Source organism: Myxococcus virescens, assembly GCF_900101905.1.
Taxonomy (GTDB): domain Bacteria; phylum Myxococcota; class Myxococcia; order Myxococcales; family Myxococcaceae; genus Myxococcus; species Myxococcus virescens.
Genome location: NZ_FNAJ01000001.1, coordinates 397,658 through 625,086, shown reverse-complemented (window position 1 = coordinate 625,086; position 227,429 = coordinate 397,658). Strand labels below are relative to the sequence as shown.

The following is a 227,429-nucleotide window of genomic DNA, read 5'->3' as shown; positions in this document are numbered from 1 at the left end:
GGTGGCGTCCTGGCTGGGACGTGGGTTCGCGGTGTTGTTCGGTGTGTGGGCGGTGCTGTCGCTCAACCCGTTCCTGGTGGTCATCGCGTTCTTCATCTTCATGGGCGCGCAGGCGGAGGCGCAGCAGGTGCGGATGAAGATGACGCTGGAGCGTGTGCCGGTGGCCGACTTGATGACGCCGCGCCGGGTGGGCGTGGACGCGGGGGCGTCGCTGGATCAGGCGCTGTGGGACTTGCGGCGTGCGCGGTTGTTGCTGCTGCCGGTGACGGAGGACGAAAGGCCGGTGGGGCAGGTGTCGCTGGAGACGGTGAGGGCCGTGCCGGATTCGGAGCGGATGACGCGCACCGCGCGCGAGGTGATGGTGCCCGCCGTGGTGGTGCGGCTGGATGAGGATGGGTGGACGGCGCTGCGACGCATGGCCGAGGAGGAGATGCCCCAACTCGTCGTGGTGGAGGCGGATGGGGTGCTGGCGGGGACGCTCGACGTGAATGATGTGCAGCGCGGTATGGCGCTGTATCAGGCGCGCGAGCAGCGCAGTGGTCAGCAGGAGCGGCGGTGGCGGCAGGAGCGGCCGGCGTGACGGGACCCAGTCCGTCACGGACCAAAGGCCCACGGTGCCGTCACCCTGGCCCCAGGTGATGAAGCGGTCGTCCGGTGAGATGGGGGGCGCTCGTCTGGCGTTCATGGTCGTCGGCGCGCTTGAACAGCAGCTCTCCGGTTGGAAAGCGGTGGACACCGAAGCCGCCGCAACCGTCGCGCGAGGCCCGAGCAAGGCGCCGCTCAGCATGCGGAACGCCCCGCGGGCCATGCCAGGCCGCGGCCATCGAATCTGGGGATGTCCAGCACGGCCGGAACAGTCCACTCAGCCGATGTGTTACATGGACCTTCGGCACCAGGCAGGCGATGGCCGCGGCGGGATCCTCCCAGCGCGACTCCAGGCTCTTCCGGCGGTGACCCTGGCGGCGTGAGAGCGGGTGGGCGTTGTCGCAAGCAACGAAGGCGAAGTTTCTCGAGTCGGGGCCCTTCTTCCAGGACCTCAGGGCGCGGGTAGAGGTTCATCTGGGCGCGAGCGGGCGCTCGCCCCGTGACCTCCCGCGCATGTACGCGAAGACGGTGGTCATCCTGGGCTGGTTCGCGGCCTCCTATGTCTGGCTCCTTCTAGGCGCCTCGGGGCCGTGGGGTGCGGTCGCCGGGTGCGTGTCCCTGGGGCTGGCCGTGGCGGGAGTGGGGTTCAGCGTCCAGCACGATGCCAACCATGGAAGCTACTCGGTGCACCGGGGCATCAACCGGATTCTCGGATGGACGCTCGATGTCATCGGTGGCTCGTCCTACGTGTGGAGCTGGAAGCACAACATCTTCCATCACAGCCACACGAACGTGGTCGGTCTCGATGAGGACATCGACATCCAGCCGCTGTGCCGGCTGGCTCCAGGCCAGCGGCTGCACAGGGCCCATCGCTTCCAGCATGCCTATATCTGGGGGCTCTACGCGCTGCTTCCCATGAAGTGGCACTTCATCGATGACTTCAAGGACCTGGTCACCGGACGCGTGGGACGGCAGAAGATGCCGCGCCCCGGCGGGTTGAAGCTGGCCGGGGCCATGGGTGGAAAGCTGATGTTCTATGGCTGGGCCATCGCGCTGCCGTTGTGCTTCCGCCCGCTCTGGCAGGTCGCGCTGTGTTACGCGCTCGCCTCGTTCGTGCTCGGGCTGACGCTTGCCACCGTGTTTCAGCTGGCGCACTGCGTGGAGGAGGCGGACTTCTCCCTGCCGCCGGAAGCGAACCGACCCTTCTCCCGTGACTGGGCTGCGCATCAGGTCGCTTCGACCGTGGACTTCGCGCGTGGCAATTCGCTGGTGAGCTGGTACCTGGGCGGGCTGAACTTCCAGGTGGAGCACCACCTCTTCCCGCGGGTGTGTCATCTGCACTACCCAGCGCTTTCCCGCATTGTCGAAGACACCTGCCGGGAGCGCGGCATTCGCTACCGGGCGAATGAGAGCGTTGGTGCGGCATTGAAGAGCCACGTACGTTGGCTCAAGCGGATGGGGCAGCCAGCCATCGAGGGGGCGACATGAGTGACGAGAAGGTTCGGTACGGGCGGGCGCAGAAGTTCCGGCTCTCCGTCAAGGGCGCGGAGGCCGTGGCCTCCTATTCCGTGGTGATTGAGGCGGCCAAGGCTGGCAGCGGCCGCGCCCAGTTCGACGCGGCTCGCGCCAGGTGGGGCGCTTCGCTCGGGCTTGCCGAGGAGGACGGGCTCTATCTGGTGGAGTTCGAAGCGGGCGGGCGCACCGTCTCCGAGGCGGCACGCAACCTGGAGAGCTGCGACACCCCCGCGAAGGCGGTCAAGGACGCCGTGGAGCGGCTGTTGAGGTGCGGCATGCTCGAGCCCCTGCCCGCGCCTCCGCCGCCCGCTGCGCCTCCCCGCCGCCACTGGTAGGCGGGCGGCGCCGAAGAAGGCGGGTCACTCCCGCTCGAAAGCAATGACGCGTCGATGATGCGCTGGCTGTGGCGGATGCCGCCGTCGGCGGCGCTGTCATCGAACATCTGGCTGAACGCGCGCGTGTGTGTGCACGTCCACTCCTGCCGGGGCCGCCACGTGACCGCCGGCCGGTGCAGCGCAGGTCGCGTACTTTTCGGTGAAGACCCAGAGGGTCTGGCTCTCATCTTGAACGCAGCCCGGAGGGGATGCGTGCAGGGGGGGGCGAACGTGACGTCCATGGCGGCATCCCAACGCTCGGGATGCACCAGGGAGCGGTGACCCGGCGCAATAAGTCTCTGCTTGTGCTGCCTACCTGCTACGTTTCATATGGGACGCGCGGAGCGACATTCAGGGCACTTCCAGACGAGGCAGACACGCCCGCTGCCATCGTGGGCTCTCGCCACGGCGCTGTGCCCTCGATGGCGGGCGTGTTCCGCGGGGAAGTGGAGCGGCGGGTTCGGATGATTGCTGTGGGTGAGTCCGGAGGCTGGCGGCGTGAAAGGAGGGTTGTCCATGTATGAGGCATGTGTAAGCTGTCATCCATGGAAAACGAGTCATCCCTGCATTGTTGTGCGATGTGGGGTCCGCTGGCAGCCATTGTCCTCTCGGCGCTGGGGTGCGGAGGGAGCGCTCATTCCACCGTGGCTCGTCAGCCGGTGTACCTGGCTCAGGCGCAGTGCGGGCCGATGGATTCGACCGTGAGTTGCTGCGTGAAGACGCACCCGGCCACGCCTGAGCGCTGCGGGCTGACAGCTTCGGAGGTGAGCAAGTACCTGGTGCCGATGAAGGCCGTCGAGTCCGCGTCCGAGGCCAGCGAAGAAGCCATCCCGGAGTGGAAGCAGGTGTGCATCGACGCCTACGCCCAGTGCCAGGAGCAGGGTTGGTCAGGCTCTTGTTACGACTGCTTCCGGTATTGCGAAGGGCAACACGAGTGGCCCGTGGACAAGTGCCGCCGTCTCAAGGGAGGCGGGTGAGCCCATGGCCGAGGCGATTGACTGGGACCCGGTGCGCGAACTGGCGCGGCGCGTGGAGGCCGGTGAGGCGCTGGCGCTGACGGCCGAGGTGCGCGCCTTGCTCCTTCGTTCGGCACGGGAGGTGGGCATTCCCGAAGAGGATGCACATGCCGCCGTCGCGGGCGTTGCCACGGCGACAGCGCTTCTTCACGAGACTCGCCGCCGCATTCGTGATGGCTCGCAACGTCTCATGCGCGCGCTGACGGGGGCCCGCCGGCTTCGGGACGCGGGCGACGCCGCTGGCGCGCGCGCGCTGCTGGAAGATGTGCTCGCGGTGGAGCAGGTGCCCCTCTATCGGGAGCAGGCCGAGTTGGCCCTGGAAGACATGGAGTGAGTTGCCTGTCTCATTCGGACAGGCTCTCAGTCGCGCTGAAGGAGCGGATTCTTCACGGGCGCCATGCCTGGCTTCGAGGCCCGTTGACAAGGCGTCGTGGGTGGGGGCCCTCCGCCGCGCTCAGGCCGCTGCCGCGCTCCCGCCGTAGTAGTGCTGGCTCAGCTCCGCCTCGCTGTTGAAGCGCGGGTACTGCCCCTGCTTCAGGGAGGAGGCGTCCGGAAGCGCGTTGGCGTTGGTGCGCTCCAGCATGTCCGCCAGGAATCGCGCATAGGCCTCACGGGGTGCCACGCCTGGATAGAAGTGGTTCAGCGCGAGCCCCGCGACGTTCACCCGCAGCACGCGCGCTCCTTCGTTGGCGCTCCCCCAGGAGAGCACCAGGTCGGTGAGCACCGTCTGACGCGGAGGCGTCCCAGGCGGTCCGGCGACGGGCAACATGCCCACGGCAATCGCCAGTACTTCCGCCATGGCCATCGTCCGGCGCTGGCCATTGGCGGCCTCCACGGTGAGGGCCATGTCCGTCATGCTCACGATGCGGCAGGGAAAGATGCGCGGCGGCGCGGGGGGCGCGTTCACGGTGGGCGTTGGCGCAGCGTCCCGCTTCTTCCAGGCGTTCTCTTCCAGCACCCGCGTGATTTCGGCGTCCAGCTCCCGGACCCGGTCACCCGCCGTCGCAGCTTCTCCCGTCAACAGCGGCTTGGCGCGCGCGAGGTAGCCTGCTGCCCGCTCGAGGTCCTTGTAGTGCGCCATCCGCAGCTCCGTGGCGCGGATGAGCGCGCGCACCGCGATGATGCCCGCGCCCCCGCCCGCCACGCTGTACAGGGCTTCCGTCGTCTCCAACGAGGCCGGCGGCGCGTCTTCCGTGTCCAGCGCCTGCGCCAGCTTCCAGGCGGAGGCGGGCCGCAGCGCGTCGATGGGCAGCAGCGAGACCAACGGCTCCATCGCGAACCACAGCGCGTCCGTGGAGGCGCGACCCGCGAGCGTATGGAGCGCCCGCTCCACCCGCGCCGTGCCGGCCTGCGTCTTGCCGTCCTCCAGGTCCATGCGGCCCAGCGACAGCAATGCGTCGGTGTGGTCCGGCTGGGTCTTCAGCAAGCGCTGGAAGCCCGCGCGTGCGGCCGTGCGGTCTCCCTGGTCGAGCGCCTCCTGGGCCTCCGCCAGCCGCGGGTCGGCCACCCAGCCGCCCTGCTTCGCGGCGAGCGCGGGCGCCACCACCCGTTCCTCCAACTGCGTGACGCGCAGCAGCGATGCGCCCGCGAAGCCGAAGACGAAACCGCCGATGTGGGCCATCACCGCGACGCCCGTGTTGTTGCCCAGGAGGTAGTAGTTCAGCACCTCGTTGCCGAACCACAGGCCGCCCCAGACCCAACCGGGAACGGGGAAGGTGCCGCGGAAGATTTTCAGCAGCCAGACGAAGTAGCCGATGCGGACCCGTCGCTGGGCGAAGCGCAGACAGAAGGCGCCCATGCACGCGGCCACGGCGCCGGAGGCACCCACCATCACCGACTCTGATGCGGGGTCGATGGCATAGTGGGCCACGCCCGCCACCAGCCCGCCCACGACGTAGAAACCCGCGAACAGTGGCCGGCCCCAGGCATCCTCGAGCAGCAGGCTGGTCACGTAGAAGAACAGCAGGTTCCCCAGCAGGTGCATCCACCCCAAGTGGAGGAACATGTACGTGAGCCAGCCGGGCTGGGCGAGTCCCCGCGCGGGCACCAGGGAGAAGCGCGAGAGCAGGCTCGAGTCGTGCTGGGCGATGAGCTCCTCGCAGCGCTCATTCAGTCCCTGCTGCCGGTTCGTCACGCTCTCCGCTCCGTCGGATTCCGCGACGCGTTGGTGCATGTTGCGCACCAGCCTCCGGCCCGAATCGGACAGCAGCCGCTCCGCACACGCGGGAGGGAACTCCAGGTCCGGGTGCTCGAGCGACTGCTCCAGCAAGGAGCGCAGCTCGTTTTCACCCACGCCCAGGGGATTGGACGGAACGACCCAGGAGATGAAGAAGGCCACGATACAGATGGCCGCGATGGTGATGGATACCCGAGGCAGACGCTCCAGCTCGGTGTTGTCCACCCCCAAGGGCAGGAACAGCATCATGGCGTGGTTTCCCCCTCGTGCCTTGAGGGACTGACATATCACGACGGAGGCTCGCAACGGCGCGTCACTCCGTCCCGCCGCTTCAAATTCGAGCGTCTACTGCGGAGGCAGCGGCCAGGTCAGCGACACACGGTGGGCGCCACCGGGAGCGGCGTCCATCCACCCGGTGATGCGCTCGCTGCGCGCCAGCAGCGGCCCCAGTTCGGAGCTGGCCGCGAAGAGGGCCGCGAGCAGTTCATCCGCCAGGATGTCCGTCAGCGAGATTTGCGCCAGGCCTCGCGCCACCCGCTTGGGGTCAACGGCGAAGTCCACCGGGTGCTCCGTCTTCGTGCCCGTCTCCGTCAGCGCCGCCAGCGTGGCCTGGGTCACCGACTCTTCGTTGCCCAGGACGAGCTGCTTGCCCTTGATGCGCACGAACACGTTGCCGCCCTTGAGCGGGAGCTTCCAGCCGTCCTCCAGCACCAGCACGTCCGGGAGCTTGCCCAGCGGGGCCAGCGCGGCCTTCACCGCCGCCACGTCCTTCACCTCGGCGGCCACGGCCTGGCGCACCGCGAAGAAGCGCGTCGACATCGCTCGCAGGGAGCCGCGCACCTGGACGTGGTCCATGTTCACCAACATGTGGCCCGTGAGCTGCTTCGTCACGGCCTTCGCCATGGACACCATCTGCTCTTTCGGACACGTGGGGCACAGGACCTGGAGCGTGGAGCGCATCGTGTCCACCGTCTGGAACACCCCCATGGGAGAGATGGACGCCCGCGAGGAGAGCAGTCCCTCCGAATTCATCGCCGCGTAGGGGCTGGTGCCTCGCGCCTGGAAGACCGGCAGCTGCAACTTCGTCGTCACGCCTTCCACCTGCAGTGCGTTGGCCGTGCCGTCCAGGCCCACCACCGTGTTGCCCGACACGACGAATGCCACGCCCGGCACCTTGCCCAGCCGGGCATCTCGCGCGGGCGCCTTGCCCACCAGCCGGACGGACTCCTCGAGCAGGTCCGCGCCGCCGCGCTCGATGGCGCCGAAGGCGCAGACCTCCTTGCCCTTCATCGCGTAGCCCATGCTGCCGCCCATGTCGCGGTCGGCATGCACCGTCGTCACCCCTCCACGCGTGGTGGGCTTCGCTTCGGCGCCGCCCGCGGCGGTGATGGCTTCGGCGGCCTTCGCCTGGAACACCTTGGCGTCGGCCACCCGCATGCAGGACACGCGGCCATCGTTGCGCATGGACACGGTGGCCGGACCGGCTGGATCCAGGCCCAGCTCGGACAGGGACTGGGGCCGCGTGGGGTCGACCGCGAGGAAGGGATGCAGCTCCGTCCGCCACGCCGAGGGACGCAGCAGCGCGGCGTGTTGACCCGCACGCTCCAGGAACGCGGCCAGGCCCGTCAGCGCATCCACCTTCGGCACATGGACGAGCGTCTTCGCCGAAGCGGCGGCACGGGGAGCGGGGGCCGTTGCCAGGGTGGCGGCCAGGACGAGCGAGGAGAGCATGTCTCCGTGAGAACAGCCGGGCTCCCAGGCTGTCAAGGAGGGACTCGCAGGGGCTCTGGCCCTCACCGTGGCCCAGGCGCCGCGCCGCACGCCGCCCTAGCGTGCGACCTCCGGCGAGTCACGCCACGATACCGGGCCGATGTCCCTGCCTGCTGTGCCGCATCCGGCCTACAGACGGCCGGCGTTGGCCCACTCAATCATCCGCTCCGCCAGGTCCTCGGCGTCGCGGCGCAGATGCACCAGCTGGAGCACGTGGTCATCCGTGCACGCCAGCGCCATGCGCAGCACGAGCGAGTCGGCGAAGCGCAGCACCTGCGCGATGCTGATGCAGTCGCGGTCCTCGCTGGTTCCCGCGAAGCGCGCCGCGTCCGCGTCCATCGTCAGACCCTCCGCCAGCAGCGCCTGCACCAGCGCGGCACGCGCCACCGGGTGCTCGTACTCCGCCGGGTCGCGCAACTGACGGCGCCACGGCTGCGACTCCCAACGCACCAGCGACGCGTCCTTGGCGCGCTTCACCGGCTGCGTGCGCTTCTTCTTCCAGAATCCCCCAGCAAGCACCGGCCTCGAGACGTTCATCTCCATCACTGCCCCCTCTCCACTACGGGGTCCATCCACAGGCATGAGCGACATGGATGCTGCTCCGTCGGTACCGCGCGTGCTGCTTCCGAGCCCGCCCGGCGCGGCGGCGGCGGGCCTCGTTGCTGCTGCCCTTTATTACGGCGAGTCGGCATTTCCTTGACTCACCCCAGGGCGCCAAAGGGTTTCATCCGGGCGCCATCGCAGCGTTGACAGGGGGCGGGGGGCTCGGGACAGTCCTCGCGCCATGCCGACCTACCCCTCCACACCCCGTGAGGCGTTTCACCTGCTGCGCGCACTGTCCGAGGACCTGTCCCATGCGGACAGGCGCCCGCGCGCGCTGGCCGAGCTCCGCGAGCTGGCGGAGCTGTCTCGCCACCAACCCGAATCGGCGCCACTGCGGCTGGTGACGGTGACGGTGACGGTGGGCGCTTCGCAGGAGCGGTTGGAGTTGTTCCTGCTGCCGTCCATCTTCGCTCCGGAGGCGTGGGCCTACACCTTCCTGGAGGGCCTGCTGAGCGTCCCGCTGGATGAGTATGCGGGAAAGCGGCTGGTGGAGGTCGGCGCGGGCTCGGGATGGATTTGCGTCGCGCTGGCGAAGTTCACCCGGCTGGCGCACGTGCATGGCGCGGACCTCAATCCGCACTCGCCCGTCGTCGCGCGCTGCAACGCGTGGCTCAACGGAGACGAGTCGTTGGCGTCGCGCCTGTCCTTCGGGGAGAGCGACCTGTTGCGCGGGATACCTTCGGATGCCCCATGGGACTTCGTGGTGGGCTGCATTCCGCAGGTCCTCCGGGGCGAGGAGGATTTGCCCTCCGAACTGTCCCAGGCCGACGAGCAGGCGCTCTACGACTTGTCCAACTACTGCACGCTGCAGAACGTCTACGAGGACCACTTCGGGCTCGGGCTCATCGCGCGATTGCTGGACGAAGCGCCGGAGCGACTGTCGCCCACCGGACGACTGCTGCTCAACCTCGCGGGCAGGCCAGGGCGCGTCATCATCGAGCGGATGTTCACCCGCCGCGGCTTCGACACGCACGTGCGGGTGGCCCGCCGGGTGATGCAGGCGGCGGACACGGACATCCGTCCTTTGGTGGCCCTGGAGCAGCGAACCGGCCGCGAGTTCGAATTCTTCATGGAAGCGCGCAGCCCGGAGCCGCTGCGGGCGGCCACCGCGCTGGGCTGGCTCCAGGCCGGAAACCCGGTGTGGCACGAGGTGGCGGTGTGGGAGGCGCGGCTGGCGCTGCCTCGCGAGACGCTGGCGCTGCGGGCCGCGCTGCGCGCGCTGGGTGCCTCTGCGTTGCAGGAGGAGCTGGACCTGGGCGCCGCGTCGGCGGAGCAGTTGGGCTTCGTCGCCGACCTGGCGGCGCGGCTGGCGCGGGGCCCGCTGATGCCCTACGCGCACGAGGCGGGTGACGCGTCCTTCCGCCGGCAGGTGGTGCGCTACCTGGACCGGTACTTCGGGCTGCGGCTGGCGGAAGAGGAGGTCTTCGTCGCGCCCGAGCGCGAGCAGGCGGTGTACTCGCTGCTGATGGCCACCTGCGACGCGGGGGACGAGGTGCTGGTGTCGCGCAACCTCCATCCGCTCTACGCCCGTGCGCTGGAGAAGGCGGGGGTGCGCGCCACGGTGACACACACGTCGCTGGCGGAGATTCGCCGGCTGTTGTCCGCGTTCGACGTGAAGATGGTGCTGCTCACGGTGGAGAAGGGAGAGCGCACCAACCTGTCCGTGCTGCGCGACATCGTCGCGGAGGCGGCGCGCCGGGGCATCTGGGTGGTGTTGGACGAAAGCGCCTTCTTCAACATCACCGGCGGCGTGGAGCCGCACACGCTCTTCGAGTTCCTGGCCCGTGAGGCCCACGCCCCCAACCTGGTGGTGCTCTATGGGCTCATCAAGAACGCGGTGTGGCCGGACCTGGAGCTGACGCTGCTCATGCCGGTGCCGCAGCCACTGCGGGGAGACTTGGAAGCCGCGGCGGAGGTCACGTACTCGCGCATCAGCACCCTGGCGCAAGCGTTCTACGAGCGCACCTTCGCTGACTTGCTGTCGTTCCGCATCTCCTTCGCGGAGCCGGAAGCGCCCGCGCCGCGCAGGCCTCCGGTGGTGACGCTGCCCCGCTCGCGACGGATGGCGCGGTTGATGACCTTCCCCGCATTCGCGCCCAAGGTGTTCCGCGAGGACGACGCGGAGCTGGTGCGTCTGGATTACGGAGAGAACGAAGGGCCGCTGCCGCCTCCCTTGGTGGAGGGCCTCATCGCCGCCGGTGTCGCGCCGCGCGAGCCCGCACCGCAGACAGGACTGGCGGAGGCGGTGTCGGCCTTCCTGCTGGAGTCGCGCGCGGTGCGCTACGCGCCGGACGAGCTGGCGGTGGCGCCGGGCGTGTGGCCGCTCATCCACCACCTGGGCGTGGCGCTGCGCCAGCGGCTGGGACGCACGCCGCGCGTCTATGTGTCGACGCCGTGCTACGGCGTGTTGCCGCCCACCTTCGTCTCCGCGGGGTGTGACGTGGAGCAGGGGCCACTGTCGGGGCTGTTGGCGCGGCGAGGGCAGGGCGGTGTCGTGCCGGATGCCATCGTCGTGTCGCAGCCGTCGAACCCCTCCGGTGTCTACCTGGCCCGCGAGGAGCTGGTGGCCCTGGCCACCTATGTGGTGGAGCAGCGCTGTCTGCTGATTTCGGACGAAATCTTCGGACTGGTGAACCTCACCAGCCCCACTGCGGAGACGGTTCCCAGCCCCGTGACGCTGGAAGGCGCGGTGCCCGGCATCGGCGCCCGCACGGTGCTGCTGGGAGGGCTGTCCAAGGAGTTCGCGGCCGGTGGGCTCCGCGTGGGGTGGCTCGCGACGAAGGACCGGGCGCTGGCCGCGGCGGTGCGTGACAGCGGCCCTGGGGTGCTCCACCTGATGACGGCGCGCGCTGCGGCGTACCTGTATGCGGCATATGCCCGCAGTCCGGATGGCCAGCTGCTGTACCCCGCACGGCACCGCACCCTGCGGTCCTTCCTGGTGAAGATGCGGCGGGAGCTGGCGGAGAAGCGTGAGCTGCTGGCCGGAGCGCTGCCAGGGGATGGGCGCTCGGACGCGGGGGACGCGGGCGGACTCTTCTTGTCGCCTCGGATGACGGCGTGGCTGGGGCAGGAGGTCGACGGGGTGCGGCTGACGCCGGAGAACCTTCCTCGCGTGGTGTACGAGCACACGCACGTCGTCCTGAATGGCGGCCCGTGGTGTGGGGATCCGGAGCGGGCGCGGGCCGTGTTCTCGATTCCACGGGACGCGCTGCTCCGGGCGCGTGAGCAGCTCTTGCGCTTCGGCGCGAAGCTGCGCGGCGGGCCGTCCGAGTCCTGAGGCGCGGGCCCCGCACGGACACTGTCCGGGGCCCATCGCTTGCCTCCGACTGAAAGGCGGGTCGCGAGCAGATGGGGGCGGCCGTCACAATTCCGCCTCCTGGCAGCGGCGCCGGGACCTGGGGGCGTGGGATGGCCGAGCCGGCGCAGCGCAATGCCATCGAGATGATGAACGTCCACAAGTCCTTCGGCGCCCAGCACGTGCTGCGGGGCGTGGACCTGGTGGTGCCCACGGGCACCACGTGCGTGCTGCTGGGCGTGTCGGGCTCCGGGAAGACGGTGCTGATGAAGCACCTGGACGGCCTGCTGCGCCCGGACCGCGGCACGGTGCGCGTGGACGGCGAGGAGCTGGCCTGGTTGGATGCCGCGGGGCTCGAGCGCGTGCGCCGCAAGATGGGCATCCTCTTCCAGGGCGGCGCGCTCTTCGACTCGCTCACCGTCGAGGACAACGTCGCCTTCCCGCTGCGCGAGCGGCTCCATCTGGTGGAGAGCGAGGTGCGTGAGCGCGTGCAGCGCGTGCTGGCGTTGGTGGACCTGGAGGACGCGGCGAAGCAGCGCCCGGGCGAGCTCTCCGGCGGCATGCTCAAGCGCGCCGCCTTTGCTCGCGCCGTGGTGCTGGAGCCGAAAATCCTTCTCTATGACGACCCCACCGCGGGGTTGGACCCGCTGAGGACCCAGTCCGTGGTGGACGTCATCCTCACCGGCAAGCACCGGCTCCATGCCTCGGCGCTCGTCATCACCCCAGACGTGGCCACCGCCTTCCGGGTGGGTGACAGCCTGGCGCTGCTCCATGAAGGACGCATCATCGAACACGCCCCGCCCGAGGCCTTCCGCCAGTCCCAACACCCGGCGGTCCAGGCCTTCCTCCATGACTGGCTGTCGCGCCGTGCGCGCGCTTCCGGCCACACGTCACCGCCGCTGCATTGAGCGCGAGGCTGTTCATCTGGGGACACTCATCCCGTCCCCTCGCTGGATGGCGCTGAACCTGTAAGTCAAGCATGCTGAGAAATCCCGGTGCGTGGTCGCGCCGGGAGGCCCGTCCGAAGGACCCACGCATCCGGGGGGATGCCACATGCCCAATCTGCTCGACATGCCTCGCCAGGCATTGATGGACCTGCGTTCACGGCTCAGCCATTCGACGCTCGTGTCCCAGCTACCGCGCAACGTCGTGCCGGACAGTCTGTCCCTGTCCAGTCCGGCGCCTCAGGACTTCGCGCTCGCGGACCCGGAGCGGGTGGAGGGATGGCGGAGAGCCTGCGAACGGTATGTGCGGCCCGGGCAGGTCGTCATGGATGCATGCACCGGAACGGGCCTGCGGACCTTCCTGGCGGCCAGCCGTCAGCCGAAGAAGCTGTACGCGGTGGATGGCTCGCGGCTGCTGGACACGGCGCAGTGGGTGGCGCGCCGCAACGGGCTGGAGAACATCGACTTCGTGCGCGCGCAGCCCTGGCAGTACCAGATGCCGGAGAAGGTGGACGTCCTGCTGCATGAGTTGCTGGGCGACGCCCTCTTCGACGCGGGGCTGGTCCCTCGCATCCTGGACCTGCGCAACCGGGTGCTGAAGCCGGGAGGCCGCATCCTGCCCAACCGCTTCGAGGTCTTCGTGGAGCCGGTGCAGCTGCGGGACGAGGCGTGCATCCCCTTCATCTGGAGCCAGCGCTTCCCCAGCGTGGACTACAGCTGCCTGCAGACGCTGCGCGAGGCGATGAACCCGTCCTACTTCACGCGCGTCATCCGCTCCTACGAGGTGGACCACCTGCTGTGCGACCCGGAGCCCGCCTTCGCCTTCGACCTGGAGACGATGGTGGCCGACGGCCTGCCGCACCGCGTGCGCTTCTCGCGGCCCGTGGTGGAGGAGGGGCGCGTGGACGGCTTCTGCCTCTTCTACAAGGTGGCCTTCGACGCGGAGCTGTCCTTCAACGTGTCGCCGCTGCGAGGGCAGAACTACGCGGGGATGATGCTCTTGCGCGTGGACTCGCGGGAGTTCGAGCGCTTCGACACGCTGTCCTTCGAGCTGGACATGGTGGAGCACGCCGACGTGCGCACCTGGCGCTGGCAGTTCACCTGAGAGCAGAGTCGCCACCCGCAGTGCTGGCGGGTGGACAGCTCCCGCGGTGGGGAGGGTCCGCGCGAGCGGAGGGCGTGGCTAGCTTGCGCCGAGGCATGTCCTCTTCTCGACTCCTCCCCGTCCTGTTCCTGGCGCTGGGCGCCGCGCTTCCAGCCGCGGCCCAGCCGTCCTCATCGCAGCGCCCGCGCACGGTGGCCGGCGTGTGCGGCGCCACCAACTGGGCCTGCGTGGCCGAGTGCATCGACGCCGAGTGTGTCGACACCTGCATGCGTCAGGACTGTGAGCAGGCGCTGGAGCGGCTCAAGTCGTGTACCCAGAAGGCGGGCTGCGCGCCGAACGATACCGAATGTGGGCCGAAGGCCTGCCTGCCCATCTGCCAGCGCTCCTTCGAGCCCGCCCCACCCAGCCCCGAGAAGGAAGTCCCGGCGCCATGCGAGGGCGTGACGGCACCAGGGGCGGCGCCTCCCAAGGCGTTGGTGGGGACCTGGACGCTGGTGGCCGCCAGCCTGCCGGAAGACGAAACCGTGCGGGAGGAGCGCATCGAGGCCAAGCCTCGTTCGGACTACGCGCGCTCGTTGCAGGTGACGCCGTCGGGCTGCTTCGTGCTGCGCACCTCACTGGAGGCCGCCACGCTGGGACAGGGCAACTCGCTGGTGGTCCGCGCCTGGGGCACGCTGGACGTGTCGGGCAAGGACCGGGTGCGGCTGCGCACGCGGGACGGCCAGGCGGTGGGCCCGGTGTGTGGCGACAAGCGGGTGATTCCCCTGACGGGACCGAAGCTCAAGTTTCGGGGGAACGCCTATGTCTGGGACCTGGAGGAAGGCGTCCTCACGTTGATGGTGGACGACGAGACGAAGCAGACCTTCCAGTTCGAACGTGCGACCCCGGAGAGCGGAAAGAAGTAGAACGGCCTTCACCGGGAGGTCGTGAGAGATGGCGGCGCAGGAGCGGATGTCGAGTGTGGACGCGCTGTGGTTCCACATGGAGGAACCCGCCAACCTGATGATGATTACCGCCGTGCTCTGGTTCGAGGGCCGGCTGGACTTCGAGCGGCTGCAGGCGGTGGTGCGGGAGCGGCTGGTGGAGCGCTACCCCCGCTTTCGCCAGCGCGCGGTGGCGGGACTCGTGGGCCTGCCGCAGTGGGAGGAGGTCCCCGAGCTCGACCTGGACTGGCACCTGTCGCGGCTCGACGTGCCCCCGCCCGGGGACCGCGCCGCGCTGGAGTCGCTGGTGGGGGAGTGGATGAGCACGCCCCTGGAGCGCTCCCGGCCATTGTGGCAGTTCCATGTCATGTCGGCCGCGGACGGGCGTGATGTGCTGCTGGCGCGGCTGCATCACTGTCTCGCGGACGGCATGGCCCTGGCGCGGGTGCTGCTGACGCTCACGGATGGGCCGGAGGCGGAGATGGCCGCCGAGGCGCCCGAGCCCGCGTCGAGGCCTTCAACCGGTGGGCTCGCGAGCTGGGTGCGTGGGGCTCGGGCGGTGGCGGGGACCGCGCGCGCGGTGTGGCGCAAGGGCGCGGAGCTGGCCGCGGAGCCGATTCTCGTGGGCGACCTGCTGGTGCAGGGCGCTCGGGGCGCCGCGGCCATGGGCAAGTTGTTGGTGATTCCGCCGGACCCGCGCACGTCACTGCGGGGGCCGCTGGGGACGCAGAAGCGCGCCGCCTGGTCGGACCCGGTGCCGCTGGAGCGAGTGAAGGCCGTGGGCCGCGCGCTGGGCGGCACGGTGAATGACGTGCTGCTGGCGGCGGTGGCGGGCGCGCTGCGGCGCTACCTGGAGTCGCTGGGGGAGCCACCCGAGGACCTGCACGCGCTGGTGCCCGTGAATCTGCGGCCTCTCGACGTGCCCGTGCCTCGCGAACTGGGCAACCACTTCGGCGTCGTCTTCCTTCGGCTGCCCGTGCAACTGGGCACGCCTCAGCGCCGGTTGCAGGAGCTGGTGCGGCGGATGGAGCGGCTGAAGCGCTCGCCGGAGGCGGTGCTGACCTTCGGCGCGCTGGAGTTGCTGGGGTACACGCCAGCGGCGCTGGAGCGGTGGGTGGTGGATACCTTCGGCTCCAAGGCCTCGTTGATTGCCACCAACGTGCCCGGTCCGCGCGCGGCGGTGTCCCTGGCGGGCAGCCGGCTGGAGGGCCTGACGTTCTGGGTTCCCCAGACGGGCCATCTGGGGCTGGGCGTGAGCCTCTTCAGCTACGCGGGGCAGGTGACGGTGGGCGTGGCGGCGGACGCGGGCCGGGTGACCGACCCGCATGCGCTCATCCAGGCCTTCCATGAGGAGCTGGATGCGCTCGCGACCGAGCGTGACTGAGGGCTGACTACAGCAGCTCGTACTCCTCCAGCTTGTTGTAGAGCGTGCGCCGGCTGATGCCGAGCAGCCGCGCCGCCAGCGTCCGGTTGTCGCCCGCGCGCTTGAGCGCATCCACCATCGCCTGGCGCTCCATCTCCTTGCGCTGGGACTCCAGGGTCCGGGCGGAGTCCGTGACAGGCACCGTTGGCGTTTCCAGGCCGCTGACGGAAGGTGTCGCGGCAAAGGGGGCGGGGGCCAGGCCTGGCTGGCGCGCCAGCTCCTGAAGGACTTCCCGCCCGCCAATCACCTGCGTGTCGGAGAGCACCACCAACCGCTCCAGGAAGTTCTGGAGCTGCCGCACGTTGCCGGGCCACGGCTGGGCCCGCAGCGCCGCGAGCCCGTCGGGCATGAGGGTGAAGGGCGGGCGCCCGTTCGTCTTCGCGTGGACCTCCAGGAAGTGCAGGGCCAACGGCTCGATGTCGTCCGGGCGTTCGCGCAGGGCCGGTATCCACACGGGCACCACGTTGAGGCGGTAGAAGAGGTCCTCGCGGAAGCGGCCTTCCTTCACGCGCTCTTCCAAGGGCTGATGCGTGGCCGCCACGAAGCGGACGTCCACCTTCACCGTCTGCGTGCCGCCCAGCCGCTCCAGCTCGCGCTCCTGGATGACTCGCAGCAGCTTCACCTGGACAGCGGGGGAGATGTCGCCCACCTCGTCGAGGAACAGCGTGCCGCCATGGGCCAGCTCCACGCGCCCGGGCTTGCGCGTGGCGGCGCCCGTGAAGGCGCCCTTCTCGTAGCCGAACAGCTCGCTCTCCAGCAGGGTGTCCGGCAGCGCCGCGCAGTGCAGCTTCACGAAGGGGCCATCCCGCCGGGGACTGGCGTCGTGAACGGCCTTGGCCGCCAGCTCCTTGCCCGTGCCGGACTCGCCGCGCAGCAGCACCGTGGCTGTACCGGCCGCCGCCTTCGCCAGCACGGCCTGCACGTCCGCCATGGCCCGGCTCCGGCCGATGAAGCCCCCCGTGGGCCGCACCTGCTGGCGCGCCTCCTCACCCTGCGCGCGCAGCAGCGCCTTGCGGACGGTGAAGAGAATCTCCTCCCGGTCGAAGGGCTTGAGCACGAAGTCCGCGGCGCCCGCCTTCATCGCCTCCACCGCCAGCGGCACCGTGCCGTGCGCGGTGAGGAGGATGACGGGCACGTCCGGCCAGCCGCGCGCCACCTCCGCGAGCACCTGCAGGCCATCCATGCCTGGCATGCGCACGTCGCTCACCACCACGTCCACCGGCTTGCTCGCCAGCAGCGCCAGGGCTTCCTGCCCGTCGCGCGCCGCATGCGTCGTCAGGCCCGCCTGCGTCAGCAGGGCGCCCAGCACCTTGGCCACGGCGGGGTCGTCGTCGACCAGCAGCACCGTGCCTCTCAATGATTCGTTCAAGCGGCTTCTCCCACGCCTGCGCCGCCCAGGCTCGCGTCCGTGACGGGCAGCCGCATCCGGACCACCGTACCGCGCCCCTCCCGGCTTGTCAGGAGCACCTCGCCACCGTGCGCTTCCACTACGCGCCGGACGAAGGCCAGCCCCAGGCCGCTGCCCGAGGCCTTGGTGGTGAAGAAGTCGTCGAAGGCACGCTCGCGCGTTCGAGCGTCCATGCCCTCGCCGGTGTCCTCCACCTCCAGGGCCACGTCGGCACCGTCACGCAGCGCGCGCACGGTGAGGGTGCCACCTCCGGGCATCGCCTCGCAGGCGTTGCGCACCAGGTTCTCCAGGGCGTTGGCCAGCAGGTCCAGGTCTCCCGCGCAGGGGGGCAGGCCAGCGGCCAGCTCCCGGATGATGACGACCTTTCCCGGGCTGGCGAAGGCCTGGAGCGACAGCACGCCCTCCACCAGCCGGCGCAGGTCCACCGGCTTGGGCAGGGGCTCCACGCGCGCCAGCCGCTGATACGTGTCCACCACCCGGTCCAGGCGCTCCACCTGCTCCAACAGCAGGTCCAGGAACTCGCCGTGTCCGTCCCACGGACGCCCGCGCGCGTGCTCTTCCTTGAGGTACTGCGCGGCGCCCTTCATCGCGGCGATGGGGTTCTTGAGGTCGTGCGCCATCTGCGCGGAGAAGCGGCCCAGCGTGGCCAGCCGCTCCAGTCTCTCGCTCCGGCTGACGTAGGCGGTGACGCCCCGGCGGGTCGCCGCCACCAGGGCGAACGTCACCGCCGTGGTGCAGATGATGAGCGTGCCCGCCTGCGCGACGAAGAGCCGCACCACGGCGAGATAGGCCAGCACCCCCAGCCCCGCGATGCCCGCCGCGTGCAGCGCGAGCCGGGGCGCACCCGGGTCGTCTCCGAAGAGGCCGAAGCGCAGCGCCGCGGTGGCCATCACCGGCAAGCCCAGGAGCGTGCCCACGTGGCCGAGCCGCACCACCTCCAGGCCCAGCTCCGCCGCCAGCTCCGTCATCAGCAGGGCCACCACCAGCGTGAGCCCCAACAGCACCAGGCCCGCGCGGGCGCGCTCGTCCGGGTGTCGCGAGCGCAGCACGTGCAAGCCCAGGAGCGTGAAGCCTCCACCGAAGATGGGAATGGCCAGCGCGGAGACCAGCAGCCCGAAGCGCAGCGTGAGCAGGTGCGCCTCCAGCATGGGCGCGCCCAGCGCCACCAGCATGGCGAGCGCCAACACGCCGAAGAGGACATAGGCGCCGTACATGGCCCAGGCGAGGCTTCGTCGCCGTCCCACGAAGGACAGGATGAAGTGCAGCGCGCACGGCACCGTCATCAGGCCCGCGGTGAAGCCCACCAGCCGCCAGCCGTCCTCGTCCGCGCGCACCAGCGCGAAGCCGGAGAAGTTCCACGTCGACAGGGCGATGGACAGCAGCGACAGCGGCAGCGCCAACGGACTCTTGCCCACGCGCACCAGGGCCAGGCCCGCCAAGGCGAGCTGGCCCGCGCAGGCCAGGAGGCTGATCCACATCCCACCCGTCATGGGGCGCTCCGATGCAGGGGACTAGAGCATGCCCAGCCGGCGCGCGTTGGCCGGCTCCACCGCCGCGGCCTCCCAGCGGCGCACCGCCTGCTCGCGCTCGGCTTCGGGGGCATCCGCGTAGTAGCCCAGCGTGTCGTGCAGCGCGCGGCTCAGCTCCTCGATGGCCGCCAGCCTCACGTCCAACTCGCGGTGGCGCAGCGCGGAGACGAGCCAGTCCGCGCGGCGGCGGCTGCGATTCTCCGCCCACCACGCCGACCACTGACGCGGGTCCAGTCCCAGCGTGGCGCGCGTCACTTCCCGCAGCGCCTCCGCCGCGGCCTGGGCGCACATCTCGTCGTCGCCGCCCGTGAGGCGGATGAGGCCCTCAATCGCGTCGCGGTCATGCAGCGTGCCCAGGGCGCGCGCGGCCAGCGAGCGGCGCAGCGGGTCGCGGCTGCCCAGCTCGTGGCGCAGGTCGCGCAGGGCGGCGTCCAGCCGGGGCAACTGCTTGAGCGCGGCGGCGGCCACGCGCGCGGCGCTGGAGATGTCCGGCTCCAGGTCGAACAGACCGCGCAGCACGCCGTCCACCAACTCCACGTAGGGGAGGTTGCCGGCGGTGAGCAGCGCGAAGTAGCGCGTGTCCGCGTCCTGGGAGTCCAGCAGCGGCGACACGGCCTGCGCGGCGGGGCGGCCCAGCCGGGACAGCGCGCCGGGGATGGGCCCCAGCTCGTCCGCCTCGGGCAGCTCCACCACGGGCAGCCGGCTCCAGGCCGTGGGGCCGGGGAAGTGCTGGGCCAGCACCCGGGCGCTGGCCTCGGGCGAGCGCGCCAGCTCCGCCATGGCGTTGGCGCGCTGCGCGGCGTCCGGACCGGTGAGGCGGCGCAGCAGCGGCGCGAAGTCCGGCGGCGGGCGCTCCTCTTGCGACTGCGCGCGCGGCGGCAGCGCGGCGGCGCGGCCCATGTTGCCGGTGGCACCTCGGCCGAAGAAGGGACTCCAGCCCAGGCCGGCGACCACCGCGGGGGCCGGCGCGGGCGCGGTGGCCACGGGCAGGTCCACGTCGATGGTGAGCTCCACGTCGTCCGGCGCGCGCAGCTCCGACACGCGCTGCTTGCGGAAGAGGATGAGCTCCTGGAAGGCCGCCGGCAGGTCCTGACAGAACAGGATGTAGTCGGACAGGCGGCGCTGGCTGATGGGCCGCTGACCACAGTCACCGTAGAGGATGGCCACCAGCCGGCCCTTCACCTCGACCGGGTACAGGAAGACGGTGCGCGGCGTCTGGCGTCCGAACAGCTCCAGGTAGTGCCGCGTGAGCGCGTCCGGAGGCAGCGGGCCCGCGTAGCTGCCGCGGGTGACGGCCACCGTGCGGAAGACGCTGCTGGCATCCAGCGGGATGGACACCTGCGTGAGCTGCTCGCCCGCCATGCCCTCGCCGCGAGCCTCCAGGCCCGTGGCGCCGCCCCGCAGCACGGCGAAGGAGGCGACGTAGTCGAAGGTCCTGCGGCCGAAGCGCAGCGCGACGTCGATGAGGCGGTCGCGGTCCTTGGTGGCTTCCTTCAGCGCCGCGCGCGCCTGGGCCAGCGTCCAGTCCGGCACGTCCTGGCTCGCGGGCGGGGCAGAGGGACGGCTCTCCAGCGCGGCGGGCTTGGGGCGGGGCTGCGGCGTGTTCTGCGCGGCGCCGGGGTTGGGGAAGACGAGGAACGCGGGCTCGCTGCGCGGAGCCGCCGCGGGCTTCGGCGGCGGCGCCACCGGCGTGGCGAAATGGAGCGTGGGCGGCGCGGCCGGCTGTGCGGGCGCGGGGGGCCACACCTGCGGCGTGCCGCTGGCGCCGGCCTGGGCCGGAGGCCACACCTGGGGCTGGCCCGAAGCAGGGGCTGCCGTGCCGGACTGCGCCGGTGCGCGTGCTCCCGTCGGGGCCGGAGGGGTGGAGGGAGCCGCCGGCTTGGGCGCGGGCGTCGTCGCGGGGGCGCTGGGAGGGAGCGTCGCCGCGGGGGGGCTCGCCGGCGTGGGGGGATTCGCGCTGGACGGCGCCGTGCCCGGGGCTGGCGTGAAGGGCAGTACCGGAATCTGCGCGGCCTGCGGGTTGGGACGCTGCGCCGGACGCGCGGGCGCTTCGGCCTGCGGCATGTTCAGTCGCAGCGGTGCCCGGACGAAGGCGGGAGGCCCTGGCGGCGGAAGGGGCTCGGGGCCCGGCGTGAGGGCTTCCGGCGGAGGCGGGGGCGGCCGCTGGGGGCTCGCGGGGGCCTCGGGACGAGGGGCCGCGGCCTGGGGCGTGGCGCTGCTCTCCACGGCGAGGGGCTCTTGCGCGACGGAGCGAGCCAACCGCTCCACCATGTCCGTGGTGAGCGACTCCTCTTCCAGGGCCGCGGCGGGCGGCGGTGGCGGCGGGGCCGCCTGGGCTTCCGGATCCAACGCCGCCGCGAGCTTCGCGAAGCGCAGGGCCAGGGGCTGGCGGTAGATGGTGGAGACCCACTCGCGGACGCGCACCTCGGTGGCCACCCAGAGCTCGAGCGGCTTGCCCAGGAGGAAGCCGACCTCGTCGAGCTCCTTCTTGGGCACCGGGTAGCCGCTGGCGACGTGCAGCGTGTTTCCGTCCAGGGACAGGGGGACGACGCACAGTCGCTCGGCGATTTTGGGCGGGATGAAGGAGGCGACTTCGGGATTGGGCTCGAAGTCCATCAGGTTCACCGGCATGAAGCCGGAGACCTCTCCGAGCATCGCGAGCACGTCCGCCTCGCTGGCGATGCCCTGCTCCAACAGTACGGAGTCCACCTGCCCGCCCAGGGTCTGGTGCTGACGCAGCACCTCCCCCGCCCTCTCCTGCGTGAGAAGCATGCGTGAGACGAGGAACTGGGCGAGACGGGCGGGCATGTAGGACGCGGCATCTTACGGCCGCGGCCGCAAGGCACAATGAGCCGGTGGTTCAGCTCGGTTGAACGACGAAGGTGGACGTCAGCTTGTCATGAAGCGTCTGCCCGCGCCGGTCGAAAAGCGCCATCCAGAAGCCACCAAGGAAGAAGACGAAGGACACGCCGGAAAGCAGGGCGCGCACGATGGCTCGACCCGGTGCCGGGGCAATCCCATGTGTGTCCACCAGCCGCAGCCCCAGGAGCAGCCGCCCGAGCGTCCGGCCATTCCAGAGGAAGGCCGCCACCGCGCAGTATACGAGCGCGAGCACCAGAACGAGGAAAAACCCGGGCAGGAGGATGGTGTGGAAGGCGCGCAGCCAGGCCACGAAGGCATCCAGCCCCGTCAGCCCCGCTTCCGGCGTCTTCAGCCCCGTCACCGACGAGGCCAGGGTGAGGTAGAGCGCCGCCACGCCGGCGATGGCCGCCGTGTCGATGGTGAAGGAGAGCAGCCGCCGCCACAGGGAGGCTGGGCGGGCGCGCACTTCCGTGACGCCCGAGGCGGACGTGACCTGGGCCTTGGACGGGGGCGCCTTGATGGCCTCGGAGCGCGCCACCCCTACGGACACGCCGGGGAGGAGCGGCTCCATGTTCGGCAGGGCCGAAGGGGCCGCGGCCGGGGACTCCATCACCGGGAGACCCGTGGAGGCGGCTTCCGCGTGCTCCATGCGAGGCAGTCCGGAAGTGGACGCGGCGGGAGGCGCCGCCTGCTCCATGCGGGGCAGGCCCGCGGGAGGTGCCGCCTGCTCCATGCGGGGCAGGCCAACGGGCGCAATCGCAGGGGCCGCCAGCTGTGCCGGGGCCTGCGGGCGCGGCGCGGGCGCCACCGGCGGCGTTCCATAGGCCGGCGTCATGGGAGAACCCGTCGCGGGCTGGGGCTGAGCGGCGCGAGGCGCGGCGGCGCCTGGCTGAGGCGGGCGCTGCGCGGCGTGAGGCAGTGCGGCTCCCGCATGCGGAGGTGCAGCGCCAGGCTGCGCGGACCGAGGTGCGGCCTGCTGGGGCGCGGTGGCACCCGGCTGCGCGGCGTGGGGCAGTGCGGCTCCGGCCTGCTGAGGCGCGGCGGCACCGGGCTGCGCGGCGCGGGGGGCAGCCTGCTGGGGCGCGGCACCGGGCTGAGCGGGACGAGGCGCGGCGGCACCGGGCTGCGCGGCGCGAGGCGCGGCGACACTCGGCTGAGCGGCTCCGGCCTGCTGAGGCGCGGCGGCACCGGGCTGCGCGACGCGGGGCGCGGCCTGCTGAGGCGCGGCGGCCCAAGGCGCGGCGGCACCGGCCTGCTGGGGCGCGGCACCCGGCTGCGCGGCGCGGAGGGCGGCGGCCCCCAGCTGTTGCAGCGGCCGGGGCGTGGCGGCTGGCTGCGCCGCGCGAGGCATTGCGGGGCCCGGCAGCGGCGTGGACAGGGGGGCGACGGAAGGGGGCGGCGGCGGCGCATGCTGCGCCAGGTCGGCGAACGCGGGCGTGCCCGGGAGCGTCGATAGCTCTTCCTCGCGTTGCTCCGTGCGGCGGTCGATGCGGATGTCGCGATCGAGGAGGCTGGGCACTCCGGGTGAGCGGACAGTGACGGTGTCGCAGGCCGCGCACTCACCCACGGGTGGAAGCATGGCACCGCACTTCAAGCACTTGGACAACGGACTCCTCCCGGCTGGACGACTGCTACATGAAAAGACAGCCATGAGCCGGGGGCAAGAAAAGTGCGAGCCCCCGAGGTCCCTTGCTCGAAGGACCGTCAGGGGCTCATCACCGTGTCATGCGCGTATCCCACGGGGGGACGTCGCGTGGAGAGTCCTTCACTCTCAGGCATGTACCCGTCGCCGTCCGGCTGCGCCCACCAGCAGGAGCACGACGATTGCGCCAATCACCGACATGATGATGCCTGAGGGCCTCAGGTCGAAGAGCCGACCATCACGCTGGAACAGTGAACCGACAAGGCCGCCCACGAGCGAACCGACCATGCCGAGCAAGGTCGTTGCGATGAGCCCCATGCTCTGCTTCCCGGGGAGGATGGCGCGGGCGATGAGACCCGCGATGAGGCCGATGACGATGAATGCGATGATCCCCATGAGTGTCTCTCCTGTGTTGAGGGTCCCCCTGAGGTCCCCTACGGCAGAAACGTAGGAATCATCTTCGGACAGTGTGAACCGCCCACTCCGGGCGGTCGGCTGCCCCCCTGCTATCCGAGTTCGCCGTCCAGGTGCATCATCACCGCCAGCGCCGCGAGCGCCGCCGTCTCGGTACGGAGGATGCGCTTGCCCAGGGTGACGGGCCGCGCGCCCAGGGCCATCAAGGCATCCACTTCTTCACGCGCAAGCCCCCCTTCGGGGCCAATCACCAGTGCCACGGCGGTGCCCGCGCCCGCGGCCCGGAACGCTTCGCCCAAGGGTACGGCCGATTCTTCCTCGTCGAGCACGAGCAGCACGGTGCCCGCGGTCAGCGAGCGAGCCGCATCCAGCAGTGGGGCAGGCGTGGCCACGCGTGGCACGTCGTTCCTGCGGCACTGCCGAGCGGCCTCCTCGACAATCTTCGTCCACCGGGAGGTGCGCTCCTCCGCGCGCTTGGGCTCGAGCTTCACGACACTTCGCGCCGTGGCCACGGGGTGGAAGGCGGTGGCGCCCAGCTCGGTGCCTTTCTGGAGCACCAGCTCCAGCTTGTCGCCCTTGGGCAGCCCTTGGAGGATGCTGACCTCGCGGCGCGGGGGGGCCACGCGCGCGGTGCCCAACGTCACGCGCACGACATCGGGTGTGACGTGGGCCACGCGGGCCTCGAAGGCCCGGCCCTTCCCGTCGAAGACCTCCAGCGCGTCGCCTTCCTCCAGCCGCAGGACATGCAGGAGGTAGTGACGGCGCTCGCCGGTCAGCTCCACTTCGGCGGGAGCGGGCTCGGGCAACGGGGCGAAGAGGCGGACCAAGGCGATTTCTCCAGAGCGCGGGGGGCTGGACTCTGAACCTGGGGACCACCGACTTCAAGGTGTCAGGTTGGCAGACAGTTGCACCGTACGCGTCCTGGCGTGCGCAAAAGATGCGCTGACTGCGGAAGTCCAGGGTCCTCGCTGTCGTGGGGGAGTTGAGGCACGATAGCGGGCAGTGCTCGTCACCATGCGCCGCAGCGACAAAGCCACATCACACTCCAACGAAGATGTGGTGCTGGCAACCAGCTCGCTTCAGGGCGAGCGCCGCGTGGCCATCGTCCGCGTCGTGGTGGTGTTGCTGATGGCGGTCAGCCAGGTCGTCATCGCCTGGGGCGGAGGGGAGACGTACTCGGCACCGGTGGACGGCGTGCGCCTGCAGGCGATGGCCGCGTACGTGCTCTTCTCCGTCGTCGCCATCGCCGTGCTGCTGCTCCAGAAGCCGCACCCGAAGCGGGCCCGGTGGCTGCCCGTGCCCACGACGCTGGCGGACACCAGCTTCTTCTCCTTCATGGCGTGGCACACCTGGCGCATCTCCGGCGCCTTCGACGCCGGCATGTTGTGCGCCAGCCTGGGCATGGTGCTGGCGTTCTCCGTGGTGCGTTACTCATGGTGGCACGTGCTGTTATCCACGGTGCTGTCCAGCGGCGCCTACGCGCTGCTCGCGTGGGTGACGGGGCACGGCTCGGTGGCGCGCACCAGCTTCGTCCTCATCTGCTACGCCGCCTTGGGCGCGCTCATCGCGCTGACGAACTCGGAAGTGGGTGGCATGTTCCTCAATTTGCGGCGCCGCGACGGCCTGTCCCGCTTCCTGCCCCGGCAGGTGGTGGAGCGGGTGATGCAACTGGGGGATGCCTCCCTCCAGCCGGTGCAGCGCGACGTCACCATCCTCTTCAGCGACATCCGCGACTTCACCACCCTGAGCGAGACGCTGGACCCGGGGCAGGTGCTGGAACTGCTGGACGACTACTTCGGGCACATGGCCCACATCGTCATGGCGCGCCACGGCATCGTGAACAAGTTCCTGGGCGACGGGATGCTCGCGTGCTGGGGCGTTCCGGATGCGCGCGAGAACCACGCGGAGCTGGCCATGCGGGCGGCGCTCGACATGCGCGCCAAGCTGGAGGACATCAACGCCCAGCGCGTGCAGCGAGGTCTGCCGCCGCTGCGCATCGGCATCGGGCTGCACACCGGCATGGTGGCGGCGGGCATGCTCGGCGGCGCCGAGCAGCACGAGTACACCGTCATCGGTGACGCGGTGAACCTGGCGTCTCGCGTGGAGGGCCTCACCAAGTCCCACGGCGTGGACATCCTGGTGAGCGAGCGGACGTGGCAGATGAGCGGCGGGCATTTCACGGGCGAGCGCCTGGGCGAAGCGCACGTGAAGGGCCGGCGGGAGTCCGTGGTCGTGTACTCCCTGCACGGCCCGCGCACCCATGAGGACGTAGCGCCCGTGCTCAAGGCCGCGGCGGGCACGTAGCGCCTCGCCGCGGCGTGGGCGCTCAGGCGGGCTGTGACACGCCGGGGGCCGTCATCACCTCGGCCCGCAGCGTCTGCTTCATGCCCAGCGAGAACAGGGCCACGGTGAGCAGGTACACGGGCTCGATGAAGAAGAGCAGGGGCCCGCCCAGGGCCAGGCCATGCGTCTTCTTCTCGAAGACGACGTGCGCGCCGACGACGAGCGCGAAGCGCACGGCCATGACGCCCACCGCCACCGCGGCGGCGGTGCCCACCGGAAACCTCGCGACGACGGCCTCCGCGGCGAGCAGCGTGGGCGCCAGGGGCAGCGCCATCAGCAGCCCCGCAGTCCACTCCAGGGAGACGGCGTAGAGGACCACCGCGAGCAGCAGCACGTGCGCCGCCGTGAGCGCCGCGTCACCCACGGGCAGCCGGACGAAGCTGAGCGGGACGAGCAACGCGAAGATGAACATGTAGGCCCCCACGAAGTGCACGGCGCGGCTGACGCCGTTCTCATGCAGGGGTAACCAGACGCGCAGCTTGTCGGCGAAGCTCGTCATGGCGTGGGACTACGCGCGGACCGGCGTGGTGGCGGCCTGCTGCTGCGGCTTGAGGACGTAGTCCCCCAGGAGCACCGCGACGAAGAAGAGCGGGCCCACCAGCGCGTGCACCAGGTTGGTGAGGAAGGAAGGCGACTTCTTCTCCCACACGCTGTGTCCGGCCAGTTGTACCAGCCACGCGAACGCGGCCATGACCACCACGCTCCACGTGGGCATCAGCCGGCCCACCGGAAAGCACGCGGCCATGAAGAGCACCACGATGATGCCCAGCTTCACGTCGGCGCGCAGGTACCAGACGGCAGCCAGGGCCAACACCACCATGCCCAGCGTCAGCGAGCCGCCGGGAATCGCGGGCACCGCCAGCAGGTGCACCCAGTCCAGCATCGCGACGATGTGGAGCACGATGAGCGGGATGGCGATCTTGTGCGTCAGCCGGTTCGTCGGGTGCTGATGCGAGGAGTAGTACTCGTCGAAGAGGGCGACGACATGGGGCTTGAGCATGCGTCCTCCGGAAGCGAAGGGGTGTGGATGCTTCGCAGCGTAGGGGAAGTGGCGCTGGGTTTCCTGGCCGCGGACGCCAATCTCCTGGCCGAGCACGCCACCCGGGCTCAGCCCGCTTCGGGCCGCTCGCGCCAGACGCGGGGCGTCATGCCCGTCCACCGCTTGAAGGCGCGGTCGAAGGTGCTCAGCTCCGAGTACCCCAGGAGGAAGGCCACCTCGCTGACCCCCAGGTGCGCGTCCCTCAGGTAGTCGAAGGCCAGCTCACGGCGCACTGCGTCGACCTCGTCCTGGAACGACGTGGCGTGCTCGGCGAGCCGGCGCTGGAGGGTGCGGGGGCTGACGTGGAGCTGCCGGGCCACGTCGCCCATCTGCGGCGCTCCGTCCCGCAGGGAGGCGCGGAGGGCGTCGCGGACCTGTTGCAGGAAGGGGGGCGTGGGGGGCGCAGCCGGTGGCTCGGCGGCGGGGGTGCCAGCGGCGCGCTCCAGGACGGACAGGAGGACGGGGTCCGCGTCCACCACGCGCAGCGCCAGCGTGGCCGCGTCCAGCGTCAGGGCGTTGCGGCCCGCGTCGAACGCCGGGGTGACGCCAAAGTGCTGCTCGAGCGGGCGGAGGTCCGCGGGGGCGGGGTGGGCGAAGGAGACGTGGCGCGGATTCCACGGGTGTTCGGTGAGCTGGCGCCCGACATGGACGAAGAGGGCCAGTCCGAACTCGCTGGCGTGGCGGCCGTAGGCAAGGGGCTCGCCGGGGATGCCGTAGACGAAGGTGCCGCTGCCGTCCGGTGCGTCCTGGAAGGAGGCGCGCCAGGCGGGCTCCAGCAGCGCCATGTACCGGGCCAGCGCGCGGAAGGTGTCGCGGACGGTGGGGGAGGCCCGGGCGATGTACTCCACCAGTCCGTAGTTTCCGCGCGGGACTCGCTGCGCCACGTGCAGGCCGAGGAAGGCGTCTCCGGACAGGGCCTCGGCCGCGTCGAGGAAGGCGTGGAGGGTGGCCAGCGGGAGGGTGACTTCGGGCAGCGCGCTCGCGTTGGCGGGTAGCCCGAAGCGCTCCACCAGCGGGGACGGGTCGCGCCCCGTCGCGCGCAGGTAGGCGAGCATCGGTCCCACGAGCTGGGAGCGGACGTCGGTTGGTGGCCGGGAAGGGGGCTGCATCTCCACGCGGGCGCGACGCTACCGTGTCTCGGGCGCGGGGCCCACCACCCTGGAGCGGCGCTGGACGGTGCGGGCAGGCCTAGAGTGGGGGCATGGACAATCTGGCTCACTCGCTCGTCGGTGCGTGGATGGCGGAGGCGGGGCTGAAGCGCACCACGCCGCTGGCCACCGCGACGCTCGTCATCGGCGCCAACCTGCCGGATGTCGATGGCCTCGTCACCCTGGCGGGCTCGGATGCGTCGCTCTACTGGCGCCGGGGCTGGACGCACGGCGTGCTCGCCCTGGCCCTGTGGCCCTTCGTGCTCACGGGATTGATGCTGCTCTGGGACCGGTACGTGCGCAGGCGCAGGCATCCGGACCTGCCGCCGGCTCGCTTCGGGCCGTTGCTGTTGCTGTCCACGTTGTCGGTGCTGAGCCACCCCGCCCTGGACTGGCTCAACACGTATGGCGTCCGGCTGCTGATGCCTTTTGACGGGACGTGGTTCTACGGCGACGCGCTCTTCATCATCGACCCGTGGGTGTGGCTGCTCGCGGGCGCCGCCGTCATCATGGCGGATGCGCGCACGCGCAGGTCCGCTGCGGGGTGGGTGGTGCTCGGCGTGGCCTCCACCGCGCTCATCATGGTTCCCGCGTTCGTCCCATGGCCCGCGAAGGTGATGTGGGCCGTGGGCGTGGTCGCCATCCTCTGGTTGCGGCTGCGTGGGACCCACGTCCTCTCCGCGCAGCGTGTGGCCCGGGTCTGCGGCGTGGGCCTGTTGCTCTACCTGGGAGCCATCTTCTTGGGCTCGCAGGTGGCCGCGCCGCGTGCCCTGGAATGGCTTCGCTCGCAGAACCTCCCCGTGGAGCGCGCCATCGCGGGACCGCTGCCGGCCAACCCCTTCGTGCGGGACATCATCGCCTTGGGACCGGACCGCTACCACTTCGTCCGAGCCGACTTACTGGCGGGCGACGCGGGCCGCTTCCGCATCAGTGACGCCAGCGTGCCGCGTGAAGCCCAGCCCGGGCCTGTCATCCAGGCCGCGTTGTCGGCGCCGCAGATTCGAGGGCTGGCCAACTGGCTGCGCCTGCCCACGTATCAGGTGGATGAGCGCGCCGATGGATGGCGCGTCACCATCCGCGACGTCCGTTACTCCCGGATGCAGAGCGGCGGCCTGGGCACGGCGGTGGTGGTGCTGGATGGTGCGCTGCGCCCCGTCCGGGTCGAACGGCCGTAGGGGCATGTCCTCCGCCACTCGCGATGCCAGGCGGGAGGTGGAGCAGATGCCAAGGCAGGCGCCTGCGAGCGATGCCTGGCACCCCAGGGCCGCCGTCCCCGCGCATGCCTCACGGGGACGGCGCCACGCACTTCAGCGCTGCAGGTCGATGCGCACCCATTCGCCCTGGGTGGCGCCGGTCAACACGGTGAGGCCCAGGTTGCGGTAGGCGGCTTCCACGTCCGCGCGCTGGTGGGAGAGCACACCCGCCAGCACGAGCCGGTCCTTCGTCTTCGCCACAATCAGCGGAGCCAGCTCGATGAGCGTGTTGGCCAGGATGTTGGCGAGCACCAGGTCGAAGGTGCCCTCCACCTGGGTCAGCTCCTTGCCGGAGACCTCGATGTCCGGCGTGCCGTTCTCCGCCTGGTTCTCCTGCGCCAGCTCCACGGAGATGGGGTCGTTGTCGGTGGCCACGGTGCGGCCCGCGCCCAGCTTCTTCGCGGCGATGGCCAGCACGCCCGTGCCGGTGCCCACGTCCAGGACCGAGGCGCCCGGGTGCTCGGCCATGTACGCGTCCACCGCGGCCAGACACAGGGACGTCGTCGGGTGGTCGCCGGTGCCAAAGGCCATCTTCGGCTCAATCACGAGCTGCACGGTGCCCGCGGGTGCGTTCGCCTTGTCCCACGGAGGACCGACCCACAACCTGCCCACATGCACGGACTTGATGAGCGACTTCCACTCGTTGCTCCAGTCCTGCTGGGGCTGCTCATCCAATGTGAGCTTCGCCTCGGGGAAGGACGCGGCCACCTCATCACGGGCGGACTCGGCCGTGTCGCGCTCGTCGAAGTAGCCGATGATGATGGCCTCGCCAGGGTTCGGTCCGCGCACGCCCGGCATGAGGGGCGCTTCGCGGTCCCGCACTTCGAGGCCCAGCGCGCCCGACTCGTGGAGGAGGTCCTGTACGGCCTCGGACGCTTCCTCGGGCAACTCCACTGTGAGTGACAGATAGGTCTGGGACATGCGGGCCCTTTAATCCCAGCGTGGCTAGCGTGGAAGCGCCGTGAGACGCCTCATTCGTTGGTGGCCCCTGATCTGCCTGACTGCCTGCTCGGGTCCGGACGCGCCGGATGCCGCGGTCTGTCGGGATGTCGTCGTCCGGCTTTGCCGGTCGGCAGTAGCCTGTCCCGGCGTGGCGGTGCAGCTTGACCTGGGGTTGAGCTGCGAGGCCACCCTCCTCCAGCGGACGGGCTGCGAGGGCGACGCCTTTGCCTTCGCAGCTCCCTCGCGGGAGCGCGTCCTGGAGTGCCGCGAGCCTCTGCTGAGCTGGGGCATGTCCACGGACCACCCCCCGACCTGTGCGGACGCGACGCGGTTTCTCACCGAGTGCCCGGACGTCGCGGGCTTCTTCCGGGAGGGCCAACCATGAAGCGTCTAGGGGCGGCGGTGTTGGTGATGGCGGTGGGGTGCGCGCCGCTGGACGTGGAGCGGAGGACGGAGCGCGGGCCGCTCTTGCGGACCTACTCCCAGGAGAAGGCGCTGAACGAGCGCATCCCCTTCGCCACGACGCAGGTGCAGTGGCCCCAGCTCACGCTGGCGTTCTCCTCGTCGGACATCTGCCGCACCGAGCAGCATGGGGAGTACGCGGAGGACATCATCTCCACGCACAGCAACACGGGCGCGGCGGCGGCGGTGAGCACCGGAGGCATTCTCACGGTGCTGGGCGGGACGCTGCTGGTGGGGCGCACGCTGTTCTCGGACACGCCGAACCGCTCCGCCATCGATGAGAAGGGCCGTTACGGCGCCTCCAGCCGCGACGTCGCCACGGGGTGGGGCTTGGGGCTGCTCATCGCCGGTGTGCCCGCGGTGGTGGCCGGCATCGTTCAGCTCTCCCGCAGCGGCGAGACGCGGGAGACGCGCAAGACGGATGAGCTGCTGTCCTTGCGCGAGGTGCCCTGCCAACCCAAGCCCGTGGACGGGGTGGTGGAGCTGGCGGGAGGACCGGACCCGCAGCCTCCGCCCCGGCTCACCCTCAACGGGGCGCTGGTGCTGACGGCGGATGAGATTCGGCGGCTGTCCTTCGTCGGACTGGCGCTGGATGGTACGCCCGTCACGCTGGAAGAAGAGGACCTGGACCGGCTGGAGACCTTCCGCACCTGCGCGACGCTGCTGGCCACGCCGGTGGACCCGGAGGCGCTGGCCGGAGAGGCGCGCTCACACCCGGACCGGCTGCGGATGAAGCGGGAGCTGGCGCGGGGCTGCACGACGCTTCCGGGCGCTCCGGCACAGCCCCTGCTCGAAGCCATCGAAGGCGCCCTCGGGAGCACCGCCCTCTAATACGACTCGGTCAGATGAATCGGGCGCGGTCGCCCCGTGTTGACGGAGCATGACGCCCGCCCAATTACGCAAGCTTGACCGGGAGCTGAGCGAATTCCTGGACTCGATGACGGAGGGAATGGGCCGGACCGAGAGACGTCGCGCCCTCGCGCGGCTACCTCACCGGACTGCTGCTCGACGGAGAACGCAAGAGCATCGACCCCATGGCGGCTCGGCTCGTCGAAGCGCCCGAGCAGACGGAGGCCATGCGCCAGCGGCTTCAGCAGTGCGTGTCCGGCGCGAAATAGGACGACTGCGAAATGCGACGGCGCCTAGCGCGGCAGCTCGAGCGCGAGCTACCGGGCCTGGAGGCCCTCGTCATTGACGACACGGGCTTTCCGAAGAAGGGCGTGCATTCAGTGGGCGTGGCGCGCCAGTATTCGGGCACTCTGGGGCGGACGGAGAACTGCCAGGTGGCCGTCAGTCTGCATCTCGCTGGAGAGAGAGGTAGCGGCTGCATCGCCATGCAGTTGTACCTGCCTGAGGAGTGGGCGCGCAGCAGGAAGCGCTGCAAGGCCGTTGGAATTCCTGCTGGAGTGAAGTTCCAGAAGAAGTGGCAGATAGCGCTGCGCCAGTTGGATGACGCATTGGCGTGGGGCGTGCGCCGGCACCTCGTCTTAGCCGATGCAGGGTATGGCGACGCGCGAGAGTTCCGCGACGGAGTGCGCGAGCGGGGGCTGCATTACCTGATGGGCGTGCAGGGCTCGCACAAGGTGTGGCCGCCCGGCCGCGAAAGCCCGAGAGGGAGCCGGTCCAGAATGGGCGCCCGCGCACGCGCTACGTGGCCGAGGGCGTGCAGCCCTGGGCCATCGAGGAGTTGGCGCGTCAACTTCCCAAGGAGGAATTCCAGACTGTCGTTTGGCGCGAGGGCAGTCGAGGCGAACAGTCCTCCCGCTTTGCCGCCGTGCGCGTGCGGACGGCGGAGCGGCACGTCCAGCGAGCTGCGCCGAGTGAAGAGGTGTGGCTGCTCATCGAGTGGCCCCAGGAGGAGAAGGCGCCGTCGAAGTACTCGCTCTGCTCGCTGCCCGCGAACACGCCACTCAAGGAGTTGGTGCGCTTGTCCAAGCTGCGCTGGAGAGTGGAGCGCGACTACCAGGAACTCAAAGGCGAAGTGGGGCTTGACCACTTCGAGGGGCGAGGGTGGCGAGGCTTCCACCACCACGCCACCCTCTGCATGGTCGCCCACGGATTCCTCGCGCTCCGCCGAGCGCTTTTCCCCCCGGAGGAGAACACGCTGGACGCTGCCCGAGGTGCGCCGCCGCCTACAGCACCTGCTGCTGCGCCGCATCGGCCACTGCCCCCTCTGCCTGCGCCATATCAGCGCCCGCGCACCTCCTCGGGGGCCGTCACGCATATGACCGGGTAGTATTAGCGTCGTCGCGGTAGCCGCAATGGACGTTCCACTCGCCATACGTAGCCCGGGTTCTCTTGGATGAAGTGAACAAGAGCGGCTGATGCGAAGTCGCGGAAGCGTTCATCGTTCCAAAGCGCGCGCGTGTCATTCTTGCTGAGTCGTCCCCCTCTCTTTGTAGTGGAGACGTGGATCCAACCGAGATAGGGGTCGAGCTTCGGGAAAGTTCGTCCTTGGTCGTGGCCGTGGGGAACGGACGGATGCGGGTCTGGGTCTCCCTTAATGAACTCCCAGCGGCTCAGATGACCGATAGTTCCGCTAGGGATGAGCTGGAGCCAATCGGGAGGCGGCGAACCTCCAGCGGCAACGATGTCCGGATGTGCCTCGTTGCTTTTGGTGGGGTCTCCACGCTCGAAGGCCCGGCCTAGTTCTTCTGTGTCTCGTGTATCGCTCGGTTCCGAACCGAGGGGCCCTCTGTTTGGATCGCTAAGAAGTTCATCGAGGTACCGTAAGCGGGTCTCCAGCGTCTCCCCTTCGATCAAGCCAAAGGAGAGAGAGATTTCGTTCAAGAGTCTGTAACACCGAATAGCTTCGTTCTTCAGGGGGGTGAACATGCCGCTATTTTGCTCCTGTGATTGACCATCGTTACTTCCGAAGTGACCTCGTAGTACTTGGGCCTGCACCGAGGAGGACGGAACCATCTGAACCGTTCAAATTCACTGTGTCGAAATACCAAGTCAAAACGACACGTCGCCCCAGTATGGCTGGTGCTCGTTCCGCTGGCTGCGGTGTTGATGCTGCCCTGGGAAAGGGACGGCGAGCTGTTAGGGCCCGTTCAGGAATTAGTTATCCGAATAGGTGAATAGCCAGGCGACCGGGCGTGTTGGCCGGATATGGACGCGGAAAAGGCCGTGGCGGAGCGCTACCAGGCACTCCGAGACGTCATGGATGAGCGAGTGACGCGCCGCTGGGCAGGCGCCGAGGCACTCGCGCTGGGGCGAGGCGGCGTCACAGCGGTCGCCCGGGCGACAGACTTGGCGCGCATGACGGTGCGCGCGGGGCGCGACGAGGTGAGCGGGAAGAGGCCTGAAGGAGCGCTGGTGCGGGTGCGGCGCAAGGGCGCGGGCCGCCCGCCGGTGGAAGTAGCCCAGCCGGGGCTGACCGAAACCCTGGAGTCGCTGGTGGACCCGGTGACTCGGGGGGACCCGGAGTCGCCGCTGCGCTGGACGTGCAAGAGCACGAGGATGCTGGCCGCGGAGTTGGAGAAGCACGGCTACAACGTGAGCCCACAGAAGGTGGGCGAGTTGCTCAAGAGCCAGGGCTACAGCTTGCAGGCGGTCTCCAAGTCGTTGGAGGGAGAGTCGCACCCGGACCGCAACGCCCAGTTCGAGCACATCAACGCCCAGGTGCAGGAGTTCCAGGCTCGGGGACAGCCCGTCGTTTCGGTGGACACGAAGAAGAAGGAGTTGGTGGGGGAGTTCAAGAATGGAGGCCGTGAATGGCAGCCGGCGGGGGCGCCGGTGCTGAGCCTGACGCATGACTTCCCGGACACGGCGGTGGGCAAGGCGATTCCCTATGGGGTGTATGACATCGGGGACAACAGCGCCTGGGTGTCGGTGGGGGTGGACCACGACACGCCCGTCTTCGCCGTCAACAGCCTCGGCGCGTGGTGGCGCAAAATGGGCCATGAGCGCTACCCCGGGGCGAAGGAACTCCTGGTGACGGCACGGCGGACTCGGGCGGCAGCAACAGCGCGCGAAGCCGGGTCTGGAAGGCCGAGTTGCAGCGGCTGGCGGACGCGACGGGGCTTTGCATCAGCGTCTGTCATTTCCCGCCCGGTACGAGCAAATGGAACAAGGTGGAGCATCGCCTCTTCAGCCACATCAGCATGAATTGGAGAGGCCGCCCCCTGGAGGACTACGAGACGGTGGTGAACCTCATCGGCACCACGACCAACACCAAGGGCCTGAAGGTGAAAGTACGGCTGGACCGGCGGCGCTACCGCACAGGAGTCAGCGTCTCTCATGAGGCCATGCACGAACTCCACCTCGTCCGCGCGGCCTTCCATGGGGACTGGAACTACGTCCTCAAGCCCCGGATGGATAATTAATTTCTGATCAAGCCCTTACCTTCGAGGAGACAGCTCTGCTTCCAGTCGTTTCGAGTTGAAGGAGAGCACCTCGCAAACCGTCGAGAGCCACCTGGTACCGTCTTCCAGGAGTGGCTCCAGATAGTCCGTCATGTAGAAGTCGATGTACTCCCACTGCAGCCGCTCCGCATCTCGTGCGCCGCTCGGACGCGGAATGTTCCGCGAGTTGGCCCAGTCCGCCAGGGTATGTCCCCATGAGCGATACGAGTGCGTTATCGCAACGGGCTCCGAGGTGAGGATGCCGCAGAACGTGGAGAAGAAGCCCCCATCGACGAAGAGCCACGTGTCGTCGAGGAACGGGAAGAAGACCCGCTCACACCATTCACCTTCACGGGTATCGTTGAGCTCGAAGTGCGCGTCAAAGGCTTCCGCGTTGTTGAGGAGGCCAAACGCCTGTTGCAGTGTGATGGTGGGAGCCCCTGAACGCGGCACGTGCATCCAATCGAAGACCCCGCATTGCCCCACCGCTAGGATGTAGACGCCGTGCCGACGCTCGGCTTCCCTGAGCACGTTGGCGGCATCTTCGATACTTGCTCGCCCCTCAAAGACCTTCGTGACTGCCTCGACGAAAGGCACACGTGGGTCCAGTTGGAGTTTGGGGGCTCTCGGGTACGCGGAAAGTGGCACGTGAAGCCCCTGCTCGAAGCCATCGAAGGCGCCCTCGGGAGCACCGCCCTCTAGGGGTGGCGTGTCCTCCCGAGGGACACCGCGTCGCTACGGACCGACGACCGCCAACGCGCTGCGGTCGAAGTTGATGATTTTGCGCGCCACCTCGCGCACGTCGTCCGCTGTCACCTTGGCGACGTGGTCCGCGTAGTGGAGGAAGTTCTCCAGGCCCAGGCCGTAGCAGGTGTCCAGCGCCAGCAGCGCCGCGCGCGAGCCGTTGCGCTGCAGGCCAATCTCGTGCGTGCCGATGAGGTGCTGCTTGGCGCGCGCCAGCTCCTCGGCGGGGATGGGCTCGTCGCGCACGCGCTCCAGCTCCGCGCGGATGCCGGCCAGCGCCGCGTCCACCTTCTCCGGGCTGGTGCCCATGTACGTGGCGAAGTAGCCCGGATCCACGCCTTCGATGGCGAACGAGCTGACGCTGTACGCCATGGAGCGCTTGTCCCGCAGCTCCACGAAGAGCCGCCCGCCCTGGCCGGACAGCACCGTGGAGAGCACCTCCAGCGCGTGCTGCTGCGGGTCGCCCACCCGGATGCCCGGGAAGCCGAGCACCAGGTGCGCCTGGGCCCGCGCCAGCACCTTCTTCGCCTCGCGAGGCCCCTCCAGGGGCGCCTCCAGCGACACCTTCGGCGGCGGGGCCGCCTTGCCGCGCGACGCGCCGAAGTACTCGCGCGCCAGGGCCATCACCTCGTCCACCTTCACGTCGCCCACCACGCTGAGCGTCAGCTGCGACGGGTCCATGTGCGCCGCGTGCCACGCGCGCAGCAGCTCCGGCGTCAGCTTCTCCACGGACGCCTGCTCACCTGTGGTGGGCATCCGGTAGGGGTGCGTGCGGTAGATGGTCTTGCTGAACAGGTCGAAGGCCACGCTGGACGGCTTGTCCTCGCGCGTGAGGATGTCCTGGAGCAGCAGCGTGCGCTCGCGGGCGACCTCGGCCTCCGGGAACGAGGGATTGAGCAGGCAGTCCGCGAAGAGGCGGAAGGCCGGCTCGAAGTGGCGCGACAGGAACTCACCGCGCAGGCCCACCGAGTTGCGCCCACCCTGGCCACCCAGGCTGCCCGCGTACGCGTCGATGAGGTCGGAGACCTCCTCCGCGTCGTGCGTCGGCGTCCCCCGCGTGATGCTGCGGGTGAGCAGCGTGGTGATGCCGTTGTCCTCCGGCGTCTCGTAGCGCAGACCGCCCGCGAAGGCGGCGCGGATGGCGAACAGCGGCACCGCGGGCTCCACGCGCACGACAATCGTCGCGCCCGACGGCAGCTTCTCCGTGATGATGTCGCTGGGGCCAGCGCTCGTGCCCTTCAGGATGCGCACCGGCGAGTCACTCACGGCCACCTTGCGCGGCTTGCGCTCGGGCGGCGCCGCGGCGGGCGCGCGGTCCACGGCATCCAGCACCTCGTGCACCTGCGCCTCCGTCAGCGGCGTGCCCTCCGGCAGCAGCCCGGTGACGACGGCGCGGTCGAAGCGCAGGTAGCGCTCGGCGGCGGCGCGCAGGTGCTCGGGCGTGAGGTTGCGCACGGCCTCGTAGTAGCGGGCCTCCGCCTCCAGGCTGCCCATGCCGGACTGGTAGAAGCCCATCTTCCGGGCCACGCCCTGTACCGTCTCGCGCTGGTACACGGCCTCCGCTTCCACCAGCGCCTTGGCCGTGGCCAGCTCCTCCGCCGTCACCGGCGTGGCGCGCAGCGTGGCCAGCCCTCGCGCCGTCTCCTCCAGCGCCCGGACGGCGTTGGCGGGCTGGAGCGTCAGCGACGCGGAGAAGAGGCCCGGGTCCGTGGGCGTATACGCGAAGGTGTGGATGTCGTTGACCAGGTTGTGGCGGCGCTTCACCTCGCGCACCAGCCGGGACGCGTCCCCCTGGCCGGCAATCATCGCCAGCACGTCCAGCGCGGGCACGTCCTCGTGGTCCGCCTGGGGAATCCCGAAGGCCAGGTGGAGGTAGGCCTCCTTCACCTCGTCCGGGCGCAGCAGGATGCGCCGGCCCGTGGCCACGGGCTCCGGGGCGCGCGCTACCCGGCCCTCATACGGCCGGCCCCAGTCGCCGCCGAAGATGTCGTCCACCCACTCGCGCAGGTCCGCCTCGCGCAAGTCTCCCGCCACCGACAGCACCAGGTTCTTGGGCGTGTAGTGGCGGTGGTAGAACTCCAGCACCTTCTCCCGCGTGAAGCTGCGCACGCTCTCGTCGGTGCCGATGACGGGCAGCCGGTAGGGGTGCACCTGATAGGCGGTGGAGAAGAGGTCGCGCGAGGCGCGGCGGGACGGCGTGTCCTGACTGCGCTTGATTTCCTCGCACACCACCTCGATTTCGCGCGACAGCTCGTCCGCGTCGAAGGCCGACCGGCGCACCGCATCGCCCAGGATGTCCAGGCCCATCCGGGCGAACTGGCTGGCGATGACGATGTGGTAGACGGTCTGGTCGTAGGAGGTCCAGGCGTTGATTTCGCCGCCATGGGACTCCACGTCCCGGGCGACCTCACCGGGGCCGCGGCGCTCGGTGCCCTTGAAGAGCATGTGCTCGTGCAGGTGGGCCAGCCCTGCCTGGTCCGGCCGCTCGTCGGCGCTCCCGGCCTTGACCCAGACCTGGAAGGCCGCGACCTTGGCGGCGTGCTGCTCCTCGAAGACGACGGTAAGCCCGTTGGGTAGCGCGTAGCGGATGGCCATAGAAACGTCCGAAGCTGTCACCGGCCCACTGGGAGGGCAAGGCGAGGTGTGATGTTTTCCCTCACTGGCTAACGCCCGGGAGCCCCGGCGTCGAGGGGACTGTACGGCTGCCGTCCGACCGGATGGATGGACTTCGGACGCGCACATGCCCACGCGTCTCTGGTCGTGAGCCCGTTCGGGGGGTAACCTGCGCCCGCCCATGCCGTCACCTCCGGAAGAGGTGGATCCGCTCGCGGACCTGCGCGAAAGCCTGGACCTGGAAGACACCGGTGCCTCGGTGGCCCCCGCCGCCCCCGCCCCCGTGGCCTCCAGGCCCTTGCCAAAGCCACCGCCCTCGGCTCCACCGCCCGCCGCTCCGCCTCCGTTGCCGCCGCGCCGTCCGGCCGCCCCCCTGGCCGCCGTGCCCAAGGGCACGGGAGCGCCCGCGTCCCCGAAGGCGCCCGCGTCCCCGGCTGCCGCTGCTGCTGCCCCCGCCGTCCGCGCCGCGCGGGCCCCGGGGAATGATCCATTCGGTGAGCCGCCCGAAATCCGGATGCCCATGGGCGGCTCGCCCGAGGACAAGCTGGAGTACTTCCGGGCCGTGGTCCGCCAGAAGACGGAGACCCTGGCGCGGGCCCGGACGCTGTACGCGGAGCGCGACGGCGAGCTCAACGGCGTGAAGCAGTCGCTGACGCTGGCGCGCAAGGAGCTGGCGGAGTCGAAGGCCAGTGTCGCCGCCTTCCAGGAGGAACTGGCCCGGGCGGAGGCGGAGACCCAGTCGCGGCTCGCCAGCCTCCAGGGAGAGCTCTCCGCGGTGGAGGCGGACCGCAAGGACCTGTCTCGCGCGCTGGCGGAGGTCGAATCCGATGTGCCGCGCCTGACGGCGGAGCTCCAGGAGGAGCGCGAGGCCCGTGGCGCCGTGGCCGAGGAGCTGATTGGCGCGAAGGAAGCGCTGTCGCTGGCCCAGGACCGCGTGGCGGAGCTGGCCGCGGAGAAGTCCGAGGCCCAGGGCGCCCTGGAGGCCGTCCAGGAGCAGTACCAGCAGGCCATCGCCGACGTGGAGCGGCTGACCTCCGAGTTGGAGGCAGCGTCGTCGGAGAAGGACTCGCTGGGCCTGCGCACCGCGCAGCTGGAGGCCGCGCTGGCGGAGGCCCAGTCCGGGCTGAGCGCGCTGGAGAGCGAGAGCGACTGGTCGAAGAGCTCGCTGGAGGAGGCCCAGGGCCGCGCGGGCACGCTGGAGGCCGAGCGCGACGAGGCGCGCAAGCAGCTGGCGGTGGTGGAGGACGGGCTGCGCACCCTGCAGGAGCAGGTGGCGGAGCTGGAGCGTTCGCTGGCGCTGAAGGACGCCGAAATCGTGGGCCTGCGCGCGGCGCTCACCGCGCGGACCACCGAGGCCGCGGAGCTGCCCGCGCTGCGTCAGGCGCTGGAGGCGCGCACGGCGGAGCTGGCCCAGCTCAAGGCGAAGCTGGAGGCGGAGGCGGCGAAGGCCGAGGAGCGCTCACTGGCCCTGGAAGAGGGACTGGCACAGGCCAGCGAGCGGGCGCAGCTGGCGGAGGGCGAGGCCGCGGCGCTGAAGGAGGCGCTGGAGGCCGCCGAGGTGGAGCAGGTGTCGTTGCGCGACCGCATGGAAGCGGACGCGGCGGCGCTGGGCGAGGCGGTGCAGCAGGCCGAGACGAAGGTGTCGGAGCTGACGGCGGCGGTGGAGGCCGCGCACGCGGACCATGCGTCGTGGAAGGAGCAGCTCGCCGCGGTGGAGCTGAAGGCGGCCACCAAGGACGCCGAGCGCGTCGGCCTGGCCGCCCGGGTGTCCATGCTGGAGGCGGCGTCCGGTCAGCGCGAGGCGGAGCTGGCGCGGCTGCAAGCAGAGGTGGCGAAGGCCCAGGAGGCGCTGGCGCTGGAGCGTGCGCGCCGCGAGGCGGCGGAGGCCGAGCGCACCGATGCGGAGGTGAAGGCGGCCCAGGCCGAGGCCCAGGTGGAGTCGCTGACGGTGGGGCAGGGCGGCGCCGAGGCGCAGGTGGCCTCGCTCACCGAGGAACTGGAGGCCGCGCGCGCCGAGGCGGACAAGGTGGAGCGCCTCCAGGGCCGGCTGAAGATGATGGAGGGGGCCCTGGAAGGCGCGAAGGCCCAGGCCGCGTCGGCAGGCAAGTCGGACGCGGCGCGCGCTGCGACCGAGGCGAAGCTGGCTCGCGCGGAGGCGTCGCTGAAGGCCGAGGAGCAGAAGCGGGCCGACATGGAAGCCTCGCTGCGAGCGGAGCAGGAGGCGCGGCGGGCGCTCGAGGCGAAGCTGGCCGAGCAGCCAGGGACTCCCTCCCAGGGCGCGGGTGCGTCAGCGGACTGGGAGGCGGAGCGCGAGCAGCTCAAGGCGGACGCGGCCAACCTCAAGCGCAAGCTGGTGGCGGCCGAGGCAGCGCTCGAGAACGCGGCGGGCTACAAGGCGAAGATTGCCCGGCTGGAGGCGCAATTGAAGGGCAAGAGGTAGAGGTTTTTCCTTCATGCCTTTCGACGCGCCAGTGGATGCCCTCACAGGAATGCCGGCGGCCCGCTTCGGGCTGTACCTGCATTTCCCGTACTGCCTCGCGAAGTGCCCGTACTGCGACTTCGCGGTGGCGGTGGCGCGGCAGGTGCCGGAGGAGCGCTATGCCCGCGCGGTGCTGGCGGAGCTGGACACCCGGCTGGCCGCCGAGCCCTCGCTCGCGGGGAAGGTGCTCGACTCCATCTTCCTGGGCGGCGGGACGCCGTCCCTGTGGCACCCGCGCTACGTGGCCCAGGTGCTGGACGGCATCGCCGCGAGGCTGCGGGTGGCGCCTGGCGTGGAAGTGTCGCTGGAGGGCAATCCGGAGCGCACGGACGCGGAGCGCTTCGCGGGCTACCGCGCGGCGGGGGTGAACCGGCTGTCGCTGGGCGTGCAGTCCTTCCAGCCGGAGACGCTCAAGGCGTTGGGGCGCGCGCATGACGCGGCCATGGTGGAAGGGGCCGTGGACGCGGCCCGGAGCGCGGGCTTCCCGGTGGTGGCCATGGACTTCATCTATGGCGTGCACGGGCAGACGGTGGCGCAGGTGGAGGCGGATGCGCGCCGGGCGGTGGCGCTGGCCCCCGAGCACCTGTCCACCTACGCGCTGACGGTGGAGCGCGACGTGCTGGCGGAGGACACGCCCCTGTCGAAGCGGCTCAAGCGCGGCGAGCTGGAGCTGCCGCCCGACGACACCGTGGTCGACATGGCGCGGGTGGTGCGCGAGGTGTACGGGGCGGCGGGGCTGCACCGCTATGAGGTGTCCAACCACGCGCGGCCGGGGTTCAGCTCGCGCCACAACGCGCTGTACTGGACGGGCGGGGAGTACCTGGCGCTGGGCGTGGGGGCCACGGGCATGTTGCTGTCGCCCCAGCCGCACCGGTACGTGAACCTGCGCAGCGCGGAGCGCTACCTCGTGGAGGCGGAGGCGGGGCGGATGCCAGAGGAAGGCCGCGAGCCGCTGGGGCCGGAGGAGCTCTTCGCGGAGCGCCTGGCCATGGGCCTGCGGCTGGTGTCGGGCGTGGACTGGGAGGCCGTCTGCGAGCGATATGGGCAGCCGGTGGAGCCCCGTCGGGCGGAAGTCGCGCGGCTGGTGGCGCACGGCTTCGCGACGCTGCGGGACGGGCGGCTGGCATTGACGGAGAAGGGCGCGGACGTCCACAGCGCCGTGTGCGCGCGGCTGCTCTAGGCGGCGTCCACTGGAACGGATTTCGAGAGGCGTATGAGCAAGTGGATACTGTGGCTGTTCCTCACCCTGCTGACGGGCAGCCCGCTGCTGTCGCTGGGCCTCATCATCGTCATCATCTTCGTGGCGGACCGCTTCACGTGGCAGGTGCTGCCCAGCCCGGTGCGGCTGCTCAAGCGCTTCCAGCGCGCGGGACAACTGGCGGGCACCATCCTCACCAACCCGCATGAGCGGCGCGCGCGGCACGAGTTGGCGGACATCCGCGTGGAGCAGCGCCGCTACGCCGAGGCGGTGGACATCCTCAGGCCCAACCTGGAGGCGGGCGACGAGGACGTGGATACGCTGTACCTGCTGGGCGTGGCCTACCTGGGCGCCGGTGACGCCCAGCGCGGCGAGCTGCTGCTGGACGAGGCGGCGAAGCTGGACGCGGGCCACAAGCTAGGCGCCATCGACCTGGAGCGCGGTCGTTTCCGGCTGAAGCGTGGCGACGTGCCGGGCGCGGTGGAGGCGCTGGAGCGCTACTGCAAGGTGCGACACGGCACGGTGGAAGGTCGCTATCTGCTGGCCAAGGCCCTGAGCCGGGCGGGCCGCGGCGACGACGCGAAGCGGATGCGCGACCTGGCCTGGTCCGAATACGTGGTGGCGCCCCGGTTCCAGCGGCGCCGGGAGCGCAAGTGGGCCTGGCGCGCGCGGCCCAGCCGGCCGTTGATGTACGCGGCGGCCGTGGCCCTGGTGCTGGGCCTGCTGGCGTCCATGTTGCCCCGGTTCATAGTGACCCCAGAGGGAGACTACGGCGGCCGCTACGGCTCCGGCGCGTATGGCGAGCCACCCAGTGCGGTGGGGATGGAGGAGTACCAGGGCGAGTAGCGCTAGGCTCTCGCCCATGTTCCCCACGCCGTCGCAGGTCCTCCGCCAGCGGGAGGGAGTGCTGGCCGATACGCCGTTCCCCCTGCTGCTTCACGCGCTGATGGCGGAGGAGCGCACCTGCACGTTGGAATTGAAGGTGCGCCAGCGGGAGAAGCGCATCGTCTTCGAGGACGGCGCGCCGGTGGCGTGCCAGTCCAACCTCCTCCACGAGACGCTGGGCAAGTACCTGGTGGAGAAGGGCAAGCTGTCGGAGACGGACTACCAGAAGGCGCTGGCGGAGAGCATCTCCGCGGAGGTGCCGCTCAGCGGCCTGCTGGTGCAGAAGGGCTTCATCAGTCCCTTCGATTTGTACAAGCAATTGCAGGCGAACCTGGCGCACAAGCTGCTGGACTGCTTCCGCTGGGTGGACGCGAAGTACCGGCTCATCGCCGACGTGGAGCCTCCGGACGCCAGCGTGCGGACGAACACGGGCCAGCTCATCCTCACGGGCGTGGCCAACGTGATGCCTTTCGACGCGGTGGCCACGCACTTCACCTTCACGGATGAGCGCCGCTTCGGGCAGATGTCGGGCTCGGAGGCGGGCCTGAAGCTGTCGTCGAAGGACGCGCGGCTGTTCCAGGCGCTCCGGCTGCGTCCCACCTTCGGTGAGCTGATGGAGCGCACCGGGTTCGACACGGAGGTGGTGCTCCGGCGGTTGTACGCGCTGTGCCTGCTGGAGGTCGCGGGCTTCGTGGAGGACGTGGACGCGAAGGCGGCCCGGCTGAGCGCGGGGAAGGGGACGGCGCCCGCCGCGCCCGCGTCCGAGCCGGTGGCGCCTCCGGTGGCGGCGCCCGCTCCGCAGGGGACGCCGTTCTCCGACGAGGACGAGGCGGCGCGCAATGCCCTGGTGAGCGCCTTCATGTCGCACCGGAGCAAGGACCCCTTCGCGCTGCTGGACGTGCCCGAGGACGTGCAGCCGGTGCCGCTGCGCAAGGCCTTCCTGGCCCTGGCGGACCGCTACGCGCCCCTGCGCTTCCACACGCCGGAGCTCCGCGAGAAGGCGGAGGTGCTGCTGGCGGCCCATGCGAAGGCGTTTGGCGCGCTGTCGGACGCGGAGCAGAACCTGCTGTGGCGCAAGCGGCGCGCGGCGCATCGGGAGAAGGACCGGGGCACGCGGCCCACCACGGCCGAGCAGTTCCGCATCCGCACGGACTTGCTGGACGCGACCACGCAGTTCGACGAGGCGAAGCGCCGGCTGGCCGCGCGGAACCACGCGGGGGCCTTCGAGTACTTCGAGTACGCCTGCGACATCGACCCGAAGCCGCTGTACCAGGCCTACCGGGCCTACGCGCGCTATCTGATGAAGCCGGAGGCGCACGGCCGGCTGGCGCAGCAGGAGTTGCAGGAGGTGCTGCGCCAGGAGCCCACGCTGGAGGAGGGCTGGGCCTTCCTGGGTGAAGTGGCCCAGGGCGAAGGCCAGTGGGGGCAGGCCGAAGACGCGTTCCGCAGGGCGTTCAAGCTGAACCCGAAGAACCGCCGCTACGTCGAACTCATCCAGGAGATTGTCCGGCGGCGCTAGGCAAGCCCCTGTCTGGCCGCCTGCCTGACAGGGTTTGTCTGGTGTTGGGTTTGGGGCCATTTCCAGTCCCTGTGGGTGGCGTCTGTTTGGCGCCCGACAGTGGATGTCATTATTTGCGGGCCGGGAGGGGCCTGGGTTTTCCTTTTTGCGGGGGGCGCTGGGTAGTCTTTGGCGCCATGGGCAGCATTCGTGAGAGGAATCAGTCGGGCCAGGCGGCCGTCGAAGCTGCCATTGTCCTTCCCCTGTTCGTCTTCCTCATCCTGGGCATCCTCCAGCTGGGGCTGATGCACCAGGCGCGGCTGCTGACCAAGTACGCCGCCTACAAGGCTGTGCGGGCTGGGTCGCTGAACAGCGCCAAGGTCGAGGAGATGGAGAAGGCCGCGCTCGCGGTGCTGATGCCGATGCTGAGCGTTCCCGGGCAGAAGGGCGCCTACATCCCCCCGGTGGGAAGCGCGGCGGAGTTCCAGGCCAAGTGGCGTGACGTGTCGGGCAACCAGATTCCCGGTACGTCACTGAAACACGCGCAGGTCACCGTCTGCGGCCCCACGCGGAGCGACGTCGGCGGAGGTGGGCCGGAGCTGGACTTCGATGACCCCCGGAACACCGCGCCCACGGGCTGGAAGGAGAGCCACCGCACCAAGCTGCGCGTCCAGGTGACGTTCAACTACCGGATGTTCATCCCCTTCGCGGACTGGGTCATCTACCAATCCACCCGTGGCCGCGAGCTGCGGAAGGAACTGCGAATGTATCGCAAGCCTACCGACCCAAAGAAGCAGGGCGACAAACCGGACCGCACGGAGTCCCTCCTGGAGCAGGCGGCTGCGCAGAAAATCTACATCACCCCCATTCGCGCCACCTACACCATGCGGATGCAGTCCAACTTCTTCCTCAACCGGGCAGCCCTCCCAGGGAGCAACGAATGCGTCTTCCCATTCTCCTACAAAGGCAAGGCGCCGTGAGCGCCTCGGCCAGGAGACGCGCGCAGCGAGGGCAATCCATTGTCCTGGGAGCGCTGTCCTTCCTGGTGCTCGCGCTGATGGTGACGCTGAGCTTCAACCTCGCACATGCGCTGCGCCAGAAGATGGGTTTGCAGCAGCACAGCGACGCGTTGGCGTACTCCATGGCGGTCCTGGAGGCGCGGTCGCTCAATTACTATGCAGTCAGCAACCGGGCCATCGCGGCTTCCTACGTCGCGATGAACAGCCTCCACGCATACATGGCGGCGGCGAGCGTGACGGGTTCGATGATGCGGGCCTCGGAGGCGAACTTCAAGGAGTTCGCGAGGCGCGAGAAAATCATGTGCAGTTGCAAGGGGTGCTACGAGCACTGCCTGCACGCCATGGAAGCGACGAAGATCGCGACTGAGTTCGCCAACGCGGGCCGTCAGTACGACCAGAAGGTCCGTGCCCTGGAGTCCAGCTTCAACGCCGCGATTCGAGGGCTCGACGTCATGGTGGACAACCTGCATGCCTCTCAGCGCGAGGCGCATTCCCAGACGCTCCAGGCCATCCAGGATGGCCGCAGCCATGGCCTGTCGCTCCTGGCGGACTACACCGCGCCGGAAGTCGGGGCGCTGCCGCAGGCCGTGGGGGGGCTCAACGCGAATGAATTCAACTGCGCGGTGGATGGGATGAACTGCCGGGGGAGCGTGGAGAACGCCTCGCCCGAAGCGCTCGCCAGGGTCATGACGGAAATCTCCAACGCCACCCGTTCTGGCTGGCCGGCGGCACGAAAGACCGGCGCGCGCGGGGTTGCCAAGCCCCCGTACCTGCATGACGACGTCATCCGGGACCTTCGGGACATCGCACAGAAGAAGCTGTACACGGTGACCTCCCACGAGGGAACGGCGAAGTCGGTTCAGGACAAAAGCCAGGTCAACGACGGCGGGAGGCAAGGCGGTAATCAGGGGACGACGGTTGCCGCGCGAGAGGAAGGGGCGATTCGGAACACCTGGGAGCACCAGCTCACGTCGACCACCGACTACGAGGCGGAGGTCTGGAGCGATGCCAACGGCGGTGACCATACCCCGGGTGGCGCGCACTCGGGCTCGCACAACTTCGAGGGCGTCAACGCCAACGCATTGTCGGGCTGCGCCCGGTCGGGCAACTGCTTCATGAAGTTCCGAGCCAACCCCTCCTCTGGCAGGGATTGGGGGCAGCCGCGCGTGTACAGCTACCTGACGCGGCGACTCCGGGTCGGCGACCCGAGCCGGGCGCCCTGGGAGTTGAACGCGTCGGCCCAGATTCAGCTGGACCATGGCGCGCAGGGGACAGCGACGCTGACGCTCGCGGCGCAGGAGGGCGTGGCGCTCTCCAAGGCGCTCGTCTACTACCACCGCTTCGGCGCGAATGGCTGGCGTGAGGCGCCCAACCTCTTCAGTCCCTACTGGCGCGCGAAGCTGCACCCCATCTCATCCGACGAGGCCGCGGAGGTCCTGGAAGCGGCAGGCAACACGGACGCGTCCCGGCTGGCGCGGGTCCCGGGGGTGTCCCTGTGAAGCGCGCATCCAGGCGAGGTGCCGCGGCCGTGGAGATGGCGGTGTGCATGCTCGTCATCGTCCCCGTGTTCCTCTACTCGCTGTTCCTCTTCGACCTGCTGCGCCACATGTTGGACTCGCAGGAGACCTCCCTGTCCACGGCCTGGGACTACACCGTCCTGGACTATGAGAAGGAGCCCGAGAGCGTCGCGACGGAGGACGGGGGGACGACGACGGAGGCCTTCTCCGGCTTCGAGATGGCGCAGGCCTATTCGCGGTACATGTACTGCGACCACGAGTCGGGTATCGACAGCTACGGCCCAGGAAAGGGGCCGGAGTGCAGCGCTGACCCCGACTCAGAAGACCACCACACGGACGTCGTCGCCCATGCGTGCTGGCTCAATCCTGGCGCGCGGCAGGTGTACTGCACCCTGGATGCACAGGCCGTGGGCGCGTACGGCGTCTCACTCCACCAGTCCTTCATGGACACCTTCGGGCGGGGCGGCCTCATCCGTTGTTCCGCGCGCCTGGGCGTCCAGAACTATCTCCTGCCGGAGTCGTTCCTGCCGGAATTCTCCGAGGTGAAGCTGGCCAAGGAGAAGCAGGAGCGGGCCAACGGCATCCACCGAAACGCAACGGGCGAAACGCTCCCGGAGGGCCATGCCCGAGGCGACAACGTCTACCTGCTCCCCTGGGAGCAGATTGCCATCCTCACCGACACCTGGGCGCTCACGGAGCACGCGGACGTGCGGCCGGGCACCGCGGGCGGGCGAGGGATGCACGAGCGCGTCACCCAGCTCTACCAGAACGAGGACAACAGCGGCTTCACCGACATGTCGAGCGCGTCCGAGCGGTTGGTGAACCAGGCCATCAGTTCGGGGCTCCTCCATGACAGCCTGAGGCTGGAATCCCAGAGCTACAGGACGCCTGGGGATGATCCTCGCAATCCCAGCCTCGCCATCAAGCCCGACCAGAGTGGTGACGGCGCCGTGGAGGAAATCGAGCAGCAGGGAGGCCGCCAGGGCTACTTCAGCAACGAGTGGCAGGACTGGGGGCGCAACAACAACCAGCGCTCCTACGAGGCGCGTGGCAACTGGTACCTGGGTTGCGCGAGGTCGGAGTCGTGCTGATGCCCGTTGCCGCCTCGCGCCCCGTCGTCCGGATTCCCGCGCTGCTCTTCTCCGTGGCGGTGGTGGGCGGTCTCATCGGCTTCTCATGGGAGCACGCCGTCTACCGGGGCAGCGACAGCCCTCAGGAATGGAGCCCGCCGGAGCTGGGCACCGACGTGGAGACATCCTCCCGCGGGTGGGTGCGCACGCCCGCGGAGGAGGCCATCCTCCAGCGGGCACTGGTCCACTTCCCGCCGTACCCCAACGCCACCCGCCCCGAACCGCTCGCCGCCGACTACCTGGGGCCGGGGGCGCCCATGGCGGTGGCGTGGTTCTCCACGCAGGACGCGCCCGCGAAGGTCCTGGAGCACTACACCCAGGCGCTGCTCGCCAAGGGCCTGCCGGTGCTGCACCAGCGCCACGGAGAGACGGGCGGCTACGTGGGCTACTGGAGCCCCGCCACGGAAGAGGTGCGGCTGGTGTCCACGCTGGCGCAAGGGGGTGAGACGCTGGTGTTCGTCTCCGCCGGCCAGGTGGGCGCCATGCTGGCGCGGGCGGCGGCCGTGCCCGACTGGCTTCCCGTGCCCGGCGAACTCGCGGAGACGCGCACCGTGAACTTCAACCTGGAGGGCGCCTCGCACCACGTGGTGACGGGCCAGCTCCAGGCGGACTCGCCGGACGCGGCGGCACAGCGCTACGGTGCCCTCTTCCGTGAGCGCGGCTGGCAGGTGGGAACGCTCACGCCGGTGGCGCCGAACGGCATCGCCTTCGAAGTGCTCAAGGAGTCCGTGAGCGGCCGCGCGGTGCTGCGCGGCCTCTCGCCGGGCCCGGGAGTCGAGGTCCAGCTCACGCTGCTACGCCGGAGCGTTGCCCCATGAGGAAGTCCCTGCGTCCGTCGCGGTCCGCCCGCGGCCAGTCCATGGTGGAGTACGCCATCGTCACCGCGGCCCTGCTGGGCTTCAGCACGATGGGGTGGCCCTTCCTGGTGCAGCTGCTCAACGCGCTGCACCGCTACTTCAACTCCATCTACTACGTCATCCAGGCCCCCATCTGAGGCACGGGGGCCTGGGCGCCCAAGGCTACGGCGTCACCGTGGTGACGAACTCCGCCTTGCCGCCGGAGACCTTGAGCACCACGGCCTCCTTCACCGCGTCGCGGTTGGCGTCCAGGGTGATTCTGCCCGTCACGCCCGGGAACTCCTTCGTCGCGGCAATCGCGTCGCGCAGCGAAGGGCCGCTCAGGTCCGGCGCGCGCTTCATGGCGTCGATGGTCACCCGCGCCGCGTCGTACGCCAGCGCGGCCACGCTGTCCGGCACGCTGCCGTAGGTGGCCTTGTAGCGGGCCAGGAACTTCTGGAGCAGCGGGTCCGGGTTGTCCGGCGAGTAGTGGTTGGCGAAGTAGCTGCCCTCCAGCGCGGAGCCGCCCAGCTCGTACAGCTTGTCGGAGTCCCAGCCGTCGCCGCCGAGCAGCGGCACCTTGAGCCCGATTTCACGCGCCTGCCGCGCGATGATGCCCACGTCCGTGTAGTAGCCAGGGACGAAGACGGCGTCCGGCTTCAGCCGCTTGAGGGACGTCAGCTGCGCGCGGAAGTCCGTGTCGCCCTTGGAGTAGCTCTCATCGCCCGGCACCTCGCCGCCGAACTCCTTGAACCTGGCGGTGAACACGTCCGCCAGGCCCATGGAGAACGCGCTCTTGTTGTCGCGCAGCACCGCCACGCGGGACAGCTTCAGGTTCTCCCGCGCGAACTTCGCCATGGCGAGCCCCTGGAAGGGGTCGATGAAGCAGACGCGGAAGATGTAGTCGCCCTTCTGCGTCACCTCCGGCGCGGTGGACGTGGGCGTCACCATGGGCACCTTGCCCGCCTGCGCCTTCTCCGCCATGGCCATGGACACCGACGAGGCCGCCTCGCCCAGAATCGCCACCACCTTGTCCTGGGTGATGAGCCGCGTCACGGCCTGGGCGCCTTCCTCCGGCCGGCCCTGGCTGTCGTAGACGCGCACCTGGAGCTTCTTGCCCTTCACGCCGCCCGCCTCGTTGGCCTCGTTCAGCGCCAGCTCGATGCCGTTGCGCGCGGACACCCCGAAGGTCGCCTCGCTCCCCGTGAGGCTGCCGACCTCTCCCAGCAGAATCGTGTTCGAGTCCACCGGAGCGGCCGGTGCCCCGGTCGCCTGCCCCTCCGGCGAGGGCGCGGCGGGCGCGTTCTTCTTCTCGCAGGCCACCACGGCCAGGGCCAGGGTCGCGAGCAGCATCAGGGGACGGCGCATCGGCAAGGTTCCTCCGGGGGACGGTGGTGTCACCCTATCCCTCTCCCCCCCGCCCTCCAACCAGCGGCGCTTCAGGGAGGGATTCAAATTGCAATGTGGACTGAAACGGTCCTGATTACATAAGAGGTCCCCAGTGGCCCGAGGTTTTTCGGCGCCTGGACCCAGAGAGGAGACACCCGCACCCATGCTCCGGATGAGCAAGATGACCGACTACGGCATCGTGCTGATGACCGAGCTGGCTCGCGCGGAGGGTGACACGCGCACCACCCGTGAGCTGGCGGCGCGCACGCGCGTGCCACTTCCCTCGGCCAGCAAGGTGCTCAAGAGCCTGCTCCAGGCGGCGCTCGTGGTGTCGCACCGTGGCGCCAACGGCGGCTACGGACTGGCACGCCCGGCCCATGAGCTTCCGCTGGCCGAACTGGTCGCCGCGCTCGAGGGGCCGGTCGCCCTCACGGAGTGTGGCGTCCACACCTCCGGGGGTGCGCCCTGCGAGCTGGAGTCCGTCTGTCAGGTGCGGGGCCACTGGCGCCTCATCAACGACGCCATCCAGGAGGCCCTGGGGCGGCTGACGCTGGCGGACCTCATCGCCCCGGCGCCCCGCGTGCCAGAGCGCCTCGTGGGCCTGGGGACCCCCTCTCGCCCGGCGCCTTCCCCGGCCGCTGGCCACCCCCCTTCCGCTTCCGCGACAGGAGTTCGCTCATGAGCACCGAAACCCTCCAGGAACTGACGCGCCGCCCGTATGCGGCGGGCTTCGTCACCCAGGTGGAATCGGACACGTTTCCCCCCGGGCTGGACGAGGACGTCATCCGCCGGCTCTCCGCGAAGAAGGGTGAGCCGGAGTTCCTCCTCGACTGGCGCCTCAAGGCCTTCCGCCACTGGAAGACGATGAAGGAGCCCTCGTGGCAGGCCGTCACCTACGCGCCCATCGACTACCAGGCCATCAGCTATTACTCGGCGCCGAAGCAGAAGCCGGTGAAGGCCAGCCTGGACGAGGTGGACCCGGAGATTCTGCGCACCTACGAGAAGCTCGGCATTCCGCTGCATGAGCAGAAGCTGCTGCAGAACGTGGCGGTGGACGCTGTCTTCGACTCGGTGTCGGTGGCCACCACGTTCAAGGACAAGCTGGCCAAGGCGGGCGTCATCTTCTGCTCGTTCTCCGAGGCCGTGCGCGAGCACCCGGAGCTGGTGAAGAAGTACCTGGGCACCGTCGTGCCGTACTCGGACAACTACTTCGCCGCGCTCAACTCGGCGGTCTTCAGCGACGGCTCGTTCGTCTACATCCCCAAGGGCGTGCGCTGCCCCATGGAGCTGTCCACGTACTTCCGCATCAACGCGGCGGAGACGGGCCAGTTCGAGCGCACGCTCATCGTCGCGGAGGAGGGCTCCTACGTGAGCTACCTGGAGGGCTGCACGGCGCCCCAGCGCGACACCAACCAGCTCCACGCCGCGGTGGTGGAGCTGGTGGCCTTGGACAACGCCACCATCAAGTACTCCACGGTGCAGAACTGGTACCCGGGCGACGCGGAGGGGCGCGGCGGCATCTACAACTTCGTCACCAAGCGCGGCATCGCGCACCGGGCGGCGAAGATTTCGTGGACGCAGGTGGAGACGGGCTCGGCGATTACGTGGAAGTACCCGAGCGTCATCCTCAAGGGGGATGACTCGGTGGGCGAGTTCTACTCGGTGGCGCTCACCAACCACATGCAGCAGGCGGACACGGGCACGAAGATGGTGCACATCGGGAAGAACTCCCGCAGCACCATCGTGTCCAAGGGCATCTCCGCCGGCCGCGGGCAGAACACGTACCGGGGGCTGGTGAAGGTGCTCAAGAGCGCGGAGAACGCGCGCAACTACACGCAGTGCGATTCGCTGCTGCTCGGTGACAAGTGCGGCGCCCACACGGTGCCGTACATCGAGGTGAAGAACGCGTCGGCGCAGGTGGAGCACGAGGCGTCCACGTCGAAGATTGGCGAGGACCAGCTCTTCTACTGCCGGCAGCGGGGCATCTCGCAGGAGGACGCGGTGTCGATGATCGTCAACGGCTTCTGCCGCCAGGTGTTCAAGGAGCTCCCCATGGAGTTCGCGGTGGAAGCGCAGAAGCTGCTCGGAGTCAGCCTGGAAGGGAGCGTGGGGTAGGCATGGCGCTTTTGACTGTTCGCAACCTGCACGCCCGCGTGGCGGGCAAGGACATCCTCAAGGGCATCGACCTGGAGGTCGCGCCCGGCGAGGTCCACGCCATCATGGGCCCCAACGGCTCTGGGAAGAGCACGCTGGCCAGCGTGCTGGCGGGCCGTGACGGCTACGAGGTGACGCAGGGCGAGGTGCTGTTCGACGGCAAGCCGCTGCTGGAGCTGTCGCCCGAGGCGCGCGCCGCCGCGGGCGTGTTCCTCGCCTTCCAGTACCCGGTGGAGATTCCGGGCGTGGGCAACATCCACTTCCTGCGCACCGCGCTCAACGCGCAGCGCCGCTCGAAGGGGCTGGAGGAGCTGGACGCCATGGACTTCCTCCAGCTGGCCAAGGAGAAGTCGAAGCTGGTGCAGCTCGACGCGGCCTTCATGAACCGCTCGGTGAACGAGGGCTTCTCCGGCGGCGAGAAGAAGCGCAACGAGATTTTCCAGATGGCGGTGCTGGAGCCGCGGCTGGCCATCCTCGACGAGACGGACTCCGGCCTGGACATCGACGCGCTGCGCACGGTGGCGGGCGGCGTCAACGCGCTGCGCTCGCCCGAGCGCGGCATGGTGCTGATTACGCACTACCAGCGGCTGCTCGACTACATCGTCCCGGACAAGGTGCACGTCATCGCGGCGGGCCGCATCGTCCGCTCCGGCGGGCGCGAGCTGGCGCTGGAGCTGGAGGAGAAGGGCTACGGCTGGCTGGGGTTGGACGGTGGAAAGAAGGCGACGGCGGAGGCACGGCGATGACGGCCGCCCTGGCGCACTACCTGGACGTGGCCACGCGCTTCCAGGCGGCGCCCGAACAGGCGTCCGCGCCACAGTGGCTCAAGCGCCTGCGTGCCGATGCCCTGGGCCACTTCGAGCGGCAGGGTCTGCCCACGACGCGTGACGAGGCGTGGAAGTACTCCCGGCTGGGGGCCATCGCGGAAGGAGCGTTCATTCCACGGACGGATGTGTCCCGGGACACCGCCCACCTGTCGGCGGTGGTGGAGCGGCTGGGCCTGCCGGGGCCCCGGCTGGTGTTCGTGGACGGGCGGCTGGCGCCGGAGCTGTCGTCCGTGGCGGGCCTGCCGCGCGGGCTGACGCTGAAGCCGCTGCGGGACGCGGTGCGTGAGGACGGCGAGCTGCTGGAGTCCCTGCTGGGGCAGCGGGCCCTGGCGAACGAGCACGCCTTCACCGCGCTCAACGCGGCGCTGCTGGAAGAGGGCGTGCTGTTGCGGCTGGCGCCGGGCGCGCTGAGCGAGGTGCCCGTGCAGGTGGTGTTCCTCACGCGCGGGGACGCGCCGGTGCTGTCCAGCCCGCGCATCCTGGTGGTGGCGGGGGAGAGCAGCGAAGCGACGCTGGTGGAGACGTATGCCAGCGCGGGCCCCGCGGGCTCGGCGGCGACCTTCACCAACGCGGTGACGGAGGTGACGCTGGGCGACAACGCCAGCCTCCACCACTACAAGCTCCAGGTGGAGGCGGACGCGGCGCTACACGTGGGCGCGCTCCACGCACGGCAGGGGCGGGACAGCCGCTTCGCCTCGCATGCCTTCGCCTTTGGTGGGGCCATGGCGCGTAACGAGGTCCACGCGGCCTTCGCGGGCGAGGGTGGCGACGCGACGTTGAATGGCCTGTACGTGGGGCAGGGCGCGCAGCACCTGGACAACCGCACGGCGCTGGACCACGCGGTGCCCCGGTGCACCAGCCGCGAGCTGTACAAGGGGGTGCTGGATGGCCATTCACGCGGCACCTTCCACGGGCTCATCCGCGTGCGCCAGGACGCGCAGCGCACGGACTCGCGGCAGCAGAACCGCAACCTGCTGCTGTCGGAGTCGGCGCAGGCGGACGCACGGCCTCAGTTGGAAATCTTCGCGGACGACGTGAAGTGCGCGCACGGCGCGGCGGTGGGGCGGCTGGACGCGCAGGCGCTGTTCTACCTGCGCTCGCGCGGCGTGCCCCAGGCAGAGGCGGAGCGGCTGCTCACCTACGCCTTCGCTCGCGAGGTGGTGGAGGCGGTGCCCGCTGGCCCTGTGCGCGCGAACATCGAAGCGCTCCTGGCCTCGAAGCTGCCGGGCGCGGCGCAGCGCGAGGTGACGGCATGAGCGGCTTCGACGTGAATCAGGTCCGCAAGGACTTCCCCATCCTCCACCAGGAGGTGCGGGGCCGGCCGCTGGTGTACCTGGACAGCGCCGCCACGGCGCAGAAGCCGCAGGCCGTCATCGACGCGCTGGTGCGCTTCTACCAGCACGACAACGCCAACGTGCACCGCGGCGTCCACGTGTTGTCCGAGCGCGCTACGGAGGCGTACGAGGGCGCGCGTGAGACGGTGCGCCGCTTCATCAACGCCCGGGACGTGAAGGAAGTCGTCTTCGTGCGTGGCACCACCGAGGCCATCAACCTGGTGGCGCAGACGTACGGGCGCAAGCACATTGGCGCCGGGGACGAGGTGCTCATCACCCAGATGGAGCACCACGCCAACATCGTCCCCTGGCGGATGCTGTGCGAGCAGACGGGCGCCGTGCTCAAGGTCATTCCCGTGGACGACCGGGGCGAGCTGGTGCTGGACGCCGTGGACGCGCTGCTGACGGAGCGCACGCGCATCCTCGCGGTGACGCACGTGTCCAACGCGCTGGGCACCGTGGCGCCGGTGAAGGAGCTCACGCGGCGGGCCCACGCGAAGGGCATCCCCGTGCTGGTGGACGGCGCACAGGCGGTGACGCACTTCCCCGTGGACGTGCAGGACCTGGGCTGCGACTTCTACGCCTTCAGCGGGCACAAGATGTTCGGCCCCACCGGCATCGGCGTGCTGTACGGCCGCAAGGAGCTTCTGGATGCGATGCCGCCCTACCAGGGCGGCGGCGACATGATCGTCTCCGTGACGATGGAGAAGGTGACGTACAACCGGGTGCCGTACCGCTTCGAGGCGGGCACGCCCAACCTGGAGGGCGCGGTGGGGTTGGCGGCGGCCATCCGCTATCTGGAGGCGCTGGGGATGGAGAACGTCGCCGCGCACGACCGGGAGCTGCTGGCCTACGCCACGCAGGCGCTGGAGTCGGTGCCGGGGCTGCGGATGGTGGGCACGGCGCGCGAGAAGTCCGGCGTGTTGTCCTTCATGCTGGCGGATGTCCACCCGCACGACGTGGGCACCATCCTGGACCGGGAGGGCATCTGCATCCGCACGGGCCACCACTGCGCGCAGCCGGTGATGCAGCACTTCAAGGTGCCGGCCACGTCCCGGGCGTCGCTGGCGCTCTACAACACGCGCGAGGACGTGGACGCGCTCGTCCGTGGCCTGCACAAGGTTCTGGAGGTGTTCCAGTGAGTGCACCAGATGACTTGAAGGACCTCTATCAAGAGGTCGTGCTGGAGCACTCCAAGCGGCCGCGCAACTACCGCGTGGTGGAGGGCGCCACCGCGGAGGCGGCGGGCCACAACCCGCTGTGCGGTGACCAGCTGGTGGTGACGCTGAAGGTGGAGGGCGGCGTCATCAAGGACGTGGCCTTCCAGGGCCAGGGCTGCGCCATCTCCAAGGCGTCCGCGTCGTTGATGACGGGGGCGGTGAAGGACCGGACGCGCGCGGAGGCGGAGGACCTCTTCGAGCGCGTCCACAAGCTGGTGACGGAAGGTCCGGAGTCGGTGGACGTGGACGCGCTGGGCAAGCTGGCGGTGCTGTCCGGCGTCAGTGAGTTTCCCGCGCGGGTGAAGTGCGCCAGCCTGGCCTGGCACACGCTGCGCGCGGCATTGGAGGGACGCGGCGAGGCCGTGTCCACGGAGTAGGGGTGGAGGGCCACATGCGAGGAATGATGGCGGTGCTGGAGCGCGACGTGTCCGCGACAATCATCCCCAGCGGAGACCGGGTGGTGCTGCCTGCGGGCTCCGAGCTGCGGGTGACGCAGACGCTCGGCGGCAACATCACGGTGCAGGACCCCTACGGCCAGCTCTTCCGCGTCGACGAGAAGGACGGCGGCGCGCTGGGGGAGGAGTACGCGCCCAAGGAGAAGCCCGCGGGCGACCCCAGCGAGTTCAACGAGGAGCAGGTCTGGGAGCAGCTGCGCACGGTGTACGACCCGGAGATTCCGGTGAACATCGTCGAGCTGGGCCTGGTGTACGCGTGCAAGGCGGAGCCGCTGCCGGAAGGCGGGCAGCGGGTGGACATCCAGATGACGCTCACCGCGCCCGGCTGCGGCATGGGGCCGGTGCTGGTGGAGGACGTGCGCACCAAGGTGGGCTCGGTGCCTGGGGTGGCGGAGACGCGCGTGGAGCTCGTCTGGGACCCGCCCTGGGGGCAGGAGCGCATGTCGGACGTGGCGCGGCTCCAGCTCGGTTGGATGTAGCAGCGGGACGAAGGCCCTCGGCGAACAGCTTCGCCAAGGGCCGGCAAACGTCTCAGCGCAGGGCGAGCCGCCGCGCGCCCACTCCGAGCGCCGCGGTGGCCAGCGTTCCCGCGAGCAGCTTCGGCCACAGGGAAGGCGCTGCCTGGCGCACGGGCACCATCGGCGCACGAGCGGAGACCTCCGGCATCTTCTCCGCGAAGAGCTCCACCATGCCCTTGATGAACGCGAACATCTGTCGCGGTCCCGGGCTGGAGACCCAGTTGCCATCGCGCATCACAGGCTCGTCCACCCAGCGGCCACCCGCGTTGCGCACGTCGTCGCGGATGCCCGGCCACGCGGCCAGCGCCCGTCCCTCCACGAGCCCCGCCGAAATCAGCACCCAGGGGCCATGGCAGATGACGGCCATGGGCATGTCCAGCGCGTCGGCGTCGCGGACGAAGTCGAGCGCGAGCGCGCTTTGCCGCAGGAGGTCCGGGTTCACGAAACCTCCTGGGAGGAGGACCGCGTCGAAGTCCGCCGCCTTTACCTCACGCAGGGACGCGTCCACGCTCACCTTCTTCCCTGGAATGAGAAGGTTCATCCCGCGGATGCGACCCTTGTGGGGTGAGACAATCGTCACCTCGGCGCCCTGACGCTCCAGCTTCTTCACCGGTGCCGTCAGCTCCACCTGTTCGAAGCCATCCGCCGCGAGCACGGCCACTCGCAACCCTCTCAGCTTCTTCATCGCGCACACCTCGCTGTGTCAGAACGGTTTGTCGTCTCGACACTGTGCATTCCCGCCGGGCACGCGCATGCCGGGGGAGGCGGGCAGGGAAGCCCTGGCTCTCCTGGCCCCGCGTTGTGCCTCCTCGGAGGGCGTGCTACCGACGGAGTGTTCTGGAGGTCTTCGAATGTCCGCCGCTTCCGTTCCCCTCCGTCGTGCGCTCGTCGTGGGTGCCGTGATGCTGCTTTCTCCTCTGGGCTGTGCCAGTACCGGGGTTGCTCGCACCGACAGCGAGCAGCCCACCCCGGGTGACGCGCCCGCGCCCAAGCCGAAGTGGGGGCTGGTCATCCACGGGGGCGCGGGCGTCATCTCCCGGGAGAACCTCTCCCCGGAGCGCGAGGCGGAGGTCCGCGCCGCGCTGACCTGGTCCCTCCAGGCGGGACACGCGGTGCTGGCCGGCGGCGGCTCCGCGCTGGACGCCGTGAGCGCCGCGGTCCGCATCCTGGAGGACTCTCCGTATTTCAACGCGGGCAAGGGCGCCGTCTTCACGCACGACGGGGTCAACGAGCTGGATGCCGCCATCATGGATGGCACGACGCGCAAGGCGGGCGCCGTGGCGGGATTGCGGCACGTGAAGAACCCCATCTCGCTGGCGCGGCTCGTCATGGAGCAGTCGCCGCACGTGATGATGGTGGGGGAGGGCGCGGAGGCCTTCGCGAAGTCGCAGGGCGTGGAGCTGGTGGACCCGAAGTACTTCTACACGGAGGACCGCTGGCAGGGCCTCCAGCGCGCGCTGGAGAAGGAGCGCTCGCGGCAGCCGTCCTCCTCGCTCCCGTCGGGGTATGACCCGGTGAGCGGGGACCACAAGTTCGGCACCGTGGGCGCCGTGGCCCTGGACCAGACGGGCGCGCTCGCCGCGGCCACGTCCACGGGGGGCATGACGAACAAGCGCTACGGTCGCGTGGGGGACTCGCCCATCATCGGCGCGGGGACGTACGCGGACGCGCGCTGCGCCGTGTCCGCTACCGGCCATGGCGAGTTCTTCATTCGCTACACGGTGGCGCGCGACATCTGCGCCCGCGTGGAATACCAGAACGTGCCGTTGCCGGAGGCCGCCGACGTCGTCATCAACGACGTGCTGGTGAAGGTCGGCGGCGAGGGCGGCGTCATCGCGATGGACCGTGAGGGCAACGTGGCCATGCCCTTCAACTCCGCCGGCATGTACCGCGGCTACGTGGGCGAGGACGGCAAGCCCTCCGTGGCCATCTTCCGGGATGCGGCGGAGGCCGCTGGCGCGAAGTAGCAGCGCACGGCGGCCTCCCTCTGGGACGCGCTCGGGGTGGGGTTGCCTCCCTGCGCGCGCCGTGGGGCGTCAGTCCCGGCCGCCGCGATGTCCCCCATCACGGCGGTGATGTCCTCCCTCGCGGCGGTGATGGCCCCCGCCCCCGTTCCCGCCGGGCGACGCCCGGTGGTAGTTGCCATTGCCCCAGCGATTGCCGTTGTTGCCACGGTAGTGCTGACGCACCGGGCCGGGGCCACGCCGGTAGTGGTTCCCGGGGTGGTAGACGTGGTGGCGCACCGCCGGGTAGCGGCGCCAGGAGTGCGTGAAGTAGTGCGGGTGCCGGCGCGCCACGGTGATGTGCGCGTGGCGGTAGACGGGCACCGTGACACGCACCGAGCCTCGGGTGGCCCAGCCGCCGGCGGAGAAGTACCAGGAGGGCCCGCGGCGCATCCACCGGGACGACACGTAGACGAGCCCAGGACGGGGCGGGGCGGCCCACATGCCGTCCACCCACACATAGTTGGCGCCGGCCCAGTACCAGTAGCCGGGCGTCCAGACGAAGGAGGGGGCCGGCGGCGGCGGCGCGTGCTCCACGCGGAGCGGCGGGGGCGCCTGCTGCGTGGACAGCTCCTCGCTCGCCACGGCAATGGGAATCTCCACCACCGGGGAGTCATGCCGGGCCCAGCCGCCGGACACCCACCGCCACATCCGGCCGTCCGGCTCCCAGTAGCCGTTGATGAACCGGTAGCCCTCCATGGGCGCCAGCCAGGTGCCGGCGTTGAAGCGCCACTCGTTGCCGTCCCAGTACCAGTGGCCGGAGGCCCAGACGGCGCCCGTGAAGGGCCGGCCGGAGGGATTCTCGGCGGGGAGCTGGGGCGGGGCGTAGGGCGCCATGGGCGCCGTGTCCTCGTCCTCGAACTCCGTGTCGTCGTACGCGTATTCGGAATATCCAGGCTCTGACGCGGGGACCGGCGCGGTCTGCGCGTGAACCATGGGCGCCGCCAGCAAGGTCACCAGACAAGCCCACCATCGAGGAGTCATCGCGTCATCTCCGTGGGTTACCAGACAGATTCTGCCACCGGCCCCCTGAGCGTTCCCCAGTGCGGGGCCGGTGTAGAAAAAGACGCGGTGTCGTCCGGCTTTATTCATCCCCCCGGCTAGGGCTTCACCAGGACCAGCTCCCGCGTCTGGATGAGGTCCACGTCTCCGGTGAACCCGGAGAACAGCTCGTACTGGCCAGGCATGACGCGGTTGCGCGGCACGCGCAGCGACTCGGTGACGCTGAGCGTCGAGCCGTCCTGCTTCTCGGACCGGGTGAAGCGGCCGAAGGCGTTGTTCGCCTCCAGCGAGGCCTGGGGGTCGGCGAGCTTCCAGCCCTTGGGCATGGACAGCGTCACCTGCGTGCGGCTGGCCTCGGTGGTGTCGATGTAGAGCGGGGTGCGGCGCGTGCTCAGCTGCACGAACCGCCGGCCCAGTTGCGCGGGGAAGGTGAGGGGTCCCAGCGCCATCCGCTGGCCGCCCTCCATCCGCCCGAAGCGCGGCACGGTGAACTCGTAGCGCAGCACGAAGGGCGCGCCCACCTGCTCCTGGCTCTCCAGCTTCACGCTCGACAGCGACGCACCGCCGAAGTACCGCGCCACCGCGCCCTGCAGCGCCTGGTTGCGGCTCTCCGCCGACAGCTGGTTGAAGGCCTCGGCAATCTGCGCCGCCTCGAAGCCGGAGTACGTCTCCTCGCCCTGCCCGCTGAGCGTTCCATCCTCGGCGAGCTTCAGCGTCAGCTTCACTTCCTTGCCGGGGGTCTCCTTCAGGGGCGGCGTCTGCACCTTCTGCAACGGGCGGCCGGGCTCGGGCAGCAGCCACGCCTCCCGCTCGCCCATGGCCAGCTCCGGCAGCTCGCCGAAGGGGCCGTAGCGCACGGACGTGTCCACCCACACCGGCTCGGCGCCGGGCACCTCCACGCGCAGCGCCGCGTACGGCAGCAGCGCGTCCTGGGGGAAGGTGTAGGCCGACGGGTCGGTGTTGAAGGTCCGCACCGCCACCACCCGCGAGGGGATGCCCAGCGCGTTCAGGCCGGCCTTCATCACCGTCAGCCGGCTGCCCCGGTCCTGGGCCACCGTGGACGCCGCCGTCTGGCTCAGGCTCGCGTCCCGGCCGGAGAAGCGCTGCATCACCGCCGCGTGCAACGCCTTCACCGCGTCCAGGCCGGACTTGCCCTCCGCCGCCTTGCGCGCGAAGGCGTCCACTTCCGCCGTGCGCAGCCAGCGCTCCTGGAAGGCATCGCCGTAGAGCTTCACCAGGCTCTCGTTGCCCGTGTCGCCCGCGCCCACGATGACGAAGGGCAGGTACTCGTTGGCGGAGGGCGGCGCGTCCGGCTCGGGGATGAACGGCGGCACGCGGCGCGTCTCGAAGTGGAACACCTCCAGGTCGCCGTCCACCTTGGGCTCCGGCACCTTCATCCCGTGCGCGTCCACCTTCATGCCCACGCCCTTGGGCGCCACCACCGTGTACGTCACCCAGGCGTTGGGCTGGTTCGCAATCTGGAAGTAGAAGGCGGACGCCGTGAAGCCCGGCTGCGCGGGGCCGCGCGGGGGCTCCGCGAGCAGGTACTCCACCTCCACGTAGTCACCCACGGCCACGCCGGGCAGGCTCACCGTGTCCTTGCCTTCGATGTTCTCCGGCTCCAGCACCCGGCCGTCCGCCTTCAGCGTGCGCAGCGCCAGCACCTGCGCGCCGCGCGGCACATTCACCTCGGCGATCTCCTGCACGCCCGACTGCTCCAGCGCCTTCTGCACCGTGTGGATGCGGTTGACGATGCTGCCGTCGGGGTACACGCGCACCGCCGCCGCATCCAGCACGAAGGCCGCCGCGCTGCCGCCGCTGACGGGCTCCGCCTCGTAGGCGCGGATGGCCTCGCGTCCGTCCACGGCGTACGCCTCCAGCAGCTCGCGGCCCGTCTTCGCGCGCTCCTCCGTGCGGCGCAGCGTCAGGTCGTCGCCCGCCATCGCCAGCGCCTTCTCGCGCAGCTTGAGCGCCTCGGCCGGCTGGCCCGCGTACTCGCGCACGTCCGCCATGCGCTTCACCAGCTCCGCGTTGCGGGGCCACACGGCCGCCAGCTTCTGGAGCACCGCGGTGGCGTCGTCGAAGCGGCGCTTGGACACGTAGAGGTTGGCCAGCGTGTTGGCCAGGCTGATGCTGCTGGGGTCGCGGGACTGGAGCTCGCTGTACAGCTTCGTCGCCGTCTCCATGTCGCCGCGCGTGCGCGCGTGTTCGGCCTGGCGCACCGCCGTCCCCGGGCAGCCATTCAGGGACGCCGCCAGGGTGTCGCTCCGCTCCGCCGCGTCACGGCGGCGGGCCAGGCTGTACTGGAGCGTCAGCGCCTCGCACAGGCCGGGCTGGGCCTCCAGCGCCGCGGTGAGTGACTCCTCCGCCAGGGCCTCCACTTCCAGCGCCAGCGCGGCGCGGGCGCGCAGCATGAACACCGGGTGGCCGGCGGGCTGGGCCACCTCGGACGCCGTCTTCAGCATGTCCATGGCGGAGGTGGGCTGGCCCTCGTCGAGGAAGAGCTCCGCGCGCAGCAGCAGCGCCGCCACGTTGCCCGGGTCCTTGGCCAGCACGGACTCCAGGTCACGCGTGGCCCGGCCGCGCGCCACCTTGGACGGCACGGTGCGGTCCGCGGAGGCGACTTCCGCGCGCAGCCACAGCAGGGCCGGGGTGTTGGCGTCCACCGAGGCCATCAGCCGCCGCGCGCCGTCCGCGTCCCGCTGCAGGCCGTCGCGCACCGCCAGCACGACGGCCAGCAGCTCACCGGCCTCCTCGTGCAGGGCCGTCTTCAAGCCCTCCGTGGTGGGGAACACGCCGGGCGTCTCGTCGGAGAGCTCGACCTTGCTGCCCCAGGCCCGCGGCGCCGCGCCGGTGGCCGCGCTGAAGCGCACGCCGGACGGGCGCCCGTCCACGCGCAGCAGGGCGAAGGTGAGCAGGCCGGAGGTGCCGCCCTTGAGCTGACGCACGACGAAGCGGTGCTTGCCCGCAGGCAGCTGCACGGCGCGCGCGGTGACGGTGGAGGTGGCGCGCTCCCAGGCCCGGCGCTCCATCAGCGGAGCCCCGTCCATCAGCACCTGATGGGAGGTGCCGCTCACGGTGCGAGCCACATAGAGGCCCGGCTCCGTCACGTCCGCGTCGAAGGCCTGGATGTAGAGGTCGCCCTGGCCGGGCTCGCCCGTCAGGTCCATCCGCCCGTCGGGGGCGCGCACCGTGCGCACCGGCAGCGGACCGAAGGCGCCGGTGAGGGGGCCCGCCAGCGAGCCATTCTGGCTCACGGGCGGGCGCTCGTCCCAGGCCAGCACGTGGAAGGGCGAGAAGGGCCCCACCAACGAGACTTCGCTCACCCCGCCCAGTTGCTGCATCGCCGCGTCGCGGGCCTCCGCGTCGCCGCGCACCACGGCCACCGACATCCGCGCGCCGCGCATCAGATAGGCGGCCTCGCCCGTCGCGCCCGCCGCCAGCGCTCGCTCCACGCCGAGGAGGATGTCGTCGTCCAGCGCCCGCGACGTGCCCACCGAGTCCAACACGTGGCGCGCCGCGACGGCCGCCAGCGGGTGCGTGGGCGCGCGCGCCACCAGCTCCAGTGACGCCGTCAGGGCTCGGTCGGGACGGCCCGCGCGGCGTGCCATCAGCGACTGACCGGCCAGCGCGTAGACATCTCCCGCATCGCGGGCAATGGCGTCATCGAAGCGCTGTTGCGCCAGCGTGGCGTCACCCGCGACGAGCAGGGCATGGAAGCCCGCGAACGCGAGCGTGCGGGCCTGTTGGGTGCCCTTCTGCGCCTGCTCCGCGGCGGTTTCGAGGACGCGCGGTGTCGCCGTGGAAGTGGAACGGTGGCAGCCCGTGAGGGCCGTGACGAGTGCGAGCGCGGCGAAGCCGAGTCGAATGGTGCGCATAGGAGGAGCCAGGGATAGTGCAATCCCTCGGCCGTGGCCATATTCCCCTGCGCTGCAATGTCCGGGGCGCGTGCTGCCGGGCGCTCTACCGTCGCTTGGGAGGGCTCTTCGCGGGGGCCTTGGCGGGCTGCTTCTTCGGGGGAGGCGGCGGAGCAGGCCGCTTGGCGGGCACCGCGGCGACCACGGCCTTCGCCACCGGCGCGTCGGGCACGGGCGCCGTCGTCCCCGGAGGCGGCGCACGCCGCACGGTGTAGAGGAAGCCCTCCGCGCGGCAGGTGCCTTCGATGCAGCCGAAGGCGGGCACGGGCGCGTCCCCGAAGTGCTCCATCCAGCCCGGACCCAGGTTGAGCGGCTCGCCAATGGCCCGCTGGTCCTTGCCCTTGCCGACGTAGCCCTGCATGACGCCGTCCGCGTCCACCCGCAGCTCCAGCGCGGCCTCGCCCTCCGGCGACGCCAGACCCAGCATGGTGCCGCGGCGCTCGCCCAGGGCCCATTCGAGCCGCAGCGGCGCGCCCGCGCCGTCATGGATGAGCGCCACGTAGCGGCCGGTGCTGCCCTGGAGCAGCAGCGCGGCCGAGGGGGCCTGCAGCGACGGCCCATAGAGCATGACGTAGGCGCGGCGCTTCCAGGTGTCCGGCGGCGCGTCCGCACGCACGCGGGCGCTGAGCACGGCGATGTCGCCGTCCAGCCCCACCACGTCCACGCGGGCACGGCCCACGCGCGACTGCGAGCGCTCCTCCACGGGCGGGAAGATGATGGCCTTCTCCTCCGCCTCCACCGGCCGTCCGGCGACCAGGAGCGACGGCGCATCCGGGCCGTGACCCACCGACACCGTGCGCTTCTCGGAGCCTGTCTCCAGCCGGCCGGGCATGGTCCGGGGCGACGGCGGGCCCAGGTCCGCGTTCAGCGCGGCGCCGGGCTGCGGCGGCACGGGCTTCTCCCCGCTGCGCAGCCACTCCCGGCCCAGCACGGCCAGCGCCGCCACCACCAGCAGCACGGCCGCGGCCTGCAGGGCCATGCGCACCACCTTGCGCACGCCCTGGCGGACGCGCTGGAGGTGCGTCAGCTTCACCGGCGCCAGGGACGGCAGGCTGCCCGGGACGAGCAGCTCCAGGTCCGCGATGAGCGTGGTGACGGAGGGGTAGCGGTCCTCCGGGTCCGGCTTGAGGCACCGCGTGACGATGGCGTCCAGCCGCGAGTCCAGCCCCGGCTTGCGCCGCGACGGCGGGTCGAACGTGCCCAGCGGCACCTCTCCCGTGAGCCACTCGTAGAGGATGACGCCCAGCGAGAAGATGTCCGCGCGCGCGTCCGCGCTCTTCGCGTCCACGCGCTGCTCGGGCGCCATGTACGACAGCGTGCCCATGGACACGTGCGTGGACGTGAGCGCATAGCGCGAGGAAGGACTGGCATCCTCCAGGAAGGACGCCAGGCCGAAGTCCGACACCTTGGCGATGCCGCCGGCCTGCTGGTCCAGCAGGATGTTCTCCGGCTTCAGGTCCCGGTGGATGACGCCGCGGCCGTGCGCGTACTCGATGGCGCGGCAGATCTGCAGCATGCGCCGCAGGGCGCCCATGACGTCCAGCTGCGGTTCGCGAATCAGCTCCCGCAGCGACGGGCCGTCCACGAACTCCATCACCAGGTAGTAGGTGGTGTCCGTCTTCCCCTTGTCGACGATGGAGACGATGTGGGGATGGCTCAGGGCCGCGAGCGCGGCGGCTTCCTTCTGGAAGCGCGCGATGAAGGACGGGTCCTTCGCCAGCTCGGGATTGAGGAGCTTCACCGCCACCGTGCGGCCTAGCGAGAGCTGGGTAGCCTTGTGGACCTCCCCCATGCCTCCGCTGCCGACGAGCTTGTCGAGGTGGTAGCCGCTGATGATGTCCGGCGAGCGCGGACGGCTGATCGCGGTGGGGTCGATTGAGGACATGGCGGTGAGCGAAGGGGCGGCCAGGGTAGCAGAAACCCGGCGTTGGAAATGTCCGCTCATGCACGGGTCGGTATTGCCCCCCGGCAAGCCGCCAGGCGCCCCGCCCGCCTGCCGCTCAGGGGCTGGACACTGGGGTGCGGTTGACCGCCTGGCGCAGGCTGTTTCGGACCTGGTCCAGGGAGGAGCGCATCTGCCCATGTCGGACGGACGCCGCCACCGCGCGCGCCAGGGACTTGAGCAGCGTCACTTCCTCCGGCTTCCAGGCGCGGGGACGGCGGCAGTCCTCGAAGGCCACCATGCCCCACCACTGCTGCCGGGAGGGGTTGATGGGGCACAGGAGGATGGACTGCGTTCCCTGGCGCTCCAACAAGTCCTTCATCGTCGGGGGCGCGTCACGGGTGGGGCACGCCACCACCATGCCGGCCTCCAGCATGTCCACCCAGCCCGGCGCGAACTCGCGGAAGGAGAAGGCCCGCATCACCGGGTTGGCCAGCGGCGACGGCGTGGGCGGCTCCGCCCAGGCGTGGCGCATGTCCGTGATGAACCGGCCGTACGTGCCCTGCACGCGGTTCTCCAGGATGTACGCGCGGTCCACGCCCAGCGCGTGGCCCACCATGCGCAGCGCCTCCATGCCGGTGCTCGGGCCCAGGCCCTTCTCCAGCAGCAGCTTCGAGGCTTCCGACACCTTCGAGAAGGCTTCGATCATTGGTGCGCTCGTTTGAGTTCCGTCCCTATCCGGGACAGTCAGTGATTCTCTGAAGTCATATTAAGCAGGTTTATTCTATTTCTGTCAAATCTCACGTTCACTGGATGGATTGACGGGCGCGCGAAAGTCCTGACCCGGATGGGTTTTCTCGGACCTCGATAGGCGCTTCGAGAGGGTATCTCAGAAATCGATGTAAGACGGGTTTTTATGGACCCGCAAAGACAACGGGGGTACCTCCCTTGGAAGAGGTACCCCCGCGCCCTGGCTATAAAAGACGTAAATCCTGATTACTTGGCTTCGGAGGCGGAGGTGGCCTTGGCGGCCTTCTTCGCCGACTTCGTGGCCTTCTTGGTGGGCTTGGCCTCGGGGGCCGCCTCGGCCTTCGCCTCTTCGGCCTGGGGCGCCTCGGCGGCCTCGAGCTTGGCTTCGGCGGCGGCGGGCTTGGCCTCGGCAGCGGGCTCGGCGGGAGCCGGGGTGTTGGCGAACGCAGTGGCGGCGGCGAGGAGGGCGGCGGCGAACACGGTCTTCATGAAAAGCTCCGTTGACGAACGACGACGCGAGATTGCGCCGTCCCAGCGAGCGAGGGCTTGAGCAGGCGGCGTGCCAGGAGCGTTGTCAGAGGGAGAGCAGGTGCCTTGCGGGGATGTCCGTGGGGAGAAACTCCGCAGTTGGAGCTCCGACAATGGGGGCAGGCTCCCCAGACGGGCAGTTGCTGCTTTGACGATGACGGAGCACTTGAGCAAGCTGCACGCGTCATCTGGTTGCAGGGTGTCGGCCCAGCACCTTCGCCGCGCATGTCGCGTGGTCATGGTGTGGGAGAGATGGTCCATGCGGTTCCTCTGTTTCGCGACAGCGTTGGCCGTCCTGGGTACGGGTTGCGCGACGGGTATTCCGCTCGAGCGACTGGAGGCCCAGGTCCTCGAGGCGGACCGGTGGCGTCGCGAGTACGAGGCGGAGCGGGAGCGCGCCGAGGCGTTCGCGCTGCGCATGGCCCAGCTGGAGTCCGCGCTGGAGCAGGTGCGGCTGGAGCGCGCGGAGGCGGAGCAGGCGCGCGCGGCGCTGCTGGAGGAGTTGGTGCGCACCGAGGCGGACCGGCACGCGCTGGAGGAGCACAACACCCAGCTGTTGGCGCTGGAGCGCGAGGTCAACGAGCTGAAGGAGCTGAAGGAGATGCACGAGGAGCTGTCGGACGTCTGGTACGAGTCCGCGCTGGAGCGTGCACGGCGGCGGTTGAACAATCCGCCCCAGCCGGCTGCCCCCCCGGCGGCCGGAAACGTCGCCCCGACGGTGCCCTGACGTCCCGCCGGACGCGCGGCGCCGGCCCCGTGATAGAGGAACGGCGTGGCGAGCTCCCGCATCCCCATCCGCGGCTACCGGGCCGGCTTCTTCTTCGTGGTCGTCCTGTTGTCCGCCGTCACCGCTTTCACGTTGTGGACGGAGGTCCGCACGGGCAGCCAGGTGGACGGGTTGGTGCAGGAGGCGCTGGAGCGGGCCGGCTCCATTGGCCGCATCCGCGTGGACGCGCTGTCGCTGGAGGCCGCCATCGAGGCGCATGTCCGCGCCACGGGTGACGCCGAGCGCCGCGCCGCGGACGCGGTGATGGAGCAGATTCTCGCGGACATCCGCGCCTCGTCGGAGGCGTACACCCGCAACCTCCCGCAGGGCGAGAAGGCGCTGTGGTACCGCTTCAACGCCGCGTGCCAGGGGCTGGCGGACCAGGTGCGCGCGGCGGCCATCTTCTCACAGCGCCGCGAGGCGGAGCGGGCCCGGCGCCACCTGGCCGAGCGCATCCGCCCGCTGGCGGCGGAGCTGGACGCGCTGGGCGGCGCGCTGGAGGAGGAGAACGCGGCCGAGGCACGCAGGCTGGTGAACCGGTTGGAGGACCTGCGCGTGCGCAACACCGCCCTGGGCGCGGGTGCCACGCTGCTGGCCATCCTCCTGTCGTCGCTGGTGGGCTGGCGCGTCACCTCGCTGCTCAAGCGCCAGGAGGCCATCATCCAGGGCCAGTTGGAGGAGCTGGGCCGGCACAACCAGGAGCTGGACGCCTTCACGCGGCGCGTGGCGCACGACCTCATCTCCCCGCTGGCGCCGCTCAAGGGCTACCTGACGCTCATCCGCCGCACCGGCGCGGTGAACGACGCGGGCGCGCTGGAGATGCTGGCGCAGTGTGAGTCCAGCGCTGTTCGCATGGGTGAGCTCATCGAAGCGCTGCTGCGCTTCTGCCGCGCCGGTACGCGCGGCGAGAGTACGGTGGGTGAGCTGGACACGGCCGTCACCACCGTGTTGCTGGAGGTGGCGCAGACGGCGGCGGCGCAGGGCGTGGCGCTGGAGCGGGAGCTGGAGCCCGGCGTGGCGGTGGACTGCCCCGGACAGCTGTTGCAGGTGAGCGCGCGCAACCTGCTCACCAACGCGGTGAAGTACTCGGCGGGCCGGCCCGACCCCCGGGTGAAGGTGCGCGTGGCCACCGAGGACGGCATGGCCGTGCTGGAGGTGGTGGACAACGGCATCGGCATGGCGCCGGGCACCCAGGCCTCGCTGTTCCAGCCCTTCTTCCGCGCGCCGGAGGTGCGCGGGCTGCCGGGCCACGGACTGGGGCTGGTCACCACCAAGCGCGTGGTGGAGGCGCACGGCGGCACGCTGGTGGTGCGCTCGGAAGAAGGAAAGGGAACGCACGTGGTGGTGCGCTTCCCCCGCGTGGTGCGCCCGGCGGCGGGCACCAGCGGTTCTCAGACAACGACTGCTTCCGCCGGAATTCGCAAGGTCGGCACATGAGCTCAGCCCGCATCCTCGTCGTGGATGATGACCCGCAGGCCCGCGATTTGCTCCAGCGCTTGCTGGGGCCGCTGGGGGCGGTGACGCAGGCTCCGGACCCGCGCCGCGCCACCGAGCGCATCGCGGAGGGCGCCTTTGACCTGGTCCTCACGGACATGGCCATGCCCGAGCCGGGCGACGGGCTGAAGGTGCTCCATGAGGTGAAGGCGCAGCTGCCGGACACGCCCGTGGTGGTGGTGACGGCCTTCGGCAACATCGAGGGCGCGCTGGACAGCATCCAGCAGGGCGCCTTCGACTACCTGGCGAAGCCCTTCGACGTGGACGCGATTCTGCGCGTGGCGCGCCGGGCGCTGGAGCAGAAGCGGCTGGTGGAGGAGAACCGCTCGCTGCGCCAGCAGGTGGAGCGTGGTTCGCTGATGCTGGTGGGCCGCAGCCCGGCGCTGCTGGAGGTGTACAAGCACGTGGCGCGCGCGGCGGCCAGCAACGTGCCCGTGCTGATTACGGGTGAGACGGGCACGGGGAAGGAGATGGTGGCGCGCGCGCTGCACAAGCGCTCGCCGCGCATGAACGGGCCCTTCATCCCCGTGGACTGCGGCGCGATTACCGAGTCGCTGATGGAGAGCGAGCTGTTCGGCCACGCGAAGGGCAGCTTCACCGGCGCGTCCGGCGCGCGGCGAGGCGTCTTCGAGGAGGCCAGCGGCGGCACGCTCTTCCTGGATGAGATTGGCGACGTCGGCATGAAGGTGCAGTCGCAGCTCCTGCGCGTGTTGCAGGAGGGCGAAATCCGCCGCGTGGGTGAGAGCGTCCCCGTCAAGGTGGACGTGCGCGTGGTGGCGGCGACGAACAAGGACCTCAAGGCGCGGGTGGCGGAAGGCCTCTTCCGCGAGGACCTGCTGTACCGCCTGGACGTGGTGCACCTGCACCTGCCGCCGCTGCGGGAGCGGAGCGAGGACATCCCCGCGCTGGTGGAGCACTTCGCCGGGCGTCATGCCCGCGGCGGGGTGCGGCCGGTGGTGACGCCGGAGGCGAACGCGCGCCTGGCGGCCTACGACTGGCCGGGCAACGTGCGGCAGCTGGAGAACGTGGTGGCGCGGGCGCTGGCGCTCAACGTGACGGGCGTCCTGGGACCCCAGGACTTCCCGGAGCCCATCGGGGACGCGTCCACCCCGAAGATGGCGGGCCTGGCGGGTGACATGCCGAGTCTGGCCGAGCTGTCCCGCCGCTACGCCGCGCAGGTGCTCCAGCACGTGGGCGGCAACAAGAGCGAGGCGGCGCGCCTGCTCGATGTGGACCGCAAGACGCTCTACAAGCTGCTGGAGGCCCCGGAGGCCGAGTCGTAGCGCGCGCGGCGGACGTCAGTTGCTGACGCCGAGCAGCTCCCGAATCTGCCGCAGCAGCTCGATTTCGGCCGCGTGCACGCTGCCATCGCTGGCGATGAGCGCCTTCGCCTCCTGGATGACGGCAGAGGGGTTGGTGCGCAGGATGCCCATGTTCGGCGGAGGCAGGGGCTCGTTGTTCTGCAGACAGCGCGTCAGCGCGGCCAGCTCCTGCAGGGGCACGCTCATGCCTCGCGCGGTGTCCAGGATGTGCCGAATCTCGGAGTGAGCGACGCGGCCATCGACGGTGGCGACCTGGAGCAGCAGCTTGAGGACTTCGACGTGGAACTGTTCGGGGCTCATGTCCCGCTAGGCTGGCTTTTCCTGGGACGCCCGTCCACCTATTGACGGCGTCAGCGCGCGGCGGAGCACCGAATGGCGGTGCTCGAAGAGGCGCCGGATGAAGGCCTCCGCCAGCCGGCCGCCGAAGCGGGGCTCGAAGTCGAGCTGGTCGATGATGTCGACGCCAGCGTGCGCCTCGACGATGCGGCGCTCGTGCCGCCACTGACGCATCGTGCTCATGGGGGACTCCTCGACGAAGCGGCGTCCCGGCTCCAGCTCGCGCAGCGTCACGTCGGACCAGCCCACCGGCAGCACGCCGCCCAGCAGCAGCTTGCTGCGGAACAGCGGTTGGCCAGGCTCGAAGGGCACGTCCTCGAGCCTCGCCACGCCCGGAGGCGCCGTCATCCGCAGGTACGGGTGCATCTCCATGGAGATGCCCTTCATCGACGTCACCCACGCCCAGGCTTCAGCGGGGGTGACCTCCACGTACGACTCGAAGCGGAGACTGCGCGTTGCCATGTCGCCCCCGGTCCGCGTGTCACCACGCGGTGTGACGGTAGTCCTTGAAGAAGTTGCCCCAGACGTACTCGCCGCTGTTCTCCGAGGCGATGATGGGGTCCACCACCCGCGCCGCCCCGTCGACGATGTCCAGCGGTGGCTGGAAGTCCAGCTCCTGCACCTTGCGCTCCGCGTGCTGCGCGGGGTCCTCGTCGGTGACCCAGCCGGTGTCCACGGCGTTCATGTAGATGTTGTCGCGGGCGTAGTCCGGCGCGGAGGTCAGCGTCATCATGTTGAGCGCCGCCTTCGCCATGTTGGTGTGCGGGTGTTTGTCCGTCTTCGTCCCGCGCGAGAAGCTGCCCTCCATCGCGGAGACGTTCACCACGTGGCCGGGGGACGAGCGGTCCCTGAGCATCAGTGGCTTCAGCTTCCCGACGAGGATGAAGGGCGCCACCGCGTTGATGAGGTGGACCTCCAGCATCTCCGCCGTCTGGACCTCGGCGAGCCGCAGCCGCCACGAGTTCATGTCCCGCAGGTCCACCTGCTGGAGGTCCGCGTCCAACCGGCCCTGCGGGAAGAGGGCGCGCTCGTCACCCTCCTGCTCCAGGTTGTAGGGCAGCATGGACAGCGCGGCGGAGGAGTGGATGCCCAGCGCCGGGTCGCTGCTGCGCCAGGTGGTGGCCAGCTCCGAACCGCCCGCGTTGCCCGCGCCCAGGGCGGCCGGTTGCACCGTGGCGACACAGGCGTCATGGCCCGCGAGCAGCGCGCGCGCCGCCGCCGGCAGGTCGTCCGCGCGGCGCATCTCTCCCGGCAGCAGGTGGCCGTAGAAGCCCGGGGGCCGGCGCACCGTCTGCGCGGCGTTGTTGATGAGGATGTCCAGGCGCTCGTGCGTCTGCTCGATGTACTTCGCGAAGAGCTCCACGCTGGGCGCGTGCCGCAGGTCGAGCCCATGGATGTGCAGCCGGTGCGCCCAGTCCGCGAAGTCCGGCTCCTGGACGTAGCGCTTCGCGGCGTCGTTGGGGAAGCGCGTGGTGGCGATGACGCGCGCGCCGGAGCGCAGCAGCATCAGCGAGGCCTGGAAGCCAATCTTCACCCGGGCGCCGGTGATGAGCGCGACCTTCCCGTTCAGGTCGGCGCGCTGGGTGCGCTTGGCGTAGTTGTAGTCCGCGCACTCGATGCACATCGCGTCGTAGAAGAAGTGCAGCTTGCGGTACTCGGCCTTGCAGACGTAGCAGCGGCGGGGCTGCTCGAGGATGCGCTCGGGCCCTGCTTCCGTCGGGGGCGGTGGGGGCAGCGCCGGCACCGTGAAGATGGCGGAGCGGCGCAGGGTGCGAATCTCCGTCGTGGCGCGGATGGCGCGGTCGTGCTCGCGCTTCGTCTTCTTCCTGTCTCGGCGCAGCGCCTTCGCCATCCGGGACTTGGTGTCGCGGTCCGGGTGCAGCACGCGGCCCGCGGCGCTCAGGAAGGCGATGCGGTCCTCCTCGGGGAGGCCGGCCAACAGGAAGCGGTCCTCGCTGATGGCCTCCAGGACCTGGGTGATGCGGCGTACCTCGTCCAGGGACAGGGGGGCAGCGGGCGGCGCTTCGGGGGCGGGAATCGGAGCAGTCTCGGCGAGCTTCATCTCCCCCGCTGCATATCTTCCGAAGGGGGCGGGTGGAAAGAGGGGCAGGGGGAGGGGGCCCGGTGGCAGGGGAGGCGGGCACCCGGGCGCCAGGCTCGGGGATGCTGCGGGCTTCCGGGGACTGCCTTCACCGGCGCGCCGCCTGGGCCTGCGTGCGGGGTGGTTCGCGGGCGCTGTCTTCACGGGCGCGTCGCCTGGGCCCGCCGCGGGATGATGAGCGGGAGCCCGGCGCGCGCCATGGGCCGCGGACCATGTTTTCCGCTGCGTGTGACAAGGGCCGCTGCGATGGCACGAAATGCCCACTCACACGGAGCCGCACGCAGGCGAGCGCACCGTGGCCGACGTTGAGTGTGCCGCCGCTCCTCCGTACCGTGTCAGTTCCATGCGCCGTTGGCTTCCGCTCGTTCTGCTGCTGCCTGGAATCGCCTGCACGCCGCCTCCCGGCCCGGAGGACACCTCGCCCGATGCCTCTCTGGCGAGAGTGACCGCGCCTCGGGGCGCGGAGGAACGCGGTGACACACCGAGTGTATCTGTGTCGGCATCCAGGGCCGCGCCGTTCGACGGCGGCGCTGGCCCAGGGACGCCAGGGGATGGCGTGGAGGTTCAAGCACTTCACGCCGATACCAACGCTCCTGGGGACCTCCCCGAGGATGCCCGGCGCACGGCCGCGGATGCGCTGTTCGCGGCGTGGCAGCGCACCGCGGAGGACGCGGGGACTGACGGCGGCGTTGAGGGTTCGGCCGAGGCGGCGCTGTCTCCGCCGCGCCGCGCGCATGACGATGGGGCGGCCGTGGCGCGCGACGAGGTGCCGGCGCTGACCATCGACCCCGCCCTGGACGACCTCGCCCCGTCCGAGGAGGAAGCGGTCACGCCGGGCGGAGAGGAACTCCCCCTGCCCGAGCAGCTCACGGTCATCCCGGACGAACTGCACCCGGGCGAGGAACTGGTGCTCGGCCCGGACGGCGAGCCGCTCGAGGACACGGGGCTGGTGCTCGAAGACGTCGACCCAGGACTTGCGCCCGTGAGCGGCGCGGAGGACGGAGGAACGTACGCCGTGCCCTTCGCTCCGGACGCGGGCTCGCTGCGGGTGCGCCGCTCCATCGTGGTCCGTCAGGAGCCTCGGCAGGACGCACCGGCACTGGGCACCGTGGCGCAGGACATGCGCGTGCGCTGGCAGGGGGAAACGGCGGTGCGCGGCCCGGACTGCGAGGCTTGGATTCAGATTGAGCCGCGCGGCTGGGTCTGCGAGCGCTACCTGGAGCCCAACTTCCGTGAGCCCCGCGTGCGCGAACTCCCCAAGCTGCGCGAGGGCGAGCTGACGCCCGGCATCTACGCCCGGGTCGTGGGCAAGCGCGTGCGCGCCTATCCCAGCCTCGCCCTGGCGCGCGCCCGGCGGAAGGGCGTGTTGCTGAAGGGCTCCGTATCGGTGCAGCTCCGCGGGCAGGTCCGCATCCGCCGCAGGACGTACTGGCGCACCACCGACGGCCAGTACCTGGAGGCGCGGGTGCTGCGCGAGTACCGGCCTTCCTCCTTCGAGGGCGTGAACGAGGAGGCCATCGCCGAGCTGCCGCCGACGTTCGCCTGGGCCCAGTCCCGCACGCGTCCCTCCGCCGCCGTGGAAGTGCGGACCGCGCCAGACGCGAAGGCCGCCCGCGAAACGGTGCTGCCTCCACGCACGCTGGTGGCCGTGAAGGAGCTGTCCGAGGACGGCCACTGGGTGAGCATCGCGGAGGACCAATGGGTGGCGCGAGACGACCTGCACGTCGCCTGGTTCTCCCACGCGCCGCCGCAGGTGGAGCCCGGCTCCCGCTGGCTGGACGTGGACCTGGATGCCCAGGTGCTGGTGGCCTACGAAGGCGAGCGGCCGGTGTACGCGACGCTCATCTCCTCCGGGAAGCAGGGCACGGACACGCCGGAGGGCCTGTTCCGCATCTGGATCAAATTCGCGGAGGCCGACATGACAGGCAGCGGCACCGCCGGCAACGACACCTACCGCGTGGCCACGGTCCCCTGGACCATGTTCTTCCAGGACGACTACGCGCTGCACACGGCCTACTGGCACGACCGCTTCGGCCAGCCCATGAGCCACGGCTGCGTCAACCTGTCGCCGAAGGACGCCCGCGCGCTCTATGCCTGGGCCGCGCCGCAGGTGCCCGTCGGTTGGTCCATGGTCCACGCGACGGAGGACGCGCCGGGCTCGTGGATTCGCATCCGCGGTCAGGCCCGGCCGACGGGCAAGCCGCGCAAGGTGGCGGTCGCCGCGACGCAGGTGGGCACGCCGTAGCGGTCAGCTCACCACGGACACGGTGACGCGGCGCCGGTGCGGCGAGGTCCGGTGCTCCCAGACGTAGACGCCCTGCCACGTCCCCAAATCCGCGCGGCCGTCCTTCACGGGGATGTTCAGCGCGTTCTGCGTGAGGACGGTGCGCACGTGCGCGGGCATGTCGTCCGGCCCCTCCGCGTCATGGACGAAGAGCGGGTCCCCGTCCTTCACCAGCCGCGAGAAGAAGGACTCCAAATCCTGGCGCACGTCCGGGTCCGCGTTCTCACACAGCAGCAGGGACGCGCTCGTGTGGTGAAGGAACACGGTGCACAGCCCCTGGCGGGCGCCGCTCTCCGCGACGGCGCGCTGGACGTCCGCGGTGATGTCGGTGAAGCCGCGGCCCCGGCTGGACACCGTGAGCTCCTTCGCGTGGAACATGGCTCAGCGTCCTCCCAGCCGCGCGGCGAGGAACGCGGCCAGGGCCTCCAGCTCCTCGGTGACGATGGCGTGCGGCATGTCGTAGGCGTGGAAGTCCACGGTGAGGCCCGACGCCACGAACAGGTCCCGCAGCCGCTCGGCGCTGCCCAGGGGCAGCAGCGGGTCGTAGCGCCCGTGGGCCTGGAATACGGGCAGCCCCGTGCGGCCCTGGGCGCGGGGGCGCCACTCCGGCTCCGACGTCAGCGTGCCGGAGAGGATGCACAGCCCGGCGGGCGGCTCATCCAGGCGCAGGGCCACGTCCGTGGACACCATACCGCCCTGGCTGAAGCCGCCCAGCACGATGCGCCCGTAGGGCAGCTTCATCGCGGCGCACAGCGCGTCCACGGTGCTCATCAGCGCCCTGCGCGCGGCGGGCATGCCCGGCGGTACGTCGCGCGCGAACTGTTCCCAGTCGCGCTGCTCCCCCCGCATCACCGCGTCGGGCAGGGGGAACCAGGCGCGTCCTCCGTGCGCCCAGGCCATGGGCCCGCCGGGGAAGACGAACCGCACGCGGTCCGCCAGCGCCGGCTGGAACGCCATCAACTCCGGCCCCAGGGGCACCAGGTCGGTGGCGGGCGCGCCCAGGCCATGGGAGAGGACGACGACCAGCTCGGGCGTCGCGCCCTCGGGGAGCGCGTCGATGACGTGGCAGTCCAGCTCACCCAGCCGTGTGGCCACGTGGCGCAGGGCGCGTTCCATCGTCAGTTCCCGCTGCCGGCCGGGGCCTGGTCGCTCATCGCGATCTTCTGGATGACGACCGGCTCCAGGGGCTTGTCGCGCGGGTCGCGCTGCACGTTGGAAATCTTCTCCACCACGTCGTAGCCCGACACCACCTCACCGAAGATGGTGTGACGGTTGTTGAGGTAGTCCGGCGTGGAGGTGGTGATGAAGAACTGGCTGCCGTTGGTGCCGGGGCCGGCGTTGGCCATGGCCAGCAGGCCCTTCTTGTTGAAGGTGCGGCCGCTCTGGAACTCGTCCTCGAAGCGGTAGCCCGGGTCACCGCGGCCGGTGCCCGTGGGGTCGCCGCCCTGAATCATGAAGCCCGGAATCACCCGGTGGAAGATGACGCCGTCGTACAGCGGCTTGCCCTCCACGCGCTGGCCCGTCTTCGGGTCCGTCCAGGCCTTCTCGCCCGTGGCCAGGCCCACGAAGTTGGCCACCGTCTTGGGGGCATCCTTGGAGAAGAGGCGCACGACGATGGCGCCCTGGTTCGTTTCGAGGGTGGCGTAGACGTCCTGGCCCGCCTGGACCTTCTTCGTCCATTCACCCGAGGCGGCCTCGGAGGGGGGCGCCGCGGCCGGCACCTCTGCGGCGGAAGGCGCCGTGGGCTTCGCCGGCGTCGTCGCGGAAGGCGGGGTACCACCCCCCGTGGATTCCTTCTTGTCGGAGTCCTTGCAGGCGGTGAGGGTAAGGCAGAGGAGGACAGTCGTCAGGAATTGGGTCCGCATGGCGCGCGGACCTTAGCCCCTTTTCCAATGGATTCCAGGGGCTTACGGGGTCATCGGCCGGTATCTGTCAGATACCGGGAGTGAAAATCGGTAAAGTCTGTGAGTCTGGACGCAACAACTCGCCGGAAAGCCCGATGATCCGGGTAACGCTTCAAAAAAGCCCATCAAATTCCTGTAGGAGCACACCCCATGGCGCCTCCCATTCGCCGCAACGAGCCCCGTCCCGTTCCGACGCCTCCCGTGACGGCGCGTCCGACGCCGCCGCCGCCTCCTCCTCCTGCCCGCGCGGAGGCCGGTCCCGGGCAGTCCGACCGGTTCGAGGACGCGCACAACCGCGTGACGCAGGCCGCCACTGGGCTCCGCTCTGTCTCGGATGCCGCGGTCGCCACGCAGGTGCGTGACGCCTTCGGGCCCCGCCGCTTCGGCCCCTTCAACCTGCCGGGTGGCAATGGCCCCGTCGTCGAAGGGGCGAACACCCGCCTCGCGCGCGGCGCCGGTGCCGTCAGCCTCGCGGCCAACGTGGCGCAGCTCCCCACCGGGGCCGTCGAGACGTTCCGTGACGTGCGCGATGCGCTCCGCAACCCGACCGAAGCGAACGTCCGTGAGGCGGTGGGCACCGCCTCGGGCACGCTCTCCACGGGACTGATGGCGGCGCGGGATGGCCTGAGCCTCGCGGGCAACGTCAGCAACTACCGCGCTGCCACCGACGCGGCTCGCACCGCCTTCACCGCCGCGGCCCCGGAGGCCTCGCGTGCCGCCGCCAACCGCGTGGCCACCACCGCGGCCAACACCGCGCTGGAAGGTGCGTCGCGTCAGGTCGTGCGCCGCGCGGCCGCCGAGGTCGCCGAGCGCGGACTCGAGGGCGCCGCCCGCACGGCTGGCACCGCCGCGCGCGCCGCGGTGCAGGGCGGTGGCACCGCGGTGGCGCGTGCCGCGGGCCGCTTCACCCCGGGCCTCAACGTCGCCATCGCCGCGGCGGACACCGTGGCGGCCGTGAACACCATCACGGACCCGAACGCTTCGGCTGGAAAGAAGATTACCGCTGGAGTGACGGCGCTGGGGTCCATCGCCGCCGCCACCAACATCCCGGTCGTGAGCCAGGTGGGGGCGGCCGTCTCCACCGTGTCCGGCTTCATCGGCTCCTTCTTCTAGGAAGCGCCGCGTCGTCAATCTCAACGCTCCGGGGGGCTTCGGTCCTTCCGGAGCGTTGTGCTATCCGAGGGGGCGGAGCGAGAGACCATGACGACCCATGATGATTCGCAGGGCGGTCGTAAGAATGCCCGTTCGCTGGCCGAGCTTCATGCGCTTGGCATCATGAAGAAGATGCCACCGGCGCTGCAGCTCGACAGCACCGAGCCGGTGGCGCTTCCCACGGTGGAGGCTCCTTCCCTGGAGGGAGTGTCGGTGGCCCAGGTGGCGCCTGCGCCGTTGACGGAGCAGGAGCTCGTGGACCGCTTCGATGCGCTCCGTCGCCGGCACGCAGACGTCCGCGAGCGTCAGCCGGGCGAGGATGTGGCGCTCGAGGACGACGTGCTCGTGGACGTGCTGGGCTTCGCCAACAACCGGCTGATGCCCTTCTCTGTCCGGGAGAACTGGTGGGTGCGCGTCGCGGCGGACCCGGGGCTGCCCGGCTTCTTCGAATCACTGGCGGGGGCGAAGGTGGGCCAGTCGGTCGCCATCGAGCTGACGCTGCCGGACACCTATCCCGTGGAGGCGCTGCGGGGGCAGCCGGCCCGCTTCCTCGTGAGCGTGAAGGCTGCGCGAGCGCTGAAGTTGCTGGACGATGACTCGCCGGAGTTGCTGTCACGGCTGGGCATGGGCTCCATCACGGACGTCATGCGCAAGCTGGGGGACGAACTGGCCCAGGAGCGGCTCGCCGACGTCGACCGGTTGACGCAGGAGCGCGTCATGGACGTGCTCGTGGACCGCACGCCGGTGGAGCTGTCCGCCGCGCTGGTGGACGAGGAGATTCGCCAGCGCTGGGCGGAGGCCGAGCGGCCCATCCTCCAGCGCAAGGATTTCCAGCCCGACGAACTTCAGGAAGCGCTGGAGGGCTGGCTGCAGGATCCGCTGACCCGCATGGATGCGGCGTACCGCATCACGCTGGCGCTGGTCCTGCGAGCCATCGCCGAACGCGACGGCATCCAGCCGGACCGCGCGGCGACGGACGCCATGCTGGAGGACCTCGCGACCTTGACGGGCGTCAACCGGCAGGAGCTGGGCGTGGCGGTGAAGGAGGACGAGGCGCTGGCTCGCCGCCTGTACGAGATGGCGCTGCGCTTCTCCACCATCGACCACGTGATGAAGAAGGTGACGCTGACGCCCGCCTCGGCGTGAGGCTCAGCGCGCTTCCAACGCCAGGGCGACCATCACCTCGGTGAGGTCGCCCGGGTGGTAGCGGACCAGACCTGGCAGGCCGCGCAGCGCGGCCTCCGCGTGGTCCATGTCGTGCAGCCGCACCACGCGCGCGCCGGGCACCTCCGCGTCCACCGCCGTCACCATGCCGTCCGCCTGGTACCCGTAGCGCTCGTGCAGGTAGCGCTGGAGCGGGTACAGCGTGGAGGTGCGCGACATCCGCGAGGTGGCCAGCGACACGGTGGGGATGTCGGCGGGGTAGGGGTGCTGCTGGATGAAGGCCTGCCGCTGGGGATAGGACAGCTCCTCCACGGAGCGGGACACGCCGTGGAACAGCAGCGGGAAGGCGAAGTCGATGAGCCGTCGGAGCCGGGGCGTGGTGGCCAGGTCGTGCGCGATGGATGAGCCGCCATACGGCGCCTGGAGCGTCACCACCGCGCGCACCACGTGGCGCAGCTCCGGGTAGAGCGCCAGCGTGGCGGTGCACTCCACGCCGCCCTTGCTGTGTCCCACCATCACCACGCTGCGGCCAAAGTACTCCGCGTCGCGCAGCACCTCGCGGAGCACCGCCACGTTGTCCGCGAGCAGCCCTTCGGTGTCCACCGCGGCCTCGCGCACGCTCAGTCCCCGGCGCTCCAACCGCTGCACGTTGTCCAGCAGGTAGCCGGGCAGCTCGTCTCCCAGCATGCCGCGCACCAGCACGTATTGGTGGCGCCGGGCCTCTTCCGGCAGCACCGGCAGCCCCTGGCGGACGCGCGCGAGCAGCGCATGGAAGCGGGGCGTGAGGTCCTCGGGGGGAAGGGACTGCGCCGCCCGCTTCAGCCAGCCGGCCATGCCCGCGCAGCCAGGGCCCCACCAGCGCTCGGCGGGAGGCAGTCCGCGCAGCGTGCGCGCGAGCCGGGTGATGGCGCTCGGGGCCTCGGCGGGGGTGGACGGAGCGTGTGGGGCATCGGTCTGCGACGGCGTCATCTCGGAAGGCAGCGTACCGGGAAGTCCGAGGCGGGCGCCAACGAGGCGCCGTGCGCTCAAGGGATGACATGAGGCCGGACGCGAGGGAGGGCCCGTGATAAGACGTCCGCGGACGGGAGGATTTCGAAGCTGACCACCGGACAGGAATGGCTGGTTGACGCCAGCGGCTGCGCGCCTGGCAGCCTCAAGGACGCGGCGGCACTGGCGGCGCTCTTCGAGGAGCTCATCGTCGTGCTGGACCTGAAGGTCGTGGGCCAGCCGCAGTGGCACGTGTTCCCGGAGCCTGGTGGCATCACCGGGCTGGCGCTGCTGGCCGAAAGCCACCTGGGCATCCACACATTTCCCGAGCACGGGTTCGCCGCGCTCAACGTGTACTGCTGCCGTGAGCGCCCGCGTCCGGACTTCGAGGCGCTGCTGGCGCGCCATCTGGGGACGACGGCGTGCGTGGTGCGTGAGCTGAAGCGAGGGGTGACGGCGTGACGCAGGGGAAGTGTCCATCGTGCGGTGCGATGGTGGAGTTCACCGCCGGGTCGGCGCAGGTGGTGGTGTGCGGCTACTGCCAGACGGTGGTGGCTCGCAAGGGCCTGGACTTCGAGTCTCACGGGAAGATTGGCAGCATCGTCCCCACCGATTCGCCGTTGCAGCTCCGCGCGGAGGGGCGCTACCGCAAGGCGGCGTACACCATCGTCGGCCACCTGCAGAAGGACCACGGCGCGGGGCCGTGGGACGAGTGGTACGTGGAGTTCGCGGACGGCCGCACCGGGTGGCTCAGCGAGTCCGAGGGCGCCTTCCACCTGATGTTCGACATGGGGCCCGAAGAGGGCGTGGTGCTGGAGGACCTGCACCCGGGAGAGCGGCTGCACCTGCGCGACCGCGCGTGGGTCATCGAGGAGCGTGGCCATGGCCGCGTGGTGGCCGCCGCGGGTCAGCTCCCCAGCGACGTGGACCCCACGCAGGACGCCTGGTACGTGGACGCCACGGGCCCCAAGGGCGCCTTCCTCACGCTCGACTTCGGCACGCGTGGGCACTCGCCCGAGGTCTTCGTCGGCGAGGCGCTGAAGCTGGAGCAGCTGGGCATCCCGGCCGGGCAGCTCCGGCCCCGCGTGCGCAAGGTGGAGCTGCAGCAGGCGCGCTGCACGCAGTGCAACGGCAACCTGGACCTGCGCGCGCCGGACAAGACGCTGCGCGTGGCGTGTCCCTACTGCGGCGCGCTGCTGGACGCGCGCCAGGGCAAGCTGTCCTTCCTGCGCATGCTGGAGAAGCCGAGCCGGCCGCTCCTCATTCCCCTGGGAACCAAGGGGAAGCTGGATGGCGCGGAGTGGATCTGCATTGGCTACCTGGAGCGCTCGTGCACCGTGGAGGGCGTGCGCTACCCATGGGAGGAATTCCTCCTCTACAACGCGTCGCGCGGCTTCGTCTGGCTGATGAACTCCAACGGCCACTGGGTGTTCCTGAAGCCGCTGCCCGCGGGTGACGTGTCGCTGTCGCCCGACGTCGCCGCCTTCTACGAGCACCGCCGCTACAAGTGCTTCCAGCACGTCACCGCGGTCACGGACAAGGTGTTGGGGGAGTTCTACTGGACGGTGAGGGTGGGCGAGCGGGCCGAGGCGTCGGAGTACGTCGCCGCGCCGTACTCGGTGAACGTGGACGCCACGGACGACGAGGTGTCGTACACCCACGGCGAGTACCTGGAGCCCGAGGTGGTGAAGGAGGCCTTCGGCTTGAAGGAGCCGATGCCTCAGCGGGAGGGCATCGCCCCCAGCCAGCCGAACCCGCACCAGTCGGGCCTGCGCTCCGTCTTCGTCTGGACGGGCCTCTGGGTACTGGCGTTGTTCGTGCTGTCGGCCGTGCTGTCCTTGACCGCCGCGAAGACGGTCGTCCTGGATGAGGCGGTGGTGATACCGCCGGATGCCGCGCCAGGCACGCCCGCGGCCATGCACTTCAGCGAGCCCTTCGAAGTGCCCAAGCGCGGCAACATGCGCGTGGAGATCAGCGGCACGCCCTTCAACGAGTGGCTGGGCATCCAGGGCGACCTGGTGAACCAGGACACGAACGACGTGGTCCTCTTCTATGAAGAGCTGAGCTACTACCGCGGCAACGACGGCGACGGCGAGTGGACCGAAAGCAACATGTCCACCAGCACCTACCTGTCGCCGGTGCCCGCCGGGAAGTACGCGCTGCGCACGACGGCGAGCTTCGCGGCGAACCCGAGGCGGCCGCGGCCCATGACGTACCGGGTGAAGGTCATCCACGACACGCCCAACTCGAGCTGGTTCTGCTTCGCGCTGGGGCTGATGGTGGTGGGGCCGGTGGTGGCGTTGTATCGCTCGCACAGCTTCGAGACGCGGCGCTGGGCGGAGAGCAACGTCTAGGTTTGAGTCGTCAAACGTGACGGAGGCGCGTCATGAAGTGGTTTGGAGGACTGGTGCTGCTGGGCTACGCGGCATTGACGATTTCGGGCTGGTCCCCCTTCACGAAGGAAGAGCGGGACAAGGTACCGGGCAACGTTCGGCGTGGGCCGGGCGGCGTCCTGCTGTGGACTGGCGGCTACATGGGAGGGAAGTGATGTTGTTACTTGGCGTGGTGGTCAGCGTTCAGGGTGTGCTGGCGAGCATCATCTACTCGCTCATCGGATTGGCGGTGTTCGTGGCGGGCTTCTATGTCATCCGCCTCATCATGCCGTTCGACGTGCACAAGGAACTGGAGGCCGACCAGAACACGGCGGTGGGCATCGTCATCGGTTCCTTCATCATCGGTCTGGCCATCATCGTGGCCGCGGCCATCAGCGGATGAAGGCGCGCGCCGCGCGCCCATGCCTGTGCGAAGTGAAGTGACGCCGTGAACAAGACGCTGCTGTACATCACCGTCATCGTCATCGCGACGTGCGGGCTCATCTATGAGCTCGTCGTCGGGGCGCTCGCGAGCTACCTGCTCGGCGACTCCATCACCCAGTTCTCCACTGTCATTGGCGGCTACCTGTTCGCCATGGGCATTGGCAGCTACCTGTCGCGCTACATCGAGCGCGGGGTGGCGCAGCGCTTCGTGGAGGTGGAGCTGGCGGTGGCGCTGCTGGGCGGCATCTGCGCGCCGGTGCTGTTCCTCACCTTCACGCTGACGGACCTGTTCCAGGTGGCGCTGTACGGCAGCGTGATTGCCATTGGCGCGCTGGTGGGCATGGAGATTCCCCTCCTGCTGCGCATCCTGAAGGACCAGGTCAAGTTCAAGGACCTCATCAGCCAGGTGCTGTCGCTGGACTACGTGGGGGCGCTCGCGGCCAGCGTGGCCTTCCCGTTGCTGCTGGTGCCGAAGCTGGGGCTGGTGCGCACGTCTCTGCTGTTCGGCGTGCTGAACGCGGCGGTGGCGCTGTGGAGCACCTGGTTGCTGGCGCCGCTGCTGGGCAACCCGCTGCGGCTGCGCGTCAAGGCGGTGGGCCTGACGGTGCTGCTGCTGGCGGGCTTCGTCATGGGCGACCGGCTCACCACCTTCTACGAGGACCAGCTCTACGCGGATGACGTGGTCCACGCGTCCAGCTCGCCGTATCAGCGCATCATCCTCACGCGCGGCAAGCGGGGCTTCTCGCTGTTCCTCAACGGCAACCTCCAGTTCGCCAGCCTGGACGAGTACCGCTACCACGAGTCCCTGGTGCACCCGGCCATGGTGCGCGCGGGCAAGGTGGAGAACGTGCTCATCCTGGGCGGTGGGGACGGCCTGGCCGCGCGGGAAGTGCTGCGCTACCCGGAGGTCCGCTCCGTCACGCTGGTGGACCTGGACCCGGCGATTACGGGGCTGGCGACGAACTACGGGGAGCTGGCGAAGCTGAACCGCCACGCGATGACGGACCCGCGGATGCGGGTGGTCAACGGGGATGCGATGCAGTTCCTCTCCGAGGGCGGCGCGCAGTACGACGTGGTGGTGGTGGACTTCCCGGACCCGAACAACTTCGCGCTGGGGAAGCTGTACACCACGGGTTTCTACAAGCTGCTCAAGAAGCGCATCGCGCCGGACGGCGTGGCGGTGGTGCAGAGCACCAGCCCGCTGTTCGCCCGGCGCTCCTTCTGGTGCGTGGAGACGACGCTCAGGGCCGCGGGCTTCTGGACGGAGCCGTACCACGCGCTGGTGCCGTCGTTCGGTGAGTGGGGCTACGTGCTGATTGCGCACGAGCCGCCCGCCCGGAACCGGCCGCTGCCTGAAGGGCTGCTCTTCCTGGACGACGCGACGATGGCGTCACTCACCCAGTTCCCTCCGGACATGGGGCCCTTGCCCGTGGAGGTGAACCGGCTGAACAACCAGGTGCTGGTGCACTACTACGAGGCGGAGTGGCAGCGGTGGAACTGACGCGGCGGGAGCTGGTCGCCGCGTTCCTCGGTTCCGCGGTGGCGGCCAGTGCGTGCCGGAAGTCGGGGCCGCGGGAGCGTGTCCCCGGCGCGGTGGTGGACCAGGCCGTGGAGCTGGGGCACCGGCTGCGCGGCGGGCCGCTGCCCCGCGCGGACATCGTGGAGCCCGTGGAGGTGCTGGTGGTGGGCGCGGGCGTGGCGGGCCTGTCCGCGGCCTGGCGGCTGGCGAGCGCGGGCGTGCGAGGCGTGCGCGTGCTGGAGCTGGAGGCGGAGCCGGGAGGCACGTCTCGCTCCGGGCGCAACGCCATCTCCGCGTATCCATGGGGCGCGCACTACCTGCCGGCGCCGCTGGAGGACCGGGGCCCTGTCGTCCGGCTGCTGCGGGAGATGGGGGCCGTCACCGACGTGGATGACGCGGGCCGGCCGCACTTCGAGGAGTCGCTGCTCATCCACGAGCCGGAGGAGCGCTTCTTCTACCGGGGCCACTGGTACGAAGGGCTCTACCTGCACGCGGGCGCCAGCGCGGAGGACCTGGAGGAACTGCGGCGCTTCGAGGCGCGGATGAACGGCTTCGCCTCCGCGCGAGACGCGAAGGGGCGCCGGGCCTTCGCGGTGCCTTCCGGCCTGTCCAGTGACGACGCCGAGTGGACGGCGCTGGACGCGCTGAGCATGGCGGCCTGGATGGAGCGCGAGGGCTTCCGCTCCGCGCGGCTGAAGTGGGTGGTGGACTACGCGTGCCGCGACGACTTCGGGACCACCGCCGAGCATGTCTCCGCCTGGGCCGGCATCTGGTACTTCACCGCGCGGCAGGACGGGCATGGGGAGCGCAGCGAGGGCTACCTGAGCTGGCCCGAAGGCAATGGCCGGCTGGTGCGGCAGCTCGTGTCGGCGCTGCCGAACGGCGCGGTGGAGCGCAACGTGCTGGTGCACACCGTGGAGCCCGTGGAGGGCGGCTGCCGTGTGGACGCGCTGGAGGCGGGCTCGGGCAAGCCCCGGGCTTTCCTGGCGCGGCAGGTGGTGCTGGCGTGTCCGCGCTTCATCGCCGCGCACGTGGTGGCGCCGTGGCGGCGGGAGCGTCCGGCGTGGCTGAGTGGCTTCACGTATGGGCCGTGGGTGGTGGCGAACCTGACGCTGTCGTCGCCGCCGCGCTCGCGGGGCTTTCCGCTGGCCTGGGACAACGTCTTCTATGAGAGCCGCAGCCTGGGCTACGTGGTGGCCACGCACCAGACGTTGCGCCAGGACGAGCAGGGCCCCACGGTGCTCACCTGGTACCTGCCCATGGACGGCGCGGACGTGAAGGCCGAGCGGGAGAAGGCGCTGTCGGCCCGCTACGCGGACTGGGAGGCCCTGGTGATGGCGGACATGCTGCCCGCGCACCCTGGCATCGCCGGGCAGGCGCAGCGGCTGGAGGTCCAGCGCTGGGGCCACGCCATGGTGCGGCCTGCACCGGGCTTCATGTGGGGGCAGGCGAAGCAGGCCGCGGGGGAGAGCCTGGGGAACTCGCTGCACTTCGCGCACTCGGACCTGGGCGGCATGGGGCTCTTTGAAGAGGCGAACTGGTTTGGCGTGCGGGCCGCGGAGCGCGTGCTGGCGGAGCTGGGCCGGCGTGAGGTGAGCTGGCTGTAGCCGCCGGCCGCCGCGTTCCATTCCATGCGCCGATGGGGGCGTTCTTCTGACGCGGTGAGCGCCCTTGGCATGCGGTGTTCCGCCTGCTCGTGCCCGCCTGAAGGACAGGGGGCATTGTCGGTCCCCATGTGCATCTCCCTCCACGAGGGCCCGCGGCACGTTCATTCCCGCGCGTCCTCGTGGAGGCCGCGCCATGTCGCTCAAGGAATACCTTCCCGGAACGCCATTCCCTGGTGTCATCGGCCGGACGGATGAGGAGTCCTCGCCTGCCTGGCCCGCGCCGCTGCGCGCGAAGCCGGGGGCACCCAACGTCCTTTTCATCGTCCTGGACGACACAGGCTTCGGTCAGCTCGGTTGCTATGGCTCGCCCATCCGCACGCCCAACCTGGACCGGTTGGCGAAGGGTGGGCTGCTCTACAACAACATGCACACCACCGCGCTCTGCTCGCCCACGCGCTCGTGCATCCTCACCGGCCGCAACCACCACTCCAACGGCATGGCGGCCATCACCGAAATCTCCGTGGGCTACCCCGGCCGCAACGGCACCATCCCCTTCGAGAACGGCTTCCTCTCCGAGATGCTGGCGGGGCACGGCTACAACACCTACTGCGTGGGCAAGTGGCACCTCACGCCCGCGGAGCAGACGAGCGCCGCGGGGCCCTACTCACGCTGGCCCCTGGGCCGCGGCTTCGAGCGGTACTACGGCTTCCTCGGGGGCGACACGCACCAGTACTACCCAGACCTCGTTCACGACAATCATCAGGTCCGGCCGCCGAAGACACCCGAGGAGGGCTACCACCTGACGGAGGACCTGGTGGACCGGGCCATCGGCTTCATCGCCGACGCGAAGCAGGTGGCGCCCGACAAGCCCTTCTTCCTCTACTTCTGCACGGGCGCCATGCATGCGCCCCACCATGTCCCCCGGGAATGGGCGGACCGCTACAAGGGCCAGTTCGACGACGGCTGGGATGCCTACCGCGAGAAGGTCTTCCGGCGTCAGCTCGAGACAGGCGTGCTGCCGCCGGGCACCCGGTTGTCGCGCCATGACCCGGACGTGCAGGACTGGGACAGCCTGTCCCCGGAGGAACGGCGGCTCTACGCGCGGATGATGGAGGTGTTCGCGGGCTTCCTGGAGCACACGGACCATCACATCGGCCGGCTCATCCAGTCACTGGAGGCGAGCGGGGAGCTGGAGAACACGCTCATCATGGTCATCTCCGACAATGGCGCCAGTCCGGAGGGTGGCCTGCATGGCTCCGTCAATGAGCTGAAGTTCTTCAACAACGCGCCGGAGTCGCTGGAGCAGAACCTGGCGGCGCTGGACGAGCTGGGCGGACCGCGCCACTTCAACCACTATCCCTGGGGCTGGGCCTGGGCGGGCAATACGCCCTTCAAGCGGTGGAAGCGCGAGACGTACCGGGGTGGCACCACGGACCCCTTCATCGTCCACTGGCCCCGAGGCATCCAGGCGCGGGGCGAGATTCGCTCGCAGTACTGCCACGCCATCGACATGGTGCCCACGGTGCTGGACTGCCTGGGCATCGAGCCGCCCACGGAGCTTCGCGGCGTCACGCAGTCACCCATCGAAGGCGTCAGCTTCAAGCACTCCTTCCACGACGCGGACGCGGAGAGCCGACACCACACGCAGTACTTCGAGATGTTCAGCCACCGGGCCCTGTACCACGACGGATGGCGGGCGGTGTGCCCGTTCCCCGGGCCGTCCTTCACGGAGTCGCACGAGCCGTTCGGCATGCTGAAGCTCACCGAAGCCAGGCTGCGCGAGTTCGATACGGAGGGCTGGGAGCTGTACCACGTCGCGGAGGACTGCTCGGAGACGCGGAACGTGGCCGCGCAGGAGCGCGACAAGCTCATCGAGATGATTGCCCGCTGGTACGTCGAGGCGGGCCGGTACGATGTGCTCCCGTTGATTACGCCGTCCGTCGCCCTTTTCGCCGTGGAGCGGCCACAGATTTCGCGGGAGCGGGAGCGCTACGTCTACCGGCCCCACACCTCACCCGCGCCGGAGAACGTGGCGGTGCACGTCCTCAACCGCGCCCACGCCATCACCGCGCGGGTGGAGGTGGAGGACGGCGTCGAGGGCGTGTTGCTCTGCCACGGTGGATTGACGGGCGGGTACTCACTCTTCGTCAAGGACGGCAAGCTGCACTACGTCTACAACTTCGTGGGAGAGAAGGAGTTCCACCTGGAGTCCTCCGTGGACGTGCCGAAGGGACACGCGGAGCTGCGCTTCGAGTTTCAGCCCACGGGCACGCCTGACCTGCCCGCGGGCCGGGGCGCGCCGGGACGGGGACGCCTCTTCATCAACGGCGACCTGGTGGCGCAGCGTGACATCTCGGACACCATGCCGCTGCTCATCAGCCTGGGCGAGGGACTCACGTGCGGCCGAGACGAGAACTCGCCGGTGAGTCAGCGGTACCAACCGCCCTTCGCGTTCAAGGGCGGGACGCTGACGGAGGTGGTGGTGGACGTGTCGGGCGAGCACGTCCACGACGCCGCGACGGAGGCGAACACGGTCATGGCGCGGCAATAGCCGCGTGGGCGGTGGACTGGCCTGGGGCGACGGTGACGATGATGATGTCGGTGCGTCGCCCCAGGGCCAGCAACTCGGCCGGGCTGGGCACCACCGGGTGCCGTGAGCCTCCGCCTCCGACGCCCTGGGGGAAGTACAGCGCCCTTTCCGCCTCCACGTAGAGGACGGGGACGCGGCTTCCCCGGGCCTCGATGCCCGGAGGCGCGAAGACCTGGACGCCGCGGTCAGGGGACGCGGGTGGTGACGGCGCCGGAGTACACCCAGCGGCCAGGGCGAACAGCAAGGACAGCCAACGTCGCATGACGGGACTCCTGGCCTCGGCCTGGTGGCCGGGCGCTCGATGGGTTCATGACGGATGTGCGGCGCGGCCGTGGCTCAGGGCGGCCGGGTGACGTCACAGCGCGCACTGGCGCCGCGGGCGAGGTCCTCGGCCACCGAGCGAAGCAGCACGGTGCCCGTGAGGGTGTTGCCTTCCTCGGCAGGCGCTTGCTTCCCCTGCGTGAGCCACGCGGCCACCCGGCCCAGGCTCGCGGCGGTCACGACGTGCAGGCGGACGCTGATGCGCACTTCATAGCGCGCGCCGGGCTCGGGCCTTTTTTCCAAGGTCCACGCCACGCGCTCCAGCGTCAGTGAGGACGGGCCTTCCGGCAAGGGGCGTCCATCCAGCACGTAGGCGCCCTTGGAGAAGGCGAGCACCTGCGTCAGCCGGGCGGTGTCCATTCGCGCGTCGAACCAGACAGTGTGGCGTTGCCAGAGCGTCAGCTCCACCTCCAGCTTCCCCGCCATGCCCAGTCGCACCAACCGGTCCAGCTCGGGCGAGACGAAGTCGAAGGCTTCGGAACGGACCATGACGCGCCGTCCGGCCAACGTGGCGGTGCAGGTGGTGCGCGGCTCTTCTGCATGGACCGCGGGGGCGTGCAGGCCCGCCACGGCGAGGAGCGCCGTGCCGAGCCCGCGTCCCACGTGTTTGCGTGGCCAGTCCATGCGTCTCTAGAAGGTCCGCTGGAAGAGCAGCCGGGCTTCGGGCGTGGCGGTGGCCCGCTCATCCGTGCGCCACGCGACGTCCATCCGCACGTTGTCTCCGAAGTGGAGGCTGGCGCCCAGGCCGAGCCGTGCATCCGTCCATGCGTCATCCGCCCGCACCGTGCCCAGGTCCGCGAAGAGGCCCAGGGCGCTCCAGCGGTACTCCGCGCTGGTGAGCACGGACACGTCGCCGCGGTACTCCTTGAAGCCGAAGCCGCGCAGCGCCGTCCATCCACCCAGCGCCTCGCGCTTCTGTTCGGGCAGACGGTGGCCCCCCGCGGTGCGCACGCGCAGCGACAGGCCGGTGTCCCAGCCGGTGGGCACCTCCATCGCGATGTCGCTCACCAGCTTCCAGAAGCGCGCGTCACCGCCCGCGCTCCCCGGACCGTTGCCCACCTCCAGCGTGAGCAGGCCCCGGAGTGAGGCGCGGCTCTCCCAGTCGCCATCCCGGTCGAAGAGCGACGTCTCCGGCGTGCGGAACAGCGAGCCCACGGACGCGGCGGCGGGCACGTTGCTGGCGTACTCCATGCGCACCACCACGGAGTCGAAGCGGCCCTCGGTGACGGGCGCGTTGGGGAAGGGGGCCGAGTCGTTCCGGAACAGGGAGAAGGGCGGCGTGAAGCTGCGCATCGACTCGTAGCGGTCGTTGCGGTACTCGACGCCCGCGAGCCAGTCATCCGCCCAGCGCCAGGTGGCGAAGGCCGTGAGGCCCTTGCGGCGGAAGTAGTCGCGGTCCGGCCGGTTGATGAGGGCCGAGTAGAGCGACGAGTCGATGTCGCCCATCCGCCACCGGTCCAGCGTGTCGGTGAAGTCGTAGACTTGCGCGCCCAGCTCCGCGAGCCCCACCCGCGGCACCTGGAGCTTCGCCCCACCGAGCATGTTGATGCGCCGCTGGCGCTGCGTGCCTTCCGGGTCATCCGGCAGATACTGGCCGCCCCACCGCAGCGGGATGGTGAGCGCGGCATCCACGGTGACGTGCGCGCGGTCCTTCGCATCCCAGAGGCGCAGCCGCCCCGAAAGACCTGGCGAGAAGCCCGTCACCTGCGTGTGCATCGGAAGCAGGTCCACGTCGAAGTCCGGCCGCCGCGTGCGCAGGTGCACCACCAGCTTCTTGCCCTCGAGGGTGATGCTGTCGGCCGAGTCCACGTCGTCCCACCAGTCGGCGAACTGCTTCCAGTTCAGCTCGAACTCCACCTGCTCCCGGTGGCGCGGCTTCGCGCGCGGTGCTTCCTGCGTGTGATAGGCGCGGGTGCCGTCCGGCTCGCGCGTCTCGATGATGTGGGCGCGCTGGGAACGCGGGCTGTCGGAGTCGTTCGCGTCCGCGGGCTCCAGGAAGGGGAGCCGCGAGGTCAGCCGCCGCACGGCGCGCTTCGCGTCACTGCGGAGGAACACGGTGCCAGGCTTCAGGTCCAGCGCGTCCTGGACACGCGCGGCGATGTCGGCGTCCACACCGCGCACTTCGATGGACTCGAGCCGGCCTTCATCCACGGTCATCATCAGCTTGCCGTCCGGCGACAACACCGCGGACAGGCTGGCGAGCATGTAGCCGTCGTCACGCAGGCGCTTCAGCGTGCGCTCCAGGCCATGGGCGACGCCGCCCAGGAAGATGCCAGGGTGCAGCGTGCCGCGCTCCAGCCGGGCCACCCAGTCACGGGGCGGATAGCGAGGCGGGCAGGGGCGGACGACGGAGAGCGTGCCGCGCCGGGAGTCCACGCGCAGCGTGGCGGTGAAGGACTCTTCGTCTTCGTCCTCGGTGGGGAACCGGTGCGGGAGCCAGAGCAGCTCCTCGAGAATCTCGGTGGCCTGCAGGTCCTGGAGCCCGTTCACCTCCACGGCGGAGACGACGGGGTTCTCCTCCAGGTGGATTTCGAGGACCGCCGGCTGCGGCGCCTCGGCCACGCGCACGCGCGGCTCCACGCGGGCGAACAGCCCCGAGCGAGCGAGCCGCCGGAGGAACAGGTGGACGTCCCTTCCGCTCAGCAGGGCCCCTGAATCCGCACGGGGCGCACCGATGAAGGCGCGCACCTGCGCATCCGTCAGCCAGTGAAGCCCGTGCAGTTCGATGCGGCCGGGCGTGAGCGAGCGCCCATCCACGGCGAGCTGAAGCGGGGCCAGAACGCGGGTGTCTCCCGAGTCGTCGTCCTCGAAGTCGTCGGGGCAGGACTTCTGCGTGTCCGCTGAGGTGTCGCCTCGGGCGTCGGTCGTGGGGGAGCGTGGCTTGCCGCCAGCTTCCTGGTTGTTCGTGGCAGGGGTTGCGCCTTCCGCACGCTCTGACTGCGGGTTGTTTCCCGTTTCACCTTGCGACGGAGCGGCTTCCGCGGATGAGGGCGCGTCGGAGCGTGGCTCAGGTTCAGGTGCAGGGGCTGGCTGCGCGACTGCGAGCGCGGGGAGGAGACAAATGAGGAGCGCGAAGCGGTTCATGCAGGAAGGGAGAGCACGGGCCGTTCCACCCAGAGGCGTCGGGCAAGTGCCTGAAAGAACGAGGGCCGAGCAGCCATGTCGATGTCATGGAGACATCGGGATGTCGAGTCGTGATGTGGTACTGACATCGCCAGCGACGATTGCGTGCGGCCGTCCGGCACCCGCCTGGAGGCATGGGGGCGCTTTCGGTCCTGGGGCCGTGGTTGCGGCGGGTCCGACAATCGGGGGCAGAGCAGCTGCACTCCAGCGGGGCTTCAGGTGACAGGGAGTCCGAGCGCCTTGATGCGCCGGTAGAGGTTGCCCCGGTCGACCTGCAACAGCCGCGCGGCCCCGGCGATGCTTTCGCCTTCCTGGAGCGCCGCGCGGATGAGCTCGCGCTCGAAGTCCTCCACGTGCTCTCGGTAGTTCTTCTGTCCCAGGGAGGGGCGGCTGGCCGCGGCGGTGGCCTGGGGCGCGGAGACGAGCTCCGGGCCCAGGGTGAGCGGGCCCTCACCCCGGAGCAGGTTGAGGCGCTCGATGAGGTTGCGCAGCTCACGCACGTTGCCCGGCCACGCATAGGCGCGCAGCGAGGTCTCCGCGCCGGGCGCGAGCACCAGTGGCACCTGCGGCCCCGCGAACTCCGCCGCGAAGGCGCGGGCCAGGGGGAGCAAGTCCTCCGGCCGCTCGCGCAGGGGCGGCACCTGAAGGGGCATCACGTTGAGGCGGAAGTAGAGGTCCTGCCGGAAGCGGCCCTCCTTCACCGCGCGGGCGAGGTCCTGGTGCGTGGCCGCGACGACGCGCGCATCCACCGGGACGGGCAGGCTGCCGCCCAGCCGCTCCACTTCCTTCGTCTCCAGGACGCGCAGCAGCTTGGCCTGGAGCTCCAGTGGCATGTCGCCCAGTTCGTCGAGGAACAGCGTGCCGCCGTGCGCCTGTTCGATGCGGCCCGCGCGCCGCGACAGCGCACCGGAGAACGCGCCCTTCTCGTGGCCGAACAGCTCGCTCTCCAGCAGGGTGGAGGGAATGGCCGCGCAGTTGACGGCGACGAGCCGGCCCTTGCGTCCTGAGGCGAGGTGCAGCGCCCGCGCCACGCGTTCCTTGCCCGTGCCCGTCTCGCCGGTGATGAGGATGGCGGTGTCGCTGGGGCCCACGCGCGCGATGAGCTGGCGCAGTGACACCATGCCAGGGCTGTCACCCACCAGGTGGCCGGGGCGGGCCAGCGCGTCCAGCAGCCGCTCGCGCTCTTCCTGGAGCGAGCCCAGCGCCAGTGCGTTTCGCACGGCGGTGAGCAGCCGCTCGGGGGAGGGTGGCTTCTCCACGAAGTCCGTCGCGCCCAGCCGCAGCGCCTGCACGGCCTCAGCGGGCGACGCCTCTCCGGACAGCACCACCACGGGCGCGGGGAAGGGCCGGGGCAGGCGCGCGAGCAGCTCCAGGCCCGTCTCGCCCGGCATGCGCAGGTCGAGCAGCATCATCGCCGGGGGACCTTCGGGCGCGTCGAGCAGCTGGGAGGCCTCCGCCGCGGAGCGGGCCTCCACGGGCGTGAAGCCCTCATCGCTCAGGAGGCCGCGCAGGGCCCTGAGGACGCCAGAGTCGTCATCGACGATGAGGATGCGAGGACCGGGCTTCATGGGGACGGTGGCGGGGTGAGGGGCAGTTCCACGCGCGCGAGCGTACCGCCTCCGGGCGCGGGCTCCAGGCGCAGGCTGCCGCCGTGCTCGTGGACGATTTTCTGGGAGATGGGCAGGCCCAGGCCGCTGCCGCCGGGCTTGGTGCTGAAGAGGCCTCGCGTGAGGGCCGGGCCTTCGAGGACGGTGGGGACGCCGCTGCCTCCATCCGCCACGGTGACGGACACGGTGCCCGGCTGCGTCGACTCCAGTGTGACGTGGACGGGCGCGGCGCTGGCGGAAGAGGCCTCGGTGGCGTTCTTCACCAGGTTGCCGAAGAGGCGACGCAGGCCATCCGGGTCCGCGCGCAGCGTGGCCTCCGCGCCAGGGCGAAGCTCCACGGGCACGGGGGACGTGCCCGCGTACAGGGTGCACACCTCGGCCAGCAGCGGGCGCAGGGGCACGTCCTGGAAGCGCGGCGCGGGCAGGCGCGCGAAGGTGGAGAAGCTCTGGGTCATCCGCATCAACAGGTCCACCTCCTCCTGGAGGAGGGCCACGGCCTCGGTGATGCGGGTGGTGTCGTGGGGCGTGGACGCATCCGTCCGGTTCAGACGCGCGAGCGACAACTTCATTGCGGTGAGGGGGTTCTTCAGCTCGTGCGCGAGCGCGCGGGCCACGTCCTGCCAGGCGGCAATCTGTTCCGCGGACTTGAGCCGCTCGCGCTGCGACAGCAGCTCCTGGCCCATGCGGTTGAACTGGCCCAGGAGGAACTGCAGCTCGTCGCGGGGAGGCTCGGGGGCGGCGAGCCGCACGGAGAGGTCGCCGCGCGCATAGGCCCACATGCCTTCCGTGAGGGTGCGCACCGGACGCGTGAGGGCTCGCCCGAGCAGCACCGAGGCCACCGTCAGCGCCGCCCCCGAAATGAGGACCAGCGCGGTGATGAAGGCGGGCACGCGGCGCACCAGGGCTCGTCGCGCCAGCTCCGCCTGCGCGAGGTTGAGCCGCGCCTCGTTGAGCGAGTCTTGCGGCAGCTCCCGTCGCGCCAGCTCCGAGGCGACCTCCTCCAGCACGCCCTCCACCGGGGCGATGGACACCGACAGGACCCGCTCCAGCGCGGCCTGTGCCAGCACGCCGAGCAGCACCAGCGGCACCCAGCCGGCGAGCAGCATCACCGCCAGCAGCCGGCGCCGGAAGCGCGGAGGGGGCAGCGGAAGGTCCGCGGCGTATTCAAGGCCCACCCTGTCTCCGTGCGTGCGGGCCTCTGTGGGCGCGGCGGCGTGCATGGGACGGTTCATACCGCATCCGGACGTGGGCCCGGTGCCGAGTCCCTGGCGCGGAGACTCTGGTAGGCTGCATGGCCCCGATGCCTCGTCTTCTCGCGCCCTCCCAGGGCTGGCTGTTCAGTCCGGGAGTGGACCTGTCCGTCTTCGCTGGCAGCGCGCTCGTCTCCGTGGCTTTCGTGCTCGCCGCGCCCTGGCTGGGCGTGGCGGGCGGCACGCCGCTGTGGGCATGGCTGCTCTTCGTCGTCTGCGTGGACGTGGCCCACGTCTGGTCCACGCTGTTCCGCACCTACCTGGATCCGGACGAGCTGCGGACCCGCCCCGGGCTCTACCTGGGCGCGCCGCTGGCCGCCTACATGGCGGGCGTGCTCGCCCACCTCGTGTCGCCGGGCACGTTCTGGACGCTGTTCGCCTATGTCGCGCTCAGCCACTTCGTGCGGCAGCAGTACGGCTGGGTGGCGCTGTACGGCCGCAAGGCGCGCGTCTCCGTGCTGGAGCGGCGCCTGGATGCCGCTGCCGTCTATGCCGCCACGCTGGGCCCCGTCGTCTGGTGGCATGCGAACCTGCCGCGCGGCTTCTGGTGGTTCGTGCCCGGGGACTTCCTGTCGGGCCTTCCGTCCTGGGTGGGCGCCGTGGGGCTTTGGCTTCACGCGGGGGTGCTCTTCGCGTGGGCCGGCTTCCAGGCCGCGCGCGTGGTGCGCGGCGAGGGCGTGCAAGCGGGCAAGGTGCTGCTGGTGGTGGCGACGTGGGTGGCGTGGTTCGGCGGCATCGTCGTCGCGCGGGACGACTTCACGTTCACGGTGATGAACGTGGTGCTGCACGGCGTTCCCTACTTCGCGCTGCTCTTCCGCTATGCGCGGGGACGGCTGGAGGAGGGCGGCTATGGCGCGGGGGCGGCGCTGCTGCGCGCGGGGCTGCCGGGCTTCCTGCTGTTCCTGGTGGCGCTGGCCCTGGCGGAGGAGTTCCTGTGGGATCAGGCTGTGTGGCGCGAACACGGCGCGCTCTTCGGCGAGAGCGATGTGACGCTGCCGCCGGATGTGTTGTCGCTCGTGGTGCCGCTGCTCGCGCTGCCGCAGGCCACGCACTATGTGCTGGATGCCTTCGTGTGGAAGCCGGGCCGGCAGCCCGCGCTGCTGTCACGGCTGGGCTGGACACCGATGGCCACCCGACACGAGGGACCCACATCTGGCATGAAGCCCGTTTCGACGATGGCCATTCCTGCACGGAGTGACTAATTCAGGAGGGGCCTATGTCCCGACTCCTACTCGTCTCGAACCGGCTTCCTGTCACCGTCAAGGTGGAGAAGGACACTGTCTCCGTGGTCCGCAGCGCGGGAGGCCTGGCCACCGGCCTTCGCCGTCCGCACGAACGCTCGGGGGGGCTGTGGATTGGCTGGCCCGGGGATGTCTCCCGCCTGTCGGAAAGTCAACGCGCCCGCGTGGACGCCCAGCTCGCGGAGCTGCGCTGCGTGCCGCTGACGCTGTCCGCCAGCGAGGTGAGCCGCTACTACGAAGGCTATTCCAACCGCGTCCTGTGGCCGCTGTGCCACTACATGCTGGAGCGCATTCCGCGCCAGGACCGCGATTGGGAGGTGTACCGCAAGGTCAACGAGCGCTTCGCGGACCTGGTGGCGAAGCACTACGAGCCCGGGGACACCATCTGGGTCCACGACTATCAGCTCATGCTGGTGCCCGGCATGTTGCGCCAGCGGCTGCCCGGCGCGCGCATCGGCTACTTCCACCACATCCCGTTTCCGTCGTCGGAAATCTTCAGCACGCTGCCGCGCCGGCGTGAGCTGCTGAAGGGGCTGCTGGGCGCGGACCTCATCGGCTTCCACACGGTGAGCTACGTGCGGCACTTCTCCGGAGCGCTGCTGCGGCACCTCGGGCTGGACACGGACATCGACCGCATCATCTGGGAGGGCCGCGACGTGCGCGTGGGCGCCTTCCCCATGGGCATCGACGCGCAGGCCTTCGAATCGATTGCGAGCGAGCCCGGCATGCAGGAGGAGGTGGCGAACCTGCGCCGGTCCTCCGAAGGACAGCGCATCCTGCTGGGCATCGACCGGCTGGACTACACCAAGGGCATACCGCGGCGCCTCCTGGCGGTGCAGCGCGTGTTGGAGCGCACGCCCGCGTGGCGTGGCCGCCTGCGGTTCATCCAGGTGACAGTGCCCAGCCGGACCCAGGTGGAGGCGTATGCCAACTACCGCGAGCTGGTGAACGAGCTGGTGGGGCGCATCAATGGGCTCTACGGCACGGTACACAACGTGCCCGTGCACTACCTCTACCGCTCATTCAACGAACGGCAGCTCGTGGGGTTGTACCGGGGCGCGGATGTGATGCTCGTCACGCCGGTGCGGGACGGGATGAACCTGGTGGCGAAGGAGTTCTGCGCGTCGCGTCCGGACGACGACGGCGTGCTGGTGCTCAGCGAGTTCGCGGGCGCCGCAGCGGAGCTGGGGGGCGCGCTCATCGTCAACCCCTACGACGTGGACGCCTTGGCGGACGCCATCGAGAAGGCGCTGGGGATGGCGGAGGAGGAGCGCCGCACGCGCATGCACACGCTGCGCAAGCAGGTGAAGTCACGGGACGTGCATTGGTGGACGTCCTCCTTCCTCGACCGGCTCCAGTCGCTGCCCGCGGTGGCCGTGCGCGCCGAGGCGGGCGCGCCCGAGGCGCTGGCGCAGATGAAGCAGGCGGAGCGGCTGCAACTGCTCCTGGACTACGACGGGACGCTGGTGGGCTACGCGCCCCGGCCGGAGCTGGCCGCGCCGGATGCGGCGCTGAAGGCGCTGCTGGCGAAGCTGGTGGCCCGGCCCGGCACCTCGGTGAGCATCGTCAGCGGCCGGCCCAAGGAGACGCTGGAGGAATGGTTGGGCGACCTGGCCATGGGCCTGTATGCCGAGCACGGCCTGTGGTCCCGCCCGGCGCCGGGGGAGGCGTGGCGGATGCTGGAGGGCGTGACGTTCGACTGGAAGGAGCGCGTGCGCCCCGAACTGGAGACCTTCTCCGCGCGCGTGCCGGGCTCCTTCGTGGAGGAGAAGACAGCGTCGCTGGCGTGGCACTACCGCCTGGTGGACGCGGAGTTCGGCGCCATCCAGTCCCGCGAGCTGCGGCTGTACCTGGCGGAGAAGTTCGCCGGGCAGTCCATGGACATCCTCCCCGGGGACAAGGTGGTGGAGATTCGTCCGCACGGCGTGCACAAGGGCCGCGTGGTGGGCGAGGCCACGAAGGACGCGGCGCCCGGCGCCCTCGTGGTGGCCATCGGCGATGACCGCACGGACGAGGACCTCTTCGCATCCATTCCGCCCGGCGGGCTCACCATCCACGCGGGCAACAAGCCCACGTGCGCGGCGTTCCGGGTGAAGGGCCCGGACGAGGTCCGCGCGCTGCTGGCGGGTCTGCTGGAGCCGTAACCACCGCGCGCCCGCCGGAGGTTCGGCGGGCGCGGGCCTGCTCGCGTTCGCTACGGCGTCGAGGACGCGGTGCGGTTGGCCGCGTTCTGGATGAACACCCGGCGGCCGAAGGCGCGGTCCACGCGGCCGAGGAACTCGCGGAACGCGGGGTAGTCATCCGCGGACACGCGCGCGGTGGTGAGGGCCACCTCGCCCTCGGCCACCAGCTTGCCGCCCTCCAGGCGGTAGTTCAGCTTGATGTGGCCGAACTTCGTCGTCTCCTCCACCGCCTGGGGCAGCTCCGCCACCGTCCAGCCCGCGGGCAGCGCGTAGCGCAGGAGGAAACCGTTGGTCCACGGGCTGGACATCACCAGGTCGAAGCGGCGCTGGGCCAGCGACGCATAGGCCTGCTGGTAGGTGCGCCCGGTGCCGAAGGGCAGGAAGCGCATGCCGTTGGGCAGCACCTCCGAGTAGCGCGGGATGCTCATCTTGAAGTCCAGCGCCACGTCGTCATCCAGCCGCGTGGTGTCGCTGAGCTTCACCTCGTGCACGGTGAGGCCGGGGAAGCTCTGCGCCCAGGCGCGCTCGAAGGTGGACTTGCGCGTGGCCTCCGGCCGGTAGGCGCGGCGGTAGTCGGGCGCGTGCTGCCCGCCCACGGAGCTGGAGCCGGTGATTTCAGCGCCGCCGTCCGCGCGGAGCGTCACGTCCAGCGACATGCGCGTGGCGTTGTCCGCCGCCTTCGCCTCCGGCGTGGTGAGGAAGGTGCTCTTGCCGTTGGGCTCCACCACCAGCACGTTGGCCACCCGGTCCGCGCTGGGCAGCTCGTTGGCGCCGTGGAACTCCGCGGTGCCGTCCAGGTACAGGTCGAACTTGGGCACGTAGGCGATGGCGTGGTTGAAGGCCGCCAGGCTCGCGGGCTCCTCGCCAATGGAGCCCAGGTTGCGCATGCGCAGCAGCACCAGCCGGCTCTCCACGCCCGCCACCTGGAGCATGGAGTGGATGAGGCTCGCCTTGTCCTTGCAGTCGCCGAAGCGGCGCGCCAGCACCCGGTCCACGCGGTAGGGCTTGAAGCCGTGGATGCCGAACTCCAGCGCCACGTAGCGCGTGTTCGTCACCACGAAGTTGTAGATGGCGCGCACCACCGCCAGCTCATTCTTCCGGTCCACGCCCTGCAGCACCTGGTCCACCGTCTGCCGCAGCTCCGCGTTGGGCTGGAGCTGGTCGCGCACCAGGCCCCACCAGTAGCGGCCCACCTGCTCCCACGTCTGGTAGGTGGAGACGTGGAGGTTCTGCGCCACCTCCGCCCAGCCGGGCATGCCGGGCTCCGGCACCACCTTGGCGACGTGCTTGGCGTTCCAGCGGTACAGCACGCGGCCGGCGTCCAGCGTCTCCTGCGCGCTCGCCACGCCGGTCAGCTTGCTCTTGTTCCAATACAGGGGCCGTGCCTGCGGCATGTCCACCAGGTACTGGAAGCGCACCTTCGGGTAGACGCCCTGCACGCTCTCCACGTCACCCCAGTAATCCGACAGGAGGTTGTCCTGCGCGGTGTCGTCCAGGCGGTACGTCAGCTCGAGCGTGTCGCCCGCCGACAGCGAGGGGAAGGAGAGAATCTTGGCGCGGGCGTCGTAGTACATGCCCGTCCACGGCTCGTTGATGTTGCGCTCGTTCTCACCGTAGCTCTCCACCACGGAGCCATCCGCCTTGATGACGCGGGCGCGCAGTACGCGCACCTCCTGGCGGTCCGGCGAATAGGTGACGGGGATGGTGCGGAACGCGTCTACGCCGCGCGAGTTGAAGACCTTGACCACCGTCTGGTGCAGGCGGCTGGACAGGCCGCTCTGCTGGACGCGCACGTAGGTGTTGTCCACCAGGTAGAGGGCGTCCTCATGGACGTAGGCCTCCGACTCCTTGGCCAGCGCCTGGGCGTCCACCAGGTACTGCATGCCGGTGCCGGTGCTCTCGCCCTTGACGGTGCGCAGGGCCTCCTTCAGGCCCGGGTTCTGCGGGCGCAGCGCGAGCGAGCGCTCGAACGAGGCCAGCGCCGGCTCGCGGCGGCCCGCGGCCAGCAGGGCGCGGCCCTCGCGCTCATAGACCTCCGGCTCGTCCGGGGACAGCGCGCGGGCCTCGGCGAAGAGGGCGACGGCTTCCTCCACCGCGCCGTTGCTGGCCTTCAGCTCCGCCAGCCGCACGCGGGAGCCATTGTCGAAGGGGTTGAGCTTCACCAGCTGCGCGTACTCGCGCTGGGCGGACTCCACCTGCCCGGCCTCCGCCAGCATCGTGGCGAGCATGTGGCGCGTGGTGGTGTCGTCGAAGCGCAGCGCCAGCACCACGCGCATCCGGTCCATGGCCTCGCGGCTGCGGTCGAGCTGCCGGGACACCTGGGCCGCGGCGCGCACCGCGCGAGGCACGCGGGGCTGCAGGCGGAACGTCTCCTCCACCAGGGCGTGGGCCTTGGGGCGCTCGCCCAGGGCTTCATGCGCGCGCGCCAGCACCAGCCGCGCGTTGACGTCATCCGGCGTCTTCTCCAGCACGGGCGCCACCAGCGGCTGCACGCGCTCGGGGTGGCCGCGGTCCAGTTCGTGGTCGGCCAGCGCCACGCGCGCCTCCGGCATGGCGGGGTCGGCGGCGATGGCGGCTTCCAGGAAGCGGCGGCGCTCGTTCAGGTCATCCCGCTGCGCATGGGCGGCGAGCAACTGGAGCCGGGCGTCCTTGGGGGCTGCTTCCGCGGCGCGCGCGGCCTCGGCGCTGGCGGTGTGCTCGCGCTCGTCATACGCGCGGAAGAAGCCCAGCACCCGTGCGTAGTCGCCGCGCAGCGCGGCGTCATCCGGGTTCTTCTCCACCATCGCGCGCAGGGCGGAGGTGAGGGTGGGCAGCGGCTGGGGCTGCGGCGCGGTGCCTTTCTCCAGGGCGGGCGCCTTCGCCGGCAGCGTCGCGCGCACGGTGGGCGACTCCTGGCGCAGGTAGAAGCCCAGCGGGCCGGACTCCTGGCACACCTTCACGAGCACGCGGTTGAGGCCCTTGCGCAGCTTCACGGACACGCGGGACTGGTCCGGGCGCGGCAGGTTGTAGCGGTCCTCCTTCGCGGCGAGCTGCCCGTTCACCCACAGCCGGAACGCGCCGGACGTGCCCACGCCCAGCGACACGCGCGACTCCTGGGAGGACTCCAGCCAGGTGACGGCGTAGGCCACGGCCTCGCGGTTGGGGCGGATGGCGGTGGCCAGGTCGATGTAGCCGTCCGCGGTGTTCGCCGTCAGCTTGCGCCAGGTGGTGTTGCCGCCCTTGGCCGCGGGGTAGGTGGCGGACAGGTCCAGGTTGGCGGCCTCGGGGCCGAAGTCGGTGTCACAGCCGGCCTTGCCTTCGTTCTCGAAGCCGCCGGTGACGTAGTAGTCGCCCACGTAGCCCAGCCACTGCTTCACCTCGTTGGCGCGCACCAGCCGTCCCCGGGCGCGCTCGGTGTCCAGCAGGAGCATCTGCGCGGTGGCGCGGGTGTTCGGGTCCGAGGTGCGGCGGGAGGCCACGTAGGCGTAGGTGCTCAGCAGGGGCGTGAGGTCCTCCACCTCGTCCACCAGCGCGTGCATCCGCAGCAGGCTGGCGGCGCTTCGGGGGGAGGAGGCCTGCTTCATCGCCTCGGCCGCATGGACGCGAGCGGTCTCATCCGCGGCCGGCTTCGCCTGCGCCCACAACGGGCAGGTGAGCACGAGGACTGCGGCCAGCAATGTGAAGCGGGACATCCGTTCTCCTGGGTGGACGGCTTGCGGTAAGGGGCGCCAGCCCCGGGCAGGGGCGTCGACGCGGATGAACAGGTGAACCCCTCTGGGGCTTCCCCTGCTTGGCCATCGTACGATGGAGGATGGGGTGGGGACAGGTGCGCACTACTCCAGGGGCGGGAGGATGACGCCGAAGTGTTCGACGAGCGCGCGCCGCAGGGCGTCTTCGTCGGGGAGAGGCTGCTCCGTCCGGACCCCGCGCCGGGTCAGGACGAGTGTGCCCTCCTTGGCGGTGATGCGCCCCTCTGGCGTCGCCCGGGTGCACAGCCGCCGCTGGGTGAAGATGGAGTCCGGGGAGGTCTGGTGGTAGCGGCACATGCCCTCGAAGTCCGCGAGCTGGCGGGGCACGAGGGAGAGGCGGTACTCCGCCTCCCATCCGGAGGGCTTCTCACTCCAGAGGATGAGGTCGTCGCCCTCCGGTGAGAGCCGGTACGCGCGGCCGGAGCGCACCTGGACGTCGTGGGTGTCCAGGCGCAGGGGCTCGGTGAAGCACTCACCGAAGCCGACATCCGCCAACCAGCGTCCCTGTTCATCCTCCACCTGGAGGGCCAGGTGGTCGAACTCGGGGCCGTAGGCGCTGCCATCCGGTGCCGTGGCCACGCCCGCGGACAGCAGCGTCACCCGGTGGCCCAGCGCCGTCAGCAGCCGGGCGAAGAGGCCGTTGAGCTCGTAGCAGAAGCCGCCGCGCCGCTGGACGACGACCTTCTCGAAGAGGGCGTCCATGTCGAGCCGGATGGGCCGCTTCAGGTGGATGTCCAGGTTCTCGAAGGGCACGGCCTCCAGGTGGGCCCGGTGCAGCCTCGTGAGGGACTGCTCCGCCCCCACGCCGATTCGCTCCAGGTAGCGCGCGACGTCGAACATGGGGGAACTGTGTCACGCGGGGGGCGCGGACGGGTCAGACATTGAAGAGACGGATGGCGGCCGTGGCGGCGGCGTCCGCGGCGGGTACGCCCGCACTGGCTGCTGCCACGGCGGCCAGGGGGGCGCTCCGAGGCTCGAGCACCCGGACGGTGGCCATGGCCGCGGCGGCTTCTTCCGATGCGCCCGAAGCCCGCATCGACGCGGACTCGGCGATGGCCACGGAGATGGGATGGGCCATGCCCACGCTGAGGCTCTGGGCGGCCTGGTCCACTGGCCCCACGGGAACGCCGATGGCTGAAGCGCTGGCCGCGGCCGCGACCGCGCGGTGATTGGCGGTACCGCCCACGGCGAGCTGGGTGACGACCATGGCCGCGGCGACGGTGGCACATGCGAGCGGGGCGGCGCCCGCGACCAGTGCCGTGTTGGCATCGGTGGCGGCGGTGACGCCGGCCAGGGCAAGGGTCCCAGCCGCCGCGTTCGCCGCGAGCGCCGGAACACCCGCGGCCGCCGCGGCCGCCGCGTAACAGGCCGCCGATTGGGCCGCGGTCGGCAGCGTCAATGCATCCGCCGTGACGAGGGCGGCGGCCGCCGCCACCGCCGCGGCTGCCTCCTCGCTGGAATTCGCGGCGGTGGCGGCCGTCACCGCGGTGTTGCCGACGGCGGGCACGAAGACGCCCGTGAGGGCGGCGGCCGCGGCTTCGGCGGCGGCGGCCGCGCCTCCCATCGCAGCGGTGACGGCGGCTGCCGCCGAGGCGTAGCAGACGGCGGCGTCCCCGAGCGCCGGGGGGGCCGCCCCGGTGGCTGTCAGCACGGCAGATGCAACTGACACGGCGGCGGCGGCGGTCGGCGTGGAGGCCGCCACGAGGCCCGCGACAGCGGCTGGGTTGGGGTGGATGGCGCCGCCCGCGAGCGTGGCGGCGCAGGCATTCACGGCGGCCTGGGTGATGCCCGGCACGGTGGCGGCCGCGGCGGCATGACAGGTGCTCGCGTCCGCCGCGGCTGGGGGAGTCACGCCCGCGTGGGCCATGCCCGCCGCCGCCGCGACGACCGCGGCGATGGCCGGAAGCGTGGTTCCCGCCGTGCCCATGAGGAGGGCGTGGTGTGCCGCGACCGGAGGTCCCGCGGAGATGGCGTTGGCCACCGCATCCAGCGCCGTGGGAGTTGGGGCGCCTCCGGCCATGGCGGAGATGGCGGCCACCCTGGCGGCGACGGGCGCTGGCAGGTTCGCGCCCAACGCGCAGGCATGAGCGCCTCCGACGATGGCCGCCGCGAAGTCATCAATCCCGACACCGGCGGCCGTCGCCAGGGCGGCGCTGTGGGCCGCCGCGCCCGTGCCTCCCAGGAAGGGGAGCGCCACGGTCGCGGCGACAGCGGCGAGGGGCGGCTCTCCCAGGCTCACGGCCACTGCGGCCACCACCGCGGCGAGGTCCGTCGGGGGCAGGGCGAGTGGGGCGGCCAGCACCGTGGTGTAGGCCGCCGTGACGGCTTCGGCGGCCGATGCCGGGACGCCCACGAGCATCGCGGCCGCCGGAGAGAGAGGCCCGCCCCGAACGACGGCCCCTCGCGCCGTGGCGGCGGGCCACCGGGCCGCGAGGACCGCTTGGCTCACGATGATGCATGCGCTCGTGGCATGGGCCGCGGCGACGCCCGCGACCGCGGCCCTGGCGAAGGGCACGGCGGCCCGGGCCGCGATGGCGGGCTCCAGGCTCCGGCGGGCCGCTCGCGCGGCTGGAACGCCCTGCAGGCCCAGTTGCGCGGCGTTGACGGGACCTGCCGCGGGGGCGGTGGCGGCGGCCGCGGCGGGGACCACGCCGATGGCGGTGGCCACGGCGGTGGCTGGCGCTGTTCCCACACCCACGGCCGCGTTGGCTCGGGTCGCGGCGACCTCCTTGCAGCCATGGCAGGTCCGCGAAAGGGTGCCCGTGACGGGGGAGGCCGGACGCAGCGGTCCTTCGTAGAGCGGGGCCAGCTCCCACCCCAAGGCGTGGTGCCCGCGAGGGCTGTCGTCTGGCTGTGTGCTCTGGTCCGCGTGCATGCTGGTGTTGCGGCGCACCGCCCAACCCCGGCGCTGGTACTTGTCGATGGCGAGGTGGGCGGGATGTCCCACGCCCTGAGAGAGATAGCGGTGCGCGAAGGGAGGGGCCGCCGCCGCGCCGCCCGTCTGGATGGCGACGCCGTAGGAATAGCCGATGCGGTCCGCCGCCGCGTGCGCGTGCCCGGCGGCGGGAGGTGCGCCCGCCGCCTGACCATTTTGCGCTGCGCGCGCCGCCTCGACGACCGCGGCCACTTCGGAGAGAGAGGCCCCGGGCCCGATGGCCGCGAGGGCGGCGGCAATCTCAACCAACGCGAGCGGAAACTTCGGGAGCGACTGGCCGCGAGACAGCAGGGCATCCAGGATGATTTCGGGAAGGACGGGCGAGGGGGCGAAGGCGTTGGCCACCGCGAAGGGGGCATTCGCCGGGTCGATGGGCACGCTCCGCGGGAGCCCCAGCGCGGCCTGGACCGCCGCCAGCGGCGGGTTGGGAATGGCGGCGACAGCGGTGGCGAAATAGGGATGGGTCACCGCGGGGAGGTTGGCAATCCCCGCTCCGGTGAGGGCCGCCACGGTGCCCCCGGCGCCGGTGGTGATGCTCAGGCGGGAGGCCTGGACGATGGCGGTGGCGGTCGGGACGGAGATGGTTCCGCCTTGGGCGATGCTCCGCCGCACGGCCACGGCCGCGGCGACGGCCTGCAGGACGGGTTGTGGCGCTCCGGGCCTCGCGGCGACGTGCGCCTGCTCCACCGCCCTGCGCGCTGATGCGGTGCGGTGGGCGTTGGGGAGCCCCCTGGCCATGAGGACGGCCTCGGTGGCCGCCCTGACCACCTGGGGGCCTCCTGGCACCGCCACCACGGGGCCCAGTCCTGGCACCGCCGCCGCACCGCCACCGCCACCGCCCAACGCGGCCGTCACCAGGCCCCAGGCCACCGCCGTTGCGCCGACCAGCGCGGGCACAGCGGGCGGGGGGCCCGCGGACACGGCTCCCAAATGGTCGAACTGCGCTTGTGGCGTGTTCGGGACGGCGTTCTCCAGGACCACCGCCGCGGCCGCTGCACGGGCCACCACGAGCGGGGTGAAGGCCCCCGCGGAGGCGGCATAGGCGGCGCGTTCCGCCGCGGCGGCCAGGTTCGCCAGGTTCGCGGGCAATGGGAGTGGGAGCGCCGCTGCGGCCGCCGCGGCCGTCGCGGCCCGGCGGATGTTGGGATTGGGAAGCGCTGACGCCGCGTGCGCGACCGCGGCCGCACGGGTGGGCAGCGTGTTGGGGGCCCATGGAATCCTGTCGGGATTCAGGTCGTTCGCCCCCACCTTGTTGGAGCCGTGGTGGGTCGCGGTGAGGCCCACGACGACGGGCGGGTGGGCCGTGGGGGCGTAGGGAAGCGGCACCGCGCCTCCGGGAGCTCCGCCGCCGGGTGCGGCGAAGGGGCGCCGCTGCGCGGGGATGTATTGGTAGTTGACGTCGCCCGTGAGGAGCACGAACCGCTCGTTGGCGTGGAAGGGCGCCTCTCCCTGGAGCGTCGGTGGCAGCGGGGGCGCGAGGGCCTTACAGACCGCGGCCGGGTTGCTGACGCCAGCGGCGCGGGCCACCGCGCCTTCCAGCGACAGGCCGGGGAGCGGCGCGGGGGCGTGGGTGCGTACCACGGCCTCCACCGCGGCCCGCACCGCCTCGCCGCCCTGTGGCACGATGCCGGATGCCGTATTCGCCGCCGTCGTGACGGGGGAGGCGGCAGGTGCACCGACGATGGCTCCTTGCACATGGGCCAACGCCAGGGCCCCGGCGCTCCCGGGCATCAGCGGCGCGCCGCCCGCCGCCGCTGTCCCCATGGCCGTGAAGGTGGCGACCGCCGTGCCCGGCGCGCCGCTCGCCACGATGACGGCCGCGCCCGCCGCCGCCGCCATCTGGGGCAGGGTTCCGCCCGCGACCGCCACGGCGTCCGCGGCGACTTCCGCGGCCCGGCCCAGCGCCACCGCCGTGGCGGCAGCGAGCGCGGGGTGCGCCACGGCCAGCGTCGCGATGACCAGCCGCTGTCTCGCGGTGAGACCGGCGCCTGGACCACCCGGGCCCACCGCCGCGGTGGCGGCGGCCGACTGTCGCCGGGCGAGGATCGCCGCGGGATTGGGGTTGCCACCGGCCGGCCCCATCGCCGCGAGGAATGCGGCCAGGCCGCCTCCAATGCCAGGAAGGTTGGGCCCCGCGAACGCGGCCGCCACCCATCCTGGAGGGGCGCCTCCGCCGATGGTGACCAGACCTCGCCCATTGCCCCCCAGGTTGTTGGCGTCGGTGGCCACGGGGCCCGCGGCGACAGCCGCCGCACCACCGGGCGCGTCGCGCACGCAGACATACAGCGCCAGCCCGGAGTTGTTGCGCGGGTCCGAGCCACTGGCGAGCGGGTTCTGCGCGCCTTCACGGTAGTTGCGTTCGACGAAGCCCCAGGGAAACCGCATGTGACTGCCACCTGGGCGGTTCCAGGAACTCGGCGTGCCGCGCGGACTCGCGGCGGTTCCTGGCCGCCCCGACGCCGCCCAGATGTAGAACTCGCCACCGTCGTGGACGACACGCGCGACCGTGTCGCGGCACACGACGGTGCCCATGTGCTGCTGCGGCGCGAGCCACCGGCAGCGGAAGGACTCCGGGTAGTAGCGCCCCAAATCACAGTGGTCCATGTCCCAGTGGGACAGGATGATGAGCGGGCCGTTGCACATGCAGGGGCCCACACAGTGCCCCAGTGGAATGATGGGGAAGGTCCCCTGCTGGCCGTTCGCCGGGCTGCCGAAGTCGTAATAGACGATGGCGCGCCCCTGGTTGTCGTACAGCACCGAGCACGCGCCCTGGCCCACGTTGAACAGCCCCACGAAGGGGGCGAACAAGCCGTTCGGGTCGGACGCATCCATCGGATTGGGCGCGCCATCACCTACGTAGGCGTGGGCCGTGGGCGGTGGGGCACCTGGCCGCGACCTTTCCCTGGGCACCGCTCGTGAAGTCAGCGCAGGGCCGGCGGCTCCGGCGAATGCGAGCACGGGCCCTCCGGGAGGCGGCATCCAGTCATCGAAGAAGTCCGCGACCTCCTCGGTGAAGGCGCGCACCTGTTGGGAGAGCTGGCGGGCCGCGGCGCGCATCCACCGCGCCAGCGCCGGGGTGGCGACCCGGGCCGACACCGGGATGGGGAGGGGCGCGGAAGGAATGGCGAAGGGGTTCTTGATGGGCGGCTCGGGAATCGGGCCCGAGCCTCCGGAGCCGCCAGGACCTCCTGGACGAGACGGCGGCGGTGGTGGTGGCGGCGCCGGCAGCGGGAAGTGGAGCGCCTTGAGCGCGCCCTGCGTCAGCCCGCCATCCGAGCGATCCTCCACCCGCAGGAAGCTCCGCAGCCAGCGCTCCGCGGGCGGCGAGTCCGTGTCCGGGGTGAAGCCCCGCACCGTGTGCACGCCCGCGCGCCGCACGTTGCCCGCCCGCACGAAGAGCCCGTCCGGGCGGGTGCTGCCCGGCGTCGCCTGCAACTCCAGGTGGAACCAGTCCGTCTCGTAGAGGTCATCGCGCAGCGGGTCCCCGGGCGCGAGCTCGAACTCGAAGACGGACACCGGGGCGGAGTCATTGCCGTCGTCGATGACCCGCCGCAGGAACCAGTAATAGACGACGTAGAAGAGGTTGAGTTGCTCCAGCGTCAGCGCATCGTAGAAGTCCTCGAAGCGCCGGCCGTTGATGACGGCATTGAAGAAGCGGAGGAAGTCGCCCGGGTCGAACTGCTTCTCCAGTTCGTTCCAGACCCGGTCCATCCAGTCGCGCTCGACGCACTCCAGCCGCAGGTAGAGCGGGTCGTCGTCCGCGCCTTCCCGCTCCGTGACGAACGCGTAGTAGCGGCCGGGAAACCGGATGTTGAGCGTGTTGATTTCTCCGCCGCGTGCGACGTGGCCCAGACGGCGGCGCTTGGGCCCTGGAGCAGGGGGCGTGGTCTCAGGCACCGTGCGCCTCCCGCAGCTTGTGTAGGGTCTGCTCATCCACCGTGCCGGAGGGCATCAGCCCGTACTCGGCCTGGAACCTCGCGACCGCCTCGGCGAGCGCGTCCTCCTCGCTGGACTCGTCCTCGAGGAAGCCCAGGTTCACCAGTCGCGCTCGCAGCCCCTCCTCCGTGGACACGGGCTGGAGCGTCCCCAGGGACAGCGTGTACTCCTCGCCGCCGACCTCCAGCGTCGCCTCTCGGGCACCGGGAGGAATCCCGCACTCGATGAGGCCCTGCGCGTTCGTCTCTCCTTCGTGGGTGACGTCCCCGATGACGAGCCGGTAGGGCACCTTCGTCCGAGGCGCACCGTCCTCATGCAGTCGCAGGCGGAAGCGTTCCGGGATGCCCTTGAGCCTGAACGTGTGCGTCCTTCCCGTCGCGCAGGGGACCTGCCGGATTTCCTTGTCCGGGAGCGTCACCGTGTCGCCGGGCTTGAGCACATGGGGGCTCGTCCGCTCCCGTCGCAGGGACTCGTTCTCGGGCGCTTCCCAGACGCGCTGCGGACTCAGGTTGTGCGCGTGGGCAATGCTGGAGACGCAGTCGCCCGCTTGTGCTGTGTACGTTCGAGGCATGGGTCCGGCGGACTGAGTGCAGCCCGTGTGCCGGACGTGGCTGGAGTGGACCCCTGCCACGGGGGGCAATCACCGCCGCCGTGCGCGTCATGACGGAACGCAGATGCGTTTCGCGATGACGCGCACGGGAGGCGTGTCGCGCGCTCAGCGGAGCTTCGCGGGGCTCGGCTGGCCCTTCAGGAAGTCCCTGACGCTCTGCGCGTTCAGCGTGCTGGACGCGGCGCAGAGGTGGATGGACTCCATGGCGCGGGTGAGGGCGAGAGACGCGTTCTCCAGCTTCGCCGCGCGGGGGGTGAGGAAGGCTTCCGCTTCGGCGGCGGTCTTCTCGTCGCACAGCATGCCCACCAGTCCGATGAGCCCGGCGACTTCGTCCGAGCGCATCCGGCTGGCGAGCGCGTCGAAGTGCTCCTGGTAGAACGCCCAGGCGAGCGCCCGCGTCTGCGGCATCGAGAAGGCCCCCGTGAGGATGGACTGGGTGTCGCGCACGTCGAACTCGCTGCCGGCCACCAGCGCGAGCGCCTCGCGCACGAGCGCCGGTTCCCGGAAGGCGCCCAGGGTGGTGAAGATGCGGCTGCGCTCGGTCCGGTCCTCCGTGGCGCGGGCGCGCGCGACCAGCGTGTCGAAGAAGGCCTTGTCTCCGTTCCGAGCCGCCACCATCAGCGCGAGGGGAACGGCCTCCGGGTGGACGGACTTCCGGTCCGCCAGCCACGCCTTCGCCAGCCGGTTCGCATCCCGGACCAGGGCCGGGTCCTCGCCGCGCAGCGCCGCCAGCCCCAGCAGGTTGGGTCGCAGCGACTTCACCGCGTCGTCATCACCGGGCTTGGGCTCCCAGCCCAGCGCGCGGGCCCGAGGGCCGTACATCGCGGTCACCCAGTTCTGGTAGCGCGCGCGCTCGTCGTCGGACAGCCGGTCCACGTGCACGAAGGTCAGCAGCCGGGCGCCGCGCTGCATGATGAGGCGGTGGTCCGCCTTGGCCGTGGTGGGCACGTAGCGCAGGACGTCGCCCAGGGGCAGGTCTCCCCGGCGTACCCCGGCCTCCATGTCGGCCAACAGGGTCAGCCGCTCGCGCACCGTCAGCGCTTCCGTGGGCGCGGCCAGCACGCGGTTGAGTTGCTCGCGCGTGTAGCCAGAGCGGTAGTAGCCGGTGCCGCCCGCGTTGAGCACGAACCAGGAAGGGCAGCTCTTGCCGGGCAACGCCAGCTCGCCCGTGGCCTCGGTCAGCATGGTGCACGTGCGCTCGGACGTCTTGCCGGAGCCCGCGCGCACACACACCGGCACGGACCACGTCTGGTCCTTGCTGGCGGTGGAGCCCGCCGGGACGTAGCGCTCCTGCGTGAACTTCAGCTTCGCGGGGGCTCCCGGCTGGCATTGCAGCTCGGCGGCGATGCGCGGCGCGCCGGGCTGGTCGATGAAGCTGCGGAAGGCACGCGCGAGGTCCGGCCCCGCGGCGGCCGACAGCGTGGCGGCGAAGTCCTCCGACGTGGCCACGCCCCATTCATGCTTCTTGATGTGGCCGCGCAGCAGGTCGCGCATGCGCTCCTCGCCGAGCCACGCCTCGAACATGTCGATGATGGCCGAGCCCTTGGCGTACGTGGTGCCGTTGTCGAATGAGCCCAGCACCTCGTCATGCGTGTTGGCGGGCTTGCGCACCGGCGGGGTGGCTGCGAGCGCGTCCGTGTCCAACGCGAAGAGCGTGGACTGGGTGCTCTGCTCCAGCCCGAAGCCCCAGCTCGTGTCGAAGGGGTCCACCGTCTTGCGGTCCAGCCACGAGGTGAGCGACTCGTTGAGCCAGATGTCGTCCCACCACTGGCAGGTGACGATGTTGCCGAACCAGTAGTGCCCCAGTTCGTGGTTGGCGATGTTCACGTACCACTTGCGGCGCGCGAGCGTCTCCTCGCCGGGGCGGATGAGCGTCAGCGGCTGCCCGAGCGCGACGAGGCCCGGGTGCTCCATGGTGCCCCAGTAGCGGGGCACCACCGCGACATCGAGCTTCTCGTACGGGTACGGCATGTCGAAGTAGTCTTCAATCAGCGTGACGATGCGCGGCGTGACGCTGGCCGCGTAGGCCGTCTCCGCGCCCCGGCCGCGCGGAACGATGAAGCGCAGCGGCGCGGCGTTGCGGCCCGCGGTGCCCGCGTCCACCACGTCGAAGGGGCCCACCACGAACGCCACGAGGTAGCTGGGCATCGGCTTGCTCTCGGCGAACGTGACGCGCGCCAGCCCGTCCGGCAGCTTCTCGCGCGAGACGATGGGGTGGTTGGCGAGCGCGACGTGGTCCTCCTTGGCGGTGATGCGCAACGTCCAGGGCACCTTGAAGCCCGGCTCGTCGAAGCAGGGGAAGGCGCGGCGCGCGTCGACGGGCTCGAAGAAGGTGTAGAGGTAGGGCTCGCCGCCTTCCTCCACGGCGTAGAGGCCCTGGCTGCGCTCGCGGTCGACCTTGCCGGTGAAGGCGATGTGGATGCGGGCCTTGCCGGGCTGGACTGTCTCGGGCAGCAGCAGACCGAGCCGTCCTTCGCTGGCGGTGACGGCGCGGGCCTCCAGCGTGCGGCCTCCCGTTTCGATGCGGGCCTGGGAGAACTCCATGTCCTGTCCGTGCAGCCAGATTTGGCGCACCGGCTCGCTCACGTCCACATCGATGCTGACGCTGCCGGAGAAGGTGGGCTCGGCGGGCAGCAGCTTCAGGTCGAGCGCGTAACGCGTGGGGCGGACCGAGTCGGGCAGCCGCAGCGCGGGGGGCTGGGGTTCGGGCCATTCAGGGGCGGTGGCCACGGGAGCGGCGGGGGGCGCCTCGGGCGCATGGGCGCAGCGGAGGACGGCGACCGCGAGTGCAAGTGGAAGGAGCGAGCGCATGGGCTTGACGGTAACTCCAGTCGGCCCTCGGGCCGAAGTCCTTGCGTGTGGCCAGTCGCTGATGAACGCGGCTCTTTCCTGAGAGGCGGAGAGTGGGGCCGTGTGCGTTGAGCGTCCGCGTCATGGGATGCCGTGTTGATGAAGGCATCATGGTTCTGGGCTGGCAACGCGCTCTTGATGGAGTCCGATGAGCTCATCGTCCGGATGCGGGAGCGCATCAACTGGCTGGAACAGCGCGCGGATGAGGAGGCCCACCTGCGAGAAGATGAAATCCGGCGCCGAGAAGAAGAGTCCCGGCGCCGAGAAGACGCGGAGCGGCGCGTGGCCGAACTCCAGGCTGAACTGGAGCGGGTCCGGGCCGCCCAGAAGTAGCCGTCGGGCGTCGTCCACTCACTCCAGGCTGAAGGCCCGCGCCAGCGTCAGCATCTCCACCTGGACGGCGCCCGCTTCGAGCAGGGCCGAGGCCGCCGCCCTGGCGGTGGCTCCGGTGGTGAACACATCGTCCACCAGCAGCACACGCTGCCCCGAGACACGGGAAGACGCGGCGAACGCCCCCGCGACGTTGTTCGCCCGCTCCGCCTCGCTCAGCCCCACCTGCCGCTGTGTCTCGCGGTGCCGCGTCAGCAATCCCACGGGCGCCTTGCGCCCGGTGGCCTTCGCCAGCGTGCCCGCCAGCAACTGCGCCTGGTCATACTTACGCGCGTGATAGCGCCGCGTGTGCAGCGGCAACGCGACCACCAGCTCGGGTGCACGGCTGAGGAAGCTTCGCGCCTCGTCCGCCAGCAGCGCCCCCAGCGGGCCCGCGAGGTTGGGGTGGTCTTCGTACTTGAACCGGTGGATGGCGCGCGCCAGGGGCCCCTCGTGCGCGAAGGGTGCCCAGGCGCGAGCGAAGGGCGGCGGGGTGGCACGGCATCGGGGACACGTGTCCCCGGGAAACGCGCCGGGCTCCGCGCAGGTGCGGCAGCACGCGGGGGGAAGCCGCTCCACCGCGGTGTCGCACGTCTCGCAGAAGAAGCCCTCGGGGCCCGGCAGCACCTTCGTGCACGCGAGGCACGAAGGGGGATAGAGCACGTCCAGAAGGGCCTTCAGCACGGGCCTTGCCCCGCGCGCATCACGGCAGCAAGCCCTGACGGTTCATCTCCTTGGACTGCGGCAATCCCATCACCTTGCAGAGGGTGGGCGCGATGTCCGCGAGGATGCCCGGGCGCAGCTTCTGCCCTCGGAAGTCCGGGTGGATGAGGTGGAAGGGCACCGGGTTGAGCGTGTGCGCGGTGTGGGGCTCGCCCGTCTCCAGGTCCACCATCTGCTCGCAGTTGCCATGGTCGGCGGAGATGGCCAGCACCCAGCCGTTGCGCTCGCACGCCTTGCCCAGCGCGCCCAGGCATTCATCCACCGCCTTCACCGCCTTCATCGCCGCGTCCAGCCGCCCGCTGTGGCCCACCATGTCGGGGTTGGCGAAGTTCACCAGCGCGAAGTCGTACTTCCCGGAGTCGAGCCGCTTCACCAGCTCGGCCGTGACTTCGTAGGCGGACATCTCCGGCTTCAAGTCGTACGTCTTCACGTCGCGCGGGCTGGGCACCAGGTGCCGGTCCTCGCCCGCGTAGACGACCTCTCGGCCGCCGTTGAAGAAGAACGTGACGTGCGCGTACTTCTCCGTCTCCGCCGTGCGGAACTGGCGCAGCCCCTGGCGTGACAGCAGCTCCGGGAAGATGTCCTGCGGCTGGTCCGGCTCGAAGAGCGCGGGCAGCTTGAACGTCTCATCGTACTGGGTCATGCACACGTAGCGACCCAGCCGCAGCCCGCCCCGGTCGAACTCCTTGAACTCCGGGAACGCCAGGGCCTGCGTCAGCTCCCGCGCCCGGTCCGCGCGGAAGTTGAAGAAGAGCACCGCATCGCCGTCCTGGATGCGGCCCACCGGCGTGCCGTCACCGGTGGCCAGCACCGTGGGCTTCACGAATTCATCGGTGACCTTCTCCGCGTAGGCCGCGCGGATGGCGCTCAGTGCGTCCGGCGCCTTGGGCCCGCGGCCGAACACCAGCGCCTCGTAGGCCTGGTGCACCCGGTCCCAGCGCTTGTCGCGGTCCATGGCGTAGAAGCGCCCGGTCACGGTGGCGATGCGGCCGGTGTGCGTCTCGTGGAGGAAGCGCTCCAACTCCTCCACGTAGCCCAGCGCGCTCTGCGGCGGCGTGTCACGCCCGTCCAGGAAGGCGTGCACGTAGACGTGGGCCACGTTGCGTTCCTTCGCGGCCTTGAGCAGCGCGAACAGGTGGTCCATGGACGAATGGACGCCGCCGGGCGACACCAGCCCCAGCAGGTGCAGGGCCTTGCCGTCCGCCTTCACTCCGTCGAGGGCCGCGCGAAGCACGGGGTTCTGCGCCAGCTCTCCGGACTCCGCGGCGCGATTGATGCGCACCAGGTCCTGGTAGACGATTCGCCCCGCGCCGATGTTGGTGTGGCCCACCTCGGAGTTGCCCATCTGCCCCTCGGGCAGGCCCACGGCCAGACCCGCCGTCTGCAGCTCGGTGAAGGGGTAGGGGCTCGCCAGCTTGTCGAGGTGCGGCGTGCCGGCCAGGACGATGGCGTTGTTGTCACGCTCCTGGCGAATACCCCAACCATCCAGGATGCAGAGCAGGACCTTGTGCGCGGGCGTCATGCTCCGAACCCTAACCATGCAGGCGCCAGACGGGAGAGGACAAAAAGCGAGCGCGTCTATTGATACTCGCGGAAGGTCCCCTGGGGTACGAAACCCAGCCGGGAATAGACGCCCTGGCCCTGCGCGGACGCCTGGAGGGTGGCTGTCCGGTAGCCCGCCTCCCGGGCATCCAGCAGGGGTGCCAGCGTGAGCGCCGCGCCAATGCCTCGTCGCCGAGCGTGCCGCACGGTGGCCACCGAGTAGAGGCCCGCGACCCCCCACGCCCGGTGGCACTCACTGGCGGCGACCGCCTCGCCGTCCAGGTAGCCCACGAAGAAGCGGATGGGGCTGTCGGGTGCGAGCGCCACGTGCGCCGTCCTCGCGTAGAAGTCCAGCACGTGGGGGTCGGCGGGCTCCCAGTTCGCCGCGACGACGCGGGCGAAGTCCGCCAGGGTGTGTTCGTCCTCGGCGCGGCGGATGCACAGCCCCGAGGGCAGCGTGAGTCCTGGCAGCCGGGAGAGGTCCATGGACATGCCCAGCTCCTGCTCGGCGTTCACCAGACCGTGCGCCGACAGGCGGGCGTCCAGGTCCTCGGGCGCGGCGTCCGGCCCCACCCACCATGCGAAGGGAAAGGCCTTGTCCCGGAAGTGGGAGACGGCGGCGGCGATGCGCGCGTCCGCTTCGTGGCGCTCGAGCCGGGCCCGGCACACCACGTTGAAGGTGTTGCAGGGCAACCCGGAGTCGACGAGCAGCAGCCCGGGAGTGTCCTTCACGATGGCGCCGGGGAGATTTCGCGCCAGATAGGTCATGTGCTCCACCTGATTGGCTTCCATGGCGGAGCGCACTCGCGGGGAGTCTGGTTCGAGGAAAGGCTGCATGGGGGGACCCTACTCCGGCCGGGCGCGCGTCTTGTACGTGAGGACGGGCGCCAGGGTGGCCACCACTCGGACCAGCCCTGCTTCCACCAGGTCCGTCACCACGCGGTCGATGGGCTTGTACGCGGGCGGCGCCTCCTCGAAGAGGAGGTCCTTGTTCTCACACACCACGTGGCTCTTGAAGGCGGTGCGGGTGAGCGATTCCGCCGTGAAGCGTTCGCGCATTCGCTCCCGGGCTGCGGAGCGTGTCCACTTGCGGCCCGCGCCGTGCGCCAGGCTGTGCGCGCTGGCGTGGCTCTCACCGGTGGGAATCACCAGGTAGCTCAGTGCGCCGCGGCTGCCGGGAATCACCACCGGCCCTTCGTCGGACGGCGCCGCGCCCTTGCGGTGCAGCCACTGCGTCCGTCCCGTGTCACGCCGAGGGGTGACACTGTTGTGGCACACGTCGAGGACTCGTTGGCCCATCGCGCCGATGCCGTCCAGCATTCGCCGCGCCACCAGGGCCCGATTGGCCCGGCCCCAGGCCACCGCGTGGTCATGGCGCGTGAGGTAGGTCTGCGCCTCGGGTGAGTCGTCCGCGAGCCCGCCCGCCGCGTGCCGGTCCACGTGGGCCCGGAGAATCGCTTCACCCAGGCCGCGCGAGCCGGAGTGCACCAGGAGCAGCAAGCGGTCCGCCTCCAGGCCCAGGGCGCTGAAGACCTTCGCGTCATGGACCGCGTCCACCCGCTGCAACTCCGCGAAGTGGTTGCCGCCGCCCACCGTGCCCAGCGCGGCCTCGTAGCCCGAGGACTTCACGCCGTGCTCCTGGAGGAAACCTTCCGTGTCACCCGTCCACGGGCCTTCCAGGTCCAACTTGCCTGCCCAACGCTCGGGCTTGGCTTTACGTGCCAGCAGGTCCACGTTCCACAGGCCCATGCCACAGCCGATGTCACTGCCGACCAGATAGGGATAGAGAAAGCCTTCGGAGGTGAAGGCCGCGCCCACCGGAGCACCCTTTCCGGGATGCAGGTCCGGGAGGCCCACCGCCAGCTTCATCCCTGGCAAGCGGGCCATGGCTTCGAGTTGCCGCACCGCCTCGCCTTCCACCCAGGACTGGGCGGAGGCGATGACACGCACGGGCGCCTGCGGCGCGGAAGTGGGGAGCGTTTCAGAGGAGGCGTCAGTGCGCATGCCCGGGCTGACGGCACCTGTGCGCCGCGCCTGACGGTGGCGCCGGGCCCCATGCCCGGCCGCCTACTTGTGGTACGGCTCGCCCTTGAGGATGGTGAACGCGCGGTAGAGCTGTTCGATGAGCACCACGCGCGCCAGCCGGTGAGGCAGCGTCATCTTCGACAGGGACAGCGTGAGGTTCGCCGCGTCCCGCACGCGTGCGTCGAGCCCCTCGTCCCCGCCAATGATGAACAGCAAATCCTTGGCGCCCGTCTGCGCCTTGCCGACGTAGCGGCTCAGCTCGACGGAGTCGAGCAGTGAGCCGCGCTCGTCCAGGGCCACCAGCCAGTCCTGCGGCTTGCGCTTGGAGAGAATCGCCTCGGCTTCGGCGGCCTTCGCGTCGCCGGGCTTGAGCCGCTTGCCGCTGGCCTCCGCCAGTTCCACCAACTCGAAGCGGGTGTAGTGGCCCAGGCGCTTGGCGTACTCCTGGACCGCGGGCTCATACAGGCCCGAACGGTCCTTGCCGATGGAGAGGAGCCGGACCTTCACCTCAGGCCAGCTTCTCCCGAGACGCGTCGGCCCAGAGGCCCTCGAGGTCGTAGTGCGCGCGCAGGTCGGTGAGGAACAGGTGCGCCACCACCTCGCCGTAGTCGAGCAGCACCCACTGACCCGTCTCGAAGCCCTCGGTGCCGATGGGACGCAGGGGCTCGTCACCCGTCTTGAGCTGCACCTGGACGTTCTCCGCCATGGCGCTCACCTGGCGGTCCGTCTCCGCGGAGGCGATGACGAAGTAGTCCGCGTAGGACGTCATCCCGCGCACGTCGAGGATGACGACGTCCTGCGCCTTCTTGTCCACCAGCAGGTTGCCGATGCGGTGCGCCAGCGCCTTGGCGGCCGGGTTCTCCGCGGGGCCCGCCTTCTGGGGAGGGGCAACTGGGAGCTTCGCCTTCTTCTTCTTCGCGGGGGCCTTGGTGGGGGCCTTCGCCGCCGACTTCTTGGCTGCGGGGGCCTTCTTCTTCGCGGGCGTCTTGCCCGATACCGTCTTCTTCCGGGCCGCCGGGGCCCGGGTGGTGGTCTTTTTCGCGGTCGTCTTCTTCTTCGTGGCCATGTGCGGCGCACCCTACCGCACCCTTGGCAACACGGAAGCGGTCCTCTATCTGCTGGTGTCCATGAGCGACGCCAGGCTGGAACAGTTCAAGAAGATGGTGGTGGACTTCCCGGACTCCCCCATGAGCCATTTCTCCCTCGGGAAGCTGTACCTGGAGCGGCGGCAGTACCCGGAGGCCGCCCAGGCCCTGGAGTCGGCCGTCCGGCTGGACCCCACCTATGCGGCCGCCATGGTGGCCCTGGGGGATGCCTGGGCGGGGGCAGGCGAGTCCGACAAGGCGCGCGAGGTGCTGGGCCGGGCCCGGGAGCACGCCCTGGCCCAGGGGCACCCGGGGCTCGCCGAGGAAATCGACGAGCGCATCGCCGACCTGTCGTAGGCCGCGCCCTCAGTAGCGCCAGGTGAAGCCGGTGCTGAAGACCTGGCGCGTGTAGGTGAGCGAGTTGCGAGGCAGCCGGGTGCTCCAGATGCCCCAGGTCACCTCCAGGTCCAGCGACTCCGTCAGCGGCCGGGCCAGCTTCACCGACAGCGAGTTCTGTCCTTCGTCCTCTTCCACCAGGATGATTTCCGGGGAGAGGTAGATGCCGTCCGGATACTGGATGATGCCCAGCGAGCCCTGCGCCAGCAGGGTCACCCGCCAGGGCAACCGGACGCCGGCGTTGGCCGACACCCGGTGCCGGCGAATCGTCTCGCCGTAGCTGTTGGAGGAGTTCTCCTGGAAGGCGTACGTCAGCCCCAGGGCCAGCGGGCCTCGGTAGGTGTACGACGCTCCCGCCGTCAGGGCTGCATCCTGACGCCGGCCGGCGAGGAGTCCCGAGCCGCCCCCCGTCCCCGGCGGGCGTGCCCGGGGTGGGGTGCCGAAGCGCCGGGAGTTCCAGTCACCGAAGACGGACAGGCTGTGCCGCCGGTCGAAGCGGTAGCGGCCCAGCACGCCCACCTCGGGGCCGCCGAAGTTGGCGGTGGGGTCTGGCCGGTACACGAATCGCCGGGCGCCTGCCCGCACTCGCAGCGCCAGTCGCACGTCCGGGGCGTATTCCAGGAACGCGGTGGTCCCCAGGTCCGAGTACGAGCGCGAGCCCCCCCGCCGGTCCTTCGCGTGGCCCTCCAGGCCGATTCCCAGCGCCGTGCCCAGCGCGTGTGACGCTTCCACCGCGCCTGACTGCACCAGCGTGTTCTCGTCCTGGTACCGGAGGTACGCGCGCGTGCCCAGCTCGTAGCGGCCCACCAGTTGAGCCTGTTCGAAGGAGCCGCGCCCCTCGGCGGAGCCCAGCAGGCTGAGGGCGAAGTCCCGCTCCGGGCTGGGGGTGAGCTGGTCGGAGAAGTCCCGGGGCGCGTTGGTGTCCAGCAGCAGGCGGCCGGTTCCCCTCAGTGCCCCTTCCCACTCGGCCGCGGGCGCACGGCCGGCGGCGAGCATGGCGAGGACGAGCAGGAGCGGCGCGAAGGAGCGGACCACGGCGCGCGACCATACTCCGTCGCCGGAGGGCAGGGGCGGCCGTCCAGTCGCTCCCACCGGTGACGACGCCCCCGGCGGCCCGTTACATTGGGCGAATGCGCTTTGTGTCCTTTCTCGCGGTGGCCTGCCTGGGCCTGTCCGCCTGCGCCTCCTCCTCCTTCACCACCGAGGTGAAAGGGGAGTCGACCGTGCCCGCGGGCCCGCCTGGCGTCGACACGCCCCTCAACGGCCTTCCCGCCATCAGCAGCTTCGCGGGGATGGACTTCGACAAGAACCAGGACTTCAAGAACCAGGGGATTCACAAGGGCGAGGTGACGTCCGTCAAGGTGGAGTCCCTCACGCTCAAGGTCCTCAGCCCCAATGACCAGGACCTCCGTTTCCTGGACTCGGTGGAGTTCTATGCCCGCGCGGGAGACCGGGAGGCGCGCATCGCGGCGCGCCAGGACGTGTCCGCGCTGGACCTGAGGCCGCCCAACCCCGTGCTGTCGCTGCGCGTGGACAACGTGGAGTTGCAGCCCTTCGTCTCCGCGCCGTCCATGAGCATCATCATCCGCGGCCGCGGCATCATGCCGGCACGCGAGGTGCGGCTGCAGGCGGTGGTGAAGCTGCAGGTGGAGACCGGGCTCTTGTAAGTCCGGTGCCGGGAGGCGCGCCCCTCAGGGGACGCCCATCTCCTGCGCGCGCCGCTCCAGCTTCGTGGCGCGGCCTTCCAGTTCCCTGGCCAGCGTCTCCAGCCGTGTGGCCTCGGCCTCCATCGCCGCCAGGTCCACGGGGCCGCCCGCCGCCAGGTCCTGGGCGCGCTGCGTTTCGACCTGGGGCCGCCGGTCCGTGGCCCGGGCAGACACCTGCGCCGGATAGGGGGGGCGGCCCGGGTCGACACCTTCACCGGGGCGTCCGCCCACGTTGGGGGGCGGATCGTCGGGGCTGTCACCCTGGAAGTTCGGCGCACTGGTGCCTGGCACGGAGCGCTCCACCTGCAGCGCCCGGTCGCTCCCCATGCGCAGGCGCAGGCGCCGGTCCTGGTCGTCGAACATCGACTCCTCGCCGAGGAAGTCGTTCATGCGCCGGTCCAGGTCGCGCTCCTCGCGCACCTCGGTGATGCGGCCGCGCAGCGCCTTCAGCCGCTCGCGCACCTTGTCCCGGGTATCGCGGAGCGTGTCCGCCTGGGCCAGCAAATCCTCGGGGTCATCACCGCCCGCGGTGGCCTTGTTCAGCGAGGGCACCTGGGACGCGGGCAGGGCTGCGCGGATGGCTTCCCGCTCGGCGCGAACCGAGCGCACCGCCTCCAACAACGTCTCCCGCTGGCCCCGGTCCGCGGTGCCTTCCCACGCCGCGAGCAGCCGCGACAGCTCGTCCGACAGCGCCGTGTGCAGGGCCAGGTGGGCGCGCTCCGCTTCGCCCTCCGCCGCGACGACGGCCTGCGCCAGCCCGGTGAGCTGGCCGCTCAGCTCCTGCGAACGCCGCAGCGCGTCCTCCAGCTCCGTCCCCGCCATCAGCCGGCCCTGGCGCTGCGCCTTCAGCGTTTCGATGCGTGCCGCCAGCCCGTTGAGCTCGTCGCGCAGGGCCTGCTGCTGACCCCGCAGCGAGCGCGTCTCCGCGCGAGCCGACTGGGCCCGTCCCCGCACCGCCTCCAGCCCAGACGCGGCCTGACCGGGCATGGCCAGCAGCAGGCTCAGCAGGAGGGCGAGGGGGCGGAGATTCATCAGCGACAGCCCCAGAGCAAGGTGAGTGCCAGCCTGCCAGCCCATCCCCGGAGGTCGAGGCCCCTCGGCGCCCAACAATTCCGGACACCTGGAGCATCCAGGGGGACAGGGGCGGAGGTGGGATACCGGTGAAAAGTCATGGGGGGCGGGGGCGGGTGACAGATTTTCGAGGTTCAGCTTTCCTCGGGAGGCGTCCCCTTGGGGAGGAAGCCGTACTTCTCCAGCTTGTAGTACAGCGCGGACGTCTTGATACCTAGCAGACGGGCCGTCTCCGTCTTCACGCCGCTGGCCTTCTCATAGGCCCGGGCGATGAGCTGACGCTCCAAATCCTCCAGGATGTCGGGCAGGGGGCGGTCGCCCTGGAGCACTGGCAGGCCCGCCTCGACGCGCGGGGTGCCACTGGCAGTGAGGTGTGAGGGCAGGTCCAGGTCGGTGAGCTGCTCACCCTCGGCGAAGACGAGCGCCTGTTCGATGACGTTCTCCAGCTCGCGCACGTTGCCGGGCCACGCGTGGCGGGCCAGGGCACGCAGCGCGCTGTCGTCCAAACCCATGACACGCCGGTTCACGCGCATGGCGTGCTTGGCCACGAAGTGCCGGGCCAGCAGGGAGATGTCCTCGGGCCGCTCGCGCAGGGGCGGCAGCACCACCGGAACGATGTGCAGGCGGTAGTAGAGGTCCTCGCGGAAGCGTCCGGCCTTCACCTCGGCCTGGAGGTCCCGGTGGGTGGCGCTCACCACGCGCACGTCCACCTTGAACGTGTCCTCTCCGCCGACGCGCTGGATTTCCTTCTCCTGGAGCACGCGCAGGAGCTTCGTCTGCACGGAGGCGGGAATCTCGCCAATCTCGTCCAGGAACAGCGTGCCGCCGTCCGCCAGCTCGAAGCGCCCCAGCTTGCGCTTCACCGCGCCGGTGAAGGCGCCGCGCTCGTGCCCGAACAGTTCGCTCTCCAGCAGCGTCTCCGCCAGCGCCGCGCAGTGCACGACGATGAAGGGGCCGTCTCGGCGCGGGGAGCGCTGGTGGAGCATCCGGGCCACCAGCTCCTTGCCGGTGCCGCTCTCTCCGCGCACCAGCACCGTGGCGTCGCTCTGCGCCACCTTGAGCACCTGGGACACCAGCCGCTGCATGGGCTCGCTGTCGCCCACCAGGCTGCCGTGCGTGAGGGCCGCGTCCGTGTCGTGCGCGGCGGTGCGCGCCGTCAGCCGCTCCACCTGCTTGCGCGTGGAGGCCAGCTCCAGCCCCTTGTCCACCTTGGCGCGCAGCACCTCGGGCGGGAAGGGCTTGGTGATGAAGTCGTAGGCGCCTTGCTGCATCGCCTGTACCGCGGTCTCGATGGTGCCGAAGGCCGTCACCACCATGACGACGGCGCCGGCATCCAGCGCCTTGAGCGACTTCGTCACCTCGATGCCGTCCATGCCGTCCATCTTCAGGTCGGTGACGACCAGGTCGAACGGCGCCTTGCGGTAGGCGGCCAGTCCGTCCTGCCCACTGCGCACCGCGGACACGGTGTGGCCCGCCCGAGTGAGGGTGACAGCCATCCCTTCACGCAGCGTGTCGTGGTCGTCGATGACGAGGATTCGCGCCATGGCGTGAGTCGATTCTCCCTGCAACCCGAGGCCGGCCCGCCTCCCGGAGCCGCCGCATGAGAGCACATCCGGACCGGCTCGCTCCACCGGCTCAGGAGGTTGTCACCTGTCACGGGCGTGCGAAGGTGCTGGCGCCGCCTGGCCGGGAGCAGTACGGGGAGGCATGGAATCCGAAGTTTCTTCCGCCGCGTCCCTCCTGGCCCTGCTCGAGCGTCACGTTCCCGAGGACGTGAAGGAGCGCGAGGACCTGGAGCGCATGCGCCACTTCGCCCGTTCCCTGGCACGGCCCTTCTCCCGCGAGCAGTTGGAAGCCCACTTCACGGGCAGCGCGGTGGTGGTGGACCCCGAGGGCGCGCGCGTCGTCCTGTTGCATCACCGCAAGCTCCAGCGCTGGCTGCAACCCGGAGGACACGCGGATGTCACGGACGCGGGCCACATGGAGGCCACGGCGCTGCGTGAGGCCCGTGAGGAGACGGGATGCCGCGTGTCCCTGCACCCGGCCGCGCCCCGGCCGCTGGACGTGGACATCCACACCATCCCCGCGCGCCGCGACGAGCCGGAGCACCGCCACCTGGACGTGCGCTTCCTCGTGGTGGCGGAGAACCCCGACGCCCTGGTGCATGACCCGGCGGAGTCCTTCGGCGTGCGGTGGCTCACCTGGGACGAAGCGATGACGCATGCGGACGAAGTGCCTCTGCGCCGCATGTTGGCGAAGGCCCGGCGCGTGGTGGCCTCCGCGCCCTGAAGCGCTCGAAAGCGGAAGCGCGCACGGCCTCGTGGTCAGGGGCACTGTGGCTTCGCGGACCGAGCGCGCGCGCCCGCACCCGGATTTGAAACAAAATATGGGAAACACGGCCTGATTGCCTTTGGGTCGATGGTGCCGCTGGAAAGCGATTGCAACCATGCCGTCCTGCTTGGGCGGGTGAGGGAGGCCATGCCGGCCTGTCACCCGTCGGGAAGCCAGGAGCCGTGCCCATGTCGTCCGCCGCGCCCCACCGTTACAGTCCCCCTGTGCTCACGCCCACCGCGCACCCGCGCTGGCTGGAGTCGATGTTGGAGTCCGTGCGCGACGAGTGGAACGCGGCCTGCTGGCCTCCGTTGTTCCGCGCGACGGCTGACGGCCAGCGTCCACCGCTGCGTCACTGGCGGCGGGTGCTGTCCCACTTCTTCCTCATCGTCGAGTCCTTCCCCAAATACATGGGCCTGTCGCTGGCGAAGACGACCTACGGCCAGCGTCCCGGCGACGCGAGTGCCCGCCGCTGGCTGCTGCAGAACCTGGGCGTGGAGGCGAAGCATGCGGAGTGGTTCATCGACTGGATGCGCGGAATCGGCCTGGCGCCGGAAGATGTCTTCACCCTGCGCCCCCTGCCGGAGGTGCGAGCGCTGCATGAGTTCCTGCTCGACACCTGCGCGCACGGGACACTGGCCGAAGGCGTGGCCGCGTCCAACTGGGCGGTGGAAGGCATCACCGGCGTGTGGACGCGGGAGGTGGTGGAGCCCTTCCGCGCCTATGCCGAGGACGGCGCGCGCATCGACGCGCATTCGATGATGTGGCTCAAGGTTCACGCGCGCTATGACGACCAGCACCCGGAGGAGGCGCTGGAAATCATCAAGCTGTCCACCGACGCGGACACCGGCGAGCCCTCCCGCGTCCAGGCAGCGGCCAGGAAGTCGCTGCAGATGTATGCCGCCGCGCTCCACGCGTGCTGCAACGACTGAATCGCGCGACACCAGCGCACAGCCCTCTGGTGCGCCTCCCGCACACCTCGAGGCCCGGCGGGGGCTCACGGGCCCCGTGTTTCATGTGCTCTGTCCGGAAGGCGGCAGCTTCCGGATGACCCGCCTGTCCGCTTCGCGCGGAGAGTGCCGTACTTGCGGGTGAGGACTTCCGGCTCTGCCCTCGGGGTGTGAGCCCATGGCCTCGGGGGGATGTGCCACATGAATGCCGCAGACAAGGTCATCCAGGAGTACCGGGGACGTGCGCTCAAGGTGTTCATGTTGTGGGTGCTGCCGGTGGCGCCCATCGCCGCATATCTCAATGGCATGGCCATGGGCGTGGCGGGCTGGTCGGGCCTGATTGCGGTGGCGTGGGTGCTGCCACCCATCATCGTGGGCCTGGGCATCGCGTATCCCGCGTTCGTGATGCACGTGCTGGTGAACGGCGCGCTGCGGGAGCGGCCGGAGGACGTGCCCGGCGCGCGGCTGGAGCGAATCCTGCGCCTGCCGTGGCGCGCCGCGGTCGCAGCCTCGTGGGGCGCATGGTCGCTGGGAGGCCTCTGGTTCAGCCTCCACGTGTGCCTGCTGTGGAAGAAGGACCTGTCCCTGGTCGTGGTGGGCACGCTCATCGGCATCTGCTTCGGCGTGGTGCTGGGCTTTCCCATCAGCGTCACGCTGGAGCGGTTGCTGTTGCCGCTGGCGCTGGAGGAGCAGCGCAAGGACCCGACGCTGGCGCTCAAGGGCGGCGGCTTCTTCTGGCCGCGGCAGGCCTGGTTCATGCCCGTCACCTTCATTGGCTCCAGCCTCTGCGCGTTGGTGCTGAGCGGGTGCGTGGTGCTGGTGAAGCTGCAAGGCGTCCGGGACGAACTGCGCAATGCGCTGGTGGCGGAGGGCGCGCACGGCTCGGCGGAGACGCTGATGGGCATGGGCGGCATGCTGGCGGGTGAGCTGGCGTTCGGGCTGGCCTGGGTGGGCGGATTGCTGGCGATTCCCGCCGTCACCACCTGGATGCTGGCGCGCCGCCAGGCGCACGCGGCGGGCGCGGTGGGTGTGGCCATCGAGTCACTGTCCGCGGGGCGCGTCGTCTCGCCCGCCTGGGTGTCCACGGATGAGATGGGGGACTTGTCGGCTGGCATGAACGCGGTGCTCGTCCGCCTGCGGCAGTTGCCCCTGTCGCTCAATGCCTCCGCCACGCGGCTGAGCGGCGCGGGACGCCACCTCCGGGAGTCGCACGATGAGCACCAGCAGAGCCTGGTCCGTCAGGCGTCCGCGCTGCACGAGGCGCAGATGACGTCGGAGGAGATTCGGCGCACGTCGCTGATGGCCGTCGAGCGAGCGGAGGAGGTGCTTCAAGTGGCCCGCCGCTCGGAGGCCCTGGGACAGCAGGGCGAGGCCGCCGTGGAGCGGAGTCTCAACGGCCTGGCGGACATCCGCCGCGTGGTGGACGGCATCCAGGAACGGCTGACGCGGCTGGCCCAGAGCACCACGCAGATTGGCGAAATCACCGAGACGGTGAAGGACCTGGCGGACCAGTCCCATCTCCTGGCGATCAACGCGGCCATCGAGGCGGCGCGCTCGGGCGAGCAGGGGCGGGGCTTCGCGGTGGTGGCCCGCGAGATTCGCGGCCTGTCGGACCAGTCCATCCAGGCCACGCGGCGCATCCGCGGCATCCTCCAGGACGTCAGCACGGGCATCCGCGACGCGGCGAAGATGGGGGAGGCCGGCGTGCAGACCATTGGCACGGGCCTGGACCAGATGCGGGCGTCGGGGGACTCGCTGCGGGAGCTGTCTCGCATCGCCCAGGAGAACTCCACCGCGGCCCGGCAGATTGCCGCCGCGGTGACGCAGCAGGATGCCGGCTTCACGCAAATCTTCGACGCCATCGCAGACCTGTCGCAGCTCATGGACGCCACGCTGAAGCGGCTGGAGTCCACACAGGAGGCCACCGACACGCTGAGGGTCGTCTCCGACGACGTGGCGCGGATGGCGCGGCAGTTCAACGCGGCGGGGTGACGGAAGCGCCGTGGCCCGGCTTCCCACCCAGCGGCAGCGTGAGGATGAAGCGCGTGTCTCCCGGCGCCGAGTCCAGCCGCAGCGCGCCGCCGTGTGCGAGCGCAATCTTGTGCGCCAGTGGCAGGCCCAGGCCGGTGCCCTTCTCGCGCGTGGTGAAGAAGGGCTCGAAGATGCGCTCGCGCGCCGTGCCGGGCACGCCAGGGCCCGTGTCGCGGACCTGGATGGTGTAGTGGCCGTCGTTGGACGCGCCGGACACCTGCACGCGCCCGCCCGGGGGAGAGGCCTGCACCGCGTTCTTCACCAGGTTGACCAGCGCCGCGGTGAGCAGGCTGCCGTCGGCTTCCAGCACCGCGGGGGAGGCGTCGATGTCCACTGTGACGTCGCGGGCGCTGGCCTCGGCGGCCATCAGCTCGCAGACGACGGAGAGCAGGGTGGGGGCCTCCACGGGCGCGCGGGCCAGGGGCTGCTCGCGGGCGAAGGCGAGGAAGTCCTCGACGATGCGCTGGAGGTAGGTGACCTCGCGTTGGATGCGCTCCACGTGCGCGCCCGCGTCGGCGTGGGCGCCGGCCTGGAGGTCCTCCTTCAAGATTCCGGAGAAGAGCGCGATGCCGCCAATGGGGTTGCGCACCTCGTGGGCCACGCCCGCGAGCATCATCTTCAACTGACGGTCCCGGCTCTCCAGGGCGCCGCGCATGTCCTCCAGCTCGCGCGCGAGGACGCCGATTTCCAGCGTGGGCTCCGGTGGCACCGGGGTCGTCAGGTCGCCCCGGCCGATTCGCAGCGCGGACGCCATCAGCCGCCGCAGCGGCCGGGCCAGACCGCGCGCCGTCACCAACGCGATGACGGCGAGCGCGCTCAGCGCCACCGCGCCCATGATGGCGTAGGTGCGTGACAGTCGCTGCAGGGGACCGAAGAAGGCGGCGCTGGCCTCCACCCCCACGGCGCCCACCACGCGGCCCTCGTACAGGATGGGCGCATACCCCGTCTTGTAGCGCTGTCCGTCCGAGCCGGTGAAGAGCACCTGACTGGCGGCGCGCTCCCCGGCGAAGACACGGGTGAGCTCCAGCCTGTCGCGCGCCAGCTCCGGCATCTCCGCGCCCACCGGGAGTCCGCCCCCGACGTCCACGCGCATCCGGCCCTGCGTGTCCACGGCGTAGACGCGGCGCACGCCACTGGCCTCCGCGATGTTCTCGAAGGTGCGGACGAAGTTGCGCCACGTGCGGGTTCTCGCCACGTCGTCGCCGGGTTCGATGGTCAGCAGCCGCTCGCCATGGACCTGGGTGGCGGTGGCGGCGGCGATGCCGCTGAGGCTGGTGCCCAGCTCTTCTTCCAGGATGACGCGCGCGAGCTGGTAGACGGCGGTGCCCGCCACCGCGACGAAGAGCAGGGTGGGCACGAGGAACGCCACCAGCAGCCGTGCGGAGAGCGAGCCCAGCGCGTCACGCCATCGCGAAGTGTGTGGGGCAACGTGGGGCATGTCCGGGGCGGGACTCTAATCGAGCCTCGTCTCCCTCGCGGGGGCGCGGCTGTGTGCTGCTGCCTGCTCGGATGGGGGTTGCCGAGGGCGCGTTCGTGTGCGTACTTTATATGTGGCGCCTCACGGCGCTGTCCCATGACCTTCGCTCGCTAACCCAGGCTTCCGTGATTGCCCTTGCCGCTCCGGCCGATGTGCCGTGGCGATGACGTGGGCTTTTGTCCGGATGCGTGGGTCCCCGCTGTGTTTCCCAGTCGTCTTCCTGAACCTGAATGACCGGCGCCATTGCGCGCGCGGCATGGAGAACACGTATGCGAAAGCTCAAGTACCACGTTGCCACCAGCGTCGACGGTTTCATCGCCCACGAGGACGATACGTACGGCGCCTTCATGCAGGACCGCCTCATCAAGGACAGCGAGCACGTCGCGGACTACGTCGCGTCGCTGGCGACCTATGCGACGGTGCTCATGGGGCGGCGCACGTATGACGGCGGCCTCAAGGTGGGGGTGACGGACCCCTATCCGAACATGGACACCTACGTCTTCAGCCGCACGATGAAGGAGAGCCCGAATCCGCGGGTGAAGCTGGTGTCGGACGACGCGGTGGGCGAGGTCCGGCGTCTGAAGGCGCAGGAGGGCGGTGACATCTACCTGAGCGGTGGTGGCGCGCTCGCCGGCTTGCTGCTCGCCGAGGGGCTGGTCGACGAGGTCCTGCTCAAGATGAACCCGCTGATACTCGGCTCGGGCATCCTGCTGGCGTCCTCGCTGAAGCAGGTGGTGGACCTGGACCTGAAGTCCACCAAGGTCTACGCCAACGGCGTCGTGCTGCTGCGCTACGCCGTGATGCCCCGGCCGTAGGCCTGACTCGCGGTACCTCGGGAGGGAGCGTGTCCGTGTGACTTGGATGCGCTCCCTCCGGGTGTGGTTACTGGAGGAAGGCGCCCTTCACCGCGTCCAGCAGCGGGTTGGCGCCGGTGGTGGGGTTGGTGCAGCCCTGGTTGATGGTCCAGATGATGGTGCCGCCGACGCCGTTGTCGCGGGCGGAGGCGCCCTTGGCGGCGATGGCCTCCGGGCTGCCATAGGAACTCCACCGCACGGTGCAGTCCTCCACGGGCGTGTTGAACGTGACGTAGCTGGCCGCCGCCATCGCGTCCCAGCGGTACGTGCCCGACGCGGAGAGCTGTTGAATCTTCTTGTACGTGAAGGAGTTGTCGCTGCCGACGGAGTCGGACCAGTGGGTGAAGTCCTGGTAGGGGCCGGTGATGTTGCGCCACGCCATGCCGTAGACGGGGATGCCCATGCCCAGCTTCGCCTTCGGGATGCCCGTGCCGGCCCAGCCCTGGAGGCTGGAGGACACGGACGTCGGCCGGTTGCCGGACTCGCCGTAGAGCGCGGACGTGAACCAGGACTGCCAGCCGTCCCACGGACCAATCATCTCGTTGGACATGATGTTGCTCTGGTCCAGGTACGGCGCCAGATTGGCGAACCACGGGTCCGCGTTGCTGGCGAAGTTGCTGTTGAGCCACCCGACGGGGAAGGTGAGCAGCATGTTCGGCCGCGCCGCGCGGAGCTCCTTGGAAGTGGCGCGGTAGACGTGATCGACGGTGGCGCCGCTGATGCTGTTCCACGTCCGGGACACGTCCGTCGCCGAGACCACCGCCTTGAGGCCGCTCGGAGCTGACAGCGTGGCCGTACCCAGGCGGACGCTGTCGAAGGCCATCACCGGCAGGTTGCGGCCCGCGCCCTCCTGGATGGCGATGCCGTCCATCGTGACGTTGGCGACATCGAGCGCAGTGTCCGCTGGTGGAAACGCCGGGGTGGTGGAAGTAGAGGCCCGTTCAGGGACCGAACGTCGCGGAGACGGCGCGCGAGCTGGAAGCCACAGGTGAGGTCTCCATGGGGGGGCCGTTTCAGCGCTTCGCCTGTTGCTCAGGCCGTGGAGCAGCCGGTGAGCCATGCGTCTGACTGACGAGGAGGCTGAGAATGTCAGCACCTCAAGAAGGCAGTTTCCCGGAGCACTGTTTGGGAAGACTTCTGTAAGCAAGCACAGGGTTGCTGGGGCGCTGGGTCACTTGGTGAAATCCTTCAGGAAGACCGGTCTACACCTCGGTGAAGCGTGCGCCCGTGGTCTGTTCCTGCTCGATGGCCACCTTGAGGTCCTCAGAGACAATCAGGGCGATGTCCCAGCCCCATGTCCGGAACAGCTTGGCATCGCCCACAAGGCCCGGGTCGATGCGCAGGCCCGCGACGGAGCGGTATTCGCCCACTCGCTCGGGTTGGCCGTGCTCCGGCTTCCAGTAGCGGACTTCCCTGGTCGCGTTCGGGTCAATGCACCGAATGAGCTTCGTCGCTACGAGGATGAGGTACTGGTCCGGCTGGCCTTCGACGTCCACGGGGATGAACTGCACGTCGTCGGGTGCCAGCTCCGAGAGGCGGGTTGCCACCTTGACGTGGACGATGGGGGTGGCGCTGATTCCCGCGGTCGAAAAGTCCAATGGCCGGCCTGTCGCGGTAACGGGGACTTTCATGCGGCCCTGGATGGAGATGGGCCTTCCCGCAGTGAACTCGCAAGCGTCTGCCTCTTCGTGCGTCACGGCACGTCGAGGCTCACCCAGGTACCAGTGCCCTGGCTGGACGTCTTCGGACAGCGCGAAGTAGCGATGTGCCATGGCGGAGTCTTACCGTTACTTGCCCCGGGTCACGAGCCTGTTGAGCTCTGTTCCCTGCGTGATGACTTCCTCTGCCATTTCGTTGAGCGCCGAGGTCAGCGCCTTCCGACAGGACTCCACGGTGCGGCATGCTCGGGTTGCATCACGGAGTCTCGCGAAGACCAACGCATGATACTCCTGTGGGTGTGGTCCATGATGTCCCTGAACGGGAACGATGTTCTCTGGGTCCTTCAGCTCCATCCCCGCCTTCTTGAAGAACTCCTCGAATCTCGGTGTCCAGGGGCCACCGCGTGCCGTGGACACGCTGTTCTTGTTCGTGGCGAGATGGTGCTGGTGCGTCCAGCGTTTTGAAGAGTCCTGCGTCGACATGGCCACGGCGGTGGGGGCCAGGGCCACGGTAAAACCCTCAGCGGTCATCGCCACCGAGCCCACGTTGCCAATGGACGCGAATCGAAGCCCTGCCTGGGATTCGATGGCGAGGGCTGCCCGTGCGGAGTTGGGCAGCGACGAGGACTTTGCCGCGAACCCCGCGGTGCTTCCAATGGCGGCAGTGGCCAGCATGACGAAGACCCGGGCTGCATTCACGCCAAGGACTTCTCCATAGGACTCGCCGGCTTCGCTGAGTTGCTCGAACGTAGTGGCGTGGTCCACCGTTCGGACCAGTGACACCCATCCGTCAAGCAGCCGCCACACCATGTCGACTCCCAGATAGGCAATGGCGGTCGCGGTGATGAGCGCTGCGACTCCCTTGCTCGTGGGCTCCGGCAGCGCCCAGAGAAGCAGATACATGCTCACCGACGCTGTCACCGTTGCCATCACGGCCTGCGGGTCCGTCATGCCTTCCAACGCTTCGGCGGTCTCCTCCCAGACCGAGTCCATGGCGATGGCCATGGCCAACGCGTACTTGCCGTCGCTCGCAATGAGCGGCCCTTCGTCCAGGAGGCGCAGGCAATCGCGAGACTGGCCCTTGCGGTGACACCACTGGCCGTACGCTCGCGTGAGTTCGTCATCCGCGTACGACATTCGTAAGCGAGGACCTTGGTCGCTTTCGTCTTGGGGGATGAGCCTCTGGCTGCGGCCCTCGTACCAGTACACGCCGCTGCGCCGAGGTACGCCCATCAGGAGTCGTGCGTGATTCAGTGGCTGTCGAGCGGGCCGCACGTCCCAGGCGAGTCTCGCCAGCGCTTCTTGAAACGCCCCCGCCTCTACTTGGGAAGCTCGTAGATTGGCCTCTGTCGCGTCCGGAGGTGCGACGAGGATGGGCGCCTCATCGCCGATGTCGAGACGCACGCGGCGAGAGGCCGAACAGCTCACGGCGAAGAACAGGAGTGGCAGCAGCGCCCATCGAAGCAGCATGGAGGTCCCCCGGGATGGGCATCCCGCCATTCAGCGGTGCCCGCTCCCAGGTTATCCGTTGCCGCCAACGCTGTGCCCGCGTCGGCTCAGTCGAACATCGCGACCAGCGCGTCGCCGAGCGTCTCCACGCCGACAATCTTCATCTTCGGACCGGCGTCTTCGAGCCGCCGCGCGCTGCCCGCGGGCAGCACCACGCGCTGGAAGCCCATCTTCGCGGCCTCCGCCAGTCGCGGCTCCACCTGCCCCACCGCGCGCACCTCTCCGGCGAGGCCCACTTCGCCGAGCACCAGCGTCTTCGGGTCCAACGGCCGGTTTTGGAGGCTGCTCACCAGCGCCGCGCACACCGCGAGGTCACACGCCGGCTCCGTGAGCTGCATGCCGCCCGCCACGTTGACGAACAAGTCACAGCCCACCAGCGGAATCTCCTCCTTCTTCTCCAGCACCGCCGCCAGCAGCGCCACGCGGTTGCCGTCCACGCCAATCGCCGTGCGCCGCGCGGTGCCGTAGCCCGTGGGCGCCACCAGCGCCTGCACCTCCACCAGCAGTGGGCGCGTGCCGTTCAGCGTACTCGTCACCACGCTGCCGGACTTGCCCACCGGCCGCTCCGACAGGAAGAGGGCGGACGGGTCCGACACCTCCACCAGCCCCGCGCCCTTCATCTCGAAAACGCCAATCTCGTTCGTGGAGCCGAAGCGGTTCTTGTGCGCGCGCAGGATTCGGAACGGGTGACCCCGCTCGCCCTCGAAGTAGAGGACCGTGTCCACCATGTGCTCCAGCACGCGCGGGCCCGCGATGGAACCTTCCTTCGTCACATGGCCCACCAGGAACGTGGGCACCCCCGTGCGCTTCGCGTAGGCCATCAGCCGGCCCGCCACCTCGCGCACCTGGGTGATGCTGCCGGGCGCGTTGCCCAGCTCCGGCAGGTACATGGTCTGGATGGAGTCCACCACCAGCGCCTGGGGCTTCAACGCCTCCGTTGCCGTCAGCACCCGCTCCGCGTCCGTCTCCGCGAACAGGTGGATGGCGTCTCCCTCCACCCGGAGCCGCTCGGCGCGCATCTTCGTCTGTCGCAGGCTCTCTTCACCGGAGACGTAGAGCACCGGTCCGTGACGCGCCAGCCTGTCCAACGCCGCCAGCAGCAGCGTGGACTTGCCGATGCCCGGATCGCCACCCAGCAGCACGATGGACCCACTCACCACGCCGCCGCCCAGCACGCGGTCGAACTCGGCGATGCCCGTGCGCCGGCGCGTCTCCGTCTCGCCGCTCACTTCCTTGAGCAGCATGGGCCGCGCCGAACCGCCCGAGGCACCCCAGGCCGGACGTCGTTCATCCGCCTTCGGATCCGTCTCCTCCAGCAGGGAGCTCCACGCGCCACAGTCCGGACACTTCCCGAGCCACTTCGCCGTTTTGTATCCACACGCCTGACAGGTGTAGTGCGTCTTCGCCTTCGCCATGGGTTGGGTGAATAGCGCGGAACCCTGACGTTTTTGCGACCTTGCAGGCAGGCATGCCCGCAGAGCAGGCAGGCGCCATGTCAAGCCCCCCGGTGCCAAGTTGTACGAACGGGTGGGGCAACCCAGGTTTGCTCCCAGGTGGGCGTCGCACCCTGCGTCGCTAAACAAGCAAGGGAGGTAGTCATGGGGATTATCGCGTTTCTGGTCATTGGCCTTCTCGCGGGTCTGATTGCCCGCGCGCTCATGCCGGGCAACCAGTCGATGGGGCTCCTCGCCACCACGCTGCTGGGCATCGCCGGCTCCTTCGTGGGCGGTTTCGTCGCCTCGCTCTTCCGCAGTGATGGCCGCATCTTCGACCTGCACCCGACGGGACTCCTGTTCTCCGTCCTGGGCGCACTCCTGGTGTTGTTCCTGGTGGGCCTGGCAGGCAGGGGCCGCCGCGTCCACGTCTAGTGCCGCGCGTCAGCTGACACGCTGAGCCCCTCTTGGGGGGAGATGGACCCTGGAGAGTCGTCAACCAACCTGCTCGCGGGCGTTGACAACTTTCCGGGGTCCACGCACGTTCGGGCCCTCATCCGTCCGTAGAGGAGCCCATGCCCGATACCGCCACTGTCTCCAGCGAGAGCGAGTTCTCCGGTCACGCCCACGTCGCCGCGCCGCCACCGGCGGGCGTGGATGTGCGCCATGACTGGTCGCTGTCGGAGGTGAGGGCCCTCTACGAGCTCCCGCTGCTGGACCTGGTGCACAAGGCCCAGACGGTCCACCGGGCCGTGTTCGTGGACAACAAGGTCCAGCTCTGTTCGCTGCTGTCCATCAAGACGGGCGGCTGCCCGGAGGACTGCTCGTACTGCCCGCAGGCGGCTCGCTACAAGACGGGCGTCAAGGCGGAGAAGTTGATGGCCGTGCCGGACGTGCTGGATGCCGCGTCCAAGGCCCGCGCCGCCGGAGCCACCCGTTTCTGCATGGGCGCCGCGTGGCGCGAGGTGAAGGACGGTCCGCAGTTCGACAGCGTGCTGGAGATGGTGCGCGGCGTGCGCGCGCTGGGCATGGAGGCGTGCGCCACCCTGGGCATGCTCTCCGAGAGCCAGGCGAAGCGCCTGCGCGAGGCCGGCCTGTCCGCGTACAACCACAACCTGGACACGTCGCCCGAGCACTACGGCGACATCATCTCCACCCGCACCTATGAAGACCGCCTGCGCACGCTCAACCGCGTGCGCGACGCCGGCATCTCCGTGTGCTGCGGCGGCATCATCGGCATGGGCGAGTCGGTGGATGACCGCTGCAACCTGCTGCGCACCCTGGCCAACCAGGAGCACCACCCGGAGTCGGTGCCCATCAACGCGCTGGTGGCCGTGGAGGGAACGCCGCTCCAGGAGCAGCAGCGCGTGGAGACGGTGGACATGGTGCGCACCATCGCCACCGCGCGCATCCTGATGCCCCAGTCCATGGTGCGCCTGTCCGCAGGCCGGCAGCAGATGAACGAAGAGGCGCAACTGCTGTGCATGATGGCGGGCGCCAACTCGCTCTTCTTCGGCGAGAAGCTGCTCACCACCGGCAACCCCGAGTACACCCAGGACATGGCCCTGCTGGAGAAGGCGGGAATCCGCCCTCTGGAGCCGCGTCAGGAAGGCTGAGCCCACCGTGAGTGATGAAGCCGTCGCGGCGGCGTGGGCCCGGGAGGACCTGGAGGCCCTGTCCGAGCGCGGCCTGCGTCGCTATCTGGAGCCCCTGGATTCTCCCCAGGGGCCCGTGGTGCGCGTGGGGGGCGAGACGCTCGTCAACTTCTCGTCCAATGACTACCTGGGGCTGGCCGCGTCACCCACCGTGCGTGCCGCGGCGCTGGTCGCCGTGGAGCGCTACGGCGTGGGCACCGGTGCCAGCCGGTTGGTGGTGGGCGACACCGCCGCGCATCACCGGTTGGAAACGCGGCTGGCCGCCTTCGAGCGCGCGGAGGCCGTGCGCCTGTTCAACAGTGGCTACGCCGCCAACACCGGCATCATCCCCGCGCTGGTGGGGCCCGAGGACGCCGTCTTCTCCGATGCCCTCAACCACGCCTCGCTCGTGGATGGCTGCCGGTTGTCACGCGCCCGCGTCTGCGTCTATCCCCACGCGGACGTGGAGGCGCTCTCGCGCGCCCTGGCGGAGACGCCCGCGCGCCGCAAGCTGGTGGTGACGGACACCGTCTTCTCCATGGACGGAGACGTGGCCCCGCTGCGCGAAATCGTCGCCGCGTGCCGGGCCCACGGCGCCGCGCTGATGGTGGACGAAGCGCATGCCACCGGCGTGCTGGGCGCACGCGGAGCGGGCCTCTGCGATGAGCTGGGGTTGGAAGACGCGGTGGACCTGCGCATGGGCACGCTGAGCAAGGCGCTGGGCGTCATGGGCGCGTACGTGGCGACCTCACGCGAGGTGGCGGACCTGCTGGTATCCCGCGCGCGGCCCTTCGTCTTCTCCACCGCGCTGCCCGCGCACCTGTGCGGCGCCGCCGAGGCCGCCGTGGACGCCGTGGAGGGGGACCCGGACCTGCGCGAGCGGCTGTGGCGCAACATCCGCCGCTTCGCGGACGGCCTGCGCGGCTTGGGCGTGCGCGCCGAGCCTCGCAGCGCCGTGTTCCCCATCATCCTCGGCGAGCCCGAGCGAGCGCTGGACGCCGCGCGCCGTCTGCGCGAGGCGGGCGTGCTGGTGAAGGCCATCCGCCCGCCCACCGTCCCCGAGGGCACCAGCCGCCTGCGCTTCTGCCTGTCCGCTTCCCACACCGTGGGCCACGTGGACCTGGCGCTGGAGGCGCTGCGCACCGTGGGAGTCCGCCGTGGCTGAGCGTGGCAAGCCGTTCCAGATTTTCGTGACGGGCACGGACACCGGCGTGGGGAAGACGCAGGCGTCGTGCGCGCTCCTGTCGCTGCTGGCGGACGCGGGGCTGCGGCCCCAGGGCTTCAAGCCCTACGAGAGCGGCTGCGCGTCCCTGCGTGCACCCGCGGACGCGCTGGCCCTGCGCGCGGCGGCGGGCAGCTCGCTGAGCGTGGATGACGTGTGTCCTCACCGCTTCCGCCTGCCCGTGGCCCCCGGCGTGGCCGCCAGCCGCCTGGGACGCGAGCCCGACTGGGACGTCACGCTGGCCGCGTGGCGTCGGCTGCGCGGGGGCAACGCCGTGGTGGAGGGGGCAGGGGGCCTGTTCGTGCCGCTGGACTCGAAGCACGACGTCATCGACCTCATCGCCACCTTGCGCCTGCCGGTGCTGCTGGTGGCGCGCGCGGGCCTGGGCACGCTCAACCACACCGCGCTGTCGCTCCAGGCGCTGGCCGCGCGCCGCATTCCCGTGCGGGCCGTGCTGCTGTCGCGCGGGACATCCGCGAAGGATGTTTCGGAGCGCGACAACCGGCGGCTCCTGGAGGCGCGGCACGGCGTCCCGGTGCTGGGACCGGTGCCCTATCTTCCCGACGCGCGGCGCCGCCATGCCGCGTTTCGCCGCGCGCTGCGGCCGCTGCTGCCCTGAGCGCGCGGAGGCCGGAAAATCGGCCTCCGGCGCGTTTCGTTCCGAGGGCCAGTGCTACAGGTCGCGCAAGTTTTCGGGACATGCGGCCGTGAAATGGACGTGCCGTTTTTTCCGCGCGAGAACGCCTCACGAATGGCGGACATCATCGATCTCACGTTCCTCGCGGACGTCCGGCGGTTCTACAAGAAGCTCATCGACCAGAGGGGGCTTTCCTACTTCCTGCAAAAGGAAGGGCCTCGGCTCTTTCACATCGAGCCCTCCAAGGTGGAACTCGTGCTCCGGACCGCTCTGCGCGCGCGCGACCCTCAACTTCCCCGGCCTCACGACAAGGCCATCGAGCACTGCCGCAAGGAGGTTCGCCGCGACCTGATTCGTCGTGTCGCGAACGCCATGCTGCAAACGGGCCTGTGAGCCGCTTCTCCGCGCGAACGGACTTCGCACGGACCCCCAACCCGCTGGCACGGGCGCTCGAGAGGCTGCGCGCCAGCGGATGCCCCCTCCTGGACCTGACGGAATCCAACCCCACGCGTGTGGGGTTGCCCCTGCCGGACGCGGCGCTCCTGGCCCCCGACGACGCCTTCACCTACGAACCCGAGTCCCTGGGGCTCGCCTCCGCGCGACAGGCGCTGGTGGCGGACTTCGCGGCGCGGGGCGCCCAGGTCTCCGAAGCGCACCTGCTGCTGACCTCCAGCACCAGTGAAGCCTACGGCTGGCTCTTCAAGCTCCTGTGCGAGCCAGGGGACAACGTTCTCGTCCCGGCCCCCTGCTACCCCCTCTTCGAGCACCTCGCGCGCCTGGAGGGCGTCCAGACGCGTTCCTACGCCTTGCCGCGCGCGCATGGCTTCGGCCTGGACGCGGGGGAGGTGGCTGCGGCGTGCGACGCGCGCACCCGCGCGGTGCTGGTGGTGAACCCCGGCAACCCCACTGGCCACTTCCTGCACGAAGGTGAACTGGCGGCGCTGGCGGACGTGTGCGCGCGCCGCCAACTGGCGCTCGTCTGCGACGAAGTCTTCTCGCCCTTCGCATGGGCGCCTGCGCCCGGGCGCGTGGCCACCGTGGCGGGGCGCGCGCTGCCGATGCTCACCTTCGCCCTCTCCGGCCTCTCCAAGTCCGCGGGGCTGCCCGGGCTCAAGCTGGCGTGGACGCACGTGGGCGGGCCCGCGGCGCTCCGTGACGAGGCGCTGGCCCGGTTGGACTGGGTGGGGGACACGTACCTGCCCGTGGGCACGCCCGTGCAGCGGGCCCTGCCCGCGCTCCTGGCCCATGCGCCGCGCTTCCAGGCGGCGGTGCTGGAGCGGGTGAGGGGCAACCGCCAGCGCCTGCTCGCGGCCCGGCCTCGCGACGCCCGCTGGGACGTGGTGCCGGCGGAGGGCGGGTGGAGCGCGGTGGTGCGGATTCCGAGGGCGCCCGGCGAGGAGGCCACCTGCCTGGCCCTGCTGGACGCGGGCGTGCGGGTGCAGCCGGGCTACTTCTACGACTTCGGCGGCGGCGCCTTCCTCGTGCTGTCGCTGCTGCCCCAGCCCGAGGATTTCGCCGCCGCCGTCGAGGTGCTCGCGCGGACGTTGGGGCCCTGAGGCCCCGTCACGTCACTCCGTGGGCGGCGCGATGAGCTGCACCGTCTGGAACCCGCCGTCCTTCACGCGGAACAGCTCGTACTCGGACGGCGCCTCGCCCGTGGCGTCGAAGTCGAGGTTGCCGCTGGCGCCCGTCACGTTGATGACCTGTCCATTGCGGATGGCCGCGCGAGCGCCCGCGAAGCCCTCCGTGCCCAGGTTGTAGTTCAGGGACGTGCCTGCCTCGCCCGGCGTCACGAGCGCCAGGCCATCCGCAATGCGCGCGCCGGTGATGGCTTGCGGGGTGTTGACGTCGGGACCGGCGGCGTACGCGGCGCCGAGCGCCACCAGGTACATGGCGTCATACGCGTGCGCGGTGAAGGAGTACTGCCCCGGGTCCGTCTGGTTGAAGGCGGAGCGGAAGCGCTGGGCGAACAGCTGATAGACGAGGTCTGGACGGGCCTGCGCCGGAGACGTGCCGTAGGCATCGTCCACGAGCGCCTCGTTGGCGCCCAGCGAGGTGAAGAGGCCCCGGTCCTTGCCGGCGTCGGTGAAGAACCACCGCTGGGTGTTCCGGCCCGCGGTGGCCGTCTGGTTGATGATGCGCGCGTTGTCCTCGGAGAAGCCGATGAGGACCTCGACATCCGGCAGACTGGTGGTGATGTGCTGCACCACACTGGAGACGTCGGCGCTGTTGCGGGTGTACTGGGCGGACGTCACGGTCCGCTGGGTGGCGTCGATGCGCCCCAGCGTCACGCCGAAGAGGCCTTGCCCGTAGGCGTCATTCACGTAGCTGATGCCGACCTTGGAGATGCTGTCGTAGAGCGGGGCGCCGTTCACCAGGATGTTGCCCTGGAGCAGGTCTCCGATGATGCGGCCCTGCAGCACGTCGGACGGGGCCGTCCGCCAGACGAGGCCTGCCGTGGTGCCGTTCTGGTCGTTGATGGCGGCGAGGTCCGGGCTGGTGGCGCTGTACGTCATCATCAGCACGCCGTTGGGCACGGTGAACGAGGACACCGCGAGCGCCTGGGCGCTGCTGGAGGTGAAGATCATCGGCACCTGGCGCTCGCGCATCAGCCACTGGGCCTGCTCGGCGGCGCGGTTCGGCTCCGAGCGCGTGTCGCAGATGTGGAGGACGAAGGGCCGGCCATTGACGCCCTCCCGCTGGTTGATTTCGTCCAGCGCCAGCTTGATGGCGTTGAGCGCCTGCACCTCGGACTCGTCCGGGCCGTCGGAGGTGCTCAGCGGCACCGTGGCGCCCAGGGGAATGGCGTTGGCCGCGGAGGCCGGGCCGTAGACCACTCCACAGCCCTCTGGCTGCGGCAGACAGTAGCCAGCGGTGCACACCTGCGCGGTTTCACAGTCCGAGGACGTCTCGCACTCGGTCAGTCCACTGGCGGTGGTGAAGCTGCACCCGGCCATCAGCAGGGTGCTTCCCGTCATCATCAATCGCAGCGCGCGCATCAGAAGCTCACCGCCATTCCTGCTCCGGCGCCCTTGGGCGCCATCGTGACTCGAATCTCCCCCGCAACCGGGGGGCCATCCTTCGGGTAGAGGACGATGGCAGTGATGACACCGGCCAGTCCCACGCCGAAGCCGACGTCCGCCAGCAGCGCCCGGCTGCGCGTCTTGTCGGCGAACTCCTCCTTGGTCTCCACCCGGGTGGCGCCGTCGAACTGCTCACGCGCGTCGCGCGCCTGCATGCCGAACAGCACGCCCGCCACCACGCCCGCCGCGCCCACGCCCGCCGCGGCGAACGCGCCGATGCGCTGGCGCTTGTAGGACGTCAACGCGCGCTGCAGCTCCGCCTCCTGCTGGCGCCGGCTCTCCTCCTCGGCGCGGCGGGCCGCGAGCTGCTCTTCTTCCGCCTGCCGGCGCGCGGCGTCCGCTTCGTCCTGGAGCCGCTGGCGCTCGGCGTTGGTCGCGGCCGCGACCTGGTCTTCCTTCTCGATGAGCACCCGCAGCCGGTCGATGCTGCGCGCGCTGCGCTTGAGCAGCGTCGGGTCCGTGCCGTCGGTGGCGCCGACGTACTGCTGGTACCAGGTCACCGCCTCGCGCAGCTCTCCCGCGTTCTCGAGGGAGATGGCGATGTTGTAGATGAGCCGCGGGTGGGGCTGGGCTTCATGCGCCTTTTTCAGCGCATCCGCCGCCTCGCGGTACTTGCCTGCCTGGTACAGCCGCTCGCCGTCCTTGATGAGGGCCGCTGCATTTTTTCCGCGCTGCGCGAACGCCACCGGTGGCGCCAGCGCGAGAATCACCGACAACACGAAAGCCAGTCTCATGACCTGAGAGCCTAGCGCGGAGCTCCGGGAAGGTCGAAGCGCTGACTATTACTTCCTGTGAAAAATGGAGGGGCCGCCCACCGCGCTCGGTGCGAGCGGGAGGCGGCCCCGGGGGTTCAGCCTGCGACAGGCAGGCGGGGACTCAGTGGTCCAGGCGCGCCATCAGCAGCTTGCGCTGGAGCATCAGCGCGTCCGGCGCCTTGGTGCCGAGCTGCTCGAAGAAGACCTCCTGGCTCTTCAGCTCAGCCTTCCATTCGTCCTCCTTGATGGACGTGACTTCCGTCACCACGTCGGAGGCCAGGTCCAGGCCATTGAGGTTGAGGCCCTGGTCGGCGCGGGGCACCCAGCCCAGCAGCGTCTCCTGGGTGGGGACGCGGCCGTGGACGCGGTTCACGATCCACTCCAGCACGCGCATGTTCTCGCCGAAGCCCGGCCACATGAACTTGCCGTTCTTGTCCTGGCGGAACCAGTTGACCTGGAAGATCTTCGGCAGCTGGGCGATGTGCTTCTGCATGTCCAGCCAGTGCTGGAGGTAGTCACCCATGTGGTAGCCGCAGAAGGGCAGCATGGCCATGGGGTCGCGGCGCACGACGCCGACCTTGCCGGTGGCCGCGGCCGTCGTCTCGCTGCCCATGGTGGCGCCCAGGAACACGCCGTGGGTCCAGTTGAAGGCCTGGAGCACCAGCGGGACGGTGTTGGAGCGGCGGCCGCCGAAGATGAGCGCGGAGATGGGCACGCCCATCGGGTCGTTGGCCTTGGGGCTCAGCGCCGGGTTGTTGGACATGGGCGCGGTGAAGCGGCTGTTGGGATGCGCCGCCTTCTCCGTGCTGCCCTTCTTCCAGGGGCGGCCCTGCCAGTCGGTGAGCTCGTCGGGGACCTCGCCGTCCTTGCCCTCCCACCACACGTCGCCGTCCGCCGTCAGCGCCACGTTGGTGAAGATGGTGTCCTTGGCGATGGACTCCATCGCGTTGGGGTTCGTCTTGTAGTTGGTGCCGGGCACCACGCCGAAGTAGCCGGCCTCCGGGTTGATGGCGTACAGGCGGCCATCCTTGCCGGGGTGCATCCACGCGATGTCGTCACCGACGGTCTCAATCTTCCAGCCCTTGTACTCGGGGGGCGGAATCATCATCGCGAAGTTCGTCTTGCCACACGCGGACGGGAAGGCGGCGGCCACGTACGTGGTCTCACCCTTGGGGCTGGTGACGCCCAGGATGAGCATGTGCTCGGCCATCCAGCTTTCCTCGCGGCCCAGGTAGCTGCCGATGCGCAGCGCGAGGCACTTCTTGCCCAGCAGCACGTTGCCGCCGTAGCCGGAGCCGAAGCTCCAGATGGTGTTGTCCTGGGGGAAGTGGCAGATGTAGCGGCGGTCGGGGTCCACGTCGCCGGTGCTGTGCAGGCCGCGGTTGAAGTCGTCGCTGTCACCCAGCATGTCCAGCGCCTGCTTCCCCATGCGCGCCATGATGCGCATGTTCAGCACGACGTAGATGCTGTCGGTCAGCTCCACGCCCAGCTTGGTGAAGGGGCTGCCGATGGGGCCCATGGCGTAGGGCACCACGTACATGGTGCGGCCCTTCATGCACCCGGTGAACAGGTTGCCCAGCTTGGTATAGGCCGCCTCGGGCTCCATCCAGTTGTTCGTCGGGCCGGCGTCCGTCTTGTTCGGCGTGCAGATGAACGTGAGGTGCTCCACGCGCGCCACGTCGTTCGGGTTGGAGCGGTGGAGGTAGCTGTTGGGGCGCTTCTCCGGGTTCAGCGGGATGAGGATGCCCTCCTTCACCGCCTGGTCCGTCAGCCGCTTCTTCTCCGCCTCGGACCCGTCACACCAGACGATGCTGTCCGGCTGGGTCATCTCGGCCATCTTGGCCACCCAGGCCAGGAGCGTGGGGTTTTTCGTGGGGGCCTGCTGGCCCTCCGCCGCAACTTGCGTCGAAGCCATGAATTCGTCCTCGTGGTTCAGGTCTGGAGACAGGCCCCAAACGTTCTGGAAGGGGGGCATAAATGCAACCCGCGACCGGTCACCCGCCTTGGTACCGAACAGGCCGCTCCTAATTCCACTTATCAGCGGCCGGTCATCCAGAAGTAAACGGCGCACTGCGCCACGGCACTCGCCATATCAGCGCAGCGAATACAGGTTGGGGCGGGCCTTATGACCATCGCCATCGTCCTGGGTGTTGTCGTCGTCGCGCTGGTGCTGTTCTCGTTCGACACGCTTCCCATCGAGGTCAGCTCGCTCGTGGTGGTGTGCCTGCTGGCGCTCACCGGCGTGCTCACGCCGGTGCAGGCGTTCGAGGGGTTCAGCAACGACACTGTCATCTTCATCTTCACGCTGCTCGCGATGACGCAGGGGCTCGCATCGACGGGCGTGGTTCAGTTGGTGGGTCAACGGTTGGCCTTCTTCGCCCGCTTCGGCCATCAGACGTTCGTCATGGCGATGATGGTGGCGGTGGCGGCCTTCTCCTCTGTCATCTCCAACACGGTGACGACGGCGGCCTTCCTTCCGGTGGCCATCGGCGCGGCCCAGCGCGCCAAGGTGCCCAAGAGCAAGGTGCTGCTGCCGCTGGCGTACGCCTCCATGTTGGGCGGCATGGTGTTCCTCTACGGCACCTCCACCAACCTGGTGATGTCCGCGGCGATGCAGCGGCTGGGCATGCCGGGCATCGGCGTGACGGAGCTGGCGCCGGTGGGGCTGCCGCTGGCGATTGTCGGCATCCTCGGGGTGGTGCTGCTGGCGCCGTGGTTGCTGCCGGCGCGCGAGGGCCGCGGTGCCATGGAGGACTGGACGCTGCGCGACTACCTCACGGAGGCGGTGCTGCCCCCGGACTCGCGCTACGTGGGCAAGGAGCTGGGGGACATCTCGGAGGGGCTGGGGCTGCGCGTCATCGGCATCATCCGCGACGGCGAGGCCCTGTCCGCGGTGCCGGGTTACCGGCTGCACGGCGACGAGCGGCTGCTCATCGAGGGCAACCGCGAGGCGATTCTGCGGGTGAAGGACCTGCGCGGCATCCAGATCCGCCCGGACGTGCGGCTGTCCGACGAGGAGCTGCACGACAAGGACTCCATCCTCATCGAAGCCAGCGTGCCGCCCGACAGCCCGTTGGTGGGGCGCAGCTTGAAGGAGACGCTCTTCGTGGAGCGCTACGGCCTGGTGGCGCTGGCCCTGCACCGCAAGCCCGCCATCCAGCGCGTCACCAAGCTCCAGCTCCTGGGGCGCACCTTCGGGGAGCGCTCGCTGTCCATGCTGCCGCTGTCGGTGGGAGACGTGCTGCTGCTGCGCGGCGCGCGCGACCGGGTGGACGAACTGGCGCGGGGCGGCAACCTGACGGTGCTCAGCGGCCACGAGTACCAGCCGCCGCGCTACGGCAAGGCGCTGCTGGCGGTGGCGCTGTTCCTGGGCGCGCTGGCGGCGGGCTCGCTGAACGCGGTGCCGCTGTCGGTGGCGGGCCTCACCGGCATGTTGCTGATGATTGCCACTGGCTGCGTGGACCCGCGCACCGCGTTCCGCGTGGACTGGCGCGTGGTGCTGCTCATCGGCTCCATGATGGCGCTGGGGCTGGCCATGGAGGTGAGCGGCGCGGGCGCGTTCGTGGGAGACAGGGTGGCGGCGCTGGGCGCATTGGGGGGCCCACGCATGGTGATGGTGGTGCTGATGGTGCTGACCATCGTCCTGTCCGCGCCGATGAGCAACCAGGCCGCGGCGCTGGTGGTGCTGCCCGTGGCCATCAACGCCGCGCAGCAGCTCGGCGTGGACGCGCGGCCCTTCGCCATGGCGGTGACGCTGGCGGCCAGCTGTTCGTTCATCACCCCGCTGGAGCCCAGCTGCGTGCTCGTGTACGGGCCGGGGCACTACCGCTTCACGGACTTCTTCCGCCTGGGCACGCCGCTCACCGCGGTGCTGGTCGTCCTGCTCACGGTGGCCGTGCCCTGGGCGTGGCCGCTGGAGAAGGGCACCTCACCGGCGCCGGTGGCGCATCGCCCGGCCCAGGGCCTGCGGGCGCCCACGGGGCCGTGACGGCTCAGTGGATGGCGGCGCGCAGCCCCACGTCGGTGATGACCTGCGCCTCGCGCTCCAGCATCCACTCCAGCCGCGCCTTGACGCTGGTTTCGTCGCCTTCGGACGCAGTGACGGCCAGCCGGTAGAAGAGGGACTGATGGCCGTCCTCGGACTGGGCCAGCTCGCCGTAGAAGCGCGCCAGGGCCGGGTCGGTGAGGCCTTCGGCCAGCAGGGACAGTCGCTCGCAGGAGCGGGCTTCGATGACGGCGGCCACCAGCAGCCGGTCCATGCGGCGCTCGGCGGCGGGCGTGCGAATCAGCTTCTGCAGGCCCTGGGCGTAGGGGTCTCCCGCGTCCTTGGTCAGCGTGAGGCCACGCGCCGCCATCAAGTCCAACACGCGGGCCAGGTGAGCGCTCTCCTCGCGCGCCAGCCGCGCCATCTGCGAGGGCAGCCCCGGCAGGTCCGGGTAGGCCTGGAGCATGGACAGCGCGTTGGCGGCGGCCTTCTTCTCGCAGTGGGCGTGGTCCACCAGCACCTCGTCGAACCGCTCGAGCGCCAGGGGCAGCCAGCGCGGGTCGGTGGCGGCGTGAAGAATGACGGGGCCCTCTCCAGAGAGGGGACGGCGGGAAGGCGTGGGACGGCTCATGCGGGCGCGGACTGTACGCGGCCGGCGGCTACTCCACCAGGACGAGCCGCCACGTCCGGCCGGCCAGGTAGCCGACCTTGCGGGCGATGCGGGCGGTGCTCTCGTCCCGTTCGTCGATGCGCAGGGTCAGCCGCGGCAGCGAGGACAGCAGGTGGCGGGAAATCTGGCCCAGGCACAGCAGGGCGTGACCCTTCTTGCGCTCGACGGGCAGCGTGTAGAGGCCCTCCAGCTCCGCGCCGTACTGGGAGCGGCTGCCGATATCCACCTTGAACACCAGCGCGCCATTCTCCTCCAACACGTAGGTGCGGCGCTGGCGCACGCGCTGGATGACGCGGGCCTCGTAGCCTCGCGGGTCCTCGGCCAACGGGTCTCGCTCGTGCACCTCGCGCACGTAGCCCTGGGCCAGCGGCAGCAGCCGGGGCAGGTCCTCTTCCTTCGCCAGCCGCAAGAGCGGGTTGGTGAAGGGGCCCAGGTCATCCGCCGACACGCTGAACAGCCGCTGCGTGCGCGACAGGCGTGGCTTGCCTGGGGCCAGGCTGCGCAGCAGCGCGTCCACCGACGACTTGTCGCCCACGGTGGAGCGCAGCGTCAGGCGCGAGGACAGCGCGTCCGCGATGACGCTGGTGGCGCCCGCATCGCTCGCGCTGGGCACCACCAGCCCGCCGTCGCCGCCCACGAACACGGCGGCGGTGAGGACCTGGCTGTCGAAGCGACCGTAGAAGGCGAAGGGCACCCTGCCACGGGGGGCGATCCCGAACTCCTCCAGCAACCCCAGCAGGTAGAGGTTGTGGACCGGGTCCTTCGACAAAAGCCCCCGAAGGGCTTCCGCGTCATGGGGACCAAGCTGTTCGACGGTAACGGGCATGAAGGGTCGGGGGCTCCGGCACCTTACGCAAAACCGGGCCCTACCGGCCAGTCTCCCCAGGGACACGGAACTCGAAGGGGTAGACGACCGTCGCCTTGCCTCCGCCAAAGGGCGCCGGGAAGCGGACGTCCAGCAGCGAGTCCAGCGCGCACGCCTGCACGAAGGGGTCGGGGATGGTGCTGGACACCAGCTCGCCCGCGCTCATCACCCCGCCCTCGTTGCCCGCCTCCACGGTGAAGCGCAGCTTCACTGTCTGCGGACCCCGGTTGCGTTGTGCCGCGTCCTCGAAACATTGCTGCACGAGCGGAGTCACCGCCTGGATGGCGGCGCGGATGTCGTCGGCGTGGATGCGGCCGGTGGTGGATTCGACCACCGGCTCCACCTCCACCACGCGCCGTGGGTCCCCCGAGGCCGCGGGTGGCGCGGGCACGTCGGTCCGCGAGGACGGGAAGCCGGGCGGAGGCTGCACCGGTGGAGGTGTGACGCTGGGCGGTGACAGGCCGGGGGTGGGGGCGATGCGTGTGCCGGACGGCTGCGGGGCGGGCAGCTCGTCGGCGGGGGGCGGTCCGACGGGCAGCGGCGCGTCGTGGATGGGGCGCGTCAGCCAGTAGGAGAGGGCGGCGCTCAGGATGAGCACGCCCAGGCTCACACCGGGAATGACGAGCCAACGGATGAGGGACGACCGGTCGGACATGGACGCCAGGAGGATATGCCTCCAGGGCTCACTTGCACGAGCGCTGCTCGGGCTTGCCCTTCGTGCACTGGGCCAGTGGAGCGAACCGCGCCTCGGCTTCCGCCACCGCGTCGTCCACCGGCTTGTCGCACTCCGAGGCGGCCAGCGTGCCCTGAATCTCGAAGAGGCGCAGCACTTCATGGCAACGCTGCTGGAAGTGCTTCACGCCTTCCTTGAACAGCGGCCGCATGACCTCCGGCGAGAAGCCGTAGCCGCTGGCCGTCTGGAGCTGCGAGTCCGGACGGAACATCCACGACGAACGCCAGCTGGAGGCCACCTGGTCGAAGCGGGCGGAGCCCAGCCACATGCTGGTGGCCGCCTTGAGGGCTCCGGGTTCGCGCGGGACGAAGCCGGGGCCCGTGCGGCGGCAGAAGGCGCTGACGCTGGCGGCGTCGGCCACGTTCGCCAGGCGCTCCACGCAGACGTTGTGCTCCGCGAAGCGCCGGCCCACGGCGGCCATCTCCCCCTGCTGCACCTCACCCACGCGCGGCTGGGCGACGAACAGGTCGATGGTGCGCATCAGCACGCTGACGGCGTTGTCCGGCGGGTTCTCCGGTGACGGCTCCACGCCGCCGGTGGAGATGACCAGCACGCGCTCGGCGCCGCGCTGAACGGCTTGGAGCAGCGGCAGGCCGGAGCGCACGCCGCCGTCGAAGAAGGAGCCCTTCATCCTCCCGGTGTGTGACGGCAGCCACGGCACCGGGTCCGCGAGCACGGGCTCCACGATGGAGGCGACGACGCCGTTGATGATGCCCTCCACGCGCTGCTGTTCGGTGGCGTTCGGGTCGAGGTTCGCCGGGTCCTGGTCGCTGATGCCGAAGACGTCACCGGTGTCGAAGTCCACGGAGACGGCCACCAGCTCCGTGCCGTTGGTGAGCTGCTCGGGGACCACCGCCGCGCGCAGCTTGCCGTAGATGCCGTCGAACTGGACCAGTCCGCGCAGGTCGGAGGCAATCTTCCAAATCCAGGTGTTGTTGACGCAGTACAGGTCCGACTCCACCGAGCAGGTGTAGTTGCTGACGAGCAGCTGGCGCGCGGCCTCTTCGTGGCCCGGCGTGTGGAACAGGTCCACCAGCGTGCTGATGAGCGCGCCGGTGCTGCTGCCCGCCGCCAGGTCGATGCGCGCGTCTCCACAACCCTCCGGCGCGGGCTTGCCGCGGCACTGCTCCAGCACGCCGAGCAGCCGCCAGATGGCCCCCGCGCTGAACGCGCCATTCGCGCCGCCGCCGCTCAGGACAACGGCGTTGGATGGGCGTCCCAGCGTGCGGTTCCACTTGCGGACGCTGACGTACTGCGCGGCGGATTCGGCGCCTTCGCGGATGCCGCGGGTGAGCACCTGGATGGGCACGCGGTCCCCCTGGGCATCACGCAGGGCCACCAGCGACGCGGCGATGCCCAGCGTGTTGGCCAGGAAGCGCGCGGCGTCCACTTCGCGCGGTGAGGGCGCGGCGGGGTCCACCGTGGTGGGCAGCGCCGGCAGGTCCCACTGCGGCGTCTCCATGACTGTCTCGAGGAAGCGCTCGTAGCACGCGCTGTTGCTGCCGCCCGCGCTCTGCTTCAGGCAGTCCAGTTGCTCGAGGATGGGCTGGGGCGCGTTGCCCATGGCGGACATCCAGCGCGCGGCTTCGACGGGGTCGGCGTAGGCGTCCATCAGGTGCGTGCGCGTGAGGCGCGCCGCGCGCTCCTGGATGGGCACGGGCAGCGGCGCGGCCTGCGGGTCCCCGGGGGTGTTCAGCGCGTCGAGGATGTAGCCTGTGCGCAGGAAGCAGCCGCTGGAGACGGTGGCCAGCGCGGTGAGGCACAGCAGGTACGTGGTGCTCCGGTTCATGGGCGTCCCCCCGAAAGGCGCGCGACGCCGCCGCGTGCCTGGGCCCGCCGCCGCGTCGGGGAGGATGTTAGCGCATGCGCGCGTGCGGGCGTGGCGCGGAGTGTGTGGAAGGCGACGGCCGTGAGCCCTCGGGGACGGCGCTCACGGCCGCGCCAGCCTTCCCCTACGGATACACCTCGCGGCGGGGCAGGGGGGGCTCCGTGGGGCGGGTGGGCGGCGTGGTGATGACGGCGCCTTCAGCGGCGATGCGCTGGCGGCGGCTCACGCCCACGGTGGCGCCGAGCATCGCGGAGATGAGGCCCAGCAGCAGTGACGCGAAGATGCCCCAGAAGACGCGGCTGGTGGGCTCCGCCGCTTGCAGCGCGCCCTGCTGGACCTGCTCACCCACCTGGCCGACCTTGCCCCGGAACACGGTGAACTGGTCGCTCACCCGGCCGGCGATCTCCTGCGCGTCCTGGCGCGACAGGCGCGTGTTGTCCGCGATGGACGTGACGAGCACCTCCTGGTCGAGGTTGCCGGTGCGCAGGGCGGTGCTGAGGACTTCAGACGTGGCGGCCTGGAGTTGGTTGGCGGTGATGGCCGGCTTGCCCTCCGCCTGGAGGCGCCGGTTGATGGGCCCCAGCGCGTCATTGGCATCCAACCCGAAGGCCTGCGCGGCCTGTCCACCTCCCGAGGCCGCGCCCGCCACCGCCGAGCCGGTGGCCCCCATCACCGCGCCGCCCGCGCGCAGCGCGGTGCCGACGACGGACGACAGCAGCATGCCCAGCAAGGCGGTGCCCACCAGCGTCGTCAGGCCCCACATCACCGCGCCGTGCAGCGCACCGCCGCCCTTGTCCAGCCGCCCCGCGGAGCGCGCGGCGACGAAGCCGCCGCAGAAGAGGGCGATGAGCGGCGTGATGGCGCTCCAGATGCCGGTGCCGATGCTCGCGGCCCGGACGCTGCCCGGGTTGTTGGGGTCTACCGCCGACAGCCCGAGCGCCAGTCCGAGCGAGTTCAGCAGAAGCCACAGGGCCAGGGCGACGAAGGCGCCTCCGAAGATGGCGCCCCAGCTCAGCTTGTAGGGGTTGCCCGCCACGGCGGGGATGACGCCGGGCGCTTGGTTCTCGACGATGGCTGCCATGGTGCTGCCCCTCCTGATGCCTGGGAGCGCCTCGAGCGGAAAGAAGGCGCTCGTGTTCACGGCAAACATGGCCATGGGGCAGCGGAGGCACGATTCCGCCGCGCCCGGATGGCTCGCCGTGGAGGAGGGCGGAGCCCGGGCTCACCCCAGGCCGAGTGCTTCCCGGAGCGCGGCCTCGCCCGCGACGACGGGCGCGCGCGGCAGTCTTTCGGCACGGAAGCCGTGCACCAGCTCGGCGAGCGTCAGGGGGCCGCCGTCTCCCCATCCGCTCCATGAGGCGAGCAGGCCCAGCACCCGCTCGGGCGCCACGCCACGCTCACGCAGCTCCGCGAGCGCGAAGGCACCCTCGCGCTTGGCGAGGCGCTTGCCGTCTTCGCCCAGCACCAGCGGGACGTGGAGGAACTCGGGCGCGCGCAAGTCCAGCGACGTGTAGAGCTGGAGCTGCCGGGGCGTGGAGGAGAGCAGGTCGTCCCCGCGCAGCACGTGGGTGATGTCCGTGGCCGCGTCGTCCACCACCACCGCGAGCTGGTAGCTGGCCACGCCGTCGTTGCGCCGCACGACGAAGTCGCCCACCACCGCGTCCACGTCTTGCGAGTACGGACCCTGCAAGCCGTCCACGAAGCGGACCTCGCCGGGGCTCGCGCGGAAGCGGTACGCGGGCGCGCGCGTGCGGGCGCGCTCGGAAATCTGTTCGCGGCTGAGGTGCGCACAGGTGCCCGGGTAGCGGGGGCCTTCGTCGGAGAGTCCGTGAGGCGCGCTGGCGGCCCGTGCAATCTCCGCGCGTGTGCAGAAGCAGGGATACACGCGCCCTGCTTGTTCCAACCGGGCCTGGGCGTCGCGGTAGAGGCCGTCCCGCTGGCTCTGGAAGACGGGCTGCTCGTCCCAGTCCAGCCCCAGCCATTCCATGTCGCGCAGCAGGTCGTCGACGTACTGCGGCTTGCAGCGCGCGCGGTCCAGGTCCTCGATGCGCAGCAGGAAGCGGCCGTGGGCCGCCCTCGCCTGGAGCCAGCCGAGCAGCGCGCTGCGGATGTTTCCCAGGTGCATGCGCCCGGTGGGGCTGGGGGCGAAGCGTCCTCGGACCTGGCTCATGGGCGCCCCCGAGGTCCGTGGGGCAGGAGGGCGTGCGGGCACGCGGAGCGAATCATCGTCGCGGGGGACCATAACCGACGCGGGGGCCCGCCGCAGTGCCCGTGGCCTGCTTCGTCGACGCCCCCGGGGGTGGGTGCTACGTTCGCCGTGATTGGCGGAAAACCCCTCGATGCGCATCGCCCACTGCTCCGACGTCCACATCACCGAGGACTACTTCGCGCTTCCGCTGCACCGGTTGGGCTGGCGACGTTGGGTGGCCCTGGCGGAGCTCACCGTGGGAGGCCGCGCCCGGCGGTACGCGCGCGCGCCCCAGGCGCTGGCCGCCATTGCCCGGGACGCGCAGGCCGCGCAGGTGGACCACTTCATCCTCTCCGGCGACCTGACGGCGTACGCGCTGGACGCTGAGTTCAGCGGCGCCCGTCAGTCCCTGGGCGCGCTGGCGGAGGACCCCCGCCGCTGCACCGTCATCCCCGGCAATCACGACGTCTTCACGCCCGGGAGCCACCGCACCGGGCGCTTCGCGAAGTACTTCGGCCACCTGCTGGAGAGCGACCTGCCGGAGTACCGCCGTGAGGGCGCCTTTCCCTTCGTCCGGCTGCTGGGCACCGAGGCCGCGGTGGTGGGACTGCTGTCCGCCCGTGTGCCGCGCACGCCGGGCCTGTCCTACGGCGTCATCGGCGAGGCCCAGCTCGGAGGCCTGGCCGCGCTGCTGAAGGACGCCCGGTTGGAGGGTCGCGCCATCCTGGTGGTGGTGCACCACGCGCCGCTCAATCCCCATGGGCGACCGGACCGCTGGCACCATGGCCTCCGGGACGCGGACGCCTTGCTGAAGCTGCTGCCGGGCCCGCGCTACGCGGTGCTGCACGGCCACATCCACCGGCGCTACCACCATCCCGCCACCGCCGACCGGCCCCATGTCTTTGGCGCGGGCTCCTCCACCGAATCCGGACACGAGGGGTACTGGCTCATCGACGTGGCGGACGGACAGGTGTCCGGCGGCCAGCAACAGATGCCCGCCCTGTGACAGCACCGCCCGGGCGGCGATAGAAGGGCAGCCGATGACCGACATCACCCTGGAGGAGTACAAGGCGCTGCGCACCCTCCAGCGCGCGGTGGATGACGCCTTGGAGGAGAGCCTGCGCGGGCGTGAGACGCTGACGCAGACCTTCAAGCGCTGCTTCCCGTTGGTGCTCTCGCTCACCGGCGCCAAGGCCGTGGCCATCACCACGCGCGACGAGGAGCTGGTGGAGCAGACGTGGAACGCGGGGGACTGGAGCGACCGTCACCCCGGCGCGCTGTTGGAAGGTGCCGTGGGCGTGCGCCGGTTGGGGGTGGACACCCTGGTCAGCCAGCCCCTGGACGTGGCGGGAACGCGCGTGGGCGTGTTCGGCCTGCTCTTCGCGGACGACGCCACCGCGCCGGACTCCTCCGCGCGCCTGCTGCGCGTGCTGGACACCGTGGCGGAGCAGCTCGACACGGTGTTGTGCCTGGTGCACACCGCGTCGGAGAAGCACCAGCTCATCCTCCAGTGCAACAGCCATCTGGCCAACCCCGTCTTCGAAGCGGGCATGGACCTGACCGTGTTGACGCTGGCGCAGCGCGTGCGCCTGCCAGGCTTCCTGCTGCTGTACCGGGACGCGGTGCAGCCGCACGTGCTGCACTACCGCACCTATCGCAACGGGCACTTGGAGTTCGAAAGCGGCGAGCAGCCCCATGCGGGGTTGGAGGCGGCCATCCGCCAGCACGGCCCCCGGCTGCTCCTGAGCGAGGCGGCCACGCTGCGGCGGCTCTTCTCCGGCCGCACCACCGAGGCCGTGCTCATCTCCGGCGCCGCCGCGCAGGGCCCGCTGGGGAAGATTGTCGTGTGGAACGACAGCGGCTTCTCCGCCTACGCCATGGACCTCATCCGGGTGCTGGCGTCCACGCTGAGTCAGCGGCTCCAGGACTACAACCGCGAGCGCATCCACCTGTCGCAGTTCTTCCCCAACGCCATCATCGACGCGTTGTTGCACGACCCTGCCTACGCCCAGTACCTGCGAGCGCAGGACCAGGAGGTGGGCATCCTCTTCGCGGACATCAACGGCTTCACCCGCATCTGCGAGCAGGGCTTCGACAGCCCGCGCAACATCGGCCGCTTCGTGGACGAGTGGAGCCAGCGCGCCGTGGGCTGCATCTGGGAGCACGGCGGCGTGTTCGACAAGATGGTCGGTGACTGTGTCATCGGCCTCTTCGGGCCGCCCTTCTTCAAGAGCACGCCACGCGAGCGCGCGCAGGCGGCGGTGCGGGCCGCGTGTGACATCCAGGCCTTCACCGCGTCGCTGGGCGCGCACGAGGACGTGGCGGCGCTGTGTGAGCGCGTGAAGCTGCCGGGCCTGGGGGTGGCGGTGGGCGTCAACCTGGCGCACGCCAACTGCGGCCTCTTCGGACCCAACCGTCAGTACACGGCCTTCTCCAGCGGCATGAACCAGGCGGCCCGCCTCCAGTCACTGGCGGGTTTCCGGGAGACGCTGGTGATGGACCGCGTGCATGACGCGCTGGTGGGCTCGGATGAGCCCTTCTTCCAGGGCCTGCGCTTCGGGCCCCTGACGGAGACGCCCGTGAAGAACGTGGCGCAGCCGCTGCGCCACTACCGGCTGGAGCCGCTCACGCCTTGAGGTGAGGGCCCGCGTAGCGCCGCGAGAAGTGAATCCACCGGCGCTCGTCCACCTCCACCTGCCATTCGGAGTTGGGCGTCAGTGGCAGCCGCTGCTTGAGGAAGCTCTCCAGATGGTCCGCCGCCTTCACTGGCGTGAGGCCCGGTGCACGGAAGGCGATGTGCAGGAAAACGTCCAGCGTGGCCGCCACGTCCACGGACGCGCAGATGCGCAGCGACCCCACGCGGCGCTGATAGAGCGTGTTCTGCCCGGGCCATGCTGCCGGGTCCATGCCTGTTCGTGGCAGTGACAGCCAGTTGTACGGCTCGAGAACGAAGTCGAGCAGCTCACTGCTCGCCTCATCCACCGTTGCGTGCTCCTGGATGGAAAGCATCGCCCACCTCCCCGGGGAAGCCGATGGAAAGAATGTGCCCATGGCCGTGTCTCGTGCAAGGGGCACCACCCGCAATCGACATGGGCGTCCGCCACCGACACGGCGCACCGCTCGGGGTGTAACTCAGGACCCTGACGGATGGGTCTTCGCGTCATGGCGCGTGCGCTTCGCGCGAAGGGCCCGCAGTGTGGCGGGCATGCGAGCGTGAGCTCTCCTCGCGCGGCGCTCGGGCGCTTCGACGTTCGAGACAGTGCGCTCGTACCCGGGGCCTGGGCGGACAGCAGGCTTGGGGCCTTCAGGAATGCGTCAGGCGCTGGTGGGAAGTGAACGGCGTGAACGTCGTTCCACGGTGGCCTTGAGCTGGCCACAGCCCGCGTCGATGTCGATGCCCCGGCGCTGACGCACCGTGCTGGGCACGTCATAGGTGGCGAGCACGTCCTGGAAGGCGCGCACGGACTCCGGACGGCTGGGGCCGCCGTCGTAACCCACCGTGGGATTGAGGGGGATGACGTTGACGTGCGCGTCCATGCCGCGCAGGAGCTGACCCAGCGTGTGCGCGTGCTCGGCGGTGTCGTTGCGGCCGGAGATGAGCGTCCACTCGAAGAAGATGCGGCGCTTGCGCTTCTCGCTGTAGTAGCGGCACGCGTCCATCAGCTCGTCGAGGGGCCAGCGGCGTCCAGCGGGGACCAGCGCCGCGCGTTCAGCGTCGGTGGCGCCATGGAGGCTGACGGCCAGGTGGATGGGGCGCTCTTCATCCGCGAGCCGCCGGATGCCGGGCACGACGCCCACCGTGCTGAGCGTGATGAAGCGTGGGCCCATGGCGAGCCCCAGCGCATCCACCAGCACGTCCACCGCGGACATCGTGTGCTCGTAGTTGTGGAGCGGCTCGCCCATGCCCATGAGGACGACGTTGCGCAGCGTCTCACCGGAGGCGCGCAGGATGCGGTTGACGTGGAGTATCTGCCCCACGATTTCGCCGGGCGTCAGGTGGCGTGAGAGCCCCATCTGCCCGGTGGCGCAGAAGACGCAACCCATGGCGCAGCCGGCCTGCGTGCTGATGCACACCGTGGCGCGGCCCTTGAACCGCATCAGCACGGTTTCAATGGTCTGCCCGTCGTCCAGGCGCAGCAGCAGCTTGTGCGTGAAGCCGTCGCTGCTGAAGGACTCGTGGTGGGTGGCCAGCTGGCCCAGGCGCGTGTGCTCGCGCAGCATGCGCAGCAGCTCCGGCTTGAGGCCGTCCAGTTCGTCGAAAGTGGTCGCGTGCCGGCGGTACAGCGCGGTCCAGAGCTGGTCGCGGTGGTAGGGGCCGAAGCCCCAACCGGAGAGCAGCGCTCCCAGCGCGGGCCGCGTCAAATCGTACAGGTTGGCGGACGTGTCGGACGGCATGACCAGGCCCCGAGATAACACACCGGGCGCGGGCGTACCTACCCGTGCCCGTTGCCATTCGTGGACATTGACCCTGCCCTGCGGGGCGGCCTGGCAGGTGCCGGGTGGCCGGGCAGGCGGCCATGCCTACCTTGAGCCTTCATGGGGATGGCCATCCATCAGGAGGAATTCCGTCCGGAGGACCACGAGCGTTTCTCCCGGCGGCTGGCGGAGAGCCTGGAGGCGCTGCGGGCACTCCTGGCGCGTCCGGGGTTCGGCGTGGGCGCGCCGACCGTGGGCGCGGAGCTGGAGCTGTACCTCGTGGATCGCCTGGGCTTCCCACTGCCGGTGAACCGAGCGGTGCTGGCGCGCGCGGAAGACCCCCGCGTGACGCTGGAGCTGGATGCCTTCAACCTGGAGGTGAACCTGCGTCCGTGCCTGCTGGCCGGCAGGCCCTTTCGTGCGCTGCGCCAGGAAGTGGAGAGCGCGGTGGCCGCGGTGCGCCGGGCCGCGTCCACGCTGGGCGCGCGCGTGGCCGTCATCGGCATCCTCCCCACCTTGCGCGAGGCGGATCTGGGGAGTGGCGCGCTCACGAGCGAGCCGCGCTATCGCGCCATGTCCACCGCCATCCGTCATCGCCGGTCCGCGCCGTTCCATGTGTCGATTCGGGGGGAGGAGGAGGCGCTGTCGCTCACCTGGAAGGACGTGACGCTGGAGGGCGCGAACACGTCGCTCCAGTACCACCTGCGCGTGGCGCCGGGCGACTTCGCGCGCATGTACAACGCGGCGCAGCTCGCCACGGCGCCGGTGCTGGCGGCGGCGGGCAACTCGCCGCTCTTCCTGGGACGGAAGCTGTGGGACGAGACGCGCGTGGCCCTGTTCCGGCAAGCGGTGGACGACCGGGGCGAGCCCGGAGAAGGCGGCTTTCAGCCCCACGCGCGCGTGTCGTTCGGCCATGGCTGGGTGCGCGAGGGCGCCTACGAGTTGTTCGCCGAAGCGGTGGCGCTGCATCCACCGCTGTTGCCGGTGTCGGGCGACGAGCCCCTCCGCGAGCGCGTGGCGGCGGGCGAGGTGCCGGGCCTGGAGGAGCTGCGCCTGCACCAGAGCACGGTGTGGAGCTGGAACCGCGCCATCTACGACCCGAAGGACGGAGGCCACCTGCGCATCGAGTTCCGCGCCCTGCCCGCCGGGCCCACGGTGGTGGACATGATGGCCAACGGCGCCTTCCTGCTGGGCCTCACGCTGGCGCTGGCCGAGCGCGTGGATGCGCTGCTGCCCGCGCTGCCCTTCGTCCACGCGTACGGCAACTTCATCCGCGCCGCGCGGCAGGGCCTGGACGCGGAGCTGCTGTGGCCCTCCTCCACGGCGCCCAGTCCGCAGCCGATGGCGGCGACGGAATTGGTGAAGCGGCTGCTCCCCGAAGCCCGGGAGGGCCTGGTTCGCGCGGGCGTGGACGTGGAGGAGGCGGACACGCTGCTGGGCATCCTCGAACAGCGCGTCGCGCTGCGGCGGACGGGCGCGGGATGGCAGCGGCAGATGCTGGCGCGGCTGGAGTCGCAAATGCCCCGGCAGGACGCCCTGGCGGCGATGCTGGAGCGCTACCTCCAGCGCTCCGAATCCGGAGCGCCTGTCCATACATGGCCGGTCGAGTAGCCTGTCGCCCGGGGTGTGCGGTAAAGCGCTGCGCGCCGTGAATATCCCGCCGCCTCGTCCGTCACCGGACGCACGCGACTCGCGCTTTCGTGACCATGGCCCGGCTCCTCCTCGTCTCCTTGTTGGTCCTGTGTGCCTGTACCACCCTGCGCGGCCGCGCGGACTCCTTGGCCCAAAAGGGCATGTTCGTGGAGGCCGCGGCCATCTACGACGACCTCATCCGGCAGAGCCCCTATGACCAGGAGCTCCTCCTGGCGCGCGAGGGCCTGCGCGCGCGCGCGCTGGCGCAGTTGCTGAGCAACGCGCGGGAGGCGCGCCTGGAAGGGGATGACGAAGAAGCGGAGGCGTGGCTCCTGCGCTTCCTGAACCACCGGACGGCATGGAACTCGAAGCTGAATGGCGGCTTGGAGAGCTCCCTGCGCGAGGAGGTGGATGGCACACGCCGTCATCTCCAGCGGCTCGTCGGCAACCCCGCGCGCCAGGGACACGCGCTCACGGCGGAGCAGACATTGCGGCGCAAGCAGCCGCTGCTGGCGCACCGCGAGCTGGCCCTCATCTCTCGCGACATGGAGTGGCTGGTGCTCCAGAGTGGCAAGACGTCCTGCCAGCGGCTGCGGGACACCAGCACGGATGACAGCCCGCACTGGCGCGAGCTGGTGTTCCGCTATTGCGGCCACTGGCGGGAGTACGCGCCGCGCCCCGCGACGGCGCCCGAGCTGTTCGGCCCGCCTTCCTGGACGGGCACCGTGGAGGGCCTGGACGAGGCACAACAGGCGCAGTTGGAGGCCCGGCTCACCCAGGCTTTCGAGTCCTCGCCCTGGTTCGCGCCGGGAGGCTCGGCGCGGCCGGTGTTCAGCCTGGAGGGACGCTTCGTCACCCAGCGCGACAGCCACCCCGTGGAGCTGACCGCGCCGTGGACGGAGAGCGTGCCGTACACGGACCACGAGGACCGCACGGAGACCATCGAGGAGCCCTATGAGGCGGAGGAGGAGTACACCGACTCGAAGGGCAAGACGAAGACGCGCAAGGTGACGAAGTACACCAAGCACACGCACACCTACTCCGTGCCCGTCACGCGGTACCGCGACGTCCCCAGGACCTTCGAGTACCACGCGCTGCGACTGTCGCAGGCGCACCACGTCACGGTGGCTTCGTCCGTGGTGTTGGACGCCCGGCGCGGGCCCTTCACCGTGACGTTACAGGACCAGCTCTCCGAGTCCGGCCACGAGCACGACGTCACCTTCACGGAAGGCAACGTGCGGCCCCAGCGGCCGAACTTCACCCTGGCAGAGGTCTGGCTCGAGGCGAAGGTGGAGGCCCTGCGCGTGGCCTTCTCCCGGCAGCTCGCCGAGCACTGGCGTGAGTCCTACTGTTCCACGCCTTCGCTCACCTTGGACGAAGCCGCGCGGTGCGCGCGCGCTGGCATCGCCGTCCCCATTCAGGCGTCCCGGGTCCTCTCAGACATCCTTGGCGCGGACGCGACCCAGGTTCCCGCACTTTTCGCGTCACCGTGACGCGGTGTGGGGCGGTGTCGCGTCCAGTCGGCGGGTAGCATTTATGACGGTCCGGGTTGTTATGGTGTTCTGACCTGGAATACCCGTGAGCGCGGACTGTAAAACCTGTCAACCCCGCGCTGGTAGGTGGATTCCACCCAGAGGACCGTATGCATCCGACTGACGTCCGCTGCCGTAGTCCCCGTAGGAACCTTGCGATGTGGATGGCTTCTTCGCTGCTGCTCGCCGCGTGCGGTGGGGCGGAGGCGGAGGCGCTCGCGGACGCCGAGTCCCCTGGCGTGGCGTCCCAGTCGTTGGTGGAGCCGTCGGCCGAGTCCGCCGACCGGCGCATCATCGTGTATCAGACGACCTCGCTTCAGCTCATTCGCATGGACCACCAGGGCGATTCGCACCTGGTGGCGGAGCGCACCGGCGCGCCCGAGGTGTCCCTGGATGGCAGCCGCGTGGCGTATGCGAAGCTGCCGGATGGATACCGCGAGGGCGACGTGGTGCGGAGCTCGGAGCTGTACGTGCTCAACGCGAACTCGGGCAAGTCGGTCCGGGTGACGCAAGGCTTCGATGACAGCGAGCCCGTGTGGACGCCGGATGGGCGCAACGTGCTGTTCCAGTCCACGCGGCGCTCGGGCGTGCCCTCGCTGTGGCTCGTGAAGGAGAACGGCAAGGGCCTGAAGCAGCTGACGAACGTGGGCACCTCGCAGCTCAGCTCGGCCTCCATCCCCAACCCCGCGCTGGGCAGCACTGTGGAGTGGGATGCGGACCGGCGCATCATCGTCTACACGACGACCAGCCTGCGGCCGGGCGAGGACGGCGAGGTGCGTGTCATCACCTTCGACAGGAACTACGACGTCGCCACGGCCTACAGCCTGGGCACGGGCTTCGGGCCGGTCTGGACGGAGCGCGGCACCGTCGTCTTCTCGCGCAACGAGGGTGGCCAGGTCGTCAGCGTCGAAGTGCGCGTGAAGTAGGTCGTCACCCGCAGTCGGGCCCGCGCGGATGCACCGGAGCGCGGGCCTTTGTCTTGCTTCAGCCCTCTTCCTCGGCGCCGCGACGCAGGCCCAACATGCGTCGCAGCTCGCGCGCGGACTGACGGCTCACCTCCACCGCGTGGCCTCGCAGCGTGCGCGCCAGGTAGCCACCTGTGTCCAGCGGCTCCAGTCGCGCCACGTGCGTGAGGTTGAGCAGCGCGCGGCGGTGGACGCGGTGGAAGTGCTCGGACGGCAGCTTCTCCACCAGCTCGTTGAGGGTGAAGTCGGTGAGGAAGTCTCCCTGCGTGGTGAACACGGTGACCAGCTCGTCCTCCAGCGACGCGTGGGAGATGGCTTCTGGATCCACCAGGACGATGCCCTGCCGCGTGGGAATGGGCAGGCGGCCCAGGCCGCGGACGGGCGTGCCAGGTGCCTTCGGTGGGGTGCTGACCGTGCCCGTGGAGGCTGCGGCCGGACCGCGTGCGCGTGCCCGCTCCAGGGCCTTCTGGAGGCGTGCGGGCTCCACGGGCTTGAGCACGTAGTCCACCGCGCCATGTTCAAAGGCCTGCACGGCGTGCTCGGCGTGGGCGGTGCAGAGGATGACGCGCGGGCCGCCTTCCGGCAGCAGGGCCAGGGCATCCAGGCCGCTGAGGCCGGGCATGTGGATGTCCAGCAGCACCACGTCCACGCCGCCCGCGCGCACGGCGGACAGGACGCCATCCGCGTCCGAGGCCTCGCCGCAGACCTCCGTGTCCGGGAGCGCCGCGAGCAGCCGCGTCAGGCGCTTTCGGGCGAGCAGTTCGTCATCGGCGATGAGGACGCGAAGTGGGGCGCTCAGGTGAGGACTCCAGGTTGGGGGCCCGCGCGGGGCAGGGTGACGGTGACGCGGGTGCGTACTTCGCCGCCGTCGAGCACGAGGCGCGCGGCGCCGCCGTAGGCCAAGGCGAGGCGGCGCTCCACGGTGGGCAGGCCCGCGCTGCCCTCACGAGGCCCTCGGGAGGGGCCCGGGTTCTCGATGGCGACCTCCACCTCGTGTCCCCGCGCGGTGACGTCCAGGGACAGGGGGCCGCGGTGGCCGGCGGCAGGGCCATGCTTCACCGCGTTCTCCGCCAGGGGGAGCAGCACGAGCGGCGGGACGGGAATCTCCTCCATGCCGGCGGGGACGTTCAGCGTGAGCTGGAAGAGGTCCGGGTCGCGGAGCAGGTGCAGGTCGAAGAGCGTGCGGATGAGCTCCAACTCCTGGGCCAGGGGCCAGGTGGCGCTGCGCACGCCCGCGAGCACGGAGCGGAGCATGGTGGACAGCCGCAGCACGGCGGTCTCCGCGACGGCGCCGTCCTCACGGCACCACTCCGCGATGGCGTTGAGCGTGTTGAAGAGGAAGTGCGGGTCCAGGTGGCTGCGCAGCGCGAGGAGCTGGGCCTGCTCGGCCTCCAGCGCGAAGCGGGCGGCGCGGGCGCGCTCGCGGGTGAGGCTCTCCTCGAAGCCGATGTCACGGCCCAGGCCCCAGCCCCCCACGAGGAAGAGCGCGCCGCACACCGCGAGGTTGGTGGGCTGCGTGAGGAAGGTGGGCCCCATGCCCAGGAGCTTCGGCAGCACGAAGCCGGAGGTGAGCACCACGCCGCTGCCCACGGTGGCGTAGAGCAGGAGCCGGATGCCGCCATGGCTGAGGTCCAGGCCTTCCGGGAAGAGGACGCGGTAGGAGACAGGCGCCACCGCGATGAAGAGCAGGCACATCAGGAGGCCCAGCCCGAACGCGGCCCAGAGGGGCGCGTGGCTGAAGCGCACCTGCGCGGTAATCAGCGCGACGGAGACGACGAGGATGGGCAGCAGCCGTCGGGGCTCCACGAGGGCCCGCAGGGTGGCGCGGACGATGGAGCCTTCCGATGTTCCCAGCATGCGCCAGCGGGAGCCTACACCGCCGGCCGCGTCACTGCGCCGGGCGCTCCTCCAGCTCCGTCTCGAAGGCGTCCAGCAACATGCTGCCGGCGAGGACGACGGGGAAGAGGACGATGGCGGCGACGACGAGGACGGGGGAGGGGAGGGCGAACATGGCGGGGGGCTCCTGACTCCGACAAGCATGCACTGCCAGTCTGACGCGTCTTCCTGGTCTACGCTGACGCCTCCGGCCCGAGCGGTCGCTCCCTGACAACGAGCGGTCGCAGTCGCTATTTCCGAACGCTTTCCTCGTCCGCGAGGGCAGTCGCGAGCCGCGCCGCGTTACGGATGCAGTCGTTGAGGCCAATGCCTTTGTAGGCGTTGCCCGCCAGGTGCAGCCCGGGCCAGCGCTGGAGCGCCGCGTCGATGCCCGCCATCCGCGCTAGGTGCCCCACGTTGTACTGGGGGATGCCCCGCGGCCAGCGGAAGACCTCCGTGAAGGTGGGCCGGGCCGTCACGCCCGTCAGGGCCTGCAGCTCCTCGAGCGCCAGCGCCGCGAGCGCTGCTTCGTCCCGCTTCACCAGGTCCGGCTGACGCGCGCCGCCCACCATGCAGGTGTAGAGCACGCGGCCGCCCTCGACACGGAAGGGGAAGGTGGTGGACGCGTGGATGGCGCCCAGGAGCCGCCGCTTCTCCTCGAAGGGCACCAGGAAGCCGAAGCCGTCCGGTGCCGGAAGCGCGCCCGCGTCGAAGCCCAGGTGCACCACCGCGATGGGCGCGTACTCGATTCGGGACACCTGCTCCGCCAGCGCGTCATCCAGGGGGCGCAGCAGCTGCGCGGCGACAAACGCGGGAACCGCCAGCACCACGTGGTTCGCGGTCAGCTCCGCGCGGCGTCCATGTTCCTCGACGGCGAGCTTCCATCCGCCATCCACGCGCGTCAGGCCTTCCACCCGCGCGCTCACGTGCGCTGTGTCACCCAGCGATGCGGCCAGCGCGTCGATGAGCACCTGGAGGCCGCCGTCGAACGTGCTCAGCGCGCCTGACAGCTTCGGCGCGTCCCCCGCGGGCAGCGCCTTGCGTTGGGCCTTCTGCGCGCGGATGGCGCCCAGGATGAGGCTGCGGTGCTCGCGCTCCAGCTTCACCAGCATCGGGAAGGTGGCCTCGACGCTGAGCTGCTCCACGTCACCGGCGTAGATGCCCGTCTGCACCGCGTCCAGCAGCACCCGCGTCGCCGCGCGGCCCAGGTGGCGGCGGCCGAACGCGGCCAGCGATTCGTCCGTGCCTTCCGGCGCGCGGCGAGAGAACAGCTCGCCGGCGACCCGCAGCCGCGCGCCCAGCGGAAGAATGTCCGAAGCCAGAAACGCCGGCGGCGAAGCCGGCACCGACCGAAGTCGGCCTCGCGTGTAGACATAGCGACGCTTCGCTGAAGGGTCGGCGACCCGGATTCGACCTTCCAGGTTCAGCGCCGCCGCGAGTTCTCGCGTCGCGGGCTCGCGGTCCAGGAAGCTGTTGGGGCCCTGCTCCACCAGGTAGCCAGCCCGCGCATGCGTGCCCACCGCGCCTCCAAGACGTGCGGATGTCTCCAGGAGCACGGCAGCCGTACCGCGCGACCGCAAACCGTGCGCGATGGCCAACCCCGAAATCCCACCTCCCACGACGGCGACATTCATCCGATGTGTCCTCTGCATGTGGTGCATGCGATTACCAGCGTGCACTCCCCGGTCGTCAACGCGCGTGTTTTGCCAGCGGAAGGCATTCAGCGCGTTAATGCCATGCATGCGCTACGTCATCACCGGAGCGAGCAGGGGGATTGGTTTCGAATTCGTCCAGCAGCTCCTGCTGCGGGGCGATACCGTCGAAGCCGGGGTCAGGTCGCCAGAGGGAGCACGGCGGCTGGAGCCATTGAAACAGAAGGCGGGCAACCGCCTGCGCATCCATGCGCTGGACGTGGGAGACGACGCCAGCGTGCGCGCGTTCGCCACCAACGTGTGTACCGGCCCCGTGGACGTGCTCATCAACAACGCCGGTGTCTCCGGCTTGTGGTGTGCGTTGGGTGACGTGGACTACGCGGACATGGCGCGCACGTTCACCATCAACGCCCTGGGGCCGCTGCGTGTCACCAGCGCGATGCTGCCGGGCTTGCGGCAAGGCGCCTTGCGGCGGGTGGCGCACGTCACCTCGCGGATGGGCTCGTTGGCGGCGAACACCGACGGCGGGGCCTATGCGTACCGCATGTCGAAGGCCGCGCTGAACATGGCCGTGCGCTCCATGTCCACGGACCTGCGCCCGGAGGGCTTCGTCACCGTGCTGCTCCACCCCGGTTGGGTGCAGACGGACATGGGCGGCCCGGACGCCACGCTGCCGGCGCCGGATTCGGTGCGCGGCATGCTGCGGGTCATCGACGGGCTGAGCCCGGAGCACAGCGGCCGGTTCTTCGACTACCAGGGGACCGAAGTGCCCTGGTAGCCGTGCCCTTCATGGGTAGAGCATCTGCGTGCGCCAGCCGCCGTCCTCGCGCAGGTAGACGTGCCTGTCATGGAGCCGGCTCTCCTGGGCGTGCCAGAACTCGATGCGGTCCGGCACCACGCGGAAGCCGGACCAGTGCGGTGGGCGCGGCACGGGCTGGCCGGCGTACTTCTGCTCCACCTCCGCCACGCGGGCCTCCAGCTCCGCGCGAGTCGCCAGCGGCTGGCTCTGCAGGCTGGCCCACGCGCCCACCTGGCTGCCGCGGACGCGGCTCTGGAAATAGGCGTCCGCCTCCGCGTCCGTGACGCGCTCCACGCGGCCTTCCACGCGCACCTGTTCATTCAAGGGCTGCCAGTAGAAGCAGAGCGCCGCGTAGGGATGCGCGCGGGCCTCGCGGCCCTTCCGGCTTTCGTGGTTCGTGTAGAACACGAAGCCGCGCGCATCGAAGTCCTTGAGCAGGACGACGCGCGCGCTGGGGCGCCCGTCATCCCCCACGGTGGCGACCACCATGGCGTTGGGGTCCACCGCGATGGCCTGCTTCGCGCGCTCGAAGAGCTCCGCGAAGCGCTGGATGGGGTCTGGAGGAATCATCACGCGGTGCAACATAAGGGGGGCGGGGCAGGTGTGCACCTTCGCGGTTGACTCATCCGGCACACACGTCAATGTGCGCACATGAATGTCCTCTTCATCTCCTCGGAGGTGGCCCCGTTCTCCAAGACGGGGGGCCTGGGGGACGTGGCCGGGGCTCTCCCCGCCGCGCTTGCCTCGCTGGGCCATGACGTCAAGGTCATCACCCCGCGCTACCGCGACCTGCGAGGCGCGGAGCGGCTGGAGCCCACGGGCCAGTCCCTGCTGCTGCGCTTCCCCTTCGGCGAGCTGTCGGGCCCCATCCTCTCCGCCCGCGTGTCGGAGCGGCTGGAGGTGCTCTTCCTGGAGAACGCGTTCCTCTTCGGCAACCGCCACGGCCTCTACGGAGACGCGGGGGGCGCCTTCGCCGACAACCACCGGCGCTTCGCCTATCTCAGCGTGGGCGCGCTCCAGGCGGCGCAGCGGCTGCGCTTCATCCCGGACATCATCCACGCCAACGACTGGCAGACGGGGCTGGTGCCGGTGGCGCTGCGGCGCGGCTTCCAGACGGGGCCGCTGGCGCACGCGAAGAGCGTCTTCACCATCCACAACCTGGCCTACCAGGGGCAGTTCCCCAAGGACGTGATGGGGGACCTGGCGCTGCCCTGGGACTTGTTCACCGCCCATGAGGGGCTGGAGTTCCACGACACGGTGAACTTCCTGAAGGCGGGGCTCGTCTTCTCCGACGCGCTCACCACCGTGTCCCCCACCTACGCGCGGGAAATCCAGACGCCGGAGCAGGGCTACGGGCTGGACGGCCTGCTGCGCCACCGCGCGCACCGGCTCCACGGCATCCTCAACGGCGTGGACACGCACGAGTGGAACCCGGAGGACGACGCCTTCCTCCCGGCCCGCTACGGACTGAAGGACCTGTCCGGCAAGGCCGTGTGCAAGCGCGAGCTGCTGGCCCGCTTCGGACTGGAGGACGGCCCCGCGCCGGTGTTCGGCTTCGTCAGCCGGCTGGCGTGGCAGAAGGGCATGGACCTGCTGCTGGAGGCCCTGCCGGCGGCGCTCCACGCGGACATCCGCGTCGTCGGCGTGGGCAGTGGCGAAGGGCCCCTGGAGGAAGGGCTGCTCGCGTTGCAGTCCCGTTACCCGAAGCAGGTGGGCGTGCACATCGGCTTCGACCCCGGGCTCTCCCACCTGGTGGAGGCGGGGGCGGACTTCTTCCTCATGCCCAGCCGCTACGAGCCGTGCGGCCTGAACCAGATGTATTCGCTGCGCTACGGCACGGTGCCCATCGTCCGGGCCACCGGCGGGCTGGTGGACACGGTGGAGGGAGGGCTGGACGGAAACGGCATCCTCTTCGAGGCCTTCCACAAGTCCGCCCTGCTGGCGGCCATCCGCCGCGCCCTGGCCCTCTACGCGGACCCGTCGCGCCTGGATGAGTTCCGCCGCCGGGGCATGGAGAAGGACTTCTCCTGGGGGGCGTCCGGCCGCCGCTACGAGGCGCTCTTCCACGACCTGGTGGCGGAATAGTGGGTGCGGACGGAAATTCGCAGTAATGTTGTGCCGTGGCGGATGCTCCGGACCTGGGTGGTTACGAGGTGGTCGGCCGGTTGGCGGTGGGCGGCATGGCGGAGGTGTACCAGGCGCGAGCCCGGGTCACCACGCAGCGCTCACCGGGTGAACCGGACGAGATTGTCATCAAGCGGCTGCACCCGTCGTTTCGCAGCGACACTGCCTACGTCAAAGCCTTCGTTGACGAGGCGAAGCTGACGGTCCGCCTGCGCCATCCGAACATCGTCCGCACCTACCGCCTGTTCAAGGCGGGGCCGGACTACCTGATGGTGCAGGAGCTCGTGAGTGGCCGGACGCTGGGCTACATGCAGGAGCTGCTGGTGAAGGCCGGCGCGGCGATGCCGCCCGAGTCCGCCTGCTACATCGCCTGGTGTCTGCTCAAGGCGCTGGACTACATCCACCGGGCCAAGGTGGGGGAGAACGGCGCCACCATCGTCCACCGCGACGTGAACCCGGCCAACCTGCTGCTGGGCATCAACGGCGACGTGAAGCTCACCGACTTCGGCGTGGCGGAGGTGGAGGGGCTGATGCGCGGCGACTCCGGCGCGCTGCGCGGCACGCTGCCCTATATGAGCCCGGAGCAGGTGCTGGGCCTGCCGGTGGACGCGCGCACGGACCTGTACGCGGTGGGCATCATCCTCTGGGAGCTGTGGTCCGGCCGCCGCCTCTTCGCCGGGGAGCACGAGGCGGAGCTGATGCACAAGGTGCGCGACGCACGCGTGCCGCTGCTGACGTCCTCTCCGGAGCTGCCGGACTACGCGGTGCAGGTGGCGCGCAAGGCGCTGTTCGCGGACCGGGCGCGGCGCTTCCAGACGGCGGCGGAGTTCATCAAGGCGCTGGAGTCCCTGTCCCGGCGCGCGGGCTGGCCGCTGACGGTGGAGGCGCTCCAGCCGCTGCTGGGGGGCTGAGATGCGCTCGCGCCGCGCCGTCATCCTGGGGCTGCTGGGGGGCGGGCTCGCCGTGTCCGGGTGTCTGGGCTCGGTGCCCTTCCGGCCGCGGGCCTATGAAGACGCGGTGCGCGTGGTGGGCTTCCAGGTGGACTTCCGGCAGGACGGCACCGGCGTCCTGGACCTGGACCTGGCGGTGACGAACCCCGCTTCGGACGCGGCCACGCTGGCCGCGGTGGACTTCACGTTGCGGGTGGACGGGCGCCGCGTGGCGGTGGGCACCCAGCAGGTGGCGGCGCCCCTGGCGGCGGATGGGAGCGCCCCGCTGCGCGTGCTCTTCCCGCTGGCCAGCGCGCGCGCCACGGGCGGGCCCGAGTCCGTGCCCCGGCGGGTGCAGGTGGAGGGCGGGGTGGTGCTGCGCTTCGGCGGCACCGAGCGGCGCGCGCCCTTCAAGTCCGAGCGCGTGCTGCCGCTGGCCTGGGTGCCACCGCTGGACGGGGACTGAGGCCGCCGCCGCTCACGCGTGGGGTGGACGCTACCCATGCGGTGTCATGGTAGTTGTCCGTTGCCGGCGGCAGGTGTGACGTGCCAGCGTGCTGGCCATGTCGCTTTTCCGACGATGTATGTTTCCCCTCTCCTTGGCGTTGCTGGGCTCCACCAGCGTGCTGGCCGCGGAGAAGTCGCCTCCCCCTGAGCCTCCGGCTCCTTCGCGCAAGGTCGACCCAACGAAGGCGCAGACGGAGGCGTGGCTGCGCGAGCACATCGAGGCGTGGAATGACTCGGAGGTGCACGTCACGGTGAAGGACTGCCGCATCATGGTGCTGGACAAGCCCCGTGAGCGGACGGAGATCGTCGACCTGCGCGGCTTGCTGCTGCCCATCGAGGTCATCCGGCTCAACGGCGGAAACGATGCGACGCTCCGGCTTCGTGTGAAGGAGAAGCACAGCGGGACGTACTCCATGTTCCGCAAGTGCAGCGCGGAGAACCGCTACTGCGCGGAGCCCACCGGCAAGTTCCAGAGCCTGCCTTATGTGGACCTCTCCGTGACGTCGGTGCGGGACTTCGTCCCCGGACGGCAGACGGACGTCGACAAGAGCCTGCGGCTGGAGCGGGCGCTCGAACACTACTCGCGGCTTTGTGGGGCGATGGAAGATGCGCGCAACCGGCTCTTCTAGGTTCGGGGCCGCGGGGCTGGCGGCGTTGCTCTTCTCCCAGGCGGGTTGCAGCACGACGTCCGAGTACGTGCGCGGCGAGCGCCTGCGAGAGGCGTCCCTGGGAGAGACCCACCGCGACACGCTGGAGAGCGTCGTGGATGCGTCCTACGTGGGCCGCGTCGCGGTGAAGCGCACCACCTGCACCGAGATTTCCACCGAGTTCAGCAAGAAGCGCATCGACACGACGACCAGCCCGCCCATGGGCTCGTTGCTCGGTGGGCTCGCGATGCTCGGAGGTGGCGGCGTCTTGATGGCGATGTCCGACGGCTCGTCCGATGACGACGTCGACATCACCATGACGCTCGGCGTGGTGCTGGCGCTCGCCTCCATCTATCCGTTGGTGACGGCGCTCACCGACGAGGACGTCAGCCAGGAGGAGGTCGTCACCGGCGAGGTCGAAGAGGAGCGCTCCCAGCGCTGTGATGAGCGGACCTTCGCGCTCAAGGGCCCGCTGCATTGGAGCGTCTCCCTGGGCGCCGCGCGGCGCACCGGGCGCACTGGAGAGGACGGCGCCGTGTCGCTGGGGCAGCCGCTCAACGAACTGGTGGAGCAGGCCATCACCGATGAGGCCAGCGTCCGCCGGCTCGTCGCCGGGCGGGGCATTGCCTTCCGGCTGGAGCTCGAGCGCGCCCCACCGGCGGACTTCCGGCTCGATTCCAAGGCGCTTCCGGATGCCTACTTCCGGCGCTTCGCGGACCGCTACGGACAGCAGCTCGGAGGCAGCGAGCGCGCCCGCTTCGAGAACTGCGAGCTGATTGGCAAGTCCGCGCGAGAGACGCTGGAGTGCTACTGGTCCCAGTAGTGGGTGAGGGCCGGCCCCGGAGCGGGGCCGGTGCCGCTCCGGGCCTCAGCTCTTCGCGGAGGCCTGCTCCTCGCGGCCGTGCTCGCGCCCCAGCCCGTCGCGGGACTCCGCGGCCTTGCCGTCCTTGGTGAGGCCGGACTTCACGCGCGACATCCGCACGCGGTCGATGCGGGGGCCTTCCTTGGACGCCACGACGAACTGCCAGCCGCTGTAGGCGAATCGCTCGCCCACGTCAGGCAGGTGGCCCGCCATGGAGGAGAGGAAGCCGCCCAGCGTGTCAAAGTCGCCTTCGGGCAGGGGGAAGCCGAACGTCTGCGTGAAGGCGTCCACCTCCAGCGCGGCGTCCACCATGAAGCTGCCGTCCGCCAGCTTCTCCACCTGCTTCTCCTCCACCTCGAACTCGTCGCCGATGTCGCCGACGATTTCGCGGAGGATGTCCTCCAACGTCACCACACCCATGAAGCCGCCGTACTCGTCGACGACGATGGCCATGTGAATCTTCTGCTTCTGCATGTCCCGGAGCAGGTCGCCAATGGGCTTCATCCACGGCACGAAGTGCGCCGGGCGGATGATGTCCTGCAGGACGATGAGCTCGGGGTGCTGGAGCAGGGGGATGATGTCGCGCGCGTGCAGCACGCCGATGACGTGGTCCACGTCGTCCCGGTACACGGGGATGCGGGAGTGGTTCTCCTCCGCCAGCAGGCGCAGCAGCTCGTCCGGGGTGATGGTGATGTCCACCGTCACCACCTCCGTGCGCGGCACCATGACGTCGCGGCAGCGCTTGTCGGACAGCTCGAAGATGGAGCGGATGAGCTGCGGGGCGCTCTTGTCGACCTCGTTCTTCGCGGCCTGGGCGGCCAGCAGCTTCTCCAGCTCCTCCAGCGGCGGGGGCGGCGGCTCGAAGCGCAGCGTGCGGCCGAAGGTGCGCGCCATCAGGTTGAGCACCGCCATGGCCACGCGCATGGGCGGGTAGAGCACCGTCACCAGCAGCGAGGTGAAGCCCGACAGCCGCAGGGCCCAGCGCTCCGGGCTGCCGTTGGCCAGCCCGCGCATGGTGACTTCCATGAGCGTGGCCAGCACGCCCACCAGCAGCGCGCCCGCGGCGACGGTGGCCACCGGCAGCCACGCGGATTCGCCGTAGCGGCTGAAGTCCAGCATGCGCGGCGGGACGAAGGCCCCAATGGCCGCGGCCTGGAAGCCGCTGAGCACCATGCCCAGGCGCAGCGCCGTGGCCACGGGCTCGCGGTCCGTCTTGTGGCGGAGGACCCGGCGCGTCGCCCGGCCCGGCTGCGTGTTCGCCAGCTCCTGTGCTCGCAGGTCGGACACGCCGTAGAGCGCGGACTCCGAAGCGGCGACAAGGGCCCTGACGAAACTCAGCGCCAGGCAGGCGACCCAGAGGGTCCAGGTAGGCATAGAGCCCTGTTCTTATCCCGTGCTAAGGGTCCACACCACTGCGCTGGAGCCCTGATGTTCGCTCGCATGTACGCTGTTGGAGCACTCCTGGCCTTCTTCGTCCCGACGCTCGCACATGCGTGGCCGGTGGACCTGGTCGTCCCCCTGGAGCCCGGGAAGGAACGCTTCCACAAGCTCGACACCGTGGACTGGGTCCAGGTGGCGGACGCCTCCGTGGCGGACGCGGAGCTGCTGCCTGGGAGCAATGAACTGTTGCTCACTGGGCAGAAGGCGGGACGGACGCTGCTCCTGCTGTACGCAGGGGGCCGCTTCGCCGTGTGGCGCCTCACGGTGGGTTCGCCGCCGCCGGAGGACCCCGCGCCCCGCCTGGCCGCGGCCCGCAAGGCCTGTCCGGACCTGAACGCGACGAGCGGCGCGGAGCGCTCCCTCAGTGCTTCGGTCAAGGACTCCGCGTGCAGGTTGGCGCTGCTGGAGCTGCTGAAGACAGACGCCTTCGTGGCCCGGGAGCTGGAGCTGACCTTCGAGCTCCCCGTCCTCCAGGAGCAGCTCACTTCACTGGGAGAGGGATTGAAGCCGCTGGGGCTGGAGGCTCGTTACAGCGGCGCGGGCGTGGTGGTGTCGGGCGCGGGCTCGCCGGAGGTGCACCGCAAGGCGCTGTGGGAGTTGTTCCACCGCTCCGTGGGCCGGGTGCCGCTGGACGACCAGATTCAGGAAGTGAAGCCGCCCGAGCCCACCGACGCTGGCACGCCGGACGCGGCCACGCCCGCGGTGGAGGCGGAGCGTGAGATTCCGGTGGAGGTGCTGCCACCGCCGAAGAAGTCACGCAAGCGCTGAGGGCTTCGGCTTGGCGTGTCGCGGGCTTGCGGTATGACGGGAGGCTCCTTCTTTCGCCCGCGTGCCTCAGCCGGCCGCGGCCGCTTCTTTGTGGAGGAGCCCGATGCGTTTGGCAGTCCGGTTGACCGCGCAGGCGTGGGTGTCGAGCCTGGCGCTGCTGATGCCCCTGGTGGCATCCGCGCAGTTCTATGACGTGGACACCTTTCCGGCCGCCGAGCCCGAGCGCGGCTGTCCGAAGCGCCCGGACGTGGTGCCCTTCACGGCGCGCAACCTGGTGGGGCTGACGGGCTCCGGCTGGCTGGCGCACCAGGCCATCATCCCGGAGTCGAAGGACCGCTTCTTCCTGGAGAGCGAGCGGGAGCGCTCCGGCGTGAAGCTGGTGCCAGAGGATGTGGACGTCCGGAAGCTGGGCGCGCCGGACCCGTCCGTGCCCTTGTGGGTGTTCGGCAAGGCGGATTCGGCGGCCTGCCGCGCGGTGCCCGTGGTGTGGTGGGCGGTGCGGATGGGGACGGACGCGGACCGCAAGACGTACCTCATGTCCGAGCTTCAGGTGGACTGCGACGTGCTGCCCCCGGGCCGGCTGTCGGGCACGCCGGTGGCGCTGCGCCAGAAGGACGCGCCCACCGGCTGCAAGCTGCGCCGCGCCGACGACAACTCCACCAGCGAGGAGGGCCGGGGGCTGCCCCTGGAGTTGTCGGACGTGATCCCCGAGCGCACGTCGTGCGAGGCCCCGGAGTGCCAGCGCAAGTGGGAGATCTTCAGCAGCCGGTGGGATGACGGCAGCGCCGTGTTCGACATCGCGGTGTCGTGGATGAAGCGCGGCGGGAAGAAGGACCCCTGCGAGTGGGCCACGGAGGACCACACCGCGCTGCTGCTCCGGCCGGCGGGGGCGCTGGCGCCGCTTCCGATGCGCTCCGGCGGGGCCTTCTTCGGCGCGCTCTATGACAGCACCGGGCTGCGCACCGTCCTCAGCCGCGAACTGGGCGTGCTCAACGTCCACGACGCTGGCAAGCCCAAGGCGGCGCCGAAGGCGGTACGCTATGGCAGCCCCACGGAAGAGGAGCTGGCGTACGCGAAGCGCACGTTGTCACCGTGCAAGAAGTAGGGGCGTCCGGGTTGAGTTCCTGAATCGAACCGGGGGATGATTCCCTCTCCTGTGTTCTGGGAAGGGGGGGCGCCATGGCCAATACGGTCGGTGTCAACAAGATGTCCGTGGTGACCAAGGACTCCAACGGCGTGTCCGTGGCGTTTCCGGATGTCTGCAAGACGCCCAGCCCGGCGGGTCCCATTCCGCTGCCGTACCCGAACGTGGCGCGCTCCGCCGATACCGCGCAGGGCAGCAAGACGGTGGCGGTAGAGGGGAACCCCTTGTGCGTGAAGGACTCCAACTTCAGCACCAGCACGGGGGATGAGGCGGGAACGGCGGGGGGCGGTGTGGTCTCTGGCAAGACCCAGGGCAAGGCCGAGTTCGTCAACTTCTCCTTCGACGTTCAGGTCGAGGGAAAGAACGTGGCGAGGGCCTTCGACTTGATGTTGCACAACGACAAGAACACGCCTCCGTTCCCGCTGATGCAGCCACCGGTGATGGCGGCCGGCCAGGGCTCGGGCAAGTGCAACTGCCTGGTCTGCGAAAAAGAGATGTAGCGCGAGGGGGCGGAATCCCATGGCCTCACACGAACAGGACGCCGGGCGCCCGCCTTCTCAAGTGGAGGAGCCCATCCTGGGAAACCTCATTGGCCGGGTCGTCGGACGGGGGCGAATGGGCACGGTGCAGGTGGACTTCGAGGGCAACCACCATGGGCCGCTGGAGGCCCGGCTCGCGGTCGCGGTGGATGAGGCCACGCTGCTTCGGGCGATAGAGGCGCGGCAGGAGGCGGTGCTCTGTTTCGAGCGGGGCACACCGACGCGCCCCATCGTGCTCGGTTTGCTCCAGCCGCGCAGTGAGACGCCCCTCCTGGATGCCATGCTCGAAGCTCCTGATGGCGAGCGCGATGATGGAGAGGTCGCCATCGTCGCCAACGGCCAGCGAGTCCCCATCGAGGGGCTTCTGGACGGCGCGACCGAGGAGCTCGAGCTTCGCTGCGGCAGGTCCAGTCTGGTCCTGCGGCGCAATGGTCAGATTCTGCTTCGAGGTGAGCATGTGCTCGTCGACGCGGGCCAGGTGCTGCGCCTTCGTGGCGGCAAGACGCAGATCAACTAGGCAGGGGGCATGACGTGATGAACCCGTTGCCCCGGCACCTCTCGCTCCCCATCTCCTGGGAGATGCTGGCGTCACACCTCGACGAGGCGGGATTCCTGTGGCGGCAGTGGAAGCGTGTCCTCGTGGCGCCGGACCATGTCCTCGATGACGTCGCTGGGGTGGAGGCGCGACTCCTCGCCCATGTGGATGCGCTCGTGCTCGCGGGGCGCAAGGCCGCGACGAGGCTGCTCGTTCCCGCCCTGGCCGAAGCGGACGCGCCTGGGAGGGTGGAGTGCGCCGCGCTCGGGCTGCTGCTTCAGGAAGACGCCCTGGAGGCGGCTGTGCGGAGTGTCCTCGAAGTGCTCCAGGCGGGGGAGGAGGGCCCGTGCGCGGGCATCCAGGCCGCGCTCCTTTGTGCCGGCGGACGGGGGCTGGAGTCATGGCTGCGGCCCATGGTCGACGCATCGCCCTCACCTGGAGTGCTCGCGACACTGCTGGAGATTTTGGGGGCGTGGCGAGTGGACCCTGGGCCGGCGCTGGAGGCGTCGCTCACGCATGAGGCCGCCCAGGTGCGGGCCGCCGCGTTTCGCTGCCTGCGCTCCTGGCCCGTCCGGTTGTCCGAATCCACGCTGGAATTGGGACTGCGCTCATCCTCCGCCGAGGTTTCTGGCGCTGCCCTGGAGGCAGGGCTGTTGGCGGGAAGTCGACGGGCGTGGTGGGAATGCCGCCGTCAGGTCCTGGAGGGCGGGCCGCACCGCCAGATGGCCTTGCGAGCGCTGGCCGTGGCGGGTGGGCCGGACGCCCAGAAGTTGCTGTTGGAGGGGCTGGGAGACGCTGCCCGAAGGACGGAGACCTTGAGGGTGGTCGGCCTGGTGGGAACGGTCGAGACTGCTCGGGCCTGTCTGGAGGCGATGCGCGAGCCGCCATGGGCGCGCATGGCGGCGGAGTCGTTCTCGCTGGTGACAGGCATGGAGGTTCCCGCGGTGGCTCCGGGCGTGGAGTCGGGCGACGAGGAGGCGGCCGCGGAGTTCGCGCCGGAAGCAGACCTCCCGCTGCCGGATGTGCCCCGTCTTGAGGCGTGGTGGGCCGAGCACGCATCCCGGTTCAAGCCGACGGTGCGCTTCGTGCGGGGACGGCCTTTGGGGCAGGAGTCGTTGCTCGACGCGTTACGAGAAGGGTCGATGTATCGCCGCCGGTCGCTCTGGTGGGCTGTGGCCCTGCGGACCCGGGGCGCGCTGGGGTTGGGCGTGGGCGCTTGGACACGGACCCAGCGCGCGGAAGAGGACGCCGCGAGGCGCCTGCCGCCCGCGCGTTTTGCCCAGTCGCTGGAGGGAGGCGTGGGCGCGTGGGGTGGGGCATGAAGGTGTTCGTCGAGGCCCTGGGGATGGCTTCATGCCTGGGGCCGGTGATTCCCGCCTGCGCTGCGTTCCGGGCCAATCTGCTGCGCCCCTCGCAGTCTCCCGACGTGGACGTCGCCCACCCGGGTGATGAGGCACCTCGGCCCGTGACAATCTGTGCGCTCCCGGTGGCGACGTTCGGGTTCTCGGGCGTCGGTCGGCTGGTGGCGTTGGCGTGCGAGGTGCTCAAGGATGTGGGCACTCGCGTGGACCTGCGGGGCTTCGGGCCGGAGACCGGCGTCTATCTGGCGCTGCCGGACCCGTGGGAGCGAGGCCTGGACCTGGGCGAGCCGGATGCCACGGAGGCGCTCCGAGCGGAGGCGCTGGGGCGCCGTGTGTTGGAGGCGAGCCTGCGGAACATGGGCCTGGAATGGCCTGGGCCCAGGCGCTTCTTTTGTGGTGGGCACGTGGCCTTCGCGAGGGCGCTGCATGCGGCCCAGGCGGCGCTGCAGAGCGGCGGGCTTCGCTCGTGCCTGGTGATGGGGGTGGACTGCCTGGTCGAAGAGCCGACGCTCCATGCGCTGGCGGATGGGCGACGGTTGAAGACGCCGGAGCAGCCCGTGGGCTTGACGCCTGGGGAAGCGGGCGCGGCCTTGTTGCTGACCACCGAGGGGTCCGCGCAACGTTCGACGGGCGCGCCCCAGGTGATGCTGCACGCGGTGCGGCTCGGAGAAGAGCCGCACCCGAGAGGCTCTGACAGGCCATCGGATGGGCGGGCCCTGGCGGCATGTGCCGAGGCGGTGCTCGCAGCCGCGGGGGCCCTTCGTTCCCGGCCGCTCCTGGTGAGCGACCACAACGGAGAAGAGGGGAAGGCGCGGGAGTGGGGGATGGTGTTGCTGCACCTGCGGGCGTTGGACGCCTCGCTGGGGGGACTTCCGGCCTGGTATCCCTCCATCGGCTTTGGGGACGTGGGGGCCGCGATGGGCGCGGTCAGCGCTTGTGTCGCGGTCAGGGGGCTGCAACGCGGCGATGCGCCTTCCTCCGTGAGCCTTGTCTTCGCCAGCGCGGACGATTCCGGCCGAGGCGCCGTCTTGCTAGGAACCACTGCTGCGCATCCGTCCAGAGGAGCTCTGCCATGACAACCAGTGACACCCGGCACAATCCCAATACGGAAATGGCCCGCAGGCTCAATGGCATCTACAAGCGCAACCTGGCTCGGAAGGAATCTTCCCGGGCCGCGGCCAAGGAAGAGGCGAAGAAGAGCAAGCCGAAGAAGAAGGCGGAGTCCGCTCCTGACGGACATCTGGACCCCAACGCGCCGTTGAATGGGGTGCTGGCCAAGGGCGATAACTATGCCCGTCGCGGCTACACGTACCTCAAGGCCCAGGACGGCCGAGGGGTGTATCGCAACTTCGACCATGCGCACCTGAGCGAAGTCCGGGACATGGTGAAGGAGCGGGCGGAGTTTCCAGGGGGGCCGAAGGAGAACTTCAACCCCACGTACACCCAGCAGCATCCGTACGCCTGGGAAGCTCACCACATGCTGCCAGGCTCGGCCTTCTATTACATGATGAAGGACGGCAAGCCGGCCTTCACGTACAAGCAGATTCGGCTGTTGCTGATGTCCGAGTACAACATCAACCACGGGCACAACATCATCAATCTTCCCGCCGAGGACTGGGCCGTCCCGGTCCATTCCCTCATCTGCCATCCGAGCGACCACGAGTCCTACACGATGCGGGTCATGGATGAGATGCGGAAGGTGGCCAACGATTTACAGAAGCTGATTGATAGTGGGAAGCCGCACGGCAACTTGCCAGAACTCATCTTTGAAGAGCTCAAAAAGCTGGAGAATCGGTTCTGGATATTTATTGTCAAACTCAGCGGAAAGCTCGTTGAAGCAAAAGTCGCTGGTGTCCGATATGTCGGCCCTGGTTCAGAGCACGTTAGGTACGCCAATAAAGATGGCGGAACGCACTATGAGTGGGGCAGCCTTTGGTAGGAGCAATCATGGCTAATTACTGGGTGTTGCGGGCGGAGTCTGCAGATGGGGCTATCATTGATGCTTTGCCCAAGGACAGTCCGACCAATTGGAAGTTCAGTACGGGCGAGCCTCTTGCGCGGAGTTTCCCTGCAGGGGGAAAGGTGTCGTTCTCGGACCACTTCCCGGACCGGCGTAAACTCTATGATTTCGTGCGAAATACCATTGGTGTCATACTCGCGTCGTCGCGTGTGAGACATGTTTTGGAGGGCTTGAAGGTCGAAAATGCAGAGTTTCTTCCCGTTACCATGTGCGATCACCAGTGGGGTCCGGTGGCTGATGGTTATGGCATCCTGAATGTTCTGGGCTCCCAAGATGCGATCGATATGGAAAAATCGACCTATGACATCAGTGCGCTCTCTCGGGAGATTAGTCATGTCAGTAACCTGGTGCTGACAGTAGGGAAGATTGATCCGCAGGCCGAAATCTTCCGCGCCCGCAACATGATGGAGCTCATCCTGATTTCGGACCGGACCAAGCAGGCCTTCGAACAGGCGGGGCTGACAGGTTTCAGGGCCCATCCCGCCGAAGGCTTCGACGACATGTTCGCCTGAACCTGGAGGATGGCAGCGTGGCAAAGCTTGCGGCACTGCGGGAGGACTCCGGGCGGGCCATTCTCCAGTTGATGCGTCAGGTCGATCCCACCGCGAGCCGAGATGTCCTCGTGCGGACCGTGGATGAGCTCTGTGTCCACTTCCACGTCGTGGCCGTGGCCACCCTGCTCGTGGATGGCAACCCGCAGGGCTTCTTCCTGAACCTGTGCCGAGCCGCCGAGAACTGGAGGCGATTGCTCACGCATTGCCGCCTCAAGCAGTGGGCGCTCCCTGCTTCGCGACACATGGAGCCTCTGCTCGGCGCCGTCGCGGCGGGACACTGGAGTCTGGCGCGACAGGTCGCGGAGCTTTCCGAGACGCGGTGGCTTCCGGACGAGGAGTACCGCTCCGAGCACGCACGCGCCCAACTCTTCCATGTGCTGGTCTCGCCCGGTACCAGGGACGTCGTCATCCCGAGGGTGGAGGCGTTGGAGGGACTGGGGCTCGAGACAGAGACGGACCGGGTTGCCTGTGCCCGAGCCCTGCTCGAGGGTGACGCAGACACCTTCTCTGAGGCGTTCAAGCACGCGGTGCTCGTGCATGGAGAGGACATCGAGAAGCGCGCGAAGCTCTTCACGACCCCCGTGACACGCTTCGCGCCGAAGCGAGCCATCTGGTTGGAGGGGCTCGCCTGGCTCAGGCTCACCGAGCGCGCGGACATCGCGAGCTTCGACGAGCACTTCCAATACTGCCCGCCGCTGGCCCGCACGCCCATGACGTCCCAGTACGCCGGGGACTGGGTCGTTTCGCTCGGTCCTTGAGCGCCGCGGTGCGTCCCCGCCCGCGGCGCCTCCAGAGTGGAGCGGCTACAGCTCCCGCGACTGCTCCACCTTGCGCTGCTGGTCGCGGACGGCCAGCTCCTTGGACAGGTAGGGCTTGAGTCTCTGGCTCGTGTACGTGAGCGTCAGGCTGCGCGCCCCGGGCTCCTGGCTTCCGGTGAGCCGCAGCTCCGTTTCGGCTTCGGTCCAGGTGCTCCGCAGCAGGTATTCGTGAGCCGCGAGGGCGGCGTCCGTCCTCGCGTTGGCCTCCATCTGCCGGCCGAAGTTGTCCACGGCGGGGCCCCTGGGCTGCACGCCGGAGCGCCACGCGTGGTAGTTCGCCGAGGCCTCGGAGAGGTTGTTGGCCATCTGCGCCAGCGCCAGGCGCCCCTCCGCGTCGAGCGCCGAGTCCTCCCTGGACGCGGGCTTGCCGTACTTCATGGTGAGCAGCTCCGCCACCGCGTTGAAGTTGTCGCGGACGGCGCCCGGCGCGCGGAAGTGGAGGGTGACCTCGGCCAGCTGTCCCTGGGCGAACACGTAGTAGGCGTCCGCGCGGCGGCCCGCCACGACGTCGGCGACGTGCACGTCCCCCCATTCGTTGATGACCCGGGCGTGAAAGGGGAGCGCGGTCATGGCCTCGTCCTTCGTCATCCCCCAGCGCGTGTCTTGGAAGCCTGAGCTGCTGCGGTACTGCTCCCGGGCGCCCTCCTCGCGCTCGACGTCCGCCAGCCGGATGGCGTCGCGGCGTTCGAGCAGCGCCTGGTGCTTCGCGGACGTGCCGCAGGCGGTGGTGGCGAGACACAGCGGCAGCAACAGGGCGGAACTCCATCGCATGGGCGGCTCCTCTGGCGGTGGCGTGGGACCGTGACGGCCCGCCGCTTCCGATATTCAAAGGGGCACGCGCCATTTCGAAAGCGACGGGCGCTCAGGGGCCGGCCGCCGCCTCTTCCGTCCACTTCCCGCGCCGGGTGGGCTCCTTCATCGCTCGGGCGAGCGCCGTGAGGAAGCGCCTGCGGGGCCAGTTCTCCGCGCCGAAGCGGGCCAGGTGTTCAGTCTCCACCTGGCAGTCGATGAGCTGGAAGCCCCAGCCCTGGAAGCGCTCCGCCGCGGTGACGAAGGCCACCTTCGAGGCGTCCGGGGCCAGCGCGAACATGCTCTCTCCAAAGAAGGCCGCGCCCAGGGACACCCCGTACAGGCCGCCCTTCAGCTCGCCCTCCGCCCACGCCTCCACCGAGTGCGCGAAGCCCGCCTCGTGGAGCGTGACGTAGGCCTCCATCATCTCCTCGGTAATCCAGGTGCCCGTCTGTCCGGGCCGAGGCACCTGGCTGCACTCGGTGATGACGCGCCGGAAGGCGGTGTCGTAGCGCACCTCGTAGACGCCGCGGGCCATCGTCTTGCGCAGCGAGCGGCCCACGTGGAGCTTGTCTGGCGACAGCACGAAGCGCGGGTCCGGCGAGTGCCAGAGGATGGGGTCTCCCTCGCTGTACCAGGGGAAGATGCCGTGGGCGTAGGCGGCCAGCAGCCGCTCCGGACGCAAGTCACCGCCGACGGCGACGACGCCGCTCTTGTCGGCGCGCTCCGGGGGCGGGAAGAGCTCGGGGTGCTCGTCACTCAACAGGTAGATGGGCACGGCGTCCCACTCTACCGGGAGACGTTCAGCTTCACCTTGCCCGTGAGCGAATACGGCACGCGCAGCAGCGGGCCCGTCACCTCACCGGTCACCCCGTAGGGCAGCAGCCCCTTGGAGATGAGCGCCTTCACCTCCGGGCCCCAGGTGTCCTTTGTCACCGCCAGTTCCACCGGGTACACGCCCGTGGCGGACGCGTCCACGGTGTCCGCCTGCGCCAGCGTGCCGCTGTCCAGCGTCTTGCCGGCCACCGATGCCGTCCACGTCAGGCCCTCCAGCCGCAGCGGGAAGGGGTTGGGGTTGCGCACGCCCAGGCGGAGGTTGAGCTGGACCTCCTCATCCGAGTAGCGCGCCCCGTCCAACTCCTCCACCACCACCGTGGGCAGCCGGGGCACCCGCGCCGCGCGGCTGGCGGCGAAGGGAATCGTCTGCTCCTGGTCTCCCGAGCGCACGACGAGGGTGCCGCGCAGGGCGAGCAGCAGCGTGCCTCCCTGGGCGCTCAGCCGCGCCAGGTCGTCCTCGTTCTTCACGTAGGGCGCGCGCTCCTCGAAGGAGAGGTCCGTGGGCTCGCCGGGCGTCAGCGCCACGTCCAGCTTCGCGGTGCCCGTCTTCACCACCTGGCCATCGGCGACGAGCTCGTAGTCGGCGCGCTCCACCACCCCCTCTCCGGGGCTGGTCACCTGGGCCTCGAAGCGCAGGGTGGCGTCGGTGAGGCCCTGGGACGCGACGACGGTCCGTTGGGCGGTGAGGACGGCGGGACTGGAGGGCCGGGTAGGGGCGGAAGCACACCCCGCACAGAGGAGAAGCACCACGGCCAGTCGGAACATGGGCGAGGGCAAGCGCATGACGCTAGACAATGTGGCCACGCCCTGGAGTCCTCTCAAGGGCTTTTCCGCTAGACTGTCCACCACCCGTGGCCCAACGCCGCCCCAACTTCAACAAGACGCTCCGCTCTCTCATCCGGGACATCGCGGCGAAGATGCCGGAGTTCGGGCATGTGAAGGCCGGCCGCATCCTCGTGGTGGCCGGTGAGGCTCGCCGCGCCTCCCGGGGCACCGTGAAGCCCCTGTGCTTCCGGGGTGGGAAGAGCACGGACCGCACCGGACGCCGCAAGCCCATCATCCGCATCCGGGGCAAGCGGATGCTGTACTGCGTCACCCTTCGGCCGCTCTTCTTCCGGGGGTCCACCGCGCAGGCCCGCGTGGAGACGGTGATTCACGAGCTCTTCCACCTGTCGCGCCGCTTCGATGGGACGCTGCACTCCGGCCGGCGCCATGCCGTGCTGGGGCGCAACTTCTCTCGCAAGCTCAAGCCGCTGGTGCGTCGCTACCTCAAGCTGTGCCCCCCGGAGCTGCTGGCCGCCATGGCCCACTCCGGCGAGGTGCGCATCCTCCAGTGGCTGGAACGGCCCGGTCCCGCCTACCACCCCGGCAGCCATCGCCGGGTGCGGAAGGTCTACACCGAGGAACAGCTCTACTCCGGTGTCGCTCGCATGGTGACGCCCAAGGTGCGTCTGGCTCGCGACACCTCCGCGCGCTCCAAGGTTCACTGAGCGGCGCGCTCCCGCACACCCTGATTCGCACTGGGGCGGTTTTTTTGCCAGTCGCTTGACTTTGATAATCAGTATCAATATCGTCGCCGCCGTTTCGAGCCAGGAGCGGTGATGCGCGACGGTTGCCACGGTGAAGGCGGGGTGGAGGAGCTGCGTTGCATGTGCGGCAGCCTGCTGGCGCGGTTGGTGCCGGAGGGCGTGGAGCTCAAGTGCCGCCGCTGCCACCGGACGCAGGTGGTGCCCCTGGAGCGAACGCCGCCGGGAGGCGGTGGTGGTGCGCAGGTGAGCGGCGCCGTCCGCTGACGTGTGAGTCGGTCCCGGGCCGCGCAGGCCCGGTGCAGTGAGGTCTTTTCCTGAGGCCCGAGGCCATTGAGCCCAGCGCCCTACAGGGCCTTCCGCGAAAGGCCCCCGGCCTTGCGCCGGAGGACGCAGCATGGCGTGGCGTGGGTGTTTGCTCTTCGTGGCCTGTTCCATGCCGTGGACGGCGTGGGGCGGTGGCAGTGAAGCGCCTGCCACCGAGGTGGCTTCCAGTGAGGCTTCCACCGCGGAGGCTCCGCCCGATGCGCAGGTGGTCCAGGCCGAGGCGGGGCTGGAGCCCGCGTTAGACGCGGAGGCGCTGCCGGAAGCGCGCACGGTGGTGACGGCGTCGCGTTCGCCGGAGCGGCTCGAGGATTCGGCGGTGGCCACGGAGGTCATCACCCGCTCGGACATCCTGGCCAGCGGGGCGCGGGACGCGTCGGAGTTGCTCGCCGCGCACCCTGGGCTCCAGGTGGTCCAGACGTTCGCGGGCGCCACGGTGCAGCTGCAGGGCCTGTCGCCGGAGTACGTCCTGGTGCTGGTGGACGGTGAGCGCGTGGCCGGCCGGGTGGCCGGAAGCGTGGACCTGTCCCGCCTGTCCACCGAGGACATCGAACAGGTAGAAATCGTGAAGGGCCCCTCGTCGGTCCTCTACGGCAGCGACGCGGTGGCGGGCGTGGTGAACCTCATCACCCGTCGTGCCCGTCGTCCGCTGGGCGCCGAGCTGCGCGCCTCCTACGGCTCCATGCAGCGGCTGGAGCTGGACGCCACCGGCGAGGCGAAGGGCGAGAACTGGGGGCTGCGTCTGAGCGGCGGTCTGGCGCGGCGGGACGCGTACCTCCTGGACCCGACGAGCATCGGCACCACGGGCAGCAGCCTGGATGGAATCGACGCGTCCGCGGGCGGTGACTTGCGCATCAGTGAGGGCACGGCGCTGCAGGCCAACGCCACCTATGCACGCCGGGTGCAGCGCGGCGTGGACGTGGGCGTGACGGGCGCCATCTTCGACCGCGCCAGCCGGGATGACTCGCTCTCCGTGCGCCTGTCTCCCCGGTGGACGCTGTCCAACAGCGCCTCGCTGCGCGTGGATGGCGCCTATGCGTGGTTCAACCGGCGCTACCTGAGGGACCAGCGCCGCTCCAACGCGTTGGACACCATCGAGGACACGCGCGAGCAGCAGGGCCGGCTGGGCGCGCAGCTGGACGCGAAGCTGGGGGACGCCCACGCCTTCGTGGCGGGCGCGGAGCTGCTCGGCGAATGGTTGCAGGCGGACCGGCTGGGCGAAGACGGCACCGGCCAGCGCGCCCGCGCGTCCATCTACGTGCAGGACAACTGGACCCTGGTGCCAAGCTTGAAGCTGACGCTGGTGCCGGGCGCGCGCGTGGACACGGACACGCAGTTCGGCACGGCGGTGACGCCTCGGCTGGCGGCGCGCATGGACCCGACATCCTGGCTCACGCTGCGCGGCAGCTACGGCTGGGCGTTCCGGGCGCCGGGCTTCCAGGAGATGCTGCTCGACTTCGAGAACCCCAGCGTGGGCTACCGGGTGCACGGCAATCCGGACCTGCGTCCGGAGCGCTCGCGCAGCTTCAACCTGTCGGTGGAGGTGAAGCCCGCGGAGTCCTCGCTCCTGTGGGTGAGCGCCTTCCAGCACCGCCTTCAGGACATGATTGGCGTCTCCACGGAGATGGTCGGTCCGCAGCAGCTCTTCACCTACGTGAACATCGCGCGTGCGCGCGTGCGCGGAGGCGAGCTGGGTGTGCGTCAGCAGCTCCCTGGTCGCATCTCCGCGGAGCTGGGCTACACGCTCACCGACGGCCGTTCGGAGGAGACGGGGCTGGCGCTGGAAGGGCAGGCGCGCCATCGCCTCACCGCGCAGGCCACCTGGCGTCACCGGACGTCGGGCCTGGAGGCCTGGGTGCGCGGCGCGCTCGTGGGGCCGCGTCCCTTCTATCCGGACACGGACGGTGACGGCGTCGCCAACCCGTACGACGCCAAGCGCTACGTCACCGTGGATGCCCGGCTGGGCTGGCGCATGCGCGAGGAACTCCAGTTCTTCGTGCTGGGCACCAACCTCGCGAACGCGGGCAACCCCACCGACCTCCCCATTCCCCCTCGCGCCATCCAGGCCGGCATCTCCGCCCGGCTCTGACGCTCCCTTCCACCTCTCACTCAAGGAGTCCCGATGTCCCGCTTCTCTCCCCGTTCCTCCTTCCTGGGCCGCGCCAGCGCCGCCTTGCTGCTGGCCGGTTCCCTGTCCGCGTGCGGCGATGACCTCGAGCTGCCACCAGAGAACCCGCCGACGGATGGCTCCCACGTGAATCACGTGGCCAACGATGACGGCTCGTACACCACCACCGTGAACGCGACGAGCAGCGCGGACTGGATTGGCCTGGACCTGGACAAGGGCGCGCAGGTGAGCGCCTCCGAGGACACTGTCTGGGACCTGGCCTTCAACCGCTTCAACGTCCGCACCCGGGGCGGCGTGAGTGGTACCGGCAACGTGGCGGTGGCGGTGCTCCTCGAGACGGACTTCGCGGCGGTGACGCGGGCGCCGGCGGACGGCTACGTCGCGGATTCCGAGGACGGCCCGGACCGGGGCGAGGACCCGGACAGCGCCTTCCAGCAGGGCGACGGGTGGTACGCCTATGACATGACGACGCACGCCCTCACGGCGCGTCGCAATGTGTACGTCGTCCGCTCCGACGCTGGTGACTACTTCAAGGTCGCCATGCAGTCCTATTACGACGATGCCGGTACGCCGGGGATGTTGTCGCTCCGCTGGGCGAAGGTGCCTGGCCCCGCCTCCAGCGGCAGCGCCGTGACGCAGCCGTCCTCGTACTGAGCTCCCTTCCACTTCCAGGTGTCCAACATGAATCAGACCGCGAACTCTGATGTCGTTTCCGAATCCACCCGTCTGCGCCAGCGCTGGCAGACCCTCCGCGAGGAGCAGCCTCGCACCCGTATTCGTGACGCCGCCGAGCAGTTGGGTGTGAGTGAAGCGCAGTTGCTCGCCACGGGACTTGGGGAGAGCGTCGTCCGGCTGGACCTTCGACTGGATGCGCTCCTTCCCCGTTTCGAGTCGCTGGGGCGGGTGATGTCGCTCACGCGCAACGCGCATGCCGTGCATGAGAAGCGTGGCACCTGGCGCAACATCGAGCTGCACGGCAAGCAGGGGCTGGTGCTGGACGAGGAGATCGACCTGCGCCTGTTCTTCACGCGCTGGAGCTTCGGCTTCGCCATCCGTGAGCCGCACGGCGATGGCATCCGCCGCAGCCTCCAATTCTTCGACGCGTCGGGGACGGCCGTCCACAAGCTCTACGTAGAGGAGGCAGGGCGCGAGGAGACGTTCGACACCCTGGTGAAGGAGTTCACCCACGCGGACCAGTCGCCGGTGCTCAGCATCGTCCCGGCCACGCCCGCGGCGGCGCCCAAGCCCGACAGTGAGATTGACGCGGAGGGGCTGCGCTCCGGCTGGCGCGCGCTCCAGGACACGCATGAGTTCTTCATGCTGCTCAACCGCTTCAGCGTGGCGCGCACCCAGGCGCTCCGCCTGGCCGAGCCGGAGCTGACCACCTCGGTGGCAGCGTCCTCGCTGACGTGGGTGCTGGAGAAGGCGGCCGCGACGGAGCTGCCCATCATGATTTTCGTGGGCAACCCGGGCTGCATCCAGATTCACACCGGCCCGGTGAAGAACGTGAAGCCGATGGGCCCGTGGATGAACGTGTTGGACGCGGGCTTCAACCTCCACGTCCGCGCGGACCACGTCCACTCGGCGTGGGTCGTGCGCAAGCCCACGCGGGACGGCGTCGTCACGTCCGTGGAGCTGTTCAACGAGGCGGGGGAGAACATCGCGCTCATCTTCGGCAAGCGGAAGCCGGGGCAGCCCGAGTCGCCTGAGTGGCGCGCGCTGGCGGAGGAACTGGCCCAGGCGCTGCCCGCGAGCGAGGTGTCGCGATGAGCCGCGCGTCCGGGCTGTCGTGGGTCTTCATGGCGGTGGCCTCGCTCGCGCACGCGGCGGTGCCTGCGCCCGCGAAGCCTCAGGCGGCGGCCGCGGCCAAGGCCCCGGTCAACGCGGCGAAGCTGGTCACCGTCGGCCCCGCCATCACCGAAACCGTCTTCGCGCTGGGCGCGGGCGGGCAGGTGGTGGGCGTGGATGACACCAGCCTGGCGTTGGAGGTCGCCCGGAAGTCGCCGAAGGTGGGCTACCAGCGGGCGCTGTCATCGGAGGCCATCGTCGCGCTGGGGACGTCGCAGTTGCTGGCGTCCGAGGAGGCGGGCCCTCCGGGCGTGCTCGAGCAGCTCAAGACGGTGGGCGTGGACGTGGTGGTGCTGCCGAACAAGCACACCGTCGAAGCCACGCGCGAGCGCATCCGGACGCTCGCGCAGCGCCTGGGCAAGGCCGAGCAGGGTGAGGCCCTGGTCAAGCAGCTGGACGCGGACCTGCGCAAGGCGCGGGAGCGCACGGCGGCGCGCAAGGACGCGAAGCCGCCGCGGGTCCTCGCGCTGTACGCGCGCGGGGCCAACGTCCTCATGGTGGCGGGCGCAGGGACAGCGGCGGGCGAGCTCGTCACGCTGTCGGGCGGCGTGAATGCCATCGCCGGCTATTCGGGCCACAAGCCGCTGACGGCGGAGGCGGTGGTCGAAGCGGCGCCGGACTTCATCCTCATGCCAGCCAGCTCCCTGGAGCCGGTGGGCGGTGAGGAGGGCCTGTCGCGCACGCCTGGCCTGTCACAGGTGCGTGGTTGGCGCCTCATCACCGTGGATGACGTCCACTTCATGGGGCTGGGGCCTCACCTGGGCAAGGCCGTGAGCCGCTTGCAGGATGGGTACATGTCCCCGGCTCGGGGCCGCAAATGAGTGCGTCGGAGATTGCGCCCGTCTCCGCCACCTACCGCACCCAGGAGCCCAGTCAGCCAGCAGCCCCGCGTCCGTGGCTGCTGCTGACGGCGCTGCTGCTGGGCGTGGTGCTCCTGTCGCTCGCCGTGGGCGCGGTGCCGGTGCCTCTGCTGGCACTGGCGGGCAGTCTGCTGGAACAGGTGGGCCTGGACATCGGCCACAAGCTGGAGTCCGTGCAGCAGGCGGTGCTGCTGTCCATCCGCCTGCCGCGCGTGACGCTCGGCATCATGGTGGGCGCGGTGCTGGCCACCTGTGGTGCCGCGCTGCAGGCGTTGTTCCGCAACCCGCTGGTGGAGCCCGGCCTGCTGGGCACCTCCAGCGGCGCGGCGCTGGGGGCGGTGGCAGCCATCGTCATGGACGTGGCCCTCAGCGCCCACCTGGGCTCGTTGCGGATGCTCGCGGTGCCGGGCGCGGCCTTCCTGGGCGCGCTGGGCGCCACGCTGCTGGCGCATCGGCTGGGGGGAGGCGGCGGACGCACGGAGACGGCGCGCATCCTCCTGGCGGGCGTGGCTGTCAGCGCGGGGGCGGGCGCGGGCATCGGCCTGCTCACGCAGATGGCCACCGACGCGCAGCTCCGCTCCATCACCTTCTGGACCTGGGGCAGCCTGGGCGGTGCGTCCTGGGACGTGGTGGGGGCCGCCACGCCGCCGCTGCTCATCGCCCTGGGCCTGCTGCTGCGTGAGGCGCGCACCCTCAACCTCCTGCTGCTGGGGGAGCGTGAGGCGTGGCACCTGGGCGTGGATGTCGAGCGCCTCAAGCGTCGGCTCATCCTCGCCGCGGCCTTGGGTGTGGGGGCCGCGGTGTCCGTCACCGGCGTCATCGCCTTCGTCGGCTTGCTGGTGCCCGCGCTGCTGCGGTTGGCGCTGGGACCGGACCACCGGCGGTTGCTCAGTGCATCCGCCTTGCTGGGGGCCTCGCTGCTGGTGGGCGCGGACCTGCTGGCTCGCACGGCGGCCATTCCCGCCGAGCTGCCCGTGGGCGCGCTCACGTCCGTGCTGGGCGTTCCCGTCTTCATCGGGCTGCTGTCGCGCAAGGGGGCCGCATGAGCCTGGAGGTTCGTGGCATCGAGGTGTGGCGTGGCCGTGGGCGGACGCTGGGGCCCATGGACTTGACGCTGCAGCCCGGCGAGGTGCTGGCCGTGGTGGGGCCGAACGGCGCGGGCAAGTCCACGCTGCTGTCCGCCATGTCGGGCGAGCTGCGGTGCTCGACGGGCGAGGTGCTCCTGGACGGCACTCCCTTGCTGCATTGGAAGCCGCGGGAGCGCGCCATGCGGCTGGGCGTGCTCCCCCAGGAGTCGTCGCTGGGCTTCGGCTTCACGGCGCTGGAGGTGGCGCTGCTGGGACGGAGTCCCCATGCGAGCCGCGCTGAGGGCAGCGCGGACCTGGCGGCGGCGGTGGCGGCGCTCGATGCCACCGACACGCGGCACCTGGCTTCACGTTCGTACCTCACGCTGTCGGGGGGCGAGCGGCAGCGTGTGCAGCTATCGCGGGTGCTGGCTCAGCTCTCCGAACCGTTGGCCTCCGGACACCGTTACCTGCTGCTGGACGAGCCGACGGCGAGTCTGGATCTGGCCCACCAGCACCTCGTGCTGGAGGCGGCGGCGCGCTTCGCCCAGGCGGGTGGCGCGGTGCTGGCGGTGCTGCATGACCTCAATCTGGCCGCGAGATACGCGCACCGGATGGCCGTGCTCGCCGAGGGCCGGCTGGTTGAGCTGGGCGCACCGGCGCAGGTGCTTTCCCAGGAGCTGGTGGCCCGTGTCTTCGGACTGCGCGTGCAGGTCGTCGAATGGCCGGGCTCGCCCGGTCCCCTGGTCATCCCGGAGGGCCGCGCGCCGCTGACTCGCTGAGCACGGACGGAGCCGTACCCGCTGGATTCAGCTCCCCGCGGGAAAGGCCCTGGGCGCCCGGTGCCCCTCCACACCGCGCGTGATGGCCCAGGGCCTTTCCCGTGGGGGGGCGTCGTTTCCCCTCGCTGGCGGCGGACGGGCAGGGAAGCCGTGGCCTGCCCGGTGCCCCCATGCCGCACATTGGGCGTGCTGTCGTGCCTCGTCACCTCGTCCTGGTTCGGCGGGCACCGAGGTGCCACGCATTGCGTCTCGAAGCGCCGGCAAAAGTCCCGACATTTCCGAACAGCGAGCTCGTGACTGGCCTCCAAGGGGGCGCTGCGCCCGCGCGGCGATTGGAGTAGTCACGGGCGTGGGTCGTCGTCGAGGAGCCGCATTGGAGACTGCTGCGCTGGTGCTGGTGTTGTCGTCCGCGTTCCTGCACGCGGCTTGGAACGCGCTGCTCAAGCGTCATCCCAATCCGGAAGTGGGCGTGGTGAGCGTCATGTCCGTGGTCATCCTGGCCAGTGGCATCTGGGCGCTGGGGATGCGTGGCCCCGCGTTCTCCAGCACGGAGGGGCTCGTCTGGGCGCTGTGGGCGGGCGTGTGTGAGAGCGTTTACCTCGCGGGGCTCGCGCGGTCGCTGCGTCAGGCGCCACTCGGGCTCGCGTACACGGTGTCGCGTGGCGGCGCGATGCTGCTCGTCTGGCCCGTGTCCGTGCTGTGGCTGGGGGAGGCGGTGTCCCCATGGACGGTGTCAGGCGTGGCGCTGATCTGCGTTGGGCTGGCGGTGATGAACCTGTCCCATTCCGCGGGGGCCATGGGGACGGGCGTGGCGTGGGCGGCCCTGTCGGCGGTGGGAATCGCGGGCTACCACTTGAGCTACAAGATGGCGCTGGGGACGGGCGCGCAGCCGCCTGCGTTGTTCGCCACCGGCCTGCTCGTCGCGCTGCCCGTGCTCATCCTGGAGCGGGGCCGCCAGCAGGGGTGGGCTGCCTTCCGCCGGGAGGCTTTGCTCGCACCGGGCCTCGTCCTGACGGCGGGGCTCATCTCCGCGCTGTCGTTCGGCCTGTTGTTGACGGCGCTGGCGGGGGGCGGGGCCGGCGCGGTGCTGACGCTTCGAAACACCTCCATCGCCTTCGCGCTGGTGCTCGCGGCGCTTCAGGGTGAGCGCCTGGGCCGACGGCAACTGTCGGGCGCCGCGCTCGTCGCCGTGGGCGCGGTGTTGCTGGGCGTGCCGGAATAGGCGGGCGTAGGACTGCCCGGACGCGATGCCCATGCGCTCATCTGTCCACGCTGCCGTGGGCTCGCGCGCGGTCCGTTCATTTCGCGCGCAGGCCCTGCAGTGAGACGTCTCGCGAGAGGCCTACGGCGTGGGAGTGCACACCCTCCGCCTATCTCGCCGCATGCATTGCGGCGAGACGTTCCGCGAGTGGCCTACGGCTTGGGCGCGGACGCCGTCAGCCGCTTCAGCGCGTCTCTCGCATCCGGGTGGTCCGGCTGCAACTGCACGGCCATCTTGTAGGCGTCCTTTGCCTCGTCGATGCGCTTCGTCGCTTCCAGCAGCTGCCCGAGTGCGTTGTGCGGCTCAGCGAAGTTCGGGTCCGCCTGCACGGCGTTGCGGAAGGACTTCTCCGCGCCCTTCGTGTTGCCCTGCTGGTACAGCGTGTGGCCCATGTACAGCAGGCTCAGCGAGTGGCGCGGGTCCACCGACAGCACGGACGTCAGCACCTTCCTCGCCTTCGCGCCGTCGCCGCCACGCAGGTAGATGAAGCCCAGCTCCGCGCGAGCCTCCAACTGCGCCGGATCCTTCGCCACCACCGCCTCGAGCTCCGACACGGCCAGTTCCGGCCGCCCACGCCGCGAGTGGACGATGCCCAGCCGCGCCAGCGCCGCGGTGTCGGCCTCTTCCCCGTCCTTGGGCTTGAGCAGCCCCTCCGCCGCCACATAGTCGCCCATGGCCAGCAGCAGGTCCGCGAGCGCCAGCTTCGCGGCGCGATTGGTGGGGTCCTCGTCCAGGAGGGCCCTGTAGAGCGGCTGTGCTTTCGCGCCCACCCGCTTCTGCGCGTACACATCCGCGAGCGCCAGCCGGTTCTCCGGCGTGGGGGCGAGCTTCACGCCCTCTTCGTACTCGGCGATGGCGCCATCCAAGTCACCCTTGGCGCGCAGGGCCTCGCCATAGGCGGCGCGGGCGCTCGCGTCCTTCGGGAATGCGCCCACGGCCGTCTTCAGGGTGGCCACCGCTTCGTCCGCCTTGCCCAGGCTGAGCCACGCGCGTGCAAGGCCCTGGTACGCCTCCGTCGTCTTCTTCCCGTCCTCGGCGCTCTTCTCGATGGCCGTCTTGAAGGCCTCCACGGCTTGCTTCTTCTTGCCCTGCGTCAGGTACAGGTGGCCCAGCTGCGTGTACGGCCCGCTGGATCGCTGCGGCTCCAGCACCACGGCCTTTTCGAAGGCCTTGGTGGCCCGGGCGAAGTCACCGAGCTGGTAGTACGCCAACCCCAGGTTGAAGTGCGCCTCGGCGAACTTCGGGTCCGCGGCGATGGCCTTGAGGAAGGCGTCGGTGGCCTTGCGCGGGTCGCCCTTCTCGTTGAACGCCACGCCCATGTTGTTGTGCGCGCTGGCGTGCTTGGGGGCGGCGGCGAGCGTGCGCTGGTACTCGGCGATGGCGCCGTCCAGGTCGTTCTCCCGCATGAGGAGCACGCCGAGGTTGTAGTGCGCCTCGGTGTCACCCAGCTTCTGCCGGGTGGCCTCGCGCAGCGTTTCCTTGGCCTCGCCGTTGAGGCCCTTCTCCGCCAGGGCCTTGCCCAGATTCACGCGGGCCACGTTGAGCTTCGCGTCCAGCTTCAGCGCCTCACGGTAGGCCTCGATGGCGTCGTCCGTGCGGCTGGCGCGCTGCAGGGCCTCGCCCAGGTTGAAGCGCAGCTCCGCGTCCTGGGGGGCCAGCTCCACCGCCACCGCGTACTGGCTGATGGCCACGTCGCGCTCGTCCAGCACGCGCGCCAGCAGGCCGCGCTCGGCCCGGAGCGTGGACTCCTCGGGGAAGGCGGCGATGGCCGTGTCCAGCACCGTGCGCGCCTGCTCCGGCTCACCGGACAGCCGCAGCGCGCGGGCCAGGGCCAGCTTCGGTGGAATGAGGTCCGGCTCCTGGGCCACCAGCTTCTTCAGGGGCGCCACGGCCTTCTTCGGCGTGTTGAGCGCGAGGAAGGCGGTGCCCAGGCGGTACAGGGCATCCGCGTCGTCGGGGGACTCGGCCAACCGCGCGCTCTCCACGGCGGCGGTGCGCTCGAGCGTGGCCGAGTCGGGCTCGGCGGCCTGCGCGGTGAGGAGCTGGAGCACCAGGAAGCTGGCAGTCTTCATTATAGGTTCTCCACGTAGGGACTCGCGCGCGCGTCGAAGGTCTTCTTCGCGAGCGCCGCCTTCTTCGCCTCCCACGCCTCCCGCGCCGTCTTCTCTTCCTTCTCGTCTCCAGCGAGCTCGGCGCGTTCCTCCTTCACCTCCGCCTTGCACTCGGAGACCTGCTCCTCGAAGTCCTTCGGGTCCAGCCGCTCGCTGCCCTCGACCTTCGCCTTCCGGGCGGCCTGCAGCCGGGCCAGCTCGAACTCGGCGAAGGCGCAGCGCAGCGCCAGCCGCTCCACGTCCCGCAGGCCCACGCTGAGCCGCTGCCGGGCGCGCAGGTACTCGACGCGGGCCTCGGCCTCGGCGATGGCCAGCTTCGCCACCTCGCGAGACACCTCGTCCGACGCGCGGTCCACTTCATCCTCCGCGGCTTCCTGGCGGGAGCGGGCGCGGCGGATGTTGTCGCGGGCGCGGCCAATCTCGTTGTCGGCCTCGTCCACCCTGTCGATGGCGAGCGCGAGGTTGTTCTCCGCCTCCAGCAGCTCGATGCGCGCCTCGTACGGGAGCTTCTTCTCCATCGAGTCGGGCACGCGCAGGTTGTAGCTGGCGCCGCACGCGGAGAGCAGGGGGAGGGTGAGCAGGGCAAAGCGCTTCATGGGACCGTCGCCTCGAAGCTTCCGAAGATGGTGCGCCCGGAATAGGTGTGGGTGCCGTTGACGAACGTGACGTGGAACTCGCCGGAGATGCGCTGGCCCTGCTGACTGGGGAGGGCCTTCACCTTCAGCCCACCCACCCGCAGCTCCGGGAAGGTCCGCGCCGGCTCATCCAGCACGTTGCGGCCAATGGCGCCGCGCTGGGCGCCGTTGGCCAGGACTTCCGCCAGGTTGACGTCCAGCGAGCCGGTGTAGCCCTCCGGGAGCATGTCCTGCACCCGGGCGCTGACCTTCAGCACCGTGTTGGTGCCCGTGCCCTGCTGGGTGACGAAGCTCACCGCCAGCTCACCTTCAGCCAGCTGCGCCTCCGCGCGGTCGTAGCGCAGGTCGAGCAGCGACGTCACGCTGCCCTCCAGCCGCCCACCCTCGTCGCCACAAGCGCAGAGGAGGGCGGTGAGCAGGGCGCCGAGCCACGATGCACGCGAGGGCCTCACTTGCATGCCTTCCACCCGCCATCCACGTCGTTGCCGCCCAGCGAGGCCACGTCCTTGAGCAAGGCCAGCTCGCGGCGGGCGCCGTCGACGTCACCGAAGCGGCAGCGCAGCGCGGCCAGGTTGAGGCGCGCCTTGCCGAAGGTGGGGTCGGAGTCCATGGCGCGGCCATAGGCCTCGCGCGCGCCCATGGCGTCACCCATGTGGAGCAGCGCCAGACCCAGCGCGGAGTGCGCCGAGGCCCGCGTGTCCTGCAGCTCCGTGACGCGGCCCAGCGTGAGCTGCGCCATGCCGTACTGGCGCGCGTCCAGGTAGGCCAGACCCAGTGCCTCCAGCGCCTCCGCGTTGAGCGTGCGCTCGGCCTTCTTGCGCAGCTCCTCCAGCGACGCCGGCTGCGTGGGCGTGCCCGGCTGCGGCACCGGCAGCGCCGCCGTCTCCGTGCGAGCGCGGCAGCCCACCACCGCGGCGCTGAAGACCTCCAGGGATTCGGCGCGGGACAGGCAGGCCTTGAACGCTTCGTCGGAGCGCGCCTTCAGCGGCGTCACCTGTTCCTTCACCGCGGCCCGGAACTGCTGCGCCTCCGCGGCGGAGAGGCCCGCGGGAACGGCCGTGCCCTCCACCACGTCCGCGATGTGGCCGTATGCGAGCGCCAGCTTCCACAGCGAGGCCACCGCCCACTCGGCGTAGCCCAGCGACGCGGCCTGCGTGTAGATGCCCTCCATGCTCTGGAGCGCGGCGACCTTCTCCTCCACCTGGTCCGCCGGCAAGTCCTTGTAGCCGCGGTAGAGGATTTCGCCCAGGTACCACAGGCCCTTCGCCGCCTCCTCGGTGCCGCCGTTGGGGCCCTGCACCGCGGTGGTGAGGGTGGCGATGAGCGCGTCGGCGGGCGCGGTGGGCGCCGTCGTGGCCTGCACCTCGGCCAGCACCGCCGCCGCGGCGGCGCTGTGGCGGTCCAGCTTCAGCGCGGCCTCGGCCGCCGTCTTCGCGCGGGCGTAGTCCTTCTGCTTCAGCCGGGTCTCCGCCAGCATCACCAGGATGTCCGCCTTGCGCGCGCCAGCGATGTCGGCGGCGGCCTCCAGGTCACGCGCCGCCTCCTTGTGCTCGCCCAGCGCCATGCGCAGCCGCGCGCCGGCCAGCCAGCCGTCCACGGCGGCGAAGTCGCCACCCAGCTTCTGGCCCACCTGTTCGAACCAGCCCGCCGCCTCGCCGAACGCCGCGGCCTCCGCCGCGTGCCGGCCCAGCGTCAGCAGCACGTCCGACAGGTACTGGCTCTTCGGGTAGTCCTGCACCAGCTTCGTGCCCAGCTCGCGCTGGGCCTGCATGTCACGCTTCTCGCGCGCCGCGGTGAACGCGCCGTAGAGGGCCTTCTCGCCGATGTCGGAGTTCTTGTTCTCGTCGGCGACCTTCACCAGGCCCTGGATGACGTCGCCCGTCTCCTGGGCGCTCTGCAGGGCCAGCTCGTCCAGCGCCTCGGCGCGGCTCTGCGTGAGAATCTTCTGCACGTCCGCGCGGAAGCTGGCCGGCAGCGGCGCGCCCAGCAGCTTCTTGCCCGTCTCATCCAGGCCCTTGAAGTCGTTGAGCTGCCGGAGGCTGTCCAGCGCCAGGTTGCCCGCGATGGGGGCTTCCTTGTGCTGCGGGTGGCTCAGCGCGAAGGCGGTGAACAGCTCCGCGGCCTTCGGGTACTCGCCGTCCTCGTAGTAGGCGCGGGCGATGTTGAACTTCACCACCAGGGCATTCTCACTGCGGGGGTAGCGCGACACGAAGTCGGCGCCCAGCAGCTTCATGGCCTGGCGCGCGTCCGCCACCTCGAAGGCGTTGCGCGTCTGCGCCTCCTCCGGCTTGAGCGTGGAGAAGTGCGCCAGCAGCGCGGCGTTGAGCGCCTCCTCCTCACCCTTCGCGTCCTTGGCCTTCGCCTGGTAGCGGGCCAGCTCCTCGAACTGGCGCGCGGCCTCGGGGTACGCGTTGGCGGAGAACAGCGCGTCCGCGCGGTTCTTCATCATCGTGCGCACGTGCTGCTCGGGCCGGAAGAGGCCCAGGTACGCCTGATAGGCCTCCGCCGCGCTCACGTAGAGCGCCTTGTCGTTCTTCTTCTGCGCCTCCACGTGGAGCAGGGTGGAGAGGTCGCGCGCCATCTCCTCCAGCTCCACCAGGTGCTTCTTGCGCTCGGCCTCCGCCAGCTCGGGGTCCGTCTTGCTCTGCACCGCGGCGCGCACGAGGATTCGCAGGTCCTCGGGGTCCGGCAGCACCTTGCCCTTGGAGGCCTTGATGGCGTCGTAGAGCTTCTGGCCGCGCTCCAGGTCCAGCTCCGGGTCGTGCTGAATCTCCATCAGCTTGCGCAGCGCGGGGATGGCCCACTCGTACTGCTGCTTGATGAAGTAGCGGTTGCCCAGCTTGTCCAGCGCGAGCGCGTACGTGGCGCGGCTGTCGCTGAGCTTCTCGAAGTAGTTGAGCGCGCCCTTGGGGGGCTTGGCCTCGGTGTAGCTGTACACGAGGTCCAGCAGGGCCTCGCGCTTGACGTTGAGCGCCTTCTTCACGTCCACGCCGGGCAGCGGCGCGCTGGCGGCCGCGGCCTCGAAGAAGGTGACGGCCTCCGCGTGCTTGGCCTGATTCACGCGAATCCAGCCCATCTTGTAGCGGGCCAGGTCGTGCACGGGCGAAGGCGGGGCCTCCAGGATGGCCTGGTAGTGCTTCTCCGCCTCGCCCAGGTCGGCCTTGTCGAAGAAGTGGTCGCCCAGAATCTGCTCCGCCTCCAGGCGCAGCGGGCTGCCAGGGAACTTGCGCGTCAGGTCGCCGAGCGTCTTGAGCATCTCGTCGAACTGGCCCAGTTCGCGCTGCTCGTGCGCCAGGTAGAACGTCACCTGGTCGCCGTCCTTGAAGTCCGGATACTCGCGCAGCAGCCGGTAGTACATCTGCACGGCCTTCTGCTTCAGCAGCCGCGTCTCAGGGGACACGATGGCGCCGCTGGCCCCCTCCGGCCGCGACTCGGCCTGGAGGTAGTACACGTAGCGGCTCTTCTCCACGTAGAGCTCGGCCAGCCGGAACTGGAGGTCCGGCAGGTAGGGCGCGTTGCGGCTCTTGGAGATGAGGCGCTCCGTCTCGCCGATGGCGCGGTCCACCTTGAAGATGTCGCGCTTGAGCTTGGCGATGAGCTCGTCGCGCTCCTTGGCCTTGGAGACAATCGGGTTGATGCCCGGGCCGGGACGTCCAGCGCCACCCGGGGCGGCCGCGAGCATCGCGGCGGCAATCAGGCCCGTCAGGTGGCCGGTCATGGCGTCTCCTCGATGCAGCGGCTGTCGATGCGGACCCGGTAGGAGCGCAGCTCGTCGTTCCAGTACTCGCCGTCGAAACGGTAGGCCGTTTGCGTGGGCGACAGAATCTGCTCGTCCTCCGGCGCGACAATCCGCGCGCCCTTCTTCACGCGCTCGTACAGCTTCAGGCCCACTTCGTACTCCATCAGGCGCACCTGCTCGGCGGCGCGCAGCAGCGTGTCCGCTTCCTGGCGGACGGCCTCGGCCAGCCGCGCGTCATGGACGCGGACCGCCTCGGCGCGGGACAAGTCATAGAGCTTCGTCAGGTGCGAGAAGAGCCGGTCGCCGAAGCTGCCGGCGTAGCGGCCCAGCCGCTCGCCCTCCAGCTCCAACGTCTCCAGGAAGCGCGCGGCGCGCTGGGTGCTTCCACGGGCGTTGGCGGCGCGGCGCAGGCGCACGTCCTGGGTGAGGTCCTCGCGGTTGCGCACCGCCTCCAGCGAGTCCGCGAAGCGCCGCGTCAGCTCCTTGGCGGCGCGCTTGGCCGGCAGGTAGTGGCACAAGTCGCGGTAGATGAGCGCGCGCAGCAGGTACTTGTCCGGCAGGAACTCGTCGCGGAAGGACGGCGCGTCCAGCGTGGTGAGGATGCCCAGCGACGCGCGCAGCTCGCCCAGCTTGTAGCGGGTCCACGCTTCCTCCAGGTAGAGGCTGGCGCGGCCCGGGTCCAGCTCGGGCAGCTTCACGCGGTCATACGCCTCCAGCGCGCCCTGGAAGTCCTTGCGCTCGTAGCGCAGGCGCGCCACCGCCAGCGCCGCCTCGTTGCGGGCCTCGCGGGTGAGCTTCTCGTCCTCGGACAGCGCCAGGAAGTCGGAGATGATTTCGTCCGACGGCTCCTTCACCTGCTTCAGGCGGGTGACGAGCAGCGCGAACTTCGCGCGGCTGGCCTCGGGGCTCGTCTCCGACAGCTTGGCGAAGTGGGTGTTGGCCCAGCGCTCGTTGCCCACGCGCAGGTCCACCAGACCCTGCTGATAGTGCGCATACGCGCCCGTGTCTTCCGGGAGGAAGCCCAGGTCCAGCGCGCCGAACACCTGCTCGTCAATCATCACCTCGTCGTGCGGCCGGTCCGTCAGCGCCTTGAGCGTGTCCAGGGCGCGAGGCAGCACGTTGGGGTTGGAGCGCTCGCGGGCGATGCGGGCCAGGTACGAGGCGCCCGCGTGCGTCAGCCCCAGGTCGATGAGGCTGCGCGCGAGGAAGTACTGGCCCCAGGCGTAGTTCTCGTCCGTCTTGGGCGCGGCCTGCAGCCAGGCGTGGAGCGGACCGGCGGCGTCACGCGGCTTGCCGTCGAAGTAGTCCTTGAGCGCCTTGTCGAAGACGCCCGGGTCCACCTTCTGCGGCGCGGGCGGCGGGGCTTCCGCGGCCGCCGTGGGGGCGTTCGCGGCGGGCTTGCCGGCGTCGGGCGCGTCGGCCTTGGCGTCGGCGGGGGCCTTGGCTCCCGCCGGAGGCGTGCCCTGGGTGGGCGCGGCCGCGGGGGCGGTGGGCGTGGGCTGCGCTGCGGCCGGAGACTGCGCGTCGACGGGCGCTGGAGACACGAGGAGCGCGGCGCTGGTGAGCGCGGCGATGAGCGAGCGGGAGGTCATTCCGTGGCGCCGAAGTTGAACGCGGTTCCGAGCTGGATGAGGGGCACCTGGATGACGCGCGTGGCGCCCGTGAAGACGGTGTTGTTCGTCACGTCCAGGCGCAGCGACAGCGTCTTGCCGGTGAAGAGGCGCAGGCCGAGCCCCACGTTGACGGCGGGCCGGAAGCCGCCGTCGCGGTCGAGCTTCACCACCGTGCCGCCGCCCAGCAGGAAGGCCTCGATGTGCAGCACCGACTGATTGAGGAAGGCCATCTTCCCGTAGAGCGGGCTCCAGATGAGGTCCGAGCCCACCATCCACTGCACCTGGTCCTGGAAGGCCGCGGCGTTGGGGGACGTGTTGAAGTCGCGCTCGAGCTGGCGGCGCAGGCTCGTCTGGAGGTTGTAGCTGTACGTGCCGCGCCCGACCTGCCACGCGAAGGTGTCAGTGAAGTGGTACGTGTATCCGACGGTGCCCACCAGGCCCTTGTAATAGGCGTTGGCCGGCAGCACGCCGACGCCGAGCAGCAGCTCGTGGTGCATCCGGAATCGCCGCTCCTGGATGGCGGACACTGCGCCGGGATTCTCCAGCGCCTCGGCCTGCGCGCGGACGAGTCCGGGCGTCAGCAGCAAGAGGATGAGCAGGGCGTATCGCACGGTGGGGGCTTCCTGGGGGAGGACGGGAACGGACGCGCGGGCTGAGGCCACGTCAGTAGCCGACCGAGTTGAAGAGGAACGGATAGGTGATGATGACGACGCCACCCTTGGGGGAAGGGAACGTCCACGACTTCAGCTTGGAGAGGATGCAGGACTCGACGGAGGCATTGCGCAGCGTGGAGGACTTCGTCTTGGCGGCCACCACGCGGCCGTTCGCGCCGATGGTCCACTCCAGCACCACCTTGCCCGCAAGACCCGGGTCCTTGAGCAGCGCGCGCTCGTAGCAGCCGTGCACCTCGTGCAGGTTGCTGTTGATGACGCGCGCCACCGCCTCACGGTCCACCGTGCCCTGCGTGGAGGCGATGCTGCGGGCCGTGGCGCGGGTGACGGTGCCGCCCACCTTGCCCTTGCCCACGCCGCCCGCGCCCAGCGCGCCGATGCCGCCGCCGCCCTTGCCGCGCAGCAGCTCCGCGCCCAGCGTGGCGCCGCCGCCCTTGCCGCCGCCTCCGAGCCCGAAGGTGCCCAGGCCCGCGTTGGCGATGGGGGCCTTCCCGATGAGGCCGGACAGCTTGTAGTTGGAGTTCTTCGCGTTCTTGCTGCCGGGGCCACTGCCGAGCTTGTCCACGGCGGCGAGCAAATCGTTGGTGGCGGGGCCCGCGGCGGACAGCTTGGCCAGCGCCTTGAGCGCCTTGTTCTGCGGCGGCGTGGCGGCGGCCACCGCTTTCTCGGGCTGCTTCGGCGGCGGTGGCGTCTTCTCCGCCGGCTTGGGCGGGGCCTTCTCCGCCACCTTCTCCTTGGTGGGCTTCTTCACCTTCTCCTGGAGGGCCTCCAGCTTCTTCTTCACTTCTTCCTTCTTCTTCGGCTCGGGCGCGATGAGGCGCAGCGCCACGGGCGGCAGGCTCTTGTGCTGGAAGTCCGCCACCTCCGGCTGGTCCGGCTTCATGACCAGGAACGCGGCCATGGCGGAGGCGAAGAGGCCCAGGCACGTCAGCGTCAGCCAGGGCAGGCCCTTGAGCGGGTTGACGAAGACGCGCGCGGGCTTGGGCGCTGCGTAGGCCACCAGGGACATCTGTCCCTGCGTCAGGCGCGCGGCGGTGCCCTCGCGCAGCGTGAGGAAGCGGCGGCTGCCGTCGGACTCCAGGGCCGCGCCGGTGACGGGGGTGAAGCGGCCGTCACCGCCGCTCTTCTCCACGTCGGTGCCCGGCGGCACGAAGAGGCGGAAGGCGTTGTTGAGCGGCTCGGCCAGCGTGAAGGGCGCGCCCTCCGGCAGCGTGAAGCCCCACAGGGGCATGGCCCCCTCGAGGTCCAGCGAGGCCTGCACCGGCTTCTTCTTGTCCGGCGCGAAGCGGCGCGCGTCGCGGCGGATGGCGCCCCAGTACAGCTCCAGGTAGAGCTGTGCTGCGCCCTTGCCGGGCGCGATGCGCGGCGCATGCGTGGGTCGCGCCAGCGTGCGCTGCTCCTGCAACAGCGGCCCCGTGGGCTCCGGGAGCGGATCGAGGGCGAGGTCCGCCATCAGCTCGTCCGCGAACTGCAGGCCCGTGTTGGCCGCGGGGGCCGGCTCCGGCGCGGCCCGGCGGCGGGCCGAGGGGACGGTGCTCGCCGGGACGCCCGCGGGAGCCTGCTTCGCTCCAGGCACGGGGATGACGGCGGGCTGCGCCTGCGGGAGTCCATGCGCGTGGCCGCCAGCGGCGTGGACGGCGGCCTGCTGCGCCACGGGCGGAACCACGGCCACCGCGGGCACGGGCTGCGCGGGCGTGGGGTAGGCCAGCTGCGTCGCCACGTGGACGGGAGGAACCGCGGCCACCTGCTGTGGCACGCGCGCGGCGGGCATGGTGGCGGTGGACACGGGCGGGACCGCCGTGGCCGGACGGAGCTGCCGCGCGGGCGCGGCGGAGGGCGGCGGGGCCGCGGGCGCGGCGACCTGCGGTGGCGCCGCGAACGGCGTGGGCGCCTGGGCCGCGCCGAGCAGCGCGGCGACCTCGGGCGGCGGCTGCGGCTTGGCCTCCTGCGGCTTCTGAGACAGCACGCGCGTCTTCAGGATGAAGGGGCCACAGAGGACCTCATCCACCGGCCGGATTTCACAGGCGGAGACGCGGTGGCCGTTGACGAAGAGCCCCGTGCTGGAGCTCGCGTCCTGCACCGCCGCGCGGCCGTTCTGGAAGTAGAGCAGCGCGTGCCGCGGCTCCACGGACGGGTCATCCAGGCGCAGGTCGGAGGATGGATCCGAGCCGAGCGCATAGGTGCCCGGGACGAACACCTCGGTGCCCACGAGGAGACCGTCGCGGAGGATGACGACTTGCAAGACGCTGGGCTGGCCGCTCAACGGTGACGCTCCATTCAAGGGCTGGGGGGCGGTGCTGCCCTAGGGGTCGTACACCGTGGAGAGCGTTTCGGAGCGGAAGCTCTCGCGCTCGCGGATCATCGACCGCGTCTTCAGTTCCTTGCGGTCATAGAGGTACACGGCTCCGGACTTGTTCGTCTGTCCCTGGATGAGCCGGTCATCGAAGTCGATGCGCGCCGGGCCTCGCTGCGGCAGCGCGTTGGAGGAGGCCGTGGCCGCGTCGCCCGTCACGGGGTCCACTACGGACGAGCCCTTGGTCTCGATCTTCGGCGGCGTCTTGGAGGCCGCCTTCTTGGCGGCCTTGGACTTCGCCTGGCGCGAGGTACGGCCGCGGCTCTGGGCCCAGGCTTCGGCCGGAGCCACCAGCGTGCCGACGCCGAGAAGCTGGGCGACAGCCATGCAGAAGAGGAAGCGTCGCATCATCAACAGGTTAAGCGATGCGTGTACCGAGCTGTCAACGCACACTCCGGCGCGCGCATGTGACGCCGTGCGCACCCAGGTGTAGAGGGCACTCCACCCCATGTGGGGCGCGTCCACCACGGTGACCCGGAGATGTTGCCGGGACGCTGGAAAGATGGCGTGCGGTGCTGCGTTTCGAGTTCGCCTGGGGATGGGGGATGCTCTCGCGCGGATGCTACGGGCGCGGATGAGCAGGAATCGCAGGCGTGCGGTGCTGGCGGTGCTGAGCGTGTCGATGGTCGCCACGGGTGTGGTGGTGCATCGGTTCCGTGAAACAGCCGCACCCGCTCCGGTATCCGCCGCAGCGCGGCCTGTGTTGTCGTCCGTGGGGCCTCGGCTCACGAGCAATGAGACATCCCAGCCGCTCTCCATCCAGGGGGAACGGCTGGTGCCGGGGCTGTCGCTGTCGCTGGGCCCTCCGCTGTCGCTGCGCCTGCCGTTGACGGTGGTGGACGCCACGCACGCCTATGCACGGCTGCCCGCGGGGCTCCGGCTGCCAGAGGATGCGCCGCAAGCGGTGGTGGAGGCGCGGCTCGTCGGGGCGGACGGCGCCGAGGCGGAGGGCGCGGCGCGGCTCACGGTGGTGAACGACGCGGCCTTCACCGACCTGACGGCGATGGTGCCCGCGCCAGATGGGCGCACGCTCTTCATCACTTCGCCCCCCACCGACACGCTGTTCGCGCTGGAGGTCGACACCGGGCGCGTGTCGCGGCTGGCCACAGGAGACGGTCCCTCCGCGCTGGCGGCCTGGACGGATTCGGACGGCCGGCCCTGGCTGGGCGTGGCGCACCGGTATCAGCCGGAGCTGTGGCTGTATGCGCTGGACGCGCTGGACGCGCTGGACGCCGCGCCTCGGGTGCTGCCCGCGCCGCTGGGGGCGGAAGGGCTGACCGTGGATGGCCGAGCCGGCGTGGCCTTCGTGGCCGAGCGTGTGGGGGACCAGGTGCAGGCGCTGTCGCTGGCGGACGGGCGCGTACGCTGGTCGGCGCCGGTGGACCCCAACCCTCGGGCGCTGGCGCGGTGGAAGGACCTGCTGGCGGTGGGCAGTCTCCAGACAGGGCAGCTGGAATTGCTGCGGCAGGAGGACGGGGCGCTCGTCTCCACGGTGGCGCCGGGGCCGGGGGTGTCCATCGTCGGAGGCAATACCGAGCGCTTCCGCGAGCAGGTGATGGGCGGCAAGGCGCCGCGCTTCCTGGTGGCGAGCGAGCGGCTGGGGCACGTCTTCATGTCGAGCCTGGGGCCGAACGTGGGGCCCAATCCCCAGCGCATGGAGGTGAGCGCGAACAGCGGTGTGTCCGTGGTGGAGCCCTCGCGGGGCGGCTACGTGCGGCACCGGGGCTTCGGCGCGGGCGGCACGGAGGGGCTGGCGCTGGACGACGGCGCGGGACTCCTCTACGCGGCGGACGTGGGATTGGGGCTCGTGCGGGTGTTGGATGCGCGAGCGCTGGTGTCGGGGGACGCGCCCGCCCGGCGCGCGGTGCTCCAGGAGGTGGCGGTGGCGCCGCCCGACGGTACGCCGCGCATCCGGCCGCCAGAGGACTTCGAGGTCCGGGGCAGGGCGGGCGAGGAGCTCCATTCGGGCCCCAGCGCGCTGGCGCTGTCACCCGACGCGCGCACGCTGTACGTGCTCAACCGGTTCACCCGGACGGTGGCGGTGGTGGACGTGCGCGAGGCTAAGGCGGGCAAGGCGCGGGTGGTGCGTCAGCTTCCGGTGGAGGCGTCTCGCGCGCAGGCCAAACGCCGGCTGGGGCAGGTCCTCTACTACGCGGACCTGGGACGCACGGGCATCACCTGTGACGGCTGCCACATCGAGGGCCACACGGGAGGCATCTTCTACGAGAAGACGCAGCCCAACCGCATCTACCGCTCCACGACGCTGCGAGGCAGCCGCGACACGCCGCCGTACTTCACGCCCGCCAGTCACGTCAGCCTCGTGGACACGGTGCGCTTCGTGGGCGCGCGCAACCGCTTCCGTAACCCGGACCTGTCGCCGTCGGAGGTGGAGGCGCTGGCCCTCTTCAACGCGCTCATCGTCACGCCGCCCAACCCCCATCGCGGCGAGGACGGCGCACCGTTGGAGACGGTGGCGTTGCCGGATGGGAGGGTGGGTCGCCCGGCGCGAGGGCGCGCGCTGTTCGAGGGCAAGGGCGCCTGTGCGACGTGTCACCCGGCGCCCCTCTATACGTTGGACCAGGACCTGGCCACGCGGGGCCGGTACCTCGAGGTGGGCACGCCGGTGGCGCTGCCGCTGAGACTGGAGCAACAGGACCTGGTGCCCGGCGCGGCGACGCCTTCCTTGGTGGGGGCGTGGGATGTGTGGCCCCTGCTGACGAGCGCCACCATGGGCTATGGGGTGAAGGACAACCGGCTCGTGGTGGAGACGCGCTTCGCGCTGCGCGCGCTGCTGGAGACGTCCGGGCCCCAGCACGGCCACGCCAGCGCGCTGACGCCCGAGGAGCGCGATGACCTGCTGGCGTTCCTGCTCACGCTGTAGGCCGTCACCTGGCTGTCCATCCCCGGAGGACACTGGGAGTCACGGCGCCTCCAGGTGTCTCCGCGCCCGTTCCACGGGGGGCCGAATTGTCGGTCCGTGCTGTGTCACTTGCGCGGTGCTGACAGGCTTCGTGTCACCAGCGCTTGCGTTGTCACCGGGGCCTAAGGTGTAGAATCGGACTGATGCGCGCCCTCACGCGGTCCGTCTGGCTCATTCCCGTGCTCTTGCTGTCGTGTTCCGACGCGGGCCTCTACGCGCTCAATGGCCGTGGCCCTGGCGGGAAGGACCGCGCCAGCTTCGCCGGCACCGTCTGCGTGCCGCTCGCGGGCGGCGAGGCCTTTCCCACGAAGGTGATTTTCGCGCTCCAGGGCGGCGAAGGCGTCGAGCGGGAGGTGGTGGGTTACGCCACCGATGCGCTGTCCACGCTCTCCAGCCGCTTCTCCGGTCCCTTCGTCCAGTTCGGCCTCGTCGCGTACCACACGGTGGCGACGGGCCTGCTGGGCCGCTTCTCGGATGCGTCCGACTTCCAGGCCGCGCTGCCGCGCTATGCCACCTACCAGGAATCCGGCCCCGTGAGCGTCCGCGCCGCGCTGCGGCTGGCCAAGACGCTGCTGTCGGGCGACATGCAGACGTCCTGCCGCGGGGAGGTCGCCCGCACGCGCTACGTCATCGTCGTCGTGGTGCGCAGCCAGGACACCAGCTGCGCCAACCCGGCCTTCAACGTGGGGCTCGACTCGCGTTGCAGCGCGCTGGGCAACACGTCGGCGTGCAGCCAGTGTGAGCTCACCGCCGTCACCGGCGAAATCAAGGCGCTGGCCTCGCAGTTCAGCGCGGGCGAAGTGGTGGTGCAGCCCATCTACGTGCGCGGTGAGACGCCAGACCCCGTCACCCGCCAGCACGTGGCCGCCATCGCCAACGCTGGCGGCACCGAGCCGCTGGAGACGGACGCGGCGGGCCTGTCGGGCACCCTCACCAACATCCAGTACGCCGCGCGGACCAACACCCTCAAGCTCAAGCGCTTCTTCGCCTACAACCGCAACGTGGTGGTGCGCGCCGGGCAGGTGCTCGTCGACAGCGACGGGGATGGCCTCCCCGACGAGGATGAGGCGTTGATGGGCACCGACCCCGGGCGCCAGGACACGGACCAGGACGGGTTGATGGACGGCGTCGAGGTCCGCATGGGCCTGGACCCGCTCCAGCCGGACGTCATCAACGGCTGCAACGTGTCCCTGGACGAGGACGGCGACCGGCTCAACACCTGCGAGGAGCGCGTGCTGGGCACCAACGCCTGCATCGGTGACACGGATGGGGACGCGCTTCCGGACCTGGTGGAGGCGCTGGTGATGACGAACCCGCTCATCCCCGAGGACCTGCTCGACACGGACCGCGACGGCATCACCAACGTGTCGGAGGTGGAGGCGCACGGAGACCCGCTCAGCGCCGACCTCGACTTCCACCGCGAGCGCGGCTACGGCTACGAGCTGGTGGAGACCACGCCCACCGCGGACGGCCGCAGCTGCTACCAGGTCCGCGTGGAGAACGTCACCGTCGTCCCCACCCGCGAGCGGCCACACCCCTTCATCCCGGGCGAAGTCATCAAGGCGGGCACCAACGAGGTGTACCTCTACCTCCAGGCTGGCCGGGACAATGATCCACGGGGCGCGGGCATCGGCTCGCTCCTCATCCAGGAAATCCAATACAGCGAAGAGGGGGGCCGCCTGCCGGCGGGCATCATCCCCCTGGAGCCCGACACCTTCATCCCGGGGACCTGAAGCCCCCCTGGGATGTGGGGTCCACCCCTCGCCCTCACTGGGGAGTGCCCCCCACACCTTTTGTTCGACGCGCCCCTGCTCGTGCCCAACTCACTGACATTCCAGGGCTTCTCCCAAGTGTCTGGTACGGATCGTTCCTTGCTAGGCGTCCGGCGTTGAAAGGAGTCACCATGACACGCGCTCGTTTCGCTTCAGCCCTCACGCTGGGGGCTTTCCTCGTCCTCGGCCCCACGGGGGCGCTGGCGCAGTCCAACAACAACCCCGACAACCCGGAGTGTCTGGGCGACCGGTGCGGCATGCCGCTGGAAGTCGGCGGTGGCTGTGGCTGCGGCGCGGGCGGCAGCGTGTGGGTCAACTACACGGACGACGGCGACACGCTGTCGTACACGGACGACGCGGACGGCGACGGCCGCGCGGATGACCGCGACAACTGTCCCTTCGTCTCCAACCGCGACCAGGCGGACGACGACGGCGACGACGTGGGCAACGCCTGCGACAACTGCGCCACGCTCTCCAACTTCCAGCAGCGCGACGCGGACGGCGACGGCATCGGCGACGACTGCGACCCGGACCAGGACAACGACGGCCGCGACAACGCGGAAGACAACTGCCCGCTGGTGCCCAACCCCGGCCAGGAGGACCTGGACGGTGATGGCCTGGGCGACGTCTGCGACCTGGACGACGACGGTGACGGCGAGCTGGACGGCGACGACAACTGCCCCCGCGTCTACAACCCGGACCAGATCGTCAAAGAGGAAGAGGCTCACTTGTGCCGCGTGGATGCGGACAACGACAACATCTCCGACAGCAGCGACAACTGCCCCGGTGTGCCCAACCCCGACCAGCGCGACACGGACGGTGACGGCGTGGGCGACGCGTGCGACCCCGACATCGACGGCGACAGCGTGCTCAACACGCAGGACAACTGCCCCGCCGTCGAAAACCGCGACCAGCGCGACGACGACCGCGACGGCATTGGCGACGCGTGCGACACGCGCTACTGCCTGGTGACGAACCCCGAGCGCCCCGACGACTGCCTGGACCCGAAGTCGCCGTTCACCGTCAGCGCCGGTGGCCTGTTCCGCACGGACAAGGCCGGCATCACCATCCGTCCGCCGCTGTTCGCCAACCGCAACGGCGCGGCCATGGAGTACGAGTGGGTGGTGGTGAAGCGTCCCGCGGGTTCCACCTCGGTGGTGGAGCGTCCGCAGGGCGCCGTGACGCTCAGCCGCGACTGGCAGTACATGTACGTCGACGGCAGCGTGCCCACCTTCGTCCCGGACAAGAAGGGCGAGTACCAGCTCCAGCTGACCGCGCGCCTGGCCTTCTCCGACCGCGTCTTCCCGGACCAGCGCGTGTCCACCTCCACCCTCACGGTGCTCGTGGGGGATGAATCGGAGAAGGGCAACAACTGCAGCTCGGTGCCCGCCGGCTTCAGCGCCACCGCCCTGGGCGCCGCGCTGCTCAGCGTGCTGATGCGCCGCCGCCGTCCCCAGCAGTAACCTCGCCGTCCCCCTCCAGGAGGTCCCTTCCGCATGCGCCGCTTCGTTCGTACCTCGCTGCTCGCGGCGGGCCTCCTGGCTTCGGGCCTGTGGTCCTGTTCGGACGCCATGCTCGAATCGAGGGTGGATGCGCTCTCCAACCTCGATGACCGGCTGACGCTCGAGGGGCGGGTGTGCACGCGCCCGCCCAGCCCCTCTGGCTTCCCGGTGAAGGTGGTGGTGGTCATCGACGAGTCGGGCAGCATGTGCGTCTCCGACCCGCCGGGCGCGCAGCTCGACAACGGCTTCTGCCAGCGCCGGGAGATTCTGGACATCATCCCGGAGGGCGTCACCGAGCCCGCGCGCGTGCGCGCCCTCAAGCGGCTGGTGCAGCAGTTCCGGGAAGTGAACGCGCAGGGCGGCAACGTGCAGGTGTCCGTCGCTCCCTTTGAAACGAACGTGCGCAACGTCTGGCCGCCCACCACGACGGGGGACCGCTTCGCCCGGCCGGACAACAACATCGACAGCTACATCGAGGGCCTGCAGAGCCAGCTGGGCAAGGGCACCGACTACCAGGGCGCCCTGTCCTACGCCTACAGCCTCATCTCCAGCGACATCAACGCGGTGGCGCAGTCCAACCCGGAGCTGCTGCCGCGCACGCGCTACGTCGTCGTCTTCCTCACGGACGGCACGCCGTATCCGCGCTGCTCGGCCACCGACAACCTCAGCGTCTACGCCGACCCGGACAACCCGGACCTGACGTGGGCGGACTCGCTGAGCGACTTCTGCAACCTCACCAACACCACGGACCAGATTGACGGGTTCGAGGTGGGGACGGACCGCAACCAGAACTACCAGCTGTTCAGCTACGTGCGGCGGCTGATGGAGTTGAAGGACCAGTACAACGTGGGCGATTTGCGCATGCACACGGTGCTGCTCTTCAACCAGGAAGCGGTGCGGGCGTGTGGCCCCATCTGCCAGGACATCTACGGCGTGTACCCGGGCGTGGAGCCGGCGCGCTACCCGGAGGCCGCGAAGAAGATCGCCGCGTGGCTGCTGCGGCGCTTCGCGGACATCGGCAACGGCGTGTACCAGGAGTTCAACGACACGGGCGAAATCTCCAACCTGGGCCTGGGCGCACTGGACTACTCGTCGTTCGCCTCGCGCAACGTGATGAAGACGTTGATGGTGGAGTCGCTCAGCTCCGCGCCGGGAGACACCGGCCGCGTGCTGGACAGTGATGGGGACGGGGTGCCGGATTCCATCGACAACAGCTTCACGCTGAAGACCAACACCTTCGTGGCGGACAGCGACGGTGACTGCCTGGATGACGGCTTCGAGTACCGCCGCGAGGACCAGGGCTTCCGCGCCGCCAATGACTTGGACGCGCGTGGGTGCAACCCGGCCTCGCCGCTGACGCCCAACTGCGTCTGCCGGGACACCGACGGTGACGGCCTGTCCCAGTTCGCCGAGGACTACCTGCGCACGCGCACCGGCATCGTGGACAGCGACGGAGACGGCGTGCCGGATGGCCTGGAGGCGCGATGGGGACTCAACCCGCTGGAGAACAGCGTGTCGGGCCTGGACACGGACGGTGACGGCATCCCGGACGCCCAGGAGCTGCGTGCGGGCAGTGACCCCACGCGCCGCGACAAGGCCTTCCACGAGCGCTTCGGCTACCAGTACGAGACGCGCATCGCGGAGGTCCGTCCCGACGGCAGCCTCTGCTACGACTTCACCGTGTCCAACCTGCAGCTCGTCACGCCGCCGGACCGCGCGGGCGTGAAGCAGGGCTACAACCTCTTCAAGGTGTGGTTCGCCGAGGCGCCGGAGAGTGGCGTGAGCACGGACTACGGCGTGTGGCGCACCGCCTGCGCCTGGGCGCAGTATGCGCCGCCCAGCGTGCGGGTCCCGGTGGGGCCGGAGCTGGCCTTCGAGGATGCTGACTTCCGCCGGCCCGATACCTTGAGCAACCCGTGGAACAACCAGAACGACTGCGTCGGAATCCCGCCCTCGGGGAGCGCCAACCCGTGAGCCGCGTTGTCCGAATCCTGGCGGGCGTCCTGGTGGCCGTGGCGATGGTGATGGCGTGTACGGATTCCTATCTGTACGACCCTCGCCGTGACACGGAAGTGCCGGTGGACCGGGCGGTGACATTGGAAGGCCGCTTCTGCACCGTGGGCAGCAACGAGGTGGTGCGGCCCATCAAGCTGGTGGTCGCCATGGACGCCTCGCAGTCCATGCGGGTGAGCGACCCGGACGGCGCGCGCGCCACCGCGCTGGTGGAGCTCATCCAGAACCTGCCCAGGGACCCCGAGGTGCACCTGGCGGTGATGCTCTTCGCGGGCAGCACCACGGCCTTCCTCACGCAGCAGCCGGGCAACCCGCCCCAGGACGGCTTCGTCCAGGTGTCCTCCATGGATGACGCCACGCTGCGGCGCCTGTCCGAGCAGTTGCTCACCTTCCGCAACCCCGACACCTCGCCGAACCGGGACTCGACGGACTTCGTCAAGCCGCTGTCGGACATCTACTCGCTCATCAACACGGACATCGCGCGCAGCCGGCTGGACCCGGGCGGTGCGCAGGCGCTGGCGCAGGCGCGCTACTCCGTCATCTTCCTGTCGGACGGCAAGCCCACCAACGACCAGGATGACGAGTTGCTTCGGGGTGACGCGGTGGTGCGCATCCGCCAGCTGCGGGATTTGGTGGAGGACGTGCGCGTCAACACCGTGCACGTCTTCAACCCCACGCAGCCAGTGTCCTCGGTGTGTGACCTGTCGGGTGACGGGGGCTGCCCGCTGCTCATCATCAACCAGAACGCGGACCGGCTGGAGCAGATGGCGACGCTGGGGGGCGGCAACTTCCGCGACTTCCGCAACAACGAGCCCATCAACTTCCTGGACTTCACCTTCGGCCAGGTGCGCCGCGCCTTCATCGTGAAGGAGATGGTGGCCTTCAACTTCTCCGCGCCGCCGGGCAGCCCGGTGGGCGAGGCGGACTCGGACGGTGACGGCCTGACGGACGCGCGCGAGCTGGAGCTGGGCACGGACCCGCACAAGGTGGACACGGACGGGGACGGCTTCAGCGACGGCGTGGAGGTGTACTTCCGCGACCGCGGCGTGGACTTCAACCCCACGCAGGAAGCCCTGCCGGACGGCGGCGGGCTGGACCGCGGGTGTCCGCCGGCGCTGCGCGGCGTGGACTCGGACTGCGACGGCCTGCTGGACTGCGACGAGCAGTTCGTGGGCACCAACGCGACGCTGGCGGACAGTGACCGGGACGGCGTGCCGGACGGCATGGAGTGGCTGGGCGGCACGCAGGGCGCCAGCAACGACCTGGACGAGGACCCGGACAACGACGGGCTGACGAACCGCATGGAGCTGCGGATGCACACCCGGCCGCTGGTGGTGGACACCGCGGACCTGTCGGTGAATGGCTACCGCTACGCCTTCGAGGCGGACGGCCCGCCGGACAACCTGGGCCGCCAGTGCTACCGCTTCCGCGTGGAGAACGTCCTGCTGGCCCCGACGATGGCGTCCGCGGACGACGCGGGCGTGGTGCAGCGCGGGGCGGGCTTCAACGACATCGCGATGTCCGTGGCCATGGTGCCCGGAGACGACCCCACCGCCCGGACGCTTGTCCGCACCTTCCGCGTGAATGACGTGCGCTACCCGGTGGGCGGCATCAAGTCGCCCGCCGATGGCGTCATCCGCGTGGAACCCGAGCAGCTCGTCGACGGCTGCCCCGGCCGCCCCGACGACGTGCCCCCGACGCCTTGAGAACCGACGCCATGCCTACCTCTGTCCGTCTGTTGCCGCTCGCGTTGCTCGTCCTCGCCGCCTGTTCGTCTGGAGGAGGCGAGACTCCCGACGCGGGGACTCCCGTGGTGGAGGACCTGTGCAATTCGCGCGAGGAGGCGCTGACGCGGCCCGAGTGCGAGCTCAAGCCGGGCGAGCCGCTGGAGCGCTTCCTGGCGCTGGACAGCGAGCCGCGCGCCGGTGACCTGGACTGGTACCGCGTCGTCCTGCCGCCCGGCACCAACGCCCGCACGCTGCTGAACGTCAACGGGACGTACCTGGCGTCCAGCACCGCGGTGAATCTGTCCGTCACCATCATGGGGCCGCTGCCGGACGGGAAGGAGGGCTCGCTGGCGAGGAAGGAGGACAAGCACGCCCAGGGCGCGCCCCGTCCGGTGGACATCGTGTTGCCGCTGCGCGACGGGATGGAGAACCAGACGCTGCTGGTGCTGGTGCAGGACGCGCCAGACGTGCCGTCCCGGCCCAACTTCGACGCGCGTAACAAGTACCGGTTGACGGTGCGCATCGACCAGAACCCGGACGAGCAGGAGCCCAACGACACGCACGAGACGGCCACGCCGCTGGTGCTGACGCAGTCCGGGGAGATGCTGATGGGCGCCTCCACCGGCTACCTGGCCACGGACAACGACGTGGACCACTACGCCTTCGACCTGGCGGAGGGGAAGATTGCCTACGTGCACGTCAGCGCGCCCGACCTGGACTTCGTGCCCAACTGGCGCCTGTCCTACGAGCTGCGGCGCCCGGGCTTCGCGGAGAAGGAAGACGAAGGCGTGGTGCTGCCCCAGGTGCGGGGCGGCGAGCTGGCCACCGCGCGCAAAGTCAAGGTGGAGCACGCGGGGCGGTGGACGCTGGTGGTGAAGGGCTACCGCGGCACCAATGACCGGGACACGGCCCAGGGCGACCTCGTGCAGCGCTACGAGGTGGAGGTGCGCGTGCTGGAGGAGGAGGACGCGCAGGACCGGCTGGACCCGCAGCGCCCGACGGTGCCCGATAACGACCGGGCGCAGCGTGCCACCACGCGCAACCTGAGCGCCGCCACGCCCGGCGCTACCGGCTCCTCCGTCTCCTTTACCGGCCGCCTGGGCTACATCTCCGACCAGGATTGGTACTCGGTGCGGCTGCCGGCCTTCAGCACCCCCACGCTGCTGCGCTACCGGCTGGTGCCGCTGGATACGGGTGGCCGCTTCCCCGCGATGCCGGTGACGGCCTCGCGCGTGGTGCACGTGTTCACCCTGGTCGCCACCGGGGGCCCCTTGAACGAGTCGCGGGAGAGCTGCGCCACCGACGCCGCCGTCTGCCCGCGCGACTTCTCGGAGAACCCCGACGCCCGGGGCCTGGTGGATCGCTTCTGCCGGCGCACGGATTTGCCCGCGCCCATGTGTCTGCACTCGTCTCGCGAGGAGGCCGTGGGCAACTCGCGCTTCACCGGCCTGAGCAACTTCCGGGGTGTCATCCCGGTTCCGGCGCATGACGCCGCGCTGATGTACTACTTCCTGGTGCAGGACAACGGCTCGTGGGTGGACGACAAGGACTACCGCCTGGAGGTGAGCTGGGACGCGGAGGACGCGGACGAGCTGTCTCGCTACGTCAATGGCGCGGAGGCGCCGGTGGCGCGGACGCTGGCGTCCACCACGGCCTTCCCGTCGCCGCCCGACACGGCGGAGTTCTCCGTCACGGGTCAGCTGTCGCACGGCCACGGCCGGCTGCGCAGCGGCACGGACCGCGTCAACGGGCTCGGGGTGCGCGGCCCGTTGGACTACGACGCCGTGCCTTCCGACACGGACTCGTACGTGTTCGACCTGCCCTCGGTGCCGCCGCCGGAGGACCGGACGTGGCTGCTCCAGTGGGAGGTGGCGAAGCTGGCCGACGGTGGCACGCCGCACGGCCTGGCGCTGGACCTCACCTTCTGTGACGGCGATGCGACGGACGCCGGTGTCGGCACCTGCACGCCGGTGCGTACGGGCAACCGGGGGCCGCTGACGCTGGGCTATCGCTCGGACGCGCTGCGCGCCTGGCACACGCCGTCCAATGCGGGCACCAGCAGCCTGCAGCCGCTCTACCAGTTGGAGGACCGTCCCAGCTCCACCGTCGTCACCCTGGCGCCCTATGCCTGCGGCTGCCTGGAGCGGCGCTTCATCCGCGGCGGCACCCTGCGCGTGGATGTGACGGCGTCGGAGCGGCTGGACTACGAGCGGGTGAACTACACGCTGCGCACCGGCCACGGGGACTATCCGCAGAGCTACCCGGTGGACGGCGGGACGACGGTGTCGTGCCCGGTCGTCACCGACGGTGGGACGACGCCGGACGGAGATGGCGGCGTCATCCAGAACTACGCCGGGGGCTGCAACTTCACCTACCAGCCATGAGGCGGGTGGCGTCAGGGCGGGAGCGCTGGCTCCCGCCCGTCACGCGGTGGTCCGCGAGGACTTCAGGGCGCGACGCCCAGCCCGTTGAGGGTGATGACCTGCTGGGCGGCGTTGGCGGCATTGGATTCGATGGTAATCGTGCCGTCGTATTCCACGTCATCGGTGGGCATGAACGCCACCGTCAGGTAGGCGCGGTCATACGTCTCCAACCGCAGGGGCGTGTTCGGGGTGAAGCCTTCGGGAAGCTGGAGGGTGAAGACACTCGGCGCCGCCAGGGTGATGGCGGTGATGTCCAGCGGGTCCAGGCCGCGGTTCTGGATGGCCAGCGAGTTGTAGGTCGTCTGCCCGACGTAGGTGCCGTGGTTGAACTCGCGGTTGAACGTCAGCGCCGCGCGGTCGATGAAGAGTGTGGGCGCCTGGGGAAGCTCCGTCTCCTCCCCACAGCCAGCCAGGGCGAAGAAGATGATGGGGAGCCAACGGGTACGCAGTCGCATGGACATACACGCCTCGCATGAGGGTCTGAAGATGACGCCGGTTGTAACAGTGTTTGGCCGCAAGGCCCAGGCAGCAGCGGTGCTGCTTTTTGCGTCGCTTTGGGCAGGCTGCGACGGCACGCGTGAGGACTTCATCGGCGCGCGTGTGAAGGACTCCTGCGGCGCGGCATGGCCTGTCTGCGACCGCGTGGCGGGCTGTATTCTCGGTTCGGAAAGTTATTCGGAAGGCCGCTTCCCTGGCCGGCAGCAGCTCATCGTCCAGTTGAAGGAAGCCTCCACCGTGAAGGTGAGCTTCTTCCTGGAGGACGTCACCGCGGCGGGCAGAGAAACGGTGGTGCAGTTCCACGAAGAGGGCTGCCGGGCGCGCATCCGCCGGGCCACGGAAGGCCGCGCGGTGCTGGACGTGATGGAGCGGCAGGGCGCCTTCACCGAGGAGGCGGAGCTCACCGGCGTGGGCGACCACCTCATCGAGTTCGAGTCCGACATGCAGGCGCGCTACATCATCAAGGTGGACGTGACGCCGCTGCGCAATCGCTAGCGTCAGCCCTTGAGCTTGCGCACCAGGTGGTCCGCCACGCGGAAGCTGTTGGCGCTGATGGTGAGCGTGGACGGCACGCTGCCGCCGGTGGGCATGAAGCTGCCGTCCACCACGTAGAGGTTGGGCACCTCGTGGGCGCGGCAGTGGCGGTCCAGCACGGACGTCGCCGCGTCGTCGCCGAAGCGGCAGGTGCCGTGCTGGAGGATGGACGTCTCACCGCTGGTGGTGCCGCGCCGGACGTCATCCGGGTCCAGGCGCAGGAGGACTTCCTCGCCGCGCTCCACGAGGAAGCGCGTGGCCGCCAGGTCCATGGGGTGCCGGTCCACGGTGATGGCCGCCACGGGGATGCCGTAGCGGTCCTTCACGCCGTCCTCCACGCTGACGTAGGTGCCGGCGGTGGGGAGGAACTCGGCGTACACCTCGAACTGGAGGATGCGTGAGTCGCGGTACTCCCGCATCTTGTCCTTCAACGCCTTGCCGAAGAGGGCCTTCTCGCCCTTGCCCGCCAGCCCCACCGCGGCGTGGATGGGATTGGGGTGGGCCCACATGAAGCCCAGCGTGCCGCCCTTGCGGAAGCCGAACTGGGCGTCGGGCATCAGGTAGAAGTCCTGGAGGCTGCGGTTGACGAAGGGAGACGGGTCCTTCAGCCACGGCCGCGCGGCGGACTGCTTCGACAGGCGGAAGGTGGCGTGGGATTCGCCGAACGAGCTGAAGGTGAGGTTGCGTCCCACCAGCCCGTTGCCGTTGGCCAGGCCCTTTGGGAAGCGGCTGGAGGTGGAGTTGAGCAGCAGGCGCGCGCTCTCCACGGCGGTGCAGGACACGACGATGACCTTCGCCGGCTGCTCGCGCGTCACGCCGTCCGCGTCGAGGTAGACGACGCTCCGCGCGCGGCCCTGCTTGTCCACCTCCACCGTGCGCGCCATGCAGCCGGGGCGCAGGTCCACGTTGCCGGTGGCGACGGCGGCGGGGATGAGGCTGGCGTTGGTGCCGCTCTTCGCGCCCGTCTCGCAGCCGTAGCTGCCGCACAGCGCGCAGTATGAGCACGGCGCGCGGCCCCGGTAGGGCTTGCTGAGGATGCCGCGCGCGGTGGGCAGGGAATGCCAGCCCATGGCGCCGCACGCCTTGTCGATTTCCTTCGCCACCGGATGCACGTCCAGCGGCGGCAGCGGGTAGGGTCCCTTGCGCGGCTCGGCGAAGGGGTGGGGGACGGACTCGCCGGACACGCCCAGCTCCGCCTCGGCCTTGTCGTAGAAGGGCGCCAGCTCCTCGTAGGAGATGGGCCAGTCCGCCACGGTGGAGCCGGGCACGGCGCCCAGCGTGGAGCGCAGCCGGAAGTCCACCGGCTTGAGCCGGTAGAAGAAGCCGCTCATGTGGACCGTGCCACCGCCCACGCAGTTGGCGGTCCACGCCGCGCTCGTCTTCTCGTAGCGGCCCTTCGCGCCCTGGCGCACCAGGTGTGGCTCCTCCCACGGCACCGGCATGAAGAAGTTCCGGCGGCTGTTCAGGATTTCGTCGTGGATGAAGTCCTTGGGTTGGTAGTGCGGGCCCTTCTCCAGCACCACCACCTTGAAGCCCGCGCGGCCCAGCTCCAGCGCCATGGGCGCGCCGCCCGCGCCGCTGCCGATGATGCAGATGTCCACCTCGGGCAGGCTCATCGGTGGACCCCGCATTCACGCAGGCACTTGGGTCCGTCGTAGCCTTCCGGCGGCGCGGACGCGACGGTGCCCACGGTGTCGAAGCCCATCAGCCGCCAGCCCACCTTGCCCTGGTTGCCGCCGTAGGACGGGTCCCCGAGGAAGCCCTCCAGCGTCATCACCGTCAGCAGCTCGAAGAAGTGCGCCTCGCCGCTTCGGGGCGGGCTGTCCTTGAAGAGGGTGAGCAGCTCGTCCTGCTGCTCGGCCGTCAGGGCGGCGAAGCCCTTCTGGTGCATGCGCTGGGCGCGGCGCTCCAGGGCCGCCACGCCGGAGAGGAAGTCCTCGCGCACGGGCTCCAGCTCGGGTGTCTGGAGGATGCGGTCGATGTAGACGGGGACATTCGCATCGAGGGCGCCCGGGTCTTCGTCTCGCGGGAGGATGCGCTCGGTGGCGGCGGCCACCACTGCGTACTCGAAGGAGGAGAAGGTGCGCGGGGCCTGGCCGTCCTGCTTCGCGGCCAGGGGGCCGGTGTCCGCGGGGGGCGTCTTCTCTTGGGGTTCGGAGGAGCGCTTGCAGGCGGGGCCGAGCAACACCACGCCTCCGCCCAGGAAGGTCATCCGCTGGATGAGGGAGCGCCGGGACAGGCGCCCCCGATTGGAATGCGCACGTGTCATACGGCGCGCGAGCCTAGCGCACGCAGGCGCTTCGCGCTGGCTTCATGAAACATGCGTGGTTGCTCCCCGCCGCGCGGCGCTGGCGTAGGATGCCGCCACGACGTGCAGGGCCGACAACACACGAGGAGTGGCACATGAAACGGCATGCCTGGGCTCTGGGCCTGGTGCTCGCGCTGGGGTGTGGCAAGGACAGCAACCCGACGCCCCCTGACGCGGGCGGTAACCCCGACGGCGGTCCGATCGACACCTCGTCCTTCGCGAAGTTCGTGGTGGATTCGAGCGAGGGCCAGTTCGACCCCATCTCCTCCATCGCCATGGCCGTGGGTCCGCAGGACCGCATCGGCATGGCGTACTTCGTCCGCAACGGGACGATGCGGGAGAACGTGGAGAACATGGACCTGATGTACCGCGAGTTCAACGGCGGGCAGCTCGGCGCGGCGGAGCGCATCGCCACCGTGCAGCGTGTGTACGGTGTGTCCGTGGCCTTCGGACCGGACGGCCAGCCGGTGGTGACGTACCTGGGCGGCGACCGTGAAGATCCTTCCTCGTTCTGGTTCCAGAGCGACCTGGCGGTGGCCTATCGCAGTGCCTCCGGCGCGTGGACAGAGCGCATCGTCGTGCGGCAATCGAATGAGGCGCAGCCCGTCAATCCCACGACGGACGTGGGCTTCCTCGTCGGCCTCAACCCCGCCATCGTGTTCAATGGGAGCGAGGCGATCGTCGCCTACCGGGATGGGAAAAACGGGCAGTACGAGCGACAAGACTTCCAGTCCAGTGACCTGGAGATTGCCAGCGGCGGGCCCACGAACTGGCAGCGCCGAGTCGCGGTGGCCTCCGGTGATACCAAGATGGGTTACGGTGGGCACATCTCCATGGTGATGGCGGGGACCCAGCCAGCTCTGGTGCACGACAAGGCGCCAGAGGCCGCGCAGGCCACCGGCACGGACGTGCACTTCCAGCGGCGCAATGCGGACGGGCTCACGTGGTCGCCGGTGGTGCGCGTGCAGGCCGTTCCGAACACGCAGCTCGGGGCCTCGCTCGCGTATGACTCGGTCGAGGGGTTCGGCGTCGCCGTGCTGAACCGGAACTCGAACACGCTGACGTACACGGAATGCGCTGACGCCTCCGCGACGTCCTGCACGTCCGAGCGGGACTGGTCCATGCCGGACCCCGTGTTCAACAACGGCACGGGCGGCTGGTACCCCTCGCTGGCCTTCGACCCGGTCCACCATGAGCCGTCCATCGCCTTCTACATCTGCGCCGCCGAGCCCGGCCGCAATGACACGAGCTGCAACCCGAACGACGACGCGTTGGTCATCTCCACGCGCATCCAGGGCATCTGGCGGGAGACGCTGGTGGACGCCGGCGGTGGCTGGTCGCCGAAGCTGGCGTACCTCTCCAATGGCAAGCGCGTCGTCCTGTACCGGGCGCCGGTGGTGGCGCAGGACAAGGGCGTGCTGAAGCTCGCGGTGGAGCGATGACGCGCGCGGCCCGCACGCTTGCTGCCGTGAGCTTGTCGGCCCTGATGGCCGGGGCGGGGCTGGCCGCGTGCGGCCTCGCGGACAACTCGCTGGGCGGCAGCGTGTCCGAGCTCTTCCCGCTGGAGGTGTCCCGCGTGGAGGTGCTGCGCAACGCGGAGGCGTTCCAGGTCAGCTACTACCGGAACAATGATTTGGACGTGGACCTGGTCGTCCGCCTCACCGTGTCCACGGAAGGGCTGGACCTGCGTCCCGGGACGAAGGTGAACCTCGCAGGCACCACGCCGTCGGGGCAGGCGCGGGCCACGGTGGTGCACCTCAACGCGGGTGAGCCCGCGCGCGTCTTCGGGCCGGTGAACAAGGGTGACTTGCAGCTGGAGTCTGGAGGCAACCCGGGCGAACCCACGCGCGGAGACTTCTCCATGTCCTTCAGCCGGGGCGATGGATTTGGCGCTGGCCGCAACCTGGAGGGCACCTTCTCCGTGGTGGCGCAGGACGCGACCTTCGGCCCGGAGCCGGGCCAGTTGCTCGACGGCGGCGTTCCTCCTCCCGACGCGGGCACGCCTCCCGAATAGCGGGAGGGGCCGGAGCGCGTCAGGCAGGCTGCTGTTCGGAAATGTCGGGGGTTTGGGTGCCGCGAATGTCCCGACATTTCCGAACAGTGAGCTGCGGACGTGCTGACTATTGGGCCACGCAGGTGTTGCTGGCCAGGCCCTGGGACACGGAGGCCTGGGCCACGGCGTGCTGCGCGAGCGCCTGCGCGCCACCCTCTTCGTACACGCGGCGGGCCACGGCCAGCGCGTCACGGGCGTGGACCGTCAGCGTGGTGCCGGCGGCATCCGTCACCGCCACCGCGCCGTCCGTCGCCTCCTGGGCCTGGATGAGCATGGCGCCGGCGTCGTCGCGGACCACCATGCCGTCCTCGAGCGGCTCGAAGTAGCGGACCATCGTCTCCTGGCCCTCGCGCGCCAGCTCCATGCGCATGACGCCCGTCTCCACGTCACGCGACAGGCGCAGCGTGTCGGTGGGGCTCAGCTTGACGATGCGGGTGGTCTCCGGCGCGCCATCGACGCTGGCGACGGGGTTGCTGCCCGTCCAGAACTCGATGCTGTTGATGACGATGGCGTCGATGAACGCGCCCAGCCCGTAGACGGGGATGATGGTGAGCACGAGGAACATCAGCCACTGCACGAACTTGTTGCCGGAGATGTTCTTGTTGAAGTTCCAGATCTTCTGCGTGAGCTGGAACTGGCCGAAGCAGCCGGTGGCGTGCATGGACATGAAACCGGCGAACATCATGGCGAGCCAGGGGGACGGACGCTTCATTCTTTGACGTCTCCTAGAGGGGGGAGGCTTGACTCCCAGTGCGCCGCGAACATGCCACGGCTCGCACGGGTGTCACGAGTCCCTTCCACACTCCGTCCGCTGTTTGCCAGTCCGACGCGCCAGACGCCTGCGGGGGCCTCAGTCCGTCTCGCTCTGAACGAGTCCGTACTTGTGGAGCAGCGAGTACAGGTGCTTCCGGTCCAGCTCGGCCTCGCGGGCGGCGCGGGCGATGTTGCCTTTGGCGCGGCCCAGCAGCCGGGTGAGGTACTCGCGCTCGAAGGCGCGGATGAGCTCGTCCTTGCAGACCTTGAAGGGGCCGGTGAACTCCACCGGCAGGGAGTCCCCGGCGGCGGCGGGGGCCTCGCGGGTGAACTCGCGCAGCAGGGTGTCCCCGGCTAGCTCTGGAATGTCCACCATGTGCCGGGCGCGCTCCAGGGCATTGCGCAATTCGCGCACGTTGCCCGGCCAGGTGTGCCCGGTGAACTGCTCGCGAATCTTCTCCGGCAGCCGGGGCCACAGGCCTTCGCCCGCGAAGGCATCCACCAGCAGGGGGATGTCCTCCTTGCGGTCCCGGAGCGAGGGCAGGCTGACGGTGAAGACGGAGAGGCGGAAGTAGAGGTCCTCGCGGAAGCGGCCCGCCTGCGTCTCCGCCCACAGGTCCTTCTTGCTGGCGACGATGATGCGCGCGTCGAAGGAGATGGGGGTGGAGGCGCCGAGCCGGCGGAACTCCCGGTCCTCGATGGCGCGCAGCAGCTTGGGTTGGAGGTCCAGGGCGAGGTCGTCGATTTCGTCCAGGAAGAGGGTGCCGCCGTTGGCGCGCTCCAGGCAGCCGATGCGCTGGCTCACCGCGCCGGTGAAGGCGCCCTTCTCATGGCCGAACAGCTCGCTCTCGATGAGGGAGTCGGACACGCTGGCGCAGTCGAAGACGACGAGCGGACCGCCCGCGCGGGGGCTGAGCTTGTGGGTGGCCTTGGCGGCGGCGCCCTTGCCGGAGCCCGTCTCACCGACCAGCAGCACGGTGGAGTCGGTGGGCGCGATGCGCTGGAGCAGCGCGAAAATCTGCCGCATGGGCAGGCTGCGGCCCACCAGGTCGCCGAGCCGGTCCTCCAGGATGGGCTCGACCTGGACCGGGGAGACCTGGGGACTGAAGCGCAGGCGCACGTCGCCGACTTCCAGCAGGGCGCCAGGGCGGAGGAAGGCCTCACGCACCTGGGCACCGTCGAGGAAGGTGCCGTTGGTGGAGCCCAGGTCCTGCACGAGGAAGCGGTCCCCCTGGCGGCGCACCACCAGGTGGTTGCGGCTCACGGTGGGGTGGTCGATGACGACGTCATTGTCCGGGGCCTTGCCCACGCGGAGGGCTTCATTGGCCAGGGGGAAGACGGTGCCGGCGCGCTCGGTGTCCAGCAGGACGAGGTGGAAGAGCTGGGCGGAGAGCCGTTCCCCTTGAGTCCGTGCGCCAATGACGGTGTGAGAGGGGATGGGTGCGGGGGGCAGGGCGGGCATGGCCGGAGGGGATTCTAGACGGCTTCGCGCCTCGTGGTGACTTCCTGTCCCTCAGGATTAAGCCCGCCCGGCAGCCGGACATGCGTGGGCCGGTCGGAGGTGGGCGGGGCGGGCTCCCGGGGCGCGACGAAGGCGAGCGGGGCAGCCCGGCGTCGCCGCACGGCGGCCCATGGAAGTCCGCTGGCCCGCGACGGGCGGAATTTGCACGCCCGGCAGGGCCGGTGCGCGGTCGACGGAGGCTATCGGCACGAAGCGGAGCGGCTTAGGACGCGGGTCAGTGAACCTGGAGGTCCTCTGTGGTGACGGATGCGCGTCCCAAGGTGAAGCCCGTGCAGGGGAATCGTGACGAATTGATTGATGCGCTGCGACAGCGCCTCGCGGGCTCCTTCCGCTGGGCCAGCGTGGGCGTGGCGTTGGGGACGTTGGCGGTGCTTTACGGCGCGTCATCGTTCCAGCGGGCGCTCGATTCCGGAAGGTTCCGATGGCCGTTCAGCGCCCAGCTCCCCATCTGGGGGAGTCTCTTGATTGTCATCGGTCTGGCCGCCTTCTGGCTGGCGCCCCGCTACACGCGGAGGTTGGTGAGAAGCGTGGAGTCCGATGAACGGACGTTGTTGCTGATGACGGTGGAGCGCAAGCGAGTGCCGGGAGATGACGAGCACTTCCTGTTCGTCGCCACCCTGTACAGCCCGGAGCAACAGCGCGTGGTGCTCCGGAACGTGCATTTCCGCCAGGGGGACAAACCGCTGCAGTACCCATACAAGGAAGGTGTCACCCAAGTACCGGTGCAGGTGTATGGCAAGCCCGGCCAAGCGCCCATCGTCATCGATGCGGGGTGGGGCTTCCTGCTCCCGGCCAACCTGACGTACCCCTGGTACAAATAGGAAGCGGCCGTCCTCTCGTTGCCGCAGCTCAATACGTGCACGACGCCGCGGCCCTGGTCGCGCCGTTCTCGATGGTGCGCCTGGAGCTTCGCGGCGGCTCCATCCCCGCGCCACGCTCGGACAAGGGCACCGAGTACTCCATGAACTATCACCTCGAGCTCGACATCATGGATGGGCGCGTCATCCTGCCCGAGTGCATCCCCGACCACAGCACGGGGACCTGCCTCTAGAGAAGGCCAATGACCTCCCTACGTCCCATCATCACCCCGGCCAACGCCGCGCGGCTGAGTCGCGTGCGGCAGCTCGGCCCCGTGCGCGTCTCCTACTCCTCGGGCCAGCGACTGGGCTTCGACTCCCGAGGCGCGGTGCTGGTCGCAAAGGACGGTCACCCCGCACATCTACGGTGGTGGGATTTAAGGACGGTGTCGGACCATCCCGTGATGGACTCTGAGTTGCCGCTTCTGGATGCTCCCGCCGTGGCGGTGGGGGAACTGGTGCTCTGTATCGGCGCTCCGGCGCTGTCGCCCTCGGGACTCTGGCGGCCAAGCCTCAAGGCCCTGTCCGCCAGGGATGGCTCTCTCCAGCGCCAGGAGTTCCTGCCCCATGCGGTCACCACGCTCTGTGCGTCCAGGGACGGCTCCCATCTGCTCGCGGTGATGGACGAGGAAGCGGGCCTTCTCTGGGATGTCCGCGCCTGGCGTCCGATTCGAGAGTTGCCGTGGCCGGAGGGGGAGTTCTCCGTCACCGCGTGCGCCCTCTCGGCGGATGGCCGCTTCGCCGCGGCGGCCGCCACGCTGTGGAGCGATGACCAGAGAGGCGTCCTTTGGCTGTGGGAGGTGGCGTCGGGAGGGCCGCCGTGGACGATGCCCATCGATGCATCGACGGCCTGGAGTGTCGCGTTCCATCCCCGGGAGCCCCTGCTTGTCGTGGGGGGCCCCACTCAAAATGTCGCCGTCGTCCACACAGAGGAGCGCCGCCTCGTCCGGACGATTCCAGGCTTCTACGGCTACGCCTACAACCTGGACTTCCACCCGGAGGGGCACCTGCTCGCCGCTGCGCACGACGGTCCGGGTTTCGCCCTGCACCACTTCGACACGGGAGAGGTCCTCTTTCGTGCCGGCGACGACAACGACCTCCAGTCGAGTGATGCCGTCTTCTCCCCCGACGGGCGCTTCGTGGCCTGGGGGCAGGGGGATGGCACCGTGGGGCTGTGGGCCGTGGCCGACTGACGGCGTGGGTGGCGCGCGGGTGGCGCTCCGCCTTTCCCGGCCCGGAAAGCCCCCGAAACGCTCATCGCGCGCTATCGGCGGCAGGCTGACTGGCTTAGGACGCTGGGCATTGATTCCGGAGGCTTGGCACGATGCCGAACGCGAGCTCCCTGACGAGGACCGCGCAGTTGAACCGTGACGCGCTGCTTGCCTTGTTGCGACAGGACCTGTCGTCGACCCGCCGGATAGGCGTCGTGATGGCCCTCGTGGGGGCGGTGTTGATGCTCTATGGGTGGTCCCAACGTCACCAGTTGATGGACGCCGGACGGGACGAGCTGACGGAGCTCGTGGCGTTTTTTGGCTGGGGCGCCATCCTGCTCATCGCGGGCTTGCTGGTCCTCTGGCGTGGGTCGCGCTACACGCGGAACCTCGTTCGCAGCGTGAAGGCGGATGCGCGGACCCCGATGCTGATGACCGTGCTTCGCGAGGAAGTGCCGAGCGACGACGACGAGCGCGTTCGCTTCGTGGCTACGCTGTACAACGTGAAGGAACATCGCGTGGCGCTGCGGGACGTGCGTCTGCGTACCGGGGACATGCCGATGGCCTACCCCTACGACGAGGGTGTCACGAAGGTCCCGGTGGAAGTCTATGGCAGGCCCGGCGAGGGGCCCGTGGTCATCGATGCGGGCTGGGCCTTCCTGCTCCCCTCCAACCTGACGTACCCCTGGTACAAGTAGCCACGAGTCAAGAACAGGCGACGGCCGGGCTCCCGTGAAGAATCCCGGCCGCCGCCCACGTTCCGATTAAGAGACCGCTCAATCCCCGGAGTAGATGCCGATGGTGCCCGGCATCACGGTGCCGTCGCTCAGCGTGGCGCCCTGGAAGGCAACCAAGATGCGCCGCCGCGGGCCGGAGCGGTCCACCTGGATGTCCGGCACGCGCATGCTGGACAGCTCACGCCCGAGCACGGAGAGGCCGTAGTGGGAGACGGAGCCGCCCCGGACACGGGAGAGGCCGCCGCCCCAGCTGTGACCGGCCCAGATGCTGCCGTTGGCCGGGTCCGCCGCCACGCTGGCCACGTGCGGCGCGGCCAGCTCGCTCTTCAGCGTGCGCACCACCTGGCCGCTGTCGTTCAGCTCCGCGAGGCCGTGGCCGAAGGAGCCCACCCAAGCGGAGGTGCCCACGACGGCGATGCCGGAGACCAGGTCATCCGTGCGCTGCTCCGGACGGGAGTAGCGCTCCTCGCCCACCGCGTCCGCCCAGATGTCGATGCGGTTCCATGCGTAGGCCCGGGACTCCGTCCGCGTCTGGCCCTCCCAGAAATCGTTCGCGACGGTGCCGTAGAAGTAGCGCGTCGTCCGGTTGGCGCCGCCGACCCAGACGTCCCCGTCCGGACGCACGCCCAGGCCCCAGTAAGCATCCGTGAGCAGCGCGGGCTGAACCCTCCACCGGCTCCGGTCCTCTCCGTGCTGGGCCCGGTCCTCCGTGGGGTTCGAGTAGATGTACGCGTTGATGCCCGGGTGCGAGTGCTCCTCCACGCCCCAGCAGTGGAACTGTCCGTTGCACGTCGGGTCGCCGCGGTAGTCCGCATCACCGCGGGCGAAGCCGTGGTTGGCGCCAAACCAGACGCTGTTGGTTTTCGCGTCATAGGCGATGCGCCAGATGTTGCAGAGCTTCTCGCGGCCTCGCAGCTCGGCGTCGACGACGTTCGGTCCCGAGAAGATGTCGTAGTGCACGACGTCGAGCGTGCCGTCCGCGCGCAGTGAGACACGGTCGGCGTCACCGCTCTTGTAGCGCGCGGGGTCCGGCACGTTGCTGTCCCAGTTGTTCTCGCAGTGGAGCGCGCCGTCGCCCGGCATGCCTTCGTAGCCGACGAAGACGGTGTCGTTCCAAGCGCCCGCGACAGAGATGACCTTGAGGTACTTCGGTCCCGGCGGCGCGCTGCCGTCCGGCATGTAGCCGTACGGGCGCAGGCCCTCCGCCATCGTGTACCGCCGGAAGGTGCGCTCACCCTTCTTCATCAGGAAGAGCCCTTCTTCGCCGCCTGCCACCCAGATGTTACCGGATGCGTCCGCGCTCACGCCGTGGATGAAGCGGGGGCCGCCCGCCTCGCGGCCGAAGAACTCCCAGTTCGCCGCGGAAGGCGTGGGCAGGGGCACTTCCACGGGGCCCCCGTCCGGCGTGCCACCGTCGTCATCCGGCGTGCCCGAATCCGGCGTGCCACCGTCGTCATCCGGCGTGCCCGAATCCGGTTCTCCCGCGTCGGGCTCGTCTGGTGTCCCTGAGTCCAGCGTGCCCGCGTCCGGCGTACCTGCATCGCCTTCCGGGGTTTGGGGGAGTTCCGAGGGCGGGATGTCCAAGCCCTCGGTGCCCGTCGTGTCGCCCCCCGAGCCACAACCCGTCCACACCCAACCCGCCACGAAGAGCGCGCCCGCCCATCCCCATCCGCGCTTCATCTCGTCACCGTTCCCCGCTGAATAGCCGACCGGCCCGAAGTGGGTCGTCGTGTTCAATCCCCGTTCATTCGCAAGGACGGTGCCAGCACGAGCAGCCTTGAAGCGTGGTGTGTCCGTCGGGCGCCGGACACGATGTGGGTAATCCGCTTCCCAGCGTGCGTACGTGCCTGTCCCGGGCGAGGCCGGATTCGTGCTACTTCCTTCCTCGAATGCGTGGTCATGACGCGCGGGGCCGGATGCCACTTTCTCTTGTCGCTCAGGAGCCGGACCTCCTGTTCTACACACGCCAGGCGGCCGAGCATGGCGGGCCCGTGCTGGTGTTGGGAGCCGCCAATGGCCGGGTGGTGTGGGCGCTGGCGGGGGATGGCTATGACGCCGTGGGCGTGGACCCCTCGGGGGTGATGATTCGCTCCGCCGAGGAACGGCGGCACTCGGAACCCGAGGACGTCTCACGCAGGGCGCGCTTCCAGGTGGCGGACCTCCGCTCGCTGCGCCTGGACGAGCGGTTCCCACTGGTGCTCGCGCCCCAGCACGCATTGGGGCTGATGCCGGGAAAGGACGACCTGGAGGCGTTGCTGGCCACGGTGCGTCACCACCTCACGCCGGATGGCTCCTTCGTCTACGACGTGCTCAACACGCCCCGCGAGCCCGTGCTCCCCCGAGACGACGAGGCGCCCAGCGCCGGCCTGGAGCCTCGCCGCCCGCTCTTCACCCTCCACCTGCGCGAGCGGCGTGCGCCCGGTAGGCCCAGCCCCATCCGCCGCCTCAAGCTGCGGCACTTCACGCCGGAGGAGCTGGACGCGGCGCTCACCGCGGCGGGGTTGGTGCCGCGCGAGCGCTACGGCCGCTTCGACGGCAAGCCCTTCGACCTGGAGGACTCGCGCCACATCGGCATCGCCGGACCGTGAGCGCCCGTCAGCGCTCGAAGCGGTAGCCCAGTCCGCGCACGGTGAGGAAGTGGCGGGGGGCTTCCGGGTCCGGCTCGAACTTCAGGCGCAGCTGGCGCATGAAGTTGTCCACGGTGCGGGCGCTGCCTTCGTAGTGGTAGCCCCACGCGCCGGACAGCAGCTCCTCGCGGGTGAAGGTGCGTCCCGGGTGCGCGAGGAAGTGCGCCAGCAGCTTGAACTCCTGCGCGGTGAGCTCCACCGGCGTCCTCGCGCGTGCCACCGTGCGGGCGGCCATGTCCACGCTCACGTCGCCGAAGGTCACCGGCGGCGGCGAGCCCGCCCCCGCGGACGGGTAGCGCCGGCGCAGCACGGCCTTGATACGGGCCAGCAGCTCCTGGAGGCCGAACGGCTTCACCACGTAGTCGTCCGCGCCCAGGTTGAGGCCGACAATCTTGTCCGTCTCCATGCCCTTGGCGGAGAGCACGACGACGGGCGTGTCCCGGCCGCGCTGGCGCAGCTCCTTGAGGACCTCGAAGCCATTGAGCTCCGGCAGCATGACGTCCAGCACCACCAGGTCCGGCGACTCGTCCAGCGCGCGCGCCAGCCCGGTGCGGCCATCCTGGGCCTGGAGCACCTCGTAGCCCTCGAAGCGCAGGTTCATGGACAGGCCCGTGAGGATGGACAGGTCGTCCTCCACGACCAGGATGCTCCGCGTCTTGTCGCTCATGCCTTCCCCGCCGGCAGGTGGATGGTGAACCGGCTTCCCTT

The 227,429-nt window shown here is 70.2% G+C and carries 192 protein-coding genes and 3 pseudogenes (2 of these 195 running past the window's edge); 106 read left to right on the top strand and 89 right to left on the bottom strand.

Translation table 11 applies throughout. From position 1 onward, the window contains the following. The 5 genes from BLU09_RS02575 to BLU09_RS02550 form a co-directional block, all read left to right on the top strand. A protein-coding gene (locus BLU09_RS02575; RefSeq protein ID WP_090484979.1) for a site-2 protease family protein crosses the window boundary here: on the top strand, positions 1-580 show its 3' portion. Its footprint begins 578 nt before the window's first position; the window shows 580 of its 1,158 coding nt (coding positions 579-1,158); its start codon lies beyond the left edge, outside the window; the stop codon is at positions 578-580. 401 nt (positions 581-981) lie between these two features. Next, positions 982-2,073, top strand: a complete 1,092-nt coding sequence (locus BLU09_RS02565; protein ID WP_090484975.1) for a fatty acid desaturase family protein — start codon at positions 982-984, stop codon at positions 2,071-2,073. Continuing rightward, a complete protein-coding gene (locus tag BLU09_RS02560; protein WP_090484973.1) occupies positions 2,070-2,435 on the top strand; it encodes a hypothetical protein in 366 nt (121 codons plus the stop codon). The genes BLU09_RS02565 and BLU09_RS02560 overlap by 4 nt, the downstream gene beginning before the upstream one ends. A gap of 740 nt (positions 2,436-3,175) precedes the next feature. Beyond that, a complete protein-coding gene (locus tag BLU09_RS02555; protein ID WP_244171370.1) occupies positions 3,176-3,451 on the top strand; it encodes a hypothetical protein in 276 nt (91 codons plus the stop codon). 4 nt (positions 3,452-3,455) lie between these two features. Beyond that, complete coding sequence (locus BLU09_RS02550; RefSeq protein ID WP_090484969.1) at positions 3,456-3,824, top strand: DUSAM domain-containing protein; 369 nt, start codon at positions 3,456-3,458, stop codon at positions 3,822-3,824. A gap of 120 nt (positions 3,825-3,944) precedes the next feature. Here BLU09_RS02550 and BLU09_RS02545 read toward each other — a convergent pair whose 3' ends face one another. From BLU09_RS02545 to BLU09_RS02535, 3 genes are all read right to left on the bottom strand, one after another. Then, positions 3,945-5,915: a rhomboid family intramembrane serine protease gene (locus tag BLU09_RS02545; protein WP_244171369.1), complete on the bottom strand. Its 1,971-nt coding sequence runs from the start codon at positions 5,913-5,915 to the stop codon at positions 3,945-3,947. Positions 5,916-6,011: 96 nt separating this feature from the next. Beyond that, positions 6,012-7,487 carry a hypothetical protein gene (locus BLU09_RS02540; RefSeq protein ID WP_090484965.1) on the bottom strand — a complete coding sequence of 492 codons (1,476 nt, stop codon included), beginning with the start codon at positions 7,485-7,487 and terminating at the stop codon, positions 6,012-6,014. Between the two features lie 78 nt (positions 7,488-7,565). After that, positions 7,566-7,979, bottom strand: a complete 414-nt coding sequence (locus tag BLU09_RS02535; RefSeq protein ID WP_244171368.1) for a hypothetical protein — start codon at positions 7,977-7,979, stop codon at positions 7,566-7,568. 241 nt (positions 7,980-8,220) lie between these two features. Here BLU09_RS02535 and BLU09_RS02530 point away from each other — a divergent pair, with 241 nt between their 5' ends. The 5 genes from BLU09_RS02530 (at position 8,221) to BLU09_RS02510 (ending at position 15,690) form a co-directional block, all read left to right on the top strand. Continuing rightward, positions 8,221-11,316, top strand: a complete 3,096-nt coding sequence (locus BLU09_RS02530) for an aminotransferase class I/II-fold pyridoxal phosphate-dependent enzyme (RefSeq protein ID WP_090484961.1) — start codon at positions 8,221-8,223, stop codon at positions 11,314-11,316. A 131-nt stretch (positions 11,317-11,447) separates the two neighbouring features. After that, a complete protein-coding gene (locus tag BLU09_RS02525) occupies positions 11,448-12,242 on the top strand; it encodes an ABC transporter ATP-binding protein (RefSeq protein WP_090484959.1) in 795 nt (264 codons plus the stop codon). 145 nt (positions 12,243-12,387) lie between these two features. Continuing rightward, positions 12,388-13,383: a class I SAM-dependent methyltransferase gene (locus BLU09_RS02520; RefSeq protein WP_167371012.1), complete on the top strand. Its 996-nt coding sequence runs from the start codon at positions 12,388-12,390 to the stop codon at positions 13,381-13,383. 20 nt (positions 13,384-13,403) lie between these two features. Continuing rightward, positions 13,404-14,288, top strand: coding sequence for a hypothetical protein (locus BLU09_RS02515; protein ID WP_090484955.1), 885 nt, complete (start codon positions 13,404-13,406; stop codon positions 14,286-14,288). Between the two features lie 28 nt (positions 14,289-14,316). Next, a complete protein-coding gene (locus BLU09_RS02510) occupies positions 14,317-15,690 on the top strand; it encodes a WS/DGAT/MGAT family O-acyltransferase (RefSeq protein ID WP_090484953.1) in 1,374 nt (457 codons plus the stop codon). Positions 15,691-15,697: 7 nt separating this feature from the next. Here the strand turns inward: BLU09_RS02510 and BLU09_RS02505 are convergent, their stop codons facing one another. From BLU09_RS02505 to BLU09_RS02475, 6 genes are all read right to left on the bottom strand, one after another. Next, positions 15,698-17,098 (bottom strand): sigma-54-dependent transcriptional regulator, encoded by a 1,401-nt coding sequence (locus BLU09_RS02505; RefSeq protein WP_186817675.1) that lies wholly within the window; start codon positions 17,096-17,098, stop codon positions 15,698-15,700. Beyond that, positions 17,095-18,627 carry a sensor histidine kinase gene (locus tag BLU09_RS02500; RefSeq protein WP_090484949.1) on the bottom strand — a complete coding sequence of 511 codons (1,533 nt, stop codon included), beginning with the start codon at positions 18,625-18,627 and terminating at the stop codon, positions 17,095-17,097. Before BLU09_RS02500 ends, BLU09_RS02505 begins: the two co-directional genes overlap by 4 nt. Before the next feature lie 21 nt (positions 18,628-18,648). Next, entirely contained in the window at positions 18,649-21,474 is a 2,826-nt protein-coding gene (locus tag BLU09_RS02495; protein WP_090484948.1) for a GspE/PulE/PilB domain-containing protein, read from the bottom strand. A 52-nt stretch (positions 21,475-21,526) separates the two neighbouring features. Then, entirely contained in the window at positions 21,527-23,107 is a 1,581-nt protein-coding gene (locus BLU09_RS39180) for an RDD family protein (protein ID WP_244171367.1), read from the bottom strand. 192 nt (positions 23,108-23,299) lie between these two features. Continuing rightward, on the bottom strand, positions 23,300-23,566 hold the full coding sequence (locus BLU09_RS02480; RefSeq protein WP_090484944.1) for a GlsB/YeaQ/YmgE family stress response membrane protein: 267 nt from the start codon (positions 23,564-23,566) through the stop codon (positions 23,300-23,302). Between the two features lie 110 nt (positions 23,567-23,676). Beyond that, the gene (locus BLU09_RS02475) at positions 23,677-24,411 is read right to left on the bottom strand and encodes a 16S rRNA (uracil(1498)-N(3))-methyltransferase (RefSeq protein WP_090484942.1); all 735 of its coding nucleotides are present in this window, start codon (positions 24,409-24,411) and stop codon (positions 23,677-23,679) included. A gap of 232 nt (positions 24,412-24,643) precedes the next feature. Between BLU09_RS02475 and BLU09_RS02470 the strand changes: the two genes are divergently transcribed. Further along, entirely contained in the window at positions 24,644-25,888 is a 1,245-nt protein-coding gene (locus BLU09_RS02470) for an adenylate/guanylate cyclase domain-containing protein (protein ID WP_244171366.1), read from the top strand. Positions 25,889-25,910: 22 nt separating this feature from the next. Here the strand turns inward: BLU09_RS02470 and BLU09_RS02465 are convergent, their stop codons facing one another. The 3 genes from BLU09_RS02465 to BLU09_RS02455 form a co-directional block, all read right to left on the bottom strand. After that, positions 25,911-26,426: an Mpo1 family 2-hydroxy fatty acid dioxygenase gene (locus BLU09_RS02465; protein ID WP_090484938.1), complete on the bottom strand. Its 516-nt coding sequence runs from the start codon at positions 26,424-26,426 to the stop codon at positions 25,911-25,913. Positions 26,427-26,435: 9 nt separating this feature from the next. Beyond that, on the bottom strand, positions 26,436-26,927 hold the full coding sequence (locus BLU09_RS02460) for an Mpo1 family 2-hydroxy fatty acid dioxygenase (protein WP_090486952.1): 492 nt from the start codon (positions 26,925-26,927) through the stop codon (positions 26,436-26,438). 107 nt (positions 26,928-27,034) lie between these two features. After that, the gene (locus BLU09_RS02455; RefSeq protein ID WP_090484936.1) at positions 27,035-28,081 is read right to left on the bottom strand and encodes an AraC family transcriptional regulator; all 1,047 of its coding nucleotides are present in this window, start codon (positions 28,079-28,081) and stop codon (positions 27,035-27,037) included. A gap of 86 nt (positions 28,082-28,167) precedes the next feature. Here BLU09_RS02455 and BLU09_RS02450 point away from each other — a divergent pair, with 86 nt between their 5' ends. Next, positions 28,168-29,289, top strand: coding sequence for a metal-dependent hydrolase (locus BLU09_RS02450; protein ID WP_090484934.1), 1,122 nt, complete (start codon positions 28,168-28,170; stop codon positions 29,287-29,289). 132 nt (positions 29,290-29,421) lie between these two features. Here the strand turns inward: BLU09_RS02450 and BLU09_RS02445 are convergent, their stop codons facing one another. Next, the gene (locus BLU09_RS02445; RefSeq protein WP_090484932.1) at positions 29,422-30,288 is read right to left on the bottom strand and encodes a 50S ribosomal protein L11 methyltransferase; all 867 of its coding nucleotides are present in this window, start codon (positions 30,286-30,288) and stop codon (positions 29,422-29,424) included. 169 nt (positions 30,289-30,457) lie between these two features. Between BLU09_RS02445 and BLU09_RS39175 the strand changes: the two genes are divergently transcribed. The 5 genes and pseudogenes from BLU09_RS39175 to BLU09_RS02430 all read left to right on the top strand — a co-directional run bounded on the left by BLU09_RS39175 (position 30,458) and on the right by BLU09_RS02430 (position 35,102). Beyond that, complete coding sequence (locus BLU09_RS39175; protein WP_244171364.1) at positions 30,458-30,694, top strand: hypothetical protein; 237 nt, start codon at positions 30,458-30,460, stop codon at positions 30,692-30,694. Beyond that, entirely contained in the window at positions 30,691-31,602 is a 912-nt protein-coding gene (locus tag BLU09_RS02440) for a hypothetical protein (RefSeq protein ID WP_244171363.1), read from the top strand. The genes BLU09_RS39175 and BLU09_RS02440 overlap by 4 nt, the downstream gene beginning before the upstream one ends. A 299-nt stretch (positions 31,603-31,901) precedes the next feature. Continuing rightward, a pseudogene (locus tag BLU09_RS39170) lies at positions 31,902-32,387 on the top strand (IS701 family transposase); the annotation flags it as partial. Beyond that, positions 32,357-33,007 carry an IS701 family transposase gene (locus tag BLU09_RS39165; RefSeq protein WP_341865160.1) on the top strand — a complete coding sequence of 217 codons (651 nt, stop codon included), beginning with the start codon at positions 32,357-32,359 and terminating at the stop codon, positions 33,005-33,007. The pseudogene BLU09_RS39170 and the gene BLU09_RS39165, both read left to right, overlap by 31 nt. Positions 33,008-33,885: 878 nt before the next feature. Beyond that, positions 33,886-35,102: pseudogene (locus BLU09_RS02430) on the top strand (ISAzo13 family transposase). A 15-nt stretch (positions 35,103-35,117) separates the two neighbouring features. Here the strand turns inward: BLU09_RS02430 and BLU09_RS02425 are convergent. Together BLU09_RS02425 and BLU09_RS02415 are read right to left on the bottom strand one after the other, a co-directional pair. Next, positions 35,118-35,717: a hypothetical protein gene (locus BLU09_RS02425; protein WP_143043099.1), complete on the bottom strand. Its 600-nt coding sequence runs from the start codon at positions 35,715-35,717 to the stop codon at positions 35,118-35,120. Positions 35,718-35,855: 138 nt separating this feature from the next. Then, positions 35,856-38,459 carry a M16 family metallopeptidase gene (locus BLU09_RS02415; RefSeq protein ID WP_186817676.1) on the bottom strand — a complete coding sequence of 868 codons (2,604 nt, stop codon included), beginning with the start codon at positions 38,457-38,459 and terminating at the stop codon, positions 35,856-35,858. A 199-nt stretch (positions 38,460-38,658) separates the two neighbouring features. Between BLU09_RS02415 and BLU09_RS02410 the strand changes: the two genes are divergently transcribed. From BLU09_RS02410 to BLU09_RS02370, 9 genes are all read left to right on the top strand, one after another. Continuing rightward, positions 38,659-40,917: a coiled-coil domain-containing protein gene (locus BLU09_RS02410; RefSeq protein ID WP_090484910.1), complete on the top strand. Its 2,259-nt coding sequence runs from the start codon at positions 38,659-38,661 to the stop codon at positions 40,915-40,917. 13 nt (positions 40,918-40,930) lie between these two features. Beyond that, entirely contained in the window at positions 40,931-42,136 is a 1,206-nt protein-coding gene (gene hemW, locus BLU09_RS02405; RefSeq protein ID WP_090484908.1) for a radical SAM family heme chaperone HemW, read from the top strand. 33 nt (positions 42,137-42,169) lie between these two features. Next, positions 42,170-43,000 carry a tetratricopeptide repeat protein gene (locus tag BLU09_RS02400; RefSeq protein WP_090484906.1) on the top strand — a complete coding sequence of 277 codons (831 nt, stop codon included), beginning with the start codon at positions 42,170-42,172 and terminating at the stop codon, positions 42,998-43,000. 16 nt (positions 43,001-43,016) lie between these two features. Next, positions 43,017-44,558 (top strand): DUF4388 domain-containing protein, encoded by a 1,542-nt coding sequence (locus tag BLU09_RS02395; protein WP_090484904.1) that lies wholly within the window; start codon positions 43,017-43,019, stop codon positions 44,556-44,558. Positions 44,559-44,734: 176 nt separating this feature from the next. Next, a complete protein-coding gene (locus tag BLU09_RS02390; RefSeq protein ID WP_090484902.1) occupies positions 44,735-45,517 on the top strand; it encodes a TadE/TadG family type IV pilus assembly protein in 783 nt (260 codons plus the stop codon). Next, the gene (locus tag BLU09_RS02385) at positions 45,478-47,055 is read left to right on the top strand and encodes a TadE/TadG family type IV pilus assembly protein (protein ID WP_090484900.1); all 1,578 of its coding nucleotides are present in this window, start codon (positions 45,478-45,480) and stop codon (positions 47,053-47,055) included. Before BLU09_RS02390 ends, BLU09_RS02385 begins: the two co-directional genes overlap by 40 nt. Further along, on the top strand, positions 47,052-48,164 hold the full coding sequence (locus tag BLU09_RS02380) for a hypothetical protein (protein WP_090484898.1): 1,113 nt from the start codon (positions 47,052-47,054) through the stop codon (positions 48,162-48,164). The genes BLU09_RS02385 and BLU09_RS02380 overlap by 4 nt, the downstream gene beginning before the upstream one ends. Then, positions 48,164-49,021: a hypothetical protein gene (locus BLU09_RS02375; protein WP_090484896.1), complete on the top strand. Its 858-nt coding sequence runs from the start codon at positions 48,164-48,166 to the stop codon at positions 49,019-49,021. The genes BLU09_RS02380 and BLU09_RS02375 overlap by 1 nt, the downstream gene beginning before the upstream one ends. Then, on the top strand, positions 49,018-49,197 hold the full coding sequence (locus tag BLU09_RS02370) for a hypothetical protein (protein ID WP_011551270.1): 180 nt from the start codon (positions 49,018-49,020) through the stop codon (positions 49,195-49,197). The genes BLU09_RS02375 and BLU09_RS02370 overlap by 4 nt, the downstream gene beginning before the upstream one ends. A 25-nt stretch (positions 49,198-49,222) precedes the next feature. Here BLU09_RS02370 and BLU09_RS02365 read toward each other — a convergent pair whose 3' ends face one another. Beyond that, positions 49,223-50,407 carry an ABC transporter substrate-binding protein gene (locus BLU09_RS02365; protein WP_090484894.1) on the bottom strand — a complete coding sequence of 395 codons (1,185 nt, stop codon included), beginning with the start codon at positions 50,405-50,407 and terminating at the stop codon, positions 49,223-49,225. Positions 50,408-50,591: 184 nt separating this feature from the next. Here BLU09_RS02365 and BLU09_RS02360 point away from each other — a divergent pair, with 184 nt between their 5' ends. Genes BLU09_RS02360 through sufT form a run of 7 tightly spaced genes read left to right on the top strand, consistent with a single transcriptional unit; the run spans position 50,592 to position 56,897 of the window. Next, positions 50,592-51,110, top strand: a complete 519-nt coding sequence (locus BLU09_RS02360; RefSeq protein ID WP_090484892.1) for an SUF system Fe-S cluster assembly regulator — start codon at positions 50,592-50,594, stop codon at positions 51,108-51,110. Beyond that, the gene (gene sufB / locus BLU09_RS02355) at positions 51,107-52,543 is read left to right on the top strand and encodes a Fe-S cluster assembly protein SufB (protein WP_090484890.1); all 1,437 of its coding nucleotides are present in this window, start codon (positions 51,107-51,109) and stop codon (positions 52,541-52,543) included. The genes BLU09_RS02360 and sufB overlap by 4 nt, the downstream gene beginning before the upstream one ends. 2 nt (positions 52,544-52,545) lie before the next feature. Further along, positions 52,546-53,328: a Fe-S cluster assembly ATPase SufC gene (sufC, locus tag BLU09_RS02350; RefSeq protein ID WP_090484888.1), complete on the top strand. Its 783-nt coding sequence runs from the start codon at positions 52,546-52,548 to the stop codon at positions 53,326-53,328. Further along, positions 53,325-54,665, top strand: a complete 1,341-nt coding sequence (sufD, locus tag BLU09_RS02345) for a Fe-S cluster assembly protein SufD (RefSeq protein ID WP_090484886.1) — start codon at positions 53,325-53,327, stop codon at positions 54,663-54,665. Before sufC ends, sufD begins: the two co-directional genes overlap by 4 nt. Further along, complete coding sequence (locus BLU09_RS02340; protein ID WP_090484884.1) at positions 54,662-55,885, top strand: cysteine desulfurase; 1,224 nt, start codon at positions 54,662-54,664, stop codon at positions 55,883-55,885. The genes sufD and BLU09_RS02340 overlap by 4 nt, the downstream gene beginning before the upstream one ends. Further along, a complete protein-coding gene (gene sufU / locus BLU09_RS02335; protein WP_090484882.1) occupies positions 55,882-56,340 on the top strand; it encodes a Fe-S cluster assembly sulfur transfer protein SufU in 459 nt (152 codons plus the stop codon). Before BLU09_RS02340 ends, sufU begins: the two co-directional genes overlap by 4 nt. Positions 56,341-56,354: 14 nt before the next feature. After that, the gene (gene sufT, locus BLU09_RS02330) at positions 56,355-56,897 is read left to right on the top strand and encodes a putative Fe-S cluster assembly protein SufT (RefSeq protein WP_043712335.1); all 543 of its coding nucleotides are present in this window, start codon (positions 56,355-56,357) and stop codon (positions 56,895-56,897) included. A 52-nt stretch (positions 56,898-56,949) separates the two neighbouring features. Here the strand turns inward: sufT and BLU09_RS02325 are convergent, their stop codons facing one another. Beyond that, on the bottom strand, positions 56,950-57,621 hold the full coding sequence (locus tag BLU09_RS02325; RefSeq protein WP_090484880.1) for a type 1 glutamine amidotransferase domain-containing protein: 672 nt from the start codon (positions 57,619-57,621) through the stop codon (positions 56,950-56,952). A 166-nt stretch (positions 57,622-57,787) separates the two neighbouring features. Here BLU09_RS02325 and BLU09_RS02320 point away from each other — a divergent pair, with 166 nt between their 5' ends. Next, positions 57,788-58,903: an isoaspartyl peptidase/L-asparaginase family protein gene (locus tag BLU09_RS02320; RefSeq protein ID WP_090484878.1), complete on the top strand. Its 1,116-nt coding sequence runs from the start codon at positions 57,788-57,790 to the stop codon at positions 58,901-58,903. Positions 58,904-58,972: 69 nt separating this feature from the next. On the opposite strand, the gene BLU09_RS02315 is transcribed toward BLU09_RS02320, so the two are convergent. The 5 genes from BLU09_RS02315 to BLU09_RS02295 all read right to left on the bottom strand — a co-directional run bounded on the left by BLU09_RS02315 (position 58,973) and on the right by BLU09_RS02295 (position 66,979). Continuing rightward, on the bottom strand, positions 58,973-59,875 hold the full coding sequence (locus tag BLU09_RS02315; protein ID WP_373283993.1) for a hypothetical protein: 903 nt from the start codon (positions 59,873-59,875) through the stop codon (positions 58,973-58,975). 164 nt (positions 59,876-60,039) lie between these two features. Then, positions 60,040-63,819, bottom strand: coding sequence for a tetratricopeptide repeat protein (locus tag BLU09_RS02310; RefSeq protein WP_090484875.1), 3,780 nt, complete (start codon positions 63,817-63,819; stop codon positions 60,040-60,042). Between the two features lie 85 nt (positions 63,820-63,904). Continuing rightward, positions 63,905-65,743 carry a serine/threonine-protein kinase gene (locus tag BLU09_RS02305; protein WP_090484873.1) on the bottom strand — a complete coding sequence of 613 codons (1,839 nt, stop codon included), beginning with the start codon at positions 65,741-65,743 and terminating at the stop codon, positions 63,905-63,907. 115 nt (positions 65,744-65,858) lie between these two features. Continuing rightward, positions 65,859-66,449, bottom strand: a complete 591-nt coding sequence (locus tag BLU09_RS02300; protein ID WP_090484871.1) for a GAF domain-containing protein — start codon at positions 66,447-66,449, stop codon at positions 65,859-65,861. Between the two features lie 287 nt (positions 66,450-66,736). Continuing rightward, positions 66,737-66,979: a hypothetical protein gene (locus BLU09_RS02295; RefSeq protein ID WP_090484869.1), complete on the bottom strand. Its 243-nt coding sequence runs from the start codon at positions 66,977-66,979 to the stop codon at positions 66,737-66,739. Positions 66,980-67,277: 298 nt separating this feature from the next. Here BLU09_RS02295 and BLU09_RS02290 point away from each other — a divergent pair, with 298 nt between their 5' ends. From BLU09_RS02290 to BLU09_RS02280, 3 genes are read left to right on the top strand one after another with little or no spacing between them, the layout of a single operon-like run. Then, positions 67,278-67,745 carry a hypothetical protein gene (locus tag BLU09_RS02290; protein ID WP_090484867.1) on the top strand — a complete coding sequence of 156 codons (468 nt, stop codon included), beginning with the start codon at positions 67,278-67,280 and terminating at the stop codon, positions 67,743-67,745. Positions 67,746-67,790: 45 nt separating this feature from the next. Beyond that, positions 67,791-69,221 carry a sensor histidine kinase gene (locus tag BLU09_RS02285; protein WP_090484865.1) on the top strand — a complete coding sequence of 477 codons (1,431 nt, stop codon included), beginning with the start codon at positions 67,791-67,793 and terminating at the stop codon, positions 69,219-69,221. Next, the gene (locus BLU09_RS02280; protein ID WP_090484863.1) at positions 69,218-70,561 is read left to right on the top strand and encodes a sigma-54-dependent transcriptional regulator; all 1,344 of its coding nucleotides are present in this window, start codon (positions 69,218-69,220) and stop codon (positions 70,559-70,561) included. The genes BLU09_RS02285 and BLU09_RS02280 overlap by 4 nt, the downstream gene beginning before the upstream one ends. A gap of 15 nt (positions 70,562-70,576) precedes the next feature. Here the strand turns inward: BLU09_RS02280 and BLU09_RS02275 are convergent, their stop codons facing one another. Genes BLU09_RS02275 through BLU09_RS02265 form a run of 3 tightly spaced genes read right to left on the bottom strand, consistent with a single transcriptional unit; the run spans position 70,577 to position 72,998 of the window. Continuing rightward, positions 70,577-70,900, bottom strand: a complete 324-nt coding sequence (locus BLU09_RS02275; protein WP_090484862.1) for a TerB family tellurite resistance protein — start codon at positions 70,898-70,900, stop codon at positions 70,577-70,579. A 6-nt stretch (positions 70,901-70,906) separates the two neighbouring features. Continuing rightward, complete coding sequence (locus BLU09_RS02270) at positions 70,907-71,398, bottom strand: hypothetical protein (protein ID WP_186817677.1); 492 nt, start codon at positions 71,396-71,398, stop codon at positions 70,907-70,909. Positions 71,399-71,417: 19 nt separating this feature from the next. Then, a complete protein-coding gene (locus BLU09_RS02265) occupies positions 71,418-72,998 on the bottom strand; it encodes an SDR family NAD(P)-dependent oxidoreductase (protein WP_090484860.1) in 1,581 nt (526 codons plus the stop codon). A gap of 595 nt (positions 72,999-73,593) precedes the next feature. Between BLU09_RS02265 and BLU09_RS02260 the strand changes: the two genes are divergently transcribed. Continuing rightward, entirely contained in the window at positions 73,594-75,282 is a 1,689-nt protein-coding gene (locus BLU09_RS02260) for a L,D-transpeptidase family protein (RefSeq protein WP_090484858.1), read from the top strand. A gap of 3 nt (positions 75,283-75,285) precedes the next feature. Here the strand turns inward: BLU09_RS02260 and BLU09_RS02255 are convergent, their stop codons facing one another. The 3 genes from BLU09_RS02255 to BLU09_RS02245 are packed head-to-tail and all read right to left on the bottom strand — an operon-like array spanning position 75,286 to position 77,186. Further along, entirely contained in the window at positions 75,286-75,699 is a 414-nt protein-coding gene (locus BLU09_RS02255) for a secondary thiamine-phosphate synthase enzyme YjbQ (RefSeq protein ID WP_090484856.1), read from the bottom strand. A gap of 3 nt (positions 75,700-75,702) precedes the next feature. Beyond that, on the bottom strand, positions 75,703-76,437 hold the full coding sequence (locus tag BLU09_RS02250) for an alpha/beta hydrolase (protein WP_011551295.1): 735 nt from the start codon (positions 76,435-76,437) through the stop codon (positions 75,703-75,705). 2 nt (positions 76,438-76,439) lie between these two features. Continuing rightward, positions 76,440-77,186, bottom strand: a complete 747-nt coding sequence (locus tag BLU09_RS02245) for a peptidylprolyl isomerase (RefSeq protein WP_090484854.1) — start codon at positions 77,184-77,186, stop codon at positions 76,440-76,442. A gap of 189 nt (positions 77,187-77,375) precedes the next feature. Between BLU09_RS02245 and BLU09_RS02240 the strand changes: the two genes are divergently transcribed. Together BLU09_RS02240 and BLU09_RS02235 are read left to right on the top strand one after the other, a co-directional pair. Further along, complete coding sequence (locus BLU09_RS02240; RefSeq protein ID WP_090484852.1) at positions 77,376-78,338, top strand: hypothetical protein; 963 nt, start codon at positions 77,376-77,378, stop codon at positions 78,336-78,338. An 87-nt stretch (positions 78,339-78,425) separates the two neighbouring features. Continuing rightward, positions 78,426-79,523 carry a trigger factor gene (locus tag BLU09_RS02235; protein WP_090484850.1) on the top strand — a complete coding sequence of 366 codons (1,098 nt, stop codon included), beginning with the start codon at positions 78,426-78,428 and terminating at the stop codon, positions 79,521-79,523. 3 nt (positions 79,524-79,526) lie between these two features. On the opposite strand, the gene BLU09_RS02230 is transcribed toward BLU09_RS02235, so the two are convergent. After that, complete coding sequence (locus BLU09_RS02230; RefSeq protein ID WP_090484848.1) at positions 79,527-80,510, bottom strand: lipase; 984 nt, start codon at positions 80,508-80,510, stop codon at positions 79,527-79,529. A 120-nt stretch (positions 80,511-80,630) separates the two neighbouring features. Between BLU09_RS02230 and speD the strand changes: the two genes are divergently transcribed. The 7 genes from speD to BLU09_RS02200 all read left to right on the top strand — a co-directional run bounded on the left by speD (position 80,631) and on the right by BLU09_RS02200 (position 89,021). Beyond that, positions 80,631-80,990 (top strand): adenosylmethionine decarboxylase, encoded by a 360-nt coding sequence (gene speD / locus BLU09_RS02225; RefSeq protein ID WP_341865162.1) that lies wholly within the window; start codon positions 80,631-80,633, stop codon positions 80,988-80,990. Continuing rightward, positions 80,987-82,882, top strand: coding sequence for a DUF4178 domain-containing protein (locus tag BLU09_RS02220; protein WP_090484844.1), 1,896 nt, complete (start codon positions 80,987-80,989; stop codon positions 82,880-82,882). Before speD ends, BLU09_RS02220 begins: the two co-directional genes overlap by 4 nt. Before the next feature lie 32 nt (positions 82,883-82,914). Then, the gene (locus BLU09_RS38640) at positions 82,915-83,076 is read left to right on the top strand and encodes a hypothetical protein (RefSeq protein ID WP_020478251.1); all 162 of its coding nucleotides are present in this window, start codon (positions 82,915-82,917) and stop codon (positions 83,074-83,076) included. Beyond that, positions 83,076-83,303 (top strand): DUF350 domain-containing protein, encoded by a 228-nt coding sequence (locus BLU09_RS02215; protein WP_002635242.1) that lies wholly within the window; start codon positions 83,076-83,078, stop codon positions 83,301-83,303. Before BLU09_RS38640 ends, BLU09_RS02215 begins: the two co-directional genes overlap by 1 nt. A gap of 45 nt (positions 83,304-83,348) precedes the next feature. Continuing rightward, on the top strand, positions 83,349-84,845 hold the full coding sequence (locus tag BLU09_RS02210) for a polyamine aminopropyltransferase (protein WP_090484842.1): 1,497 nt from the start codon (positions 83,349-83,351) through the stop codon (positions 84,843-84,845). Next, on the top strand, positions 84,836-86,470 hold the full coding sequence (locus BLU09_RS02205) for an FAD-dependent oxidoreductase (protein WP_186817682.1): 1,635 nt from the start codon (positions 84,836-84,838) through the stop codon (positions 86,468-86,470). Before BLU09_RS02210 ends, BLU09_RS02205 begins: the two co-directional genes overlap by 10 nt. Before the next feature lie 193 nt (positions 86,471-86,663). Next, a complete protein-coding gene (locus BLU09_RS02200) occupies positions 86,664-89,021 on the top strand; it encodes an arylsulfatase (RefSeq protein ID WP_090484838.1) in 2,358 nt (785 codons plus the stop codon). Here BLU09_RS02200 and BLU09_RS02195 read toward each other — a convergent pair. The 5 genes from BLU09_RS02195 to BLU09_RS02175 form a co-directional block, all read right to left on the bottom strand. Continuing rightward, a complete protein-coding gene (locus tag BLU09_RS02195) occupies positions 89,005-89,322 on the bottom strand; it encodes a hypothetical protein (protein ID WP_090484836.1) in 318 nt (105 codons plus the stop codon). The genes BLU09_RS02200 and BLU09_RS02195 overlap by 17 nt on opposite strands. A gap of 74 nt (positions 89,323-89,396) precedes the next feature. Further along, on the bottom strand, positions 89,397-90,005 hold the full coding sequence (locus tag BLU09_RS02190) for a hypothetical protein (RefSeq protein WP_090484835.1): 609 nt from the start codon (positions 90,003-90,005) through the stop codon (positions 89,397-89,399). Positions 90,006-90,011: 6 nt separating this feature from the next. After that, positions 90,012-92,465 (bottom strand): BamA/TamA family outer membrane protein, encoded by a 2,454-nt coding sequence (locus BLU09_RS02185; protein ID WP_090484833.1) that lies wholly within the window; start codon positions 92,463-92,465, stop codon positions 90,012-90,014. A 254-nt stretch (positions 92,466-92,719) separates the two neighbouring features. After that, positions 92,720-94,072, bottom strand: coding sequence for a sigma-54-dependent transcriptional regulator (locus BLU09_RS02180; RefSeq protein ID WP_090484831.1), 1,353 nt, complete (start codon positions 94,070-94,072; stop codon positions 92,720-92,722). Then, entirely contained in the window at positions 94,069-95,343 is a 1,275-nt protein-coding gene (locus tag BLU09_RS02175) for a sensor histidine kinase (protein ID WP_186817678.1), read from the bottom strand. Before BLU09_RS02175 ends, BLU09_RS02180 begins: the two co-directional genes overlap by 4 nt. A 68-nt stretch (positions 95,344-95,411) precedes the next feature. Between BLU09_RS02175 and BLU09_RS02170 the strand changes: the two genes are divergently transcribed. Continuing rightward, a complete protein-coding gene (locus tag BLU09_RS02170) occupies positions 95,412-96,563 on the top strand; it encodes a hypothetical protein (RefSeq protein WP_090484827.1) in 1,152 nt (383 codons plus the stop codon). A gap of 14 nt (positions 96,564-96,577) precedes the next feature. After that, a complete protein-coding gene (locus BLU09_RS02165; protein WP_090484825.1) occupies positions 96,578-98,746 on the top strand; it encodes a bifunctional alpha,alpha-trehalose-phosphate synthase (UDP-forming)/trehalose-phosphatase in 2,169 nt (722 codons plus the stop codon). Between the two features lie 50 nt (positions 98,747-98,796). Here the strand turns inward: BLU09_RS02165 and BLU09_RS02160 are convergent, their stop codons facing one another. The 5 genes from BLU09_RS02160 to BLU09_RS02140 form a co-directional block, all read right to left on the bottom strand. Beyond that, positions 98,797-102,456 carry a DUF3857 domain-containing protein gene (locus BLU09_RS02160; RefSeq protein WP_090484823.1) on the bottom strand — a complete coding sequence of 1,220 codons (3,660 nt, stop codon included), beginning with the start codon at positions 102,454-102,456 and terminating at the stop codon, positions 98,797-98,799. A gap of 141 nt (positions 102,457-102,597) precedes the next feature. Next, positions 102,598-103,353 (bottom strand): arylamine N-acetyltransferase family protein, encoded by a 756-nt coding sequence (locus BLU09_RS02155; RefSeq protein WP_090484821.1) that lies wholly within the window; start codon positions 103,351-103,353, stop codon positions 102,598-102,600. A 34-nt stretch (positions 103,354-103,387) separates the two neighbouring features. Further along, positions 103,388-109,345: a flagellar hook-length control protein FliK gene (locus BLU09_RS39775; RefSeq protein WP_261770706.1), complete on the bottom strand. Its 5,958-nt coding sequence runs from the start codon at positions 109,343-109,345 to the stop codon at positions 103,388-103,390. Further along, on the bottom strand, positions 109,338-109,955 hold the full coding sequence (locus BLU09_RS02145; protein WP_244171361.1) for a peptidoglycan-binding protein: 618 nt from the start codon (positions 109,953-109,955) through the stop codon (positions 109,338-109,340). The genes BLU09_RS39775 and BLU09_RS02145 overlap by 8 nt, the downstream gene beginning before the upstream one ends. A 144-nt stretch (positions 109,956-110,099) precedes the next feature. Further along, positions 110,100-112,805 carry a M1 family metallopeptidase gene (locus BLU09_RS02140; RefSeq protein ID WP_090484815.1) on the bottom strand — a complete coding sequence of 902 codons (2,706 nt, stop codon included), beginning with the start codon at positions 112,803-112,805 and terminating at the stop codon, positions 110,100-110,102. A gap of 138 nt (positions 112,806-112,943) precedes the next feature. Between BLU09_RS02140 and BLU09_RS02135 the strand changes: the two genes are divergently transcribed. Next, positions 112,944-113,177, top strand: a complete 234-nt coding sequence (locus tag BLU09_RS02135) for a hypothetical protein (RefSeq protein WP_244171360.1) — start codon at positions 112,944-112,946, stop codon at positions 113,175-113,177. Positions 113,178-113,195: 18 nt separating this feature from the next. Here the strand turns inward: BLU09_RS02135 and BLU09_RS39025 are convergent, their stop codons facing one another. The 6 genes from BLU09_RS39025 to rsfS form a co-directional block, all read right to left on the bottom strand. Further along, complete coding sequence (locus BLU09_RS39025; RefSeq protein ID WP_186817804.1) at positions 113,196-113,897, bottom strand: ComF family protein; 702 nt, start codon at positions 113,895-113,897, stop codon at positions 113,196-113,198. A gap of 19 nt (positions 113,898-113,916) precedes the next feature. After that, positions 113,917-115,458, bottom strand: a complete 1,542-nt coding sequence (gene gpmI / locus BLU09_RS02120; protein WP_090484814.1) for a 2,3-bisphosphoglycerate-independent phosphoglycerate mutase — start codon at positions 115,456-115,458, stop codon at positions 113,917-113,919. A 56-nt stretch (positions 115,459-115,514) separates the two neighbouring features. Beyond that, positions 115,515-116,270, bottom strand: a complete 756-nt coding sequence (locus tag BLU09_RS02115) for a GNAT family N-acetyltransferase (protein ID WP_244171359.1) — start codon at positions 116,268-116,270, stop codon at positions 115,515-115,517. 54 nt (positions 116,271-116,324) lie between these two features. Next, positions 116,325-117,482: an RNA ligase RtcB family protein gene (locus BLU09_RS02110; RefSeq protein ID WP_090484811.1), complete on the bottom strand. Its 1,158-nt coding sequence runs from the start codon at positions 117,480-117,482 to the stop codon at positions 116,325-116,327. A gap of 63 nt (positions 117,483-117,545) precedes the next feature. After that, positions 117,546-118,010 (bottom strand): 23S rRNA (pseudouridine(1915)-N(3))-methyltransferase RlmH, encoded by a 465-nt coding sequence (locus BLU09_RS02105; RefSeq protein WP_090484809.1) that lies wholly within the window; start codon positions 118,008-118,010, stop codon positions 117,546-117,548. A 1-nt stretch (position 118,011) separates the two neighbouring features. Beyond that, the gene (rsfS, locus tag BLU09_RS39020; RefSeq protein WP_186817803.1) at positions 118,012-118,569 is read right to left on the bottom strand and encodes a ribosome silencing factor; all 558 of its coding nucleotides are present in this window, start codon (positions 118,567-118,569) and stop codon (positions 118,012-118,014) included. Between rsfS and BLU09_RS38635 the strand changes: the two genes are divergently transcribed. Beyond that, complete coding sequence (locus BLU09_RS38635; RefSeq protein WP_171442961.1) at positions 118,568-118,945, top strand: tetratricopeptide repeat protein; 378 nt, start codon at positions 118,568-118,570, stop codon at positions 118,943-118,945. The two genes, rsfS and BLU09_RS38635, sit on opposite strands and share 2 nt — an antisense overlap. A 9-nt stretch (positions 118,946-118,954) precedes the next feature. Here BLU09_RS38635 and BLU09_RS02090 read toward each other — a convergent pair whose 3' ends face one another. Then, the gene (locus tag BLU09_RS02090; RefSeq protein WP_090484807.1) at positions 118,955-120,076 is read right to left on the bottom strand and encodes a hypothetical protein; all 1,122 of its coding nucleotides are present in this window, start codon (positions 120,074-120,076) and stop codon (positions 118,955-118,957) included. 38 nt (positions 120,077-120,114) lie between these two features. Between BLU09_RS02090 and BLU09_RS02085 the strand changes: the two genes are divergently transcribed. Further along, complete coding sequence (locus tag BLU09_RS02085) at positions 120,115-120,651, top strand: hypothetical protein (RefSeq protein ID WP_186817802.1); 537 nt, start codon at positions 120,115-120,117, stop codon at positions 120,649-120,651. A gap of 24 nt (positions 120,652-120,675) precedes the next feature. Here BLU09_RS02085 and BLU09_RS02080 read toward each other — a convergent pair whose 3' ends face one another. Both BLU09_RS02080 and BLU09_RS02075 read right to left on the bottom strand, forming a co-directional pair. After that, positions 120,676-121,722: a coiled-coil domain-containing protein gene (locus tag BLU09_RS02080; RefSeq protein WP_244171358.1), complete on the bottom strand. Its 1,047-nt coding sequence runs from the start codon at positions 121,720-121,722 to the stop codon at positions 120,676-120,678. Positions 121,723-121,895: 173 nt separating this feature from the next. Next, positions 121,896-123,305, bottom strand: a complete 1,410-nt coding sequence (locus tag BLU09_RS02075; RefSeq protein WP_020478237.1) for a sigma-54-dependent transcriptional regulator — start codon at positions 123,303-123,305, stop codon at positions 121,896-121,898. Positions 123,306-123,468: 163 nt separating this feature from the next. Between BLU09_RS02075 and BLU09_RS02070 the strand changes: the two genes are divergently transcribed. From BLU09_RS02070 to BLU09_RS02060, 3 genes are all read left to right on the top strand, one after another. Further along, positions 123,469-124,050, top strand: a complete 582-nt coding sequence (locus BLU09_RS02070) for an NUDIX hydrolase (RefSeq protein ID WP_090484801.1) — start codon at positions 123,469-123,471, stop codon at positions 124,048-124,050. Between the two features lie 230 nt (positions 124,051-124,280). Next, positions 124,281-125,024, top strand: coding sequence for an iron-containing redox enzyme family protein (locus BLU09_RS02065; RefSeq protein WP_090484799.1), 744 nt, complete (start codon positions 124,281-124,283; stop codon positions 125,022-125,024). A gap of 219 nt (positions 125,025-125,243) precedes the next feature. After that, complete coding sequence (locus BLU09_RS02060) at positions 125,244-127,034, top strand: methyl-accepting chemotaxis protein (protein ID WP_244171357.1); 1,791 nt, start codon at positions 125,244-125,246, stop codon at positions 127,032-127,034. Here BLU09_RS02060 and BLU09_RS02055 read toward each other — a convergent pair. Then, a complete protein-coding gene (locus BLU09_RS02055) occupies positions 127,018-128,511 on the bottom strand; it encodes a sensor histidine kinase (RefSeq protein ID WP_090484795.1) in 1,494 nt (497 codons plus the stop codon). The genes BLU09_RS02060 and BLU09_RS02055 overlap by 17 nt on opposite strands. Positions 128,512-128,819: 308 nt before the next feature. On the opposite strand from BLU09_RS02055, the gene BLU09_RS02050 reads away from it, so the two are divergent. Beyond that, the gene (locus BLU09_RS02050) at positions 128,820-129,365 is read left to right on the top strand and encodes a dihydrofolate reductase family protein (RefSeq protein ID WP_090484793.1); all 546 of its coding nucleotides are present in this window, start codon (positions 128,820-128,822) and stop codon (positions 129,363-129,365) included. Positions 129,366-129,432: 67 nt separating this feature from the next. Here the strand turns inward: BLU09_RS02050 and BLU09_RS02045 are convergent. From BLU09_RS02045 to radA, 4 genes and pseudogenes are all read right to left on the bottom strand, one after another. Continuing rightward, positions 129,433-130,092 (bottom strand): annotated as a pseudogene (locus BLU09_RS02045) (glycosyl hydrolase family 18 protein); the annotation flags it as partial. Between the two features lie 514 nt (positions 130,093-130,606). Further along, the gene (locus tag BLU09_RS02040) at positions 130,607-131,176 is read right to left on the bottom strand and encodes an imm11 family protein (RefSeq protein WP_090484791.1); all 570 of its coding nucleotides are present in this window, start codon (positions 131,174-131,176) and stop codon (positions 130,607-130,609) included. A gap of 15 nt (positions 131,177-131,191) precedes the next feature. Then, the gene (locus BLU09_RS02035) at positions 131,192-132,532 is read right to left on the bottom strand and encodes an AHH domain-containing protein (protein ID WP_167371011.1); all 1,341 of its coding nucleotides are present in this window, start codon (positions 132,530-132,532) and stop codon (positions 131,192-131,194) included. Between the two features lie 86 nt (positions 132,533-132,618). Next, positions 132,619-133,986 (bottom strand): DNA repair protein RadA, encoded by a 1,368-nt coding sequence (gene radA / locus BLU09_RS02030; RefSeq protein WP_090484787.1) that lies wholly within the window; start codon positions 133,984-133,986, stop codon positions 132,619-132,621. A gap of 183 nt (positions 133,987-134,169) precedes the next feature. Here radA and BLU09_RS02025 point away from each other — a divergent pair, with 183 nt between their 5' ends. The 6 genes from BLU09_RS02025 to BLU09_RS02000 all read left to right on the top strand — a co-directional run bounded on the left by BLU09_RS02025 (position 134,170) and on the right by BLU09_RS02000 (position 139,053). Beyond that, positions 134,170-134,439 (top strand): GlsB/YeaQ/YmgE family stress response membrane protein, encoded by a 270-nt coding sequence (locus BLU09_RS02025; protein ID WP_090484785.1) that lies wholly within the window; start codon positions 134,170-134,172, stop codon positions 134,437-134,439. A gap of 140 nt (positions 134,440-134,579) precedes the next feature. Then, positions 134,580-135,620 carry a biotin synthase BioB gene (gene bioB, locus BLU09_RS02020; RefSeq protein WP_011551374.1) on the top strand — a complete coding sequence of 347 codons (1,041 nt, stop codon included), beginning with the start codon at positions 134,580-134,582 and terminating at the stop codon, positions 135,618-135,620. Between the two features lie 7 nt (positions 135,621-135,627). Next, complete coding sequence (bioF, locus tag BLU09_RS02015; protein WP_090484783.1) at positions 135,628-136,803, top strand: 8-amino-7-oxononanoate synthase; 1,176 nt, start codon at positions 135,628-135,630, stop codon at positions 136,801-136,803. After that, positions 136,796-137,479 carry a dethiobiotin synthase gene (gene bioD / locus BLU09_RS02010; protein ID WP_090484781.1) on the top strand — a complete coding sequence of 228 codons (684 nt, stop codon included), beginning with the start codon at positions 136,796-136,798 and terminating at the stop codon, positions 137,477-137,479. The genes bioF and bioD overlap by 8 nt, the downstream gene beginning before the upstream one ends. A 132-nt stretch (positions 137,480-137,611) precedes the next feature. Then, entirely contained in the window at positions 137,612-137,890 is a 279-nt protein-coding gene (locus BLU09_RS02005) for a hypothetical protein (protein ID WP_090486935.1), read from the top strand. Continuing rightward, complete coding sequence (locus tag BLU09_RS02000) at positions 137,887-139,053, top strand: pyridoxal phosphate-dependent aminotransferase (protein WP_090484779.1); 1,167 nt, start codon at positions 137,887-137,889, stop codon at positions 139,051-139,053. The genes BLU09_RS02005 and BLU09_RS02000 overlap by 4 nt, the downstream gene beginning before the upstream one ends. Before the next feature lie 12 nt (positions 139,054-139,065). Here the strand turns inward: BLU09_RS02000 and BLU09_RS01995 are convergent, their stop codons facing one another. From BLU09_RS01995 to BLU09_RS01985, 3 genes are all read right to left on the bottom strand, one after another. Further along, positions 139,066-140,496 (bottom strand): ABC transporter substrate-binding protein, encoded by a 1,431-nt coding sequence (locus BLU09_RS01995; protein WP_090484777.1) that lies wholly within the window; start codon positions 140,494-140,496, stop codon positions 139,066-139,068. Continuing rightward, positions 140,496-141,314, bottom strand: a complete 819-nt coding sequence (locus BLU09_RS01990; protein WP_090484776.1) for a hypothetical protein — start codon at positions 141,312-141,314, stop codon at positions 140,496-140,498. The genes BLU09_RS01995 and BLU09_RS01990 overlap by 1 nt, the downstream gene beginning before the upstream one ends. 142 nt (positions 141,315-141,456) lie before the next feature. Then, on the bottom strand, positions 141,457-143,250 hold the full coding sequence (locus BLU09_RS01985; RefSeq protein ID WP_090486929.1) for a phosphoenolpyruvate carboxykinase (GTP): 1,794 nt from the start codon (positions 143,248-143,250) through the stop codon (positions 141,457-141,459). Positions 143,251-143,460: 210 nt separating this feature from the next. Between BLU09_RS01985 and BLU09_RS01980 the strand changes: the two genes are divergently transcribed. Further along, positions 143,461-145,323 (top strand): SLC13 family permease, encoded by a 1,863-nt coding sequence (locus tag BLU09_RS01980; protein ID WP_090484774.1) that lies wholly within the window; start codon positions 143,461-143,463, stop codon positions 145,321-145,323. A gap of 4 nt (positions 145,324-145,327) precedes the next feature. On the opposite strand, the gene BLU09_RS01975 is transcribed toward BLU09_RS01980, so the two are convergent. The 6 genes from BLU09_RS01975 to gluQRS all read right to left on the bottom strand — a co-directional run bounded on the left by BLU09_RS01975 (position 145,328) and on the right by gluQRS (position 151,586). Further along, complete coding sequence (locus tag BLU09_RS01975) at positions 145,328-145,951, bottom strand: MiaE family protein (RefSeq protein ID WP_011551383.1); 624 nt, start codon at positions 145,949-145,951, stop codon at positions 145,328-145,330. Between the two features lie 28 nt (positions 145,952-145,979). Continuing rightward, positions 145,980-146,816, bottom strand: coding sequence for a GNAT family N-acetyltransferase (locus BLU09_RS01970; RefSeq protein ID WP_167371010.1), 837 nt, complete (start codon positions 146,814-146,816; stop codon positions 145,980-145,982). Between the two features lie 40 nt (positions 146,817-146,856). Beyond that, the gene (locus BLU09_RS01965) at positions 146,857-147,510 is read right to left on the bottom strand and encodes an AgmX/PglI C-terminal domain-containing protein (protein WP_090484770.1); all 654 of its coding nucleotides are present in this window, start codon (positions 147,508-147,510) and stop codon (positions 146,857-146,859) included. Positions 147,511-147,538: 28 nt separating this feature from the next. Next, on the bottom strand, positions 147,539-149,377 hold the full coding sequence (locus tag BLU09_RS01960) for a patatin-like phospholipase family protein (protein WP_090484768.1): 1,839 nt from the start codon (positions 149,375-149,377) through the stop codon (positions 147,539-147,541). 163 nt (positions 149,378-149,540) lie between these two features. Continuing rightward, on the bottom strand, positions 149,541-150,497 hold the full coding sequence (locus BLU09_RS01955; RefSeq protein ID WP_244171356.1) for a hypothetical protein: 957 nt from the start codon (positions 150,495-150,497) through the stop codon (positions 149,541-149,543). Positions 150,498-150,638: 141 nt separating this feature from the next. Then, positions 150,639-151,586 carry a tRNA glutamyl-Q(34) synthetase GluQRS gene (gene gluQRS, locus BLU09_RS01950; RefSeq protein WP_090484764.1) on the bottom strand — a complete coding sequence of 316 codons (948 nt, stop codon included), beginning with the start codon at positions 151,584-151,586 and terminating at the stop codon, positions 150,639-150,641. A gap of 169 nt (positions 151,587-151,755) precedes the next feature. Here gluQRS and BLU09_RS01945 point away from each other — a divergent pair, with 169 nt between their 5' ends. Continuing rightward, positions 151,756-152,610 carry a metallophosphoesterase family protein gene (locus BLU09_RS01945; RefSeq protein ID WP_186817801.1) on the top strand — a complete coding sequence of 285 codons (855 nt, stop codon included), beginning with the start codon at positions 151,756-151,758 and terminating at the stop codon, positions 152,608-152,610. A 34-nt stretch (positions 152,611-152,644) separates the two neighbouring features. Beyond that, complete coding sequence (locus BLU09_RS01940; protein WP_090484760.1) at positions 152,645-154,240, top strand: adenylate/guanylate cyclase domain-containing protein; 1,596 nt, start codon at positions 152,645-152,647, stop codon at positions 154,238-154,240. Here BLU09_RS01940 and BLU09_RS01935 read toward each other — a convergent pair. Both BLU09_RS01935 and rlmN read right to left on the bottom strand, forming a co-directional pair. Next, positions 154,230-154,613: a hypothetical protein gene (locus BLU09_RS01935; RefSeq protein WP_020478233.1), complete on the bottom strand. Its 384-nt coding sequence runs from the start codon at positions 154,611-154,613 to the stop codon at positions 154,230-154,232. The two genes, BLU09_RS01940 and BLU09_RS01935, sit on opposite strands and share 11 nt — an antisense overlap. Positions 154,614-154,919: 306 nt before the next feature. After that, positions 154,920-155,999: a dual-specificity RNA methyltransferase RlmN gene (gene rlmN, locus BLU09_RS01930; RefSeq protein ID WP_011551392.1), complete on the bottom strand. Its 1,080-nt coding sequence runs from the start codon at positions 155,997-155,999 to the stop codon at positions 154,920-154,922. 141 nt (positions 156,000-156,140) lie between these two features. Between rlmN and BLU09_RS01925 the strand changes: the two genes are divergently transcribed. The 3 genes from BLU09_RS01925 (at position 156,141) to BLU09_RS01915 (ending at position 160,110) form a co-directional block, all read left to right on the top strand. Next, positions 156,141-157,631, top strand: coding sequence for a glutamate-cysteine ligase family protein (locus BLU09_RS01925; RefSeq protein ID WP_090484758.1), 1,491 nt, complete (start codon positions 156,141-156,143; stop codon positions 157,629-157,631). Positions 157,632-157,726: 95 nt separating this feature from the next. Next, complete coding sequence (locus BLU09_RS01920; protein ID WP_244171355.1) at positions 157,727-159,145, top strand: hypothetical protein; 1,419 nt, start codon at positions 157,727-157,729, stop codon at positions 159,143-159,145. 203 nt (positions 159,146-159,348) lie between these two features. Continuing rightward, positions 159,349-160,110 carry a hypothetical protein gene (locus tag BLU09_RS01915; protein WP_244171354.1) on the top strand — a complete coding sequence of 254 codons (762 nt, stop codon included), beginning with the start codon at positions 159,349-159,351 and terminating at the stop codon, positions 160,108-160,110. 58 nt (positions 160,111-160,168) lie between these two features. Here BLU09_RS01915 and BLU09_RS01910 read toward each other — a convergent pair whose 3' ends face one another. The 4 genes from BLU09_RS01910 to hemG all read right to left on the bottom strand — a co-directional run bounded on the left by BLU09_RS01910 (position 160,169) and on the right by hemG (position 163,685). Then, on the bottom strand, positions 160,169-160,924 hold the full coding sequence (locus BLU09_RS01910) for a LytR/AlgR family response regulator transcription factor (RefSeq protein ID WP_261770707.1): 756 nt from the start codon (positions 160,922-160,924) through the stop codon (positions 160,169-160,171). A gap of 20 nt (positions 160,925-160,944) precedes the next feature. Further along, positions 160,945-162,006, bottom strand: a complete 1,062-nt coding sequence (locus BLU09_RS01905; RefSeq protein ID WP_090484751.1) for a sensor histidine kinase — start codon at positions 162,004-162,006, stop codon at positions 160,945-160,947. A gap of 31 nt (positions 162,007-162,037) precedes the next feature. Continuing rightward, positions 162,038-162,160: a hypothetical protein gene (locus tag BLU09_RS39770; RefSeq protein ID WP_020478232.1), complete on the bottom strand. Its 123-nt coding sequence runs from the start codon at positions 162,158-162,160 to the stop codon at positions 162,038-162,040. Between the two features lie 115 nt (positions 162,161-162,275). Continuing rightward, a complete protein-coding gene (gene hemG, locus BLU09_RS01900; protein WP_090484749.1) occupies positions 162,276-163,685 on the bottom strand; it encodes a protoporphyrinogen oxidase in 1,410 nt (469 codons plus the stop codon). Positions 163,686-163,764: 79 nt separating this feature from the next. Between hemG and BLU09_RS01895 the strand changes: the two genes are divergently transcribed. Next, positions 163,765-164,454, top strand: coding sequence for an SDR family oxidoreductase (locus BLU09_RS01895; RefSeq protein ID WP_090484747.1), 690 nt, complete (start codon positions 163,765-163,767; stop codon positions 164,452-164,454). A 9-nt stretch (positions 164,455-164,463) separates the two neighbouring features. Here the strand turns inward: BLU09_RS01895 and pdxH are convergent, their stop codons facing one another. Further along, positions 164,464-165,126 (bottom strand): pyridoxamine 5'-phosphate oxidase, encoded by a 663-nt coding sequence (pdxH, locus tag BLU09_RS01890; RefSeq protein ID WP_090484745.1) that lies wholly within the window; start codon positions 165,124-165,126, stop codon positions 164,464-164,466. Between pdxH and glgA the strand changes: the two genes are divergently transcribed. From glgA to BLU09_RS01865, 5 genes are all read left to right on the top strand, one after another. After that, positions 165,127-166,560 carry a glycogen synthase GlgA gene (gene glgA / locus BLU09_RS01885; RefSeq protein ID WP_090484743.1) on the top strand — a complete coding sequence of 478 codons (1,434 nt, stop codon included), beginning with the start codon at positions 165,127-165,129 and terminating at the stop codon, positions 166,558-166,560. It abuts the gene before it with no gap. Between the two features lie 35 nt (positions 166,561-166,595). Further along, a complete protein-coding gene (locus tag BLU09_RS01880) occupies positions 166,596-167,510 on the top strand; it encodes a serine/threonine protein kinase (RefSeq protein ID WP_090484741.1) in 915 nt (304 codons plus the stop codon). Between the two features lies 1 nt (position 167,511). Then, positions 167,512-167,994, top strand: coding sequence for an LEA/WHy family protein (locus tag BLU09_RS01875; RefSeq protein WP_090484739.1), 483 nt, complete (start codon positions 167,512-167,514; stop codon positions 167,992-167,994). A 118-nt stretch (positions 167,995-168,112) separates the two neighbouring features. Further along, complete coding sequence (locus BLU09_RS01870; RefSeq protein ID WP_244171353.1) at positions 168,113-168,664, top strand: hypothetical protein; 552 nt, start codon at positions 168,113-168,115, stop codon at positions 168,662-168,664. After that, positions 168,642-169,505 (top strand): hypothetical protein, encoded by an 864-nt coding sequence (locus BLU09_RS01865; RefSeq protein ID WP_244171352.1) that lies wholly within the window; start codon positions 168,642-168,644, stop codon positions 169,503-169,505. Before BLU09_RS01870 ends, BLU09_RS01865 begins: the two co-directional genes overlap by 23 nt. A gap of 45 nt (positions 169,506-169,550) precedes the next feature. On the opposite strand, the gene BLU09_RS01860 is transcribed toward BLU09_RS01865, so the two are convergent. After that, complete coding sequence (locus BLU09_RS01860) at positions 169,551-170,918, bottom strand: hemolysin family protein (RefSeq protein ID WP_090484733.1); 1,368 nt, start codon at positions 170,916-170,918, stop codon at positions 169,551-169,553. Between the two features lie 54 nt (positions 170,919-170,972). Here BLU09_RS01860 and BLU09_RS01855 point away from each other — a divergent pair, with 54 nt between their 5' ends. The 9 genes from BLU09_RS01855 to BLU09_RS01815 all read left to right on the top strand — a co-directional run bounded on the left by BLU09_RS01855 (position 170,973) and on the right by BLU09_RS01815 (position 178,663). Further along, a complete protein-coding gene (locus BLU09_RS01855; protein WP_090484731.1) occupies positions 170,973-171,752 on the top strand; it encodes a pilus assembly protein N-terminal domain-containing protein in 780 nt (259 codons plus the stop codon). Between the two features lie 103 nt (positions 171,753-171,855). Continuing rightward, the gene (locus BLU09_RS01850; RefSeq protein ID WP_090484729.1) at positions 171,856-172,857 is read left to right on the top strand and encodes a hypothetical protein; all 1,002 of its coding nucleotides are present in this window, start codon (positions 171,856-171,858) and stop codon (positions 172,855-172,857) included. Positions 172,858-172,931: 74 nt separating this feature from the next. Then, positions 172,932-173,396, top strand: a complete 465-nt coding sequence (locus BLU09_RS01845) for a DUF4150 domain-containing protein (protein ID WP_090484727.1) — start codon at positions 172,932-172,934, stop codon at positions 173,394-173,396. Positions 173,397-173,415: 19 nt separating this feature from the next. Continuing rightward, complete coding sequence (locus BLU09_RS01840; RefSeq protein WP_090484726.1) at positions 173,416-173,952, top strand: DUF6484 domain-containing protein; 537 nt, start codon at positions 173,416-173,418, stop codon at positions 173,950-173,952. Between the two features lie 17 nt (positions 173,953-173,969). Then, positions 173,970-175,292, top strand: coding sequence for a TIGR02270 family protein (locus tag BLU09_RS01835; protein WP_090484724.1), 1,323 nt, complete (start codon positions 173,970-173,972; stop codon positions 175,290-175,292). Further along, the gene (locus BLU09_RS01830) at positions 175,289-176,407 is read left to right on the top strand and encodes a hypothetical protein (protein WP_090486926.1); all 1,119 of its coding nucleotides are present in this window, start codon (positions 175,289-175,291) and stop codon (positions 176,405-176,407) included. The genes BLU09_RS01835 and BLU09_RS01830 overlap by 4 nt, the downstream gene beginning before the upstream one ends. After that, positions 176,404-177,270: an AHH domain-containing protein gene (locus BLU09_RS01825; RefSeq protein WP_090484722.1), complete on the top strand. Its 867-nt coding sequence runs from the start codon at positions 176,404-176,406 to the stop codon at positions 177,268-177,270. The genes BLU09_RS01830 and BLU09_RS01825 overlap by 4 nt, the downstream gene beginning before the upstream one ends. A gap of 8 nt (positions 177,271-177,278) precedes the next feature. Further along, positions 177,279-177,863, top strand: coding sequence for an imm11 family protein (locus BLU09_RS01820; protein WP_090484720.1), 585 nt, complete (start codon positions 177,279-177,281; stop codon positions 177,861-177,863). 17 nt (positions 177,864-177,880) lie between these two features. Then, entirely contained in the window at positions 177,881-178,663 is a 783-nt protein-coding gene (locus BLU09_RS01815; protein WP_090484718.1) for a hypothetical protein, read from the top strand. Positions 178,664-178,708: 45 nt separating this feature from the next. Here the strand turns inward: BLU09_RS01815 and BLU09_RS01810 are convergent, their stop codons facing one another. The 3 genes from BLU09_RS01810 to BLU09_RS01800 all read right to left on the bottom strand — a co-directional run bounded on the left by BLU09_RS01810 (position 178,709) and on the right by BLU09_RS01800 (position 181,132). Further along, positions 178,709-179,494, bottom strand: a complete 786-nt coding sequence (locus tag BLU09_RS01810; protein WP_090484716.1) for a hypothetical protein — start codon at positions 179,492-179,494, stop codon at positions 178,709-178,711. Between the two features lie 91 nt (positions 179,495-179,585). Next, positions 179,586-180,290 (bottom strand): leucyl/phenylalanyl-tRNA--protein transferase, encoded by a 705-nt coding sequence (aat, locus tag BLU09_RS01805; protein ID WP_090484714.1) that lies wholly within the window; start codon positions 180,288-180,290, stop codon positions 179,586-179,588. Positions 180,291-180,301: 11 nt separating this feature from the next. Next, entirely contained in the window at positions 180,302-181,132 is an 831-nt protein-coding gene (locus BLU09_RS01800) for an LEA/WHy family protein (RefSeq protein ID WP_410477975.1), read from the bottom strand. Positions 181,133-181,200: 68 nt separating this feature from the next. On the opposite strand from BLU09_RS01800, the gene BLU09_RS01795 reads away from it, so the two are divergent. The 9 genes from BLU09_RS01795 to BLU09_RS01755 all read left to right on the top strand — a co-directional run bounded on the left by BLU09_RS01795 (position 181,201) and on the right by BLU09_RS01755 (position 190,103). Next, positions 181,201-181,839, top strand: coding sequence for a hypothetical protein (locus BLU09_RS01795; RefSeq protein WP_090484710.1), 639 nt, complete (start codon positions 181,201-181,203; stop codon positions 181,837-181,839). 111 nt (positions 181,840-181,950) lie between these two features. Then, a complete protein-coding gene (locus BLU09_RS01790; RefSeq protein ID WP_186817800.1) occupies positions 181,951-182,142 on the top strand; it encodes a hypothetical protein in 192 nt (63 codons plus the stop codon). 130 nt (positions 182,143-182,272) lie between these two features. Then, positions 182,273-184,288: a TonB-dependent receptor plug domain-containing protein gene (locus BLU09_RS01785; protein ID WP_090484706.1), complete on the top strand. Its 2,016-nt coding sequence runs from the start codon at positions 182,273-182,275 to the stop codon at positions 184,286-184,288. Positions 184,289-184,321: 33 nt separating this feature from the next. Then, complete coding sequence (locus BLU09_RS01780; RefSeq protein ID WP_090484704.1) at positions 184,322-184,981, top strand: HmuY family protein; 660 nt, start codon at positions 184,322-184,324, stop codon at positions 184,979-184,981. Between the two features lie 27 nt (positions 184,982-185,008). Continuing rightward, complete coding sequence (locus BLU09_RS01775; protein WP_090484701.1) at positions 185,009-186,097, top strand: hemin-degrading factor; 1,089 nt, start codon at positions 185,009-185,011, stop codon at positions 186,095-186,097. After that, positions 186,094-186,996 carry a heme/hemin ABC transporter substrate-binding protein gene (locus BLU09_RS01770; RefSeq protein WP_090484698.1) on the top strand — a complete coding sequence of 301 codons (903 nt, stop codon included), beginning with the start codon at positions 186,094-186,096 and terminating at the stop codon, positions 186,994-186,996. Before BLU09_RS01775 ends, BLU09_RS01770 begins: the two co-directional genes overlap by 4 nt. Further along, on the top strand, positions 186,993-188,081 hold the full coding sequence (locus BLU09_RS01765) for a FecCD family ABC transporter permease (RefSeq protein WP_090484696.1): 1,089 nt from the start codon (positions 186,993-186,995) through the stop codon (positions 188,079-188,081). Before BLU09_RS01770 ends, BLU09_RS01765 begins: the two co-directional genes overlap by 4 nt. Then, positions 188,078-188,881 carry a heme ABC transporter ATP-binding protein gene (locus BLU09_RS01760; RefSeq protein ID WP_090484694.1) on the top strand — a complete coding sequence of 268 codons (804 nt, stop codon included), beginning with the start codon at positions 188,078-188,080 and terminating at the stop codon, positions 188,879-188,881. Before BLU09_RS01765 ends, BLU09_RS01760 begins: the two co-directional genes overlap by 4 nt. A gap of 349 nt (positions 188,882-189,230) precedes the next feature. Further along, the gene (locus tag BLU09_RS01755) at positions 189,231-190,103 is read left to right on the top strand and encodes an EamA family transporter (protein ID WP_090484692.1); all 873 of its coding nucleotides are present in this window, start codon (positions 189,231-189,233) and stop codon (positions 190,101-190,103) included. Between the two features lie 191 nt (positions 190,104-190,294). Here BLU09_RS01755 and BLU09_RS01750 read toward each other — a convergent pair whose 3' ends face one another. From BLU09_RS01750 to BLU09_RS01715, 8 genes are read right to left on the bottom strand one after another with little or no spacing between them, the layout of a single operon-like run. Continuing rightward, the gene (locus BLU09_RS01750) at positions 190,295-192,214 is read right to left on the bottom strand and encodes a tetratricopeptide repeat protein (protein ID WP_090484690.1); all 1,920 of its coding nucleotides are present in this window, start codon (positions 192,212-192,214) and stop codon (positions 190,295-190,297) included. Beyond that, positions 192,214-192,849, bottom strand: coding sequence for a hypothetical protein (locus BLU09_RS01745; RefSeq protein WP_090484688.1), 636 nt, complete (start codon positions 192,847-192,849; stop codon positions 192,214-192,216). Before BLU09_RS01745 ends, BLU09_RS01750 begins: the two co-directional genes overlap by 1 nt. After that, positions 192,846-193,355, bottom strand: a complete 510-nt coding sequence (locus tag BLU09_RS01740; protein ID WP_090484686.1) for a hypothetical protein — start codon at positions 193,353-193,355, stop codon at positions 192,846-192,848. The genes BLU09_RS01745 and BLU09_RS01740 overlap by 4 nt, the downstream gene beginning before the upstream one ends. Next, positions 193,337-196,606, bottom strand: coding sequence for a tetratricopeptide repeat protein (locus BLU09_RS01735; RefSeq protein WP_090484684.1), 3,270 nt, complete (start codon positions 196,604-196,606; stop codon positions 193,337-193,339). The genes BLU09_RS01740 and BLU09_RS01735 overlap by 19 nt, the downstream gene beginning before the upstream one ends. Further along, on the bottom strand, positions 196,603-198,219 hold the full coding sequence (locus BLU09_RS01730; protein ID WP_090484682.1) for a hypothetical protein: 1,617 nt from the start codon (positions 198,217-198,219) through the stop codon (positions 196,603-196,605). Before BLU09_RS01730 ends, BLU09_RS01735 begins: the two co-directional genes overlap by 4 nt. After that, on the bottom strand, positions 198,216-198,851 hold the full coding sequence (locus BLU09_RS01725) for an outer membrane beta-barrel domain-containing protein (RefSeq protein ID WP_090484680.1): 636 nt from the start codon (positions 198,849-198,851) through the stop codon (positions 198,216-198,218). The genes BLU09_RS01730 and BLU09_RS01725 overlap by 4 nt, the downstream gene beginning before the upstream one ends. A gap of 52 nt (positions 198,852-198,903) precedes the next feature. Beyond that, the gene (locus tag BLU09_RS01720) at positions 198,904-201,174 is read right to left on the bottom strand and encodes an AgmX/PglI C-terminal domain-containing protein (RefSeq protein ID WP_090484679.1); all 2,271 of its coding nucleotides are present in this window, start codon (positions 201,172-201,174) and stop codon (positions 198,904-198,906) included. A gap of 39 nt (positions 201,175-201,213) precedes the next feature. After that, on the bottom strand, positions 201,214-201,615 hold the full coding sequence (locus tag BLU09_RS01715; protein ID WP_244171349.1) for a hypothetical protein: 402 nt from the start codon (positions 201,613-201,615) through the stop codon (positions 201,214-201,216). 223 nt (positions 201,616-201,838) lie between these two features. On the opposite strand from BLU09_RS01715, the gene BLU09_RS01710 reads away from it, so the two are divergent. The 6 genes from BLU09_RS01710 to BLU09_RS01685 all read left to right on the top strand — a co-directional run bounded on the left by BLU09_RS01710 (position 201,839) and on the right by BLU09_RS01685 (position 213,582). After that, entirely contained in the window at positions 201,839-204,145 is a 2,307-nt protein-coding gene (locus BLU09_RS01710; protein WP_244171348.1) for an MtsA protein, read from the top strand. A 182-nt stretch (positions 204,146-204,327) separates the two neighbouring features. Next, positions 204,328-205,917: a thrombospondin type 3 repeat-containing protein gene (locus tag BLU09_RS01705; protein ID WP_090484677.1), complete on the top strand. Its 1,590-nt coding sequence runs from the start codon at positions 204,328-204,330 to the stop codon at positions 205,915-205,917. Between the two features lie 170 nt (positions 205,918-206,087). After that, entirely contained in the window at positions 206,088-207,419 is a 1,332-nt protein-coding gene (gene mtsC, locus BLU09_RS01700; protein ID WP_167371009.1) for a cell-cell cohesion MYXO-CTERM protein MtsC, read from the top strand. A 33-nt stretch (positions 207,420-207,452) separates the two neighbouring features. Continuing rightward, the gene (mtsD, locus tag BLU09_RS01695) at positions 207,453-209,432 is read left to right on the top strand and encodes a cell-cell cohesion protein MtsD (RefSeq protein WP_090484673.1); all 1,980 of its coding nucleotides are present in this window, start codon (positions 207,453-207,455) and stop codon (positions 209,430-209,432) included. Continuing rightward, complete coding sequence (locus BLU09_RS01690) at positions 209,429-211,177, top strand: vWA domain-containing protein (protein WP_090484671.1); 1,749 nt, start codon at positions 209,429-209,431, stop codon at positions 211,175-211,177. Before mtsD ends, BLU09_RS01690 begins: the two co-directional genes overlap by 4 nt. Positions 211,178-211,188: 11 nt before the next feature. Next, positions 211,189-213,582 carry a hypothetical protein gene (locus BLU09_RS01685; RefSeq protein ID WP_186817799.1) on the top strand — a complete coding sequence of 798 codons (2,394 nt, stop codon included), beginning with the start codon at positions 211,189-211,191 and terminating at the stop codon, positions 213,580-213,582. Positions 213,583-213,644: 62 nt separating this feature from the next. Here the strand turns inward: BLU09_RS01685 and BLU09_RS01680 are convergent, their stop codons facing one another. Further along, positions 213,645-214,076, bottom strand: a complete 432-nt coding sequence (locus BLU09_RS01680) for a hypothetical protein (protein ID WP_244171347.1) — start codon at positions 214,074-214,076, stop codon at positions 213,645-213,647. A gap of 31 nt (positions 214,077-214,107) precedes the next feature. Between BLU09_RS01680 and BLU09_RS01675 the strand changes: the two genes are divergently transcribed. Then, complete coding sequence (locus BLU09_RS01675; RefSeq protein WP_244171346.1) at positions 214,108-214,614, top strand: hypothetical protein; 507 nt, start codon at positions 214,108-214,110, stop codon at positions 214,612-214,614. Positions 214,615-214,616: 2 nt separating this feature from the next. On the opposite strand, the gene BLU09_RS01670 is transcribed toward BLU09_RS01675, so the two are convergent. Both BLU09_RS01670 and BLU09_RS01665 read right to left on the bottom strand, forming a co-directional pair. After that, positions 214,617-216,269 carry a GMC family oxidoreductase gene (locus BLU09_RS01670; RefSeq protein WP_090484664.1) on the bottom strand — a complete coding sequence of 551 codons (1,653 nt, stop codon included), beginning with the start codon at positions 216,267-216,269 and terminating at the stop codon, positions 214,617-214,619. Beyond that, positions 216,266-216,922, bottom strand: a complete 657-nt coding sequence (locus tag BLU09_RS01665; RefSeq protein ID WP_090484662.1) for a gluconate 2-dehydrogenase subunit 3 family protein — start codon at positions 216,920-216,922, stop codon at positions 216,266-216,268. Before BLU09_RS01665 ends, BLU09_RS01670 begins: the two co-directional genes overlap by 4 nt. 134 nt (positions 216,923-217,056) lie before the next feature. On the opposite strand from BLU09_RS01665, the gene BLU09_RS01660 reads away from it, so the two are divergent. Beyond that, the gene (locus tag BLU09_RS01660) at positions 217,057-218,403 is read left to right on the top strand and encodes a hypothetical protein (RefSeq protein ID WP_090484660.1); all 1,347 of its coding nucleotides are present in this window, start codon (positions 217,057-217,059) and stop codon (positions 218,401-218,403) included. Further along, the gene (locus tag BLU09_RS01655; protein ID WP_090484657.1) at positions 218,400-218,975 is read left to right on the top strand and encodes a hypothetical protein; all 576 of its coding nucleotides are present in this window, start codon (positions 218,400-218,402) and stop codon (positions 218,973-218,975) included. The genes BLU09_RS01660 and BLU09_RS01655 overlap by 4 nt, the downstream gene beginning before the upstream one ends. Positions 218,976-219,081: 106 nt before the next feature. On the opposite strand, the gene BLU09_RS01650 is transcribed toward BLU09_RS01655, so the two are convergent. Both BLU09_RS01650 and BLU09_RS01645 read right to left on the bottom strand, forming a co-directional pair. Then, on the bottom strand, positions 219,082-219,726 hold the full coding sequence (locus BLU09_RS01650) for a DUF3332 domain-containing protein (protein WP_090484655.1): 645 nt from the start codon (positions 219,724-219,726) through the stop codon (positions 219,082-219,084). A 138-nt stretch (positions 219,727-219,864) separates the two neighbouring features. After that, positions 219,865-221,229: a sigma 54-interacting transcriptional regulator gene (locus BLU09_RS01645; RefSeq protein ID WP_090484653.1), complete on the bottom strand. Its 1,365-nt coding sequence runs from the start codon at positions 221,227-221,229 to the stop codon at positions 219,865-219,867. Positions 221,230-221,528: 299 nt separating this feature from the next. Here BLU09_RS01645 and BLU09_RS01640 point away from each other — a divergent pair, with 299 nt between their 5' ends. The 4 genes from BLU09_RS01640 (at position 221,529) to BLU09_RS01625 (ending at position 224,055) form a co-directional block, all read left to right on the top strand. Then, complete coding sequence (locus tag BLU09_RS01640; protein ID WP_090486920.1) at positions 221,529-222,110, top strand: hypothetical protein; 582 nt, start codon at positions 221,529-221,531, stop codon at positions 222,108-222,110. Positions 222,111-222,145: 35 nt separating this feature from the next. Next, positions 222,146-222,340, top strand: coding sequence for a hypothetical protein (locus BLU09_RS01635; RefSeq protein ID WP_090484651.1), 195 nt, complete (start codon positions 222,146-222,148; stop codon positions 222,338-222,340). Positions 222,341-222,349: 9 nt separating this feature from the next. Further along, entirely contained in the window at positions 222,350-223,339 is a 990-nt protein-coding gene (locus BLU09_RS01630) for a WD40 repeat domain-containing protein (RefSeq protein ID WP_090484649.1), read from the top strand. A gap of 131 nt (positions 223,340-223,470) precedes the next feature. Further along, a complete protein-coding gene (locus BLU09_RS01625; RefSeq protein ID WP_090484646.1) occupies positions 223,471-224,055 on the top strand; it encodes a hypothetical protein in 585 nt (194 codons plus the stop codon). Positions 224,056-224,133: 78 nt separating this feature from the next. Here BLU09_RS01625 and BLU09_RS01620 read toward each other — a convergent pair whose 3' ends face one another. Next, positions 224,134-225,831 (bottom strand): ligand-binding sensor domain-containing protein, encoded by a 1,698-nt coding sequence (locus BLU09_RS01620; RefSeq protein ID WP_090484645.1) that lies wholly within the window; start codon positions 225,829-225,831, stop codon positions 224,134-224,136. 152 nt (positions 225,832-225,983) lie between these two features. Here BLU09_RS01620 and BLU09_RS01615 point away from each other — a divergent pair, with 152 nt between their 5' ends. Next, positions 225,984-226,682, top strand: coding sequence for a class I SAM-dependent methyltransferase (locus BLU09_RS01615; RefSeq protein ID WP_186817798.1), 699 nt, complete (start codon positions 225,984-225,986; stop codon positions 226,680-226,682). A gap of 7 nt (positions 226,683-226,689) precedes the next feature. On the opposite strand, the gene BLU09_RS01610 is transcribed toward BLU09_RS01615, so the two are convergent. Together BLU09_RS01610 and BLU09_RS01605 are read right to left on the bottom strand one after the other, a co-directional pair. Continuing rightward, positions 226,690-227,388 (bottom strand): response regulator transcription factor, encoded by a 699-nt coding sequence (locus tag BLU09_RS01610; protein WP_011551466.1) that lies wholly within the window; start codon positions 227,386-227,388, stop codon positions 226,690-226,692. Beyond that, on the bottom strand, positions 227,385-227,429 hold the end of the coding sequence (locus tag BLU09_RS01605) for a sensor histidine kinase (RefSeq protein ID WP_090484640.1). The gene runs 1,485 nt beyond the window's last position; only the last 45 of its 1,530 coding nucleotides appear in the window; its start codon lies off the right edge, out of view; it ends in the stop codon at positions 227,385-227,387. The genes BLU09_RS01610 and BLU09_RS01605 overlap by 4 nt, the downstream gene beginning before the upstream one ends.

Coding starts and splice junctions, on each gene's coding strand:
- BLU09_RS02005 (WP_090486935.1), top strand. CDS start 137,612: ATGGCGGACATCATCGATCTCACGTTCCTCGCGGACGTCCGGCGGTTC.
- BLU09_RS02110 (WP_090484811.1), bottom strand. CDS start 117,482: ATGCGCACTGACGCCTCCTCTGAAACGCTCCCCACTTCCGCGCCGCAG.
- BLU09_RS01765 (WP_090484696.1), top strand. CDS start 186,993: ATGAGTGCGTCGGAGATTGCGCCCGTCTCCGCCACCTACCGCACCCAG.
- BLU09_RS02170 (WP_090484827.1), top strand. CDS start 95,412: ATGCCTCGTCTTCTCGCGCCCTCCCAGGGCTGGCTGTTCAGTCCGGGA.
- BLU09_RS01760 (WP_090484694.1), top strand. CDS start 188,078: ATGAGCCTGGAGGTTCGTGGCATCGAGGTGTGGCGTGGCCGTGGGCGG.
- BLU09_RS02520 (WP_167371012.1), top strand. CDS start 12,388: ATGCCCAATCTGCTCGACATGCCTCGCCAGGCATTGATGGACCTGCGT.
- sufD (WP_090484886.1), top strand. CDS start 53,325: ATGACGGCCGCCCTGGCGCACTACCTGGACGTGGCCACGCGCTTCCAG.
- BLU09_RS02200 (WP_090484838.1), top strand. CDS start 86,664: ATGTCGCTCAAGGAATACCTTCCCGGAACGCCATTCCCTGGTGTCATC.
- sufT (WP_043712335.1), top strand. CDS start 56,355: ATGCGAGGAATGATGGCGGTGCTGGAGCGCGACGTGTCCGCGACAATC.
- BLU09_RS01850 (WP_090484729.1), top strand. CDS start 171,856: ATGCGTTTGGCAGTCCGGTTGACCGCGCAGGCGTGGGTGTCGAGCCTG.
- BLU09_RS01965 (WP_090484770.1), bottom strand. CDS start 147,510: ATGTCCGACCGGTCGTCCCTCATCCGTTGGCTCGTCATTCCCGGTGTG.
- BLU09_RS02410 (WP_090484910.1), top strand. CDS start 38,659: ATGCCGTCACCTCCGGAAGAGGTGGATCCGCTCGCGGACCTGCGCGAA.
- BLU09_RS01925 (WP_090484758.1), top strand. CDS start 156,141: ATGGGGATGGCCATCCATCAGGAGGAATTCCGTCCGGAGGACCACGAG.
- BLU09_RS01875 (WP_090484739.1), top strand. CDS start 167,512: ATGCGCTCGCGCCGCGCCGTCATCCTGGGGCTGCTGGGGGGCGGGCTC.
- BLU09_RS02230 (WP_090484848.1), bottom strand. CDS start 80,510: ATGACGCCGTCGCAGACCGATGCCCCACACGCTCCGTCCACCCCCGCC.
- BLU09_RS02160 (WP_090484823.1), bottom strand. CDS start 102,456: ATGTCCCGCTTCACATTGCTGGCCGCAGTCCTCGTGCTCACCTGCCCG.
- BLU09_RS01845 (WP_090484727.1), top strand. CDS start 172,932: ATGGCCAATACGGTCGGTGTCAACAAGATGTCCGTGGTGACCAAGGAC.
- BLU09_RS01645 (WP_090484653.1), bottom strand. CDS start 221,229: ATGCCCGCCCTGCCCCCCGCACCCATCCCCTCTCACACCGTCATTGGC.
- BLU09_RS02325 (WP_090484880.1), bottom strand. CDS start 57,621: ATGAAGAAGCTGAGAGGGTTGCGAGTGGCCGTGCTCGCGGCGGATGGC.
- BLU09_RS02535 (WP_244171368.1), bottom strand. CDS start 7,979: ATGGAGATGAACGTCTCGAGGCCGGTGCTTGCTGGGGGATTCTGGAAG.
- BLU09_RS02080 (WP_244171358.1), bottom strand. CDS start 121,722: ATGAATCTCCGCCCCCTCGCCCTCCTGCTGAGCCTGCTGCTGGCCATG.
- BLU09_RS01790 (WP_186817800.1), top strand. CDS start 181,951: ATGCGCGACGGTTGCCACGGTGAAGGCGGGGTGGAGGAGCTGCGTTGC.
- BLU09_RS01655 (WP_090484657.1), top strand. CDS start 218,400: ATGACGCGCGCGGCCCGCACGCTTGCTGCCGTGAGCTTGTCGGCCCTG.
- BLU09_RS02085 (WP_186817802.1), top strand. CDS start 120,115: ATGCGCTTTGTGTCCTTTCTCGCGGTGGCCTGCCTGGGCCTGTCCGCC.
- BLU09_RS01665 (WP_090484662.1), bottom strand. CDS start 216,922: ATGACACGTGCGCATTCCAATCGGGGGCGCCTGTCCCGGCGCTCCCTC.
- BLU09_RS38640 (WP_020478251.1), top strand. CDS start 82,915: ATGAAGTGGTTTGGAGGACTGGTGCTGCTGGGCTACGCGGCATTGACG.
- BLU09_RS01960 (WP_090484768.1), bottom strand. CDS start 149,377: ATGAACCGGAGCACCACGTACCTGCTGTGCCTCACCGCGCTGGCCACC.
- BLU09_RS01830 (WP_090486926.1), top strand. CDS start 175,289: ATGAAGGTGTTCGTCGAGGCCCTGGGGATGGCTTCATGCCTGGGGCCG.
- BLU09_RS02155 (WP_090484821.1), bottom strand. CDS start 103,353: ATGTTCGACGTCGCGCGCTACCTGGAGCGAATCGGCGTGGGGGCGGAG.
- BLU09_RS02320 (WP_090484878.1), top strand. CDS start 57,788: ATGTCCGCCGCTTCCGTTCCCCTCCGTCGTGCGCTCGTCGTGGGTGCC.
- BLU09_RS01990 (WP_090484776.1), bottom strand. CDS start 141,314: ATGAGACTGGCTTTCGTGTTGTCGGTGATTCTCGCGCTGGCGCCACCG.
- BLU09_RS01975 (WP_011551383.1), bottom strand. CDS start 145,951: ATGAGCCGTCCCACGCCTTCCCGCCGTCCCCTCTCTGGAGAGGGCCCC.
- BLU09_RS01860 (WP_090484733.1), bottom strand. CDS start 170,918: ATGCCTACCTGGACCCTCTGGGTCGCCTGCCTGGCGCTGAGTTTCGTC.
- BLU09_RS01625 (WP_090484646.1), top strand. CDS start 223,471: ATGCCGAACGCGAGCTCCCTGACGAGGACCGCGCAGTTGAACCGTGAC.
- BLU09_RS02300 (WP_090484871.1), bottom strand. CDS start 66,449: ATGATCGAAGCCTTCTCGAAGGTGTCGGAAGCCTCGAAGCTGCTGCTG.
- BLU09_RS02305 (WP_090484873.1), bottom strand. CDS start 65,743: ATGTCCTCAATCGACCCCACCGCGATCAGCCGTCCGCGCTCGCCGGAC.
- BLU09_RS02025 (WP_090484785.1), top strand. CDS start 134,170: ATGGGGATTATCGCGTTTCTGGTCATTGGCCTTCTCGCGGGTCTGATT.
- BLU09_RS02450 (WP_090484934.1), top strand. CDS start 28,168: ATGGACAATCTGGCTCACTCGCTCGTCGGTGCGTGGATGGCGGAGGCG.
- BLU09_RS02115 (WP_244171359.1), bottom strand. CDS start 116,270: ATGGAAGCCAATCAGGTGGAGCACATGACCTATCTGGCGCGAAATCTC.
- hemW (WP_090484908.1), top strand. CDS start 40,931: ATGCCTTTCGACGCGCCAGTGGATGCCCTCACAGGAATGCCGGCGGCC.
- BLU09_RS02290 (WP_090484867.1), top strand. CDS start 67,278: ATGCGGTTCCTCTGTTTCGCGACAGCGTTGGCCGTCCTGGGTACGGGT.
- bioB (WP_011551374.1), top strand. CDS start 134,580: ATGCCCGATACCGCCACTGTCTCCAGCGAGAGCGAGTTCTCCGGTCAC.
- BLU09_RS01735 (WP_090484684.1), bottom strand. CDS start 196,606: ATGACCGGCCACCTGACGGGCCTGATTGCCGCCGCGATGCTCGCGGCC.
- BLU09_RS02480 (WP_090484944.1), bottom strand. CDS start 23,566: ATGGGGATCATCGCATTCATCGTCATCGGCCTCATCGCGGGTCTCATC.
- BLU09_RS02340 (WP_090484884.1), top strand. CDS start 54,662: ATGAGCGGCTTCGACGTGAATCAGGTCCGCAAGGACTTCCCCATCCTC.
- BLU09_RS01995 (WP_090484777.1), bottom strand. CDS start 140,496: ATGCGCGCGCTGCGATTGATGATGACGGGAAGCACCCTGCTGATGGCC.
- BLU09_RS02040 (WP_090484791.1), bottom strand. CDS start 131,176: ATGGCACATCGCTACTTCGCGCTGTCCGAAGACGTCCAGCCAGGGCAC.
- BLU09_RS02275 (WP_090484862.1), bottom strand. CDS start 70,900: ATGAGCCCCGAACAGTTCCACGTCGAAGTCCTCAAGCTGCTGCTCCAG.
- BLU09_RS02235 (WP_090484850.1), top strand. CDS start 78,426: ATGACGACCCATGATGATTCGCAGGGCGGTCGTAAGAATGCCCGTTCG.
- sufC (WP_090484888.1), top strand. CDS start 52,546: ATGGCGCTTTTGACTGTTCGCAACCTGCACGCCCGCGTGGCGGGCAAG.
- BLU09_RS01610 (WP_011551466.1), bottom strand. CDS start 227,388: ATGAGCGACAAGACGCGGAGCATCCTGGTCGTGGAGGACGACCTGTCC.
- BLU09_RS39770 (WP_020478232.1), bottom strand. CDS start 162,160: ATGTTCGCCCTCCCCTCCCCCGTCCTCGTCGTCGCCGCCATCGTCCTC.
- BLU09_RS02385 (WP_090484900.1), top strand. CDS start 45,478: ATGCGTCTTCCCATTCTCCTACAAAGGCAAGGCGCCGTGAGCGCCTCG.
- BLU09_RS01680 (WP_244171347.1), bottom strand. CDS start 214,076: ATGCGACTGCGTACCCGTTGGCTCCCCATCATCTTCTTCGCCCTGGCT.
- BLU09_RS02250 (WP_011551295.1), bottom strand. CDS start 76,437: ATGGAACGCGCCCTGCGCCACGTGGCCACACGGCTGGGTGAGCTGGAC.
- BLU09_RS01825 (WP_090484722.1), top strand. CDS start 176,404: ATGACAACCAGTGACACCCGGCACAATCCCAATACGGAAATGGCCCGC.
- BLU09_RS02215 (WP_002635242.1), top strand. CDS start 83,076: ATGTTGTTACTTGGCGTGGTGGTCAGCGTTCAGGGTGTGCTGGCGAGC.
- BLU09_RS02445 (WP_090484932.1), bottom strand. CDS start 30,288: ATGTCCCAGACCTATCTGTCACTCACAGTGGAGTTGCCCGAGGAAGCG.
- BLU09_RS02465 (WP_090484938.1), bottom strand. CDS start 26,426: ATGACGAGCTTCGCCGACAAGCTGCGCGTCTGGTTACCCCTGCATGAG.
- BLU09_RS01865 (WP_244171352.1), top strand. CDS start 168,642: ATGCGCGCAACCGGCTCTTCTAGGTTCGGGGCCGCGGGGCTGGCGGCG.
- BLU09_RS39180 (WP_244171367.1), bottom strand. CDS start 23,107: ATGCTTCCACCCGTGGGTGAGTGCGCGGCCTGCGACACCGTCACTGTC.
- BLU09_RS02375 (WP_090484896.1), top strand. CDS start 48,164: ATGCCCGTTGCCGCCTCGCGCCCCGTCGTCCGGATTCCCGCGCTGCTC.
- BLU09_RS02495 (WP_090484948.1), bottom strand. CDS start 21,474: ATGCCCGCCCGTCTCGCCCAGTTCCTCGTCTCACGCATGCTTCTCACG.
- BLU09_RS02270 (WP_186817677.1), bottom strand. CDS start 71,398: ATGGCAACGCGCAGTCTCCGCTTCGAGTCGTACGTGGAGGTCACCCCC.
- BLU09_RS01915 (WP_244171354.1), top strand. CDS start 159,349: ATGGCTTCTTCGCTGCTGCTCGCCGCGTGCGGTGGGGCGGAGGCGGAG.
- BLU09_RS02055 (WP_090484795.1), bottom strand. CDS start 128,511: ATGCCCCACGTTGCCCCACACACTTCGCGATGGCGTGACGCGCTGGGC.
- BLU09_RS01820 (WP_090484720.1), top strand. CDS start 177,279: ATGGCTAATTACTGGGTGTTGCGGGCGGAGTCTGCAGATGGGGCTATC.
- gpmI (WP_090484814.1), bottom strand. CDS start 115,458: ATGACGCCCGCGCACAAGGTCCTGCTCTGCATCCTGGATGGTTGGGGT.
- BLU09_RS02180 (WP_090484831.1), bottom strand. CDS start 94,072: ATGAAGCCCGGTCCTCGCATCCTCATCGTCGATGACGACTCTGGCGTC.
- BLU09_RS02050 (WP_090484793.1), top strand. CDS start 128,820: ATGCGAAAGCTCAAGTACCACGTTGCCACCAGCGTCGACGGTTTCATC.
- BLU09_RS01855 (WP_090484731.1), top strand. CDS start 170,973: ATGTTCGCTCGCATGTACGCTGTTGGAGCACTCCTGGCCTTCTTCGTC.
- BLU09_RS01730 (WP_090484682.1), bottom strand. CDS start 198,219: ATGACCTCCCGCTCGCTCATCGCCGCGCTCACCAGCGCCGCGCTCCTC.
- BLU09_RS02365 (WP_090484894.1), bottom strand. CDS start 50,407: ATGCGCCGTCCCCTGATGCTGCTCGCGACCCTGGCCCTGGCCGTGGTG.
- BLU09_RS02165 (WP_090484825.1), top strand. CDS start 96,578: ATGTCCCGACTCCTACTCGTCTCGAACCGGCTTCCTGTCACCGTCAAG.
- BLU09_RS01670 (WP_090484664.1), bottom strand. CDS start 216,269: ATGAGCCTGCCCGAGGTGGACATCTGCATCATCGGCAGCGGCGCGGGC.
- mtsC (WP_167371009.1), top strand. CDS start 206,088: ATGACACGCGCTCGTTTCGCTTCAGCCCTCACGCTGGGGGCTTTCCTC.
- BLU09_RS01780 (WP_090484704.1), top strand. CDS start 184,322: ATGTCCCGCTTCTCTCCCCGTTCCTCCTTCCTGGGCCGCGCCAGCGCC.
- BLU09_RS02060 (WP_244171357.1), top strand. CDS start 125,244: ATGAATGCCGCAGACAAGGTCATCCAGGAGTACCGGGGACGTGCGCTC.
- BLU09_RS02035 (WP_167371011.1), bottom strand. CDS start 132,532: ATGCTGCTTCGATGGGCGCTGCTGCCACTCCTGTTCTTCGCCGTGAGC.
- BLU09_RS02550 (WP_090484969.1), top strand. CDS start 3,456: ATGGCCGAGGCGATTGACTGGGACCCGGTGCGCGAACTGGCGCGGCGC.
- BLU09_RS01770 (WP_090484698.1), top strand. CDS start 186,094: ATGAGCCGCGCGTCCGGGCTGTCGTGGGTCTTCATGGCGGTGGCCTCG.
- BLU09_RS01650 (WP_090484655.1), bottom strand. CDS start 219,726: ATGAAGCGTCCGTCCCCCTGGCTCGCCATGATGTTCGCCGGTTTCATG.
- BLU09_RS01715 (WP_244171349.1), bottom strand. CDS start 201,615: ATGATGCGACGCTTCCTCTTCTGCATGGCTGTCGCCCAGCTTCTCGGC.
- BLU09_RS02255 (WP_090484856.1), bottom strand. CDS start 75,699: ATGTTCCACGCGAAGGAGCTCACGGTGTCCAGCCGGGGCCGCGGCTTC.
- BLU09_RS02370 (WP_011551270.1), top strand. CDS start 49,018: ATGAGGAAGTCCCTGCGTCCGTCGCGGTCCGCCCGCGGCCAGTCCATG.
- BLU09_RS01870 (WP_244171353.1), top strand. CDS start 168,113: ATGTTTCCCCTCTCCTTGGCGTTGCTGGGCTCCACCAGCGTGCTGGCC.
- BLU09_RS01750 (WP_090484690.1), bottom strand. CDS start 192,214: ATGAAGACTGCCAGCTTCCTGGTGCTCCAGCTCCTCACCGCGCAGGCC.
- rlmN (WP_011551392.1), bottom strand. CDS start 155,999: ATGCCGTCCGACACGTCCGCCAACCTGTACGATTTGACGCGGCCCGCG.
- BLU09_RS01935 (WP_020478233.1), bottom strand. CDS start 154,613: ATGCTTTCCATCCAGGAGCACGCAACGGTGGATGAGGCGAGCAGTGAG.
- BLU09_RS02295 (WP_090484869.1), bottom strand. CDS start 66,979: ATGAAGACCGTGTTCGCCGCCGCCCTCCTCGCCGCCGCCACTGCGTTC.
- BLU09_RS01615 (WP_186817798.1), top strand. CDS start 225,984: ATGCGTGGTCATGACGCGCGGGGCCGGATGCCACTTTCTCTTGTCGCT.
- BLU09_RS02070 (WP_090484801.1), top strand. CDS start 123,469: ATGGAATCCGAAGTTTCTTCCGCCGCGTCCCTCCTGGCCCTGCTCGAG.
- gluQRS (WP_090484764.1), bottom strand. CDS start 151,586: ATGAGCCAGGTCCGAGGACGCTTCGCCCCCAGCCCCACCGGGCGCATG.
- BLU09_RS02315 (WP_373283993.1), bottom strand. CDS start 59,875: ATGGTTCACGCGCAGACCGCGCCGGTCCCCGCGTCAGAGCCTGGATAT.
- BLU09_RS02415 (WP_186817676.1), bottom strand. CDS start 38,459: ATGGCCATCCGCTACGCGCTACCCAACGGGCTTACCGTCGTCTTCGAG.
- BLU09_RS01705 (WP_090484677.1), top strand. CDS start 204,328: ATGCGCGCCCTCACGCGGTCCGTCTGGCTCATTCCCGTGCTCTTGCTG.
- BLU09_RS01710 (WP_244171348.1), top strand. CDS start 201,839: ATGAGCAGGAATCGCAGGCGTGCGGTGCTGGCGGTGCTGAGCGTGTCG.
- BLU09_RS02400 (WP_090484906.1), top strand. CDS start 42,170: ATGAGCAAGTGGATACTGTGGCTGTTCCTCACCCTGCTGACGGGCAGC.
- BLU09_RS01970 (WP_167371010.1), bottom strand. CDS start 146,816: ATGCCCGTTACCGTCGAACAGCTTGGTCCCCATGACGCGGAAGCCCTT.
- BLU09_RS01840 (WP_090484726.1), top strand. CDS start 173,416: ATGGCCTCACACGAACAGGACGCCGGGCGCCCGCCTTCTCAAGTGGAG.
- BLU09_RS02175 (WP_186817678.1), bottom strand. CDS start 95,343: ATGAACCGTCCCATGCACGCCGCCGCGCCCACAGAGGCCCGCACGCAC.
- BLU09_RS02240 (WP_090484852.1), top strand. CDS start 77,376: ATGGCGCCTCCCATTCGCCGCAACGAGCCCCGTCCCGTTCCGACGCCT.
- BLU09_RS01920 (WP_244171355.1), top strand. CDS start 157,727: ATGGCCCGGCTCCTCCTCGTCTCCTTGTTGGTCCTGTGTGCCTGTACC.
- BLU09_RS02460 (WP_090486952.1), bottom strand. CDS start 26,927: ATGCTCAAGCCCCATGTCGTCGCCCTCTTCGACGAGTACTACTCCTCG.
- BLU09_RS01800 (WP_410477975.1), bottom strand. CDS start 181,132: ATGCGCTTGCCCTCGCCCATGTTCCGACTGGCCGTGGTGCTTCTCCTC.
- BLU09_RS01630 (WP_090484649.1), top strand. CDS start 222,350: ATGACCTCCCTACGTCCCATCATCACCCCGGCCAACGCCGCGCGGCTG.
- BLU09_RS02560 (WP_090484973.1), top strand. CDS start 2,070: ATGAGTGACGAGAAGGTTCGGTACGGGCGGGCGCAGAAGTTCCGGCTC.
- BLU09_RS02510 (WP_090484953.1), top strand. CDS start 14,317: ATGGCGGCGCAGGAGCGGATGTCGAGTGTGGACGCGCTGTGGTTCCAC.
- BLU09_RS02195 (WP_090484836.1), bottom strand. CDS start 89,322: ATGCGACGTTGGCTGTCCTTGCTGTTCGCCCTGGCCGCTGGGTGTACT.
- BLU09_RS02500 (WP_090484949.1), bottom strand. CDS start 18,627: ATGACGGGTGGGATGTGGATCAGCCTCCTGGCCTGCGCGGGCCAGCTC.
- BLU09_RS01945 (WP_186817801.1), top strand. CDS start 151,756: ATGCGCATCGCCCACTGCTCCGACGTCCACATCACCGAGGACTACTTC.
- BLU09_RS01985 (WP_090486929.1), bottom strand. CDS start 143,250: ATGGCTTCGACGCAAGTTGCGGCGGAGGGCCAGCAGGCCCCCACGAAA.
- BLU09_RS02145 (WP_244171361.1), bottom strand. CDS start 109,955: ATGCCTCGAACGTACACAGCACAAGCGGGCGACTGCGTCTCCAGCATT.
- BLU09_RS02140 (WP_090484815.1), bottom strand. CDS start 112,805: ATGCGCTCGCTCCTTCCACTTGCACTCGCGGTCGCCGTCCTCCGCTGC.
- BLU09_RS01980 (WP_090484774.1), top strand. CDS start 143,461: ATGACCATCGCCATCGTCCTGGGTGTTGTCGTCGTCGCGCTGGTGCTG.
- glgA (WP_090484743.1), top strand. CDS start 165,127: ATGAATGTCCTCTTCATCTCCTCGGAGGTGGCCCCGTTCTCCAAGACG.
- BLU09_RS02280 (WP_090484863.1), top strand. CDS start 69,218: ATGAGCTCAGCCCGCATCCTCGTCGTGGATGATGACCCGCAGGCCCGC.
- BLU09_RS02395 (WP_090484904.1), top strand. CDS start 43,017: ATGTTCCCCACGCCGTCGCAGGTCCTCCGCCAGCGGGAGGGAGTGCTG.
- BLU09_RS38635 (WP_171442961.1), top strand. CDS start 118,568: ATGTGCGGCGCACCCTACCGCACCCTTGGCAACACGGAAGCGGTCCTC.
- BLU09_RS02545 (WP_244171369.1), bottom strand. CDS start 5,915: ATGATGCTGTTCCTGCCCTTGGGGGTGGACAACACCGAGCTGGAGCGT.
- BLU09_RS01835 (WP_090484724.1), top strand. CDS start 173,970: ATGAACCCGTTGCCCCGGCACCTCTCGCTCCCCATCTCCTGGGAGATG.
- BLU09_RS02075 (WP_020478237.1), bottom strand. CDS start 123,305: ATGGCGCGAATCCTCGTCATCGACGACCACGACACGCTGCGTGAAGGG.
- BLU09_RS01905 (WP_090484751.1), bottom strand. CDS start 162,006: ATGCTGGGAACATCGGAAGGCTCCATCGTCCGCGCCACCCTGCGGGCC.
- BLU09_RS01895 (WP_090484747.1), top strand. CDS start 163,765: ATGCGCTACGTCATCACCGGAGCGAGCAGGGGGATTGGTTTCGAATTC.
- BLU09_RS02390 (WP_090484902.1), top strand. CDS start 44,735: ATGGGCAGCATTCGTGAGAGGAATCAGTCGGGCCAGGCGGCCGTCGAA.
- BLU09_RS01775 (WP_090484701.1), top strand. CDS start 185,009: ATGAATCAGACCGCGAACTCTGATGTCGTTTCCGAATCCACCCGTCTG.
- hemG (WP_090484749.1), bottom strand. CDS start 163,685: ATGCACCACATGCAGAGGACACATCGGATGAATGTCGCCGTCGTGGGA.
- sufB (WP_090484890.1), top strand. CDS start 51,107: ATGAGCACCGAAACCCTCCAGGAACTGACGCGCCGCCCGTATGCGGCG.
- BLU09_RS01955 (WP_244171356.1), bottom strand. CDS start 150,497: ATGGCAGCCATCGTCGAGAACCAAGCGCCCGGCGTCATCCCCGCCGTG.
- BLU09_RS02525 (WP_090484959.1), top strand. CDS start 11,448: ATGGCCGAGCCGGCGCAGCGCAATGCCATCGAGATGATGAACGTCCAC.
- BLU09_RS01940 (WP_090484760.1), top strand. CDS start 152,645: ATGACCGACATCACCCTGGAGGAGTACAAGGCGCTGCGCACCCTCCAG.
- BLU09_RS02310 (WP_090484875.1), bottom strand. CDS start 63,819: ATGCGCACCATTCGACTCGGCTTCGCCGCGCTCGCACTCGTCACGGCC.
- radA (WP_090484787.1), bottom strand. CDS start 133,986: ATGGCGAAGGCGAAGACGCACTACACCTGTCAGGCGTGTGGATACAAA.
- mtsD (WP_090484673.1), top strand. CDS start 207,453: ATGCGCCGCTTCGTTCGTACCTCGCTGCTCGCGGCGGGCCTCCTGGCT.
- BLU09_RS02530 (WP_090484961.1), top strand. CDS start 8,221: ATGCCGACCTACCCCTCCACACCCCGTGAGGCGTTTCACCTGCTGCGC.
- BLU09_RS02440 (WP_244171363.1), top strand. CDS start 30,691: ATGAAGCGTCTAGGGGCGGCGGTGTTGGTGATGGCGGTGGGGTGCGCG.
- BLU09_RS01810 (WP_090484716.1), bottom strand. CDS start 179,494: ATGCGATGGAGTTCCGCCCTGTTGCTGCCGCTGTGTCTCGCCACCACC.
- BLU09_RS02185 (WP_090484833.1), bottom strand. CDS start 92,465: ATGAACCGCTTCGCGCTCCTCATTTGTCTCCTCCCCGCGCTCGCAGTC.
- rsfS (WP_186817803.1), bottom strand. CDS start 118,569: ATGGCCACGAAGAAGAAGACGACCGCGAAAAAGACCACCACCCGGGCC.
- BLU09_RS02135 (WP_244171360.1), top strand. CDS start 112,944: ATGAAGGCATCATGGTTCTGGGCTGGCAACGCGCTCTTGATGGAGTCC.
- BLU09_RS02065 (WP_090484799.1), top strand. CDS start 124,281: ATGTCGTCCGCCGCGCCCCACCGTTACAGTCCCCCTGTGCTCACGCCC.
- BLU09_RS01660 (WP_090484660.1), top strand. CDS start 217,057: ATGAAACGGCATGCCTGGGCTCTGGGCCTGGTGCTCGCGCTGGGGTGT.
- BLU09_RS01745 (WP_090484688.1), bottom strand. CDS start 192,849: ATGAAGCGCTTTGCCCTGCTCACCCTCCCCCTGCTCTCCGCGTGCGGC.
- BLU09_RS02265 (WP_090484860.1), bottom strand. CDS start 72,998: ATGAAGCTCGCCGAGACTGCTCCGATTCCCGCCCCCGAAGCGCCGCCC.
- BLU09_RS01675 (WP_244171346.1), top strand. CDS start 214,108: ATGACGCCGGTTGTAACAGTGTTTGGCCGCAAGGCCCAGGCAGCAGCG.
- BLU09_RS01785 (WP_090484706.1), top strand. CDS start 182,273: ATGGCGTGGCGTGGGTGTTTGCTCTTCGTGGCCTGTTCCATGCCGTGG.
- BLU09_RS02245 (WP_090484854.1), bottom strand. CDS start 77,186: ATGCGGACCCAATTCCTGACGACTGTCCTCCTCTGCCTTACCCTCACC.
- BLU09_RS01685 (WP_186817799.1), top strand. CDS start 211,189: ATGCCTACCTCTGTCCGTCTGTTGCCGCTCGCGTTGCTCGTCCTCGCC.
- BLU09_RS02360 (WP_090484892.1), top strand. CDS start 50,592: ATGCTCCGGATGAGCAAGATGACCGACTACGGCATCGTGCTGATGACC.
- BLU09_RS02190 (WP_090484835.1), bottom strand. CDS start 90,005: ATGGACTGGCCACGCAAACACGTGGGACGCGGGCTCGGCACGGCGCTC.